Raw genomic sequence first — 230,686 nt, forward strand, 5'->3', positions numbered from 1 at the left:
TTTCAGAGGCGGAAAAATTATATAAGGAGGACCTGGAGGTACTCCGTCAGAACGGCTGGTCTTTAATGGGTTTACACCAAAGCCTAATGGGGCAAGGTAAATTGGAGGAAGCTAAAATGATCAAACAAGAATTTGATACCGCATGGAAACATGCGGATATAAAGATATCAACCTCTATTTTATAACAGTATATATAAGAAGTATAATACTAATAGGAGGAACACTTCAAACCAAATGTGTATTCCAAAGGCTTTTCCCTATGGAGTTTTGGGACCTGAATTTAATGAAATTCATTATTTGGCATCAATTTTACAAACGCCCCACTTCAGCCTTTGCCTCTGTAAATTCCTTCATTAGATCGGAAACAATTTGGGCAGCAGGTTTAATATCATGGATAATTGCGGCAACTTGGCCTATTTCCAATTCCCCTTCCTCCAAATCACCCTCGAACATACCTCTTTTGGCACGGGCGCGGCCTAATAGGGTTTTAAGTTCTTCCACAGTAGCACAAGCGGCATAGGCTTGCTCTATGTCCTTATAGAATTTGTTTTTTATTAAACGTACCGGAGCCAATTCCTTCAACGTCAATTGGGTTGCCCCTTCCCCAGCCTCTACCACTCTTTGTTTAAATAAGGTATGGGATGACGCTTCTTTACTGGCTACAAAACGACTGCCGACCTGAACCCCATCGGCCCCCAAAACCATAACGGCCAACATTGCCCTCCCAGTAGCAATACCGCCGGCTGCTATTAAAGGAATACTTATTTTTTCTTTTACCGCAGGAATTAATGTCAATGTAGTAGTTTCATCCCTTCCATTATGTCCGCCTGCCTCAAAACCTTCAGCTACAATGGCATCCACCCCAGCCTCCTCAGCTTTATGGGCAAATTTCACACTACTCACCACGTGAACTACAATAATCCCTTTTTCTTTTAAAAAGGCCGTCCAGGTTTTTGGATTGCCTGCCGAAGTAAAAACTATCTTCACATCCAATTCCACAATAATATCCATTAGTTTCTCTATATCCGGATAGAGCATTGGCACATTTACCGCAAAGGGCCTCTTAGTGGCCAACTTACACTTCTCTATATGTTCACGTAGCACCTCAGGATACATGGAACCTGCTCCTATAATACCCAAGCCTCCTGCATTTGAAACGGCTGAAGCAAGGCGCCATCCACTGGCCCAAACCATTCCAGCTTGAATTATTGGATATTCAATTCCAAAAAGATCGGTAATTCTATTTTGCATAAATACCATATCTATTTCCGGACGTTCTAAAATTTAATGACAGTCCAGAAATGTTCGTTTGTTGGTTATTACCAGGTATCAAACTTTACCTAATTGATGCATCAAGTTTATATAAGCTCACTGCTGTTATGAGATCACCCCTGAACCCACCAATTCTTCTCCAATGTACCAGGCCACAAATTGACCTTCTGTAATGGCCGATTGCATTTCTTCAAAATCGACATACAAACCGGCATCTACTCTATATAAGGTTGCTTTCTGCAAAGGTTGCCTATACCTTATCCTGGCCATGACACCCAAACTCTGGTCCACTTCCAAGGCCAAATCGGTACGTACCCAATGTAGTTCGTCATTATTTACAAATAAGGTCCTCCTATAAAGTCCTGGGTGACTTTTGCCTTGACCAGTGTAAATTACATTTTGGTCCACATCGGTCTCTATAACGAACAAGGGTTCTTTGGTACCACCAACATCCAATCCTTTACGTTGTCCTTTAGTAAAGTAATGGGCTCCTTGATGTTCCCCTACCACCTTACCATCCGTTAGGTTATAATGTGGCTTTTCTGCAAAAAAGGCCAATTCCTCCAATTTGGAATTAAATTCCGGAACATAATGAGCGTATTGCTCCAATATGGCGGGCACCTCAACGATAACACCCTTTTTTGGTTTAAGCTTTTGTTGTAAAAATTCTGGCAAGCGAACTTTTCCTATAAAACAAAGACCTTGGGAGTCTTTTTTATCAGCAGTGATCAAATCATTTTCCGCGGCTATCTTTCGCACTTCAGGTTTTAACAATTCTCCAATAGGGAATAAGGTTTTGGAAAGCTGCTCCTGGGAAAGCTGACATAAAAAATAGGACTGGTCCTTATTTCCATCAGCACCGGCCAACAATTGATAGGTTTCCGTCCCATCTTCATTTTTGATAATACCTTTTCTACAGTAATGTCCAGTAGCCACGTAGTCCGCCCCGAGCTGCATGGCTATTTTCATAAACACGTCAAACTTAATTTCGCGATTGCAAAGCACATCGGGATTGGGAGTCCTACCTTTTTCATACTCCCTAAACATATAATCCACAATACGTTCCTTATACTGGGCACTTAAATCCACAGTCTGAAAAGGTATTCCTAACTTCTCAGCAACAATAAGGGCATCATTACTATCTTCCAACCATGGACATTCTTTAGAAATGGTAACGGAATCGTCATGCCAGTTCTTCATAAACAAGCCTATAACCTCATATCCCTGCTCCTTTAATAGATATGCCGTAACACTGGAATCCACACCGCCGGAAAGTCCGACAACCACCTTTTTCATACGTTTAAATCTTCTTTTATTTACTGTATCCCCTTGGTCGTCTTTCACCAAGAACGACTTACAAATAGTATGCAAAAATACAAAATTGGAATTTGGTTACTTTAAAAATATAACTCAATAAGAACCAAGCAAAGATTCCAGTTTTCAGCTACTCATAAAATTATTCTTTTTAGGATATGGTTAAAAACTCAACTTGACATCGGATATCCTTTAAGGGCTACAAGCTGTTAAATAGAGCATATACTCAGTCCTAAAAAAGCAAGAATTCGATTGATTAAAATCGCTAAACAACAAAAGCAGCTACTTTAGCATACTAAAAAGACTCCTTTACAACTATTAGTTTTATACAGTTTAAAAAAATACAATCTTTGGAGACCCAAAACTTACCAAACTAAACCAAATCAATGCTAAAAACCCCGACCAAATGGCCGGGGTTTTTGTTTTTAAACTTTCCCTACAGCTATCAATCCTAGATTAGGATAAATTATTCTATTTATAGGTAGTCAACTATATTAAATTAGTGATACTTGAATAATTCATATGCCCATTTAAAAATTCAACCTTTATCCAAATATTCTTTCCTATTAATAGGATTTAGGATTATACATATCCTAGACTTAGGATAAAAAAAGTTAAAGCACAGATTGGTCGGACAATTAAATTTAAGAACACAACTATTTTTCCTGAGAACCAATGTAGACCCGCAAATATCCTCCAAAAAAAAAGTGCTTGAAAAAATTCAAGCACTTTAATTATTCGGAAGGCAAGTTTTGATTTATTTTTTACCTATTTTTTTTTGTTCCTCTGCCTGTTCCATCATCTCCCTCATCTTCTTCTGAAACTTGTTTTCCTTTTTAGGCTTTTTCTTATTCTCTTGGATCTGAGCATGGATCTTGTCCTCGTCCAATATAAATTTCTTAATGGCCAACATAATAAAAATGGTAATCAAGTTAGATACAAAATAGTATAAACTAAGTCCACTGGCATAGTTATTAAAGAAAACCAACATCATTAAAGGAGACAAGTACATGATAAATTTCATATTTGGCATACCTGGCTGCGTCTGCATATTTTGACCAGTGGTCATCATCATATAAAAGAAAATGGCGACGGACGCTAAGATGGGAAACAAACTAACATGATCTCCATAAAATGGAATATTAAATGGCAATTGTGCGATAGCATCATAGGAAGAAAGGTCATCTGCCCATAAGAACGGTTTTTGCCTTAATGCAAAGGAAGTCGGAAAAAACATAAACAAGGCATAGAAAATTGGCATCTGCAGCACTGCAGGCACACAACCACTCATGGGGCTAACGCCAGCCTTGTTATACAATTTCATGGTTTCCTGTTGCTTTTTCATAGCATTGTCCTTAAACTTCTCGTTAAGCTCAGTAATTTCAGGCTTCAACACCTTCATTTTGGCTTGGGACAAATAGGACTTGTAGGTTGCAGGTGACATTATTAACCTTACCAAAATAGTCATGACCACAATTGCAATTCCGAAAGGCAAGAATGAACTTAGGAAAGTGTATACTGGAGTAAATATGTACCTATTGATCCATCCAAAAATCCCCCAACCAAAAGGAATGGAATCATCCAGACCTAATTCCTTGTATTGCGCTAAAACCTTGACATCTGTTGGGCCGTAGTACCAATTAAAATTATAGGCCAACTCCCCACCTTCCAATTTCAAAGGCACTTCTGAGGCAAACTCCTTGGTAAATTGTTGGGTATGACTTTCCTCTTCAACCAAATTAATGGAGTTCAACTTGGCAGTTTCAAATTTATTGGCATAGGTAAGAATAGAACTAAAGAAATGTTGTCTGTAGGATATCCATTTTATATCTACTTCCGTTTCCTCATCTTCACTACCTTCTGAAAGCTTACTAATTTTATCATCCTCGTGATTGTAAGTAACCCTAGTATATCTATTTTCATACTGAATACTTTTGGAGTGTCGAATTGTCTTCAATTTCCAATCCAAATCAACAGGCTTAGAACTATTAAGTATTCCGTTTAAACCTTGGGAGCGCACTGTAAAACCAATTAGGTATTGATTGGGTTTCACTTCATATCTATACTCCAAGAATTTATCCGAGGCCACTTTTGCCTTCATGGAAAGCACCTGATTTTCCCCAGATTTCGTAAGTGACGGCTCAAAATAAAGGTCATTCGTATTTAGAACGCGATTGTCCGAAGTGCTAAAATTAAGTGCAAAATTGGCATTGCCATCCTTAATTAGATAAACCGGAACAGAATCATAAGTAACATAACCCTTCATTCTTGCCTCAACAATCTGACCTCCTTTGTTGCTTATTTCCAAATAAACCACATCATTTTCCAAAACTGTAGTCCCTTCGGTAGGAGCTGTATAGCCAAATGCGCCAATTGCACTTTTATAACTTGCAACAGCCGTTGAATCTTGCAGATCGATAGCCTTGGGTTGAGTAACTTCTTGTTTAACCGCATTGGCCTTTTGCATTTCTGCAGCCTCTACCTGTTCTTGTTTCGCTTTCTGCGCTTCCAGCTCTTCTGGTGTTGGCTGGTTCTGCCAAAACATAAAAATAAGAATACCAAAAATCAGTACAAAGCCGATTATGGTATTAATATCCAATTTCTTTTCCTCCATCTAAAGTTTAATTTAAAAATATTCTCGGCAGGGATTCAATCAATTTCTTCGTTCCCAACAGATTAAAAACAGCATGCAAATATATGCCCAATCAGGCTATTCCTGTCAAACTGGCACTAATTTATTGCTTTCCTTCCTTTTGGTGTTTTAATGCTGCTTTTACAAATCCTACAAATAACGGATGCGGATTGTCTACCGTACTCTTATATTCAGGGTGATATTGCACACCTATAAACCACGGGTGTGAAGGAATCTCTACTATTTCTACCAATCCTGTTTCCTTATTTACACCAGAAGCTACTAGACCAGCTTCCTCCAGTTGTTTTTTATAGCTGTTGTTAAACTCATAACGGTGACGGTGGCGCTCTGAAATTTCGGAAGCCCCATGATAGATTTTTTGCACCAAACTCCCCTTTTTTAAATCACAGGCCCATGCACCTAATCGCATAGTTCCTCCCTTATTTATGATGTTTTTCTGTTCCTCCATAATACTGATGACAGGATCAGGGGTGTTTTCATCCATCTCTGTGGAATTGGCATTTTTTAAACCAAGTACATTTCTGGAATATTCTATTACAGCCATTTGCATTCCCAAACATATACCCAAAAATGGAATTTCATTTTCACGGGCAAATTGGACCGCTTTAATCTTTCCTTCTATACCTCTCTCCCCAAACCCGGGTGCTACAAGAATACCATCCAAACCTTGCATCTTTTTTTCCACATTCTTGGCCGTAAGATGTTCGGAATGAATCGATTTAACTTTTACTTTCACATGGTTTACAGAACCCGCATGGATAAAAGATTCCAAAATGGATTTATAGGAATCCTGCAATTCCACATACTTGCCTATAAGTCCTACGGTTACTTCATTTTTAGGATTTTTGTGCCATTGCAAAAATTGATTCCATTTCGTAAGATCAGGAACCACATCATCCGGTAGCGCTAATTTTTTTAAGGTTACAGTATCCAGACCTTCTTCTTGCATTAAGATGGGCACATCATATATGGTGGATGCATCTATGGATTGTATCACCGCTTCCCTTTTTACATTGCAAAAAAGAGCGAGTTTATCTTTTAATTCATCTGGAATTTCATGCTCGGTCCTACAGACCAAAATATCTGCCTTTATGCCACTTTCCATTAAGGTCTTAACAGAATGTTGGGTCGGTTTTGTCTTTAATTCGCCCGCAGCTGAAAGATAGGGCACCAAGGTTAAATGAATTACAATTCCATTATTATCGCCCAACTCCCATAGCAACTGGCGCACAGCTTCTATATATGGCAATGATTCTATATCACCTACTGTACCACCAATTTCGGTAATTACAATGTCGTAATCCCCACTTTTTCCCAATAATTGGATACGTTCTTTTATTTCATTTGTAATATGGGGTACCACTTGAACCGTTTTTCCTAAAAATTCACCTCTACGTTCCTTTTCAATAACACTTTGGTAAATTCTTCCTGTGGTAACATTATTTGCCTGTGACGTCCTAACATTTAAAAAACGTTCGTAATGCCCCAAGTCCAAATCGGTTTCCGCACCATCATCGGTTACATAACATTCACCATGCTCATAGGGATTTAATGTTCCCGGATCAACATTGATATAAGGGTCTAATTTTTGGATAGTAGTTCTATAACCTCGAGCCTGTAATAATTTGGCAAGAGAGGCTGCTATAATCCCCTTTCCTAGGGATGAAGTAACCCCACCGGTTACAAAAATATATTTAGTCTGTGACATGAAGCGTTAGGTTGAATTCGTAACGCGAGCAAAAATACGAATTGCTATAACAATTAACTGCTAATATTGAGGAAAATCTTTTTGAATCTTTCTAATTAACCCCTCTAGTCCGTTAATTTTAATTTCCAACATGGATCTTAACAAATTTCCGAGTTTTCCCTCTGGAAATCCACTTTGTTGAAACCAAATCAGGTATGGTTCGGGAAGTTCCACCAAATACCTTCCCTTAAACTTCCCAAATGGCATTCTATAATGTGCCAATTCTATTAATTGCCTTTTATCCGGAACTACATTCATATTCAAGAATCTATCCAAATATACCATCTTCGGGTCGGCTTCCCAATTATTTGACCAAAATCTACTCCCCCATTTAAACCTTAATGTTTTGAACATTCTATTTCTAAATTGCGTAATTTTAATTGAAATCACTTATCTTTATACATGTACTTTTTACACTTATAACCAAACAACCCGAAATATGCCTTATTATTAGAATTAGGGCTATAAAATTTAATCTACCCTACAACCTTGACAATATGACCAAAAGGGGTAGCGGAAAACAGCTCATAACTTTGAACACATACAATTAAACCAATGAAAAGAAGAACATTTATAGGAACATCAGCGGCCGCATCTGTGGGCTTGCTGGCTTGCAAAAATGGAAATGCAATGGAATCAAATAAAGAAAAAGTGGCAAAGCTACAAAATAACATTAATCACAGCGTTTGCTATTGGTGTTATGGTAGCATCCCTCTTGAAGATTTTCTAAAATCATTAAATGACTTGGGAATACAAAGTATAGATCTTATTGGCCCTAAAGACTGGCCGTTACTTAAAAAGTACAATATTAACTCTTCCATGTGCAACGGGGCAGAAATTAGCCTTACGGAAGGCTGGAGCGACCCTAAGTACCATGAAACCTTGATCAAAAATTACACAGATATGATTCCCAAAGTGGCAGAAGCTGGCTACACCAATCTTATCTGCTTTAGTGGCAATCGGAGGGGAATGGATGATGCTGTTGGTCTGCAAAATTGTGTAGACGGATTAAAACAGATTATGCCCTTGGCTGAAAAACACGGGGTAGTAATACAAATGGAGTTGCTTAATTCTAAAGTGAACCATGAAGATTATATGTGCGACCACACTGAATGGGGTGTGGAATTGTGCAAAAAATTGGGGTCCAATAATTTTAAATTATTATATGATATCTACCATATGCAAATAATGGAAGGTGATATTATTAGGAACATTCAAGATTTCAATGAGTATTTTGGACACTACCACACTGGCGGAAACCCTGGACGCAATGAAATTAATGAAACTCAGGAACTATATTACCCTGCTATCATGAAGGCTATTTTGGCTACTGGATATAAAGGACATGTGGCACAAGAATTTATACCTACTTGGGACGATAAAATTGCAGCCCTACAAGAAGGGGTTACCATTTGTGACGTATAACAGAATGTCAATCTAGAATCTTAAAGAAGATATTGATCTAAAAGGAGACTTTTTAAAAAGTCTCCTTTTAATTGTTTAAGGCTTTTTTGATTCTTTTATTCCAAATTAATTGCTGAACCGTATCCCTTGAATAATTGGTTTCCGAATCGTATTTATTTTGAAAATCATTTAATTCCTTAAGGACATTTCTATATATCACTTTCACCTGTGATTTTGCATTTTTATTGAATTTGGCCTTTGCCAATTCTTGCCTCATTTTACGGGCGTAAACTTCGGTGATATCAAAATGCAATTGTTCATGACTTAAAACAGTTGAATTGGTAAGTTTGTGTTTATACCAAGATTTGTTGGGATAAAAATGACAGCTTACCGTGAAATCGAGTTCCATTTTATCCGCGGTTCCTTGAGCAGAAAAACTGTAGGTAATTCCACTTGCCGTAATGGCAGCGGCATTGGAAATATTGGATGGCTTGCCCTTAAAATCGGCCCAAGTCAATTTTTTACCGGGTTGCCATTCAATAATCTCCTCCTCTTGACCAAACCCCAAGTTGAGCATGAGGCCTATAGCAAAAACAAGTATTGTCTTTAAAGTTCCCATTGAAAAGTGATATTTTTTACTATATCCGGGTGCAAGCTGTAATGTACCGGACAGGAACGTGCAGAATGCTCTAAAATTTTCCTATGTTTATCGGAGATGATTTGGGGCATTTGGAATTTAACATCGATCCTAGAAATACGTCTCGGTTCAGTCTCCATATACTTGGTGACCTCTGCAGTAGAATTCTCGAGATTTAATTCCAAATTCCTAGCCTTTATTCCCATAACAGAGAACATGCAACTAGCCAAGCCGGTAGCTACGGTGTCCGTTGGGGAAAATGCTTCCCCCAGTCCATGATTGTCCAATGGAGCATCGGTAATAAATGCATTGCCCGATCTAATATGTTCACAATTGGTTCTAAGTCCGCCAATATAGGTCACTTTAGAGGTCATCGGCTTCAATCCTTAAGCTCTACCATTCTCATATTCTCATAGCCTAATATATAAGAAGCTCTATTAAAATATCCGGAGGAGATGTCTTTGTTAAAGTTAAACTTGTTACCAATATATTCCGTTTCCCCAATAAGCTTGGAAGCAATCACCAAATCGTTTTTATAAGCCAATTTTAAAAGCATGTCCATTGTAAGGTCAAAGCCGCGAATTGCATAGGCATCAGGATCCGATCCATATTTTTTTCTATATGAATTTAAGAAACCATTATCTTCGGCCTCTCGCGATGCGGAAGGATAGGTGAATCTTAAATTAGAAAGGTGTGAATATGAAACAACCTCACTATCAAAAGCCTTGTTTTTGTCAGTAGTGAAAAGTCGGATGCTAACTTCCTTGTTTATTAAAGAGTTGAGCAAGGACCCTACATGATACACCACATTAGCCTGATCCGTTTCCAAAAACACCCAATTTTCATTCTCAAGCGACATAATCTTTGAGATTTTATCAATGTCCACAGAGCGATCTTCCTTTAAAGCGACGATTTTAGCTCCTGGGAATTTCATCATCAAAGCGGATTCTGTAGGCTTATTCTTTTGATCGGCAATTATAATAATATTCTCTTTGGTCCGTAAGCCTTCCACATAGGTCATCATATGATCCTCCAAAACCTTTTCAGAAGGAAGGGCAAAAAACACATTGTTTAAACTTAAATCGCTTTTTTCGGTCAATGGAGCTACAACTGGAACTCCGTATTCTGCAGCCTGCATTGCCACCTCTTTTAGGGATTGGGGTTCTAAAGGACCAAAAATTGCAGAGACGCCTATCAAATTTTCCTTTTGCAATATACCCTTGGTTCGGTTCAGATCCAATTGCGTATCATAAGTTTTTACATCTACGGAGATTCCCAATTTGGCTATTGAATCCAAAGCCACCATTGCACCAGAATATAGACCTAAGCTATATTTCACATCTTTTCTATTTTCTATGGCATTCTTAGTGGCTGCATTGTCCTTTAAGTCCAACCTATCCAACCTAAAGGGTAAAAGAAATAATATTCTTGGATGGTTTAGCCTATTGATACTGTCCCTTAAATTAATCTTATCTAAGATCAGCGCATTTTTCACATCAAAATTACCCGTCTGTGCCTTGGGTAATTTCAAAACCATTCCAGCCTTTAGCCCTTCTTTTAATTCTGGATTAAGATCCAATAATTCTTTATAGGTTACCCCAAATTTCCGGGTAAGCGAAAACTCAGTCTGCTTAGGTTTGACCTCATAAAAATTGTAATTATCAATATTTACCACGCCGGTCTCTATCTTTTGTACTGGAATTCTCAACACCATTCCTTCCTTTAAGCCACCTCTTTCCTTTATTTCGGGATTCAAGGCTATAATTTCATTGGCCGATAAGCCAAACTTTTTTTCCAAACTATAAAAAGTTTGTTTGGGTGGAACAGTATAAGAATTGTACAATTGGGTTTCTTGATCTTTAATAGAACTGCCCAATAATTTCGGCAACAACAGCTCCTGACCAGAGGATAAATAATCTGTTATTTTGGATAACTTGGGGTTCAGCACCAATAAACTATCTATAGTAATCCCATACTTATTGGCAATACTCCAACGAGTCTCCTTGGGCTGTACCGTATAGATCTCATAATTTTCTTCATTGAATTCCAAGTCAGAAGGGTCAACCCTTTTGTATTTGGGTATTTTAAGAATCATACCCTTTTTCAATTGTACGGAATACAACTCCTTATTGTAGCGCTTAATATCATCCTCAGAAATAGCATACTTCTTGGAGATCCCGAACAAAGTTTCCTTTCTTTTGGTTCTGTGCGAAATATAGCCTACAGGTTGCTGCTGTTGTAGATCGGATTCATTTCCTTGTAGCGCTTGCAACAAGGTAGAAACCCCATTTACACTATCTTTTTTTACCACCCCACCGTTTGCTGACGGAATTACCAAGATGGTATTGGCCCTCAAGGCCTGCCCCCTTTTTATCTCCTTGTTATAATTTAATATCCCTTGCTCGGATACATTGTACCGTTTTGAGATACTTTCCAAGGTTTCACCAGCTTTAACGGAATGGGTAGTGAATTTTTGAGCTATTGCATTAATACTCAATAACAATAAAAAAAATGTTGTAAATATTACTTTTCTATATATTTTCACAAGTATAGATTTTATTTATTCTATTAATAATAAGCCAAGTACAAAATTGAGAACGAAAACAAACGTCATAATGTTATACTAACAATTAAATATTAAGGTTACACTTGGAAATTTAGAATTCGCTATACAAACCAGCCAATTATTCCCACTCAATAGTTGCAGGTGGTTTGGAACTAATATCATATACCACCCTATTTACACCTCTTACCTTATTTATAATGTCGTTGGAAGTTTTCTGTAAAAACTCATAGGGTAAATTAACCCAATCCGCTGTCATTCCGTCGGTACTTTCCACGGCTCTTAAAGCTACACATTTTTCATAAGTCCTTTCATCGCCCATGACACCAACACTATTAACAGGCAATAGCATTGCTCCCGCTTGCCATACCTTGTCATAAAGGCCCCATTCCTTTAAACCGTTAATAAAAATGGCATCTACCTCTTGCAAAATAGCCACTTTCTCACGAGTTATGTCTCCCAAGATTCGAATCGCCAATCCTGGCCCTGGAAAAGGATGCCTGCCCAACAATTCCTTATCGATACCCAAACTGGCACCTACGCGTCTAACTTCGTCCTTAAACAACATTCGCAATGGCTCCACTACTTTCAATTTCATATAGTCTGGCAGACCACCTACATTATGATGACTTTTAATCGTTGCCGACGGACCGCCTGTGGCTGAAACGGATTCAATAACATCTGGATAAATGGTACCCTGCGCCAACCATTTTGCATCTTCCACCAAGTGCGATTCATCATCAAAGACTTCTATAAAAACCCTACCTATGGCTTTTCTTTTCTTTTCTGGGTCACTTTCTCCTTCCAAGTTATCCAAAAAACGTGCCGAAGCGTCCACTCCCTTAACATTTAACCCCATTCCTTCATATTGATCCAAAACTGATTGGAATTCATTTTTACGAAGTAGTCCATTATTTACGAAAATACAATGCAAATGTTTCCCAATAGCTTTGTGCAATAAAACTGCCGCAACAGTTGAATCTACTCCCCCAGAAAGTCCTAGAATAACCTTTTCATTCCCAATTTTAGCCTTTAATTCGGCCACTGTGGTTTCCACAAAGGAATCCGGGGTCCACGTCTGCGCTACCCCAGCTATATGCACCAAAAAGTTTTCCAATAATCTTTTTCCATCGGTAGTATGATACACTTCAGGGTGAAATTGAATGGCGTAAGTCTCTTCATCCTTTAGCTTATAGGCTGCATTCTCCACATCATGGGTACTGGCCAATTTAATTGCTCCAGCAGGCAATTCCTTTATCGTATCACTATGGCTCATCCAAACTTGGCTACCTTCAGAAATTCCTTCGAAAAAGGATTCACTATGATCAATAAAAGACAATTTTGCCCTTCCGTATTCACGGGTATCCGAAGGCGCTACCTTGCCACCATTAAAGTGAGCTAAATATTGGGCACCATAGCAAACAGCCAATAAGGGCATTTTACCTTTAATTTGGGATAAATCAGGATGTGGAGCATCATCGGCCCTTACAGAAAAAGGTGACCCTGAAAGGATTACAGCCTTGTATTCCGATAAATCTTTAGGCAAATGGTTGTACGGTTTTATTTCGCAGAATATATTGAGTTCCCTGACCCTTCTAGCGATGAGCTGCGTATATTGGGAACCAAAATCTAATATTAGGACGTTATTTTGCATGGGCAAAAATAGTAATTTGAAATTTTTGTAAAAGTATCTTTGTGGTTTAATAATCACAAAACTTATAAACAGCATAAGTTTACGCACCAATATTTGCTGAATAGCCCTTAGAACAAAGGGATTCTTTCTTTATAAAGTAAATTAAATTATTCTTGGACCGTGCCTTAATTTGGGGTTAGAATACGTTTAAAATGCGCTTGTTTGGTATAGTGTTAGCATATTAGCACAAAAATAAAGCCCGGTAACCAACCGGGCTTTCTAATCAAAATCAACCTAAACCAATTAACTCTTACTAACTACTCGCAATTTAATTCGAAATTATTTTCAAATTCATAGCAATTTATATCTAGAACAACTGAGAAAAGAAATACCCTACTCCAACATTTATTTTTATCTTTAATAAAACATAAAAAACAATATCATGGCCACCATTTATTTACAAGAAATAAGGGAAGAGCTGCAGAAGGGGCCCACAGAAAAAGACCATCCTTTTAAATTTTTCACCTTCTCCACCGTGGGCCTAGATCAGGTAGCGCGTCTGCGTACCGTGGTATTAAGGGAAGTTTCCAAAGATTTAAAACTAACTTTTTACACCGATAAACGTTCTAAAAAAATTACCCATATTAAAGAAAACAAAAAGGTAAGCCTGCTCCTTTACCATCCATCCAAATTGATACAAATAAAGATTGAAGGTACGGCAGCCTTTAAAGATGATAATGACACCAAAGAAAAATATTGGAGCAAGCTGGATACACTGGCAAAAAAACAATACACTACCACTAGATCGCCAGGCAGTAATTTAATTAATCCCCAGAATTTGGAATATCTTAGTGAAGAAAATCATTTCTGTCTAGTGGAGATTACCCCTTATAAAATTGAATATCTAAAATTAAGTCAACCCAATCATATCAGGGTCCGATTCTCTAAAGTTGGCAATCTGTGGGAAAGTGAGTATTTGGTACCTTAAATAGATCCCCAATTTTTCCGCTTCAGCTTAAGCCATGGAATCCAATATCATAGAGATATCCTTCTCAGTAGTATCAGGGTTAATAAAGCAAAATCGCGCCACTGTTTCATAAATACCCTTTTGCTTATACTTGGTAGGTGTTACCAATGCAAACCCTTCCCTGTGATTTTTATAGGTCCAATTGGTGTAATCCTGGGGTAACCATCCTTTTCTTCGAAATAACACACATGAAAGACTAGGTTCCCTGACCAATTCAACCAAGGGGTGCTCACGAATAAGTTCCCCAGCTAAGTTAGCCAACTCAATACCTTGATCCACTGCCCACGTATACTTATCCGTTCCATGCATGGCCAATGAAAACCAAAGCGGCAATCCCCTTACCCGGCGCGTTAGCTGTATTTGATAATCCGAGGGATTAAAACCATGTGCACCTTCATCCTTGAATATTTCCAAATAAGAACCCTCTTGGGAATGCGCTTCCTTGGCCAATTCTGGATTTTTATAAATTATGGCGCCACAATCATACGGTGAGAAAAGCCATTTATGTGGATCAATGGTAATACTATCTGCTTGTTCAATACCATGAAAAAGGGGGCGAACCGTTTTGGAAGCCAAGGCCCCGCCACCATAGGCAGCGTCTACATGAAACCACAGATTTTCCGTATTGCAAACTTCGGCAATTCCAGACAGATCATCAATGATACCGGCATTGGTAGTACCTCCAGTACCAACAACCGCAAACAACCTATCTCTTTGTTGGGCATCGAGGGAATCGACTTTCTTTCTTAAGGCCTCAAAGGTCATTTGTTCCTCGGTTTCCACCAAAATAACATCACAGTCAATTACCTTGGCCATAGATTTTACGGATGAATGGGCCCCAGAGGAAGTGATTATTAAACCTTTTTTATTGGTATTATTAAGATTCTTGCGCCAATTTTCCCTAGCGGTAACCATGGCCGATAAGTTCGCGGCAGTACCTCCGCTAGTAAACACCCCAAAGGAACCCTTGGGCAAACCTGTTAGGGAAACCAACCACTTCATAGCCTCGTTCTCACAAAATATTCCGCCAGCCCCTTCCATCCAATAAGCCCCGTGAATACTGGATGCCGAGGTTACCAGGTCAAACATCACCGCTGCGCGCGTTGGTGCGGCCGGTACAAACGCTAAATGTCTGGGATGATCAATGGGCACCGTAGCTTTAATTAGCACTTCTTTGAATAATTGAAACGCTCTTTCTCCTCCTATACCCTCAGGAGTTACGGTTTCTCCTACTAAAGCTTTTAGCTCTTCTTCTTTTTTCGGCTTGCCCAATTCCGGCGCAGGATGGGTAATGCGTCCAATGGCGTATTTCATGACATCCAAGGTCATTTCCACCATTTCAAAATCTACTTTGTGCATGGACATAGTCTGTTTTTAACAAATATAACCATTTGATTGTTCACTAACTTTCCACGCACTCCGATAAAATAGGATATATATTATTCCATTTCAATAATGGAAAAATCTCCAGATAAAGGCCTGAGTGCCTTCATTAATTTTGGAATTAATCGCTCGCCATACTCTAGATAAAGCTCGGAGAAATTAAGATTTCGCTCTTGGAGCGATTTATTGGGAAAAAGCTGATTCTGAATCTCGGTCATACGCATCACATGATCCTCCAACTTTCGCTTTTGCGCTTTCAGCAACCTTTTCTCCAAATGGTCCAATCCCTGCAATTGCTTTACCTCTTGAGCTTTTACGGCACCTAGAAAAGATGCATCGGTTTGTGAAGCCAGCTCGTACAATCCTTTAAACTGCTCCTCCAAATATTTTTTCTGTGGGGTAAAATCTATATCAATATTAGAAATCTCCCTAATCTTCTTATTGATAAGACTACTTTGCTTTAGAAATATATCCGTTAAGGAAATATTCATCCGTTGTAATTTCTCCATCTGTTTCCCTGTAATTACCAATGCCGAATTACGAAGTAATAAGACAGGGAACGGCACTTTCATTTCTTCAAACATGGCTTTCAACTGCAACCAATACGCCAATTCCCCTCCGCCACCTATATAACAGAGGTTGGGCAAAATAACTTCTTGGTACAGAGGTCGGGCAATTACATTGGGTGAAAAACGTTCGGGGTAGTTCTCCAGTTCGGCCAATATTTCCGCCTGACTAAATTCGATTTTAGTGTCATTTACATAAAATTTGCCATCGCGCTCTACTATCCTTTCACGGACACCATCGATCAAATAAAAATAATTTATCTCCCTTGGATTAACCTGAATACCATAACTTTCTGGTAAGGCCTGAAGCTCATCTATAGTTGCAATTACTTTTTTATACGAAGTATTTTCCAACAAATCCCGTTTTACATAGGGTTGTAATAAACGTTTTAATTCGGCATTATTTCCATCCAAAATTACCAGCCCGTGTTCGCCAAAAAGCTCATTGGCCAAAAAGCGTGTGGCATCCGTAAGGTTATCGTGTTCCAAATAGGCCTTGGAAAACCATTCCTTTAGCCTATTGCCATTGATGCTATTCCCCATTTCATTGGAAAAAGCCTCTAAAATAGCTTCCAACCCATCTGTTTCCATTGGTCCTACCGCACCGGAGGCCTTTTTATTCCATTGTAATTTCTTTCCTTTAAAATTGAAATAATTAATTTCATCAAAGTCGTGATCCTCAGTGGCCATCCAATAGATAGGCACAAAATTACATTCGGGATTGGAGAGTTTTAGCTCCTTGGTTAGATTAATGGTAGAAATAATCTTATAAAGAAAATACAGGGGGCCTGTAAACAAATTTAATTGATGTCCGGTAACAACCGTAAAAGTAGAGGCCTCTTTTAAGAGCGAAATATTTACTTTGGTATCCTCGGATATGCTAACACTATTATATTGTTCTTTAAGTACCGAATGTAAAACCTTCCGATGGGCCTGCGGGAAATTTTGTTTGGCTTTTATCTGTTCCTTAAATTGATTTATTTGGGGAGGTTTGCCATAAAAAGGCGACAAGGTCTCTTTGCCATCCAGATAGTCGCAAATTAATTCAGAAAAATAACCAGTTTTTTTAAAGGGTATGCCTTCGACTTCCATAGAAATATTGGTAATAGCTGGTAAAGATAAAATTATCCCTTTTTTCAGTTCCTAAAAATACGTTAAGAAGTTTAATTTTCAATTTTAAAATAGCTTTTAGGGCATTGCCTTGGTAAACCCAAACATGGCACCCACCAATAGAATTGAATTAATATCACTAATAATCCTTAGATTTGACTTGAAGCATATTAATGTATTTTGATGAAAAAACTTCTATTTACCTTTATTCTACTTACTACAACCTTAGGCATTTCCCAGACTTTACAATCTCCTTCAGAATTTCTGGGGTACGGCTTGGGATCGGAATTCACACGGCACCATCAAGTGGTGGATTACTATAAATACTTGGCTGACAATGCTCCCGATCGAGTGAAATTGGTAGAATACGGAAAAACCAACGAACGAAGACCCTTGTACGTAGCCTATGTTTCTACTGCCGAAAACATTCTTGACCTGGAGTCTATTAGAGCAGAGCACCTAAAGAACACCATAGGCGAAGGCTCACCAACAAAAGCCATAGTATGGTTAAGTTACAATGTCCATGGAAATGAAAGTGCAAGCACCGAAGCCTCCATGCAGACCATTTATGAGCTATTGACGGTTAAAGCTTCCTACCTCAAAAACACTGTAGTAATTATAGATCCCTGCATTAATCCAGATGGACGGGATCGCTATGTTAACTGGTACAATCAGTTTAAAAATACGCCCAATAATATAGATCCTAATAGCAAGGAACACCATGAGGGCTGGTTGAACGGGCGGTCTAACCACTATATGTTCGACCTAAATCGAGATTGGGCATGGCTCACCCAAATAGAAAGTCAACAACGCCTTAAGGTATTTAACCAATGGCTGCCCCATGTACATGTAGATTTTCATGAACAAGGAGTTAATAACCCCTATTATTTTGCCCCGGCCGCAGAACCCTTTCATGAAGTTGTAACTAATTTTCAGCGCGATTTTCAGGTAACAATAGGTAAGAATCACGCTAAATACTTTGATGCCAATGGCTGGTTTTATTTCACAAAAGAAGTTTTCGACCTTTTATATCCTAGTTATGGTGACACCTATCCCACTTATAATGGAGGCATCGGAATGACCTATGAACAGGGTGGCAGTGGACATGCCGGATTGGGAATAAAAACACTTATTGGGGATACGCTTACGCTTCAAGACCGTATAGCCCATCATCTTACTACAGGCCTTTCTACAGTAGAAGTAGCCTCCAAGAATGTAGAAAAATTAAATAAGGAGTTCAAGAAGTTCTATCAGAAAAAGAATTTCAAATATATGAGTTATGTAATGAACGGTGATCCCGATAAAATTGATGCCCTTACAAAACTACTTGAATCCCATGAGATTAAATACGGCTGGGCCAAGGAAGGTACCGTTAAAGGCTACTTGTACAATTCTGGAAAGTTGGGGACATTAAAAACGACCCCAACTAGTTTAGTAGTCTCTACTAATCAAGCTAAAGGCACCTTGGCGCAAGTACTTATGGAACCCAATACCAAACTCAGCGATTCGCTCACCTATGACATTACAGCATGGTCCTTACCCTATGCCTATGGATTGGAGGCTATTGCTTCCCTAACATTGGTCGATTCGAACACGCCTGCCAATTGGACTGTTTCCCCACCGAAAGGAGACTATATCCCCGAGGATAATTATGCCTATATAAGCGACTGGTCCAGTATGAAGGATGCCCGTTTTTTAACAGCTTTAATGAAGGAAAATATCAGAGTTCGGTTTGCCAAAAATCCATTTCATTTGGAAGGTAAAGAATTTGACCGGGGAAGCTTAATCATCACCAAAGGTGACAACAAAAATTACAATGTCTTCGTAGAGACATTAAGAAGGGTGGCCAAAAACAATAAAACCTTATTAACACCGACAAATACCGGATTTGTGGAAAAAGGAAATGATTTTGGCTCCAGCTACGTACCTATGATTACGGACACCAAAATAGCCATGCTATCCGGTGAACCTACAAGCACCCTTGAGTTTGGGGAAATTTGGCACTTTTTTGAGCAACAGCTCCACTTTCCGCTGACCATTTTGGATACTGAATATTATGATGAAATGGATATATCCGAATACGATGTCCTTATTCTACCAAACGGATGGTATACTAAGTTCTTCAATGAGAGTAGACTTGAGGAGTTAAAGGATTTTGTGAGAAATGGAGGAAAATTAATAGCTATGGAAGGTGCCATAAAAGGTATAAATGGAGAACACGGTTTTAAAATAAAAGAAAAGGAAGTCAAAAAAGATAGTACTGAAGTTATACTGCCTTACGAAGAGGCTGAGCGCGAAGACATCAAAAACTCGATTACAGGAGCAATTTTCAACACCAAAGTAGACCCAACACACCCTTTGGCCTATGGTTACGGTGATCAATATTTTACACTTAAATTAACTGATGACGCCTATGAAAATTTGGATTCGGGCACTGTCGCTTATTTAGAGAAAAACACAACTCCCATTTCTGGTTTCGCTGGAAGCGAAGCAAAGAAAAAAATTGCGAACACATTAGTGTTCGGAGTAGAAAAACTTGGCAAGGGACAGGTAGTTTACATGGTAGACAACCCCCTTTTTCGCGGTTTTTGGGAAAATGGAAAACTCTTTTTCGTCAATGCTCTTTTTATGGTAAAATAAGTTAGATTATGCTATTTGTGCACATTGCAATCACGATTTAATTTAAGTAATAATAACTGTAGAATTTCCCAGCAAATAGAGTATCGACCAACTGGATAAATAAAAAATAACAATAAAGAAAAATGGAGAATATTTTCAACAAAGAGATTGTGGATAATGTTATTAGCCGCATAAATGAATTAGACCCAAAAAGCATCGGCTTATGGGGTAAAATGAATGTTGCACAGATGCTGGCCCATTGTAATGTCTCCTATGAAATGGTTTATACGGAAAAACACCCCAAACCTAACGGCATAATGAAACTTATGCTCAAACTTTTTGTTAAACAGCCCGTAGTTAATGAAAAACCGTACAAAAAAAATAGTAGGACCGCTCCTGCTTTTCTAATTGTAGACGAAAGGGACTTTGAAATTGAAAAAAAGCGATTGATAGAACACCTAAGTAAAACACAGGAACTTGGTGAGGGTTACTTCCATAATAAAGAATCACATTCTTTTGGCCCTCTTACCAAAATGGAATGGAACAATTTGTTCTACAAACATCTCAACCACCATTTGGAACAATTTGGAGTTTAAATAGTTAATTACAATAAAAGATAAATCTACTGTGACTTACCGAGAAAATCTTTATTGCCTATTATCCAAAAAGATTTCATATTTGAATCTTATTCAATATTTTTACCAATTAATCAACATTTAAAGTAGCTATCCAAAAATATCAACTACCAATTAAAAGTCATATGAATAAAATAACAGGCATCTATCTTCTAACAATATCTATCTTACTTTTCTCCTGCAGTCAAAAGGAGAACAAATTGGGTGACTTTAAAGTACTGCCCCAACCTCAAGAATTTGTAGTAACCGGCTCTAGTTCCATATCCTTCGACCAAACCTTAAATGTTGTTGCCTTAAACAGTGAAGCATTACCCATAATTAACAAGGATATTATGATCCTTGACAATAATATAGGTAAGACTATTTTAAACTACGAAATAGATGCCAAATTAGATACCCCTGCGGAAGGGTACACCTTAGCCATTTCCGACCAACAAATTCATATAACCGGAAAGGATGAGGCTGGCTTGTTCTATGGTTTTAAAACATTGGAACAGTTATTCGTGGATTCCAAGGATCAAAAGGTAAACTTACCTTTGTGTCAAATAAAGGATTACCCTCTTTTGGCTTATCGTTCAATACAGTTGGACGTAAAGCATCATATGGAAAAGACGGAATACTATTATCAATTGCTGGATAAGTTTGCCAGCTACAAGATCAACGGCATCATATTGGAAATTGAGGACAAATTAAAATATAAACGTCAACCAATTGTTGCCTCAGAAGATGCTTTAAGTATCGAGGAGTGGAAAAAAATAAGCGAATATGCCAAAGCCCGTCATATAGAAATCAGTCCTCTGGTACAGGGATTGGGCCATGCGTCCTTTGTCCTAAAACATCCAGAATATATGGAACTTAGGGATAATCACGAAAGTGATTGGGCCTTTAATCCCCTGAATCCAAAAACTTACGAAGTCCAATTTGACCTCTATTTAGATGCTATGGAAGCTTTTCCATATGGCAAATATCTGCATGTGGGAGGTGACGAAGTACATACTACAGGAAGAGGAAGTAAGGAATCGCCGCTGAAATTGCAATTAATGTGGTTGGACAAAGTGGCCAAGTTTGCAGAGGAACACGGAAAAACGCCAATTTTTTGGGACGACATGCCCCTTAAGCAAGCAGATGTTTATGATCCTATGTTTAAAATGGAAATGACCCAGGCCGAGGTAGATCAAGTCTGGTTGGAGAATGAACATAAATTATTGGAATTCCTGGATATTTTCCCTAAGAATTGCATCTATATGCGATGGAACTACAGTTCTCCACAGGCACTAGGGAATGTTAAAGCCATGCAATGGTTTACGGATCACGGCCTTCAAGTAATGGGTGCTACTGCCGGTCAAACCAGATGGGTTTTAATGCCTCAGGAAGAAAGTAATATGGAAAATATCAGATCTTTCGCAGTAAGCTCCATAAATAGTGGTCTTAAGGGCCTATTATTAACTCTGTGGGATGATGATTCACCACATTTTGAATTGTATATGAGAGGCATTTTGGCTTTTGCAGAATATTCCTGGATCGGAGATAAGCGCAACAAAGAAGAAATTAAGGCTGCCTTTAGACAAAGAGAATACGGATATCCCCTTGCCGATGCAAACAGTACTTTTATTACTGAACTTGAAACACCCGTGGCATTCTGGAAAAACGCTTTGCTCAAGGGCAACAAGCGCAATTATCTTCCTTCCATGGATAATGCTATGGAAAAAGGGGTAATCGACTTTCCCAATAAAGAAAATGTAGGAGCATGGAGCCTGACCAACGAAGATCGGATAAAAACGGCGGCCGAAACACTATTACTGACCGACAGTATTGCCAAAAAAATAGAAAATGCCCGATCAATCGCACTGCGTAATGACCATAACCTACAAGTTTATGAGCAAGTGAACAAATTGGCCCAGTTCAGCCCAAAAATGCTACTGGCCCTAAGGGATTACGACATGGCAGAAAGTAGAGATGATATAATTGCTACGGCTTCCAAGCTAAAGGAGCTAGAGTCTGAATTTAGCTCTCTAAGAAATGATTTGGAAAAAGTCTACAGTAAAACACGAATTTTAACCAAACCGACTAATTATATTCTGGATCAGGACCATCACGCACATTTGGCCAACCAATCCATAAATTTCGATTGGCAATTCTATGCTGAAATATTGTTCTTTAAAAAATTGAACAATGAACTGGAAAAGGAAATTTATATGGAAAATGCAGATCCTTTAAAAAAATAGTCATTTACAAGAGTTCACCTGGATATAAATAGGAGCAAAAAAGAAAAGGTATAATATCTTGTGGCCGTGTTAACAAAAATGAAGGTTTAATTAAGTATATTTCGCCCATAAATCCGATTTAAAAAATCGGGATTAAGGAGTGTTTATGAAAGAGAAGGAAGCAACCCGAATAAACAAGTTTTTAAGTGAAATGGGCTATTGCTCCAGACGCGCTGCGGACAAACTTATTGATCAGGGTAGGGTCACCATTAATGGAAAAGTTCCGGAAATGGGAACAAAAATTACCGACATTGACGAAGTTCGCGTAGATGGCGAGCTTATCTCCGAACCCCAGGAAAAGCCGGTTTATATTGCTTTTAACAAACCCATTGGTATTGTGTGCACTACGGATACCAGGGTAGAAAAAGACAATATTATCGACTTTATTAATTATCCTAGCAGAATATTCCCTATTGGCAGATTGGACAAACCCAGTGAGGGACTAATTCTTTTGACCAATGACGGCGATATTGTAAATAAGATTTTACGAGCCAGAAATAAACATCAGAAAGAATATATAGTTACTGTAGATAGGCCCATCACTAAAGCTTTCCTTGAAAAAATGGCCAATGGTGTTCCCATCCTAGATCGGGTAACCCGAAAATGTGAAATCGAGGAAATCAACAAATTTCAATTTAGAATTGTACTAACACAAGGCCTTAACCGCCAGATAAGAAGAATGTGCGAGTATTTGGGTTACAATGTTACCGCCCTTAAGCGAATAAGAATCATGAATATTCAATTGGATGTTCCCGTTGGCAAATGGCGATATTTATCCGAAGTGGAGCTAAATGATATAAACGAGATGATTTCTGATTCAACAAAGACCCATCACAAGTAAAAGCAATTTATTTAACCCCTTATTAATTTTAAGCGTACGGCCATGAAGATGGAAGATATAGAAAATATTGAATTGGTATATTTAAGCCTAGATGATTATCAAGAGCTAAAATCGGCTATGATAGAATCGTATACCACAATGCCCGATGCCTACTGGAGAGAAAATCAGATAAACAATCTGATATCTAGATTTCCCGAAGGGCAAGTGGTAATTAAGGTCAATAACCAGATTGCAGGCTGTGCCCTATCGCTTATCCTAAATTATGATGAGTTCGAAGACAAACACACCTACCAACAAATTACTGGAAATTACACCTTCAACACCCACTCTCCCGATGGGGATATACTTTATGGCATCGATGTCTTTATAAAACCGGAATATAGGGGAATGAGGTTAGGCCGAAGGCTTTACGACTATAGAAAAGACCTTTGTGAACGTTTAAACCTCAAAGGGGTTGCCTTTGGTGGCAGAATCCCCAACTATCATAAATATATGGATACCCTGTCGCCTAAGGCGTATATAGAAAAGGTAAAGCGGAAGGAAATAAATGATCCTGTGCTTAATTTTCAGATATCCAATGATTTTCACCCCACCAAAATTTTGAAAAATTATTTGGACGGCGATTCAGCCTCAAATGATTATGCAGTGCTATTGGAGTGGGATAATATCTATTACGAAAAGAAAAATAAAAAGGCTAGTGTAATTAAAAAAGTGGTGCGGTTGGGGCTTATCCAGTGGCAAATGCGTTCCTATAAGAGTTTGGATGATGTACTTCAACAAGCAGAGTATTTTGTAGATGCGGTTTCCGGTTATCGCTCAGATTTTGCTTTGTTCCCCGAATTTTTTAACGCTCCCTTGATGGCGGAGAACAATCATTTGTCCGAGTCTGCTGCCATACGGGAATTGGCCAAACATACGGCCACCATTGTTCAGCGTTTCTCCGAATTGGCTATTTCCTATAACATCAATATTATTACAGGTAGTATGCCAGAAATAAAAGATGAAAGGTTGTACAATGTGGGGTATATCTGCAAAAGGGATGGTAGTAAGGAACGATATGAGAAATTACATGTAACTCCAGATGAAGCAAAGGTATGGGGCATGCAGGGAGGCACTGAATTAAAAGCTTTTGACACTGATTGTGGAAAAATAGGTGTGCTGATCTGTTACGATTCCGAATTTCCGGAATTAAGTAGACTATTGGCAGATGAAGGAATGGATATTTTATTTGTTCCCTTCCTAACAGATACCCAAAACGGATATTCCAGGGTACGATATTGCGCACAGGCCAGAGCCATTGAAAATGAATGCTACGTAGCGATCGCAGGCAGTGTAGGCAACTTGCCAAAGGTCCACAATATGGATATACAGTATGCCCAATCCATGGTTTTTACACCCTGTGATTTTGCCTTTCCTGCCAATGGCATAAAAGCAGAAGCAACACCCAATACCGAAATGATCTTAATCGTTGACCTGGATATAGATTTATTGAGAGAACTTAACCAATTTGGAAGTGTCAGAAATCTAAAAGATAGAAGATCCGATATTTTTGAGGTGCGCAGAAAGAAATAAACAAACTGGCAAACTTTCTACATCCTACTTAATGCTATTTCCGGCATACAAGTCAAATATGCTGCGTCCAGACATGAGCAAATCTATTTTCGACGAATCACTGGAGCACAAGCTTTTATATGTTTAATTCTTGATTCAATTGTAACTACTTCGCTAAATGTGCACGCAGAATAACCTGCGAATCATTCACGCTGTAGTTCACCGCACATAATAAATTAAAATAAGGCTCTTTATCTGGTCCGACAAAAATCAGACTCAATTAGCCAGGCCAATTCTTCAAATACCCTCTTAAAATTTTGTTTAAATTTTAAGAGGGTATTTCGTTAAAAATCATTAACTTAGGAAGACAGTCATTGGTTGATATATGCAATAGACGCTTAGCTTGAATCCATCTTTTACCAACCTTCACCAACAACATTTAAATTTATTGCTAATACCTCAATCAATACAACAGTGACATAATGTCTTTAAATTGTCTTAAATTAGTGTCATTTTGACATACACATAGGCGCGGTACAACATTTGCTCATTATTTTATTAGAATCTTAAGTTTAATTCAAAATATAAAAGTCATGTAGGTGATATAAAAAAAGAAAGCCATGAAACTCAAAAAAAATCCCTTTAAAAAAACCTCCCTTATAGCTACAATATTTATTTTGTTGTTCTTAGGGGTAACGCCCACCTTTTCGGCGGCAGTGCTGTACCAAGATGTGCAGGAACAGGAAAGTTCTTTTAACCAATATCAAGGTAAAATTATTGATAGCGAAACCAATAACCCATTGGTCTTTGCAAGCCTTACGATCGAAAACACCAATATAAGTACCGTTAGTAATACTGAGGGTTACTTCTCCTTAAAAGTTCCCAAAGAAATTAGTGAGGGGCAAATCATTGTGTCGTTTTTAGGCTATAGGACAAAAACAATCCCTTTAAGCCAACTTAAGGAAAATAAAAATGAAATTGCACTGGAGGTAAGCTTTACGGAATTATCCGAGGTAAGCCTTGCTGTTCCAAAAGATGCTAAAGCTCTTGTAAAGGAAACCTTGCAGAGAAAAGGTGATAATTATTTTGACGACCCTACCCTAATGACAGCTTTTTATAGGGAAACCATTAAAAAAAGAAGGAAAAACGTATCCTTGTCCGAGGCAGTTGTCAATATTTACAAATCTCCCTACAATTCGGATCGCAAGGATGCATTACAGCTTTATAAGGCGAGGAAAAGCACAGACTACAGCAGATTGGACACCTTGGCCATTAAACTGCAAGGTGGGCCATTTAACACCCTCTTTGTAGACATGATAAAATATCCACAATATATTTTTACGGAAGAAACATTTGATGATTATACCTTTAGTTTTGAAAACTCCACTATGGTAAACGACAAACTGATTTTTGTAATCAATTTTAAACAAAAAGAAGCAATATTAGACCCGCTTTACCAAGGAAAGCTGTACATAGATGCGGAGAACAAAATTCTGACCAGTGCCATTTATTCTCTAAACATCACAGATAGGGATGTGGCCTCTAAAATGTTCGTTCGTAGAAAACCCGCCCATGCCAACGTCTGGCCAACGGATATTGCCTACCGGGTAGACTATAGGGAAAAGGATGGAAAATGGTACTATGGTTATAGCAATGTCCTATTGGAATTCAAAATTAATTGGGACGACCGACTTTTCAATTCGATCTATAGTATGACCTGTGAAATGGCTATCACTGATTGGGAAAAGAACACCACTGGTGAGACTCCTAAATATAGGGACCGAATTAAGTCTTCCATAATTCTGGAGGATGAGGCTGTTGGATTCTCAGATCCTGATTTTTGGGGAGAGTATAATATCATTGAACCCGAAAAATCTATAGAATCCGCCATAAAGAAAATACAACGACAATTAAAAAGGGCTAAATCCAAAGAAGACTCATCATCCCTGGGCATGTAGTATTTATAACGTTATTTAGTGAAGTCTGCCATGGGAGTGGTGGACTTTTTTTTTGCAAATTTTCATATATTTAGGTGGCACATAATAACATACATGAAGAAAAGGAGACAGTTCTTTAAAACAGCACTAGGGGTAGGAATGGCAACTCTAATTCCGACTAGAATTTTGGCCAATTCCCAACCAACTCAATCGATTATTAAAATCATTAACCCTAAAGCTTTAAAAAAAGGGGATACCATTGGACTCATTGCCCCAGGTTATGCCATTAAACCAGAGATTTTGTTAGAAGCCAAAGAAACTTTGGAAAAAATGGGGTTTATACCTTTCCATACCCATCGCATACTTGGCAACCACGGGTACTTTAGCAATAGTGATACTGAAAGGGCAGCTGACTTAAACGAAATGTTTGCCAATAAAAATGTAGATGGAATACTTTGTGCCAGGGGAGGATACGGGTGTACTAGAATTATGCATATGATAGATTATGGCCTAATAAAGAAAAATCCAAAGGCAATAATTGGTTTTAGCGATATAACGGCTATTTTAAATGGCATTCATCAAGAAACCGGACTAATTACCTTTCACGGGCCAGTTGGGAGCACTATCAACGATGCATATAGTATTGAGCAGCTGCTCAATGTGGTAATGCAAACCAATGAATTGCCCATTATCAAAAATGTTGAAATAACAAAGCAGGAGGAATACCGCAAGGCAGAATACAATAGGTATTGCATTAACCCTGGTGTAGTACATGGAAAATTGGTAGGCGGTAGTTTAACACTGGTAAATGCCCTGATAGGAACACCACATGAAATTGATTTTACCGATGCCATAGTCTTTTTGGAAGATATTGAAGAAGCCCCCTATCGCATTGATAGAATGTTGACCCAATTAATTCAGGGTAAAACTTTTAATAAAGCTGCCGGATTTGTTTTTGGAGTTTTTAAAGGATGTGACAGTATCCCGAACACAAAATCGTTTACGCTCAAGGAGGTTATTATGGATAGGATCAAACCACTAGGTTTACCTGCAGTGTATGGCATGACATTTGGCCATATTGAAAACAATTTCACCTTGCCAATAGGTATAAACGCCAAATTAGACACTGATAAAATGACATTGCATTTATTGGAAAAAGCAGTCCAATAAAGATTTGGCACATAGCATAACACTATGGGCCTCAACTGCCAGAAGCTAGAAACTAGGGTTAATGTGCGAAGTTGGACCCTCCTAGTTAAATGTCCAAATCAACAATGCGACAGCCTTTAGTTGGCTACCTCACTTATAAACTTTAATCTATACAATCTTAGTTCTTCGTCTTCATAATCACCATCAAACTCCTTCAACGCCACTTCTAGGTCATCGGTCTGGGCCTCCAAGAAATAATCATGAATCTCTTCTTGTTGATCTTCATCCAAAATATCATCGATCCAATAGGCAATATTCAATTTGGTACCGCTAAAGACAATTTGTTCCATTTCCTTTATCAACTCTTTCAACTCCAACCCCTTAGCCGAAGCAATATCGTCCAATGGCAATTTTCTATCCACGTTTTGAATGATATATAGCTTCAAGGATGAATTGGCACCTGTACTTTTTACGATCAGATCATCTGGTCTTAATATGTTGTTATCCTCAACATAAGCAGCGATTTGATCCACAAATGGCTTACCGTACTTTTTCGCCTTACCTTCTCCAACTCCATAGATATTTACCAATTCATCTAAGGATATTGGGTATTTAAGGGCCATATCCTCTAAGGAGGGATCTTGAAATACTACAAAGGGCGGCACACCCAATTTATGGGCCTCTCTTTTTCTTAAGTCCTTTAAAATTTTCAGTAAATTGTTATCGGCCACACCACCAGACGCTTTAGCGGCGCTTACAATGGCATCATCAGCTTCCTTATTGTATACATGATCCATCGTCATCATAAATGATGTTGGATTCTTTACATATTCCTTACCTGCAGGAGTTACGTGCAGTATACCATATTGCTCAATTTCTTTTTTAAGCATTCCGGCAACAAGTGTTTGACGTATCAAGGCCATCCAATAGCCTTTATCTTTGTCCTTTCCACTTCCGAAGAATTCCTTTTCGTCTGTCCTATGTGATGAGATCAAGGCGTTTACCTTTCCCGTTAATGCCCTAACTATTTCTTTGGACTTAAATTTTTCACTGGTACCAGATACCACATTTATCAACTTTACCACATCCTCTGTCGCCTCTTGCTTTTCCTTGGGATTTCTGGTATTATCATCCATTTCAGCACCATCCCCATTAATTTCATCGAATTCCTCCCCAAAATAATGAAGTATGAATTTTCGGCGAGACATTGAGGTTTCAGCGTAACCCACAATTTCCTGAAGCAGTGCATTTCCGATTTCCTGTTCGGCTACCGGCTTTCCTGACATGAATTTTTCCAGTTTCTCCACATCCTTATAGGAGTAAAAGGCAAGACAATGTCCCTCTCCGCCGTCTCTTCCAGCCCTTCCGGTCTCCTGATAATAGCTTTCTATACTTTTGGGTATATCGTGATGAATAACAAAGCGTACATCTGGTTTATCAATACCCATTCCAAAAGCAATGGTTGCAACCACCACATCTACATCCTCCATTAAAAACATATCCTGATGCCTGGATCTAGTTTTACCATCCAATCCTGCATGATAAGGTACGGCACTAACACCGTTGACCTGCAGTACCTGGGCCAACTCCTCTACCCGCTTCCTGCTAAGACAATAAATAATACCGGACTTGCCAGAATTTTGCTTAACAAAACGAATAATATCCCCGTCAACATTTTGAGTCTTTGGCCTTATCTCATAATAAAGGTTAGGCCGGTTAAAACTGGCCTTAAATACCTTGGCATCTGTTATACCCAGATTCTTAATAATATCTTCCTGAACTTTAGGGGTCGCTGTGGCGGTAAGGGCAATCAAGGGAATATTGTCTCCCAACCTACCAACAATAGATTTAAGATTGCGGTATTCTGGCCTAAAATCGTGCCCCCATTCCGATATACAATGCGCCTCATCCACAGCAACAAAGGAAATTTTCTCCCCTTGTAAAAAGGCAACATATTCGTCCTTTGTCAATGATTCTGGCGCCACATATAAAAGTTTGGTCACCCCACTGCTTACATCCTGTTTCACTTGCTTGATCTCTGTCTTTGTTAAGGAGGAGTTCAAAACATGGGCCACCCCTATTTCACTGGACACGTCCCTAATAGCATCTACCTGATTTTTCATCAGGGCGATCAAAGGGGACACCACTATTGCAGTACCCTCCTGCATCAGCGCCGGCAATTGATAACACAGAGATTTCCCACCACCAGTGGGCATTATTACAAAGGTATTTTTACCCTGTACAATATTCTTTATAACATTTTCCTGTAAACCTTTGAATTCGGAGAATCCAAAATACTTTTTTAGAGAGGCATGTAAATCAATCTCACTTATACCCATACCGTACTTCACCATTTTGATTAATATATATTGGCACCAACACCAAAAAGAAATTCCTTAAGTTAAGGAATTTTTGTCTTTTTAATAAGTATTTATTATAAATAAATTTGTTCAAATTTAAAATTTACTATAAACTTAAGTTTATGTAATTTTGTATTATAAATATAAGACTTTCTTTTAGGAAAATCATCACATAATTTTAAATTACTTTGAGCAATACCAAAGCTATATTGGCCATAGCAAAGAAAACCATTGAAACTGAGGCCGAAGCAATATTCCATTTAGGATCTCTCCTAAACGAAGACTTTTCGAAAGCGGTGGAATGCATTAGACAATCCAAAGGAAGGGTTATAATATCGGGCATTGGAAAAAGCGCCCTAATTGCCTCTAAAATTGTTGCTACCCTAAATTCTACAGGCACTCCGTCTATTTTTATGCATGCTGCGGATGCAATCCATGGTGATCTTGGTACCGTTCAGAAAAACGATGTGGTTATTTGTATTTCCAAAAGTGGAAATACCGCAGAAATTAAAATGTTGGTACCCTTGATCAAAAGTGGCCATAACAAATTAATAGGAATGACCGGCAACCTAGATTCTTTTTTGGCCGTACAGGCCGACTATGTTTTGAATACCTATGTAGAAAAGGAGGCCTGCCCCAATAATTTAGCACCAACTACAAGCACAACCGCCCAATTGGTTATAGGTGATGCTTTGGCTATCTGCCTATTGGAACTAAAAGGTTTCAGCAGCAAGGACTTTGCAAAATACCACCCTGGTGGTGCCTTGGGCAAGAAGCTCTATTTAAGGGTAGGCGATATCTCTAGTAACAATCAGATACCCCAAGTGAATACCAACAGTGATGTAAAATCCGTAATTGTAGAAATCTCTGAAAAAATGTTGGGAGCTACCGCAGTATTGGAAAATAATAAAATAGTAGGCATAATTACCGATGGGGATATTAGGCGAATGCTCAATAAATATGATAATATCTATGGATTAACTGCCAAAGATATTATGAGCGCAACACCCAAAACCATTGCTACGGACGTGCTTGCCGTGAAAGCATTGGAATTAATGCAAGCCAAAAACATCTCACAATTATTGGTTGTTGAGGGGGAAAATTACAAAGGAATAGTACATTTACACAATTTAATTAAAGAAGGCATATTATAATGACAAAACAGATTAAGACCCCGAATGAAATGTCGTTCCTAGATCATTTGGAAGAACTAAGGTGGCATCTAATAAGATCAACTTTGGCCATAGTTATTATTGGAGGAGTAGCTTTTTTAATGAAAAGTTTTATTTTTGATACGGTCATTTTTGGGCCTATGATGCCAGATTTCCCGACTTACCACGTATTCTGCGACTTTTCCAAAATGTTGGGTTTTAGTGAAGCCTTTTGTAATAGTGAACCCGAGTTTACGGTACAGAGTAGACAAATGTCAGAACAATTTTCGGCCCACATTTGGACTTCTATTTGGGCTGGTTTTATCATTGGATTTCCCTATGTTTTATACGAATTGTGGAAATTTATTGCCCCAGGTCTACACGATAACGAGCGCCAGAATGCAAGAGGCTTTATTTTTATAGCTTCCGCACTTTTCTTTACTGGTGTATTGTTCGGTTATTATGTAGTAGCCCCTTTATCAATAAATTTCCTAGGAAGTTACTCTATAAGTGACTCCGTGGTAAGGGAAATAGACCTTCTCTCGTACATCGCCACCGTAAGGGCTTCGGTCATTGCTTGCGGTTTAATTTTTGAATTACCTATAATCATATATTTCTTGACAAAAATAGGTCTCGTTACTCCTGAAATACTGCGTAAATACAGAAAAATTGCCCTTGTAGTAGTACTTATTCTATCTGCTGTAATTACACCTCCTGATGTAGCTAGTCAAATTATTGTGGCTGTTCCTATATTAGTTCTCTACCAAGTAAGTATTTACATTTCCAAGGTGGTTTTGAGAAGAGATGCTAAGAGAGAAAAGAAAAGAGCGAAAGCGAGCTAAGAATTTAATTCCTGCTCTATTTTAAGAAAAATAAAAACCTTGGGCCGGTATCCAAAGAGATAATCCTTTTTAATAAGAGGTGATTTTAATTCTGGTTAACGAGACCCTTTTATAAACCAGCATTTAAAAATCCCTTGTTCATTTAGGGTGAAGATGGATTAAAAAGAAGGTTAAAAAAACTACAATATCTTTTCCTAAACTAATATAAGGCTTAGTTTTGGAGAATAGCAAAGGTACTATGAAGCTAAGAGCAGATAATATAATGAAGTCCTACCGAGGGCGACAAGTAGTTAAAGGAATTTCATTGGAAGTAAACCAAGGAGAAATTGTTGGTTTACTTGGTCCCAATGGTGCTGGAAAAACCACCTCTTTCTACATGATCGTAGGTTTGATCAAACCAAATGGAGGTAACATTTTTCTGGATAAAATGGAAATTACCCGCTTTCCCATGTACAAAAGAGCGCAAAATGGTATTGGATATTTGGCACAGGAAGCCTCTGTATTTAGGAAATTGAGCATCGAAAAGAATATACTAAGTGTACTGCAATTGACCAAGTTGAGCAAAAAAGAGCAGTTAATGAAGATGGAATCGCTCATAGAGGAATTTGGACTAGGCCATATTCGAAAAAACCGGGGCGATCTTTTATCCGGTGGAGAAAGAAGGAGAACAGAGATTGCCAGGGCATTGGCCACCGACCCTAAATTTATTTTATTAGATGAACCATTTGCTGGAGTTGACCCTGTTGCCGTTGAGGATATACAAAGAATTGTTGCCCAGCTTAAAAATAAAAATATAGGCATTTTAATTACCGATCATAACGTACAGGAAACATTGGCAATTACAGAACGTTCTTATTTAATGTTCGAGGGAGGTATCCTTAAATCTGGGATACCCGAAGATTTGGCTGCCGATGAGATGGTACGTAAGGTATATTTGGGACAGAATTTTGAACTTCGTAAAAAGAAACTGGATTTTTAGTTTTTTTTGAAACAACTTCCAAATCAAAAATAGTTATTGCCCTTATATTTCCCTAAGCCTATACCGGCGCTTTACCCATCTTTCTAAAAGTTACTGAAATCAATGGCTCCAAAGGGAAGATTACAACCCTTAAACTGTTTGCGGGCTATTCATATGATCCACTAAGGAACTAACAACATAGAAGGCAATTATGGCCGGAATAGCTATAAATTTCATGGTAAGTATCAGCACAAAACTTACTACAATAAATATATACCGCAGTGCATTATCCTTAAAGCCCCAATTATTAAACTTCAAGGCAAAAAGACTAATACGGGCATTCAATAAATAAGAACTCAAAAGTGTTGTACCTATCAAAAACCATTTATTTAGGATAATGGTATTTAATAAATCATTGTTGTGATAAAGTAATATTAGTGGGAAAGAAAGTATCAGCAGGGCATTAGCCGGGGTAGGTAGACCCACAAAGGAGGAAACCTGATTTTCATCCAAGTTAAATTTAGCCAAACGATAGGCCGAAGCAAGGGTAATCAGAAACCCAAAGAAAGGTAGCAAGGGAATATCAAATGCCGCCCACCTCATAGTCTCTGCCGAATCCAGTTGCAGTCCAATGTTCCATCCACCATTGTAAGACATACTCAATAGTTGAAACATCACGATACCAGGCACCAATCCGCTAGTAATCATATCGGCAAGGGAATCCAATTGCAATCCCAATTCACTTTTTACATCCAAAACACGAGCTGCCAATCCATCAAAAAAATCAAAAAAAATGCCTAAGAAAACAAAAACCGCCGCCATCTCCAACTTGTTCAGAACGGCAAACACAGTGGCTACACAACCGCAAAAAACATTTAGCAGGGTTATAATATTTGGAATATGGCGTTTCATAGAACTGGTTTTAAATAATTTAGAACCTAAATCTGCATCTTACAGTTTTGGTATCGTCGTGTAAAAATACCATTTATATAAAAATGCTGTTAAAATATATCTTGTTTTTTATAATACACTAGGCTATGCCCCACAATTCCTTTAAATTATTCGATATTTGCGTTGATATTTTCAAAAAATAGTGGATTTCAACAGTATATGCGGATACAGATTCTTATTTATACATTTCTTTTAGGCCTAATATCCTTCGGCTATGCGCAGGTTCGGGAACTAACCCCCGAGGCCCAAATAAGCGTTTTAACATGTGGTACTGGAAGTGACCTATACACCACATTTGGCCATAGTGCCTTTAGGATACAGGATCCTGCACAAGGAGTGGACTGGGTATACAACTACGGGACTTTTAATTTTGACCCACCAATGTTCTATGTAGAGTTCGCTACGGGTAAATTGTTCTATTCTCTGAGCAAGCAGAACATGCCCAATTTCTTATACGCATACGAATTGGAGAACAGATGGGTAAAGGAACAACTCTTAAAGCTTACTCCCATTCAAAAAAATGAATTGTTCCAATTTTTGGAAAACAACTATCGCCCTGAAAACAGAGATTATAAATACGATTTCTTTTTTAACAATTGCGCCACTAAAATAGGCGATGTATTACAAGAAGCCTTAGGTGAAAAGTTACTTTTCAAAGATGATCATTTAGAAAAAGAGTACACCTTCAGACAACTTATCCACCAAAACCTAATCACCAATTCTTGGTCTAGCTTCGGAATTGATTTGGCCTTAGGGGCCGTAATCGACAGGACAGCCACTGTAAAAGAACATATGTTCTTACCTATATATGTAATGCAACAATTGGACAATACCACCTTGGCCGACCATGAGCTTGTACTTAGGGAAAGAACCATATTAGAGTCCGTAAAAAAGAAGGGAAAGGGGTACTTTTTGGCTTCCCCCCTATTCTGGATCTTGGCAATGCTAGTGTTGGTACTGGCCATAACTTATATTGATTATAAAAACCAAATTAGAAGCAGGGTGATCGATTCCCTGTTATTTTTCGTGACCGGTCTGGCCGGTGTCCTATTAATTTTCCTTTGGTTTTTTACGGACCACAGCGCTACAGCCAACAACTTTAATATTTTATGGGTATTCCCTTTAAATTTAATTGTTGGTTTCGTTATTATAAAAAAGAAGAATACCCCTAATTGGCTGCCCAATTACCTATTATTTCTATTGGGCTTATTGGGCTTGACCCTAATATTAGCAATATTTAAGATACAGGTGTTCTCCCCCCTAACCATACCACTTTGGATCATGCTGGGCGTAAGATATCTTTTTTTATGGAAGTATTTCCAGCAACAAATCAGTATAAAATAATACCTTAGATGAACCTACTTACCGTAGAAAACATATCCAAGTCATTTGGCGAGTTATCACTTTTTTCAAATATTTCTTTTGGCATCAATAAGGATCAAAAGATTGCACTTATTGCTAAAAATGGTAGTGGAAAAACTTCCATCCTTAATATACTATCCGGCAAAGATGCTTCGGATACGGGTCAAATCAATAGCCGAAAAGGCATTCGAATTTCATTTTTGGAACAAGAACCTGATTTAGACCCTCTATTAACCGTAGAGGAAACCATATTCGCATCGGACAACGATGTTTTGAAAGTTCTTCGAAACTACGAACATGCACTACTGAATCCGGAAGACGAAAATGCCTATCAAAAGGCTTTTGAAGCCATGGAACGCTATGATGCTTGGGATTTTGAAACCCAATACAAGCAGATACTTTTCAAATTAAAACTGGAAGATCTTGATGTTAAAGTAGGACTACTTTCCGGAGGACAAAAGAAGCGATTAGCCCTGGCCAATGCCCTTATCAACAGGCCCGAATTGCTAATACTGGATGAACCTACCAACCATTTGGATCTTGAAATGATCGAGTGGCTGGAACAGTATTTTGCCAAGGAAAATATGACCTTGTTTATGGTTACCCATGATCGATATTTCCTGGAACGCGTTTGCAATGAAATCATTGAGTTGGACAACGGGCAACTGTATTCCTACAAGGGAAATTATTCCTATTATTTGGAAAAAAGAGAGGCACGGATAGAACAGGAGGTGGTAGAACAGCACAAGTCCAAAATTTTATTTAAAAAAGAATTGGATTGGATGCGCAAACAACCAAAAGCACGAACTACAAAATCGAAATCAAGAATCGATGATTTTCACACCATAAAGGAAAAGGCGAGTCAACGTAGAAAAGAGCACGAGGTACAGCTGGAGATTAATATGGAACGCATGGGGAGCAAAATTGTAGAGCTACATAAAATATCCAAATCCTTTCCCAATAAACCCATTCTGGATAAATTTGAATATAATTTCCTCAAAGGAGAGCGAATCGGCATAATTGGAAAAAATGGTACCGGAAAATCTACCTTTTTAAATTTAATAAGTGGTACGGAACAACCTGATAGTGGCAAGGTCATTACAGGGGAAACCATTAAGTTTGGCTATTACACCCAAAAGGGGATTACCATTAAAGAAGGTCAAAAGGTTATTGATGTTATTCGCGAATTTGGGGATTACATTCCCTTAATGAAAGGAAAGCAAATTTCTGCCCAACAATTATTGGAACGTTTTCTATTCGACCGTAAAAAGCAATATGATTTTGTTGAAAAATTAAGTGGCGGTGAGCGCAAGCGTTTATATTTATGTACCGTATTGATACAAAATCCGAACTTTCTAATCTTGGATGAACCTACAAACGATTTAGACATAGTTACCCTAAACGTATTGGAAAGCTTTCTACTTGATTTCCCTGGATGCCTTCTGGTAGTTTCCCATGACCGTTATTTTATGGACAAGATTGTAGACCACCTTTTTGTTTTTAGGGGGGATACCGAAATTGAGGACTTCCCGGGCAATTATTCAGATTTCAGATCCTATGAAGATAGTAACGTACAGGAAAGCAAGGCTATTAAGGAAAAGGCGGTCGAAGTAAAAAACTCCAAAACCACCTGGAAATCGGAAGAAACAGAAAAGAAACTTTCCTTTTTGGAACAAAAGGAATACAAACAATTGGAAAAGGAAATACAAAAACTGGAATCCAAAAAGGAAGTAATCCAGAATAAATTTACAGACAACACATTGTCAGGTGATGATATTTCCAAATTATCCATACAATTAAAAGAAATTACCGATACCATAGAAGAAAAAACGGAACGCTGGTTCAAACTTTCAATGTCCATGGACGCATAGTCCTTTAAAAAAGCGTCTAAGATGTTTTATCGCCTTTTCTCTTTTTTAAAATTTTGGATGGCTTCGAGCAACCAACACGGGGTACACTCCCCTTTTGTGTACCACTATGTTACACAGTGCCTTTATGCAGCCCCTAATTTCAATGGCAACAGGTCCCATAACATACTGCTTAAAACAGTAAACTATTTTAAAATAACCAAAATACAATTGACTCCCAATAGTATCGATTTAGAGAGGAAATTAACCAAAAACCTAAAGGGAGTAACTAGTGTAAATAGTTCCGGTGAATTAATCTTTTTAGGTACGCTGGACAGTGAAGCCATAGAACAAAATATTGTTCAAAACGTTCACCTTTCCCACGATACTATTGTTTATGTAGATAACATATACAAAACAGCGAATACTAATAAACTGTGGAGAAGTATAAAGGAATTAGAGCAGGTAAGGGTAACCATAGACCTATTTTACGGTGGATTGGTATTTTTCCGCACAGGACAGGTAAAGGAGCATTTTAAGATTCGGATTTAAACCCGTATTTTTATAAGTCATTAAAGAAAATCCAAAAATTTGACCAATGGACTACATCATTTACATAGTGCTCGCCGTTCTTGGTCTTATTTTCTTAGTAACAAAAGGACTTACCAAGAGAAAGTCTAAGGATAGGAAATCGAGAAAATTTATGGAAGATTACAGCAGAGGAGATAGAAACAAGCCAAAAGACTAACTTTTTTACTGTACTAGCATTGCCCAATAAATACCTTACTGTTGAATGCCAACAATGACGGCCGAAGAACTAAAGAATAAACCTTTCAAACTAATATGCACCCATCTACATGAAAATATATACCAAAACAGGGGATGATGGCACAACGGGGCTGTTTGGAGGCACCCGCGTACCCAAACATCACATCCGAATAGAAAGTTACGGCACATTGGACGAGCTTAATTCGTGGGTTGGATTGATCAGGGACCAAGATATAGCGGAGGATTCCAAGGAAATTTTGATAAAAATACAAGAGAAATTATTTACGGTAGGAGCCTTATTGGCCATTGACCCTAAAAAGGAAAAACTTAAAAGCGGGAAAGACCGATTAAATATTCCAAAAATCAATATTGAGGATTTAAATATGTTGGAGCAAGAAATAGACAAAATGGAATTGAATTTGCCGCCTATGACCCATTTCATCCTTCCTGGCGGACACACAACGGTGTCATATTGTCATATAACTAGGACCATATGCCGTAGGGCGGAGCGTTTGGTCTCCCACTTAAACGATTTTGAACCGGTAGATTCTTTTATATTGTCCTATATAAACAGACTTTCAGATTTCCTCTTTGTATTGGCACGGAAATTGACCCATGATAAACAAGCAGAGGAAATAAAGTGGATTCCAGAGAAACAAGACTAATAAATTCGTTAAATCTTCGTTATCAAAATATTAAAGCGATAACATTCGATATTAAATAAATGAATTTTATGCAAAAAAACTTGGTAGTCTCAGTTTAAAAATTACTTTTGCAAAATATTAAAAATAAATAATTACGATGTATTGGACATTAGAATTAGCATCTTACTTAAGTGATGCACCCTGGCCCGCAACAAAAGACGAATTGATAGATTACTCAATTAGAACCGGTGCTCCGTTGGAGGTTGTAGAAAACCTACAATCGATGGAGGAAGAAGGAGGGGAAATTTATGAATCAATTGAGGAGATTTGGCCAGACTACCCTACAGAAGAAGACTATCTTTGGAACGAGGACGAGTATTAAAATATTAACGGAATTACAACAAAAAAGTCTCATATGAGGCTTTTTTTTTACGTAATTTTGATATTGGAAAATCTTATTTCCAAAAGATAGCATTACACGTGCCAACTAAAAAAATGTGCATACACATGGGAAATGGCTGTAACGACGCCTTTCATTAATAACAGAAAACATTATGAGTTTTTTAAATTCGGTATTAAAGGTATTTGTAGGGGATAAATCAAAGAAGGATGTCAAAGACCTACAACCTTTAGTTAATCACATAAAATCTTTCGAAGCCTCGTTGGAAATATTAAGCCACGATGAACTTCGGGAAAAGACAACTTTTTTCAAAAATAGGATAAAGGAAGACTGTAAAGATCTCAACGACCAAATAGACAAGCTACTAGACGAGGTCAAGGCTTCTGCAGATATAGATAAGAACGAAGATATATACGCGGACATAGACAAACTTAAGGAAGAGATTTATACCATTTCAGAAATTGCCTTAACGGATATGTTGCCAGAAGCATTTGCAGTTGTAAAAGAAACAGCAAAACGCTTCGCCAATAATGAAACGCTCACAGTTAAGGCCTCGGAGTTCGATAGATTACTTTCAGGTTCAAAGGATTATGTTACCCTTAATGGCGATGATGCAACTTGGAGAAATTCTTGGGATGCAGCAGGAAAGCAGGTTACTTGGGATATGGTCCATTACGATGTGCAATTAATTGGAGGTATTGCCCTGCATCAAGGTAAGATTGCCGAAATGCATACTGGAGAAGGTAAAACCTTGGTAGCTACCCTCCCTTTGTATTTAAATGCACTTACTGGTAAGGGGTCGCATTTAGTAACAGTGAATGACTACTTGGCCAAAAGGGATAGTGCTTGGATGGCTCCAATCTTTGAATTCCACGGACTTTCAGTGGACTGTATAGATAAACACCAACCCAATTCTGACGGACGAAGGGCTGCCTATAACTCCGATATTACTTATGGCACCAATAACGAGTTTGGCTTTGATTATCTTAGGGATAATATGGCCCATACGCCTAGCGATTTGGTTCAAAGACCACACAATTATGCCATAGTGGATGAGGTGGATTCGGTACTTGTAGATGATGCCCGTACCCCATTAATTATTTCAGGCCCAGTACCTGAAGGTGACCGTCACGAATTTAATGAGCTAAAACCAAAAGTAGGTGATATCGTTAATAAACAACGTGCCTATTTAACAGGTGTATTGGCAGAGGCGAAAAAATTAATTACCGAGGGAGAAACCAAAGAGGGTGGTTTCCTATTGCTGAGAGTTTATAGAGGCCTTCCAAAGAACAAAGCCCTGATCAAATTCTTAAGTGAAGAAGGGGTTAAACAATTGCTGCAAAAGACCGAGAACTTCTATATGCAGGACAACAATCGTGAAATGCCTAAGGTAGACGCAGAACTTTGGTTTGTTATCGATGAAAAAAATAATCAGATAGAACTTACCGAAAAGGGAGTGGAATATATTTCGGGAGATGGTGAAAGGGACTTTTTTGTAATGCCGGATATTGGCAATGAAATAGCCAAAATTGAAAATCAAGAACTTGAAATTAACAAGGAAGCCGAATTAAAGGAAGAATTGTTCAAGGATTTTGCTATAAAAAGCGAACGTATCCATACCATGAACCAGCTTTTAAAAGCATATACACTTTTTGAAAAAGATGTGGAGTATGTAGTAATGGAAAACAAGGTAATGATCGTGGATGAACAAACGGGCCGTATTATGGATGGTCGTCGTTATTCAGATGGTTTGCACCAAGCCATAGAAGCTAAGGAAAATGTGAAGATCGAGGCAATGACACAGACCTTTGCCACGGTAACCCTGCAAAACTACTTTAGAATGTACAGCAAACTGTCTGGGATGACAGGTACAGCGGTTACAGAAGCAGGGGAGTTTTGGGAAATATACAAGTTGGATGTTATGGAAATACCTACCAACAGGCCTATTGCTCGAGACGATAGACAGGACTTAATCTACAAGACCAAACGCGAGAAGTACAATGCCATAATAGATGAGGTAACCAAAATTTCACAGTCCGGCAGACCGGTACTTATAGGTACAACATCCGTAGAGATCTCGGAATTGCTTTCCCGTATGTTGACCATTAGGAAAGTACCACACAACGTACTTAACGCAAAATTGCATAAAAAGGAAGCGGATATCGTAGCTGAAGCCGGAAATGCCGGCATAGTAACCATTGCCACCAACATGGCAGGTCGTGGTACGGATATTAAACTAAGTACAGACGTAAAAAAAGCAGGAGGTTTGGCTATTGTAGGTACTGAACGTCATGATTCCAGAAGGGTAGACAGACAGCTCAGAGGGCGATCAGGACGCCAGGGAGACCCAGGAAGCTCTCAATTCTACGTTTCCTTGGAAGACAACCTTATGAGGTTATTTGGTTCGGACAGGGTTGCTAAAATGATGGACAAAATGGGACTGGAAGAAGGCGAGGTTATTCAGCATTCCATGATGACCAAATCTATAGAGAGGGCACAGAAAAAAGTAGAGGAAAACAATTTTGGTGTACGTAAAAGATTGTTGGAATATGACGATGTTATGAATGCCCAAAGGGAGGTAGTCTATAAAAGAAGACGCCATGCCTTACAAGGAGAGCGTTTAAAAGTAGACATTGCCAATATGATCTATGACACCTGTGAGGTAATTTCGGATACCAATAAGGCAGCCAGTGACTATAAAAATTTTGAGTTCGAGCTTATAAAATATCTCTCCATTACCTCTCCCGTTAGCGAAAACGAATTTGACAAAATGGGAGTACAGGAAATAGCGAACGTTATTTATAAAACAGCCTATGCACAGTACAAGGACAAAATGGAGCGCAATGCCGCCACAGCCTTCCCTGTAATCAAAAATGTGTTTGAGGACAATGCCAATAAGTTTGAAAGGATTGTGGTGCCATTTACAGATGGTATTAAATCTCTGAATGTAGTAACTAATCTGCATGACGCTTATGAGAGCAATGGCAAACAATTGATAACTGATTTTGAAAAGAACATTTCCCTTGCCATTATAGATGATTCATGGAAAACACATCTTCGAAAAATGGACGAGTTAAAACAATCCGTTCAATTGGCAGTGCATGAACAAAAGGATCCTTTGCTGATTTACAAATTTGAGGCCTTTGAACTTTTCAAAGGAATGATCGAAAAGGTAAACAAAGAGATCGTTTCCTTTTTATTCAAAGGGGAACTACCCAATCAAAGTCCCGAAATTCAAGAAGCCAGAAATATTCGCAAACCCAAGGAAAATTTAAAGACCTCTAAGGAAGAAATTCCGAACAGTGATGAAATGTCCGCCCAAAGTAGGGCCGTTGGCCAAAACCAAGGTGGAAGACCACAGGTAACGGAAACCATTGTAAGGGAAAAAGCTAAAATAGGTAGAAACGAAAGGATTACCATTAAAAATGTAATGTCCGGGGAAAGTAAAACGGTAAAGTATAAACAGGCCGAGCCGTTATTGGACAAAGGAGATTGGGTAATTATAGAAGAATAACAAAAACCCCCTTTCCTTTACAAAAGCTTATTAATGCAAAATAAAAAAGCGACAGGTGTATACGCCTGTCGCTTTTTTATTGTCCAAATTTTAATATATTTATGACAAAACTAAAGCTTTTTCCTACAGTAAAGGAAATAATTAAATTGCATAAAAAAAATTAGCCGTATATTGATATATCAGAAATACAACTTACTTTTTGGGTGTGTACGTCATTAATATATTGTTTTAACCTTAAAATTCATTACGCTTTAATTCAAACGATTATCTTTACTGCAGAATACAACCATTAACCATTTTTTAATGCAAATACCCATTCAGGATCAGTACCGACTGCAGGACAAAGTCCGTTTAACGTTAAGGGTTAACTATATCTCCTCTGTCCTTTCAATTGTTTTCGGTATTGTATGCATCTATTTCCTTAAAATCACACAGATAATCCCAGCTATTTTCATTGCATTTGGCGTCCTTAACCTGGCCAACACCCTTTTGTTTCACAAACATAAAACACTAGCCTTAACATATAATTTTACGTCGATAATGGCCTTGGCCGCTTCTGTTATTATTACCATATACAGTGGCGGAATTAACAGTCCCTTTATTTTTGTACTGGCACTGGTGGTTTTTGCCGGATATATGAGCACAAAGGTGTATGGGAGGGTTTACTTAAATTTGAACCTACTTATTATTATCCTTATTTATTCCCAAAATGTAGCGGAATTTAGTTTTACAGAGAACATGGTGCCTGCTCAAAGTAAAAATATGTTTGCCCTTTTTAGTATTCTCTTTTCTGTATACCTATTAGGGGGTGTCATTGGAAAAAACCTCCTTAAGGCCCATAACGAATTACACAAGATCAGGAACGAAAATGAAGCACGTATCAAAGAAAAGGATACTCTTTTAAAGGAAATACACCACAGGGTAAAGAACAATCTTCAAACGGTATCCAGCCTACTAAGTCTGCAGTCCAGAAGTATTGATGAGCCCAAGATTAAAACTTTGATAAAAAGCAGTCAAAATAGGGTGATTTCAATGGCCATGGTTCATGAGATGTTGTATATGCGACATGATTTATCCAAAATTGAATACAAGTCTTATGTAGAGGAATTAAGTGATTATTTATTAAGATCCTTTAAAGGCTCAGACAACAATATAAGCTTAAACATCATTATACCAGATATTAAATTGGGGATAGATACAGCAATACCATTAGGTCTATTGATCAATGAGGTTATTACCAATGCCCTCAAATATGGGATAAAGGACAACGAAGAAGGTGAGATACATATAGAACTTTTAAAATCCAATGATAAGGATTACGTACTTTATATTGGAGATAATGGCGAAGGCTTTCCAGAAAACATAAGCCATAAGAATACCAAGTCCTTGGGCCTAAAACTTATCCATAATCTGGCCCGACAGTTAAAGGGGTCTATAAATAGGGATATGTCAAAAAAGGGTACAAACTACATTGTGAAATTTTCAGATATACAGCAGACATTTAAGACTTAAGCCTTCCACTGGAAACCTTCCAAATTCTTAATAGAGTCCTATTTTTAATCACCGGCATTTTAGGTTCGAAATTAATCGACTTTAATTCGGTAATGACACAAAGATGCCTTATTTCCTTTCCTGTTTCACTGGCACTTTTAATGGACGAAGAACACCCTTTGTTTTTGGAAAAACAATGATATAACTAAGACAAAGTGCGATGGTAACTAAAATTGCAAATAACATCATAGGGGTCAAATTTAGTACTACATTTCTGTAGTAGTCGGTTAATAATTGCTAATTAAGCCAATTTAGCTTTGTTTAATTTGGTAGTGAAAGCCAATTCCTTTGTTACCCTAGAGTTTTTGAACATATACAAACGGGCAACGCTGTTTTCGTTTTTCACAGCAACTTTTGTAACGATAGGCATGGCAACATTCTCAACTTTTACCTCGCTACTACCGTTTTGAGCATGAGCAGCTAAACCGATAAAAAAAATAAAGATTAAAGTTAAAATGGTTTTCATGACTTGCGTTTTGTTATATATATAACTTGGGCAAGTGTATTTTTATAAGTATGATTCGTTGAAAAACAGGGTTTTTCGTTGATCTGAAAAATGTCTGTTGAATTGCAAAAAACTACCGATAAAAGCAACTGGACCTCTTATCCCTTTAGCGGTAAAAGAAGAATTTAATCGTCACTCATTCACTACTTAGACTAATAATTAAATGTTCCTGAGCCTATTCAAATTAAATAAATGTTAAAATATTTTTTATATCTAACTGATTGTTTAGTTTTGTCCTGTTGTTAGGAATTATGGCAAGAAAAAAACAATATATAGAAGAAGAGGTTATAGATAAAGCCATGCATTTGTTCTGGCGTAACGGCTATGAATCAACCTCTATGCAAATGCTTGAAAAGGAAATGGGCATTAACAAATTTTCTATATATTCTAGTTTTGGAAGTAAGCGTGGTGTTTTTTTGGAAAGCCTAAGAAGTTATAAAAAGAAGGTTAATTGCATCTTCGATAAATTTAAAAACTCCACTAAAGGTGTTGAAGACATTAAAGATTTTTTTTATGATTCAGTAAACATTAGTTATCAAGAAGGAAACCATAAGGGCTGTTTATTAACCAATACGTATAATGAGTTTTCGGAAACTGAAGATGACTTGGTAAAAGGTGAGATGACTTCTTACATGGATAATCTTAAAACACTATTGATGGCTAAATTGAGAATGGATGGTACTAAAGACGAAGAAACAATAACAAAACAAGCCAATTTCTTATTATTAGCCAAGCATGGCTTAGCCGCAGCAACCAGAGTTAACAGTCAAAAAGAAATTGAAGACTATATTGAAATGACATTTAAAAACATTTAAACATTTTTTTTATCATAAAACTAAACGAACGTTTAGAATTAAAGTTGAATTACAAATAGAATAATACAGAAATTATGACAACATTAAAAGTACACAACATTGAAACTGCTCCTGAAGCTAGTAAACCATTATTAGAAAAATCGCAAAAAGCATACGGCATGATACCTGGCCTACATGGTGTCTTAGCTGGAGCTCCCGAAATACTGGATGCTTACCAAAAAATCCATGAGCTATTTGTAAACACATCTTTTAACGAAGAAGAATTAACCGTAGTATGGCAAACTATTAACGTAGAGCATGAATGTCATTATTGCGTACCAGCACATACAGGTATTGCAAATATGATGAAAGTAGACCCTGCATTAAGTGAGGCTTTGAGAAACAGAGAAACAATGCCAACAGAAAAACTCCAGGTCTTACACGATTTTACTTTAAAAATTGTACGCAATCGTGGACATGTAACAATAGAAGATTTAAATACATTTTATGCCGCAGGTTATGAGGAAAGACAAGTCTTGGAAATCATTCTAGGGCTATCTCAAAAAGTAATAAGTAATTACACCAATCATATTGCCAATACACCTATAGATGCTCCATTTCAAAAATTTGCTTGGAAAAAAGAGAGTGTGCAAATATAAAATCACAGATTTATAGCTTTTGACCTTCCGTTTATTCGGAAGGTTAATAAATTAATATTTAAAAAACAGAATTATGGGTATTGCAATTAAAAATAAAGTCGCTTTAGTAACAGGCGCGAATAGGGGAATTGGCAAATCCATTGTGGAATCTTTCTTAAATCATGGAGCCAAAAAAGTATATATGGCAGTTCGTAATATAGAAAGCACTAAAGATTTGGAAGAAAAATACGGAGATAAGGTAATTACTGTTAAAGCAGACGTATCGGATACGGATTCTATAAATGCATTGGCCAAAGTGGCACATGACGTAGATATCGTAGTGAACAATGCCGGTGTTGGTACCTCCTACCCTACCCTTGGCAATGATGTGGAAAAAGATTTCGCCTTTCAATTGGAGGTCAATGCATTTGGATTGTTAAGAGTTGCCAATGCCTTTGCTGAAACATTGGAAAAGAATAAAGGAGCTTTGGTTCAATTAAATTCAATAGCATCCATAAAAAACTTCCCACAACTTTCAACGTACTCTGCCTCAAAAGCGGCCTCCTATTCCTTAACACAAGGTTTAAGGTCAGATTTTAAAGCAAAGGGAGTGAGTGTACTTAGTGTCCATCCCGGTCCCATTGCAACCGATATGGGAGCCGCTGCCGGTTTTAACGACGCTGCTGCTGCAACTGTTGTCTCTGAGGGTATTGTGCATGCACTTAAGATAGGGGATTTTCATTTATTTCCAGATGCAATGGCCAAACAATTTGAAGGCGCCTATCAAGGTTTTTCAGATAATGTGGTAATGGCTGATTTATCAGAATAAAATATTCAAAGCAAAAGAAGTGGTAACTTATGTTTTAATAATTTAAATTAAAATCTATAAAAATGAAAAAAATAGCAATAAACGGAATGGGTCGTATCGGAAGAGCTTCCTTAAAAGTTATTTTAGACACACCACAATTGGAATTGGTTGCTGTGAACGACATAGTATCCATTGAAAACATAGCTTACCTTCTTAAGTATGATTCAGTTTATGGTAAATTCGAAAAAGAAGTAACATTTGACGAAAACAACTTGATTGTTGATGGAATAAAAATCCAATACAACTCTGAAAGAAACCCGGAAGATTTGCCTTGGAAAGAAAATGATATTGATGTAGTTATTGAAAGTACAGGTTTTTTCACCAAAAGTGAAGATGCAAAGAAACACATTAAAGCAGGAGCCAAATCTGTAATTATTTCTGCACCAACAAAAAGTGAAGATATTCCAACGGTTGTTCATGGTGTAAACACTAAGGACGGTAAAACAAATATATTTTCATGTGCCAGTTGTACAACCAACAATATTAGTCCTGTAGTTGAAGTATTAGGACGTAGAATTGGAATTAAGAAAGCCATAATGACCACGGTACACGCCTATACAGCTTCACAGGCAATTGTAGATGCCCCATCAGGGAAGAATTTTAGAATGGGTCGTGCCGGTGCAGCAAATATAGTTCCAACTTCAACGGGGGCAGCAATTGCTACAACAAAAGCATTACCCGAATTTGCAGGTAAATTTGACGGGGTAGCGCTTCGTGTTCCAATTCCAGTAGGATCTATGTCAGATTTAACATTTGTTATGGAACGAAATGTATCTCCTGAAGAAGTAAATGCAATTTTTGTAGAAGAGGCTGAAACGGATCGATACAAAAATGTATTGTCAACTACTAGTGAACCATTAGTGTCTTCAGATATTGTTAAAAACCCACACGCATCTACAGTTGATTTAGGTATGACAAGAGTTGTAGATGGAGATTTATTGAAAGTAATGACCTGGTACGATAATGAATGGGGATTCACCAATCAAATGATTCGTCAAATTCTAGCTGAAATATAAATTCAAAAATAAAGGTGGTCTTTATAAATAAACGACTGCCAATAAACAATTTAAAAAAGAATACAACATGATAAAATTAACCGTAATGTATCCTAATAGTGCAGATTTAAAGTTCGATAAGGACTACTATGTTAATCAACATGGCCAATTATTAAGAGATCTTTTGGGTGATACCATCTTATCATCCGACATTAATTTCGGTATTGCAGGTGCAAGTCCAGAACAACCTGCTCCTTATGCGGTAATTGCCAACCTTACTTTTGAATCCTTAGAATCGTTTCACAAGTCTTTTGGTACAAATGCCGAAAAGATCCTCGCCGATCTACCCAATTTCACCAATGTTAGTCCCGAAGTTCAAATTAGTGAAGTATTATAAATTTACTGGCGTATGCAATACTGATTAAGTCAACATGGAAATACAGCATATTAACACCAAAAAAATAGCGCAGTATTGTATTAACAATGTATTTAGAACAAATACTGATGAGCCTGGCTTTATTCATTTTGACTTTGGAAAAAATATCACGCCTTATCAACTTAGGTCTATTATGGTTGATCTAAAGAAAGAATTGTCAAAGTTAACATCAGTTCACTTTGACAAAAAACTAAGCTATCATTGGCTTGTACGTTTTGATCAACAAGTGAATACACCATTTCACGTAGATAATGCAGAAAATCAGTCTTTTTTAATGCTGGGTTACGAACCAAGTGAGATAGAAAGTGAGTTACACATAGCAGATTATTATAGTTATGCAAAGGAAAGCCAGGCTGCGCCAAAGGATTATCTGAAAAACTTCACTCCCATATTTAAGGATGACGAATCATTACTAGCTCCTTATACCACAAAAGTAAAATCCTTTAATAAAGACTCTTATAAAATTGTTTTAATCAACAATAGCAACCCGAAGTCATCACCAGAAACATTAGGGGTGTTCCATAAGGCGCTAATCGTTAAATCTGATTTAGAAAAAAGTAGAATAGTAAATTCAATGGTTCTTAATATGTTACCAAAAGGTAAAATAGATCATGATCAACTGAATGAAGAAAAATTTCTAAATACGGATGTTATAAGTAAATAGCTGATAACTTTGCACAGTTAAATGAAAAAGACAATTGACAAAAAAGTTCAATAAAATCTAAAATTGGAAAACATGATTAATAAATTAAAAATAGATATCGTTTCCGATGTAGTCTGCCCTTGGTGCACCATAGGTTATAAACGATTGGAAAAAGCAATTTCCGAGTTAGGAATAAAGGACAAAGTTGAAATTGAGTGGCAACCTTTTGAGTTAAATCCACAAATGCCTGCTGAAGGCCAAAACGTACAGGAGCATATTGCAGAAAAGTATGGCTCTAGTATTGAACAGCAAAAAGAATCACAACAACGTATGGCAGAAGCTGGTGCCGAACTTGGTTTTACTTTCGATTATTTTGATGAAATGCGCATGGCAAATACGTTTGAAGCACATATTTTATTGGAATATGCCAAAGCATATGGAAAGCAAACCGAATTAAAAATGCGATTGACCAAAGCGTTTTTTAGCGATAGAAAAGACGTATCTAAAAGAGACGTTTTAAAACAAGCTTTATTGGATGTTGGTTTAAATGCTGAAGATGCTTTAGCCAAATTAGAGAATGATGACGCACGTTACGAGCTTAGAAGTAAACAGGAATATTGGAAAAATTTAGGGGTTAATTCTGTGCCAACTATAGTTTTTAACGGAAAAAGTGCCGTAACAGGTGCACAACCTGTAGATGTATTTAAACAGATACTTACTGAAGTTCTTGAACAATAAAGATTACAAGGGCTAATACCAATAGGGACCAAAGTGCATGGAAACCGGCATTAACGGCTCCAGTTAAGAAATATAACGTATGAAAAGAGTAGTAATTACAGGATTGGGAGCCTTAACTCCAATTGGAAATTCGGTTGATGAATTTTGGGAAAGTGCCAAAAATGGCAAAAATGGATTCTCAAGAATTACCAAGTTCGATCCTTCCTTGTTCAAAACAACCTTTGCGGGTGAATTAAAAGATTTCGCCCCCGAAAAATACCTTGATCGCAACGAAATAAAAAGGAGTGATCCCTTCACCCAGTATGCGCTCTGTTCCGTAATAGAAGCTTTTGGTGATAGCGGTTTAAATTTGGACACCATTTCTCCTTTTGATATCGGAGTAATTTGGGGAACAGGCCAGGGTGGTATGAAAACTTTTGAGGAGGAAGTGAAGAATTATACTCAAGGAGGCATGAACCCTCGATTTAATCCATTTTTTATCCCCAAACTACTTGCAAACATGGCCTCGGGAATGATTGCTATGAAATTTGGATTGATGGGCATCAACTATACCGCGGTATCAGCCTGTGCCTCATCGAGCACTGCTATAATGGATGCCTTTAATTATATCCGTTTAAACAAGGCCAAAGTAATGGTAACGGGGGGATCGGAAGCTCCCATAACCGAGGCCTCTATCGGTGGTTTTAGCTCCATGAAAGCTTTGTCGACCAGAAATGACGATCCACAAGGGGCATCAAGACCATTTGACGAAGATCGGGATGGATTTGTAATGGGTGAAGGCGCGGGAGCCTTAATCCTTGAAGAGTACGAACATGCAAAAAAACGTGGAGCCAAGATCTATGCGGAAATAGTAGGAGCTGCCATGACCGATGATGCTTACCACATTTCTGCCACCCACCCAGACGGTATTGGTGCCATAAAAGCTATGCAATTGGCTATGGAAGAAGCAAAACTAAACCCAGGGGAGATCAACTATCTAAACACCCACTCTACCTCTACCCCTGTTGGGGATTTGAGCGAGATAAAGGCGGTGGAAAAAACGTTCAACAACGACTACAAAAACTTAAAAATAAGCGCTACAAAATCAATGACCGGACATTTATTGGGAGCGGCAGGTGCAGTAGAGGCCATATTATCTATAAAGTCAATTCAAACCAATATAATCCCGCCAACCATTAACACCACAAAAATCGATTCCAATATTCCCGCTTCTATGCCCATAGTAATTAAGGAAGCCATTGATCATTCTGTAAATGTAGCCATGAGCAACACTTTTGGTTTTGGAGGACACAATGCCACAACAATTTTTAAAAAAATATAAAACCTGATGTTGCACAATAATTCTGATTTAACATAAGACCGATTAATATAAAGAAATACAAATCCATATGAAACCACCCAAGGTGCTATTTTTTGACGTAAATGAATCCCTATTAGATTTAGGGAATATGAAAAATAGTATAGGGAAGGCCTTAGGGGGGCGAGAAGACCTCTTGCCTCTTTGGTTCACTACCATGCTGCAATACTCCCTTGTATCGACCGCTGGTAAGCAATATGTAGATTTTGGCACCATAGGCGCCGCCACCTTGAGAATGGTCGCTGCAAATCATGGAATTCAATTATCGGAGAAGAATGCCAAGGAGGCACTAACCCCATTGAGCTCCTTACCCCCTCACCCAGAAGTAAAGGTTGCCCTGGAAAATATTAGAAACGCCGGTTATAAAATGGTCTCATTGACCAACTCCTCCAATAAAGGAGTGGAGATGCAATTTAAGAATGCAGGACTGACGGACTATTTCGATGAACGATTAAGTGTAGAGGATCTTGGAAAATACAAACCCGACAGCGACGTCTATAATTGGGCCGCCAGGAAAATGGGAGTAAAACCAAATGAATGTATAATGATTGCTGCCCACGGATGGGATATTGCCGGTGCCATGTGGGCCGGTTGGAGGGGTGCATTTATTGCCCGTCCCGGACAACAACTTTACCCTTTGGCTCCACGGCCCGAAATAATTGAACCAGATCTACTCAAAATTTCTGAAAAACTCATCGCTCTAAAAAACTAGTAAATAGGACATGCCCTCATCATCGCCACTCTGCTGGTGGCACTTTATCTAAATTTCCATTCCAACGTAGCTGCAGCGGTATTGCCTTTTGAGAGTAAACCTCCTTACTTATCGGTATTCTACCAAATATTGACTTTTATTAATCTATACCTATTTAGAGAAACACAGATTAACAGGAACCTGTAATATCAAAAGGGCTCGATATTCCCAATATTAGTTTGAGTCTTTTTCATTAACTTGTAACCGCAGCCTACAATTTAGTTAAAACTTAGTGTTGACAGGAACCATTTCCGAGTCAGTGGTCTACTGGATAAACCTATCTTAAGAAAACGATCGATATGAAAACAATGACATGTAAACAATTGGGAGGTGCCTGTGACATGCAATTTCACGCCAACACCTTTGAAGAAATGGCAGAACAAAGCAAAAAGCATGGTATGCAAATGTTTAAGTCAGGTGACAAAGAGCACCTGGAGGCCATGAATAAAATGAGTGAACTTATTCAATCGCCAGACGCAATGGCCGAATGGTTTGAAAACAAAAAAAAGGAATTTGAAACGCTACCTGATAGCAAATAATAATTCTTTATTCAATACATGTTACGCTAACGGGGAGTCTGGAATTACTTATCCTGATTAACCCTCTTTTTCAAATTGCTTGAATTATCCGTTGGTTCAGGAAAAACAACCATATAATTAAGACAGACGCAAATGGGGACTAAAAGTGCAAATAATATCACAGGGTTATTTTTTATTACGTATTAAGCCAATTTGGCTTTATTCAATTTAGTAGAGAAAGACAACGCTTTAGTTACCTTAGAATTTTTGAACATATACAAGCGGGCAACAGCGTTGTTATTTTTAACAGCAACTTCTTGTTTTGCTGTAGCAGTTACAATACTCATGGTAACAGTTTCAACCTTAACTTCAGCAGCACCATTTTGAGCTTGTGCAGCTACTCCAATAAAAAGAACAAAGATTAAAGTTAAAATGGTTTTCATGACTTGCGTTTTGTTATATATATAACTTCGGCAAGTGTATTTTTCAAGGTTCTGTTTCGACGAAAAGCACTGTTTCTCGTTAAGCGGAAAAAATCCAGATAAAGTGCAAAAATATCCCGACGAACGTAACGGGCTCTAAAATCACTTCAGCGATAAAAATATGCATTTCATCGATGCGCGTAAGTGTTTACTTACGTAGCGAAGGGCTTACCTTTTTGATTTTCTCCTTTAGAATTAAGAAATTACTAATATCCCCCACTCCGAGATTTGAAGAATATTTCCCATCTTTATGTTAGTTAACCGAAATTAAATAACAAAATCCGCAATTGGACCGCTATAAGGAAACATTCGAGACTTGGAACAAAATAGCTTCCCTATATCAAGACAAGTTTATGGACCTGGACTTATATAATAATAGCTATAATCTTATTTGTAAATCGATATCTACAAAAAATGCCAAAATTTTGGAAATAGGCTGTGGTCCGGGAAATATTTCCAAATACCTCCTATCCAAAAGGCCCGACTTTAAAATCCTTGGAATAGACTTTGCCCCAAATATGATAGCACTAGCCGAAAAGAACAACCCAACCGCTACGTTTAAAGTTTTAGACTGCCGACAGATCAGTACACTTAACACCCTATACGATGGAATAGTTTGTGGTTTTTGCTTGCCCTTTCTTTCACCTGCAGATTGTGTTCAATTAATTGCCGATTTCCACAGATTGTTATCGAACAACGGATTGCTCTATTTAAGTTTTGTGGAGGGTGATCCAAATAAATCGGACTTCAAAGCGGGTAGCAATGGAAATAGGGTTTATTTCCATTACCATAAATTGGATACGCTAAAAACCCTTCTAACACTAAATTCATTTGAACAACCTGAGGTTTACCATATAGATTACCAGAATACGGAAAGCCAAATAGAAAAACACACGCTCATAATAAGTAGAAAAAATCAACACTAAGGAGATTAATTCAAAAAAATAAAGTAAAAAATTGGTCAAAATAAATATTAATCGTAATATTGCGATATACAAATACCAAATAGTATGGGCTTAGCTAAAACAGAAATGTTTTCGGATCAACAAAACGAAATTGCTATTTTTGCCAAAGCTTTTGGGCATCCGGCCCGAGTGGCAATTCTGCAACATCTTTTTAAAATAAATACCTGCGTATGTGGTGATTTGGTGAACCAAATTGGATTGGCACAACCAACTATATCGCAACATTTAAAAGAATTGAAACTTCTGGGACTCATTAAAGGCAGTGTTGAAGGAACAAGCGTATGCTATTGTATAAATACCGAAAAATGGATTGAAATGAAGGGAATTTTAAATCAATTCCTCGATCAAGACATATCCAAACAAGGGGATTGTTGCTAAAAAAAATTTAATATCGTTAATCGTATAATCGCAATAAACAAATACAAAATGAAACTATCTGAAGCAAAATCAATTTTGGGGCAATTGGAAACCATTGCCTTTCAATTACCGAATGGTACATTGGTACCCAATCATTTTCATGTTACCGAAGTAGGCAAAGTCACAAAACATTTCATAGACTGTGGTGGAACGGTTCGCAGGGAAGAGGTTGTAAATTTTCAGTTGTGGAATGCCAATGATTACGACCACCGACTCCATCCAGAGAAATTGGTCCACATTATAGAACTTTCGGAAAAGATATTGGAAATTGGGGATTTGGAAATTGAAGTGGAATATCAAGCTGATACCATAGGAAAATTTGGATTGGATTTTGACGGAACCAATTTTATCTTAGCCACCAAACACACAGATTGCTTGGCCAAAGACCAATGCGGAGTTCCTGCAGAAAAACAGAAAATACAATTATCAGAACTACAGGAAACGACAACTAATTCTTGCGGCCCAGGCTCTGGATGCTGCTAAACAAACAAACCCATATGGCACTGGTAAAAACGAAGCTTTTTGCTAATATTGAGAATGTTATCTCAAATTTAAGCGTTGAAAATATAAGCGACGAACGTAAAAAAATATTACAACCTCTCGTTGAATATATACAGCTCAAAACAAACACTCAGGATCCCATAAGGATCAATTTCATCTGTACCCATAATTCAAGAAGGAGTCACTTATCACAGGTCTGGGCACAAACAATGGCTTTCTGTTTTAACGTAAGGAATGTGCATTGTTATTCGGGAGGAACGGAGGCTACCGCCTTATTCCCAATGGCAGCCGAAACCCTAATTAATTCAGGATTTCACGTAGAATCCTTGTCGCAGGGTGAAAACCCAATTTACAGTATAAAATTTGCCGACAATGAACCAGCAGTGATTGGGTTTTCAAAAAAGTTCGATGATGCTTTTAATCCCACATCCCAGTTTGCAGCCATTATGACCTGCTCTCAAGCGGATATTGGCTGTCCATATATAACTGGTGCGGAAAAACGCATTCCAATAACTTTTGAAGACCCAAAAGCATATGACAATACCCCACAGCAGGTCGAAAAATATAGGGAGAGAAGCCTTCAAATTGCAACTGAATTACTATATGTCTTTGCTCAAATAAAATCTTAACAAATGGCATTGCATAGAAAATTAAGTTTTTTGGACAGCTATCTCACTTTATGGATCTTTTTAGCAATGGCATTGGGGATAGGCATAGGCTATTTTGCCCCTACCCTTCCTGAAATTATCAACACCTTCAATAGAGGAACAACCAATATACCAATCGCTGTAGGCCTGATCTTAATAATGTACCCGCCCTTGGCGAAGGTTAATTACTCCCTTTTGCCCAAGGTTTTCCAAAACACTAAAATCCTATCTATTTCATTGATCCTGAATTGGATTATTGGACCAGTTTTAATGTTTATTTTGGCCATTACTTTTTTAAGGGACTACCCGGAATATATGGTGGGATTGATCCTTATCGGATTGGCACGATGCATTGCTATGGTTCTTGTTTGGAACGACCTAGCGGAAGGAAGCAGTGAGTACGGTGCTGGTTTGGTAGCCCTAAACAGCATTTTTCAAGTATTTGCTTATAGTTTTTATGCCTGGATCTTTATAACCGTACTTCCACCCTATTTCGGATTTGACGGTGCCATCGTGGATATTTCTATTGCTACCATTGCCGAAAGCGTAGCCATTTATTTAGGAATACCGTTTGCATTGGGTTTTCTAAGTAGAATAATTTTAGTAAAACTAAAAGGCGAGGAATGGTATTCAACGATATTTATCCCGACCATATCACCAATAACCTTGATTGCCCTATTGTTTACTATAGTAGTAATGTTTTCCCTGAAAGGTGAATTAATTGTTGAAATACCTATGGACGTTTTAATTATAGCAGTTCCATTGTTAATCTATTTTATACTAATGTTTATCATCGGTTTTTTCCTTACCAAAGCCATGGGAGCGGAATACGACAAAACAGCTTCCGTTGCTTTTACAGCGGCCGGTAATAATTTTGAATTGGCCATTGCCGTAGCCATTGCCGTCTTTGGTTTAAACTCAGGACAGGCATTCGCAGGAGTTATTGGTCCCTTAGTGGAAGTTCCTGCCTTAATTCTATTGGTACGTGTAGCCTTCTGGCTCCGAAAAAGGTATTATCCATTGAGCAAAGCTTGACAAGGGTACTAGTGGCAGTGTGGGTAACTTATGTGATGGGCATGATGAACTGGCCTAAGATTAAGCCAATTTTGCTTTATTCAATTTAGTGGAGAAGGACAATTCTTTAGTTACCTTAGAATTTTTGTTCATGTACAAACGAGCAACAGCGTTTTCATTTTTTACGGAAACTTCTTGTTTTGCAGTAGCAGTTGCAATACTCATGGTAACAGTTTCAACCTTAACTTCAGCAGCACCATTTTGAGCTTGTGCAGCTACTCCAATAAAAAGAACAAAGATTAAAGTTAAAATGGTTTTCATGACTTGCGTTTTGTTATATATATAACTTGGGCAAGCGTACTTATCTAGGTTCTGATTCGACTAAAAGCACTGTTTCTCGTTAAGCGGAAAAATCTCGGATTAAGTGCAAAAAAACCTCGGTAAACGGGAAAGGCACAAAAATCACTTTAGCGATAAAAAATTGCGTTTCATCGATGACAGTAGGTTTTTACTTACAATTTGGGTGCTTAAATTTTAGAGTCCAAGGATTATAAACACTAGAATCGAGGAATTACACTAATCAAATAGTGTATGAATTCCAATACTATTTATTCCTTCTTACTTTTGTTATATGAAAAAAGCCTTGGATCGTTTTTCCGTCCAATCAAGAACTTACAAAGAATTCCGACCTACTTACCCAGAGGCATTGTATAAATATATATATGCTAATTGCATTTCCAAGGTAACATGCTGGGACTGTGGCACTGGTAATGGTCAGGTGGCGGCTGTGCTATCCGATACCTTTGATCAGGTTTTTGCCACAGACATAAGTGAACAACAAATTAAACATGCCGTTCCTAAACCAAACATAAAATACAGTGTACAAAGAGCTGAGATAACCTGTTTTCCAAATCAGTACTTTGATTTGATTACGGTAGCCCAAGCGTTACATTGGTTCGACCTTCCCGCCTTTAACAAAGAAGTCAACAGACTTTTAAAGCCCAATGGTCTTATTGCTATTTGGGGTTATGGCCTTTTAACAATAGATCTTGAAATAGATGTCATAGTGAATCATTTTTACCAACATATTATAGGAGGGTATTGGGATAAGGAAAGGGCCTATATAGATTTAAATTACAGCAATATTCCATTCCATTTTGATGAAATTGACATTCAGGAGAGTTTTAATATTGAAACCCAATGGACAATTGACCAGTTGCGGGGGTATTTTAATTCTTGGTCCAGTGTCCAAAATTATAAGGATAACAATAATGGACATAATCCCGTAGATGAATTGATCAACAAGATTGCACCCATTTGGACTTCAAAAGTAAAAAAGATAGTTTTCCCCATCTTCATACGCGCCGGGCACCCTAATAAATAACCAAATTTGAATATTCATTTTATTTAATTGCCGGTTTTATGCAGACATGATAACAATGTAGACCAATCCATGCCCGATTACTAGGCAGAAGCCAAAACCATCCTATTTCTCATCAACATAAAAATACCCAATGAAATACATCCACAAACAGAAAACCCAACAAAAAGTGGAAGTGTTGTCCCATGAATAAAACTACCCACATAGGTTGCAATGGGTATGGCGAGCATGGTGGATATAAATCCAGTAATAGCAGCCCCAATACCTGCTATGTGCCCAATAGGCTCCATTGCTATGGCCCTTAGGTTGCCAAATAAGAAACCGATCGTGAAAAATTGCATAGCCAAAAAGGCAATCAACACAGGCAAACTCGGATTTGGGGCGTTCCAGTACAAGCTTACATAGGCAATTGAATTTGCACAAAACAATGTCAAAGCTATCCAAGCCAATCTTCTCATTCCCAATTGTACTACTAAAGTACCATTTAGCAAGGTGGACAATCCAACAGAAATAGCCAGTCCAGCAAAAATATAGGGGAAATTGTCAGCCAAGCCATACTGTACCTCAAATATCTCTTGTGCCGCACTCAGATAAACCATAAAAGCCCCGGTAATTAATCCTGATACAATAGTAAAGGCCATGGTTTCCTTGTGCTGGACCAATTCTTTAAATCCATCCATGAACACGTGACTTGAAAATTTAATTTTATATTCAGGTTTTAATGTTTCCGGTTGCCTTCTCCAAAACCAGATTCCTACCATTAGGGTAGCTACTAATTGCATATAAAAAATAGCTTCCCAACCGTAATGATCTAAGAAAAATTTTCCCAAAGCGGGAGCCACAATGGGTACCAAAATAAAAAATGCTGTAACGAAGGACATGATTTTTGCCATATAATCCCCCTTATACAAATCCCTTATCATAGATATACTTATGGTCCTTGGGGCGGAGAGTCCTATTCCTTGAAGTATTCTCCCAAATATCATCCACTCCAAAGTGGGAGCAAAAACACAAATAATACTGGCGATACTAAATACTATAAAACCTATATAAACAATTGGTTTCCTCCCAAAGCTATCCGATAAAGGTCCAAAAACCAATTGTCCCAAACCCAGTCCCAAAAAAATCATAGTAATAAACTTCTGATTTTCAGTAGGATCCAGGCTATTTATATCTATTCCAATGGTCGACATTGCAGGCAAAAGAGCATCAATGGACAATGCTACAATAGACATTAAGGACGCCATAATGGCAACAAATTCGAATTGGGGTCTCTGCTGATTTTTTTGCATTTGGCAAAATTAATCATATGGAATAAGATTAGCGCACTTATTATAGGAAATAACAAAACCATAACATATTATAAAATTATACAAAGCATTGATCCTTTGTTGATTACAAAAATCATTAACCGTATTTCAAGAACTAATCCGATAATATATTTACTATTAAGGAAAAATTATTTCCATGGTAACCTTCCTAAAGTTTAATTCGTATACTTTTGAAGGTATAACCGCTAATTATTTATTTATGAAAATTTATTTAATCATTGCTCTAGTATTTTTGTCAACCTTATTTTGTTTCGGTCAAAAGTTAAAAGTAAAACAGGGAGATTTTAATTTTATCAAGGGTCAGAAGGAAATAAACGTAGAATTCGTCTATGACAATATGAAATTTTTGAAAAAGAATCTCTCAAATGATGAATACGTAAAAGAGCATTCCGCAGAATTGGAAGAAAAAACACGGGGAAAAGGTACATCTTGGGAAAAAAGCTGGTACGCAAGTAGGGAGCTGATCTATGCCCCAAAATTTTTGGAATTAATGAATAGATATCTATATGAGGACCACAATGTTTTCTTTAGTGAGAATTTAGCTGAGGCCAAATACACCCTTATAGTAGAAACAATATGGGTTTATCCAGGATGGGATGCCGGGGTCATGAAGCAACCTGCAAAAGTAAGTACCTTGTTAAAGTTTGTAGAGACTAATAACAGGGATAATATATTGTTGGAAGTTACTAGTGAAAATGCCCCTGGAGATCAATGGGGAAGCTCCTTTAGCAATGAAGATCGTTTAGGAGAAGGTTATGCCAAAACTGGAAAATCCTTTGCCAAGTTAATTTTGAAAAAGGGATTCTAAGACAAAGGTTAATGGCGCTACAAAAAAGTGAATGACAACATCATTCACTTTTTTTCTTTTCAAGATTAATGAAGTGTGCTACCGTCCTTATAAGTCTATTATGCTTTGTCACAAAGGGATTGGTCTTATCCCAAACATAACCCGCTAAAACCGAACAAATTTGCCGTTTTACCTCAGGATTTTCTGGTTGGTGGAAAAATAAGGTCTGTAGATTACCAGAATACCATTCCTTTACATAAGAAGAAAATACCTTTACCCCTTCCTTTATATAATCTGAATATTCCTTTGCCCAATCAACAGGTTCATTATTAAGTTCCCTGCTAATCAATTTTGCCCCCAACAAGGCGGATTCCGTGGCAAATGTAACTCCAGAAGAAAATACTGGATCTAAAAATTCGGCACTATTGCCGGTTAGGACAAATCCCTTTCCGTAAAGTTGTTTTACCGATTTAGAATAATTCTTAATTAAAACAGGTTCGAACAAGTATTTCAAGCCTTTAAAACGTTCATAATAATAATCGGACAACTGCAACAATTGGGTCAATTTATCTGCATTATTTCCTTCAAAAGATTCCAAGAATTTTGTGGGACCTACATAGCCAATACTGGTTCTGCCATCAGAAAATGGTATGACCCATAACCAAACCTCGGTCTCAACCACGTCAAAAGTAATTAAAGTGCCTTCCCTCCCCTGCGGTCGATTTGTGTCCTCAACATGAGTGAAAATTGAAGAATGATTAGGTAAAACAGAGGGTTTATCCAAGTTCAACAATCTAGGTAAAACTCTGCCATATCCACTTGAATCTATAATATACTTGGCTTGAATTTGGTATGGTTTCCCATTTTCATCTTTAATGGTAGTTATGGAAACACCAATTTGGTTAATGGTCACGTCTACAACTTCATGCCCAAAGGAAACTTCAACTCCTTTTTTAATTAGTTCGTCCACAAGAACCTTATCAAAATCAGCTCGCGGCACCTGCCAGGTCCAATCCCATCCGTTGGTATGCTTTTTACTAAAATCAAATTCACAGATTTTGTCTCCTTTAATAAATCGGGCGCCAAACTTTTTTTCAAAACCAAAGGCATTCAAACCATCCAATAGTCCCACTTCTTCAAAATGATCCATACATCTTGGCAAGAGGCTTTCGCCAATAACAAATCTAGGGAAAACACTTTTTTCTATTACCTGGACCTTGACTCCTTGACCATGTAAATAAGCCGCAGAAACGCAACCAGCCGGCCCTGCGCCAATTATCAAGACCTCGACAAAACGTTGATTCATTATTTTTAAAATATTGATTAGCTAAATATCATACATTTGCAATCCAAAATAACTATTTTTATTAATTGTTATTCAATTTACTTTTTAAATATTGAATTTATATACATGTTGACTCTTAAAGGAAAGTTGAGAATAGAAGATTTCTATCAAATAATTTTTAAAGAAGAATCTATTCTAATAAATAAAGACGTTTTAGCAACCGTTGAAAAAAGTTTTAAATTTTTAACCCAATTCTCTCAAAACAAAATTATTTACGGCGTAAATACGGGTTTTGGACCAATGGCACAGTACAAGATAAAAGATTCCGACCGGATTCAATTACAGTACAATCTAATAAGGAGCCACGCTTCCGGGACAGGGAATTTAATCCCTACAAAATATGTTAAGGCCGCCATGTTGGCGAGATTAAACACTTTAAGCCTGGGACATTCTGGAGTTCATATTTCGGTAATCGAATTAATGACCTCTCTCATCAATAAGAATATTACTCCAATAATTTTTGAGCACGGTGGTGTTGGAGCCAGCGGGGATTTAGTCCAATTGGCTCATATTGCCCTAGTTCTTATTGGGGAGGGTGAAGTTTTTTATGAAGGAGAGAGAAGACCAACGGAAGAAGTTTTTAAAATAGAAAACCTAAAACCGATTACCGTTTCCTTAAGAGAGGGCTTGGCGCTCATCAATGGAACTTCTGTAATGACTGGAATTGGCTTGATCAACACTATAAACACCAGGAAATTACTGGATTGGATGATATGCTGTTCTTCTGCTATCAACGAAATTGTTGAGGCCTATGATGATCATTTATCTATGGAGCTTAATCAATCTAAAAAACATAAAGGTCAACAAGAGATTGCCAAATCCATGAGAAATCATTTAAAGGATAGTACACTTACCCGAAAAAGGGAGCACCATTTGTACAATGGCAACAATGAAGTGTCTATTTTTGAAGAAAAAGTGCAGGAATACTATTCCTTGAGATGCGTGCCTCAAATATTGGGTCCAGTCCTTGACACTTTGAACAACGTGGAAAAAATCCTTATCGAAGAGGTTAATTCAGCAAACGATAATCCCATTGTGGATGTTGAAAAAGAACATGTTTATCACGGCGGCAATTTTCATGGGGATTACGTTTCCCTTGAAATGGACAAGCTAAAATTAATTGTGACCAAAATGAGCATGCTCGCTGAAAGACAATTAAATTACCTATTAAATCCGAATCTAAATAATATACTTCCCCCTTTTGTAAACCTCGGAAAACTTGGTTTAAATTTTGGAATGCAGGGCGTACAGTTTACCGCTACCTCCACCACTGCTGAAAACCAAATGTTGTCCAACCCCATGTACGTGCACAGTATCCCGAACAACAACGACAATCAGGATATTGTAAGTATGGGTACCAATGCTGCCAACATTACCAAAAAAGTCATAGAAAATACTTTTGAAGTCCTTGCCATTGAGACTATAACCATTGTACAGGCAATTGAGTATCTTAAAGTACAGGACAAAGTATCATCAAGAACAAGAAAAATGTATGATGATATTAGAAATATAGTCCCCATCATCTCCGACAAAGACGTTCCCATGTATCCTTATGTGAATAATGTTAAAAGCTTTATTCAGAATGTTGAAGTAGAAGCTTACGCTTGTAAGCAACTTAATTAAAATTTTGAGTTAGAGCGGTAATATATGTAAAATAATCCCTAATTTAATAGTGGTATAGGATTATAAACATACACCAAGTCCTAGCTTGGCAATTATTGATATTGAACGTATAATTTTAAAAAAATCTCAGATGAAAACAAAAATTACATTTTCAGTTGCACTTTTTTTAATATTCGCCAATTTTCATGCCCAGGAATACGCCCTGGTAAGGGAAAATGGCCTGTTTGGCTATATTAACACCTCCGGGGAATACGCGATAAAGCCACAATTCAAGAAAGCGGACAACTTCACTAACGAGCGCGCTGCAGCTTCAATGGGTGACAAATGGGGATACATAAATACTGCTGGCGAATGGGCAATTCAACCCGAATACGAACATGTAAAGGAATTTAATTCCGGACTGGCCTTGGTAAACAATGGCGATCAATGGAACTATATCAATGTTTCGGGCGAGGTATTGGAAACACCTGTTTCGGAAAAATATTACGATTTTGACAATGGGGTAGCCTTTTTTAAAAGAGGCGATAAAATAGGCCTTTTGGGTACCGCCGGAAAATTGATCGCGGAACCGGATTTTGATGAAATAAAACCCTTTATAGATGGATATGCCAAGGCAAGAAAAGGTGAACTTTGGGGAATGATCAACCAAAAGGGTGAGATTTATATCCCTATTGAGAACCAAGAAATTGGTGATTATAACAGTAAAGGGGTCTGGGTAAAAAAACAGGAATCTTTTGGTATTGTTTCCAATGGCAACTTTAAACCGGTCAAAAATGCCGATAAGATTTGGGAATTCACAGACAAATCTACTTTAACATACGCTAGGAGTAATAAATTAATGGGCTTCATCAACAATCAGGGAGAGTGGGTCATTGCTCCTACTTATGAAAAAGCAAGGGATTTTAGCCAAGGATTGGCGCCGGTATTTATGGATAAAAAATGGGGATACATCAACGAAAAAGGAGAAAAGGTCATTGATTTCAGTTTTAAGGATGCCGAAGTATTCTCCGCCAATGGTCTAGCTCCTGCTAAAGATAAGAAGTGGGGCTTTATAGATAAGAGTGGAAAATGGGTAATTCAGCCCGATTATGATATCACCGCCGGTCTATCTTTTGACATCTTTAAAAAGAATTTACAAAAAGGGTTTATTAACGGCCTAGCCAGAGTTAAATCTGGTAAAGAATGGGGATTTTTGAAAGCTGATGGAAAAGTTTTGGGCAATAAGTGGTACCAGAATGCGGAGGTATTTGATAACGTAAAGGAGTAAATCACACTAATTTTATAAATGAGCGAAAAAAAGAAATTTGCACTGGTAACAGGAGGATCAAGAGGAATTGGAAAAGCCATATGCCTACAGCTTGCAAGAGATACCGAGTATAAGATTCTTATTAATTATCGGTCCAATGAATCCGCAGCACAGGAAACCTTAAATGAAATAGAAAAAATTGGTGGGAGCGCGGAACTTATACGATTTAATGTTGGCAAGGCGGAAGAAGTACAAAGTAAATTGGATAGTTGGCATGAGGGCAATAAGGAAGCAATTATAGAAGTAATAGTAAACAATGCCGGTATTACCAAAGACGGTCTGTTCATGTGGATGAAACCTGAGGATTGGAACAGTGTAATTAACACAAGTTTAAATGGTTTTTTTAATGTTACCAATCATCTAATCCAAAAATTACTGGTGCATAAATACGGGAGAATCATTAATATGGTTTCCGTATCGGGACTTAAAGGGACACCAGGGCAAACCAACTATTCCGCCGCTAAGGGTGGAATAATTGCTGCCACAAAAGCCTTGGCCCAGGAAATAGCAAAAAGAAATATCACCGTCAACGCTGTGGCACCAGGTTTTATAAGAACAGATATGACGGGCGAATTGGATGAAAAGGAGCTTAAAAAAATGATTCCTCTTAACCGCTTCGGGGAAGCAGAGGAAGTGGCCCATTTAGTTTCGTTTTTGGCATCCAGAAAGGCATCGTATATTACAGGAGAGGTCATAAATATTAACGGAGGAATTTATTCTTAAAATAGCAGAAGGAAAGATGAGCAGGGTGGTTATTACAGGTATGGGAATATATTCTTGTTTGGGCAAAAACTTGGATGAAGTCAAAAAATCTCTTTACAACGGAACTTCAGGTATTGTGTTTGATGAAAAGAGAAAGGAATTTGGATTTCGTTCCTGTTTAACGGGAATGGTGGAAGAACCAGACCTAAAAGACTTATTGTCCAGAAGGCAACGGTTAAGTATGGGAGAAGAAGGAGCTTATGCATATGTAGCTACCTTGGAGGCTCTTAAAAATGCAGGCTTAAGTCAGGAATATATAGACCAAAATGAAGTAGGTGTGCTATATGGCAACGATAGTACTGCCAAATCCGTGATAGAGTCCATAGATAAATTAAGGGAGAAAAAGGATACAACTTTGGTTGGTTCTGGCGCTATTTTTAAGGCCATGAACTCGTCAGTAACCATGAACCTTTCCACCATCTTCAAATTAAGAGGAATCAATTTTACCATTAGCGCAGCCTGCGCAAGCGGATCGCATGCTATAGGCATAGCGTATCAATTGATCAAGAGTGGACTTCAAGATTGTATTATATGTGGCGGTACCCAAGAAATCAATGAATTGGCAATGGGTAGTTTTGATGGCCTTGGCGTATTTTCTGTCAACGATGTTAAACCAGAGACCGCTTCGCGCCCCTTTGATCAAAGTAGGGACGGACTTGTCCCAAGTGGCGGTGCGGCATCACTTATTGTTGAAAGCTATGAATCCGCTAAAAAAAGAAATGCTCCCATTTTAGGTGAAATTATAGGATACGGTTTTTCCTCCAATGGAGACCATATCTCTACTCCCAATGTAGATGGCCCAACAATAGCTATGAAAAAAGCCATTGACCAAGCCAATATTAAACCCAGTGAAATAGATTATGTAAATGCCCATGCAACTTCTACCCCAGTGGGGGATTCCAATGAAGCTAAGGCCATATTTGCCGTTTTCGGAAAAGATGGTCCCTGTGTTAGTTCCACAAAATCCATGACAGGCCACGAATGTTGGATGGCTGGTGCCAGTGAGATTGTCTATTCTATGCTAATGATGGAGCATTCCTTTGTTGCGCCCAATATAAATCTTGAAAACCCTGACGAGGATGCCGCCAAATTAAATCTGGTAAGAAAAACACTGGATAAAAAAATTGATGTATTTTTGTCGAATTCTTTTGGATTTGGAGGTACGAATTCAGCATTGCTAATAAAAAAAGTGAAAGATTAAAAATGAATAAAGAAGTAATTATTGATAAAATAAACAACTTTCTTATAGATGAATTTGAAGTTGATGCAGATGATATTTCCCCAATGGCCAATTTAAAGAAAACACTTGAATTGGACAGCTTGGATTTTGTTGATTTAGTAGTGGCCATCGAATCTAACTTTAGTGTAAAATTGATGGGAGAAGATTTCATAAATGTAATTACATTACAAGATTTTTACGACCTTATTGAGCAAAAATTAAACTAATATTTAGTCGCAAAACTGGTATAGTCCTTTAAAACCTTGCGTATTGGATAAGCAAATATCAAATCAATGGAAAGGAAAGTCCAGGGGTTCTGTTTTAGGATATAAGATTTTTGTATTTTGTATTAAAAGGCTAGGGTTGAGATCTGCCTATTTTATACTGTATTTTGTTGCGTTCTATTTTTGCTTTTTCGCGGCCTCAAGTACCAGGGCAAGTTATTATTACTTCAATAAAAGACTCAAATACAATACTCTAAAAAGTATTGTAGCCATATATAAAAGCTACTATGTATTTGGGCAGACCATTTTGGACAAGGTGGCCATTTCGTCGGGACTTAGAAATAAGTTTACCTATCATTTTGATGGAATAGAACATTTAAACCAAACTTTGGCAAATAAAAAGGGTGGGATATTGATCAGTGCCCATTTGGGAAATTTCGAAATAGCTGAATTTTTCCTGGACGAATTGGAAGGGAATGCCACTATTAATCTGTTGACCACAGATGTGGAGCACAAGGCCATAAAGGAATACCTTGATCAGTATATTAAAAAATCCAAAACCAAATTTATTATCATTAAGGAAGATCTATCCCATATCTTTGAAATGAATGCCGCTTTGTCCAAAAATGAAATTATTTGCATGACCGGGGATAGATATGCTACAACGGCCAAGTTAATGACGGCAACAATTTTAGGCAAAAAGGCTCAATTTCCTTCAGGTCCCTTTTTATTGGGGTCTAGATTAAATGTGCCGGTCCTATTTGTATATGTAATGAAGGAGACCAATAAGCACTATCATCTTTACGCGAGAAAGGCAGACTTTAAGAAGAGGGATGCCCAAGGATTATTGGCCAATTATATTGAAAGCATAGACGGGATCATAAAACAATATCCATACCAGTGGTTTAACTATTTTGATTTTTGGGATTCTAAAAACTAAAGTAATTTAGCCTGAAATTTTAGGTCCAATCTCTAGATTTGAATTAAGAACCGGACTAAGGAATTAAAAACAAAATATAGTTTATATTCAAAGTCCAGGAAAAAGCCTTTGGCAATTGTTTAAGTGGCAATCTTGGCGGCATTAATAAAAAGAGTAATAGATTACCCATGAAAGAAGTTCTTATAATTTATTATTCCCAATCCGGGCAGTTATTAGATATTGTTCAAAATTTAGCATCTTCACTAGATAGCGAAAAGGTTAACATCACCTATTACAGGATACAACCCGAAAACGATTATAAATTTCCTTGGAAACAGGATGAGTTCTATGATGCATTTCCAGAATCCTTTTTGCAGATTCCATGTAAACTACATCCTCCAAAGGCAGATATTCTTGAAAAGAAATATGACCTCGTAATACTAGGTTACCAGGTCTGGTATTTAACTCCTTCCATACCAATAAACTCTTTTCTAAAATCAGATTTTGCAAAAAAAATCCTTCACAAAACACCTGTAGTAACGGTAATAGCCTGCAGAAATATGTGGTTAATGGCACAGGAAAAAATGAAAGGCCTACTAATTTCATGTAACGCGCAACTGATGGGCAATATAGCTTTAGTGGACCGCCATATAAATCATATCAGCGTAATAACCATAGTGCATTGGATGTTAGGAGGAAAAAAAACCAAGTATTTGGGCATTTTTCCAAAGCCGGGGGTGTCCGACGAGGATATTAAATCCTCTAAAAAATTTGGAATTCCAATCAACCAATCATTATTAAGCAATGATTATACCAACTTACAGAATAATTTATTAAAATTGGATGCAGTTAAGGTAAAACCCTTATTGATCCAGACCGATATACGGGGAAATGTATTATTTACCAAATGGGCCAACCTCATAATTAAGAAAGGACCTACAGGTAATCCGAAACGGAAAAAATTACTGGTATTGTTCAAATATTATTTGTTATTTGCAATCTGGGCTATAGCTCCAATAGTTTTTATTGTATTTTTAGCGACTTACATTCCCCTGTACAGTAAAATTAAAAGGGATAAAGCATACTATTCATCCGTTAGTTTAAAGAATAATTAATGAAAGACGTTTATATTACCAGAATAGCCAAGTTCTTACCAAATAATCCAATTGACAATGAGCAAATGGAGGAAAAATTGGGCATTATTAATGGTAAGAACTCTAAAGCTAGACGAATAGTCTTACGCAACAATCAAATTAAGACCAGGTATTACGCCATAGACGATAATGGAAACATTACCCATAATAATGCCCAACTAACCAAGGAGGCCATTGAGCTTTTATGTGATGACACTTTTACCACCAAAGACATTGAACTTCTTTCTTGTGGCACTAGTAGTCCTGACCAAATATTGCCCTCCCACGCCTCTATGGTGCACGGCTTTTTAAAAAATGTAAATTTAGAGGTGAATTCCCCCTCAGGAGCCTGTTGTTCGGGAATGAATGCCTTAAAATACGGCTTCTTGGCCATTAAGGCCGGGCAAGTATCCAATGCCGTATGCACCGGATCGGAAAGAACCTCAACTTGGATGAAATCCGATATTTTTGAAAATGAGGTGGAACACCTGAAAGAGCTGGAAGACAACCCTATATTGGCCTTTAACAAGGAGTTTCTGCGATGGATGCTTTCCGATGGCTCTGGAGCCGTATTGCTGGAAAGCGAACCAAAGGGAGCGGCCCTCAAAATTGAATGGATGGAAGGATATTCCTATGCACATGAAATGGAAACTTGCATGTATGCCGGTGCCGATAAATTGGAAAATGGCCATTTAAAACCCTGGAGCGAATATCCTGCCTCAGAATGGGCAAAAAAATCTCTTTTCGCCATGAAACAGGACGTTAAATTATTGGGTGAAAACATATTGGGCAAAGGTGTCGATAGTTTAAAAATGGCGATGGAAAAACACAATATTACTACAGCCGATTTTGACTATTATTTACCACATATCTCTTCTTATTATTTTAAGGAAAATTTATACGAGGAATTAAAACGACAAGGAGTAGAAGTACCTTGGGAGAAATGGTTTATGAATTTGACTAAAGTGGGCAATGTTGGTGCGGCCTCAATTTTTGTAATGCTTGAGGAATTGGTAGGTTCCGGAAAACTAAAAAAAGGCGATAAAATATTGTTGCACGTACCGGAAAGTGCTAGGTTTTCCTACGCATATGCATACCTAACGGTCTGTTAAATGAATTTATTAAAACAAACAATAAACGATAAAGGGTTAATTGAAAATCTAATCCCCCAAAAAGCACCCTTTATTATGGTAGACAAGCTGTTGCACTTTTCCGAGGAAAAAGTGATTACTGGTTTTACGCCACCCAGCACAAATTTGTTTGTGGACAATAATAAATTTATGGCTGCCGGACTTATTGAACACATGGCACAGTCTGTTGCCCTTCATACAGGATACCAATATTTTCTAAAAAATGAGCCGGCCCCAAAGGGTTATATAGGAGCCATTAAATTGGCTGAAATACTGGAATTGCCTAACCAGGATCAGGAACTTATTACAACAGTCACAATTCTACATGAAATTATGGGTGTTACCTTAGTTCAGATCCAAGTAACCTGCAATGACAAAATTATAGCAAACAGTGAAATGAAAACCGTATTGGCAAACTAATTGAATACTACACCTTCACATATAGATATACATAAGTTTTTGCCCCACAGAGCACCAATGCTCATGGTCACAAAAATAATTTACCTTGACCAGGAAACGGTGACTACCGAATTTAAAGTAACTGAAGATTGTATCTTTGTAAAGAACTATAGGTTTACCGAATCGGGGATTATTGAAAATGCGGCCCAATCATGTTCGGCCATAGTTGGCCAAGATTTTTTTGCTGCTGATGATTTTGAAGGTGAAGGCAATAGTGTTATTGGTTTTATTAGCAGTATTAAGAGGGCAAACATTCTTTTTTTACCCAAGATAGGAGATACCTTAATAACCAAAGCTAAACTTGTATCCAATTACAGTTCGGGAAATTTTAGCATATGCACCATGGATTGCAAAATTTATACAGACGAAGTATTAGTGGCAGATTGCATATTAAATTTTCTAATACAGGAAGTTTAAGTTGATAGAGTGATCGAATAGAAAATTGAAAGAATTACTCTATAAGCCTGCTATTTAAGGCCTATAAACTATAAAGACCTAGGGGATGAAAAAAAATGAGGTGCCACAGGATAAGAGCAATCTAGAGTCGGCCAATTTCAAGGAACTGTGTTATGCCATTGATGAAAATGGGGAATACACTACTGAATTAAGTACCGGGTGGGACCCAAAGACCATTGCGCTGAACAATGCTATTGAAGCTATAAATGAACGCATTTCCGATGCAAAACAGCGGGTAAAAAATCATAAAGCAAGCCCCTTGGAATACTATATGGAACTCCATAAAATGGACCTCCCAATCCTAGCTAGTTATGTTGGGACCTGGAAGTGGAGGGTTAAAAGACATTTTCGACCTGCCATATTTAAAAAACTTAATAATAAGATATTACAAAAATATGCCAATGTCTTCGATATTACGATCGAAGAGCTACAACGTACCGACCTCTAAACAATGGAAATAGATTTTAAACACAAGCAAGCCGCACATTGCGAAAATGGTGTAGTAGCCAACCTAATGACATATAATGGGTTTACCGTAAGCGAGCCCATGGTTTTTGGAATAGGATCTGGGCTGTTGTTCAGCTATATCCCTTTTTTAAAAGTGAACCACGCACCAGTAGTGTCATACAGGGCATTGCCCGGAATTATATTCAAAAGATTCGCCAAACGTGTAGGAATTAAAATTAAGCGAGAAAAATTTCGGAATACCCAAACAGCTAAGGCAAGATTGGATGAAAACTTGGAAAGGAACAACCCGGTAGGACTGCAGGTAGGCGTTTATAATCTACCATATTTTCCTGATGAATATCGCTTTCATTTCAACGCCCACAACATGGTCGTCTATGGTAAAAAGGATGGTAGATATTTAATAAGTGACCCTGTAATGGAAACCGTTACCTCCCTTACCGAAAAAGAACTGGAAAAAGTAAGATTTGCAAAAGGAGCCTTTGCCCCTAAGGGACACATATACTATCCTACCGCCTTCCCTAAAAATCTACAGCTTGAAAAAGCAATTATTAAAGGGATTAAACACACCTGCAGGGATATGTTGGCCCCGGTTCCGATTGTTGGAGTAAAAGGAATACGGAAAATTGCAAAACTAATTCGTAAATGGCCAAAGTCCAAAGGAATTAAAACTGCCAATCATTATTTGGGTCAAATTGTACGTATGCAGGAAGAAATAGGCACCGGAGGTGGCGGATTTCGATATATTTATGCCGCATTTTTGCAAGAAGCTGGGAAATTACTGGAAAACAATAAACTTTTGGAACTTTCCAAAGAAATGACCTTGATTGGTGACCAATGGCGCGATTTTGCGGTGGAGGCATCACGTATATACAAAAACAGGAGCAATTCCGAAGCGGTTGACCAATACGATCATGTGGCTACACTTCTGGAAGAGCTTGCCAACAAAGAGGAAGTTTTTTTTAAACAACTAAAAAAGGCAATATAAAGTAACAGATGATCCAAATTTTCCAACTCTCCAAAAAATATAAAAATGCCGAAGAATATTCGGTAATGGACCTAGACCTTAATATTAACGAGGGTGAAATTTTTGGACTATTAGGACCTAACGGAGCAGGGAAAACAACACTAATTTCCATGTTGAGCTCATTAATAAAACCCACATCGGGCAATTTTTCCATCAATGGATTAACTTTTCAAAAGAACAGAAATCAACTCAGACAACTAATTGGCATTGTACCACAGGAATATGCCCTCTACCCTACCCTAACCGCATATGAAAATTTACATTACCTAGGTAGCATGTATGGTCTAAAAGGAAGGCAGTTAAAGGAAAAGATTAATTTTCATTTGGAAGTTTTAGGCCTGGAAAAATATTCCCACAAAAAATTGGATACCTTTTCTGGCGGTATGAAACGCCGTGTAAACCTAATTGCCAGTATCCTACACGATCCCAAGGTTTTATTCTTGGACGAACCAACAGTTGGCGTGGACGTGCAATCCAAAAATGTAATTATAGATCATTTAAAAAAATTAAATACCCTTGGTGCCACTATTGTTTATACATCCCATCATTTGAACGAAGCAGAACAATTTTGCACCAGAGTGGCTATTATAGATCACGGAAAGATTATCGTGGAAGGCGCTCCTAAAAATCTAATTTTCCAGTACCCCGAATCACATAATCTTGAAGATGTATTTTTAACCTTAACCGGAAAAGCCCTAAGAGATCATGCATAAATTATGGGCCTCCACATATAAGGAATTACTACTCCTGTCCAGGGATATCGGGGGGTTGGCCATCCTATTTGTAATGCCATTGGTTTTGGTAGTTACTATTACCTTAATTCAAGATAGCACCTTTAGATCCATCAATGACAACAAAATACCTATCCTTTGGGTGGACTATGATAAAGGGGAGGTTTCCAAAAATATTTACGATGGTCTGGCAGAGTCCAAATCCTTTAATATAATTGAGAAAGAATCGGACAAAGAAGCCAAAGAACTTGTGTTCAAAGGGAAGTACCAATTGGCTATTGTAATTCCAACCAACCTTAGTTCAGAACTAGAAAAAAAAGTGAATTTAAATGTGGAAGGGTTGTTGTCCAAATTTGGTTTGGACGAAGAAATTCCAATACCACAAGAACAAGGTGTAAAGAAAAAGGAGGTAATATTATATTTTGACCCCGCAACACAAATGGCCTTTAAAAATTCCATAAAGAATGGGATAGACAAGATGATCTTTAAAATAGAGACCCAGACCATTTACAAGGCATTCCAGTCCCAAATAACTGATGATGAAACCGAAGCAATATTTGATACCGAAAGTTTTATCACCTTTAAAGAAATAACTCCTAGTATTGGCGAAAATGAAATAATTCCAAATTCTGTGCAACACAACGTACCCGCCTGGTCTTTATTTGCCATATTTTTTATCATTGTCCCCTTGTCCATCAATATGGTCAAGGAAAAAACCCAGGGTACCTTTGTTCGTCTAAGGACTAATCCTGTATCTTATTTGACCGTATTGGGAGGAAAAACTTTGGTATACCTGTCCGTTTGCCTTATTCAATTTGGACTTATGTTGGGGATAGGGGTTTATCTTTTCCCTATCTTAGGGCTTCCAAGCCTTGATGTTTCAGGAAAAATTCCACAATTGTTCCTAGTTGCTATTTTTGCAGGACTTGCGGCCATTGGTCTAGGTTTACTATTGGGAACAGTGGCAAAGACCCAGGAGCAATCCGCTCCCTTCGGAGCCACTTTCGTGGTTATATTGGCAGCTTTGGGCGGTGTGTGGGTACCTGTCTTTATTATGCCTAAGTTTATGCAGACACTATCAAATTTATCTCCAATGAATTGGGGCTTAAATGCCTTTTATGATGTTTTTTTGAGAGATGTTGGCATTATTGATCTTGTTCCTGAATTAGCCTTATTATTATTATTTTTTATCATAACCACCACAATTTCTATTGTGTATAATGAAAGAAAAAATGCCGTCTAAAAACAAGTCAGAGATTAGCTATACCAGTGAAATTAGGGTTCGCTTTGCGGAAACTGACCCTTTGGGCATTGTATGGCATGGAAATTATATCCAGTATTTTGAAGACGGTAGGGAGGCCTTTGGTCGACAACATGGGATTGCCTATCTGGATCATAAGGCAGCTGGGTACACCACTCCGATCGTTAAATCCGTTTGCGAGCACAAACTTCCTTTGCGCTATGGGGATATAGCTACGGTTAAAACAATTTTTGTAGATTCACCTGCGGCAAAAATGATTTTTAGATACGAAATCTATAATCCGCAAAACAAATTGGTATGCACAGGGGAAACGGTTCAGGTTTTTGTAGAAGATGAAGGAACTTTATCCTTGACCATGCCTACATTTTTTTTGGAATGGAAACTTAAAGTTGGGTTATTAAATGAATAAGACCTATCTCTCATATAACAATATTGTTTCGTCAATAGGTTTTGATAGTCCTACCGTGGTCCAAAATATCCGTAAGGGAGTATCGGGGATAACACTAATTGAGGATGAAAACTTATTTCCTACTCCCTTTTACGCCTCAGTTATCGATTCCAATTCACTATCAGAGGCCTTTGAACTATTGGGATCCAATGATGATTATACGCGCTTGGAGCAAATGATGATTATTTCCTTGGGCAAAACCATTAAAGAATCCGGGGTGAAATTAACGGATAGGGTTGGATTAATACTATCTACTACCAAAGGAAATATAGATACCTTGGACCCAAAGCACCCAATGCCCCCAGAAAGAGCCTATTTGGGAACTTTAGGACATATTATCAAAAACTATTTTGAATTTACCAAAGAACCTATTGTTCTTTCCAATGCCTGTGTTTCTGGAGTATTGGCCATTTCAATTGCTAAGCGATTTATTTCACAGGGGACGTTTGATCAAGTTTTTATTGTAGGTGGTGATATTGTTTCCAACTTTATTCTTTCCGGTTTTAATTCATTCCAAGCAATGAGTTCACTACCCTGCAAACCCTATTGCAAGCAAAGGTCAGGAATTAATATAGGGGAAGTGGCCGCCAGTGTACTAGTGACCAAGGACCAACACAATTTAGTCCCTGAGGCCGTAGAGGTAATGGGTGAAGCCTCCTGTAATGATGCCAATCATATTTCCGGCCCATCTAGAACCGGGGAAGGCCTATATCGCAGTATTCAATCAGCCTTTAAAGAAGCCAAGTTAGGACCTCAGGATATAGATTATATATCCGCCCATGGCACTGCAACCACTTTCAATGATGAAATGGAGGCAATTGCCCTAAACAGATTGGGTCTAGGCAGGGTTCCCTTGAATAGCCTAAAAGGTTATTTTGGGCATACATTGGGAGGATCTGGCCTTTTGGAAACTATTATTGGCATGCATTCCCTTTACCATAATACCTTATATTCCTCCATGGGGTTTACTGAGTTGGGCGTATCCCAACCCATCAACGTAATTACTGAAATCACCTCTAAGAACTTAGATTACTTTTTAAAGACCGCCTCCGGTTTTGGGGGATGCAATACAGCTGCCGTATTTAAAAAGGTAAAATCATGAAGGATGAACCCCTTAAAATAAGGTCATATTGTAGCATATTCAACAATAAGGTGATGTTGAACGATCAGTTGCTCTTTGAAAGCCCGGAAACCGATTTTTCTACCTTTATAAAGTTGGCCTATAAAAAGATGGATACCAACTATCCTAAGTTTTTTAAAATGGACAACCTGAGTAAACTTGGGTTTTTGGCCGCCGATATTTTACTTACCCAACTGTCCAAAGATTTTGGAAACCTTAATAATATTGCCTTGGCATTTTCCAATAGTGCGTCTAGTCTGGACACAGATAGGAAACACCAAAATTCTATTATGGACAAAGAAAACTATTTTCCTAGTCCCGCTATTTTTGTCTATACCTTACCCAACATATGCCTTGGAGAGATTAGTATTAGACATAAGCTATATTCTGAAAATAGTTTTTTTATCTTTAACCACTTTAATGCGGGATATCTATTCGACTATGCAACGAGTTTAATTAAAACTGGAAAAGCTGACGAAGTGTTGTGCGGATGGATAAACTGTGACGCAGAAGACTACGAAGCATTTTTATACTTAGTTTCTAAGGAAGGAAGCATTGCACATAACAAAGAAGAAATAATAAAATTGTACACGACCAAATGAGCGATTTAAAACAAGAACTAAAGGAAAAAATTATATCTCAATTAAACTTGGAGGACATTGCAATCGATGAAATTGCAGATAACGATCCTCTGTTTGGTGATGGCCTGGGACTGGACTCCATTGATGCATTGGAACTCATCGTTATGTTGGATAAGGATTATGGCATTAAACTTACCGACCCCAAAGAGGGCAAAAAAATATTTGAGTCCATTGAAGTAATGGCAAATTATATTGCAGAACATCGCACAAAATAATCCGGGTACTTCTAAAATAACCAAGGCTTTGCGTTTATTCACTTTAAAAAAGAATTGGTTACCTCTAAGAAAATCCAAACCTTAAAATATAAAAAGTTACATGTCCAAAGGAGTAGCTATAACGGGAATGGGTATAATATCTGCCATTGGAAACAATGTTGCTGAGAATTACCGCTCACTTTTAGAGGGAAGAACTGGTATTTCCAAAATTTCCAAAATAGATACGCTACACAAGGATAGCATAATGGTGGGTGAAATTAACTTCACCAATGAGGAATTAGAAGTAAAATTGGGTTTATGCTCCAATAATAATTACTCAAGAACTGCTTTATTGGGGGCCTTAGCCGCCAAAGAGGCCATTGAAAATGCCCAAATAACCGATATAAAAGCCTATAGGACCGGTCTTATTTCTGCCACAAGTGTTGGAGGTATGGATATGACCGAAAAATATTATTACGATTACTTGGAAAGTGAAGAGAATAGGAAATATATAAAAGGTCACCATGCGGGTGACTCTACACAAAAAATAGCGGAACAATTGGGAATTGATCAAAGTTTGGTTACAACCATTAGTACCGCTTGTTCCTCCGCTGCAAATGCCATAATGTTTGGTGCCAGGTTAATAAAAACAGGGAAATTGGATAGGGTCATTGTTGGTGGGGCCGATTGTTTATCCAAATTCACGATTAATGGTTTTAAAACCCTAATGATCTTGTCCGATACCTATAATACCCCTTTTGACGAAAATCGAAAAGGGCTTAATTTAGGGGAAGCTGCGGCCTATTTAGTATTAGAATCGGACATGGTAGTAAAAAGAGAAAACAAAACAGTATTGGGATATGTAGCCGGATATGGTAATGCCAATGATGCTTTTCATCAAACCGCCTCCTCAGAAAATGGAGATGGAGCTACCTTATCCATGGAGAAAGCATTAAAAATTGCAGGACTGGAACCTACGGACATTGATTACATAAATGCCCATGGGACCGCCACTGGCAACAACGACTTATCCGAAGGGCGGGCCATTATCCGCGTTTTTGGGGAAGAAGTGCCAGAATTCAGTTCAACAAAAGCTTATACCGGACACACTCTGGCTGCAGCAGGGGCCATAGAAGCAGTATATGCTATACTATCACTTCAAAACAACATCATTTATCCAAATTTGAATTTTAAGACCCCGATGAAAGAGTTTACCCTAATTCCTCTAACGACCTTAAAAGAAAAAATATTAAACACCGTTCTATCCAATTCACTTGGATTTGGGGGAAATTGTTCCACACTTATTTTTTCAAAACAGCCCTAAGAGGGAATTGTTATATTTACATAATGACCATTTAATCTTATATTATAAATCGGTATTTTCAACGAGTAATGGAAAAAGTTTATATTAACAGTATCGGTTCCATATCTGCCCAAAAAACATTCGATAACAAGGAATTTTTGGAGGAAATTACTATCTATGAAGAGAATGTTATTCCTGCAATAGAACCCAACTACAAGGATTTTATTCCACCAGCGGCCGCTAGAAGAATGGCAAAGGGAATAAAAATGGGGGTAGTTGCTGCCAAAATAGCCATGGAGGAAGCCAATCTAACGAATGTAGATGCTATTATTACCGGAACGGGAATGGGATGTGTTCGGGATTCCGAAAAATTTGTTGCCGCCATTTTGGACAATAATGAACAGTTCCTTACCCCCACCTCCTTTATACAGTCTACCCACAATACGGTAGCGGGCCAAATAGCGTTGGGAATTGGGTGTAAAGGTTATAATTTCACCTATGTCCATAGCAGTATTTCTTTTGAGTCCGCGCTCTTGGACGCTTTACTGCAATTGCAGGCGAAGGAAGCAGAATACATTCTAGTAGGAGGAGTTGATGAATCAGGTGAATACACCAATGCCTTTCATAAACTAGTACATCATATTAAACCAGAAAAAGTAAATTCTAACAAGCTTCTGCATTCCAACTCCGAAGGAGCTGTTTTTGGGGAAGGTGCCAATTTCTTTGTTTTGTCCAACCACAAACAAAAATCCAGCTATGCCCAGTTAATGGACGTAAAAACCTTTAATACCCTACCCCAATCCAAGCTAATAGTCCATCTTGAAGAATATCTAAAGGACAATAATCTTTCCATAGACGATATTGATCTGTTGATCTGTGGAAATAATGGGGACGTGAACTTTGACGGTTATTACCTAGCCCTTACAGATGGACCATTTAAAAACACCCAACAGGTATATTACAAACATCTAAGTGGGGAATTTAATACAGCATCCGCCTTTGGATTTTGGTTGGGAGCCAAAATTCTTAAGACCCAGCATATACCCAGCGAGATTACCCTAAATACTATTAAAACTAAAGGGTATGGTATTGTATTGCTTTACAACCAGTACAGAGGGGAGAACCACAGCTTTACCCTACTTTGCCAATGTTGAAATTTCCTGTTATAAATCGCCTTTTTATTTTGGCGTTTGCCACTACACTTGTATTGGATTATTTTATTGATATCCATTGGTGGGTATATGTACCACTAGGTATCCTATGGGCCACTTATACCATTATTGGCTCATTTCATATCCGTTGGAATTATCATCTTCCAGCACTGCATTTTAATAAAAAAATTAAACACAATTGGGTTGCTATAACCTTTGATGACGGTCCCCATCCAGATTTTACTCCCAAAGTTTTAAAACTACTGGAAAAGTATAATGCCAAAGCATCCTTTTTTTGTGTGGGACAACAAGTAATACAATTTGGTGCAATTACCAAGGATATCGTTGAGGGTGGGCATACCATTGGGAATCACACCTATAGCCATTCCAACGCCTTTGGATTCCTAGGCACCCAAAAGGTATTGGTAGAACTCCAAAAAACCAATAAAACTATTAAGGACATTACAGGCCTACATGCAAAATTGTACAGGCCGGCTTATGGGGTAACAAACCCCAATATAAACAGAGCAGTAAAAAAAATGAAACTTCAAACAATTGGCTGGAGCATTCGATCTTTGGACACCACCAAAAGATCAAAAAAGGCCATTTTGGAACGTATTACCAGTAGAATAAAGAAAGGCGACATCATCCTCCTTCATGACAGTAGTGAAAAAACAGTCGAAGTATTGGAACAGTTATTGCTATTTTTACAGCAGAACAAAATGCAATCGGTTTCTGTAGACCAATTGCTAGATATTGAAGCCTATGCGTAACGTACTATTTCTAATTGTCCTATTTAGCCAAGTTTCCATTTTGATAGCCCAGGAAAGCAACATGGACAATGCGGAAATTGTAAGGTTTAAGTCCATGATCAATGAAACATCAAAGGCAACGATCACTATCCAAAGTAATTTTACACAATATAAGCACTTGGATTTTTTATCCAATGATATTATAACACAGGGAAAAATGGTATTTAAGGCTCCCAACATGGTAAAATGGGAGTATGTTAAGCCCTTCGAATACAGTGTTATTTTTAAGGACGATAAATTATCAATAAACGATTCTGGATCTAAAAGCAATGTAGACCTGGGAAGTAGCGCCCTTTTCAAAAAACTAAATGAACTAATCATTAACAGTGTAAAAGGCAACTTGTTCCAAGATGCTGATTTTAGTATGGATTACTTCAAAAGCCCAAATTATTATAAGGTCATCTTTATCCCAAAGGACGAGAAAATAAAAAGTTATATCGCCTCTTTTATATTATTTTTCGATAAGGAAGACGCCAACGTTCTAGAGGTTAAAATGGTAGAACCTTCAAAGGATTTCACTAGAATTGTATTTACTGACCGACTGATCAACAAACCATTGGACAATGAAGTATTTACTAACTAGCTTAATAGCATTGTTATTGGCTTGTTCTTCCTATCCAAAAAAGAATAATTTAGAAAGGAAAATTGGGGTTACCTCAACTATATCCAATCATTACTTTTCCGATATGGCCAAGGATTATGTCTATAAGGCCAAAATAAATTTCGCCACGAAATCCTTTGGCGGAATATTCGTAGTGAAAAAACTGGGGAAAGAGCACCATAGGGTGGTCTTTACAACAGAAATGGGAAATAAAATATTTGATTTTTCGTTTATCAAAAACGAATTCAAAATTAATTTTATTCTAGAAGAAATGAATAAAAAGATTATCATTACCCTTCTAAAGCGGGACTTTTTTGTTTTGACCAATGAAAATCCCAAAATTTTGAACCACTACGAAAAACCTGGAGATACCATATTCTTGGAGACCCAGATAGAGCATAAAACTTACTTTTATCTTACAGCAAACCAGCAACTGCATCAAATACTGGAAACACGAGGGGGCAAAGAAAAATCGGACTATATTTTTACACAAGTTGAAAACAATCATGCCAGGGAAATTAACATAAGGCATAAAAACATTAAGTTAACTATTGATTTAAAAGCGATTTAAAGATGAAAAATCTACTGTTATTAAGCCTTTTCTTCATTATTTCTTCCAACGTATTTGCCCAAAGTAAATCCCAATTAGGCATAAGGTTGGGTGCAAACAGTGCAAGGGTACTGAATTCGGAACTAGACACCAAAACGGGAATATATGCAGGGTTATTTTTAGCAGTCCGTTTCACAGATAGTTATACAATGCAACCAGAAATCTCATATTCCAATCAGGGAGGCAATGCCAGCTTCAGAAACGGGGAAGACTTAAATATTAATTATGTATCCATTGGCCTGGCCAATAAGTTTTTTGTAAATAGGAATCAGGGTTTCCACTTTACCTTGGGTCCGAGTATAGACATTAATTTTGATGATAATTTCATTAACCTAATTAACGATAATGGAGATAATCTAGAAATTACTCCGATAGACATAGCTGTGTTTGGAGGAATTGGATATGAGTTTGATTTTGGATTGGCATTGGAATTGAGATATAAGCAAGGATTGATCGATCTGGATTTTAATGATTCTGGGGAATATGGTGGCAATACAGAGGAAAATCAATTAAACAGGGTGATCCAAATTGGACTTGCCTATAAATTTAATATGTGAGACAAATGTTAATACAAGGACTATATACAACCGAAGCTTTTAATAAGAATGAAGAAGGCCTATCCGCCCAAATCAAGTTAAATCCCAAACACGAAATATTTAAAGGCCATTTCCCAGGAAAACCAATAATGCCGGGTGTTTGTATGATTCAAATTATAAAGGAGCTTACGGAAAGGAGTCTTGGAAAGGATTTGTTTCTATCCATTGCCTCCAATGTGAAATTTATGGCAATTATAAATCCTGAAACCGACCCAACACTTATTATAGACATCAACCTTACTGAATTGGACGGATTGGTGAAAATTAAAAGTACTACCACGTTTGGGGAAACAGTTGCCCTTAAACTTAGTGCAACCTTTAAAAGTATGGCCTAAATGAAACTTTTCTGTTTTATCTTATTATTGATTTCCCCCTCGCTTTTCACTCCTGATCTAGCTCAGATCCGAAAAGATTTTAAATTGGCTACCAACAACCGTGAATCAGCCTTGGCCTTGAGGGATAAATTAGAGCCTATAACTAAGGAGGACAATAAACTACTGGTAGCCTACAAAGGTGCGGTTATGGCGTTATCGGCAAAATATACCAAGGAAAATGTAGAAAGAAAAAACCTTTTTAAAAACGGAATATCATTATTGGAGTACGCGGTATCGCAAAAACCTGACAATATAGAAATAAGGTGTCTTAGATTAAGTATTCAGGAAAATTCTCCCAAGTTTTTGAAATATAAATCCAATATACAAGAGGACAAGACATATATTTTAAACCACTACGAAAAGACCAATTCAGAAGTGGTCAAGGATTTTGTGAAATCATTTATATTACAATCAACAGAATTTAATACTGAAGAAAAGCAACGGTTTTAACTTTAGTAATTCCTATTTTTGCGAACCATATCCTGTTTTTTCCTGCAAGGAAGAACAACCAAATTGCAAAAAACCGTGTCACAACAAACCACATCCACAACTGAAGCTATGGGTCAGCTTAAATGCTGTGTGGTCATACCTACATACAATAATCACAAAACCCTAAAAAAAGTCATTGATGGGGTGTTGCTATACACCAATGATATTATAGTCGTAAATGATGGGTCAACGGATACCACTTCCCATATTTTGACCAAATTCCTCCATATCCACACTATTTCCCTCCCACATAATAAAGGCAAAGGATATGCCTTAAGAAAAGGTTTTGAATTGGCATTGGAACTAGGTTTCCACTTTGCAATCACCATTGATTCCGATGGCCAACACTTTCCAGATGACATCCCCATACTTATTGACAGTTTAAATAAAGAAACGTCCAAAAACGTACTTTATATAGGGGCAAGAAATATGGGACAAAAAGACGTTCCTAAAAAAAGCAGTTTTGGCAACAAATTTTCCAATTTTTGGTTTTGGGTAGAAACTGGGATAAGACTACAGGACACCCAATCTGGTTATAGACTATACCCCTTACAGGCCTTAAAGGATATCACGTTCTTTACAAGAAAATTTGAGTTTGAAATTGAGGCCATTGTCAAGGCGGCTTGGAACGGAATACAAGTGAAGAATATTCCCGTAAAAGTAACTTATGATGTAACGGAACGGGTATCCCATTTTAGGCCTTTTATAGATTTTTCTCGAATTAGCCTGTTAAACACCTATTTGGTAATACTCACATTTCTTTATATTTTCCCCCGCGATATAATCCAAAAGATAAAAAAAAAAGGAATCAAAAGGTTCCTACATGAGGACTTTTTAGGCAGCAATGATTCCCATGAAAAAAAAGCGCTTTCCATAGCCTTGGGAGTGTTTATTGGCCTATCCCCCCTGTGGGGATTCCAAACCTTGACGGTTATTTTCTTGGCAGTTCTGTTTAAACTGAACAAGACCATAGCTTTTGCCTTTTCCAACATTAGCTTCCCTCCTTTTATACCTTTTGTGTTATTTATCAGCCTTAAAATAGGGCACTTGGTCTTAGGAACCGAGTTTGATTTTACCTTTGAGGAAGCTGGAGAAAATTTCGAGGTGATAAAACATTTAAAATCCTATATCATTGGGAGCATAACCTTTTCCACTATAGGAGCTTTAACAATGGGATTCTGTGGGTATATTATTTTGAATATTTTTGACAGAAAAAAAATTGCACTAAAAAATGGTTAGTTTTTTATATAGGTTCTATCTATATGTTGCCAATAGAAGGCTACCAAGCATCTTTGGCCTCATAGTTCTTTTTTTAATCCTTATATTTTTTGCTTCCAAAATTGAATTCGAAGAGGACATTACCAAGCTCATACCCAATAATAGCAAGACTGAAGAAATTCAAAAAGTATTAAAATCAGTAAATTTCTCAGATAAGATCGTCGTTAATATTGTTCGACAACCAGGGGCAACCATTGACGAACTAACTGGGTACGCGACTGTTTTTCTTGATAGTTTATCCAAAAAATCCTCTCCACATATAAAGAAAATCCAAGGCAAGGTAGATGATGAAGACCTAGGTAATACCATGAGTTTTGTCTATGAAAATGCTCCCCTATTCTTGGATAGGGAAGACTACAATATTATTTCAAAAAGACTCGACAAGGACAGTATTTCCAAAATCACAGAAAAAAATTACAGAACATTAATTTCCCCATCTGGAATTGTTGCCAAGGAAATGATTCTGAAAGACCCCCTAGGAATTTCCTTTATTGCCCTAAAAAAATTAAGGCAACTAGGTATAGGAGAGCAATTTACCATTAAAGACGGCTTTCTCCTGAGTAAGGACCTACAAAATATATTACTTTTTATTACTCCTGTCCGCCCTTCAAGTGAAACCGTGGAAAACACCAAATTTGTAGCAGATTTATATGAAACCCAAGAACAGCTGGACCATTTGTTTCAGGACAAAGTAAAAAGTGAATATTTTGGTGCCACTTTAATAGCGGTAGCCAACGCAAAACAAATAAAAAATGATATTCAATTAACGGTCAGTATAGCGCTAACCATCTTAATTGGTATCCTGATTCTATTTTATAGAAAAATAACTATTCCCATCATTCTCTTTACCCCTACCCTTTTCGGAGCAACACTATCCGTTGCTGTACTTTATTTGACCAGAGGGAAGATTTCTGCCATTTCCTTGGGCATAGGCTCCGTACTACTTGGCGTTACCTTGGACTATTCCTTACATATCCTAACTCAAATAAGAAATAACCCGTCTATAAAGACATTATATTCCGATGTCGCCCAGCCCGTTATTATGAGCAGCATTACCACTGCACTAGCCTTTTTATGTCTACTTTTTCTGGACTCACAAGCACTACAGGACCTTGGTATTTTTGCCGCCGTTAGCGTAATTGGCTCCTGTATTTTCGCCCTCCTTTTTATACCCCACGTTTATCGGAATAATGATAAAATTAAAATTAAGGACACCCTTTTAGATAAAATAGCTTCCTACAATTTTCATAAAAACAAATGGGGCATTGTTGTTCTTGTAGGCTTATTGATTGCCAGTATTTTTTTTCACGATAAAGTAATTTTCAATAAGGATATTTCCAAACTCAACTATGAACCTACAGCCCTGTTGCAAGCTAGGGAAAGACTGGATGCACTTACCAATATGTCCTCCAAATCTATTTATTTGGCCATATATGGGGAAGATAGCGAACTGGCGTTTCAAACCAACGATACCATTTACCAAGAATTGACCCGCTTAAAGAACAACGGAGAGATTCTTAGTTTTGGATCTATTGGCGCCTTAGTTCTTTCCCAACAAAAACAGCAAGAAAAAATTGCCCTTTGGAAGAATTTTTGGAACGATAAAACTATTGCAAATACAAAAGAAAATCTTGTTGAAACCGGTGCAAAATTAGGATTTAAGCCAAACTCCTTCGATAAATTCTATTCCTTTCTCGACAAAGATTTCAACTTGCTGAACATTTTGGATTACAGCAGCGCAGCTGCTCTTCCTATTGACGACTACGTTACTACCGATAATGATTTCACGACTATTACATCACTGATCAAATTAAAGAAGGGAAATGGAGAAAAGGTAAAGCAAATTTTTAAAGGATACCCCAATACCCTGGTAATAGATAGGCAAGAAATGAATGAGATGTTTTTAGGCAATCTCAAAAATGATTTCAATAAGCTAATTGGTTACTCCCTAGGAATAGTAGTCTTGATCCTGTTCCTTTTTTTTAGGAGCTTTTCCCTCGTTTTGGTAACCAGCATTCCTATTTTATTGACTTGGTGGTTGACCATTGGTATTATGGGTATGTTCAATATAGAATTCAACATCTTTAACATCATTATCTCCACCTTCATCTTTGGATTGGGAATAGATTACAGTATATTCATAACCACAGGACTACTTAAGGAATATGGTAAAGGAGAAAAATTACTGACTACACATAGAACCTCTATCCTACTTTCCGCCATAACGACAATCTTGGGTATTGGCGTGCTTATTTTTGCAAAGCACCCAGCTTTACATTCCATTAGTCTGGTTTCACTAATAGGCATCCTATCGGCTGTTTTTGTTGCTTTTACCATACAACCATTATTATTCTTGCTCTTTATTGGAAGTAAGGAAAAACGCCCCATTAGCCTTCGATTACTGATTCATTCCGTCCTTTCATTTGGTTATTACGGTTCCGGTGGACTATTGTTGTCCATATGGAGCGTTACGATTATGAAAATTCTGCCTTTTAACAAAAAAATTAAAATGAAATGGTTTCATAGAACGATTTCAAAATTCATGAAATCGGTTCTGTACACCAATCCCTTTGTACGTAAAAAAGTAATTAATTTATCAGGGGAAGACTTTAGCAAACCTGCTATAATTATTGCAAATCACACCTCATTTTTAGATATTTTGGCTGTTGGAATGTTACATCCAAAGATTATTTATTTGGTAAACGATTGGGTGTACAAATCTCCAATTTTTGGGAAAGCCGTTCAATTGGCTGGATTTTATCCAGTATCCCAAGGAATTGACAATGGCTTGGAACATTTAAAAAACAAGGTAGCTCAAGGATACTCATTAATGGCATTCCCAGAAGGCACAAGGTCCAGAACCAATAAAATAAGGCGATTCCACCAAGGAGCCTTTTATTTGGCAGAACAGTTCAACATGGATATTGTTCCAGTATTAATACATGGAAATTCAGAAGTGCTCCCTAAAGGAAGTTTTGTGATAAAAAACGGCAGTATAACGGTAAAGATTTTAGATAGAATTTCATCGGAAGACGTTGACTACGGCAAAACTTACCACGAGCGCAATAAAAATATTGCAACCCATTTCAGGTCTGAATTTCAGAAACTAAGAAATGAAGTGGAAGGAGATACTTATTTTTTAAGGACCATTCTTGAGGATTATAGGTACAAGGGGGATTCCATTTACCATGCGGTAAGCAAAGATTTAAAAAATAACTCCAATATATATTCCGAAATCTCTAAACACATTGGAACTTCGGATTCCATAATTCATCTTTCAAACGAATACGGGCAACTGGATTTTCTATTATCTTTAAATGCTGTTGATCGCAAAATTTTCACCTATCTTAAGAATGTAGAGGTAAGACCTATTGTAAAAAACAGTTTTATTGCTCAGCAAATAGCCAAATTAACCTTGGTAGAATCAATTGATGAGGCCGTGGAACATCCAGCGGATATAATGATTATTGATTTAGAAATAAAAGATCTAAAAACGCTTGAACATATAATAAAAAACAATATTCGATTACTTATTTTAATAAAGGACGGTGTAAAATTGCCTTTAAAAATTATTAAGGCAACTAGTTTTAAAAATATTTTGGAATATGAAAACCTTATTATCTTTGAAAGAATAAAGGCCCAACATAACGCTTAGGGATAGGTATCCAAAAATATCCCTGCATCTCAACAGGGAAGGATAATAATTATAAGACAGTTAGGCAACACCTACCAAAACACCTTATTGAGAATTGGTTTTGGAAATTGTAAAGAATTCAGCATATGAAAGAACATTACGACATTGTAATTGTTGGAAGCGGATTAGGGGGATTGGTTTCTGCCTTGATAATGGCCAAAGAAGGTTATAGTGTCTGTGTTTTGGAAAAAAACAATCAATTTGGTGGCAACTTACAAACCTTTGTCCGGGATAAAACCATTTTTGATACTGGTGTACATTATATTGGCGGACTTTCAGAAGGCCAAAACCTGAACCAATATTTCACATATTTGGGTATAATGGACCAATTAAAACTCAAAAAATTAGATGAAAATGGCTTTGATATCGTAACGTTTGACGACGATCCAATAGAGTACAAACACGCCCAAGGGTATGATCGGTTTGAAAACAGTTTGATAGCCCAATTTCCAGAAGAGGAAAAAGCCATAAAAATTTATAGCGAAAAGCTAAAGGATACTTGTTCCAAGTTTCCATTGTACAATTTAAACAAAGGCAAGCCTTCCTATGGGAGTGATGCAGTGTTTAAATTAAATGCCAAAACTTATATCAATTCCCTTACAGATAATAAAAAGCTTCAGGCAGTTTTTGCGGGCACCAATTTTCTTTATGCCGGAGATGGGGAACGCTCACCTTTCTATGTTCATGCTCTTTCCGTTAATTCTTATATAGAAAGTGCCTACCGATGCGTAAATGGGGGAAGTCAGATTACAAAAGTACTTATCAGACAAATAAAAAAATATGCCGGTGAGACTTACAAACATCATGAGGTATCCAAATTCAATGTTAAAAATGGGGAAATTACTTCGGTTGCAACAAAAAATGGAAAGCAAATAAATGGCAATATCTTCATATCCAATGTAGAACCTAAGCTTACCCTAAAAATGGTTGGTGAGGAAAACTTTAGAAAAGCCTTTACCAATAGAATCAATAAGATTGAAAGTATTATTTCGTCCTTTAGTCTATACATTGTTTTAAAACCTAATTCTTTTAAATATCACAATAAGAATTTTTATCATTTTAAATATGGAGATCGCGTTTGGGATGCCCAAAATTACACTCAAGAAAGTTGGCCTGAAGGATATATGGTCTCCATGGGCGTTAATAAAAAAGATGATGGTTGGGGAGATAGTTTAATAGCTATGACCTATATGAATTTTAATGAGGTTAAACACTGGCAAAATACATATAACACAGTTGCCTCTAAAAATGATAGAGGACAAACTTATGAGGAGTTTAAGAATTATAAGACAGAAATTTTTATTACGGAATTGGAGAAAAAGTTCCCAAACCTACGAGATTGCATTCAAACCGTTTATGCCTCAACGCCACTATCCTATCGGGATTACATAGGGTCACATAATGGATCCATGTATGGCTATGTTAAGGACGTAAACAATCCTCTACATTCCTTTGTCTCTCCTAGAACAAAAATCAAAAACCTTTTATTTACCGGTCAAAGTTTAAATATGCACGGAATCTTAGGAGTAACAATAGGAGCAATCATCACCTGTTCCGAGTTGCTTGGAAAAGACTATTTACTGGAAAAAATTTTGGAAGTCAATAAAACTCAAGAGGTGTAATAATTTTAATATGGGACAGATCAAAACGATTCCGATTACCAGGGTAAGCAATATTAGTAAGGAGGATTTTATTAATAAATTTTATAAAACCCAACGTCCCGTTTTAATTGAAAACCTCACTAATGATTGGCCAGCCCGTAAATATTGGAATATAGAGTACATACAGGAACGCGCTGGAGACCAGATTGTTCCATTGTACAATAATGAACCTACCAAAGGGAAACAAAACTCTGCTGCTCCTGCAATGGAAATGAAACTGTACGACTACCTTGAAATCCTTAAAAACCAACCTACGGACCTTCGTATATTTTTTTATAATATTCTGGATAAAATGCCGGAATTAATTGAGGATATCAGGTATCCTGATATAGGATTAAAATTTTTCAAACGCTTACCGGTCATGTTTTTCGGAGGCAAAGGCTCAGTAGTGTTACCCCACTATGACATGGATTTATCCGACCTACTTCACTTTCATTTTCACGGTCACAAAAGTGTTCTTTTGTTTCCACCAGAACAGACCAAATACTTGTACAAGGTGCCCTTTTCAGTGCACAATTTGGAATCCATAAACATGGACGAACCAGATTTTGACACCTATCCCGCCTTAAAAAAGGCAGAAGGACTGTATATAGAAATGAAGCACGGTGATGCCCTATATATGCCAAGCGGATACTGGCACTATATTAAATATATGGATGGCGGCTTTTCTATTACACTAAGGGCATTACCAAATCGTCCAAAATTATTGTCCAAAATGTTTGGGAATCTATTCTTTATGAGGCCATTTGAAAATACAATGCGGAAACTTTGGGGACAAAAATGGGTAGCCCATAAGGAGGAACGGATGCTGAGAAAGACCAATAAAAAATTTGGCAAACAATAAATAAGACAACTAATATGAACCGGATAAAATGGATTTTATGTCTTTCTGTCTTATTTGCCCTATTAGGCTCATGCGGAATTTCTAAATCCCTCAAGGATAGGCCCAATATAAGTGCCTACAAGCCCCAAATTCCAGAAATAATAAAAACATCGGATTCTTCCTTTGTTTATTCCAATAATTCCCTGACCAAAAACAAACAGGGACTTTGGGAACTCTATGTATCAGGAGACCCCTTGCAAAGGGGCCTAATCACAGGTGCCCTTACTGAAGATCTATTTCATTATCAGGAGGCGATATTTTTATCCAAGGTAAAACAATTGGTACCCTCCAAAACTAAACGATACTTCTTGAAAAAATTCTTGGCCTGGTACAATAGAAAAATGTATAAGAACATTCCAGAGGAAAATAAATTAGAAATTTGGGGGCTTTCCCGATACGCATCAAACAACTTTGACGACATAGCGTCACCATATTCTAGAGTACTTTACCTTCATGGCGCACATGATATTGGCCATGCAGTAAAAGATTTGGCCCTTGTGGGATGTTCTTCCTTTGCCGTCTGGGGCGATAAATCCGAAGACGGGAGCTTGATCATTGGTCGAAATTTTGACTTTTACGCAGGGGATGATTTTGCCAAAAACAAAATAATTTCCTTTGTAGACCCTACCGAAGGTCATAAATTTATGTCTGTGACATGGGGCGGGATGATGGGAGTGGTCTCCGGAATGAACGAGCATGGCCTAACGGTTACCATCAATGCGGGAAAATCTAAAATCCCAGTGGTGGCAAAAACACCAATAGGTATCCTAACTAGGGAAATTTTGCAATATGCAGCTACCCTGGAAGAAGCTATAAACATTGCTAAAAAACGCCAAGTATTTGTCTCGGAATCTATTTTGGTAGGCAGCGCCAGTGATAAAAAAGCACTGATAATCGAAGTCTCTCCCAATAATTTTGGGGTATACGAAGTTCCCAATTCCAACCAATTGATTTGCTCAAACCACTTTCAAAGTGATGCATACAGCGAAGACAAGAACAACAAAAAACAAATTTTAGAAAGTCATTCCATGTACAGATATGAGCGTATGGAAGAACTTTTGGGGGACTATAAAAAAATAACACCAAATATTGCAGTAGACATCCTTAGAAACAAGCAAGGCCTTAAGGATACCAATATCGGCTACGGCAATGAAAAGGCATTAAACCAGTTATTGGCCCATCACGGAATTGTATTTAAACCGGAGCAAGGTTTGGTTTGGGTTTCTTCCAATCCTTACCAATTGGGAGAATTTGTAGCCTATGACCTAAACAAAATTTTTAAGGACAGTTTAAATCATAGGACCAAAACAACCCTTTCCATCCCTAATAAAAACATTAAAAAAGATAGTTTTTTGTTTACCCAAGCATATCAAAACTACGAAACGTATAGGGCTCTGAACAACCAAATAAAGCAGGCAGTGGCAGATAATAAACACTTAACTCCTGAATTCTTAGATAAATTTAAAACACTAAATCCAGAATATTGGGAAACCCACTATTGGGTAGGTCGCTATTATTACAATAGAAAATATTACTTAGCTGCCTTGAATGCTTTTAAGGAGGCAAGTACAAAAGAAATCACTACGGTTCCCGAGGAAGCTTTGGTACATTCGTATATTCGAAGATTAAAACGTAAATTAAAATAATGATCCCCGATATTGAAAAAGCAACCGAGAAAGAAATACAACTGTTACAAGAACAGCGTTTACGGGAACTTATTTACTATACTACCCAAAACTCGGCCTATTATAAAAGAATTTTTAGAGAAAATAATTTACAGGCCAGCGATATAAATACCTTGGCAGACCTGACCAAAATACCCACAACATCCAAAGAAGACCTTCAAAGATATAATGATGATTTTTTGTGTGTAGATAGAAACAAGATTATAGACTACGTAACTACTTCGGGCACATTGGGCGAACCTGTTACCTTTGCCTTAACAGACAACGACCTGAACCGATTGGCCTATAACGAGGCCATATCTTTTGACTGTGCCGGTGTTACAGCAGACGATATTCTGCAATTAACAACCACTATAGACAGACGATTTATGGCTGGTTTGGCTTATTTTCTGGGAGCTAGGGAGCTGGGAGCGGGAATTATTCGAGTAGGCGCCGGTATTCCTGAACTTCAATGGGATTCTATCATTAAATTTAAACCAACCTACCTCATTGTTGTTCCGTCATTTTTATTGAAACTAATAGAATATGCGCATCAACATGGAATAGATCCGAACAAGGCCGGCGTAAAAGGCGCCATTTGTATTGGGGAATCGCTAAGAAACGATGATTTTTCTTTGAACACCCTCGCTGCCAAAATAAAGAAAGATTGGAACATCACCCTTTATTCTACCTATGCCTCCACAGAAATGAGCACTGCCTTTACTGAATGCAAGGCCCAACAAGGTGGCCATCATCATCCGGAATTGATCATTATTGAAATTTTGGATGACGAAGAAAAACCTGTTCCAGTTGGTATGCCCGGAGAACTTACCATTACTACTTTAGGTGTCGAAGGCATGCCTTTACTGAGGTTTAAAACTGGTGATATTGTTAAAGCACATACTTCCAAATGTTCCTGCGAAAGGAATACTCAACGCCTAGGACCAGTTATTGGAAGAAAAAAACAAATGATAAAGTACAAGGGTACTACACTATATCCCCCAGCGATGTACAACGTACTCAATTATTTTAATGAAATAGAAGCCTTTGTAATCGAAATTGACCATAACGCTATAGGAACTGATGAAATTTGTATTAAAATAGCTGCTCTGAATCCCACAGACACTCTATTGCAAACAATTAAGGATCATTTTAGGGCAAAGTTAAGGGTACTCCCTAAAATTGAGTTCCACGATTTTAAAACCCTTCAGGAATTACGATTTCCCAAAATGAGCAGGAAACCAGTTATTGTAATAGATCATCGACTTTAATTTGGGAGCTTAGGCTTGGTACTTCCAAAACATTATATTTGTTACTCTTCCTTTAAATCCCTAAATTATAGAGCTATACCAGCAATATTCGGTTCCTGTCACCATTTCCAACCTTTGTACATAGTTTTTTTGGGGTTTAGCCAACGAAACTAATAGTCAAAAATATATTTGCATTAAAATTGGTATTACATTTGATTAATCATTGGCAATTCCAGTGTATCACTATGAAAAAACAAATATTTATCTGCATTCTATTATTTTGTATACCCTTTATGGGCATTGGACAAAAATTAGGCAATCAGGAAATAAAGGATTTAATCGATTCCTATAAGAAGGACATCCGCGGACCCTACAAGGAAATTCGTTGGTTCTGTACAGATGGCAGTATACGTCAACCCAAAGACCCATGTCCAGATAATATTGGCCCAGGGGTTCAGCACGCCACATATAAGAGCTCGATAACCGATCTTAGTAAGAACAACCACCTCTATTTGGGACAAATTTTGGCCTTTACGGCCAAAGAGGAATTTTGGGACTCGAAAAATAATAACTCCCGCCTTAAGCAGTATCAATTGGACAAGTATTTAAGAACTGTAGATAATGGTTGGATCCTACAAAAGGGTCAGTTCTATAGAGGATCCCTACAGGCCGAGGACGAAGAGGCCTGGGGAGTCGAATTTTACAAATGGTTATTATCCAGCAGTGAAAATGTAAGTAAAAACTTTTATCTCATTAGACAGTCCTTAAAGGACATTCCACATAATGGCGATGATAATCTAGCCCAAATTATAAGGAGCGATTCAAAGGTAATATCAGATCTAGTTCCTGAATTTATGGACTTAAGAGTTAAAATCCATAGTCAACCCGATGCTGGGGATATTAGTAAAGTAACCAACTTTAAAGTTAAAAACAGTAATAAATTGTCTTCTGAAACTAAAGCCAAGATTGATGCTTTAGTGATAACCATGACCAATTTCTACAAACCAATAGATATTACACAGATACAAAAAAACACTCCGCTTGTTAAGGATAGCCCCATCGGGGCTTCCATAAAAACCTTTGCTACCAGCTATAGTGGAGAAAAAAATGCCGCAGTGCTCATTCCGGCAACGGCCGAATTGCTTTTAGATATAAGATTGGCCGTCCTAAAAGAAGAAAATGCGGCAGCCCGCTTGCAGTTATTGGATGCCTCCTTAAAATTGGAAGAAATAATATTTAAGAATTCACCCCTATGGCAGCCGGAAGATTTAAACGGATTATTGGACAAGGTATGTTATCTGGGCATGGCGAATGCCGGGGCTGGATATATAGAATTGGGAGAATGGGAACAACTTAATTTATCTAGTAAGGGATCCAGCACCAGTGCCATGTCCCTTGACCAACTAACCACTGTATTGGAAAATGCACGTAGGGAAGTGGAATGGAGTTCTTCCATGGTTAAGGCCAACTACCAAGAAATAGTAGATATTTATACCGGTTTTGAACCTATGGCATATGGCTTTATAGACGATAAAATAAGGGGGTCCATTGCGCTATATCTAGGGCAGTCCGTTGGAGAATTGGGCGATATAATCGCTGAGGAATCCGCTTTGACCAATAAGGTCATGGACATAGACAATCAAAGTGGCCTACATGGTCTAAATCCGGGGTATGCTCTTGGTGAATTGGTAGTGGTAAGTGGCTCTCCCGATGAGATTGAGGTATCTTCTGAAAAAATTTATGTTTTTCAACGCCCTCCGTCCGATCTTAAACCAATTGCAGGAATTGCCACTGTATCAGAGGGCAATATGGTATCTCATGTGCAGTTATTGGCCCGAAATATGGGCATCCCCAATACCGCCCTAGGCGATGACAATTTAAAAAGTCTTCAAAAATATAATGGAGAAAAGGTATTCTATGCCGTTTCCAACAAGGGCAATGTTATTATGAAGTTGGAAAAGGATATGTCAGAAGAGGAGCGAAACTTGTTTGTAAAGATAGAACGTAAGGAGGATAGGATTGAAGTGCCCATTGAGAATATCCGGTTAGACGAAACTGCAATATTAAACCTAAGATCGGTAGATGCAGAGGATTCAGGAAAACTATGCGGTCCAAAGGCCGCCAATTTAGGACAGTTAAAAAAGATGTTCCCGGAAAAGGTCGTCGAGGGATTGGTAATTCCCTTTGGAATATTCAGGGACCATATGGACCAACCCATGCCAGAGCAGGAAGGTAGTTATTGGGAGTTTCTAAACGCCACCTTTAAACAGGCCGAGAACATGCGTTCAGAGGGCATTCCTGAAGGAGAGGTAGAAAATTATCAATTACGACAATTGGAAAGATTGAGGGAGGCCATAAAGATAATGCCTATGAAAACCGAATTCATTTCCCAACTGGAACATGACTTCAAAGAAGTGCTTGGAAAGGCTATTGGTGAAGTTCCAGTTTTCCTGAGAAGCGACACCAATATGGAGGATTTGAAGAATTTTACAGGAGCGGGCTTAAACCTCACCATTTTCAATGTTGTGGCAAGGGAAAAAATAATTACGGGAATTAAGGACGTATGGGCTTCCCCATATTCTGAGCGCAGTTTTAAATGGCGACAAAAATACCTGCTAAACCCAGAAAATGTGTTTCCATCCATTTTGGTCATCCCTAGTGTGGACGTAGATTATTCCGGTGTATTGATTACCAAGGGAATCAGTTCAGGCAACCCGGATGACCTAACCATTGCCTTTAGCAGGGGAGCTGGTGGTGCCGTCGACGGCCAATCGGCAGAAACCTATTTAATAAAGGCAAGCGGTGGCACTCAAATGTTGGCTCCCGCTCGGGAAATGTACCATAATCGTCTCCCAATAACAGGAGGAACGGAAAAAAGAATGTCCAATTTTGAAAATTTCATTTTAAGCCACGATAATATTGAGGAGATAAGGGATTTTGCCAAGACGATTCGCGTCACAATGCCAAGGGAAACAAAATCGGATTATGATGGAGCCTATGATGTGGAGTTAGGATTTCAAAACAATAAGCTCTGGTTATTTCAAATTAGGCCTTTTGTAGAAAATAAAAAGGCATTAAGTTCCAATTATTTGGAATCTATCACCCCAAAAATAGATTTGAACAAAAGTATTCCACTTTCAAAAAAAATATAAGATGCATAAGAATATCAAATATATTGTTCTACTAATAATCTGTACGGCCTTTACGACCGTAAGCTATTACCCTATTGATGGTTATTTGCACACAGGCATCAAGCGGTTAAAATATTTGGAACTCGTTAAAAGTGGGGAATTAAAGTCTACCACTGTAATTCCTCCCGGGGCTCAAAAGGCTTATATGGATATTGAACTGAACTTAATTTCTACAAAGGAAGACAGTGTGGAAAGCTTTCTAACGGTTGATGAACAATTTCAAAAGGACATCAATGTACTTTTTAGGGGCCTGGACAAAAGTTACTCCATTGCTGTTTTGGATATTTCCGATATAGACAATATTAGATTCGCAAAGCGAAACGAAACTGCCGGATATCAACCTGGTAGTGTGGGCAAATTGGCCGTTTTGGCTGCCTTGTTTACCCAATTAAAGAAAATATATCCAGATTCTTTCGAAAAGCGCTTGGAGCTATTGCGTGCAAAATCCGTAAAATCGGGCGTTTGGGGCTTGACAGACGAGCATACAGTTCCCATTTTTAATTTGGAAACAAATAAACTTCTAAAAAGACAGGTAATCGCCAGCGATGTTTTTACCTTGTTTGAATGGGCAGACCATATGCTTTCTGTTAGCAACAACGGAGCAGCCAGTATAGTATGGCGTGAAGCCTTATTGATGGCCGCCTTCGGTGAGGCCTATCCCTCCCTGACCCAGGAACAAGCGGATACATACTTTACCACTACACCAAAAAAGGAATTGACAGATTTGGCCAATGACGTGGTAAACCTACCTTTAAGGGAATTAGGAATTACCACGGATGAGTGGCGCTTAGGGAGCTTTTTTACTTCTGGCCCCAATCGCTATGTGGGAGATAAAGGGGGCAGTATTGGTTCTCCTCTCGGGTTGATGAAGTTTTTGATCCAATTGGAACAGGGCAAAGTAGTGGACCAAGAATCCAGCTTGGAAATGAAACGCCTGATGTATATGACCGACCGAAGAATTAGATATGCACAGTCCCCTGCTTTGAAGCCTGCTGCCGTATATTTTAAATCGGGCAGTCTTTACAAATGTGACAGAAGTACAGGTGAAGCCTGTGGAAAATATATGGGCAATGTAACCAATTATATGAATTCTGTAGCCATTATAGAACATCCGGACAACTGCAAATATATGGTGGTACTAATGACCAACGTATTGCGAAAAAATTCTGCTACAGACCATATGACCCTGGCCAGTAGCATCGATAAAATTATTAAACGATAATCTTTTTAAAGGCAGTCAAAATCTCGGCTGCCTTTTTACTTGCCTTTTCATTGGTATCCTCCAAAACCATCTCCAAGAGTGGAATAAATTTAGGGTCCCCCGTTTTTTCAATTAGGTAGAGTACCGCTAATTTTAGCTTTATATCCTTTCGCTTTAAAAGTGCTAAATAGCTCTCGGATTCGCTAAGGACCTTTATATTGAGGTTCTTTAAATTTTCCTCGGAAATTGCACCTGCCTGTATGATGGACTCCGCCACCGGTATCAATTCCTTTTTAAGCTGTATATCCAAGATATTGTCCAAAAACTCAATGGCATGTATACGCTGCTCCTCCTTACCTTTTAAGATGGCGTTTAAAATAGGGTCTACATCCTGGGGAGGATATTTTATACCCAAAAATTGAAATATTCGTTGTAATTGCCTGTCCAAACGCAGTTCCAACAAATGAATAAGCCCATTCCTGGCTTCATTTTCTTCCTTGGACTCCGGTTTTTCGGGGTTCTTTTTATACTGTAATACTATTTGAGTGTGGATTACAGAAAGTGTACTTTGGTAGACATGGCACTCGTCTAAAATCTTATCCACTATAAAACGGTCCTTTATTTTAAGATGGGGATACTTCCATTTTAGGTGTTTTAAAGCTTCAATAGCCTCAATTTTTACCGTATGTTCCATATCTCCTGTAAGTTTTATCAAGGTATTAATGGCCTTTTGAGAAGCGAACTTCCCTATAACCATGACCACGTAAGCCGCATCGTCTGGATCAATGGCCTCCCTTCTTAATCCTTCAAACAAAATATCGATGATGGGGTCCCCATAAAAGTAGAGGCTCTCTATAGCCGATTTCCTGGTTTCCTTACCCGATAATCTAGAGATAATGACAGCTATAAACTGCTTATCCAAGGTTTTGGCAGCGGCAAGGATAGCCATATTGACCGTCTGATTATCCTCGGCATTAAGATGGGCATGTAATACGTCATAAAATTTTTCAACTTTGGCATTGCCTATCGCCTCTAGGATGGCCTGAATCTTATAAGTCTTGTCCAAATCCGAATTCATTTGGGAAAGTTGCGACAAAGCATAGTCTATTCGCTGTTCCAAACTAAATCTGCCCTGCAATACCCTATTGTTTCGTAACTCCAAGGACAAACCTATTAGTGCCGCATTGGCAATAGTATTGTCCTCTACCGAAAGATATTTATCAAAAAGACTAACCGGGTCTTGTGGAAAATGTTTTAATAGATATCTAAAAGCCGCAGTAGTCAGCTGTTGATCCTTGTCCATTACCATGGTTTCTATGGACCCACACAAATTTTCGGTATTTAAAAAATAAAGGTTTTCAATCGCCAAAGCCCTCACTTTGGCAGATGGATTATTTAATAGGCTTTTAATGGCAAAAAAGAAACGTTCATCCTTAACTTCCAATGTTTTATGCAACATATGTAATATCTGATTCTCCGTCCCAGTTTCAAACACTCTGATTACCGTTTCAATAATGGATGTAACTTTTATTTCCGACTTGTTTGCCTTCTCCTTTTTAAGAGGGTTATATTCCAACAAACTCTTAAAAGAGGTTATATATTCATTCCTTAAGTGATAAATAAAATACAACCAGATTAGAATCAGTCCAATAATAATAACACTGATATAAGTAGAGGAAATTTCCAATCCGTTTATAAAAAAGATAAGTATAAAGCCCGCCATCCCTGTAGCTATACTATCTACAACAACATCTGTAAATGTTTTGGTCTTCTTTTTAATTTCTATGGGAATGGGAATTGAGAGCAATTCTGTTGCGGCTTTATTAACCGACTGTTTTAAGCTTCCGTCCACAATTTTAATAAACACAACTACCCAAAGCTGGGGCACAACCAATAACAGAAATGAGCCCAGCAATATTCCCGAAGGCAACCACAGTAAAGATTTACCTACGCCAAAAGTCCCTACAATACGCTTGGTAAGGAATAACTGTATTAAAAGGGAAATAACGCTCAAGGTAGAAAACCAAAATCCAAAAAAGGCGGTTAATTCATCTTGGTCCTGAATAAATCTGGAAGCATAATCACTGTATTGATAATCTACCAACTTCGCTACTAGAACGCTTAGTCCTATGACAACCGCAATTAGGCTTAGTAATTTAGATTGCTTAATAAGTTTAAAAGGGGATTCGGCCTTGGGATTGGACCGACTGGATACCTGAAAAGGATTTAGTTTTAAAACTTCGTTTTTCCAGATATACCGTGTTATAGGCAAACAGCACATTAACAGGGCGGCGGCAACAAACAATAAATCCTCCGTATTGATAATATTGGTCAATAGAGAGGTTAAATACCCTCCAAATATTCCCCCTGCAATAGCACCGGCACCAATAAAGCCGAATACTCGTTTGGCCTCACGAACATTATATACCAAATTGGCCATTACCCAAAACTGGGATGCAGTCAATAGTCCAAAAATAGCCACCCATACATAAGGGATATACAAGATCAGTCCGTCTCCTAAATTAAAATTTAGGGCTAGGGCGAATATCACTAAAGAAATAACAGAGCCGATTAAAGTCCTATCTACAATTATGTTTAACGAGTACTTTTCCAACGCCCTATCATAAAAAAAAGACCCCAAGACAGCCATGATAGCTGTTAAAACATAGCCCAATGGCAGTGCCTCTGAAGTAAGTTCGGATAGGAAAAGAGAATTAATAGTAGGTTTTACTATTAATAAAACCGTAATGATGAGGAATATATTTAATTGAAGTAGAAGTGTTTTGGTCAGTTCCTCTTCTTTTAAATCAAATGCCTTTAGAATATAGGTTTTAAACGTTTTAACAATTGCAATTAGGTAGTTCAATTTTTATGCGTTTTAAAAAATTCAACAGTGCTCCTATCTAAAACCAATCCATAGAAGATTGAAGCCAAAATTACTTTATTGGACGTCATTATGCGAATAAATGAAAGGAATTATAGTAATAGATTTAGTTAACAGCCAAATGTACCCGTTCTGCCTTCAATACTTTTTCGACAGGCCTAACCAGGTCCCTAATGATTTGTTCACCTCCTGCATCATCTATTAAGGCTACTAAAATATAACGGCGATTTGGATTATTTCCCCAAACCAGTATAGAATCTGAATGAAATGTTCTCCACGATCCAGACTTTCTATATAGCCTGGCATCCGGAGCTATATTGTCCAGTGTATTTACAAATTTATGATGCAATTCAGGGTCTCCCATGATATCCAACATTTGTTTGGAACGGCCCTTACTAACCAATTTACCATTGGCCAATAGATAATAATACCTACAAACTTGGTCCACAGTTGCCGCATGAGACAAATTCTTTAAGGGTTCTCTATTGGTATCACCCCCACTTCCATATCTTTTACCTACCCATAGTCCACCTCCATGATTTTCATCATAGAACATATATTTTGGATCGGTCATTACAGACTCTATCTTATCGTATCCCAAACGATCGATCATTCTGGTAGTTGCTTCGTTGTTGGATTTGCTGATCATTGATCGCATGTCCTTCTTTATTTCCAGCGTTTCTTTTAACTCTCCCTTCTCAATGGCATCCATGGAGGACAACAATACCGCTATTTTTGGCAAGCTGGCCGCATACATCATATAATTGCCATTAATACTTGCATATTTTGCATTTTCCGGATTGGATAAGTCCACAATGCCAACTGCCATCTTATTTTTATTCATTAACGACTTCCAAGTGGGATTGGACATAAGTTCTTTCTCCAAACTTTCTTGCAAGGCTGTGTTGACCAGGCTGGGCAGAGGTTTAATTTTTGCATCACCTAAATTAATGGGCAAGTCTTTTTGTGCCAAAGCCATACCAGAACAAACAAATACGCACAACATTCCAATTACGCGCCTTTTTAAAGAGAAAAAAGATTTACCCATAATAATAAAATAAAACACTGATTGTTAAGAATTAAATACGAACCTCATTTTAAAAGAACTACTCCATAAAACCGATCAAAGATATTCCATATTGCCGTTGGATTTCTGTTAAATTTTAAACTTCAACAAAAAATGAATAACTTAAATAATATAACGTTTAATTTGTCATAATCTGATTTGCTTCTGTTAAAATTTAATACCCCTTGTTCTAAAAAGGAACCACATCACAATCTAAATAATTAAGTCTATGAAGTTGGTATTTATATATACGTTACAATAAGATAAAAAGTTTAGCTGTTTATAGGATAGGCATCTATTTTAATCATGACAGTTTGATTGCAAATTGTTATTTTTGGAACAAATTAGAAATACATGTTGGTTATTGGTATTGCGGGTGGTACGGGTTGCGGAAAAACGACGGTTGTAAATCAAATTATAAACGAATTGCCATTTGAGGAAGTGGGGGTTATTTCCCAAGATTCTTACTATTGCGACCTGTCCCACTTATCATATGACGAACGTACCCAAGTAAATTTCGACCATCCCCGTGCCATTGATTTTGAATTATTGGGCAACCATTTACAGGATCTAAAAAAAGGAATTCCGATTCATCAACCTGTATATTCTTTTGTTAAACATAACCGTACCACTGATACTATTCTAACACACCCTAGAAAGGTAATGATCGTGGAAGGTATCTTAATTATGACCAACCCTCAGATAAGAGAGATGTTCGACATTAAAATATTTGTTCATGCCGATTCTGATGAGCGATTGATAAGGCGTCTAAAAAGGGATATAACCGAACGTGGCAGGGATTTGGATGAAGTTTTAGCAAGGTACCAAAACACCTTAAAGCCTATGCACAATCAATTTATAGAACCCACTAAGGAATATGCCGATATTATTATTCCGAACAATAAGTACAATACCGTAGCGGTAGATATCGTAAGGACCATAATCAACGAAAAATTAAGTTAATCACCTATGGGAATCAAAGGGATAAGGAAGAAAAAATGGTTTGGCGTGGTTACCAATATGTATGTTTTGGTGCTTTCGGTTTTTGTTGTCTGGATGTTGTTCTTCGATACCAACTCCCTTCTTATACATTGGGAACTTAAAAAGCAAATAAACAATCTGGAAAAACAGAAAGAGTTTCTTCATGATGAGATAGCAAGGGATAAAATAATAATAGAAAAATTGTCGGATCCCGAGGAGTTGGAAAAATTTGCTAGGGAACAGTACTATTTGAAAAGAAAAAATGAGGAAATTTATTTAATTGAATATGAGGACAGTCTAAAAACCAAGGATGATGAGTAGGCCCAAACTCTTTACCGATTTCCCCGAGATTTCTTCCAAAGCCTGGAAGCAAAAAATCCAGTACGAGTTGCAGGGCCAAGATTATAATGAAAAATTGGTTTGGGAATCGCCCGAAGGCATTAAAGTAAAACCCTTCTACCATTCAGAAGACCTGAAGGCAATCAACATAACGGGAGCCATTAAAAATCCTAGCTGGCGTATTGGACAGGGAATATACGCAGGGAATGCCAAATTGGCCAACCAAAAGGCCTTGGAAGCCATTGCAAGGGGAGCCGAAAGTATCCAATTTACGATTCCATCCGAAGAAATAAAGATTCATGAGCTTCTTAAAGAAATTGACCTTGGGCAAATAACCATTTATTTCAACCTTCAATTTCTATCTTCCGCCTATATTACATCCATATTGGAGGTTGCCAAAAACCAAATTAACAAGGTTTATCTCAATATAGATATCATTGGTCATTTGGCCAGAAATGGCAATTGGCAATTCAACCTCAATCAAGATCATAAAATTTTAGGGGATATTCTTAATTTACAACACGCCCAAACTTTAGGTGTAGATGTTTCCCTTTATGCAAATGCCGGAGCCAATCTTACACAACAACTGGCCTATGCACTTGCCCATGCCAATGAATACTTGAACCATTTAAATGACAATCATTCAGATATCCTTAAAACATCCGTAATTACTTTTAAGGTTTCCGTTGGGAGCAATTACTTCTTTGAAATAGCTAAACTTAGGGCCCTTAGATTATTGTTTGGAACCCTGGCCCAAGAATATGGAGCTAGAGAGCAGTGTCACATTATAGCCACACCTACCTTTAGAAACAAAACCTTATACGACTATAATAGTAATATGTTGCGCACTACTACCGAAAGTATGTCGGCAATTTTAGGGGAGGCAGATATGGTAATAAATATGCCCTATGACGCCATCTTTCATAAAGACAATGAATTTGGCGAACGTATGTCTAGAAATCAATTACTGATCTTAAAAAACGAGAGTTATTTTGATAAGGTAGCGAATGCCGCTGATGGTGCGTATTACATAGAAGCCATCACCCATCAACTTGCATCCAAAGCACTCGATTTATTTAAACAAATTGAAACTGGAGGAGGTTTTTTGGTTCAATTGAAAGAACACATCATTCAAAAAAAAATAAAGGAAAGCGCAGCTAAAGAACAGGACAGCTTCAATAGCTTGGAAAAAGTCCTTGTTGGCACCAACAAGTATGCTTCCAGAGAAGATAAGATGAAGGATAATTTAGAATTATATCCCTTTGTAAAAACCAATGCCCGAAAAACCCTGATCGAACCGATCATTGAAAAAAGATTGTCCGAGGATTGGGAACAAAAGCGATTAAAAACGGAATAATAACCTTTTGCAACTAGTTTAAAAAGCGGAAAGACTTATAAACTGTCCGCCTAAAGCTTAGGGTAATAAGATTCAAAACAATGGCAAGAAAAAATCTTCAACATATTCAACTAAGGTCTGTTCCGGAATCGAACACGGACAAACATGACCCAAATATGCCATTTGAGACAGCAGAGGGAATCCAACTTAAAAAAACATATTCCAAGGCCGATATTGATTCTGTGGAACATATGAACTTTGCCGCAGGTATCCCTCCTTTTCTCCGGGGACCCTATACTACCATGTATGTTAGTAGGCCATGGACCATAAGGCAGTACGCCGGATTCTCAACGGCCGAAGAGAGCAACGCTTTTTACAAAAAAAACCTCCAAGCCGGACAAAAGGGCCTTTCCGTGGCCTTTGACCTCCCTACCCATAGAGGATATGACAGTGACCATCCACGTGTGGTTGGTGACGTTGGTAAAGCAGGGGTAGCCATTGACTCTGTCGAGGACATGAAAATTCTGTTCCAAGACATTCCGTTAAATAAAATGTCGGTCTCCATGACCATGAATGGTGCGGTACTACCCATATTGGCCTTTTATATTGTAGCGGCGGAGGAACAGGGAGTTTTGCCAAAAGACCTCTCTGGAACTATTCAAAATGACATCTTAAAAGAATTTATGGTTAGAAATACCTATATCTATCCCCCTGCACCGTCTATGCAGATCGTTGCTGATATTTTTGAATATACCAGTAAGTTTATGCCCCAATTTAATAGTATTAGCATTTCTGGCTATCATATGCACGAGGCAGGCGCCACGGCCGATATTGAATTGGCCTATACCTTAGCAGACGGATTGGAATATATTAGAACCGGGCTAAAAGCTGGTTTAAATATTGACGATTTTGCCCCTAGATTGTCTTTCTTTTGGGGAATTGGGATGAATCACTTCATGGAAATTGCAAAAATGAGGGCCGGTAGAATGATATGGGCAAAATTGGTTAAACAATTTAATCCTAAAAATGAAAAATCGCTGACTTTAAGGACCCATTGCCAAACCAGTGGATGGAGCCTTACTGAGCAAGACCCCTTTAATAACATTACCAGAACAACCATAGAAGCTGCTGCGGCAGTTTTTGGGGGCACCCAAAGTTTACACACAAATGCCCTGGATGAAGCCATAGCACTGCCAACGGATTTCTCTGCACGTATTGCCCGCAATACCCAATTATATTTACAAAAAGAGACGGAAATAACAAAAACGGTAGACCCATGGGCCGGTAGTTATTATCTAGAGAAACTTACGGACGAAATTGCGCATAAAGCTTGGACCCTTATAGAAGAAGTGGAAGCATTGGGTGGTATGACCAAGGCTATTGACGCTGGAATCCCTAAATTAAGGATCGAGGAGGCGTCTGCAAAAAAACAAGCACATATAGACAGTGGAAGGGATATCATTGTCGGCGTCAATAAATATATGACCAAGGAAGAGGATACCCTACAAATATTGGAAGTGGACAATGCTGAGGTAAGACGGCAACAACTGGCACGCCTACAGGTCGTCAAGGAAAAAAGAAATGAAAGTGATGTTAAGAAATCACTGCAGATACTTACCGAAATCGCTAAACAAAGAATTAAGTCCCAAGCTCCCAAAACAGCCAACGAATCTGGTGTAGTTGAGGAAAATTTGTTAGCTTTAGCTATCAAGGCGGCCAGGGCAAGAGCTACCTTGGGCGAGATTAGCACAGCATTGGAGAATGCTTTTGGCAGACATAAGGCAACTATAAATTCGTTTACGGGTGTGTATTCAAAAGAAATAAAGGGAGATGAGAGCTTTGGCAAGGCCAGGGAAATGGCAGACAAGTTTGCCGAGCAGGAAGGCCGTAGACCTAGGATAATGATTGCCAAAATGGGACAGGACGGTCATGACCGGGGATCCAAAGTGGTAGCAACAGCATATGCCGACCTAGGTTTTGATGTAGATATTGGGCCCCTGTTCCAAACTCCGGCCGAGGTAGCCAAACAAGCTGTGGAAAACGATGTACATGTTTTGGGAATTTCTTCCTTAGCAGGTGGACATAAGACCTTGGTGCCCCAAGTAGTACAAGAATTAAAATCCTATGGGCGGGAAGATATTATGGTAATCGTTGGCGGAGTAATCCCAAAACAGGATTATGATTTTTTATATGGTGCAGGGGTCGGAGCGATTTTTGGTCCAGGCACAAAAATAAGCGATACGGCCATACAACTTCTGGAAATACTAAGCACTTAATATCCTCAGTTCACAAGAATCAATATTAAATGCTAATAAGGTCCAGTGCCAACCTTGGGTTTTCAATAAAGGACCATCACTTGGGTTCAGAGTCCCTGCCGAAAAGGTAGGATTCGTTCGACCATCGTATTTCAATGCGCTTGTGGCTTTTGAAATTCGGGACTCGCTAATAACTTGTGAATAAGTGTACCAAAGAAAAAATAGGCTACTTCTAAATGCCTGACAATAAATCCTCTAAAACTTTAACGCACTTTAACGCTTAAGTCGACAGTTATTCACCCAGTGTTAACAAAATACATTTTATAACAACTTAAATAATCGTATTTTTACCCCCTAACTTACTATGATAATGGGCAAAATAATTGCTATTGCTAATCAAAAAGGTGGTGTAGGAAAAACTACTACTTCGGTAAATTTGGCCGCCTCTTTGGGTGTATTGGAAAAAAAAGTATTACTAATAGACGCTGACCCCCAGGCTAATGCAACTTCAGGATTAGGTTTGGATGTGGATAGTATTGAATTTGGAACCTACCAAGTATTGGAGCACTCCAAAACAGCCGAAGAAACCATCGTTAAGACCTCTTCCCCAAATGTGGATCTTATTCCAGCACATATTGACCTAGTCGCCATCGAAATTGAATTGGTAGACAAGGACGACAGGGAATATATGATGAAAAAAGCGATTCGTGGACTAAAGGACAAATACGACTATATTCTTATAGATTGTGCCCCTTCTCTTGGACTTCTAACATTAAACGCCCTTACTGCGGCCGATTCTGTTATGATACCTATACAGTGCGAATATTTTGCATTGGAAGGATTGGGCAAATTACTGAATACCATTAAGAGTGTTCAAAAAATACACAACCCGGATCTGGATATAGAAGGAATGGTACTTACCATGTACGATTCCAGATTGAGACTATCCAACCAAGTTGTGGAAGAAGTTAAAAAGCACTTTTCTGAAATGGTTTTCGATACGATCATCCAAAGAAATGTGCGATTGAGTGAAGCCCCAAGTTATGGCGAAAGCATTATTAAATATGATGCCAGTAGTAAAGGAGCAGCCAATTATTTAAATTTGGCAAATGAAGTAGTAGTGAAAAACAAGGAGACAGTATAATGGCGAAAGCAATAAAAAAGCAAGCGTTGGGCCGCGGTTTATCAGCCCTTTTAAAAGACCCGGAAAACGATATTCAATCGGCTACTGACAAGAACGCAGATAAAGTAGTGGGCCATATTGTAGAATTGGATTTGGACGCTATAGACGTAAATCCATTTCAGCCCCGTTCAAATTTTAATGATGAAGCCTTGCAGGAATTGGCCTCCTCAATAAAGGAATTGGGAGTTATACAGCCAATAACGGTTAGAAAACTGGATTTCAACAAATATCAGTTGGTTTCTGGTGAACGTAGGTACAGGGCATCCAAATTAATTGGTTTGGAGACCATACCGGCCTATATCCGAATTGCCAACGATCAGGAATCTTTGGAAATGGCACTAGTTGAAAATATTCAACGACAGGATTTAGATCCAATAGAAATAGCACTTTCCTACCAAAGGTTGATTGATGAAATTCAGTTAACCCAAGAAAAAATGAGCGAGCGGGTAGGCAAAAAGCGCTCTACCATCACCAACTATTTGCGATTATTGCGCCTAGACCCCATTATTCAAACGGGAATAAGAGATGGTTTTGTAAGTATGGGCCACGGAAGGGCACTGGTTAATGTGGAAAAAAAGCAAGATCAAATTGCCTTATATGAAAAAATCGTAGGTGAAAACCTATCGGTCAGGGAAACGGAAAAAGCTGTTAAAGATTATCAGGAAGGTAATACCGATGCCGCCCCAATTAATTCCCTTGCTACAAAAACACAAAAGAAACCCGCCATAAACCCAGATTTCATTGACAAAAATCTAGGTTCATTTTCAGAATACCTATCGGTAAAAGTAGATATTAAAGCCTCTGAAAAAGGAAAAGGTAAAATTACCATACCCTTTCATTCCAAGGAAGAATTCAATAGGATTAAAAAATTGATTACGGGTGAGTAAATATCTTGTTTCTCTGGCTGTATATTTTCTTGTTATAACTTTCGGACTTGCCCAAGAGGCAGAAAATACTACCCAGGCATCAGATTCCATTACAACTACTCTCAAAAAAGAGGGCATAACCGTAGTAGACACCCTAAAAGTCAAAAGAAAAGCCATCAATCCTTTGGCACCAAGTAAAGCGGCCTTCTATTCAGCCGTATTTCCCGGACTTGGCCAAATATATAACAGACGTTACTGGAAGGCGCCCATTGTGTATGCCATCATAGGCGGCGGAGTTTATGGATACATCTACAACGATGATTTATATGATCGTTTTAGAACGGCATTTAAACGTAGACAAGCTGGTTTTACAGATGATGAATTTTATGATCTGGGAACCCCTAATGCTCCTGGGGCAGATCCGGACTTTTCCCAAGCAGCCTTGGAAAGTGCACAGGAAAGATACCAAGAAGATAGAGATTTATGGCTTTTGGTCACCATTGCTATGTATGCCTTAAATATTGTAGATGCCAATGTTGATGCACACCTAAGACAATTTAACGTGGATGATGACCTAAGTATGGATATAAAACCCTATTTGGACCTAGACGCCATTACCACCAAACCAGTTTATGGTTTGGCTTTAACCATTAAGTTTTAATTTATGAATATTGCCTTGTTCGGATATGGTAAAATGGGTAAAATGATCGAACAGATCGCCCTTAAAAGAAACCATACTATTGCTGCAAAAATTGATTTGGATGCAACAGACATTGATTTTTCAGAAATCGATGTTGCGATTGATTTTAGTATGCCAAATGCAGCTTTTGGAAACATTAAAAACTGCCTAAAGCACAAAGTTCCCATAATTTCAGGAACTACCGGTTGGCTACAGGATTACCAAAAGGCCGTAGACCTTTGCAAAGAAAACCAAGGCGCATTTATCTACGCCTCCAACTTTAGTTTGGGCGTGAATCTTTTTTTTGAGCTAAACTCCTATTTGGCAAAAATGATCGGGTCCCAAAACCAATACCGAGTTTCTATGGAAGAAATACACCATACCCAAAAATTGGATGCACCCAGCGGTACAGCCATTACATTGGCCGAAGGTGTTATTAAGGAAACTTCTTATACCAAATGGAAATTGGACAATGCCGGTGATATGGAAATTCCCATAGCTGCCAAGCGTATTGCAGATACGCCGGGAACCCACACCGTTTCCTATGAAAGCGAAGTAGACAGTATTGAAATTAAGCATACTGCCCATAACCGGGAAGGTTTCGCCCTAGGGGCCGTGATAGCAGCCGAATGGATTGTTGGGAAAACCGGGGTTTTCACCATGAAAGATGTGTTAAACCTTAGTTAAAGAACGTAACAAAGAGCAACTTAAACTGACTTAAAGATTGAAGTGTTTTTAATAGACCATCAATCATTACATAATAATTACCAATATGAACGGCACACAGTGGATTATTTTTATTTTAATTATTCAGGTAATACATTTTTTAGGCACCTGGAAATTGTATGTAAAAGCGGGTAGAAAATCATGGGAAGCTGCAATCCCTGTTTACAATGCCATTGTTCTGATGCAGATTATAAATAGGCCGAAATGGTGGGTAATTTTGCTCTTTATCCCAATCATTAATTTATTGATGTTTCCAGTAGTCTGGGTTGAAACCCTGAGAAGTTTTGGAAAAAACAGTTTATTGGATACCTGGTTGGCCATATTGACCTTAGGTCTTTACATATACTATGTTAACTATTTTGAAGACGTAAAATATGTCGAAAATAGGGATATCCATCCAAAAACTGCCTTAGGTGAATGGGTAAGTTCCATTGTATTTGCCATTGTGGCCGCTACTTTGGTTCATACTTATTTGATCCAACCCTTTGTTATTCCCACCAGTTCTTTAGAAAAAACCCTACTGGTTGGCGATTTCCTTTTCGTGAGTAAATTTCATTATGGAGCTAGAATACCTATGACGACTGTCGCCGCACCAATGGTTCACGATACCTTACCAGTACTTAAAACCAGATCATATGTCGCAGATGTTGATCCCGCTACGTACAAAACCTCAATTTGGAACAAATTACAGTTACCCTATTTAAGACTACCTGGGTTTAAAAAGGTAAAAAGAAACGATATCGTTGTTTTTAGCTGGCCAGCTGATACGGTTTATCAGTTCTTTAAAAAACAAAAGGGGGTGCGCAAACCCATTGACAAAAAATCGAACTATGTAAAGCGCTGTGTTGGAGTAGCAGGCGATTCCTTGAGCATTAAAGATGGTTATGTATACATTAACGGTAAAAAAACAGTTTTACCATATAGGGCAAAGCCAGAATCTTTACACACGGTTACAGTAAATGGACAGTTTTCCAATGCCGCAATAGAACTTTTGGGCAGGGAAAACCTATCTGGAAACGTTCTCAGGGTTCCTAATGCCTCGCTTCAGCAAGAACGTGCAACAGAGGTAATACATGCCATGAACTTGGAACAGATAAAGTCTGATTCTTCCTACACTTATTATGCCGGTAATGTAGGGAACCAGAAAGTCAAGGATTATTTAAAGTCCGAAGACATGAAAAATATGGCACTCTTTAATCTAACAGAGGAGGAAGCCAAAAATTATACAGGCAATGACGGAATAACATCAATCGACAAATTTTCCTATAAGAATTCGGATACCTCTATCTTTCCTCAAAATGCCGCACATTCCGGTACCGTAGACAACATGGCTACTATCTATATTCCCGAAAAAGGAAAAACCGTACCTCTTAACCTCGAAGTACTTCCCATTTATGAAAAGATAATTGAGGAATACGAAGGAAATGACCTTGAGGTAAATGGAAATCAGATTATCGTTAATGGTGAAGTAACCAACTCATATACGTTTAAACAAAATTACTATTGGATGATGGGAGACAACAGACACCGATCGGAAGATAGCCGTTTCTGGGGCTATGTCCCTGAAGACCATGTTGTAGGTACTCCTATTTTTATTTGGATGAGCATAGATGGCATCAATGATGGTATGAGCAACTGGAAGGTGAGATGGGATAGGGTTTTTACAACCGTAAATGGGGAAGGTGAACCTACCTCCTACTTTAAGTATTTTCTAATCTTATTGGCCGCCTGGTTTATTTTTGATTTCTTTAATAAAAAGAAAAAAGTAGCTAGTAAATAATTAATGTAGTAATTGAACATTACAGGCTTTTAATATGCCCCATTTTAGAATGATCAATTATTACAGTAAAAAACCTTCGTAACCATGAATCTTCTGCTTCATCCGGGCTACTTCCCTAATATCGTCAATTTTGCGGCGATGGTTCAGAACGATGTTTGTTGGGAGGTGATGGACAACTATCAAAAACAGACCTTTCGCAATAGGTGTTATATCTGCACGGACATTGGGCTGCACATGCTTAATATCCCCATTAAACATGTTGGAAATACAAAGGGAAAACAACGCTATAGCGACGTAAAAATAGATAATGATTATCCTTGGCAGAGACAGCACTGGCGCACCTTGGAAACAGCCTATAGAACATCTCCGTTCTTCGAGTTCTATGAAGATGATATTGCCCCATTATACCATAATACATTCCACTCCTTATTGGATTTTAACCTCAAAAGTATTGAGACCATTTGTGAATGTTTGCAAATTAATATGCCCGTAAAGACAACCGAGAATTATGAGGCTGATGTTACCAACAAAGTGGATGGCCGGTTTTTAATCAGTTCTAAAACAAAGATAATACTTGAACAGCCAAAATACGTTCAAGTATTCGATGACAGAAATGATTTCATATCCAACTTAAGTATTTTAGATCTTTTATTTAATGAAGGCACCAATGCCCTTACCTATTTAAAAGCCCTCAAACTAAACCTTCCCGATGCTTAGGTTTTGCGTGCACTACGGCATTCATTTTTTACTTCCAATTATAGTTGGGTTAATTTTTTATAAAAAACATCGGTTACTAATAATCGCAATTCTTCTCGCAGGAATTCTTATTGATGTTGATCATTTATGGGCAAATCCAATTTTTGACCATAATCGCTGCAGCATCAACTTTCATCCCTTGCATACGTATTGGGCCATTTCAGGCTATTGCTTATTACTATTTTTCCAAAAAACTAGAGTTTTTGGAATAGCATTTTTGATCCATATTTTAGCGGATATGGCAGATTGTTATTTAATGTAAAGATTTTCCTTTCCCTAGTTCCCATCAAACACAACACTCTAGTCACTGTTTATTATTAGCAATAAGACTGTTTTAGGCACCCAATTTCGTTTTCCAACTTACACTCCTAAGTAACATGACACAAACCTTCTAAAACCATCCTATGACATTTAAAAAATTATCGCTATTTTGTATGGCGCTTAGGCTAAAAATATATCTAATTCAAATCTGAAAAATGAAAGACCACACCTCTAAGAACTCCATAACCCCTGGACGAAGGGATTTTATTAAGAAATCAGGAATAGCCCTTATAGGGGGTTCATTGGTCTACCCCTCTGTTTCTTTTGGCGCTACAAAGGCATATAAGGACTCCCCCATTAAGGTGGGGTTGATCGGTTGTGGAGGTCGGGGTACCGGTGCTGCGGCACAGGCCTTGGAGGCCGATCCAAATGTGGTTCTCTTTGCCATGGGAGATGTTTTTGAAGATCGATTGGAAGAAGCCCATGCCGCATTGGTCAAGATTGCCGGTGACAAAATAAAAGTGGACAAACAAAATAAGTTTCTAGGATTCGATGCCTATTTAAAAGTAATTGAATCTGGCGTTGATGTGGTACTATTAACTACACCACCAGCCTTTAGGCCTGACCATTTAACAGCAGCAGTAAATGCAGGGAAACATGTTTTTTGCGAAAAACCAGTAGCCGTAGACGCCCCTGGAGTCCACAAAGTTTTGGCCGCCGCAAAAATAGCAAAAGAGAAAAACCTCTCCTTGGTTTCTGGATTCTGTTTTAGGTATGATTATCCCAATAGGGCTATATACGGTCGCGTTTTGGATGGTGAAATTGGGGATATTAAAACGGTAACCACCTTTCGTCATGGAGGGGAAGCCTGGTACAAAGACCGCCAGCCAGATTGGACCGATATGACCTATAACATGCGAAACTGGTATTATTACAATTGGTTGTCAGGAGACTTTATTGTAGAACAAGCCGTTCATAGTTTGGACATGATGTCTTGGGTAATGGGAGATAAAATGCCCATAAGTGCCACGGGAACAGGTGGAAGACAAGTAAGGGTGGACAAAAAATACGGCAATATTTTTGATCACTTTGCTGTGGAATTTGAATACGCCAATGGCGCAAAAGGGTATCATTTTACGAGACAACAAAGTGATACTTCCCACAAAAATAGCGTTGAAGTATTCGGTAGCGATGGGAGCGCCATAGTCCATATTGGCCGTAGGTATGAAATAACAGGTAAAAATAAATGGACATACGCGGGCGAGAGAAACAATATGTTCCAGACAGAACACGATGAACTATTTGCTTCTATAAGAAATGGAAATCCGATTAATAATGGTGAATGGATGGCAACTAGCACCATGCTAGCAATTTGGGCCCGAATGGTTGGTTATACCGGACAAACCATTAGCTGGGAACAGGCCTTTAATTCACAAGAATCCTTAGGTCCGAAAGTAGAAGAATATAATTGGGATCTAAAATGGCCGACAGCACCAATAGCTGTGCCCGGTAAAACCAAATTAATTTAAACCCAACATTAGAACCAAATAACCTTTTAGTCCGAAAAAATTAATGCCTTCAAAACAAATAAGATCAAATAAATGAAGATATTTCACAACCTAAGTCTATTATTTTTATTCTTGTATAGCGTAACCATATTGGCGCAAATCAAACCAATAACCTTCGGCACTGAGACTACTTTGGATCAATTGGTAGATAAGGGCAAGGAAAAGCCCATTAATTGGATCAATGTAAATACAGATCCCGAAACTTGGCGAAAAGAAAAAAATATTCTTGTCTGTTCAGGTTTACCTATTGGTGTTATGCGCTCCGAAAAACAATATGAGAATTTTATCCTATTGGTAGAATGGCGACATATGGAAGCCGGAGGTAATTCAGGGGTTTTTGTATGGAGCGATGCCAAACCTGGGGAAGAAAATCGCTTACCTGGAGGTGTCGAAGTCCAAATGTTGGAACTCGACTGGGTAAATCAGAATATAAGAGACGGGGTAAAGCCTCCCATTGCATACGTGCACGGGGAACTCTTTGGTGTAGGTGGGGTTATAACCCAACCGGACAACCCTAGGGGCACCAGGAGCAAATCCATTGAAAATAGGGCACTAGGCAAAGGGCAATGGAACAGTTACAAAGTGATATGTGTAGATGGTACTATAAAACTCTCCGTAAATGGGAAATTTGTAAATGGTATTAGCAAGTCATCCATCAAAAAAGGTTACTTATGTTTGGAATCTGAAGGGGCAGAAATTGAATTCAAAAATTTTAGAATAATAGAACTGCCCTCAGGAGTTACCTCAGAAGAACAGACCGCCAAGAAGGTGTTTTAAAGATTATTGACCCTTATTAAAGGATAGTTAAAAAAAGTAGACAACTAAAAGACCCTAACTTTAGACCTTCGCTTGTTCAACTTAATAACTTGAAGAAAAATAAACTATTCGGAGCCCATTTTGATTGATGCCATTACGGGAAAGTGGTCGGACAATTTGATATCGAAATTTTTATGTGCTTCAATCTCAAACGCTTGATCCGCCAAAATAAAATCTATCCTCACGGGATAATATCTAAAATTAAAGGTCCGGCCATAACCAGTTCCCTGCTCAGCGAAAGAGTCGTTCATATCCCCTTTTATAACTTTATAGACATTGGAGAATTGGGTATTGTTAAAATCGCCACAGACAATTTTTCTAAAAGGCGTTGCATTCCTATGTTTGTCGAATAATTCGGCCTGCTCGCCCTGTTTAGCGAAAGACTTGCTAACCCTTTTGAACAACCTACCCTTTGGTTCGTTGGAGATACGACTAACGCTGGGTATTATCTTGTGCGATTCTAGATGAAGGTTATACACTCTTATCGTATCCTTATTGACAACGATATCGGCGAAAAGGGCATTATTTCCACTGTCCGGAAAATCCAAGGAACCCTTATTGATTATAGGAAACTTAGAATAAATGGCTTGGATAGATTTCTTTTCGCTTAATTTATAGTCCGTAGCATATTTAAAGGCATATATTTTCTTAAGTTGCCTATCCTTAATCCGGCTAAACTCCTGAATACACAATATATCTGGATCTTCTGAAATAATAAAATCCATTATACGATCGCCTACTGACGCATCATGGATCCATTCAAACTTATTGAACCCCCTAACATTGTAGCTCATGATGCTTAGATCCTCTTCCTGTATTTCCTCTTCAGACAATTTAAACTTGAAAAAATTCCCCAAACATATATATCCAAGTACCAGAACAAAAGCCGATAGCAATAACTGTTTCTTTCTTTTAAAGAGCCAATAGGCCAAGAAAAGCAAATTAAACAATACCAAAAGGGGTACCATTAGGCTTAGAATAGAGAAATAGGCAAAATGTGCCACAGAAATTAGAGGAACAAAACATGAAACAAATAACAATAAGGCCAAAACCCCATTAATGAAGAACATGCATTTATCAATGAAATTAAGGTTCTTCACTTTTTATTCTTTTCCTGCCTTAAATAAAAAATCCTTTTCTGCCTTGGATAGACTTTCGTAACCAGACTTGCTAATCTTGTCCAAGATAGCATCTATTTTACGTTGGCGGCTTTCCTTATCGTAATTTTCTGCTTGTCCCGCCCCTCTATTTTCTTTGCGATATACCGTTTTCAAAGGTGCTTTCCGCTCGTTACGCTTAAATAAATTAGCTATCGCATCCAAAAACTTGGCAAAACCACTACCAATATCATGACCATTAATTAGTTGGCGCGCATAAAAATATCCTAAAGCCGCACCACCTAAATGCGCCAAACGCCCTCCGACATTACCGCCAATGGAGATTTGAATAAGATCTAACAATACCACAAAGACCCCTATATGCCAAAGTTTTACATTAAAAAATATAACACGGACCTCTTGATTGGGCAAATAGGCACAAACAAAGATAAGCACCGCTGTAACCCCGGCCGAAGCCCCTATCAAGGCTGTATTAATACCCAATAAAGCCGGGAATATATTATAACTCAATAAAAATATGAACCCTCCAAGGATAACCCCTAAAAAATACACATTGAGAAACCTTCTACTATCGAAAAGGTTTAGAAATATTCTACCCGCGTAGTACAACATCAACATATTCCAAAAGATATGACCGAATCCCGAATGAAAAAAAGAATAGCTAACTATTGACCATGGTTGGGTAAGAAAATGAAAAAAGTCCTTTGGAAGTTCGAACCAACGAATAATACTATCTCCAGAAAATCCAAATAGTACCTTTACCAATCCACTGAGAATAAATACTGCCACATTAAGGACTATAAGCCTTTCCGCAATATTTAATCTATTGTAATAATATTTAATGTTTTGATTACCCATTATCTATCCCAGCGATTGTTGTTAAACTGATTATTTTTCCAATACCACATCATAATAAACCCGAATAATGCTCCGCCTACATGAGCAAAATGAGCTATGCCATTACCAAAAATTGAATAGCCCGTTACCCCTGAAAATAAATCCAATCCAATTAAGACTGGAATAAAATATTTGGCCTTCACAGGTACAGGAATAAACATTAAAAACAATTCACTGTTGGGATAAGACATTCCGAAAGCCACCAAAACACCGTAAATAGCACCAGAGGCTCCGACTGCAGGTGTATTAAAGGCTCCCAGAAAATTATCAATGGTGCCCTTGGAGACCACATCGTACCAACTTGGGCTATATTTACCTCCTGAAACAATTTCTATTATCTGCTCCTTAGGAATACCCGTACTTACCAAGGCATCCAGCCCTTGATTAAAATAATAGTAATTCACCCCTGTATGGATCAAGGCTGCTCCGATACCTGCCGAAAAATAAAAGAAGAAAAATTTATTCCTTCCCCACATTTTCTCCAATGGCGACCCAAAGGCCCATAGGGCGTACATATTGAACAAAATATGCATAAACCCGCCGTGCATAAACATATGGGAAATAACCTGCCAGAACTCGAAATTTTCATTTTTCGGAAACCAAAGCGAAAACCACTGGTACATTTGATCACCATATAATTGTGTAGCCACAAAAAACAACACATTAATTATTATCAAATGCTTTACTGCGTCCGTAATCCTACCCATTCATATAAATTTTTTATCAATTTCGTCCTCCGAAATGGTGACGTATATTGGTTTATTAAAAGGACTCACCCCAGATTCTTTACAGGCAAACAAATCGTTTACCAAAGCCAACTGGGAATCGCGATCCAATACTTCCCCTGTCTTTACAGATAAAGATTTTGCCAATGTCTTTGACAGTATATCGGTCTGCGAAAAACCATCGACCACAAAATCCTGTTGATAGTCCGATATCAACTGATCCAAAATAATTCCTACTTCGCTTTCAGGAACCGAGAATGGTACTCCCGTTACCCTTACCTCTTCTCCATCAATACTTTCAAAAACAAATCCTACTGTGGTTAAACTTTCTTGAATTTCAGCAATAATTGCGCAGTCGGATGTGGAAAATGTCAAAGATAATGGAAATAATAGTTGTTGGCTAACTGCCTCCTTTATGGTTATGTTCTTTAAAAATTTTTCGTAAAGTACACGTTGATGCGCCCTACTTTGATCAATGACCACCATTCCTGATTTAATAGTGGTAACAATATATTTTCGCCTTAATTGAAAAGTGGTAGCACCTGTATCAACAGTATCTTTATTATTATCAAAAATGGAACCTGTAATTGTATCGGATTCGAAGCTTATACTACTAAAGTCGGAATTCTTACCTATATTGGATTCCATGCCCACATATAAACTTTCCCACCCTTTTGTATTTGGCTTCTGGTACCCCGCCTTTTGAGCTGACCCTACACTCACATCGGCCTTAAAAGGGTTAAAACCAGCATCAACGATAACTTTAGGCAGCTCAGCAGATTTATCCTTGTAATTATATGGGGTCTCCAAATTTTGGTCCTGCTCAAAATCCAAGGAAGGCATTACATTAAATTGTCCCAGACTATGCTTCACAGTAGATCTTAAAATGGCGTACAGGGTATGTTCGTCATCAAACTTAATTTCCGTTTTGGTGGGATGGATATTGATATCGATAGAACTTGGATCAACCGTTAAATAAAGGAAATAGCCAGGATGATTTTCCTTTTTTATAAGTCCATCAAAAGCGCCCAATATGGCGTGATGAAGGTAAGGGCTTTTTATAAACCTATTGTTTACAAAAAAAAATTGCTCCCCCCTACTCTTTTTGGCAAATTCCGGCTTACTGATATAGCCACTAATTTTAACCACTTGGGTATCTTCCTTTACAGGCACCAATTTCTCATTGGTTCTGGGACCAAAAATATTTACAATACGCTGTCTACTATTGGAGGTAGGCAAATTGAAAAGCTCACTTCCGTTATTATAAAAATGAAACCCAATTGAGGAATGTGCCAAGGCCACTCTCTGGAACTCATCCATTATATGTCGTAGCTCTACATGGTTGGATTTAAGAAAATTGCGTCTTGCAGGTATGTTAAAGAATAAATTCTTCACCATCATGGATGTGCCCTTGGGCGCAACGGCCACTTCTTGAGAGATGATCTTGCTTCCCTCGATTTTTATGTGCGTTGCCACCTCATCCTCTTCCTTCCTTGTCTGCATTTCTACGTGGGCAATAGCAGCAATGGAAGCTAGCGCCTCACCTCTAAAACCTTTAGTATTCAATTGAAAAAGGTCCTCTGCTTTTTGAATCTTGGATGTGGCGTGACGTTCAAAACTTAGACGTGCGTCGGTTACGCTCATCCCTACCCCGTCATCAATTACTTGGATCAATGTTTTACCTCCCTCTTTCACCACTAATTTTATAGTAGTGGCCCCTGCATCTATGGCATTTTCCATGAGTTCTTTAACAACTGATGCGGGTCGTTGAACTACTTCCCCTGCGGCAATTTGATTGGCAACATGATCTGGCAAAAGCTTAATAATATCTGCCATTATTGCGGTATAAAAATAGATAGATCGAAATCTATTATGTATAGAAAAATAAGAATAAGAATGGCAATAATTATCAGGGTCCTAAATTTTTGATTTTGACTTCCGTTTTGTTTTAAATCGTCCATGGCCCTACTGAACTTACCTTTAAAACCAGTACGACCATCCATGGTAGGTCTAAATTTGTCCAATTTGTGTTCTATCTTAAACGGACTTCCTTCACCCTTATCTTCGAAGTAACGAGGGGTATACCCAAACTTCTTGTTTTTACGTAATTTTGAAAACTTTCCCATAATCCTTATTGTTTCAAAGTTACTTAAAATCAAAAAATATGCCTTAAATCCCTTGCCAAAAAATGTTAATAATTATGGAAGAAACACTTAATTGGCATTTAAATCAACATTATAAAAGAGATAATGTAGTATTTACTTTCCAAGGCTCACCATTTTTATGGCGGCTATAGCAGCCTCAGCCCCTTTATTGCCATGTTTACCACCGCTGCGGTCAATGGCTTGTTGCATATTATTGTCCGTTAAAACACAAAAAATAACCGGCACCTCCGTTCTTACGTTCAAGTCCATTATTCCTTGGGCCGTGGCACTGCACACAAAATCGAAATGCTTGGTTTCCCCCTGAATAACACTGCCAATGGCGATTACCGCATCTACTTTCCCGGTTTCAATCATTTTTTTGGCTCCGAAAGTAAGTTCAAAACTCCCTGGAACATTCCAGCGAACAATATTTTCATCCTTGGCACCACAATCTAATAGCGCGGTTAAAGCCCCTTCGAAAAGTCCTTCGGTAATTACTTCATTCCACTCAGAAACAACAATCCCAAACCGAAAATCATTCGCGCTTGGGATTGTTGTTTTATCGTATGCCGATAAATTTTTATTAGCCGTAGCCATATACTAGTTATTTTTTGCCTTACCTATAAATGCATCAATAGTCCTAGCCTCATCAGAGCTTGGATATTCATCTTTTATTTTTTGAAAATATTTTAGTGCCTTATCATTTTCCTTCAATTCCAAAGCAGTAACTCCCGCTTTATATAAAAATTTAGGGGTTGTAAAGTCGTTTGCACTATGGGCAAACGCCTGCTCATAGTATCCTAAGGCATCACCAGCCTGGTTCAATTGCAGGAAAGCATCCCCTAATCCACCTTTTGCCAAGGCACCCAGAATTAAATCATCAGAAGAGAACCCTTCCAAATACTTAATGGCCTCATCGTACTTCTGCATATTCATAAAGGCCATACCAGCCGAATATTTAGCCAGATTGGCAGCAGGAGTACCATTGTATTCCTCAATTATATCCAAAAATCCATATTTACCTTCTGCCCCGTTCAGGGCTAGAGTAAACAATGAATCCTTTTCGGCAGTTGCCGATAATGCTTGATCAAAATATTGTTGAGGATATAGCATTTCGTTGGCAGCACTTTCTTCCATCGGCTTTTCCACAAATTGAAAGTATGCCATATATCCCAACACGGCTACGGCAATTACCCCAATTACTCCAAGAATATAATTTTGATTTCGGGAAACCCATTCTTCCGATCTGGATGCTCCTTCGTCTAACGAACTAAATACCTCTGCAGTTGTACTTTCCTGCTCATCCAACAAATTCTCCTCCTCTTTATTTTTTGGTTTAAAACCTCTTTTCTTGTAAGTTGCCATTTTTGAAATTTATTAATCGCGCAAAAATAAAGTTTTTATCCAAAACCGGACGGGTATTTATTCGTTATTTTTGGATATTTTACAGTTTAAGAGCGGAATAAAAAATAAATATTTTAACACCTAGAATGTTTCTAAAGAAATTATCACTAATTAATTACAAAAACTTTGCTTCCGAAAATTTCGAATTCGATGCTAAAATCAATTGTTTCGTGGGAGATAATGGTGTTGGAAAAACAAACGTTTTAGATGCCATATACCATCTTTCCTTTGGGAAAAGTTACTTCAATCCTGTGGCTACCCAAAATATAAAACACGATGAAGATTTTTTCGTCATCGATGGGGAATTTCACAAAAACGACAGGGAAGAAAAAGTTCTTTGCAGTCTTAAAAAAGGGTTGAAAAAAATAATTAAACGCAACGGCAAGGCTTACGATAAATTCTCGGACCATATAGGTTTCCTTCCTTTGGTGATTATTTCTCCCGCTGACCGGGATTTAATAATTGAAGGTAGTGAAACACGTAGAAAATTCATGGATGGGGTCATTTCCCAATCTGATAAGGAGTACCTACAAAATCTGATCAAGTACAATAAAACACTTAGCCAGAGAAATTCCCTGCTGAAGTATTTTGCCGTTAACCAAACTTTTGACAAAACATCTTTGGCGGTATACAATGAGCAACTACAGGAATATGGCAGCAGAATATTTGCCAAAAGAACTGAATTTCTGGAAGCGTTCATTCCCATATTCAAGGAACAATATCTCATCATTTCAGGAGGTAAAGAAGTTGTAGATTTAACATATGATAGCAAATTATTGGATTGTGATCTACTAACTTTATTGGAAAGGAATCTAGAAAAGGATAGAGCGCTACAATATACCAGTGTAGGCACACATAAAGACGACCTTAACTTTGAGATTGAAGGGCACCCCATAAAGAAATTTGGAAGTCAGGGGCAGCAAAAATCATTTTTGATAGCCTTAAAATTGGCACAGTTCTACTTTATAAAAAAGCAGGCCAGCACTACTCCTTTATTACTTTTAGATGATATTTTTGACAAATTGGATGAAAACCGGGTGGCCCATATTATACATTTGGTAAACGAAGATAATTTTGGCCAAATATTTCTCAGTGATACCCATGCATATAGAACGGAGGAAATTATAAAGAAGATACACCAATCCTATAAAATATTTAAGTTGTAAAATGCGATATATCTATATTTTTATTGCCTTTATGGGCCTAATTGGCTGCCAAAACAAAGTAAACCAAGTGGATCTGCCCTATTTGAATGGATATTGGGAAATTGATAAGGTTTCTTTTCCGGATGGCACCAACAAGGAATATACGGTCAATACCAGTATAGACTACATTGAAATAAACGACCTTAAGGGATATCGAAAAAAGGTGCAACCAAGATTTAACGGAACGTACGACACCTCCAATGATGCAGAAATGTTTACCATTTATGAAAAAGATGATGTTTTTACGATAAACTATAAAACAGATCTGAGTGAATGGCATGAAAAAATCGTAAGTCTATCGGAGAATAGCTTTACGGTTCTAAGTGAGGATAACTTAAAATACCATTACAAAAGATATGAACCCATTAATATTGAATAAGAATGGCCAAGAGAAAAAATGACAACCTTAACCTAGGTGAAGCCTTACAGGAGTTTATTTCTGAAAACAAATTACAAAAGGGGATGGACCGTGTTAATGCACGGGAAGCCTGGATAAATTTAATGGGCAATGGCGTAAATAATTACACAACCGCCATAGAATTGCGGAGCGACACACTTTTTGTATCGCTTTCCTCTTCTGTTCTAAGGGAAGAATTAAGTCTGGGCAAGTCCAAAATTATAAAATTACTGAACGAAGAATTGGGTAAAAATTTAATTTCAAAAATTATTTTGAGATAATCTTCAGTAATAAACCAACAAAAAAACCACACTTAAAAGTGTGGTTTTTAATTATATGAATAAAGGTTCTTAGAAAATTTCCCTTCCAGCAAAATGAAATGCGCCTTCTATAGCCGCATTTTCATCACTATCAGAACCGTGAACTGCATTTTCAGCTATAGACGTAGCAAATAATTTACGAATAGTGCCTTCTGCTGCATCAGCCGGATTTGTTGCTCCGATTAAAGCACGAAAATCTTCAACAGCATTATCCTTTTCCAAAATAGCCGATACAATAGGACCTCTAGTCATAAAGTCTACCAATTCACCGAAAAAAGGACGCTCCTTATGTACGGCATAAAACGCTTGGGCATCCCTTCTGCTCAATTGCGTGTATTTCATGGCCACGATTTTGAATCCAGCCGAAGTTATTTTATCCAAAATTCCACCGATATGCCCATTCTCAACGGCATCGGGCTTTAGCATGGTAAATGTTCTATTTGTAATCATTACTTTAAAATTTTGCGCAAAAATACATTTTATTCTGCAACTCGCAATTTTTACGGGCTGTCTTGTGGCATTTGCCACATTTTATCGTTAAAATCTACCTTTCCCTGCCATACGGACCAAGAAGTCAATTCTTTAAAGCCTTTTTTTTCCACTTAGTTCCTATATTTGCACCGTTAACAACTAGTAAAAGCAACTAATTTTAAGATCAACCAATAAAACTATATTATAGGATGAAAAAGGCTTTCTTTAAACTTTTGGCAAAACTGAATAAGTTGTTGTTGCCCTCCTTTTCTAAAAAACAATTGGACCTTTCCAAAGCCACAAAAACCCAAATGGCAATTATAGGATGGCGTTACTTAGTGACCACTAATGCCCTGGATTAATACTGTATAAGTGACGCAACAGGATAGCCGGACAATTTTTCCCTGCCCTTTAAAAAGTTCAGCTCCATTAAAAAATTACATTGAACCACTTCTCCCCCTAACTTTTCTATTAGTTTACAAACAGCTTCTGCCGTGCCTCCCGTGGCTAGGACATCGTCATGAATAAGGACCTTCTCCCCCTTTAATATACTATCTACGTGAATCTCAAGTACATCCGTACCATATTCCAACTCATATGATTCACTGATTATTTGATGCGGTAATTTTCCACGTTTTCTTACTGGAACAAAACCAGCATTAAGGCGAGTAGCTAACATGGGGGCAAAGAAAAATCCTCTACTTTCCATTCCGACCACCTTATCTATCTTATTATTTTTGATCAATTGAAACAAGGCTTCCCCTGCACCAGCCAAGGCCTCTGCATCCTGTAATAGGGGTGTTATATCTTTAAAAGTGATTCCTTCCCCAGGAAAATTCGCGATATCGCGCACATATTTTTTAAAATTCATTTATTTAGGCTGTTCTAATTTTGTGGTAAATTTAAAAAGAAATATATTTGCAGCCCGTTAAACGGGGAAAATGAATTTTAAAAATGGCCTCGTGGCGCAACTGAATAGCGCATCTGATTACGGCTCAGAAGGTTACTGGTTTGAATCCAGTCGAGGTCACTAATAAAATAAGGGGTTAGCAGCGTTTCAAGTTGCAGCCCCTTTTTTATTTACCCATTATTTGCCCAAAATGTCATGATTTTAAAATTAAACCTGCTTAAGAACTAGCAAATCAATTTAAAGCATAAATATATTTTCTTATAAGGAAGATGGTAACAAAGTGATAATTTTCATATTAAAGCAACAGGGGTGACTTCACTTATTCGGAACTGAGTAATTTTGTTTTTTCACTTTCGAATTCCTCTTTGGTCAATGCCCCATCGTCAAAAAGTTTTTTCAGTTTTGCTATTTGATCATATTTATCAAAACTAAGTGACGGGCTGTTATTTCGTTTTTCTATTGTCTGCTTTACTTCACCACTTTTTAATGCATTATCCAAATCCATAGAATAATTAGTAGAACTATCAGATCCTAAGGTTAAATGTACAGACTTCCATTTTTCAGAACGATATTTATACATCTTTTTAATAGTGAACGGCCTATTTTCATTTTTAAACGATAATTTCATAGGCGTAGAACTTAATTTTTTTGCCCAGCCTCCAATCTTCACATATTGAAAACTCCCATCCTCTCCCGAACCCTTCCCTAACCATAAAATATCACCTACTTTATAATTAATACCGTTTTTGGCAGTATATGTGGTTAGTTTATCTTTTTTCTGGGCAGTTAACGAAAGAGTATAAAGACATAGTAGAATAACTAATAATTTCATATTTTAACTGTTACAATTATATTTTGAATTTAGTCAAAGTATTCCCTTTATCCTATTTACAGGATACCGTTATAGTCTTTTTGGCACATTACTGTATTTATCCAGTGTTGCGCCCGAAACAAAATTTGAAATTCCTATTAATTTATTGGCATCTATATCATATACGACCTCTACCCAAAACATCGAAACAGAATAGAGAACATATTTTATCTCATCCCGGGTTATAGTATCTATAAATTGCCCTTTGGTAAATACAAGGTCATATTTATCATGTTCGGACAATATGTTGAATTCATAAATACCCATCACGAAATACCTAAAAACATGAATTTAAAACTTTAATAATCATGGACTACAATTTTATTGATTCAATTAGTCTTCAAAAAAGGCTATCAGGGTACTTCTCAATCTCAATACCTGTAAGTTCGTCCATGGACTTCTGTAATTGTTTTATTATAGATTTTGTTTCTCTGAATTGTTGAGCTTCTATCACTTTTATGAAATTGACTTCCTTTTCATATTTATCAATAACAACTTGTTCTATTTCGTCTAATGATACTCTAAAATATTCTTTTCTATAATTCACTTTATTGATGCGTCTATCATCAAATTCTTTGTGCAATAGGTTCTCAAGTCCAGGGGCATTTTCCGAAAAAATCATTGCGTGTAAATCAAACGTAAATGGTACGGAAGCATCTCCTAGTTCTTTTACCCTGTCCAATGGCTCAAGTCTTCTTGTCATTCCAATTTTATAAACATTTTCTCCAAATGAACCAAGGTTAGAAATTATGTAAACGTGTCCCGATTTTGTTTCTTGAGCTCTTGAAATTGCCCTTTCCTTTGCCTCATGGGCTTCCTTTAAATTCTGTTCTAATTGAGCGATTCGCAAATTCAGTTCATCCAACTTTTCTCCGCTGACCAATCCCAAATCTCTTTTAGCGAGTTCTAAAGCTTTTTGAAAACGCTTTTCTTCCATTTCCGCATTTTTCCTAGCCATTTCAAATTCTCGTTGCGCTCTTTCCTCTTCTCTTTGTTCTTCCCTATTCGCCCGTTCTTCTTCTTTTTCCTGATACTTTTTTTGTGCTAATTCATGTATTAAATGAAGCTCCTCCAATTTTAATCTTAAATACTCGTCTATTATAAATGTATTGTTTGATTGACCAAGTTTATTAATTGCGTTAAAAGCTCTTTTAATACGCTCCTCAAAACGCCTTACATTATTCCAGCGTACTTTTGAAATTAATGCGTCACATTCTCCATTGAATGCTCGTAAGGTTAAATTAATATATCTCCTTGTCATTATTTCCCCTTGTTTCCTGCTATTACCAACAGTCCATTGGGTATTACAAACGCAAGCTCGCCCATCTTTTATCAACTCCTTTTGTCTTGTAACTATTTGTGTAATCCTTTCTTGATATTTTTCCGAAGTTTCTAAATCAAAAATCGGCTCATAAATACCGAGTTCAACAAATTCTAAATCATTTTGGTAAAGTCTAATGTCTTCCTCCAATTCTTTAAAAATTGATTTTGCCTTTATGAATTTATCATTCAATTCCGTGGCACTTGATTGAATTTCAGACAACTCCATATTCTTTAAATCAATCTCGCCCTCAATTGATACAATTCCACTAAATCTTGTTAAATCAGATTTTAGTTTGTTGTTTTCCTCAATTCTTGTGTTGAGTTGGAAATTCGTATTCTCGATTTCCTTATGTAGTTTGAGCTTTACTTTTTTACAGTGATTTAGTAAAATAAACAATGCAATTCCTAAAGCTAAAATTGTAATGGTTAGTCCTGTTGTCATTGGTTTAGATCGGTTTTTTGGCATAATTTACAAAACAGAATTATAACTTTATTCATTTAGTCAAAACATTACGGTAATATTACCGTAATGTAAATTTTATAACCTCTATTACCTTTTTATTGTTAAATGGTTATTTTGTTTATATTCACATTTCAAAGTTCTCCCCTTTTTTTCGACAACCCTTAATTATAGGCCATAAGAATACTCGTATTACTGTCCTTAGCTCTTTTATTAATTATTTCTTGATCTAAAGAAAGTGATTCCGATGTAGAAAAATTGGAGTCGACCATCATAGGAAAGTGGTACTACGATTATTACCTTAAAGATGGAGAAAGATATGTACCAGACCAATCATTTGACAATGAAAATTGTCCTACAATAAAAGAATGGTACATTGAATTTACAAGTGGAGGTGAGTTTGTCCAGTTCTTTGTTTCCTCATGTGTCGATGATTCCGAAACTAGCCAATACAAACTTAAGGGCAATCAAATATCTTTTTTAAGAGACGATGGAAGTTCGTATAAGATAGCCGATATCATCAAGCTATCAAACGATGAGTTGGTCCTAGTTACAATGGATGAAGGTTCTAAATACTAACGACATTTTAATCGATAAATCGTAGGTTAACGTCTATTACGCTTTGGGCAGTTCCTAGAGAGTAGTGAGAGTGTTTTGAGTTACAAGCATCTAACTAAGTGCTTGTGATATTAAGAATATTAGGGTAAGTGTTAATTATCATAACCCTAATACTCTTTTCTAAATCTTTAGTACTTTCATTTTTTTTGTTCAAAAGCATGTACGCGCTTACATTAGTGTATGATCTATGTTCAAAATTTTTATGCCCTATTAGTTGAGGTATATGATAGCAATAAAGCCTGAACCTTTGATTATCTGAATACCCCTCTACTTTGGCTGCGTATACATCGATTGTTCTTGAACCTATAAAACCAAAACTTGCATTAGGAAAGTCAGCCAATAATATTGGAACTAGATTAGCGCATGTAACTAAAATATTAGCAACATCACCTTTATTTATGACTTTAGAATATTTGCTATCACTCCTTCTATCTTTTTTAGCATAAAATTTTATAGCAAAAAAATCATAGTCATAATATTCAGCTGTAAGAACATATTGTAATTTTGTTTCCGGTGAGAAAAACTTGTATACGTAAGTTTTAAGATGACGCGTGTCATCTCTTACAGGATGTGTTTGAATAAATTTAGGAATATAACCTTTACTGGTTATTTTCATTAAGGAACAAGAAGAGGAGAAGACTTGGTGCGCCTTCTAACCACTTCACCTGCCTGAACAGAACTAGGGTCTAGAGTAATAGTTTTAGCATCTTTCAAAGATACCCAACCCAATCTCTGCCCCTTGGACTTTACATTAGATTTATGGTCTCCATTAGACGAAAAACGATTATTATTACTTTTTAAAACTCCCATTTTTGCAGTTATTATATTTATACCACACCTAAATATAGAACAATTATACAATTTACTCGCCATATTTATAATAAAATTACGATAAAGTGACAGCAAACTTAATTAATTTAGACGCTATAAAAACAATGTTTTCAATAGATATTTCTTATAGTTTATTGAAACATATCGTTATCGTTGCTCGTCATATATGTTTCTTTGTATACGATATAAGTTATAAAAAAATAACGTATTTAACTAATCCTTAGTATAATACCACTTAAGTTTTAACGTATATTTGTGAAATGCCCAAAGATAAATCAAAGCCCAAAAAAGAACGCTCTATCAACTACGAAGAGAAAGCAAAACTATATTGAATTAGTTGTATCTAGTTAACCAACTTCATTCCCATCTGTCTCGCGCGTAGTTGTTTAAAATACTTCGTTGCTATCTGTTGCGCGTGTTGTGACCTCGAAAAAATCTTCATTAAATAATTGTAAAAAGTATTTCGCGAACGATACGCGCGCGTTATGACCCTGCAAAAGTCTTTTATTATGTTACTTGGAAATACTCCTTTACATTGCCAATTCTGTATTTGTAGAGCTTGGAATGCATGACATCAACATCAAAACCCAGTTGCACCAAAAGGTTAAGATATCTTTGTACAGATTTTTCATGTATATCTAAATAGTTCTTAATCTGGTTAATGGTTCTAAACTCTGAAAGATACTTGATCAATAATAATATCCGTTCTACCCTCCTGGTATTATTAATGGGCTTACCATTAAAAACCCTTTTTCTAATTGAGGGATGTGGTTTTACTCCGTGTGTTGATTTCATTTTTTATAGGGTGGGAAAACTCAATTAATTATTCTCATTATCTAAAAAGTAAAACAGTACGCGCGTACATGCGCGCGTATTGTTTCGATTTACTAAACTAAAAGAGGGCAAACCATCGTAAACCCTCCTGTCAATTGTTATAACCAATATCGTTAAGCTGATTTGTTTTCAGCATTATATTCATCCCTGACGATTACTCTAAGCTCGTTTAGCCTTTTATCGATATCTGCCTTTGTTGTGTACCCCAATTGAATATTTTTAGAAAGTCCTTTCATCTTATCAATTACTAAATGGTCGTGGGCACCATCGGTAAAAGCACATTCCCTGAAATATGCGAATCTGTCCCTTAAAATGGTAAGGGCATCAATCGTATTAGTGTCCTTATAATCGTCCATCCATTCTAGGAACTGCATACCGTCCTGCATCAAGCTTATACCCTGGATCATTAGTAATTTGTTTGCTGTACTCATTTCGTGCTGTTTGCTCATAATATTAGTGTTAAATTAATTAATAGATTCTTATTAGGTTCTCGGACTTAAAACTTCTAAATCCTTTAGCTTCTATATCAAAATATGGAACTGATTTATAATTTGGCTCCCTAGTCCCCTTAGATTCCCAATTCACATTGAGCGTACCTAAGGCATAGCGTAATGATCCGTCAGTCTTTTCAAATGCAAACTTGACCATACCTTTTAACATTGCTTTTTTTAGTCTGTACAGTTGCCATGCTTTTACCAAACAAATTGAAAAAGCCTTTCCTGTTTCTTGAGCCATTACGTGTGCCCTTTTGAATACTTGAGTCCTGAAGTTCATAATATTTAGTTTATAGTTTTTGCTAAGAAGTGTATGTTATCCCATACACCGTTATTTAACCGGTTTAATAATTCTTTATGGTCTCTTGTTGGTTTCTCTATTAGGTTGTTTCCCACTTTGATAAACCCAAAGTTTGCACCTAATTTTTCAAACTCGAGTATGGCGTTTCCAAATCCTTTCAAAGTATCAAAGCTGAAACTTGCAATGTTATTTCCATTTATAAAACTCACTTTGATAGTTTTACCGATAAGCAAATCTTTTATGCTTTTCATTTCTGTTTTAAATTCTGATGCTACCATAATTAAAGTGTTACATTAATAATTATAATCAAATATAGGTAATACTTTAATATTAAACAAGTAATACTTTAATTTTAACATATTTAATTATAGCATTGCTTTAATTTTGTATCTTTGAATAAATTGTATTGATATGGAATTATTAAGATTAAAGGAAATTTTAGGTAAAAAAGGGATATCCGGAAAGGACTTAGCGGAGACTGTAGGCGTTAGCCCTGTAAGTATCTCTAATATTGTTCAGGGGAATAGTTTTCCAAAACCTGATTTACTATTGTCTATTGCCAAAGAATTGGAAGTCGATGTAAGGGAATTGTTCAGACCGACAAAAGGCGGGGCTATTGTGAACGGATTTATTGAATATGAAGATGAGGTGTATAGAGTCCTGTCCTTAGCGGACCTCGAAGAACTAATCGAAAAAATAAAGGGAAACTAACTTAGATTATGGCGTCTTGATATTTAGTTCCATGGATACGTTCAAATTCTTTGATAATACTACTGTAAATAAACTTCCCCCTTTTCTTATGGGAAGGTTTTACTAATGAACCTTTAGAACATCTCTCTTTCTGAAAATCGGCACTACTGAGTCCGAGTATTTCCATAGCTTCTGCTGTAGTACAAATACCCTTTCTAATATCCTGCCTTTGTAATCCTAAAAGACTTTGAAGGACGTGTTTATCGATTAATAGTGTTTCCATTTCGATACCATTATTATTAATTATTAGCCTTAAATATAATCATATTTTCAACTCAATAACCTCGATCTTAAAACATTATCCATGATCAACTCAGGATGAATCAAGAAAAAAGACTATTTTTAAAGGTATAACGTAAATTATTGTGAAACACCAATACTGTTCTAATGCTTGGAGTTTTTCTTGTTTTGGGGTTTATTATAGGGGCTGGACTTTTAGGAAGGTTAATTTTTCTTGCGATATTTGATTTGTTTATCAAACCAGAAGACGATTACACATCCTATAAGCCGCCAACCATTATAGATAAATCCGTACATCACCATTACCACGATAACCGAACGGTCAACCTTATTAATACTAAAGAACCCGTTGTTACAATTAAGAAGGAATCAAACACTTCTGATAATGTAGACTTAGAATAAGCGGTTTAATGGTATTGCACATATTTGATACAATACCATCCTTCCAATTACACCAAGGCTATTTCATGCTTACTATTTCCGTTGATAGTACTTTTGATTAGTTTACCCCTCACTAACCTATTATTTAATTCAAATTCAAAAAGTCCGTACCAGTTGGGGATGTACTCACCATTTACAAAAGTTTTACCTTCCAACTGTTCTACTGTTTCGGGATATACAAACCCGTCAAAAGTCATTAACTGACCATTTATAAAAGGCTCTCCCAAGTCTTTATTGAGTACGCTTGAATTTTCAGAAACACCATCAAGTATTAAACTAGTGTAACAGTTTGAAGATGCAAATGTTAAATGACCATAAGGCTCTCCGTATACGCTTGTGGCTATTAACCTACTGTGTCTTTTTAAGCAATTAAAAGGAGTTAGCAATAAGTTTCCAGTTGTTTCAGGTGAAAAAATACCGCCAGATGGTAGTTCTGAAAAATCATCTTGCCAAGTCCTTAAATAATATGCAGTACCCACTTTTTTTAAATGCCTAAAGAATAAATCTTGATCGTAGGGGGTATCTTCGTCCTGAAACAATCTTGATGGTTTTATCCTAGCAAGTTCGTAGGCTTCCAGATCCGCCCTGATCTTGCTTACCTTTGAGTAAGTGTTTGCGGGTTGGTCTTTTAAAGAGGTGTTATACTCCGCTTTACCATGTGGTGCTGTAAGTCCAAAAACTTCCTCATATCCGCTCCCCCCTTTTTCGTATCCTATCTCTACTTTAGTGTAAAAGTTATCGGTTAAAAATGTCCTCTTGGCATTGCTTGCCGATATGTATTGAAATTGATTATTAACCGTCCTACCCAACTTAACCCCTACAAAGTCCTGTTGTGTATATTCGTATTTTTCAAGCCTGAAATATTCCTTTCCGTTTACTTCCTCTATTGACCACATTAAAGGCAAAGCCATATAATAAGATTCGTAGGCATCCTTTAGGCTTGTGTTGAATTGTTTAAATGGTATCAGTTCCCCATTAGCATCTTTTCTTTGTGTTCCTAAATCAAAACCCCTAGCCCAGAAACCAGAACCTACACCCAATAATGACCACTCCCCATCTTCGTTATATCCTATATCTTGTCTGCCGAATAGATTGGATTTAAACAGCCCCTTTTCTCCTGTAATCTTCTCTAAAAGCCTGTCGAATATCTCATGTGGTAATAGTGTCTTTGCTTCCGAACTTGGGAATATAGAACTGCTCTCAATTGTTAAAGCCGTGTCTTGGTATTCCCATTTGACCGTTGGACTACCGCCCCCGCTATTATGAACATGGCAGACAATAGCAACACTTTCGCCCTCTTGCAATGAAATAGGGTAATCATCAAATATTACCTCCCCTTCGTTCAAAGTACCGCCCGTATCAACAAGCCCTAATTGTGTCCTGCTACCATCCACATATACCAATACATCTGCAACCTTTTTATATCTTACCTCTTCGATTTCAAGATACCCCGCATTCGTATCCAATATCCTGACCAATATCTTCCCGTTAAGCGTCAATGTCTTGTTTTGGTCTGCATCGAAATAAAGCAAAGTGCCTACGCTTCCTTCTTGGTATGTGTCACTTGAATAATAAACTTTATCACTACCTTCCGAAGTCCCGTCTATGTGTCCAGGGTCACTAGTTGCGTCGTTCTTTAATTGAAAAGGTACTGCCCTAACAGTATCTTCACCGCTGCCTGTAAAAGTTACTTCCTGCGCCACATAATCATCTACCTCCAATTCTGTTTTACGGTAAATTTCACGGCCTGTCACTTGCTCGGTGATCGTTGATAATTCGGTTATATCCTTGTTGTCGGCACTTTTAGTATTTACCAGATCGTAGGTATTTGAAATCCTTGACCTAACCCTGTCATAAAGCCCACCTTGAGTAAAAGGTACGGAAAACAGTCTTTTGCCGTTAGATTCATTGAACTCGCCTAACATTAAATCGAGATTGTAGGTTTGCGATTCCCAATCCTCCCCGATTTTCGTTTTACTTTTTGCCCTCTTTGTTATTGCTGCCTTTACACTGTACCCATAAACATTGATCAGTCCGTCTATGTAATTAACCCCCTCCCCGACTATCTCGACCTTTGTGTTTATCTTTCGTAAAGTCCCCCCCCCTTCGCTATCACGCTCAAATGCTTTATCATCATTATCCCAATTAAGAACATCTTCTTTTAATTCAAGAGGTTCCCTGTTTTCGCTTGACAGTTCAAAAACATGGTTGTTGTCATTGTGCCCTAAATTTCCCATAGTATTATTATTTATTTGATATTATTATTATTATTATTATTATTTAGAATCGTTTTAAATAGGTGACCTAAAAAACCTACCCGTAATATACCCGTTGTGTCTAATGGGCCTTTCCTAAGAATTCCTAAGATTACGGCATTGCAATAAGCGGATTGCCTAAACTGATCAATCGCACTAAGGTTACACTAAGGATATTTAAAAACCCTCGCCCTAATCTTACCAATTCTTACCAATTCACGAAGCCTTGCCGTAATCGTGCCGTAATATTCACTAGACCTTGAATCCGTAGATTTCCGTAGTTATTCCTTAGGGAAACCTTAGGAAACCCTCGCCCTACCCTAACGTAACCCTAACGTAGTTTTGATAAAAGAACAATCGACAACCTTACCGTAACCTTACCGTTGTTATCAGATTAAATATCATTGTTTACCCTTACGGTAATATTACGGTTCTACATGGGTAACCCTCGTTGTAATCTCGTTGTTCAACCTTGAGGTGTAAATCATTCGAGTATTTTCGAGTAAATTTATAGGTCATACATTGTAACTTGTCAACATTAAACCTTAGGGTAATCTTAGGGATGTTGCCTTGGTATTTTCAATATTACTTGGTTGGTTGTATCGGTCGTAATGCCAAAACAACCTCCATTACAACAACAAACACAAACTAAACAACTCAAAACCAACATCTTAATATTTATTATTACAACCGTTACGACCAAAACCGAATGACTAATTATATTCTATAATAATTATTTAGATATTTGATTCTTATTAAATTTAAAATCTCCCGCGAATAACTTTAAAAAGGTTGTCATGGTTGTAATTAACCCTTGCAATACCCTTTAAATCAAATACTTTAATATTTAAAATCGGTTGTAATATGGTTGTAAAATCATTACATCCATTACGACCACAAACATTAAAACCAACCAGAATTAAATCCCTTTCATCCATTTTCTATCACCTTTTGAATAACAGTAAGGAAGTTTATTATGATTTATGTATGTATTAATTAATCCCTTAACATTGTTCTTATGAAAATATCCTTCAAACTTTAATGGGTTCTCATGGTGTTTGTACAGTTCTAAAAACCGACCGACCGTAAACCCTTCTGTATCATTTTTTATAAGGTTAAAAATCCGTTCAAACTCATCAAGAACAACATCACTATTGAAGTTTGCTCTAAAATTATCTTCAACTTTATCGTACTCTATCCGCTGCAAACCCTCATTCATGTAGAGACCAACGCAATAAAAGACGAACCTATAAAAGCGATTCCACTCAATATCATCCCAATCCTGAAAAAGGGTGTGCCCAAAAACTTGTTCCGGCCTATTGTTTAGATTAAAATAACTACTGAATTTATATTCGTAAAACCGCCTGTTCGTTGAATTACTATCTTCGTCGTACCTAACCGACCAGTTAGTTGTAATTACGAATTTCGGGCTTTCCTCAAATGTTATTGCCTGAGCTGCCTTTCCTTTGCGCTGACAGTTAATCCCGCCTACAATATTGGTGTAAAGGTCATCATATTTAAAAGCTGCAGGGACATCATCCAGGATGTAAACCTTTCTACTTTTATCCAAGTCTGCGAAATTATGGGTGTATTTAGGGTCAAACTCATTCCCCCCTTTTAGTATTGTTGGTTGGACATAGGAAACCGCCTTGGTTAGTATAGTTTTTCCCCGCCCACCATTTCTACTAGAATCATCAGCGCCCTCATCACTTAGTATTATTGCAGGGCTAAATGATTGATCCTTGTAGGTATGGCATAAATACCCGAACATTGCGCAGAAGTTGGATAGTATTTTGCTATCCGTGTTTGTCAACTCTTCTTTTCTGGGGTCCTTGCCTATACATGCCATAGTAAGAAACAATTGAAAAATACTTGCATCAGAATCCCCATCGTAATTAAAATCAACATCTTGTGTGGCGTGAGGAGCAAAAAACCCGTCAACCAAACCATAAGGGACTATTCTTATTTCATTATCAATATGGGTGTACCTGGCAAAACCATTTTTAAAGGGCAGGCCAAAGTATTCTTTACTATCGGAATGATATTTTAAAAGCTTCGATGGTATTAATAAATACCCTCCTGTAATTGCACTAAAATTGTCTCGAGCTATTCTGTTCTCTACTTCATCCGTACAAAATTCATTGATGTTTTCCTTAAGATATGGCAGCGTATCAGTTTTGTAATTAAAGGGTGACACCACATTACGCGTATCCTTAAAAATGGTTATTTTGTCGTTATCTGGCTCTGAAATCCTTATAAAGTTTTCTTGGATAAAAAAGTCGGAGTATTTCTTCGGTGTTGTCACCAACTCACCTTTGTTATTATAGCTATAGAAAGTAGTGATTTCATTAACTATAGCTGGCTTAATGTTCTCCTTGATTGAAAAATTAATTTGTCCAAATCTTAAGTTCTCGCATTGTACTTCTTCTTTTACAAAAACACCATCATGCAGCCTAACATAATCCACTAGTCCATTAGAAAGTACAAATTCATTTATTGCCTTTTCCTCATAACAAACAAGCTCCCTGAACATCAAACCTTTATTGTTAAACCTTTCTATAGTTATTACTTCATTGGTTCTACCATTGTAAATAGGTCTTAACTGTGATCTGACTTTTTCGATATTACTATTATCGATACCCTTATGGGTATTAAGCAAAGTATTAAATTGAACCTTGTCCAGTAAACTGTAGACATCCGTTTTCCTGCCACTAATCCCCAACTCTATATCAATGAAAGTGGGGTATGCCCTCTCTATATCATACTCCTTGACAATAAATGGAAGCTCCCCTCTTAAAACACTTGGAATCGAGGTTAAGGGATTGTATTCCCTATGATCATTACGCTTTACATTAAAACTAATATCATATTCAATAAGGTAAACACCATTGAGCTTAAGCATCATAAAAAGTACATAGGATTTATACGCTTCTATATTAAATGGGTTATAACCACCTTTATTTAAGTCAGCTTTCCTGTAATAACTTCTTAACTTGTTAATATCGTGCTTAAAATATTTAACATTAAGTTCCTTACCTTTGACATAGGAATCCATATACTTAAAGTAATCATTGCCATTTAAAGGATTGCTATCAATAAAAGCAATATAACTTACCATGCATTCATCAAGGTTTGTTCTATGTCCCAATGACCTCTGAACCGCATCAAAATAACCAAATGAGTATTTTTTACTTTGAGATTCCCTTTTAATGCGTTTTATGAAATCATCCTTCCACTTCTTAACGATTGACTTGTAACTATATTTATTTATCGGAACAAATTCCTCAACTACCATTTTTTCTTTACTAAGAACCATTATCTCAACTTTAATTCGTTCCTATCTACCAAATTAGGATCGTCCCATATTTCTGGATTAGTTGAAAGAAATTGAACGTTTGCCGAACCAGTAGCCGGACATCTTCCAAAGCCAACGACCTTGAGTTCTCCCTTATCCTCCAGTAAAAATTTTACTTGACAAATATATTTTTGTGGTATACTTGTAATCTTACTTACATAGGCAGCCGTAGAAGTATTACTATACAGGAATCTCTTTATCCTATTGGAATATTCTTCTCTAAATACCATTGGACTGTAAGGAATACCAAATTGCATACTAACAGATGGTTGTTCCAATTTTGATATGTATGGAGATTGCCTAACAAAGGCTTTTAATAGTTCTAAATTTTCATTATATTTGACCTTATCACCGTTAGAAGATTTTAGGTCATTAGAATTCGTTGTTCTCATGGCCTTTTTTATTTTTTAGATGATAAAAGATTGTCTAATTCGTCGGATATTTCTGAATTGGACTTAATTTTCCCTTGCTTTAACCAAGCGTCTATTTCAGACTTCAAAAAGATTAATTTCTTTCCCCTTTTATGAAAAGGCAACCCGCTAGTAGGATTTTGGGTGTAGCTGTAAAATGTTGCTTTTGCTCTTTTCTCGGGATCATATTTCACTAATTCGTCTAAGTCCATCCATTTATCCTCGTTCACATTGGAGGATACTGTTTGACTTAACAATAATGAAATAATTCTATCAGCTTTCGCTAATAAGTCCGTTGTTGCCCTAGGCAAATCATTGTGTGTAAGTGCTTCCATTGCTGTACTATTTTAATTAATAATACCCCAATGGTAAGAAGTGGTTTTGGTGGTCTAAAAAGTGTTTTTGGTGTTTTTGGTGAACACCCTTAAAACCTATGCTTTTGTATGGAAATATTTATAAAGTGTAGTCTTAATGTGGTTATTCTCATCATATCCAGCATCTTGATAAATTGAAATATGTTGTTTAGCAAATTTTAAATATGTAGTAGGTAAGTTTTTAGGAAAAGTACCCAGAACACCATTAACATGATGATATAAACTTTTTAACATCCATCCGAATTTTTTAACGTTAGGACTTGATTTAAAAGTAATAATCTCATTTGTATACCGAAATGCCCCATTGTTAAAATAATATTTCAATGAATTAACCAATAACAAGTAATTTTTTTCGGACATGTTATCTTTGAAAACTTCCAAATACTCTTCAATAGTTGATTCTATGAAATTAATCGAAGATTTGAAATCGGTATTATTGAAATCGTTTACAGATAAATAATCATCATTTCGCTCATCTGATTTTTCCTTTTTTAAATTACCATTAAGACTACTATCGAATAATCCTGGTACTTCTATAAATAACTCTTCAAAACGATTGGTCAAAGCTGAATAATAGCCTATAGACTGAATTCCCAAAAGGGACATTTTATTAGGAAAGTAGTCTTTAACAAATCTACACCCTAGGAGCTTGATATCCGGTTTATATTGAAAAGGTGCTATAAAAATTTCTTCTTTATTATAAAGAGCCGTAATAGACATACGCCATCTTTCAAAATCGTCGCCCAATCTTTTATTAGGTGCTAAGTGATATTCATTCAGATAAGCCTTGATACCCTTTATTGCTCCTTTGAGATAATATGCTTTAAATAAATTACGATCTAAAACAGTTCCTTTTTCAGATAAAAAAAACATTTCATCGTCACCAAAAAAAATCAATGCAAGGTCAGGATGATAGATAGGGGTTTCCTTAAGGTAGTCTACACAAATACCATTTTGATTCTTTTCTACCCAATTGTCATAAACAGAATCGTCATTTAATAATGACTTAGCTTTTTTAAAAATAGATCGTAAATCGACCATCTCCTTTTCATAAGGCTTAACATCTTCTATGTTCATTTAAAAATTCATTAATTTGTCCGAAAACTCCTTTTTCTTATCGTCCTCAAACCCATCAAAATAATTTTGGGTCACTCTAGTATCACTATGGTTCAAAGCTTCGCTAATCAGCTCTATGCTAGCCCCTATATTGATCATGTTGGTAGCGTAGGAATGTCTAGCCCAATACGTACTTAAGCCTTCAGGAAAATCATATTCTTTTGCAATACGTTTTAACTGTTGATTGGTAGCCCGTATAAAATTGTTCACCTTTCTAAATATTTTCTCTGGGGAATCTCCATCTTCCAAAATAGGAAAGACATAAGATTTATCACCTCGATACTCAGTTTTATACTTATCAAGTATCTTTTGAGACAAATCGTTGATCTTAAAAGTGATTTTCTTTTTATTGGTCCTCTTTTTAATCTTTGTCTTTTCCCTGTAATAAGATATTTCTCCTTGATCTATGTTTTCAAACTTAAGCATTGCAATATCCTTAAAATTCATTCCACTACAGGCATAACTAAAAAACCAGTAATCTCTGGCCCTTTCTTGTAAGGGTGGTAATATAGCGTGATAAAAAAGCTCTACCTGGCTCCTGATAAGTGTTTTCTTTACTTTCTTTTCCTCAGGTATCTCATACTTCTTTTTCCCAAATGGATAATATCTCTTATCTAGATCATTATCAGAAATGGCATTATTGAATATAACCCTTAAAGTACGTGTGTATATTGCAACGGTGGTAACACTTCGTCCAAGATCATCGATCATGTAACTTTCATAATCGTGCAGCCATTTAGGGGTAACCTCAACGAATGTTAAAGACTCTTTGGAAACTTTGGTTCTTTGGGCTTCATACTTCATTAAAGATACTAGGGCAGAATTATAACTTTCAGCAGCCCCTATTCTGCCTTTTTTTCTAAATTCCGAAATAGCCTTGTTAAAATGATAGACGACACTTATTTTATCGGAAGATTTTCTTCTTAGTTTTTGCTCGAAGGTTTTAAAATCAAAATAATCCAAGGATTTAGCAGATTCCTCTGCCCTATCGCTTAAGTTCATCAACATTTGATAGTTCTCCCTATCGTTACCTTTCAATTTATTGGGGTTCTTTTTGCTTTCCCATGAATTTAAAAAATCATCTTCCGTCATTTCAACACCCGTAGTAACTCTTTTAGCCTTTTTAAGGTCGTTTACCCAAACTCTGACCTTAACGGGAAACTTGCCATTTTTAAGTTGCCTACGCTTATCCTGTACGATTGATATTTTATAATCCATGACAACTATTTTAATTTGCCCACAATTTACCCATATTTGCCCACAAAAACAATAAATAAACCAATAATAACCATATATTTATTAACTTATAAACCCCTTGTTATCAACTAAAAACGTGGTATTTAGATATAAACACATAACAACAATAATAAATAACTTATGATTACGGCTCAGAAGGTTACTGGTTTGAATCCAGTCGAGGTCACCACAAGCAAGAAACCACGTCTTTTTAGACGTGGTTCTTTTTTTTATGGAAAAATGGAGTTTACTCAAAATTTTGGAATAAAAAAAAGAACAAGCAGCGATAGCTGCGTGGTTTCTTATTTGCAAGACGGAGCTCAATGGAAAACCGCAGGTAATCCTGGTAAGGGTAACGAATAAGTCAACAAAAAGTTGAAAACAAAGCAAGCTATAAAACATAGCTTGCTTTTGTTTTTTAGCTTGTGAAGTTTTCTTTTGTTGACTTTCAAAGCGGAGCTTTTCTGGTTCACGAGCGAAGCGAGTACTCCAGTGTTATAAAACAAGCATTAAAACCCCATCCATAAGGTTATTGAAATCCCTCCTCTTCAATGTGGACCTTTTCTGGTTCACGAGCGAAGCGAGTACTCCAGTGTTATAAAACAAGCATTAAAACTCAATCCATAAGGTAATTGAAATTCCTCCTCTTCAAAGCGGAGCTTTTCTGGTTCACGAGCGAAGCGAGTACTCCAGTGTTATAAAACAAGTATTAAAACCCAATCCATAAGATAATTGAAATTCCTCCTCTTCAAAGCGGAGCTTTTCTGGTTCACGAGCGAAGCGAGTACTCCAGTGCGATAAAACAACCATTAAAACGAGCCCCATGGCTATTGAAATCCCTCACCTTCAAAGTCGAGTTTTAATGGTCCATGAGCCAAGCGAGTATTCCTAATAAAATTACTCTAAACCAAAAGTATTACCCAAATATATTGACCAAACAGCCCACCTTTGAGCTACAAAATCTACTGTGTCCTTTACGCATTGACCAACGTTAATTTGTTGGACCATGTCATTAACATTCGCTTCGCCATAATACCAACCTTAAAAAGTATCAAGATTATTCTTAATTCTGAGTTTTAATAAAAGATTATTTTTATTATGACATTTATCATTTTATAGCCAAATCCAATCTTCTAACTTTTCCGGTTCAAATTATTTTTGATCTTATGGATTTAAAAGAAAGAATCAACGAGTTAAGGCACGAAAAAAATGCCGTAATTCTCGCGCATTATTACCAGCGCGATGAAATACAAGAAATCGCCGATTATGTTGGGGATAGTTTGGGGCTTTCACAAAGGGTCGCTGAAACCGATGCCTCTATAATTGTATTTGCCGGGGTACACTTTATGGCAGAGACTGCAAAAATCCTAAATCCGACTAAAAAAGTGCTGTTGCCCGACTTAAACGCAGGTTGTTCGTTGGCAGATTCTTGTCCGCCAGAGGCATTTTCAAAATTCATAAAAGCACACCCCGATCACCTGGTTATTACATATATTAATTGTTCTGCAGAAATTAAAGCAATGAGCGACATTGTATGTACCTCCTCCAATGCCTTAAAAATAGTTGAGTCCGTACCTATGGACAGACCAATTATTTTTGCGCCCGACAAAAATTTGGGGCACTATATAAGCAAAAAAACGGGACGTAATCTATTGCTGTGGGACGGCTCCTGTGTAGTACACGAGGCTTTTTCCGTAGATAAGCTCTTGGCTCTCTATAAGATCTATCCCGAATCAAAAATAATAGCCCATCCCGAATCAGAGGAACACATCTTGGATCTTGCCAACTACATTGGTTCCACTTCAGGAATGATCAATTATGTAAAAACCCATCCCAAGGAACAGTTTATTGTTGCCACGGAAGCTGGTATTTTACACAAAATGCAACTAGAGGTCCCTACTACCGTACTTATTCCGGCTCCAGCAGAGGAAGATAACACCTGTGCCTGCAGTGAATGTGCTTATATGAAAGTTAATACCCTTCAAAAAATCTATGACTGCCTTTTAAATGAAACGCCACAAATTGAAGTACAAAAAGACATAAGGTTACGTGCATTACAACCTATTCAAAGAATGTTGGAATTATCGATATAGGATGGTACATGCAAATTTTCTTGTTATAGGCTCGGGAGTGGCAGGATTGACATACGCCGTAAAAATTGCCCAGAGATTTCCCAATAAGACCGTAATTATAGTCACTAAGGCAGAGGAGCAAGAATCCAACACAAAATATGCCCAAGGCGGTGTTGCAGTAGTATTGGATTTAGAGGAAGATTCTTTTCAGAAACACATTAAAGACACCTTGGTTGCAGGAGACGGATTATGTGATGAGGCAGTGGTTGAAATGGTCATAAAGGAAGGTCCTCAACGGCTTAAGGAATTAATACTTTGGGGTGCAAGTTTTGATATTAATGATTCTGGTAGGCTAGATTTAGGAATCGAAGGAGGACACTCGGAATACCGTGTGGTGCACCATAAGGATATTACCGGGTTGGAGATAGAGCGTGTATTGCTGCAAGAAATTCATAAATTATCGAATGTCACCGTTTTATCCTATCATTTTGTATTGGACCTCATTACGGAACATCATCTTAATATTCCGGAATCCAAAAACATATCCTGTTACGGAGCTTATGTATTAGACCAAAAGACAGAAGAAATAATTACGATAAGAGCAGATAGCACATTATTGGCATCGGGCGGCATAGGTAGCGTTTATGGTCATACCACAAATCCTGCAATAGCAACAGGAGACGGAATAGCAATGGCCTATAGGGCAAAAGCTAAAATTAAGGATATGGAGTTTGTACAGTTTCATCCCACGGCCCTGTATAGCAATAAAAATGGGCGCTCTTTTCTGATTTCCGAAGCGGTCAGGGGTTTAGGTGCCTTCTTACGAAATAAAAGTGGACATAGGTTTATGCCAACTTACGATGATAGGGCAGAATTGGCCTCTAGGGATATCGTATCCCAGAGTATTGACAAAGAGTTGAAAAAATCCGGGGATACCCATGTCTTTTTAGACTGCACCCACCTAGATATCGATGTCTTCAAAAATCATTTTCCAAATATTTATGAAGAATGTTTGACCAACCATATTGATATTGAAAAGGATTGGATTCCAGTAGCCCCAGCTTCACACTACTTATGTGGTGGCATTGTCGTGGATAAGAACGGAAAAACTTCAGTAGCCAACTTATATGCCTGCGGCGAATGCTCTAGAACAGGATTGCACGGAGCCAACAGGTTGGCATCCAATTCCCTATTGGAAGCTTTAGTTTACGCCCATAATATTTTTGAATATCAAACTGCACATCCAGTAGACCCCGTCTACACTTCAATTCCCGAATGGAATGATGAAGGAACTAGCTTGACCAAGGAATATGTTCTCATCCAACACAACCTTATACAGTTGCAGGCACTCATGCGGGACTATGTAGGAATTGTAAGGAGCAACAACCGTTTAATAAAAGCTGTTCGTCATCTTGATCTAATTTACAATGAGGTCGAGGAACTTTATAAAGGCGTAAAAATCAACACAGCGCTCTGTGAATTAAGAAACATGGTGAATGTAGCGCATTTAATTATTCATCAATCCTTGGAAAGAAAGGATAATAAAGGTGGTTATTACAATGTAGACAATGTACGGACAGGTAAAGATAGCCTGATAAAAGATCTACTGTAAATCTTTACAAAAATTCTAAAATTGTAACAATGGAAAAACATAGTCAAAGTACGGTACCTCTAATATATTCCTGTTCCGGCTGTAGCAATGTGGCGCAATTGGCGAACGATATTGCCGTAAAAATAAATTCCGATGGTATTGCTGAGATGTCCTGTATAGCTGGGGTTGGCGGCAAAGTCAAATCACTTGTAAAAAAGGCCAGATCAAATAGGCCGATAGTTGTTATTGACGGATGCCCTCTTCAATGTGCCAAAGAATGTCTTAAGAATATTGACATCGAACCTAATGAACATATCATTTTAACGGATTATGATCTAAAGAAAAAATATAATGTCAATTTAAGATTGGATGATAGCTTGGATATTTTTGAGCAAATTGTAAAAAAAATTAACAAGCTGTAAATACGGAGGCCGTCTGCAATTGTTGATTAATAGCTGTTGTGGTTTACCTTTCCCTCCATGAACCTCCACCCATAGAAGCGAATTAAAACAATGTTCCTTTTTTAACAGAATTTACTTTTAATAACCTCCTAAAACCTAGCCCCATTCTGGGAAATTTAATGGCAGATTTTGAAAACAAAAAAACGCCCATTCTTACGAAGGGCGTTCCTTAATATAAAATATAAAACTTATAGCGCAGCTATTTGCTTTGTCAACTTGCTCTTCAAGTTTGCAGCCTTATTGGAATGGATAATATTGCGCTTAGCCAATCTATCGATCATACTTACCACGCTTGGCAACAAAGTCTCAGCAGCTTTCTTATCCTCCTCTGTACGCAATCTTCTAATCGCGTTACGAGTTGTTTTGTGCTGGTACCTGTTACGTAACCTTACCGCTTCGTTCCTTCTAATCCTCTTTAATGCTGACTTATGATTTGCCATTTTCTATTTAATTAATTTTTTAGTGGGATAAACCCCGAAATCTACTGTGTAGTCCGTAGGGGAATCGAACCCCTGTTACCAGGATGAAAACCTGGCGTCCTAACCCCTAGACGAACGGACCATTTTTTGGCTTTAAGTATTGAAACAATTTTAACATCGAAATCAATACCCCAAAATTTCAAAATAACTTTAGTAGTCCGTAGGGGAATCGAACCCCTGTTACCAGGATGAAAACCTGGCGTCCTAACCCCTAGACGAACGGACCATTAAATCGCATAATTGCGGATGCAAAAATACAATTATTTTTTACTATCGCAAGACCTAAATAAAATTTTTTAAAATCTTTTAATATGCCTTGGCAAAAAGCACTCTTTTTGAGGATGGTTTTCCTGTCACCATACACACTCCAGCTTCCTCTTTTGCATCTATCGGAATACAGCGAATAGTAGCTTTTGTTTGCTCTTTGACCAATTCTTCCGTTTCCGAAGTCCCATCCCAATGTGCCGACAAGAATCCTCCTTTCTTTTCCAGAACATCCTTAAATTCTTCATAAGAATTCACCTCAGTAATGTGAGTTCTTCTATGTTCCAAGGCCTTATTGTGAATATTTGTCTGAATATCCTCCATCAAAAATTCAATTTTAGCCACTACGTCATCGGCATTTACGGTTTCTTTTTCAAAAGTATCCCTTCTAGCTATCTCAAAAGTGCCATTATCCATATCCCGCTGTCCTATGGCCAAACGAACCGGCACTCCTTTTAACTCGTACTCATTGAACTTAAATCCTGGCTTGTGGGTATCCCTGTTATCGTATTTTACCGAGATTCCTTTAGAGCGTAATTCCTTAACCAAAGGAGCTACTCTTTCTGAAATAGCATCCAATTGATCTTCCCCTTTATAAATTGGAACAATCACCACTTGTATTGGAGCCAGTTTTGGAGGCAAAACAAGTCCGTTATCATCGCTATGAGTCATAATCAACGCCCCCATTAGTCTAGTGGAAACTCCCCAAGAAGTTGCCCAAACATATTCTTGCACTCCTTCCTTCGTCGCAAATTTCACATCAAAAGCCTTTGCGAAATTTTGTCCGAGGAAATGGGACGTACCTGCCTGCAAAGCTTTACCATCTTGCATTAAAGCCTCTATACAATAGGTTTCCAAAGCTCCTGCAAAACGCTCACTGGCTGTTTTAGTCCCTTTTATGACCGGCATGGCCATGTAATTTTCTGCAAATTCCGCATAAACATTCATCATTAGTTCCGCTTCTGCTATGGCTTCCTTTTCCGTAGCATGTGCGGTATGACCCTCTTGCCATAAAAATTCTGCCGTTCGCAAGAATAGGCGCGTACGCATTTCCCAACGCACCACATTGGCCCATTGATTGATCAATAGTGGTAGATCGCGATAAGACTGGATCCATCTTCTATAGGTGTCCCAAATAATGGTTTCCGAAGTTGGCCTAACAATAAGCTCTTCCTCCAACTTGGCATCAGGGTCCACAATTATACCACTACCATCTTCCGCATTCTTCAATCTATAGTGTGTTACTACAGCACATTCCTTGGCAAAGCCCTCCACATGACTAGCCTCTTTGCTCAAGTAAGATTTAGGTATAAATAAAGGGAAATAGGCATTCTCATGTCCTGTTTCCTTGAACATTTTATCTAATTGGGCCTGTATCTTTTCCCAAATCGCGTAACCATAGGGTTTAATGACCATACAGCCCCTAACCCCAGAATTTTCTGCTAAATCCGCTTTTACAACAAGTTCATTATACCATTTGGAATAATCCTCTGCTCTTTTCGTTAAATTTTTACCCATACTAGTAAGTTTGGCACAAAACTTGCGACCTTATATTTAAATAAAATAGTTCGGCAAAACTAACTATTTTTACAATGTTCAACAATTAAATTTACAGCGATGATACATTCTCTACCCCACCGAAGAATACATATTGCAGCAACTGTTGTAATTCTTAGCATAGTATTGGCATCTTGCGGTTCTTATCAACAAGCTTCATACTACGATAATGACGGCATCTATTCAGATAGAATCGAAAGAACTGAGCAAGTTCGCGTTACCAATCCGCCAAGAAACCAACAAGTTACTCCTCAACAGAATACCTATGGTGATTTTTTTGGACAAAAAGCCGATGAGTATGGAGAAATCCTGGATAACGAAGTATTCACAGATGTTGATGGATATTATAGCAATGTAGAAAACGACAGCCTGAATATGAATCAGGACCGGGGTTACGATGGCAACTATAATGATTATAACGGTTATGGCTCTTGGGGAGATAACACTACAAGCGTTAGTATAAACATACACGACAACTGGGGCTGGGGAGGCTCACCATATGGATGGGGATACGGCGGTTTATACGGTGGCTACTATGGCGGTAATTACGGATACCACAATCCATGGAGATGGAACCGATACGGATCGGGTTGGAACAACTGGGGCTGGGGAGGTTACGGTTATTCCTATGGTTGGGGAGGCTATTATAGTCCTTACTACTATTCCCCTTACTACTCTCGATATTATAACAACCCTTATTACTATTCCCATAATAGGTTTGGCAATAATTACAACAACAGAAATTATGCTTATAGCGCCAGCAGGAGAGGTGTTTACAACTCTAATCCCGCTTTAAGAAGCACTGCCTTAAGAGGTAGATCCAATTTAAATACTACCAGTCCTTCAAGCACTAGTAGATACAGAAGCACTACTACTTCCCGAAGCAACATCAACCGAAGCAGCACCACATCACGGAGCAATGTAGGGGTTGATGCCTTGGAAAGAAACCGTTCTTACCGCACCAGCAGAAGTACAAGGGCAGTGCCTAGATATAATAGCAGTTCAAGAAGCAATCAGACGTATAGAAGCGGTACACCTAACAGTAGCACCTATAAAGGCACAGCACCCAGAACCTCTACATATAGAAGTTCTAGCAGCAGTCCTTCAAGGTCGTCCAATGGAACCTACAGAAGCTCTAGTCCAACAAAATCATCTAGTGGAACTTATAGAAGTAACTCTAGCAGTACTCCATCAAGATCATCCAGCGGTAGCGTAAGAAGTTCTAGTAGCTCTAGTAGTTCCAGCGGTAACGTGAGAAGTTCTAGCAGTTCTTCTTCTTCAAGATCGTCATCTTCTAGCAGTAGAAGTAGTGGTAGACGCAACTAAACAATATGGCCCCTAATTTCAATAAAAACTTTCTAAAATAATTAAAATGAAAAGGAATCACACTTTCATTCTACTATTGGTATGTGCCTTCGCCAGCGCCCAGAACATTAATGATGTTTTAAGGTTGAATGGGGAAAGCTCTTACGGATCCGCTCGTTTTCAAGGATTAAATGGTGCTTTTGGCGCTTTGGGAGGTGATTTATCATCTCTAAATATAAATCCTGCAGGTTCTGCCGTTTTTAACAACAGCTTATTGTCCTTTACGGGATCAAATTACAATGTTAAAAATGATGCCACCTATTTCAACAGCAGCTCCAGCACCTCATTGAACTCAGTAGATCTTAATCAAATAGGAGGTGTTTTTGTATTTAAAAGCACCAACAGCAGCTCTCCATGGAAAAAGGTTTCATTGGCATTTAATTATGATCTAATTAAAAATTTTGATGACGATGTCTTTGTTTCTGGCAATAGCGATCAAGGTATTGACAATTACTTTTTAGATTTAGCCAATGGAGTACCATTGGGACCAATTTTAAGACAGGACGATGAATTTATAGAAGAGGCCTATCTAGATATTGGTGCAAATTTAGGCTTTGTGGACCAACAGGCGTTTTTAGGTTACTATGGCGGTATTATAGATCCTGTGGATTTCTCGGACGACAACAATACCGATTACCTCTCCAACGCCAAATACAGTAATGTTAACCAGAATTACTCGCAAAGTAGTTCGGGATATAATAGTAAGTTTACCGCTAACCTGGCCTCACAGTATGGCGACAATCTATATGTGGGAGCCTCCATGAACATTCACAGTGTATTTCTGGATAAACTTACCCAATTGACCGAAAGAGGTTTCGATACTGATTCGGATATTCAAAACATAAGCTTCGACAACTTTCTAAGAACTCAAGGGAGTGGTTTCTCCTTTAGTGCAGGGGCCATTGGAAAATTAAATGAAAATTTTCGAATTGGCGCTAGTTACCAATCCCCTACTTGGTACAGGTTGTCTGATGAAACCTCTCAAAAAATAAATTCTAATCTGGCAGATGGTGATATTTCATACATCAACTTTAATATCATTAACGTTTTTGAAGATTACACAATAAAAATACCTGCTAAATTAACCGGCAGCTTAGCTATTATTTTTGGCCAGGATGGACTTATAAGTTTTGATTATGGATATCAAGACATGTCAAAGGCTGAATTAAGACCTGGTTCAGACCCAAGTTTTGCCTCAGAAAACAACTATATATCGGACAAATTAAGTACTGTTTCTACTTTTAGATTGGGTGGGGAGTACCGTATTCAAGCGCTTAGCTTAAGGGCTGGTTATAGATTTGAACAAAGTCCGTATGCCAATGGAGGAACCATAGGCGATTTAAATGGTTATTCTGGTGGTCTTGGTTATAATTTTGGAGGAAGCAGGCTAGACCTATCCTATAACTACGCCACCCAGGACATTAACAAACAACTTTTTGATATTGGCCTTCCTACCCCGGCCAGCATTACCAATAAGAACTCAGTGATCAGCTTAGGCTATACCTTGAACTTTTAACGAGCACAGTATTTTAGAAACAAAAAAGACGGGCAAATCCCGTCTTTTTTGTTTCTAATCTTTATAACAGCTATCGCTTCAATGTAAAGTGGGTCCTAATAGCTCGCGCCACTATAATACCATCTTCATCACGGGAATAATCCATCCTAAACCAATAATCCGATGATGGCATAGGCCTTCCATTGAAAGTACCGTCCCACCCAATAGTGGTTTCATCTATCTGTTTCAGCAATTTTCCGTAGCGATCAAATATAAACACTACAGGATCGATCAGGGTAGAGATTCCATATACATTCCAACGGTCATGTATACCATCGGCATTGGGTGTAAAAAACTTGGGATACCCGACCACTAAAAATTCTATGGGCTCCGTAATACCGCAGCCATTTTTATCGTTTATAATAACCGTATTTACGCCTGGCGGCACATTGTTAAAAACGGGATCATCCTGAAATTCCCCTCCATTTATAGCGTATTCATAACTCCCCTCTGGCCTCAACATTACAAATTCCACAATATTATTATCGGAAAGATCATCCCTAACGATTACTTCCTGTAAAACCGGGGTTCCAAAAAAGGTGATTAGTATATTATCACCTACATCATTTCCAAAACTGTTGGTCAGTTCTACAAAATAGCGTCCAGAATTGGGGCTGCTCACCACCAATTCGGCATTGGAAGGTCCGGATCCCAGCAAGGTGGCATCAATAACGCCATCGTCCTCATAATCTACAGTCCAAACAACAGTTGCAATATCAGGTCCAAAAGGAGAATTTTGTGCAGATAAGGTGATGTCCGGATCACCCTCACAAGCAATTATATCCAATCCTAAAAATTCGTCACGTAAGGTACAATCCAACGCATTATCTTGATCGGCATCAACCGAACTACCCGTAAAAGTCAATGAAAATTGCTCGGCATCATCATCGAAATTGGTGTTGAAATTATTAATGAAAATATAGTAGATTTCTCCTGGGAGTACATCTAACCATTCGTCATATGTGTTTTGGCTTTGCTTTAAAAAAGGAGCACCCACATCCCCATTCTCCGGATTAATCCCTATTCCTGTGAAACGCGTATTATTGGCTTCATAATTGCAACGGATAGGTTCTGATCCACTTCCTATAATCGAACAGAAATTTTGCCCACTGGTCTGATCATAAGGACCATAAACCGCAAAGTCCCACTCCGCTGTTATTGTAGTACCCGTTACCGGCAAAGCCTCAATGTCAAAACCTACCTGACCGCCTGTACCTGCTCTAAAAACGAACCAAGAGGTGTTGTTTTCGATATTCGCAGAACTTACACTTCCTTTCTCCAAACAACCACTTTGCCTAATTACATCAGGATCAAAATCGTCTATATCACCACTGCCATCAACAATTGGCATAATTGGCTGGCCATCTGCACAAACAGGAATGGCACTCCTACAATCAGGTGAATTTTGGGCACGTATATTACTGACAAACAGAAATATAAGACATATAGAACAGGTAAATGTTCGCATAGGTTTTGGGGCTAAATATATACTTAAGTCAAGTATAATAACTCTTATGAAAAAGATTTAGTATAAATGGGGTATAATTTATCACAAAAACTGAGGTAACCCCCGTTGCCTCTGAAAGCAACAATCCTTCAATGAATGAGAATCTTTAGATAATGTGTCTCACCGAAATGGGTGAATTTAGTTTCAACAAACAACCAAGACCGTTATCGGACTATTGCCCATTATCGCTTTAAAGAGAAATGATTATTAACATACTTTGCGGTTGTACGTTGCCCATTGTGATCCAAAAAGCTCAACTTAAACCAATAATCGTCCGAAGGTAATGCCACTCCATTATAAGTTCCGTCCCAACCCAAACTATTACGGGATAGTTGTTTAAGCAACTTCCCATACCTATCATAAACAAAAAGCATTGGTTCTTCCAAACTGGAAATACCTACAATATTCCATATGTCATTGGCCCCATCCCCATTTGGGGTAAAAAATTTAGGAAACCCCACCACAACTATGCTTTCTGTAGCAGTCCCACAACCATTCATATCATTTAACGTTATTTTATGTGCACCGGGAAGTACGTTATAAAAAATATTTTCCTCCTGATATTTCCCATCATCCAAACGATATTCAAAATCACCTTCCCTATCCGGTATAATAGTAATGGTATTGCTATCCTGTAAATCATCAACAACGACCTCCTTAATATGCGGTGTCTTGGAAGCATAGACGGTAATCACAAAAGTATTGTCGCAGGTAGATTCACCAAGTTTATCACTTATTGTCAAGGAATATTCACCTCCTTGAGTAACTGTTATATTGGAAGTTATTTCGCCAGTACTCCATTGATAATTATAGTCCGTATCCGGGGACGACACTCCAATAACAGCACTAAGTTCCCCTTCACAAAGAAATACCTCCAAAGGAAAATCAGGCACCAAAGGTATATGTGCCGTTAATTTAAAGTCTTGGGAAGCATCATAACATCTAGGATTCTGCACTGAGGTGGCCCTAATGTAAATCTGTTGTTCCCCTGACACTAATTTATATTCCAAAGACAGTGCATTTATTCCTGCATCAGCATTACCGCTAGTCGCATGATAGGATATAATAACCTCTCCTGCGGATTGTCCACCCAAGGCCATTTGGTCCTTTTCACTAAAATTAAAGTATTCGGCATCCAAGCAGGTGTTTTCATCATTTACAGGGAATGTCGTTGGTGCTGTAGAAAAACCCACCTGAACATCACTGATAATATTATTCTGGGATTGGGTAATGACCTCCACCCTGTAAAAGGCTGCATCCAAGACCGTAAGGGTAGCGGAACTCTCTCCAAGAATTTGGGTATATCCGTTCCCCACATCCTTGTACCAAGTATAGCTCACCACATCAGCCGTAGTGGCATCCAAAACAATGTTTTCGTTGTTACAAGCAGCGATGGGTGGCCCCAAAAGATTGCTGATAATTGAACAGTCCAAGGCATCAAAAGGGTTGGATACAAAAATTTGACCTGTGAATTGTATAGAAAATCCGGAATTGATATTACTAAAATTATTGACCAACAAGTAATAATCCTCACCGGGCAAAACCTCCAACCACTCCTCATACTGTACATTGTTGGCAGCTCCTTTTGGGTCCTCTCCTACACCAATAAAACTATTGGCCTCCCTATTATCAAAGAAATTACATCTTATCGGGTCACCTAGAGAATTACAATTACTGGCCCTATAAAGTGCAAAATCCCAATCTTCATTGGTGTCAAAACCTATATTAAAACCCAATTGACCAGAAGCATTTGTCCTAAATCTATACCAGGCAGCATTGGATTCTATTGACCCAGAACCTGTTTTTTCCAAACAACCAGATGCTACAGCCCCATTAAAATCGTCCGAACCAAAACCTGTGGTACCACCATTGACTGGTGTGTTATTGCAAATAGGTACTGCATTTGAACAATCTTGAGCCACTTGAGCCATGGCCAAATTGGCACCTAGAAACCAAATACAACCAAAAATGACGACCAACCTGTTCATGAATACCTACAAAATTTGGGAATTTCAAAAGTAACCCCCTCATCTAGTTAACACTAATTTATGTTGTGTAACGAAGCAAACATGGTATAAAGTGGCATTTAATGTATATCTTTGCTGCCTTAAAAAGCAATATTTTAATGAAAATTAATAACGCATTGGAAAAGCATTTTGAAGAGTTAGGAGACGATCATGTTTCCGCTGCTGAAGACACACCTTTACGTAAGGATGCATTTGTGCTAAGTGATGAAGAAAAAATAGCCCGTATAAGGGGTAGCGTAAACGAAATAATGTTGACCTTGGGCTTAGACCTAGAGGACGATAGCCTAAAGGGTACCCCGAATAGGGTAGCCAAAATGTTCGTTCAAGAAATTTTTGGAGGACTAAATCCAAAACGGCGACCGAAATCATCCACTTTCGACAACAAGTATAAGTACGGCGAAATGTTGGTGGAAAAAAACATTACATTATACTCTACCTGTGAACACCACTTACTACCCATAGTTGGTAAAGCACACGTAGCTTATATTTCCAAAGGCACCGTGGTTGGCCTATCAAAAATGAACAGGATCGTTGATTTTTATGCCAAAAGACCGCAGGTTCAAGAGCGACTTACCATTCAGATTGTCAGGGAACTTCAAGAAGTTTTAGGCACGGAAGATGTCGCCTGTGTTATAGATGCCAAACATTTATGTGTAAATTCCCGTGGTATACGTGATATCGAAAGCAGTACAGTAACCGCCGAATACGGGGGTAAATTTAAAAATGATACCGTTAGACGAGAATTTTTGGACTATATCAACATTGAAACTAAATTCTAATTGCCCCGCCTTAAAATGCCATTGTACCAAAGTCAAAAATTAAAAGTTTACAATTCCCTTTCTGGAAAAAAGGAAGATTTTGAACCGTTAAGCGAAAGTCATGTGGGAATGTACGTCTGTGGACCAACCGTTTACAGCAATGTGCATTTGGGTAACTGCCGAACCTTCATGTCTTTCGATATGATCTTTAGGTATTTAAAACATCTGGGATATAAGGTTCGCTATGTACGAAATATTACGGACGCCGGACATTTGGAGAATGATGCCGAAGACGGCGAGGATAAGATTGCGAAAAAAGCGCGATTGGAACAATTGGAGCCGATGGAAGTGGTACAGCAGTACACCTTGGATTTTCACAATATCCTTCAAAAATTCAATTTATTACCCCCTAGCATCGAACCTACTGCAACGGGACATATCATTGAACAAATTGAAATCATAAAGAATATTCTAGAAAAAGGATATGCTTATGAAATTAATGGTTCTGTTTATTTTGATGTTGAAAAATTCAACAAAACCTATGAGTACGGCAAGCTAAGCGGGAGGAAATTGGAAGATATGATTGCCAATACGCGTGAATTGGCCGCACAGGACGAAAAAAAGAGTCCACAAGATTTTGCCTTATGGAAAAAGGCCGAGGTGCAGCATATCATGAGATGGCCTTCTCCCTGGGGAGATGGTTTTCCCGGCTGGCATTTGGAATGCACCGCCATGAGCACAAAATACCTCGGAGAAACTTTTGACATTCATGGTGGCGGTATGGACCTTAAATTTCCACATCATGAATGTGAAATTGCCCAAGCTGAAGCTAGCAACGGGCATGCGCCGGTAAAATACTGGCTCCACGCCAACATGCTTACCTTGAATGGCAAAAAAATGGCCAAGTCTACAGGGAACAATATCTTACCCAACGAAATGTTTTCTGGAGAGAATAACATCCTTAGCAAACCATACACACCATCTGTAGTCCGCTTTTTTATGATGCAGGCACATTATACGAGTATATTGGACCTAAGCAATGAGGCACTTTTGGCTTCTGAAAAAGGCTATCAAAAACTGATGGATGCAATTGGCGCCCTCGAAAACCTACCTACATCTTCATTATCCACCTTTAGTGTAGAGGGATGGAAACAGAAAGGGTATGATGCCATGAACGATGATTTTAATACTCCAATGCTTACTGCCAATTTATTTGAAGTAGTAAAGCACATCAACTTAATTAAAGAAGGCAAAGAAACCATAACTGAAAAGGACAAGGAGCTTTTAATAGAGACTATGCATATTTTTGCTTTTAACTTATTGGGATTGGAAAATCAGAATAATGCTGCACTAAATTCGGATAAATTAGGCGATGTTGTTGGGCTATTGATCCAATTGAGGAACGAAGCACGAGCCAATAAGGATTTTTCCACATCAGACAAAATAAGGGACCAATTAGCAGAGATGGGCATTCAGTTGAATGATGGCAAAGACGGCACTACCTTCAGCCTATCTTAAATTAGGCAGTATCTTTTTAAAGCTATGGTATGTATAAAATTATTTTTTCCCTTTCCAATCGAAATAATTAAATTTTTTGTGCGAAAGTGAAGTGTTTGATTCCGGAAGAAAATTTTTATTAAGGTCATTTTCCAATTAATACAAAATTCTAAATAGATGAAAAAAGCATTAATTGCCCCCTTTATCCTATTGGTAAAGTTTTACCAGAATTTTATCTCACCGCTTACCCCTGCCTCATGCCGCTATTCCCCCACATGTTCACAATACACTTTGGAAGCATTGCAAAAGCACGGTTTATTCAAAGGAGGTTGGCTCTCCATAAAAAGAATTTTTAGCTGTCAACCATGGGGAGGAAGTGGGTACGACCCTGTTCCATAATTGGTTAATCACGAACTTTCTAATTTCTGGTTTTAAAAATACCCCAAAGCCTTAATGTTGCATAATTACGGATAAACACATTACCATATTTCTATTTATAACATTTAAACATTTCCGTCCACTTTTCTTTCCAGTATTTACTTATCTTAGTCCCTTAAAAAAATTGTAGATGTACTTTTTAGGCTTTACTTGGAACCCCGCCGATACACTTTTCAAAATTGGGGTATTACAAATAAAATATTACAATCTTCTCTGGATAATTGCTTTCGCTTTAGGATGGTACCTAATGAAGAAGATCTTTTTAAAGGAAAAAAAATCCCTTGAACAGTTAGACTCCCTTTTCATATACACTGTTTTGGCTACCATGTTGGGCGCTAGACTGGGTCATGTAATCTTTTACGATTGGCCTTATTATCAGAACCATGTGTTGGAGATTTTGCTACCTATAAGAGAGAGTGCAGACAGCACCCTTTTCGGATTTATAAATGGTTATGAATTTACCGGATTTACCGGCTTGGCCAGTCATGGTGCGGCCATTGGAATCATAATAGGCATGTACCTCTATACCAGAAAATTTCCTGAATTTAAAATTCTCTGGATTCTGGATAGAATCGTTATACCAGTGTCTATTGGTGCTTTTTGTGTACGATTGGGAAATTTCTTCAATTCCGAAATCAACGGCAAACCTGTAGAAAAATCTTATGCACTTGCTACAAGGTTCGTACGTGACTCTGATGACATGCCCGCCTACAAGGCCTTGTCCATTACCAAAGAAAAAACAGTGAATGCCGCCTACAATCTTATTGAAAAAGATCCTAGGTTTTCAGAATATTTGGAGGCAATACCCTATAGGCATCCAGCCCAACTATATGAAGGTTTATGTTACATTTTCGTCTTTGCCATTTTGTATTTTTTATATTGGAAAACTGATAAAAAGGAAAAGCTTGGATACCTTTTTGGTGTATTCTTAGTACTATTATGGACGGTGCGTTTCTTTGTGGAATACGTAAAGAAGAGTCAAGGCGGCTTTGAGGACTCCCTTGGGTTATTATCTACCGGCCAGTGGTTGAGCATACCATTTATTCTGGTAGGATTCTATTATATTCTTAGACCAAAACCCGGAACATCAAGAAAGTAGACAACACCTAATTACAGATCCAAAAAACTCAGAATCTTTGCAAAATGAGAAATAATAAAATCTATCTAATTTTAGTTGTTGTTTTTATTATCCAATTGTCCTGCAAGGAAGAAACTAAAAAAGTAATTAAAACAACCCCTATTACCTTCAAAAAAGAAGGCGACCTCCGCATCCTGAAAAAGGAATCGGATTCCCTTATCATCAATTTGGACATTGAGATAGCGGATACTGACTACGAAAGGGAAACAGGTCTTATGTACCGTAGTTCAATGCAATCTAAAGAAGGGATGTTATTTGTGTTTGATGATGTGTCCATGCACTATTTTTACATGAAAAACACCGAGTTTCCTTTAGATCTCATTTTTGTGGACGATCAAATGCACATTGCCAGTTTTCAAAAAAATGCACAACCTCTAAACGAGAACAGCCTATCGTCCGAGGTGCCAGTAAAGTTTGTTTTGGAAGTAAACGCCGGAATGGCGGATAAGTGGTCCTTGGAGATTGGGGATTCAATATCCTACGAGAAATTACCATAATCCCTAGTGGGCCAGAAGTTTACTTAAAAAGTAGTTCTGACTTTACGGTTTTGATTCTCTTAAAACACTTAATTTAGTGAGCTTAACCAACAAAATGACCATACCATTGTCCGCTACCAGAAAAGCATACCTCACCTTAATAATTTTTGCCTTAGCCCTGCCCTCCGCTGCCCAGAAGAAAAATGAAGCCTTTCAATTAAATATAAGAAAGACCAGCTCACCCATTGAAATAGACGGTACCGGTAACGATAAGGCCTGGCAAGATACCGATGTGGCCACCAACTTCTATATGGTATTGCCTATGGATACCGGAAAGGCCAATGAACCATCGGAAATCCGCATGACCTATGACGAAAATAACCTTTATCTATTAGCCACTTTTTACAACGCTACCAAAGGCTCTTACTATGTAGAGTCGTTACGAAGGGATTTTAGTTTTGGAAAAAATGACAACTTTCTGTTGTTTATGGACCCCTTTAACAATCAGACAACTGGCTACTCCTTTGGCTCTAATGCTGCAGGAGCACAATGGGACGGAACCATGTATGGTGGAGGAAGTGTTGACCTAAATTGGGACAGTAAATGGATCTCGGCAGTAACTAGCGATGATGAAAAATGGATATTTGAAATGGCAATTCCCTTCAAATCCATTCGTTATGAAGACGGGGTTACGGAATGGGGCATCAATTTTAGCCGGTTAGATCTAAAATCGGGCGAAAAATCGAGCTGGACCCCCATTCCTAGACAATTTCCAACCGCTTCACTTGCCTATACCGGAACCTTGGTATGGGATTCGCCCCCACCTTCCCCGAAAACAAATTTCTCGATTATCCCTTATGTCTTGGGTGGAATCAGTGAAGACAGGGAAAATAACAGCAAGACCCAGTACGATAAAAAAATTGGAGGCGATGTTAAATTCAGCCTCAGCACTTCCTTGAATTTAGACCTCACAGTGAATCCAGATTTCTCGCAGGTTGAAGTAGATCGCCAGGTCACCAATCTAGACCGATTTGAACTTTTTTTTCCCGAAAAAAGACAATTCTTTTTAGAAAACGGAGATCTATTTGCCAATTTTGGGTATGCTACCATACGTCCTTTCTTTTCCAGAAGAATAGGTTTAGGGGTACCCATAAGAGCTGGAGCTAGAGTAAGCGGAAACCTAAATAATAAATGGCGCATGGGGCTAATGAACATGCAAACAGCCAGTGTAGATGAAACAGGACTACCTAGTCATAACTTTGGCGTACTCTCCTTACAAAGAAAAGTTTTTGCCCGATCTAGTATTGGTTTAATGTTTGTAAATAAAGAATCCATCAATTACCCACAGGATACCGATTCCCTAAGAACACTTTTCCCTAAGTTCAACCGAAACTTAGGCTTGGAATACAATTTGGCCTCCGCCAATAACCAATGGACAGGGAAAGCGTTTATCTTGAAATCGTTTGCACCCAATAAAAACGGTAATGGCATTACCCAAGCAGCCCATTTGGAATACAAAAGTCGTAAATGGAATTGGCGCATACAGGAAGAATCGGTAGAAGACAATTATACCGCTGAGGTGGGGTTTGTTCCTAGAAATGGGTATATGAACATTACTTCTTATGTAGGGCATTTATTTTTTCCAAAAAAAAGTACCATTTTAAGCCATGGGCCTAAAATAAGCACTAGCTATTTCTTCAATGAAAAAGTGGAGCGCACAGACAATATCAATCTTTTTGAGTACCTGCTGGACTTTAGGGACCGTTCCAAATTAAACGTTGGTGTAACCGACGAATACGTAGAATTACTATCCCTTTTTGACCCTACAAGATCAGGAAAGGAATCCCTGGATATTGGAACCCAACATCATTGGAACGCCTATACTATAGATTTTATTTCGAAACCCCAAAGTATGTTCACTTATTCCATGGGGGGGCGTTTCGGAGGTTACTATTCTGGAGGCAACAGAACAAGCCTTATAAGTGAAATAGGGTACCGTTTTCAACCCTTTGTTAGCTTAAGCACTAATTTAAGCTACAACAACATCAACCTACCTTCACCTTGGAACAATACAGAATTTTGGCTTATTGGTTCAGAGGTAGATGTTACCTTTACCAACAAATTGTTCTTTGCCACTTTATTCCAATACAATGAACAATCGAAGAACTTTAACCTAAACTCCCGTTTTCAATGGCGCTATAAGCCAGCTTCTGACCTATTTTTAGTCTACAGCAACAACTACCTTATAGAACCTTTTGAAGGGAGAAACTGGGCATTGACTTTAAAATTCACTTATTGGTTCAACAAATAACGTCAGCAATCCGCCAAAACTCCCTCGATAAATTATTTTCTTTACAAAGCATAAAAAGACAATATTCATGACTCACAAAATACATTGGGCCGTATTTATAAATAACAATTCCCAAAAAGATCTCTTTATAAAAAATGTTTTGGAAGGTGATCTCCCAAAAGGATTTGAAGATCTTCAGGATTTAAAGGGCGCCCTATTTTCCAAAATAACATTGAATGAGTTTATAGATGAAGAGGAAAGGCACGGGATTAAGATAATTAATCAAAATACCCAACAAAGCCTAAAGACGATGTCCAGTGGAGAACAAAAAAAGGCGCTATTGAAATATATATTTAATGTAGCGCCGGATTTTATTGTTTTGGACAATCCCTTCGATAATTTGGATAAAGACTCCCAAAACGACTTAAAAGCATCTCTTGGCCTTATAGCCAAAAACACTTATATAATCCAGTTAATAAGCAGAAAAGTAGATATCCTACCCTTTATAAATCATAGGATGATATTGGAAAACGCTTCAATAAGATTGCTTTCCGGCGACCTCAAGACAGATAAAAAAAGTGCTTCATCTATAAATTCCTCCTTCACGGGAAGAATTCCCAGGCCAATTACACCTACAGACTTTAATGAATCCGTTTTAATAGACTGTAAGGAAATTAGCGTAGCATATGGTGATAAAAAAATACTGAAGAATATTAATTGGACCATAAAGAAAGGGGAGTTCTGGCAACTTATAGGTCAAAATGGAAGTGGAAAATCAACGCTATTATCCATGATTACCGGGGACAACCATAAAGGATACGGACAGAAACTATACCTTTTTGGTCAACAAAAGGGAACCGGAGAAAGTGTTTGGGATATAAAGAAAAGAATTGGATACTACACCCCTTCCATGACCGATAAGTTTTCAGGTCTGCATTCGGCCCTAAACATGGTCATCTCTGGAATGAACGACTCCGTTGGACTGTATTTAATCGCCACCGAAAATCAGAGAGCACTTGCCAAAGAATGGCTGATTATTTTGGACATGTGGCACCTAAGGGATGTTCATTTCGCCGACCTTTCAACAGGACAACAGCGTATGATTATGACCGCCAGGGCCATGATAAAACATCCGCCACTACTAATTTTGGATGAACCTACAGCAGGTTTGGATGATGAAAGCGCACTGCTTTTTATAGCCCTAGTAAATAAAATAGCTAGAGAGAGTACAACTGCCATTGTCTTTGTGTCGCATAGGAAAGAACCTGGATTGGAACCACAATATCTCTACGAATTAAAATTATCGTCCGAAGGATCCATTGGAAAAATCATATAAAAAAAGGCCGCTGATCAGCGGCCTTTTTTTATTATACATGATAAGAGACTTATTTCTCTTCGTCACCAATTTGTGTTTTTCTTTTCAAAGTATCGAACATTACCGGAGTTGCAATGAACAAAGATGAATAAGTACCTACAATAATACCTATGATCATTGCGAACATAAACCCTCTTAAGGATTCACCTCCGAAGATAAATATCGCCAACAATACCACTAAGGTAGTCATGGAGGTATTCAAGGTTCTACTCAAGGTACTGTTTAGTGCCAAGTTGGTGTTTTCACCAGCCTTCCAGCCTTTCTCGGCAATAATTTCCCTAATACGGTCGAACACTACCACCGTATCATTCAATGAATAACCAATAACTGTCAATATTGCAGCGATAAAGGCTTGGTCAATCTCCATATTAAAAGGCATTAGTTTACCAAAGATAGAGAATACACCCAATACGATTAAGATATCATGGAATACAGCTGCAACCGCACCTAAAGAGAACTGCCATCTACGGAACCTAAAAAGAATATAAAGGAACACTACAGCCAAAGACCCAATAATGGCCAAGAAGGCGTTCTTTTTAATATCATCCGCTATAGTTGGACCCACTTTAACCGATTGAAGGATTCCAATCCCTTTTTCACCACTACCGATAGTAAAATCATCAAAACTGGTACCATCGGGCATATATTTCTGTAGGGAAGTATAAAGTTTATTCTGTATTTCATTATCAACTTCTATTCCTTCAACATCTACTTTATAAGCAGTGGTAATTTTTATTTGATTTGCCTCGCCATATGTTTTAACATTGGTGCCGCTACCGAAAACTGTATTTAGTTCCGAAGCGATTTCAGACGGGTTTACCATTTTTTCAAATCTCACAGTGTAAGAACGTCCTCCAAGAAAATCTACCCCTTGCGGTATGCCTTGGGTAAATAATGAAAATAGACCTATGCCCACCAAAATTGAAGAAGCTATATAAGCAATCTTTCTTTTGGCCAAGAAATCGATATTGATATTCTTGAAAAGATTCTTGGTCATAGCCGTGGAGAAATCCAATTTTTTTCCTTTTCCACTCACATACCAATCAACCAAAAGTCTGGTGATGAATATGGCCGTAAACAAGGAAGTAACAATACCTATTAATAAGGTGGTAGCAAAACCCTTAATTGGTCCTGAACCAAATATAAATAGTATAAGCGCCGTTAAACCAGTTGTAATGTTGGCATCCAATATAGAAGAAAGTGCATTTCCAAATCCATCTGCTATTGCCTGGCTCTGCCCCTTCCCTTTCGCTAATTCCTCTTTAATACGTTCAAAAATAAGTACGTTGGCATCTACCGACATACCTATAGTCAATACAATACCGGCAATTCCCGGTAAGGTTAAAACAGCATTTAAGCTCACCAATACTCCAAAGATCAACATGATATTTAGAAGAAGGGCGATATCTGCAAATATTCCGGCTTTACCGTAGTAAAAAACCATCCATACCAATACAATGGCCATAGCTATCATAAAGGAAAAGAATCCACTGCTAATAGCTTCTTGTCCTAAGGAAGGACCTACAATTTCCGATTGAATGATCTCTGCAGAAGCAGGCAGTTTACCTGCCCTTAAAACGTTGGCAATATCTTTGGTCTCATTGATGGTAAAAGTTCCTGTTATCTCTGAGCGACCACCTGAAATTGGTCCTGATGAAACACCTGGAGCGGTATAAACCTTATTATCCAAAACGATAGCGATACCAGTCTGATTATTAAAGGCATCACCTGTTAGTTTTTCCCATTCCTTTGCCCCCTTGGTATTCATGGTCATTGAAACCGCAGGTTTGTTATATTGATCAAAAGTATCCGAAGCATCAGACACAACATCACCGCTTATTCTCGGTGTATTATCCCTGTTGGATTTTAAAGCATATAATTCAACAACTTCCGAACCTTCTGTTGGACGTTCCCATACAAATTTAACGAACTGTATATCTCCCGGAATCAATCGACGTATTTCCTTCATCCTAAGGTATTCGCCTATTTTAGCCGTATCCTGAATAGCCGCGCTAACCAAAGCATTTCCGTTAGGATTAGCTGGGATCAATAAACTAAACAATGGGTTAACGTCTTGGGAAAAATCCAATGAATCTTGAGCAACATCTGACAATAAGGAATCCAATTCGGATTCTGGTTTTACTATAACTTCAGGTTTTTCTACTTCGACCAAAGTCTTTAACCTTTCGTTAGCTGTTTGCAAGAAGTTGCTTAAACTAGGGTTGCTCTGCTTGTAAGTTTCCCAAAACTCTAACTGAGCCGTACTAGATAACAAATCCTGTGCTCGTCCAATATCCCTTGCTCCTGGCAATTCCACCAAGATACGACCAGAATTACCTTCACGCTGAATATTGGGCTGAGTTACACCGAAACCATCAATACGCTCACGAAGCACTTCAAAAGCCGAAACAATGGACTCATCGATCTTAGTCCTAATGATCGGTTTAACCTGATCATCCGACATTTGAAAATTAATGACATCGCTCAAACCTTTGTTCGCAAAAATATCTGGAGAAGCCAATTTTGCATCTCCTTTTATCTTTTCAAAAGATTCAAAAAACAGTTCTATGTAGGTAGCATCACTATTCTTGGAAGCGGCATCGGCATCGGCCAATGCTTTATTGAAAACCGGATTCTTTGTATTGTTGGCCAGACCTTTTAAAATATCCTTTACAGATATTTGAAGGGTAACATTAATACCTCCCTTTAAATCCAGACCTTTATTTAGCTCCTTTTTCTTAGCTTCATCATAAGTGGTAAATCCCAAAATTGAATTTCCTCCTATAGAGTCTAAATATTTAGCTTCTAGAGCTTCCCTTTTCTCAAGGTAATCTTGCTCAGATTCCGAAATTTTGTTCGTAGCAAAGACAACTGAATCCTTTTCTACTTTATTGGTAATAAAAGTGTAGGATAGCTGATAAATACTAACTAGCCCAAACAAAAAAGCAAAAAGCTTTATAAGTCCTTTATTTTGCATTGGTTATATTATTTTAAAATGGTATTCTTAAATAGCGTGCAAATATATTATTTCCCTTAGGAACTAACAATATATTTATCAGATTTATAAAATAAGGGCATCCGCCCCGTTCCGATGGTCTTCGGAAACCTTTGGGACGGATGCCCTAAATACTGGTCAACCCCTGTGAATTATAAGGTCAATAAGCTATTTGTCTTTCTTACACCTTCTGCACTATCTTTCATTTTCGTTTTCTCTGCTTCGGTCAAATCTATTTTTACGATTTTTTCGATGCCATTTTTACCTAATAGTACAGGAACACCAATGCAAATATCATTTAAATCGTACTCACCTTCCAAAAAGGCAGAACATGGAAACATCTTCTTCTGATCGCAGGCAATAGCCTGTACCATGGAAGAGACTGCAGCACCAGGTGCGTACCAAGCACTAGTACCCAACAATTTGGTAAGGGTAGCCCCACCAACTTTTGTATCCTCGGAAACTTGCGCCAATCGCTCTTCCGTCAAAAATTCGGATACCTTAATACTATTTCGTGTGGCATGGGCCGTAAGAGGCACCATTCCTGTATCACTATGACCGCCAATTACCATTCCATCCACATCGGAAATAGGAGCTTCCAATGCTTCGGCCAATCTGTATTTAAACCTAGCGCTATCTAAAGCACCACCCATTCCTATAATCCTGCCCTTAGGTAGATTAGTTGTTTTGTGAACCAAATAGGTCATGGTATCCATTGGATTGCTAACTACAATCAAAATTACATTAGGAGAATGTTCAATTAAATTTGAAGATACCGTTTTTACAATACCTGCATTTATTCCAATTAATTCCTCACGGGTCATTCCCGGCTTACGAGGAATACCCGATGTAATAATAGCAACATGGCTTCCAGCTGTTTTGCTATAATCATTAGTAACTCCAGTTATTTTGGTATCAAAACCATTTAAGGAAGCTGTTTGCATTAAATCCATGGCCTTGCCTTCAGCAAAACCTTCCTTAATATCCAACACAACTACTTCTGATGCAAAATTCTTTATAGCAATGTACTCTGCACAACTTGCGCCAACAGCACCTGCCCCAACAACGGTAACTTTCATTATAAGGTTCTTTTAAGTTAAATTTTATCCCCAAAAATACTGATTTTAAACAGAATAATACCACCATATTGTTAGAAACCACCTAATTTTTATTAGATGGTAGATTTTATCTTTTTCACAAGTTTATGCAAAAAAGAGCGTCTAAATAAGCTATTTCCTAGTTTATACTCAACGTAATAAAAAGACCTTTTATCGAAAAAAGTTAAAATAAGGTTCCATACAACGAATTAATACAATACATAACTGAAAGTACACGTTCAATACTCAGTACCAAATCTTAAGAAAATTCCTACAAAATGAAAAAAGTATTTTCATTCTTTGCAATACTTGCTATCCTACTAGCAAGTAATTGCACCAGAATTACAGAAAACAATGATCCGGTGATTGGGATATGGTCCCACATCTCCGCAGATGGTGGAACCACCCAAAAACAGGGCGTTACCCTGAGGCAGGAATGGATTTTTAACGATGCCTACCTAGGTAGGTACCATACCTATCAAAACAAGGAGCTAACTATTATTTCTGATTTTAAATGGGTCCGAAAAGACAGCCTATACGTTATTTCTTATCCTGGTTTGGAGAAGGAAGAAGATATAGTGCTTATAATCGAATCTGAAGACGGAATAATACTAGCCGATGATGACGGTAATGTATTGGCAATAAGGGAATAAATTATAAGGGTAAATTTTGGATTTATCTAAATCCAAAATTTACTCCTAAAGTAAGGTTGTTAAATTCCGCCAAGGAATAATCGGCATGCAACCTAAAGAAACCAAGTTTCAATTTGGCGCCCAAAGTTCCCGAAACTCCACTTGCCTTTCTAGTTAAAGAAAAAGGATCTATATAGGTTTCCTGAAATGGGCCTGATTGCACGCTGTAGGTACCCAAAATATCCGTTGTAGATTTCCCGGAAACATATCCTATGCCTCCATAAAAATTAATGATCGGAAGTTTAGTAGAGGCGATTGCCTGAAAGGTTAAAACATTAATATCCACATCTATCTTCTGATCGCTACCGTCTACAATATTACTATTGGTAAAATCGTAAGTGGCATTCAATTGCGTATAACCCACTACAGCAGAAAGTGCAACTGGTAATATTTTATCTGCAGGTAACAATTTAGAAAAGTCGTACTGAAGACCCACCCCGTATAATCCCAAGGCAACATCATCTGTATCAATTTTAGGCAAAAACCTCGCCTTAACCTCCAACCCTTTTATTAAACCTACACTTACCTGTAAAAAGGCCGTAGGAATAAAATTGATATTTTCTGAAGCCAGTCCCGTAGGCAATTCAAACTCCTCTCTTGTAGTTATTGGCCCAACGTCCCCTTCCACAAACACACGGATGCCTTCCAAATCCCCTAAAGCTGTTGACACTGGTCTAGAACTACTACCATCTACAAACTGAAGATTTTCATAGTCGCTTGTATTTAAAACAAAGGACTTTTTATCCTCCTTATTCTTAAAAGAGGTCATATTTCCTATTATCGAAATCTCAAATCCCCCTAAAGGCTTTGAATCAGCGGAGTTGTACCACCCATTTGACAAACTATAGATTGCGCCTTCAGATACAGGCCCAAAATAACTATCAGAAAATTTTTCCGCATCATTAATCCCTGCAGCAAATAATTCATTGACATTGGATTGCGAAAATCCCATTGCACTTAAAAACAAAATACTCGTTAAAAATATATATCTCATAACTAATAGATTTTGGTTAAAACTAAAAAACTCGCACCAATGGTGCGAGTTTTTGTTGTGTAAACACTATTTTTTATGCATCAATGTTTGCATAGACGGCATTTTTCTCAATAAACTCTCTTCTTGGTGGTACTTCATCTCCCATCAACATAGAGAATACTCGATCTGTCTCAGTAGCATTATCAATAGTAATTTGTCTTAATGTCCTAAATTCAGGATTCATTGTTGTATCCCATAATTGTTCTGCATTCATCTCACCAAGACCTTTATAACGCTGAATACCTACACTACCATTAAAACTATCGGCAATTTCATCACGCTCCTTATCGTTCCAAGCATACCTTTTCTTGGTGCCTTTTTTCACCAAGTATAGCGGAGGTGTTGCGATATACACATGTCCACCTTCAATCAATTCGCGCATATACCTAAAGAAAAAGGTAAGTATTAAGGTTTCAATATGACTTCCATCCACATCCGCATCACACATAATCACTACTTTGTGATAGCGCAATTTATCCAAGTTCAAAGCCTTACTATCATCCTCCGTACCTATAGTTACTCCAAGTGCTGTATAAATATTCTTGATCTCCTCATTTTCGAATACCCGGTGTGGCATGGCTTTTTCAACATTCAGAATCTTACCTCTAAGAGGCAAAATGGCTTGAAAAGCCCTATCCCTTCCTTGCTTAGCAGTACCTCCCGCAGAATCCCCTTCCACAAGAAAAACTTCACAATTTACTGGATCTTGGTCAGAGCAATCGGATAATTTTCCCGGCAGGCCGCCAATACTCATTACTGTTTTACGCTGTACCATCTCCCGGGCCTTGGTAGCCGCATGACGGGCTTGAGCCGCCAAAATCACCTTTTGGACAATAATCTTGGCATCATCAGGATTTTCCTCCAAATAATTGGTCAACATCTCGGAAACCGCCTGACTTACAGCTGCAGACACCTCCCTGTTACCCAATTTAGTCTTAGTCTGGCCCTCAAACTGAGGTTCTGCCACCTTAACAGAAACTATCGCCGTAAGCCCTTCTCTAAAATCATCACCTTGGATCTCGAATTTTAATTTGTCGAGCATACCGGACGCATCCGCATATTTTTTCAAGGTACTGGTTAGGCCCCTTCTGAAACCGGACAAATGTGTTCCGCCTTCATGGGTATTTATATTGTTTACATAGGAATGCAAGTTTTCGGTATAACTGGTATTGTAGGTCATAGCTACCTCAACGGGGATATCGTTCTTTTCCCCTTCCATAGCGATAACATTACGGATCAATTGCTCACGATTACCGTCTAAAAATCGGACAAATTCCTTTAATCCCTCATCTGAATAGAAGGTTTCGGAAAGAAAGTCACCCTTCTCATCTTTTTCACGTTTATCGGTCAAAGAAATAGTAACCCCTTTGTTCAAAAAAGAAAGTTCGCGCATTCTGTTCGCCAAGGTCTCATAGCTAAATTCTATGGTCTGGGTGAAAATGGTCTCGTCAGGATGAAAGGTAACCTCAGTACCGCGATCCTCAGATTCCCCGATGCTTTTTACCGGGTATAATGATTTTCCTCTTTCGTATTCTTGTTCCCAAATTTTTCCATCCCTATAAACGGTCGCCCTTAAATGGTTGGATAGTGCATTCACTACTGATACACCAACACCGTGGAGTCCACCGGAAACTTTATAGGAATCCTTATCAAATTTACCCCCTGCACCAATTTTGGTCATTACGACCTCTAATGCGGAGATGCCTTCTTTTTTATGTAAATCTACAGGAATACCCCGTCCGTTATCTTTGGTAGTTACCGAATTATCCTCATTAATGGTAACGTGGATGGTATCACAATAGCCTCCCATAGCCTCATCAATGGAGTTATCGACCACCTCGTATACCAAGTGATGTAACCCTCGTACACCAATATCCCCAATATACATGGACGGACGCATGCGTACATGCTCCATTCCTTCCAATGCCTGGATACTATCTGCGGAATAATTATTCTTTTTTTGCCCGTCTTTATTAGCTTCTTCGCTCATAAATAAATACTTATTTCATTATAATTTTAGCAATCCTACAAATATACGCAATACCCTATGAAATATAGGGTTGATGACCCCTATTAGTCACTAAGTTATCAACAAAAATTGTGGAAAAATACCAATCGATTTAAAAGCCACCGAAGCGGGTTATTACACTCCATACCAACCCATTCCATATAAAGCGTGTAACGGAAATAATATGAAGAGCACTAGAAGTAAAATCTACTTAAAACACCCGAACAGATGAGTGCTTATTAGCGCGTAAAACGAAGGGTCCGTGATTCCATTATCCACCCTAACTGCACACCCAATAAAATTAAGGCCTGATGTTCTTTAATATTTTAGAAGTGACCGAAACATTACTTTCCAATTCGATGTCATTTACAGCTGTGAATTTAATTGTGACATATAATAGTCTAAATCCATGCCAAGGTTCAACAGGATTCCTTTAAACAATTGAGGCACTCCATATGGGGTGCCTCTTGCATTTTAAATAAACTAAAAACTCGATTGATCGAACTCTTGATATCTAACCCAGAAGGATTATTTTACATAAGCATCCGAATGAACCTTAGAAACTGCCCTACCGGACGGGTCGTTCATGTTTTTAAAGGCCTCATCCCATTCCAGGGCAATTCTGGTACTACAGGCAACCGACGGTTCTTGCGGCACACACAGTGCCGCTGCATCGGATGGAAAATGTTCCTCAAAAATTGAACGATAATAAAACTCTTCTTTAGACGTAGGTGTCTGTAAAGGAAATCTGTATTTAGCATTTGCCAATTGATCATCCGTAACTTCTTTCTGAACAACCTCTTTTAAGGTATCTATCCAGCTATAACCAACCCCATCTGAAAATTGCTCCTTTTGTCTCCAGGCAACGCTTTCTGGCAACATATCTTCAAATGCCTTCCTCACTACCCATTTCTCCATACGCTCGCCGTTGATCATCTTATCCTGCGGATTGATTCTCATAGCTACGTCCATAAATTCTTTATCCAAAAATGGCACACGCCCTTCTATACCCCAAGCTGCCAAAGATTTATTGGCTCTTAAACAATCGTACATATGGAGCTTATCCAATTTACGCACTGTTTCCTCATGAAACTCCCTCGCATTTGGTGCCTTATGGAAGTATAAATAACCCCCAAATAGTTCGTCCGCTCCTTCTCCTGATAAAACCATTTTAATACCCATGGATTTAATTACTCTGGCCATAAGATACATAGGCGTAGAAGCCCTAATAGTAGTTATATCATAGGTCTCAAGATTGTAAATTACATCCTTGATGGCATCCAAACCTTCTTGGATGGTAAATTTTATCTCGTGGTGTATTGTACCTATATGTTTTGCCACTATTTGTGCCGCTGCCAAATCGGGAGAACCTTCCAAACCTACCGAAAAGGAATGTAATTGTGGCCACCAAGCATCAGTAGTGTCGTCCGATTCAATTCTTTTCTGAGCGTATTTCTTTGCGATGGCCGAGGTTACAGAAGAATCCAATCCTCCTGAAAGCAGAACACCATAAGGAACATCGGACATTAGTTGTCTATGAACCGCCGCCTCCAAGGCTACTTTAATAGCCTCAATACTAGTCTCGTTATCCTTTACTGCATCATATTCCATCCAATCCCTAGAATACCATCTTTTAAATTCCCCATCCTTGCTATGTAGGTAATGCCCCGGAGGAAATAACTGTATTTTAGTACAAGTTCCTTCCAGTGCTTTTAATTCGGAAGCTACGTAAAATGTACCATTTACATCCCAACCTATATATAATGGAATGATTCCCATATGATCTCTAGCGATAAAATACTCATCTTTTTCCGCATCATAGATAGCAAAACCAAAGATACCATTCATTTCATCCAAGAAGTCCACTCCTTTTTTTTGATACAATGCCAATATCACTTCACAATCCGACTCTGTTTGAAAATTATAGGTTCCAGCAAATTGCTTACGCAATTCCCTATGGTTATATATTTCACCATTAGCGGCTAATACCAATTTTTTATCCTCACTAAACAAGGGTTGTTTTCCTGAAGCTGGATCCACAATAGACAAACGTTCATGAGCCATAACAGCCTTATCGTTAGAATATATCCCACTCCAGTCCGGCCCCCTATGCCTAATTTTCTTAGACATTTCCAATAATTGAGGCCTTAAAGTCTCTGTACTCTCCTTTACATCAAATGCACATACAATTCCACACATATAATAATATTTATGTCAATTTTAAAGCAAATATCAACTTTATATATACATAATAAAATATAAAACGTCTTATTAGTTATAAATAGAAACCATTAATTCGTATATGACAATAAATTATCACAATACAAGGGATTTCACTTACAGCAACCCACTATTTTGTAAGTTGTCTAAAAATTACCGACTTTTAATTCAAAATAAAAGGAATACTACTTAAATTTGACAATCTCTAAAAATGAAAAAAATGAAAAACTTATTTACAATTACACTTATGGTTCTTGCTTTGGCTTTTAGCCCTGAAGCAACAGCACAGAAATTCAGTGGATTGGACAAGAGTCCTGCAGACATTGCCTCTTATCCAACAGATTATAAAGTTTCACAGAAATTGGTTCGAATCACTTATAGTCGCCCACAACTTAAGGGACGATCAATTTCCGAACTTGCTCCTGCCGGAAAAGTATGGAGAACCGGAGCTAATGAAGCCCCTGAAATCATTTTTTATAAGGATGCAACTGTAGGAGGAAAGTCTGTTGCCGCCGGTACTTATTCCGTATTTACTATCCCAGGCGATAAGGAATGGACCGTAATTTTGAACAAAAATTTAAATCAATGGGGTGCATATTCCTATCAGGAAGGTGATGATGTAATTAGGGTTCCTGCTAGTGTCAGCAATGCCTCTGAATCATTGGATGCTTTTTCAATTGCATACAAAGACGTAGACAATGGCGCCCATATGGTTCTTGGATGGGGAAACACCAGGGTTTCTTTGCCTATTACCTTTTAATAGAAACCAAGTCTCTAAATAAAAAAAACCGAAGTTTAGAACTTCGGTTTTTTTTATTCCTATCCCTAAAGCAAAAGGTCATGGGTCATCAAGGATAACATCAAAGTCTATTCCGGATCCAATCGTCTTTCTCCGCTCAATTTAAAGATCCCTTCTTCTGAAGTGGCCTTTCCGCTTATTTTATCACCTTCAACGGTGAAACTCACGGAGACCAATTGCCCGTCAAGATTAAGGGAAAATGTCAATGTATTTTCTTTTACCACAACATCATCAGCTTTACGCTCTCCACCTGGCAAGGCAACAACAACTTTTAGGGAACCTTCTTTTTTAGAAATAAATAAAATGCCCCTAGCATACTCATAAGGCACATTTTCGGCCGAATATTTCCAATTACCAATAAACTTTTCCTCGTCAAAAGAACTGGAATCATTACTAACTTCTACATCCAATCTATTTACAGCTGCATAGGCCAGAGTAGAAAAACCAAACAGCATGGTACATGCTAAAAATCCAAATTTTATAATTCTTTTCAAATTTCCCATTTATCAATTTTTTTTAAAATAATTACTTTATACTCTTCTAAATTTACATAATAATTGCTTTCCATGGAGTCATGAAATAAATTTTAATCCTTGTTCCATTTTAAGTTTACACCTACATAAGAACATCCTTTGGTCCATATTTATTGTCTAAATTGCCATCAAAATAAAAATTCCAATTGCTCTGGAAACTATGAGTGAAAACCATCTCCCTAATAAACTTCCCTCCAAAGCTCAACTTTTACAGCACGAGATAGATGTCCTTCTACTTGAAATTAGCGACATAAAACAAAAAACCTTAGCTTTTGAAAACGTTCTTCGTGCGAAAATTGAAGATGAATTAATTCAGGAACAGGAACTTTCTATACTTTACAAACAACAAAAGAAAGCAAAGAAGGACAAAAGATGGGCCCAGAAAAAGTGTGGCAAAAAATATCAGGAACAGGAAGCAGTCCAAATAACTAAAAGTATACCATTACCCGAAAAAAATTCAACGGAACAACTACAGAAAAAGCGCTTATATCGAGAGGCCATGGTACAGGTGCATCCGGATAAATTTTCTATGCAAAAGGAAAAACTGGAGTTTGCTACCGAAATAACGGCCCAACTTATAGAAATATATCAATCTGGGGACCTTATGACCCTTCAGGCATATCACGCACATATTTTTAATGGCAATACTTCTTTACAACCTATAGCCGGGCAAGCACTTAGCAAGGATTCAGGATTTGCATATATGCAAATGGAGCTTACGAAACTCCGAGAAGAATTATCGCAAGTCAAAAATCGACAGACTTATAAAGTGTTGACTGAATATGAAAATCCAATGACCTTTGTGGATGAATTAAAGTCTTACTACAAAGACAGACTTAACAAACTCAGAAAAAGGACAAGAACTAAATAATAAGGGAATTCGCTATTATTCCATAAAAATTGAAGTAACAAATACTTCAACTATTTAAATACCGAAGGTATATGTATTCAAAATAAGTATAGGTTCAATAAGTATAGGATTTTAGTAAGTAGTGCTTTTGCCATTTACCGAACAAATTAATATATAAATAAAATTTCAAATGTTTGGAATTGAGCTTTTTTTTAAATTTTATGGACGACTTATTGAAATATTGAGTGATACTATATTTGGTATCCCGACCCTGATCATTCAAAAGTTGGTAACACTTATAACGCAGATAGGGGGCAAGGTTTCGGCCCCTAAAAGAATGAAAGGTCCACATATTAAATAGATACGCTTCATTCCCTTTGATCCGGAATAGGTTACCCTTATAATCCAAATCCTTTAGGCCGATGAACATATAGGCCGCAATTTCGCCATTATGTTCCAACCCCATACATAATTGACTATTCTCATAATTCACCATCAAATTTTCAATATTAAAATTGTCTATGCCTTTACTGATCAATTTCATTTCATCCAGACTTAACTCCCTAAAAATGAATTCTGAAACATCTCCTTTAATTTTTGGTTCCGTACATTCTTCTGCTTCTTCTTTGACCCAATAATAAGGCGTGATTACTATCCCAATACGCTCCAAACGATTTTTCAGGCCAAATAAAAACATACCATTTTTTATGATATTCCAAAATCTTTTGACCGTTGATATTTTTCTGCTTTCCTTTATCTGCATGTGTTATTAAATTAATCCAATTTTTCGACCATATTTTCCGTTTCCAGGTTCCAGTTTCATTTTCAACCTAAATTCTTGAGGCGACATAACCTCTCTATCATTAGCCTTAGCTATAGTATGAATTCTATTTAGTAAATCTATATTTGTAGCCAATTTGGTCCTGGCCGAATTAAACCATATGTTATCTTCCAGTCCTACCCTTACCCCAGCGCCAATAGCTATTGCCAAGGAATTCATCTTCAATTGTTGATTTCCTATACCTGCCAAACTATAAAATGAATTCTTGGGAAGGTCCCGTATCATAATACCAGTATGCAAAAGATCTGCCTGTGCACAAGCAATATTCCCAAATAAAAGATTAAAATAGTATGGCCCCTCTATAAGTCCCTTCTTCTGTAAATATTTGGAATAATTAATCATTCCAATATCAAATACTTCCAATTCAGGTACAATACCCCTTTCTTGCATAATAGCTGCCAAACCCTGAACCGTTTCAGGAGAATTTACACTGGCTGAATTATTGAAATTTAAAGAACTTAACGTTAAGCTTCCAAAGTCCGGCTTTAAAAACCCTTCCAACAACAGTGGATCCGCCCTAAATTCCAATTTATTTATATTTCTCCCACTAAGGGATACACAGATAACTAAGTAGGGGGCATGTTTTCTAATACCTTCAATAATTTTAGCATAAATCTCCTTTTTGTAAGTTGGCTCTCCAGAAATAGGGTCCCTAGCGTGTAAATGCACCATGGTTATACCAAGTTCAGAAGCCTTAAGAATATCCTCAACTATTTCAGAAACGCTTACCGGAACATGTGGAGTCATCTTTTTGGTTGGTATCATTCCCGTAGGCGTAAAATTTATTACTAATTTATCATCCATTTCACTTGTATTAATCAAAATAAATGTAACCAATTGAATTAGAACCTTATAAAAAAGCTAATATTTTTCGACCTTACTACTTTTATCTTCGTTCAACTGGGCAACAAAAAGTATATGAAACCGTCCTAAACTTGATTAAAATTTAGCTTTAGGAAACTATCCGATATTTTGAGATGAGACTAAAATTCACAACCTAGTATTTAAATAGTTAGTATATCCTGCTTTTTCATAGTTTTGCAAACTTAAAATTGTAGTATGATTTCTGTAGATGCAATAGCAGTAGAGTTTAGTGGGGATACCTTATTTAGTGATGTTTCTTTCGTTATCAACGAAAACGATAAAATAGCCTTAATGGGAAAGAACGGGGCTGGAAAATCGACCATGATGAAGATTATTGCGGGAGAGCAAAAAGCCAACCGTGGCCATATTCGTTATCCGAAGGACTCCGTAATCGCCTATCTGCCCCAGCACTTACTCACAGATGACAACTGCACCGTTTTCGAGGAAGCATCCAAAGCTTTTAAGGAAATCTTTGGCATGCGCGATGAAATGGAACGTCTAAACAAGGAATTGGAAACCCGCACCGATTATGAATCGGACGCTTATATGTCCATCATTGAAAAAGTGTCGGATCTGGGGGAGAAATTCTATGCCTTGGAAGAAATAAACTATGAGGCAGAGGTAGAAAAGGCACTTGGGGGACTAGGTTTTAAACGCGAAGACTTTCATCGACTTACCAGTGAATTTAGTGGTGGATGGCGCATGAGGATAGAGCTAGCTAAGATATTATTACAAAAGCCGGACCTCATACTATTGGATGAGCCCACTAACCACGTGGATATTGAATCTGTAATATGGCTTGAGGATTTCTTATTGAATAAGGCCAAAGCCGTTGTAGTAATCTCGCACGACAAAACTTTTATAGACAATATCACCAATAGAACCATTGAGGTTACCATGGGCAGGATTTATGATTACAAGGCTAATTACACTCATTACTTGCAACTGAGGGAAGACCGGAGAAGCCACCAAATAAAGGCTTATCAAGAGCAGCAAAAATTTATAGCAGACAACCAGACATTCATTGATCGGTTTAAAGGCACCTATTCCAAGACCAACCAGGTAACCTCCCGAGAACGAATGTTGGAGAAATTGCAGATTATAGAAATTGACGAAATAGATACATCTGCCCTAAAATTGAGGTTCCCCGCTTCTGTACGATCCGGTGACTACCCTGTTACCGCTGAAGGACTTTCTAAAAGTTATGGCGACCATGTAGTATTTAAAGATGCCAATCTTTCCATTTCGCGCGGAGAAAAGGTTTCTTTCGTAGGCAGGAACGGTGAAGGAAAATCTACCATGATCAAAGCCATTTTAGGTGAAATTGAGGTAGACGGAAAATGTAGTTTGGGACATAATGTAAAAGTTGGCTATTTCGCACAAAACCAAGCCTCCTTGTTAGACCCTGAACTTACAATCTTTCAGACTGTGGATGAAGTGGCAGAAGGAGAAGTGCGTACACAGATCAAAAACATTTTAGGCAGATTTATGTTTGGCGGAGATGACTTGGAGAAAAAGGTAAGTGTACTTTCCGGAGGAGAAAAAACAAGATTGGCAATGGTGAAATTACTCTTGGAACCTGTAAATCTTTTGATTTTGGATGAGCCTACCAATCATTTGGACCTAAAATCCAAGGACGTACTTAAAGAAGCACTTCTGGCCTTTGACGGTACATTGATCTTAGTTTCCCACGACAGGGATTTTCTACAGGGACTATCTCAAAAAGTATTCGAATTCAAGGATAAACGGGTCATTGAACATTTTGAGACCATAGACGCCTTTTTAATACGTAACCGAATCGAAAATTTAAAGGAAATAGATTTAAAGGCCTAATTGGTCTTTTCACAATACCCAACAATCACCTTAGGGTAGAGTTATAAAAATCTAAGGCAGCCTTTGGGATTTAAAGAAAGCATCAAAATACACTAATTGGTATTGGATGGCATTTGCCCAATAATCCCAATTATGACTTCCTGGGCGTTCAATATAATCATGAGGTATATTTCTTTCCATCAATTTTTGGTGCATTCTTTTATTGCCATTATAAAAGAAATCATTTACCCCACAATCAAATATGAGTTTCAAATTATCTCCTTTTAACAAATGCACCATATTAATTACCGTATTATCTTCCCATTGGTCACGATTTTCCGCATAATCGCCTAAGCGTTTGGACAGGTCCCAATTCTCCGGAAATGGACGAATATCCAGTCCCCCGCTCATACTTCCAGCAGCCCCCCAAATATCCTGGTGCCTAAAAGCTAAATAAAATGCACCATGACCCCCCATACTTAAACCGGTAATTGCCCTCGACTCCCTATTCGCCAAGGTATTGTAATTTGTATCTATGGCTCCTATAAGTTCTTTTGAAACATAAGTCTCATAATTCATTTCCTTGTCTATGGGGCTATCAAAATACCAACTTGTTTTACCGCCATCAGGACAAACAATAATAATATTATAGGTGTCTGCATAATCCTTTATATCCGAAACTTTTGTTGACCAATCCTTATGGTCCCCTCCTGCCCCGTGCAACAAATAGAGCACTGGGAAACGTTCCTTTTGTAGCGCGTAACTATCCGGTAAAATCACCAGATTGGCAATGGATTTATTCATAGATCTGCTCTTCACTTGTAGGGTATCTACCCGAGATGCAAATGCACTTATTACAGTAAATAGAACTACCAGTACAGACAAAATTCGTCTCAATTTCATACAATTATTTTTTGAATCTTTTCTAATATTTAGTTAGGTGATGTAGGCCAGTTTATAAAAAAAGACACATTCTGTCTCCCCTGTGATGCCCCAATAGACAACATTTTCAAAACTAGGTAAAAAAGACAAAACACTCGTAGTAAACTATACAAAATGAATGCAGAGCAGACTAAATAGATTTTTGCCCCATAATGGACTATAAAGACTCGAATTATGTAGTGAGATCAATTTCGGGAAAAATCCCTAAGAGTTTATGCTATAACCTTGTATCCCTCTGGAAATGGACGGTAGGCATAATACTGAAGTACTTCTTCAATAGCCGCCTTCATGGCCTTATTGATAGGAAGAATACTATTGCCCATTCTAAAATCTATTTGATTAAGGTTCATGTAGTAGTCTGTGAAAATTGGCACATATAGTCCATTTTTCATTGCCACCTTAGAATTTTCATAAAGTTCGGACTGGTTTTCCTTTATAATCTTACAGGTGGCCAAGCGAAGTTCACCCAGCTTATCTCTATTTGCACCATAACCAAATAGTCTACATATTAACCCTCGGTACTTGTAATCCCCACATCTTCCACTGTTACTGTCCAAAACGGATAGTGGTCGATATAAAGGGCAAATAGTACTTTCAGTGACCCTTAATTCCTCTAAAGTAGTTTCTGCCTTCCCACTCAAAAAAAGATTAAAAGCCCAAGGCAAAAATTCCAATGGGGAAGCATCAATATCCGGATGGGTGCAACACCTGCCACAGCCGGCTTTACAACCCAGACCCGTTTGAGATTGAAAAGTAGCGATTTCCTGATCTAAACCAGCAAATAACTCCTCAACCGCTTTTACCCTACGTTCTATGGACATTAATTTTTTTGTGCGAAGGTACACCAATAAAGGTATCCCACAACAAATATTGCCACAGTCGCAATAAGAAAATTTCATTTCTAAAGTGAATGTTAACAGCACCTTAAATAGGAACTAGGATTAAAAAACCTTAGTCGCTAATCCACTCTTTCCATCTCCATCCAAAAAGGAAATATATTTTTATTATCCACTGCATAAAAAGGCATAAGATTGCCGACCATTTTAGGAAAATAGACCTTCTTCATTTGAATAATATCGGTTGTCCCTTTTTTATTCTCCATTTGTCTAACTAGGGTATTGGCTTCCAAAACCATTCTCCCATTCCCCATTACCGGTTTTACAAACTTATAAGTAATATCATAATATCCTTCTTCAATATCCACATCCCAATTGCCATAAACTTCTTCCTGATTCCATATACCCCTTTCGCCCCCAGCATCGTTCCTGTTAAGGATCACCGGATTTTCCTTGGGCGTACCCACCATAATTCTTGGAGGATTTATAAGGTTTTCCGAATTGATCAATTCATTATATATGTTATCCAATTCTTTTTTAAGGCCCAAAGCCAATTCTTGGTTTTCTTTTATCATGTTGCGCTGTTCATAAGGATCTTTATTGAGATGGTACAACTCGAAATTTTCAATAGTGGCATTATAATCGGTATTTCCCACCAATTTATATCCACCTTTCTGAAGGGCCATATTGTTGTATAGTTCTGGGTAACGACGGGACCAATAAAAAAACAAGGATCGATCGGCCCAATCCACCTGCTTGCCTTTTATTAAGGGAAGTAGACTTTTACCATCAATTATCCTGTCTTTGGGCATTTCCACGCCACAGATTTCAGATAATGTAGGCAGTACATCTAAATGGGCTGTCATGGTTTCCACATCGCTATTCCCCTTGACAAGTGCTGGGTATTTAAAATAGAAAGGAACCCGTACTCCTCCATTGTATACATCGCCCTTAAGTCCGCGCATACCACTTACGTACCTCGTCTGCTGGGGGCCATTATCGGTCATAAAGATTACTAGGGTATTTTCCGTAAGCTTCAAGTCCTTCAATTTTTTAAAGAGTTTCCCTAGATTGTCATCAATATTGTTGACCATGGCGTATACCTTTCTAGCATCTTCCTTATCCTTCTCGCTCATTTCTGAAAAAGGCCTTCCATCCTTATCGAAACCAGAAGAGGGGTCTAAGTCCTTGTATTTTTGATAATAAGAATCTGGCACCTGCAAAGGGGTATGTGGAGCATTAAAAGCCAAATAACAGAAAAAAGGGGACTCCTTATTTTTGTCTATAAAATTGATGGCTTGATCGGTAAAAATATCAGAACAATACCCGTCATAGGACTCTTGCTGGTTATTATGCCAAAGCACAGGGTCAAAATAACTTCTATCCCCCTTAAAATAAGTAGTAATATCTCCTACCTGCCCCATACCCCCTGAAAGATGGATAACAGATTCATCAAAACCCTGATCACTGGGCCTACTAGGAAAATTATCGCCTAAATGCCATTTACCAAAAGCCCCGGTGCTATAATCTGCCTGCTTCAACATTTCAGCAATGGTTACTTCGTTGGATGCCATAATGGCGCCCCCATTATAGGTATCCCTCATACCCGTACGCAAAGAATAACGTCCTGTCATTAAACTGGACCTAGTTGGGGCGCATACAGGGGAAACATAAAAATTATTGAACCGCACACTTTCCTTTGCAAAGGCATCAATTACCGGAGTTTTTACATGAGGATTCCCTGTAAACCCCAAATCTCCGTATCCTTGGTCGTCTGTAATTATTAGGATTACGTTGGGCCGTTGTTTTGGTTGGGCCTTTACGCCAAAGGTTAGACCTAAAATAAGGAGGAGAACAAAACGATGTGTGTACTTTATTATCATATTTTAGAATTTCAAGTTCTGATGGTTATATTATGAATCAAATTGAATAGGAAGGTAAAACATTTAATGCCCATGAACAATAAAAGTCTTCTTAGGAAACATAAGAAAAACCGTCCTGTTAACTAAGGGCTACTAATCCATTCCTTTTTCATGGAAGTTAAATTAGTGACCAGCAGCCCGGTTCTTTGGACTCGGTTGCCAGCACAATAACCTAAAATCAGATTTTCAGGATCTACAAAGTACAATGCCGTATAACAGTACCATCCTTTAGGATCTTTTTCTATATTTTTAATGTTGCCCCATGTTTTTCCCTCATCTTTGGAAATGGCTATCGATAATGGGGTTCTGTTATTCTTTATAGCAGGATCGGAACCATTATTGTTGTTCCATATCATAATCCAATCCTTAGTCCCTGGAACTTTTTCTATTGTAGCTGGGGAAAGCGGGGAGTAAATGGCACTAGGTTCTATAGGGGTCCATGTTGCCCCACGATTTTCTGAAAAAGAAAGCTGTTGCACACCACCGCTTGCACGAATGTACATCATGATACGGCCATCATGCATTTCAATTAGGCCCGGTTCTTGGGTAACAATTTCCGTTTTGTTCGGAACCACTTGACTAGACGTCCAAGTCTTTCCATTATCATCCGAATAATAGCAGAAAAGATTTCCCTTGGCAACAAAACCTTTATCAGTGTTGGGGTGTTCTGCTACAGCAAACATTAAACGACCATCTTCCAACTGAATAACCCGGTCGTTATTTAAAACGAAATATCCCTTTTTATCAGTAATACAGGACACTGGAGCACTCCAGGTCTTAGCTTCATCCGTGGATACTCTCATCATAGGCATACAATCCTCAATGCTGTTCTTTCTCAGATAGAACAAGGCTATAGAACCATCATGTAATCGTAATAAGGAAACCGACATTACATTCATTTCGCCATCATTTGGAATTACCATTTCATCTTCCTGGCTCCATGTTTCACCTCCATCTTCGGAATACCTACTGGCCAAATAGGCGGGATCATGGTCCGAACCCGTTCCTTGGGTATAATGGGTATAGACAAATAACAATTTTCCGTTATTGAGCCTTATAAAATCTCCTTCGCTGTTACGAGGGTTATCGGCCGAAGGTTGTAGACTCAAGACTGTTTTAGGCCCTAAAAAGGATGATTTATTGTTGGCACTTTCTTCTCTTTTTCCCTTACAGGAGAAGACCAGTCCTAGCAGCACAGAGAAAAGAAATAGGTTTGAAAAAAATTTAAAATAGGTTACTTGGATGTTAAAAGACATGAATTTATTTTTTCTTAATTAAGTTTGGACAAAGGTATTTCTGCGAAATAAATTGAGGTTTTTTCAGTCTCGTGCGAAGAATAGTAGCTCATAAACAACGTATCATTTTCTACCACAAACCCGGGATAACTACTGTCGGAATTAGAGGGTAATTGAAGTGCTTTCTTAAAATCGCCATCCTTTGTAAAGGAAACGAGGCCAGTATATGCCCTATTTATCCTTCCCCCGCCAATAAATCGGTTCTCCCCTACACTTATAAAATCTGGGCCACCTATGAAAAATGGTGATTCTAAAAAAGTCCATTCCTTATAGGGGGCCTTACTTTTCCCCAAATAAGCCATCCCATCTCCTTTTTCCCTTCTAACCAGCATTAACATCTCCCCACTGGGCAAAAAACGGAAGGTGGATTCATTGGGATTGCCTTCAATTGCCAAATCGGATACCTTTTCATAATCAATACCGTTGGTCGTTTTAACTAATTTTATAATCGTCTTATTTTTATCCTCCTTATTTTCGATTCTGGAATACATCCCCCCATAACCGGTACCCTCATACCATGTTAGGCTCCATAACCAATCGAACTTTGTTTTTAAACTGGAATCATATTTAATGGGCTGTGGTAAGGAGAACTTAGCCCCTTTCGTATTTGAAAATGCTACATGAGGTATCCCTCCCATTAAGGTCTTTCCCTTATATATAGAACCTCCCATAGTGGCCATTATACGCCCATCTGGAGTAATGGATAATTTGGGATCCCGCAAATCACAACCCTTTAATGAAATTTTGTCTACTTCCCTCCATTTTACCCCGTCTTTTGAAGCAATAATTTTAATGACGCCGTCCTTACCATAAACGTGTTTTTCTCCAGAACGAAAAGCACAGTAAAAGTCTCCGCTAAACTTTATTAAGGATGTAAAGGCATTATAGTTTTCATCGGAATAAATCTTGGTTACCTTAATATCTTCCAATTGTGTTTGGCCAACTACATTTAAAGTAGATACAAGGAATAAGCACAATAATGACAGTGAAGGAACATTGGTTTTTTTCATTTTTATTGGTTTGATTTTGGTTATTGACCCCAACTACACGATGTTGGATCAAGGTTTTATCCGATATTATGAAAAATAATCTCCTTTTTTTTTCACATTTTTCCGAAAAACACATTCTATAGACGTAGACCATTTAAAGATCGTGCCTAGTGTGAACCTCCTAAAATATAAAATATATGCGTTAAAAAAAAGAATAGACCATCCCAGGCCTTCATATGCGCAAAAGGAAATTTAGAAGCCCCCTGTTAGGCTTTGCTTAAGGATAGTTGTAATTTATTCAACTAAAAGTTTAAAGTCATAGAAACAAGGAGTTCCCGACATAATGGACAAGTTTGTTCCCACAGGCAGAATCCAAGAAACCCTCAGCAGAAATGAGGTAGTTCTAAGGCTTAGTTGCAACTGTTCATTAATGCTGTAGTTTTAATAGTCTTAATTTTTATTTGTCTTCCAACCTTCAAATTCTTCTGCAATTTGTTTATCCACCAAAGGATAAAGTCCAATAATAGATCGGCCATTTTTTACTTTTTCCATGACAAATTCCTCAAACAATCCCATTTGCAAGCATTCATCGGCCACCTCATCGGCAATTCCGGCCGGAATGACCATAACCCCGTCATCATCCCCCACCAAAATATCTCCCGGAAAGACGGCAACATCACCGCATCCAATAGGTTCGTTAATGGCGATTGCCTGGTGCAAGGTTAGATTGGTCGGTGCCGAAGGTCTATTGTGATAGGACGGGAAATCCAGTTCAGCAATTTCTGCCGAGTCCCGGAAACCGCCATCGGTTACAATTCCCGATACGCCTCTGACCATTAGTCGCGTAACCAATATGGAACCTGCTGAGGCCGCCCTGGCATCTTTTCTACTATCTATAACCAAAATAGCGCCTTTGGGGCAATCTTCAACGGCCACCCGCTGCAAATGTTTTGGATCTTTGAATACTTCAATGGTATTTAAATCTTCACGGGCCGGAATATAGCGAAGGGTATAGGCCTCTCCGACCATAGTAGGCTTGCCTAATTTTAAAGGTTTTATGTCCTGAATAAATTGTTTTTTCAATCCCTTTTTAAAAAGACAGGTAGCAATGGTGGCGGTACTGACTTTGCTTAATTTCTCTTTCGTGGAATTTCGTTTATTATCCATATTGTTATGCTTTGGTTATCATAATTTATTCGGCTCTTTGCCAAGCTTCTTTAAGGAATTTTAGATCCTTTTTCATTTGGGAAAAGACAACATTCTTATCTATGGTTAATTTTGTTGCACCATGTTCGGCACCACCTAGGTCATACTCCAGGTGTAGGGATATAGGTACGTTGATTTTATATTTTTTAAGCAAAGCAAAGTAACGGTCAAAATCTACCATGCCCTCCCCTAGCGGCGTATTGATCGGTTTCCATTGTCCGTTGACAGAGCCCCATTTAAAATCTTTGATGACGATGGATTTAATAAATGGTCTGATCAGTCGCAGCCCTAGTTCCCAGGAACTGCCCCCTTCCACTACGGCATGTCTTATATCGTATTGACAACCCATGTGTACGTTTTTGGCAGCCTCAAGAATAGGCGGTAAATCCCAAATAGGCGCCCCTACATGGTTACCTGCGTGATTTTGATAACAGCCGATAAGGCTCAGTTTCTTATTAAACTCCTCTAAATTTTTAAACTGCTGGCCATAGATGATCTGACTTTCTGAGATCTCCCTATCCTCTGGATAGGTTAACCAACCTGTGCGATAATGGGAAAGTCCCAACTTACTGGCTGTTTCCAATACGGACCTTTGTTCCATGTTTTCAACATCCAAAACATTAGTAGTCATCATCCTTGGGCTTAGACCATATTTTTTCATGGCCTCGACCGCCTTAGGCAAATCTTCATATACGCGATCTGGCAAAACATGCCCTGCGGGTCTTACTGTCAAATCCAATCCGTCAAAACCCATATCCGCCGCCGCTTCGGACATATCATTATAGTCTAGAAATTGCAGATGCTTTGAAAACAAATTTACCTCCAAGGAATTCTTAAAAGGCGTAATAGAACTGAACATTGCTTTATCAAATGCCATCAGCGGTATGGCCGCTCCCGCCATTGTTGCAAGTTTAACAAAATTCCTTCTATCATAATTTAAAATATTCTTCTTCATTTTAAGTGCTGATTATTAGATTATTGGATAGTTTTTATGTTAAAAATTTGTTAGTCTTACAAATATACGTATTTTTGGTAAACCAATCTGGTTAACCAATTTATAATTGGAAGTTGTTCCTGAAAAATCTATTAATTATGAGGAGAATAATAACCTTACTGTACTTTTTATTTATTCTTAACGCCTGTGCAGACAAGGCTAATCTGAATACTATAATAATAAGCACTCCTCAAGAACTGGAAGTAGCTATAAAAAATGCAGGGGCTGGTGACAACATTGTGTTGGCCAATGGTATATGGAAAGATGTTCGAATTAAATTTATAGGTGAAGGCACGGAAGAGAAGCCAATAACCATTAAAGCTGAAACAGCTGGAAAAGTTTTTATTGAAGGAGTGTCTGATTTAAAATTTGGAGGGAAGTATTTAGTGGTCGATGGACTGCATTTTAGAAATGGTTATTCGCCAAGTGAAGCAGTATTGGAATTTAGGGTGGACGAAAAAACTATTGGAAATAACTGTACCGTTACCAATTGCGTTATAGAGGATTTTAATAAAATGCATCGCGATGATACGGATCTCTGGGTTCAATTCTGGGGAAGACATAATACGCTAAGCAACAGTTACATTGCCGGAAAAACAAATCGCGGACCAACTATTAGGGTGGACTTAGAGGGCAATGAGAGTATAAATAATTACCATCAAATCGTTAATAACCATTTTGGACCAAGACCTCCCAAAGGTGGTGCCAGTGGGGAGACCATTCAAATTGGCAACAGCTATTCCTCAATGTCCCCGAGTTATACAAAGGTTGCCAATAATTTATTTGAAGAGTGCAACGGCGAGGTTGAAATTATTTCCAGTAAAACCAACTTCAACGAGTTCAGAAATAATGTCTTCTACAAAAGCCAAGGTTCTTTGGTAACAAGACACGGAAATTATTGCACCATAGATGGCAATTACTTTATTGGCGATGGTAAAAATGAAAACATAGGCGGAATCAGAATTATCAATACGGGACATTGGGTGACCAACAATTATTTCTACAATATAAAAGGAAAGAATTTTAGAAGCGCCTTGGCCGTGATGAACGGAATTCCAAAATCACCCCTAAACAGATACAATCAAGTTACAGATGTAGTGGTCGCTTACAATACCTACATAAATTGCGATTCCCCATGGCAATTCGGAGTGGGTCAAAATCTAAGTCAGAAAGACGTTTTGCCTCCCTCGGAAATTCGCTCAGCAAGACCCATAAGGACATTAATTGCCAACAACGTAATTTATAATGAAAAAGGTGATGCTTCACCAATTATTGAACATGATAAGGCTGATGGTGTAACCTTTAAAAACAACCTCATCAATAATCAAGGTATGGATTTTAAAGCCTATGACGGATTGGAGGCTACAAATTTTGAAATTAAGGAAATAGGAGAAAATATTTTTATCCCTTCATCTAATTTACAAATTGGACCTTATCGAGGGTTTGAATTTGAAAAAATTTCGAAAGATTTAGTTGGAAATTCCAGGGGTGACAACAATTCCATTGGAGCATTCACTAATACGGATTTTAAAGACCCGAAAATACTGGATAGGTCCAAATACGGTCCAAGCTGGTATTCAGCTGAAACTGAAGCTCGAGAACCTAAAACGGTAGTTGTTGCCAAAACAGAAAACCTTCAATCAAAAATAAATGAAGCGGTTAATGGGGATATCATTTCTCTGGAAGCAGGAAATTATGAAATCCAGAAATCCTTGATAATTAATAAAAAGTTGATCATTCAATCCTCTGATAAGTCAAAAGTTGTGCTAAATTATTCTGGAGGAGAAAATTCACCACTTTTTGAACTGCAACCTAAAGGGTTTTTAAATCTGAAAAATGTCACCTTAAAAGGAAATAATTCCCAATATGCATTCGCCAGTTTAAAGAAAAATATGTTTACACATTTTGGGTTAACGGTTGCCGATTGTGACATCAGTGATTTCAACTATGTCTTAAAGGTCTATAAAGAGTCCTTTGCAGAACATATCACCTTTGAAAATACTACGATTTTAAACTGCGAAAATGGTTTGGAACTATCAGAAGAAACTAATGATCTAGGAGATTATAACACTGAATACCTGACTATAAATAATTGCCGGTTCTCCAATGTAAAAAGCAATGTGATCGATTACTATCGTGGGGGTTATGACGAATCTACCATTGGTGGGAATCTGTTGGTCACCAATAGCACCTTCACAAATTGTGGGGCACAAGATAAAAGTGGAATTCTGATTAACTCCCACGGCATTGTAAATGTCGATATTTCTAATAACACCTTTAAAAACAATCCGGTAAAACTGGTGGCTTTACTTTGGGGAGCGAAAAACAATTCACATTCGGACAATCAGGTCAACAATTCCGGAGAAATCAGGGTTGAAGAGAATTTAGAAATGAAATTATTGTATTAAACCAATCTCCCTGTCATGAAGCCACCTTGCATGGATTACATCCAATGTTTCTAATTAAACTAAAACCTAATAAAATACTTATTAAAGTATCAAAACCTATAGAAAATTGAGTTTTGAATCAAAAATAAAATTGAATCCAAACCATAAAAACTGAATAAAAAAATTATCACATCAGTAGCAATGTCCGTAGTCCTTTGTCTTTTCCTAATATTTAACAGCTGCAAGTAAATCTGTAAGTGATGACGCCGTGTCGAATGAAGGCTATTTCACAAAAAATGATTAAATCAATTAATTTAGAAAAAAATGAAAAACAATAACAAATTAGCTGGCAAAAATGTTCTCATAACTGCTGGTGCTCAAGGAATTGGAGAATCAATCACCAAACACTTTATCAACAGTGGAGCTAATGTAGCCATCCACTATTTTTCCAGTGCGGATACAGCCAACCAATTAGTGGAATATGCAACCAGCAAAGGGCAAAAAGCGGTTGCTATATCTGGTGACTTAACAAACGAAGCCGATGCAGATGCATTGGTCGTAAAAACAATAGAAGCATTTGGTGGACTAGACATACTGATCAACAACGCAGGTTCACTTGTTGCGCGTAAAATGCTTAGCGAAATGGAAGCTGAGTTCTGGCACAAGGTAATGGATATTAACCTTACATCCATGATGTTTGTAACGCGAGCCGCAGCTCCTTACCTAGCAAAAAATGACAACAGTAGTATAGTTAATCTGGCATCACTTGCTGGACGTAAAGGTGGTCACCCAGGGTCATTAGCTTACTCTACCAGTAAAGGTGCTATTCTAACACTAACACGAGCGCTATCGGCAGAATTAGGGCCTCAAGGAACTCGAGTTAACGCGGTCGCGCCAGGACTTATTCTGGGTACTTCATTTCACAACACCCATACATCCAAAGAATCAGCAGCTGCAACAACAGCAGGCATTCCAATCCAACGAGCTGGTAATGTAGCTGACGTAGCACGAGCAGTTTTGTATCTGGCGTCCGAATACGATGGCTTTATTACTGGTGCAACACTAGACATTAATGGTGGTGTTTACAATATGTAGTTCCCTATTGAATCAAATATAATTGATTGTTATAAAAAAGAAAACACCAGTGTTACGTTAAAGTTGAAATGGCGTATTAGGCATCGCGGATTTTGTGGCAGATCTAGGCAAAAAATCATTGCATAGCTGTAGCTACGGAATTATTTATTAACGACGATATGCCGCAAAAGTCACATTGGATTATACGACGATTTTGGCTTAACTTAACACTAGGTGTTATTTAGCTCCTTCTGTTTTTTACTTACTTATTTTAAGGATAATTATATGCTAAAAACTCCGGTAATACACCCAACAATTATGGAGGCGCTTGCGCGTTCAGGTCATTTTGCACAAGTTGTCATTGCAGACGGAAATTTGCCGGTCGGTGCTATGAAAGGCCCTAATTCGACAACCGTACACCTCAACTTTCGTCCAGGACTATTAGATGCTCTCACAGTACTTGAAGGCATACTGGAAGTCTGCCCAGTTCAAGGTGCAATCGTCATGGAAAAGCCTGCTGAAGCAAATGCAGAAATACACGATGCTTATAAAAAATTACTGGGTGAAGTATCGTGGATCGAGATGGAACGATGGGCTTTCTACGACAAAATCAGAGAACCTGCCACCACATTAATTATTCAAACCGGTGAACAGCGCCGATTCGCTAATTTGATACTAACTGTCGGTGTCGTAAAAATGGCAGAAGAAAGCGGATTTTAAGAAGAAATACAAAAAAAGCAAATTGGAATCACAAGAGATATACTAATGAAAACAACCGATATAAAAGTTTTCGTTTGTTGCCCAAGCCGCAATTTCGTTACCGTTAAGGTTATAGTTGCAGATGGTATATATCTCCAACCCTCTTTGGGGCAGTTGCTCTTTGCGGCTTTTTGTTGAAGCGTAGCGTCAAAAGCAAAATATCTGCACTTTGAATTTATTAGATCACTAATGCCAACGGTGTTGTGCAATGAACGATCTTATTTCTAAATTACTTTTTTAAGTACCCAATCCAATATTCGCCTTGGAAAAATTTTAGATTTACCGAATTACCAATTTCACATGCGATGTATTATTAATTAGAGATAAAATAGACCTATTTAATGTTAAATATTTGGTGGTTCCACAAATTTCCGTATTTTTGGTAAACCAATCTGGTTAACCAATTTAGATTTACTCGCTTTCTCAGTAGTATAATGTGGCTTTCTTTTACTTAGTAGCGCATGTAAAAACCACCCAGCAGAAGGTGTAGTTTGGATTGGTGAAGAATTTAATTTAGTCATTGTAAAAAAGTGACATCGTACTGTTTTTGAATTAAACATAACCCATACATTATATACTATGAACTTAAAAATATTTAAGTCAATTTTTGTCCATAAGCTATTTATAATAAGTGTCATTTTGTTATTTCATAGCTGTGCTGAAAACAAAAAACAAAAACCTACTGACAAAACTGAAGATGTCGCGATAGGTCGTAATGCAAACGACATCATACCATTTTTTCAACATTGGAATTTAATCCTAGGTGATGGTTCTAATGTAGGCCAGGCAACTGACTATGAGAACAAAAATTACTTTTACACTGCAACTGATGAAAATGGTGATTGGGTCGTATTTAAAGCACCAAATGCAGGAAACACCCATGGTTCTTCGAACAATACAAGAACCGAACTGGCACAATTAAAGAAGTGGTCACCAATGACTAAGGCTAAAATGAATGCCACCCTTAAGGTAATGAATGTGTCGACTACGGGCGATGCTCGCGTTGCTTCGACGTATTCAGTAGTGGTTGGCCAGATTCACAGTGCAGATGGGCACGAGAACGAACCGCTTAAAATATTTTATAAAAAATTTCCGGGCCATAATAAAGGTTCTGTCTTTTGGAATTATGAAATCAATACAGCAGGTGATGATAATGCTGGAAGGTGGGATTATTCCACTCCTATATGGGGCTATGACTTTTCTGTTGTTGGTACTGATGAAAACACTTATCCGCCAGAACCAGAAGATGGTATTGCTCTAGGTGAAGCGTTCAGTTATGAAGTAGAGATTAAGGATGGCATGATGCATCTAACATTCACTAGTGACGGGCATGAGACCAAAACATTTACTAAAAATCTTATTTCGTCTGAATTTGCAAAACGTTCTGAGATGCCAGAGCAGGTCAAGAAACTATTCGTCCCTATAGGTCAGGATGGCCTCGAGCGAAAAGAAGCGTATACCGGTGAAGGCCTCTTTTTTAAATTGGGTACGTACAACCAAACGAATGGAAAAGACCCTAAGGTAAATAAGGTTTGGTGTTCTGGTGCCGAAACCCATGGCGGTGATATTCAAAAACAATATGCCGATGGCAATTACGCCGAGGTTTGGTTTAAATCAGCGAATATTACCATTAGTAATGATGCAATATCCAATGCAGGATATTTCCAAGCGAATGATGGCTTAAGTACGAAAACAGTTTATCCAAATGAGGTGATTCCTTTTATGGATAAATTTAAAATATTGATGGGGGACGGAACGGAGGTAAAAGATATCACTGCGTTCGAAAACAAAGATTTTTTCTATACTGTAATTGATGGTACAAGGCGTTGGGTAGTCTATAAAACACCTAATTCTGGTGTCACTTCAGAAAACTCCAGCAATACAAGGACAGAGCTACACGAAAAAAGAGAATGGAAGCCTGAGGAAGGAGGTAAGCTAACAGGCACCTGTAAGGTTATGCAAGTGTCTATTTCTGGCGACGCCAGAGTTGCAGCCTCTTACGCAACAGTAGTTGGACAAATTCATAGTGGTGAAGGACATAAAAATGAACCTCTAAAAATATTTTATAAGAAATTTCCTGGTCACACTAAGGGTTCCGTCTTTTGGAATTATGAAATCAATACAGCAGGTGATGATAATGCTGGAAGGTGGGAGTTATCAACCGCTGTCTGGGGGAATGATATGTCTGTAATTGGAATAAGTAAAAATGACTATCCCGCTGAGCCAAAGAATGGAATAGAATTGGGTGAAGAATTCAGCTATGAGGTAAATGTATATAAAGGTATCATGTATCTCACCTTCAAAAGTGATAATCACGAAACAAGAACATTTACTAAAAATCTAATTTCCTCTGAATATGTGAAAAAATCAGACCAGCCAGAACAAGTAAGGAAACTATTCGTGCCAATAGGACAAGATGGGACAGAACGCGCCACCGCCTATAGTGGAGAGTTAAATTTTTTCAAACAAGGCGCTTATAACCAAACCAATGGAAAAAGTCCTGAAACAAACATGGTTTGGTTTGCGGGTGCAGACACCTATGGAGGTGATATCGCCAAACAATATGAAAATGGCTGTTATACGGAAGTATGGTTTAGGGAAGCAACAATAGGTCAGGGTACACCACCAAAATAAATCGAATTGATTCATATAAAGCAGTTGATCGCTATTAAAAAAGAGTAAAGACATATTAAAATCATAAAAAAATGAAACGATTTAGTGAAAAGTACATCATCTCAAAAGAAATGAAATGGGAAGAACTTGGAGGAGGAGTATCAAGAAAGTTCTTAGGTTACGATAACCAAATCATGATGGTAAAAGTGAAATTTGAGAAAGGAGCATTAGGTGCCCCACATCAACATTTTCACACACAAGCTACCTATTGTGTTGCAGGTAAATTTGAATTTGAAATTAATGGAGAAAAGAAAATTGTAGAAGCAGGAGATGGAGTTTATATTGAACCTAATCTATTGCATAGTGCAGTTTGTTTGGAAGAAGGGATACTAATTGACACATTTAGTCCTGTAAGAGAAGATTTCTTAAGCGGTGGAGAGGTATCTTATTTTGGAGATAAACAGTCTTAATAAAAAAAACTGTCCTTTTCGGGAAGACTTAATGACATAAACAACGCCGGTAAACTGAAAGCTAAAAGACCTTAACAGGAACAACCGCACTACGCCGAGAAGGCTAAGCTAAAGAGATTGCAAATACAGTGGCTTGCCTTGCTTCTTCCTAAACATCCTTTAAACAGGGGCAAATAGATATTAACGGTGGGCTTGCCTTTTCATAGCCCAATATTGCCCTAGGTCTAAAAAGAATGATTTAATCATTTCATTTTCAGCCTCTAACCCTTACAAATGTTAAATTTTAATTTGTTCTTTTTTTTAACGAATAAATAACATATATTTGGTAAACCAATCTGGTTGACCAGTTTGGTTTACCAGTAAAACTAATACAATACCAAGCATGTTAAAAGAAAAATACTTGAAAATAGACCATAAAATTTGACAAAAAAAAGGACGGGTGCACACCCATCCTTTTTTAAAAAGTTTACTTCATTCTGAAGGGAAGTAATAACCTAGACATGTAATAATTTATTACGACACGCCTGCTGCAAAGATAAAAAAATACATTGAATTCTAACCAGATTGCGTGATTTAGTAAATAGTGGGAAAAATGTGAATGCACAAACACATTTAAAAATCTGATTTCGATTAACGAAATCGAAAATTGACAATTCTAACTCAATACAAACACCAATGAATTTAAGAAAGAAACTCATTTTAGGAGCGTTATTGCTCATTAATGTTGCACTGTTTGCCCAAGAAGGCTTTATGCTTTCTGGAACGGTAACGGACGCCGCAAACGTCCCAGTGCCAGGAGTGAATGTAATTATTGCCAACACTACTACAGGAACGGCAACAGACTTTGATGGAAATTACCAAATTGAGGTAAAAAACGGGGATGTACTACAGTTCTCGTCCTTGGGCTTTGTTTCCCAATCGATATCAATTACAAATCAAAAACAATTGAACATCATCATGCAAGAAGATGCAAGTCAACTTGATGAGGTTGTTGTAGTTGGATATGGTACAATAAAGAAATCACATCTTACTGGTGCGGTAGCAAAAATAGGAGGTGATGAAGTTGCTGCTGTTCAAGTGGCCCGTGTGGATGATGCCCTCGCAGGCAAGTTATCCGGGGTAAGGATACAAAATCAAAGTGGAGAACCTGGTGCGGATCCAAAGATCCAAATAAGGGCAGCTTCCTCTGTTTCAGGTGACTCAGGGCCACTCATTGTTGTGGATGGTTATCCGATTTCAGGTAATTTAGCCACCGTTAACCCCAACGATATAGAAAGTTTAGAGGTATTAAAAGATGCTGCTTCAGCCGCTATTTATGGTTCTTTGGGTGCAAATGGTGTTATTTTGGTAACCACCAAAAAAGGAAAGTCAGGAAAAGTTAATTTTAGTTACAATTCATATACAAGCACCTCAAGCAAGTATGTGAAGGACATTGAAATGCTTAAGACTGCGGGCGAATGGGCCAGTGAATTACAGACTAGTGCATATGATCTTTCCGAAACCGACCCAGGTTTATTGGCTTACAGACTAGATGCATTCACTAATGCGCCTGATGTAGTAAGTATAGAAGATTGGCTTTTCAAAAATGGTAGTTCAACTAGCCATGATTTCAGCGTAAGCGGAGGGTCTGAAAATATAAAAGCTTTTGCTTCTCTTGGTTATTTGAACACTGAAGGTATAGTAAAAGGGCAAGGTTATGAAAGATATAACGGACGTATGAACGTAGATGCCAACTTGGGTTCTAAATTAAAGGCCGGATTGAGTATGAATGGTTATTATGGCAAACAAGATATTGTTCCTTGGGAGATGAGAGATCTTTTAAGATCATATAGCATTAGTCCTATATACCATACGCAAGCCTCAATAGATTTCGTTCAACAATTGGATCGTAACAGACAGGCATTAGCAGATTCCGGATTTACAGGAAATAACATAGGTAGATCATTTGACCAAGACTATAGAGGTATAGGTCTGGATCCTACAAGTATCTATGATTTGCAACCTGGTGATGTAGCTCACGATTGGCAATACGGTAGAAATCAAAATGGTATTGGAGGAACAGGAGATGCAGGTGTAGCGGCGAAGTTTGATAATTCACAAAGATGGAAAAAGACATATTTTGGGAACGTGAGTTCTTATTTACAATATGAAATCATAGAAGGATTAAATTTAAAAACCATTTTTGGAGCAGATCTTCAAGATACCCAAACCTACGAATATCATGGAATATTATCAGATGGTCAACAACGTTCCAATCAAACAGAGTTGGATATATCCAATATAAAAAAATCTACTGTTTTAAGTACGACTACTTTAAATTATGCAAAAGTTTTTGCTGATAAGCACGATATATCTGCGGTGGCTGGAATGGAATTTGTAAATACATATTATAAGGGAATTGTAAACAATGGATCAAACGTGGCATTTGGTCTGCCATTAAATTATGATTTTTTTGACCCTGCAGATGTGATTACCAACGAGATAGATGAGACTCAGTCAAGAAATGGTTTTTTTGGAAGAATTGCTTATGCGTTTGATGATCGTTATCTACTATCGGCATCCATTAGAAGAGATGGTGATTCACGATTTGGAGCCAATGAAAAATACGCGGTATTCCCAGCACTATCCTTAGGCTGGAATATTCATAATGAATCCTTTTTTGGAGATGCTGATGGGTTTAGCCTATTTAAACTTAGGTTTAGTACTGGATCTTTAGGAACGGCTTCTTTCTTAGGGTCATACAACTCATTAAGTATTTTGGGAACCTCACCGACCGCTTTCGGGACAGGATTTCTAATTCCGGAGGATATAGCAAACCCAGATTTAACTTGGCAAACCAATAAAGAGACAAACTATGGTGTTGATACAGGGTTTATAAATAACCGTTTCAGATTGAGTGTAGATTATTATACGTCTGATGTAAATGATATGTTGATCAATCAAAGTGTTTCTGAAGTTCTTGGGACACCTGCTATAAAACTTAATCGCGGTGATGTGACCAGTTCCGGTTTGGAGTTTGAACTTAATGCAAAAATAATTGCCGATCAAAACTTCTCTTGGAATGTTAACGCCAATTTATCAACTGCTAAATCAGAAATTACCAATCTAGGTGAATTGACCGAACTGCCCAGGCAAATTTACGGTGGACCGAGTGGAAGAGGTCCTGAGTTTAGAAACTATGTAGGAGGTGAAATTGGTGAAATGTGGGGATATGAAGTAACTGGTGAGGTTGAAACGATACATATGTCGGATCCATCCAGAGGCGTTGGATTTGGCAGCGGAGAATATTATGTCGTAGACCAAAACGGTGACGGTGAAATTACCTATGAAGAAGATTATGTAAAGTTAGGATCCGCAACCCCGGATTTCTATTGGGGACTTTCAAGTTCTATGAGCATCAAGAATTTTGATTTTTCGTTCCAGTTCCAAGGATCTCAAGGAGCAGAACTTTACAATATAGACCCCATTTACTGGAAATCACAATTTGGCGGTAGATTAAAATCCAGTTTTGATGCCAATAATGACGGTATTGCCGATGCCAGTGGCAAGTTTTATCAGGAGACCAGAAATGCACATGGTTCGGGGATTCAAGATGCTTCCTTTACCGCTTTAAGAAACATAACTTTAGGTTATACCCTTGATTCTGATTTAACGGATAAAATTGGTATAGGTTCTATGAGGGTATATGTTGCAGCTACCAATTTGTTGTACATAATGGCAGATAATTATACCTCATTTAACCCTGAAGGTGTAGAGATCGAAAATACAGGTTATGCTGGTCCAACAACTTACGGATACCAAGAAGGTGCGAGCCCGCTTGTAAGAAGTTTTACTTTGGGTGTAAATGTTAATTTTTAATTAAGAAAAAATGAAAAAAATGAAAACTATATATCTAGCAGTAGTTTCCTTGTTGTTGATAACAGCATGTGATAACGATTTGGATCAATCGCCACCATTATTACTTGAATCCAGTGCTTTGGAGGAATTTGGACCCGTTTTGAATGCAGCGTATTACTATCAGACCGGTGGTTCAACTCCACTGGGTGTGATGGGCGACTTTAGGGCCGACAATATGTTGATGTTAGAAAGCCCATATACGGCATTTGACACCTACAATGCAGATTTAGGAGGTTTAGATTTGGTAGAACAATTTTTTCGACCATTCTATAGCAATTTGTACAAGGCCATCTTAAGTGCCAATAACGTTATTGAAAATTCAGCGAAGCCTAGGGAGATAGCGGAGGCCAAATTTTTAAGAGCATTGTCTTACTTTAAATTGGTAATGGTATTTGGTGATGTCACCGTGAATTTATCTCCTTCACCCAGCCCATCGGATTTGACCATTTTAAAAAGACAACCGGCTGCCGACGTATACAACAACGTAATCATCCCAGACTTTCAAGCCGCAATAGCTGGTTTAGACAATTCTGGATTGGCAAGTGGGCGCGCGTCCAAAATTGCGGCTCAGGGTTTTCTAGGAAAAGTATATATGTACCGAGGGAATTTTTCAGAAGCTTCAACAACACTTGGAGCTGTTGTAAGTGGTGCTGCCGCTGCAGGGGTTAGTTTAGAAAGCGACTTTGCCAACGTTGTAGTCGACGGTAATTCAGAAATCATTTTTGCTACCCAATTATCAACTTCAGTTCCAAACGCATATGGATCAGCCACCACGTTTGTAGGATGGTATACCGGGGCAGACACAAAAGCCCTTACCCCTTTAGATCCAAGCTTAATTGCTGCTTTTGACGCCAGTAGTGCTGCTGGTGGAGGTACAGATTTAAGAAAGGCGCTTACTATAGATACGGATAATATGAATGGTAGTAACAAATATACTGGAGCCCTGGATCAGGACTTTATAGAACTGAGGTTATCCGATGTTATTCTAATGTACGCAGAAGCACTGAATGAAAATAGTTCTCCTTCAACAACTGTACTTCCATTATTGGATCCTATAAGAACTAGAGCAGGTTTAAATAGCCTAACTGGAACAGTAAGTTCACAAGCTGATGTTAGACAGGCTATTGCTGACGAAAGAAGAGTGGAGTTGGCCCTTGAAGGACATAGATGGTTTGATTTGGTGAGAACGGGTACCGTAGATGTGGAAATGGGAGCAACGATTAGTAGTAATTACCATGTGTTTCCAATACCAAACTCAGAAATTCTTGCGAGTGATGGAGTTATTACTCAAAATGATGGTTACTAAAAATCAGTAAGATTATAAATTCAAGTAATTATAGTTAATTTTTTAAATGGAATTTACCGGCTTTAGGTCTGGCCGGTAAATTTTTTAAAACTGAAATAATAAAACTTATATTTTGGAATCGTAGACTATTAAAATTTCATTCAGTTATTGATTTTATGTAGATTTGACCAACCAATTTGGTCAACCAATTTAAGCCATACACGATTAGCATGAAAATAGATATCAATACAAAAAACGAAAACGACCAAATACAAAAAGAGATTATATCCAAGATTAAGGATTTTATTAATTACAAGAACTTGGAACCTGGGGACAAATTGCCCTCAGAGAGAAAGCTAGCCGAAAAATTTGAAGTGAGCAGAAATAATGTAAGAGAAGCCATTCAATCATTGGAATTTTACGGACTATTAAAATCTAAGCCACAGAGCGGAACGTTCGTTGCCGATATTGGTCCTGTAGCAATGAACGGTATGATTACCGACATACTGGGATTGGAAGAGCCAGATTTTAAATCCTTGGTAGAGACAAGGATACTTTTGGAACTTAAAACCGTAAGGTTGGCAGCGCTGAGAAGATCAGAGGAAGATTTGAAACAAATGGAGGAGGCTTTGGAGGCATATACCGTAAAGGTTATGAAAGGAGAAAATGCTACACAGGAAGATTTGTTGTTCCACCTAGCCATAGCAAAAGCTTGTGGCAATAGTACCATCAACACATTTATGCTGACCATCACCCCGGAGATCCTCACAAATTTTACCAAATATCATGTCTGCGATAAGAATATCGCATTTATAGGCATTCAAGAACACAGGGATATTTATGAGGCCATAAAGAAACAGGATCCCCAATTGGCCAAAGAAAAAATGAAAATACATTTTAAAATGTTATACCAATATTGTTACAACATTAAAGATTAATAAAAAGAAGGAAAGGATAGAATTGCACAGTTTTATCGCTTTCGACACATAACTGAAGGGAAATAATACTTAGAATATTATTATAAAATTACGTCGTATTTAAAATACCCATTTAAATACCCCTAAAAATTTTAGCTATAATTCAGGTATTTGGATAAGCACAGGCATTTCGTCTGCTTACTTTTTATTGACTGTACACAACATAGCAACAATAATAACAAACCAAAGCAAAATACTATGAAAGTTAAGGGATTAAGATGGTGGATTATAGGGCTCATCGCATTAGCCACAGTTATAAATTATATAGATCGCCAAGCCCTACCAGTTCTATGGCCTGACATTGCTGCGGATTTATATCCAGATAAGACCGCTGATGAACGAAAAGGAATTTATGCAATAATCTCTACAATATTCATATTTTCTTATGCCTTTGGTCAAGCTATATTCGGCAAAATTTTTGACAAGCTTGGAACGAGGATCGGGTTTACATTATCGATTGGTTTTTGGTCAATTGCAACCGCAATGCATGCTTTTGCAAAGGGAGTGGTAAGTCTTAGTATATTCCGCTCTTTGTTAGGTATATCAGAAGCTGGAAACTGGCCAGGAGCAGCAAAAGGAAATGCAGAATGGTTTCCAACCAAGGAACGAGCATTTGCACAGGGATTATTCAATTCAGGTGCAGCTATAGGTGGAATCATTGCCTTCCCTGTCATCGGTTTATTATCTGTCCATTTCAACTGGCAATATATTTTCATATTGGTAGGTGCACTGGGCTTATTATGGCTAATTCCATGGTGGATTTTAGTAAAATCCCCACCTAAAAAACACCCTTGGATAACAGATGAAGAACGCGTTTACATCTTAACCGGACAGAAGAATCAAGATGCAGATGAGGATGGAGATTTTGATGAAGGTTACAATCCTACTACCGCTAAGATGCTAAAGCATAAAGAAAGTTGGGGAGTTATCATTGCATCTGCCGCTCTCGACCCGATTTGGTGGTTGTTTGTTTTTTGGATACCAATTTACTTAAACGAAGTTTATGGAATGGATGTAAAATCAATTGGTTTTTATGCTTGGGTGCCTTATGTTGGAGCAATGATTGGAGCTTGGTTTGGAGGGCTACTAGCCCAAAACCGTATTAAAGTAGGTTGGACGGTGAACAAAACACGAAAGTTTGTAATCACACTGGGATGTGTCATTATGTTACCTGCTTTACTCGCGATGGCAAATCCAGGAGGACCTGAAACAGCTGTGATATTAATGGCAATTATTTTATTTGGTTTCCAAACAGCAATTGGAAATGTTCAGACATTGCCCAGTGATTTATTCGGTGGAAAAACAGTAGGTACACTTTCCGGGTTTTCGGGTATGGCTGCTAAGCTAGGAGCATTTGGATTAACAGCATTAGTCCCTTGGCTTACATCAGGTGGTAATTATACCCCGGCATTTGTGATTGGTGCTGCATTAGCTATAATAACTATGGCGAGTGTTTGGATATTATGCCCGAAAATTGAACCGCTTAAAAGCAAAATTTAAATTAAACTTAACAGATTAAAATTAATAACATGAGTACAAACGGAAAAGTAGCAGTAATAACCGGAGCTACCGGCGGAATTGGTTTCGAAGTAGCAAAGAGATTAGGCAAAGACGGATATACCGTGGTTTTAAACGGTATCGATGATGAAGCAGGAGTTAAAAGAATTAAGGAGCTTACTGCGGAAGGCATCACAGCTGAATATTATGGATTTGACGTTACAAAAGAAGACCAAGTAACAGCAAACATTAATAAAATTGGCAAAAAATATGGAAAAATTGATGTTCTTGTCAATAATGCAGGTGGACTGGGAGGAAGATCTAGGTTTGAAGAAATGACAACGGATTTTTACAGATTTGTAATGGCATTAAATCTTGATTCAGTGTTTTTCGCTTCAAGAGCTGCCATACCTTATCTTAAAAAGGGAGACCTACCTACTATAATTAACTATACATCCATTGCTGGATGGAATGCTGGAGGACCTGGAGCTGGAATTTATGGAACATCCAAAGCTGGTGTTCATGCCATAACAAGGGCATTGGCAAAAGACCTTGCTGAATATGGGATTAGAGTAAATGCAGTATCTCCCGGTACCATTGACACGCCTTTCCATACTGAAATTAAATCTACCAAGCCTGAAGTTTTCGCTTCCTGGAAAAACAATATTTTGTTGGGCAGATTAGGGCAACCTGAAGAAGTAGCCTCTGTAATTTCGTTCTTGGCAGGCAAAGACGCCGCCTTCCTTACAGCCGAAACCATCCAAATTGGTGGCGGACAAGGTTTAGGAATTTAAGGAGATAGAAATCAGTAAGCAATAATGTTGATAATATTAGCGGGTTAGCATTTAGCTACCACCTAATTCTTAAACACACAAAAAAGGGAAGTATCAATTTTAATAAATCTTGGGGTGGTAAGGTCGCTGTAAATTACGTGATGTTTTAAAAAGATAAAAATGGCCAAAAAAAAATCCATATTAATTATTTGCGGAGGAGGTCCTGCGCCCGGTATCAATGCTGTAATAGGCACAGTAGCAAAGATTTTTTTAAAGGATGGTTATAGGGTCATTGGATTACATGAAGGTTTTAAAGGAATCTTTTCAGAACATCCCAAAATAAAAGAATTCGATTTCCCCCATGCCGATCGAATCTTTAGCAGAGGAGGATCCACCTTGATCATGAGTCGGTTCAAACCCGGCAATGAAAAATTGAATACTACCCTTTTTTCTGAAAATAATGTAAAACTATTGGTGAGTATTGGTGGTGATGACACGGCCTCTACTGCCAATAGAATTACGGGTTATTTGAAGAAAGAGAATATTATCATTTCCAACATTCATGTTCCCAAGACCATAGACAACGATCTTCCTTTACCGGACAGGAATCCCACCTTTGGTTTTCATTCCGCAAAGGATGAGGGAGTGAGAATTGGCACTACTACCTATGAAGACGCACGTACCAGTGAAAACTGGTTCGTAATGTCCACCATGGGAAGGTCTGCAGGGCATTTGGCTCTTGGAATTGCAGCTAGCTGTCATTTTCCAATGATGGTTATTCCTGAAATGTTCAACAAGACCAATATTACCTTCGATAAGGTTGTCCGACTGATTATCTCCTCGATGGTCAAAAGAAAAATCCAAAATATAAATTACGGTGTTGCCCTAATTAGTGAAGGCGTTTTTCATATAATGCCAGATTCAGAAATTAAACATTGTGGCATAAATTTTACATACGACGATCACGGGCATCCCGAATTGGGCAATGTTAGTAAATCCCACATTTTTAATATGCTGGTACAGCGGCGATTGAAAGAACTGGATATACAAATTAAAAGTAGGCCTGTTGAACTGGGCTATGAACTCCGATGTTGCAGACCAATTGGATTTGACCTAACATTATGTACCCTTTTAGGGCTGGGAGTCAAGAAATTATTCGATGAAGGCCTGAGCGGATGCATTGTTACTGCCAATTCGAGAGGAGAAGTATCACCTCTTTTTTTGACGGACCTACAGGATAAGGATGGAAAAATAGCACCTAGATTGGTGGATATAGACTCCGAATTTATCCGACTTTGTTTTCAGAATCTACACTATTTGGAGGAAAAGGATTATGACCGCGCAAAGGTATATTTGGATAATCCCTCGGATTATGATTTCAACAAGATATTAAATAAAGTATAAAAAGCGAATGGCACAATATTCAAGAATAGAAGTAGCAACGGCAATGAAAGAATCAGGTATGGTACCCCTATTCTACGATCCGGATATAGCACTTGGTAAAAAAGTATTGCAAGCCTGCTACGACGGTGGTGCCAGATTGATGGAATTTACCGCTCGGGGCGACTTCGCATACGAAGTCTTTTCAGAAATGAACAAATTTGCCATTAAAGAACTGCCGGGCATGATTATGGGAGTTGGTTCCATAACAGATGCTGCCGCGGCATCACTATATATGCAGATGGGAGCCAATTTTATTGTAACCCCATCCCTCAGGGAGGATATTGCTATTGCCTGCAACCGAAGAAAAGTACTTTGGTCTCCTGGCTGTGGTTCACTGACCGAAATTAACAGGGCAGAAGAAATGGGTTGTGAAATTGTAAAATTATTTCCTGGTTCTACCTATGGCCCCTCTTTTGTTAAGGCCATTAAAGGCCCACAACCTTGGACAAGTATAATGCCCACTGGAGGAGTAACTACAGAAGCCTCCAACTTAAAGGGCTGGTTTGATGCCGGCGTTACCTGTGTAGGACTGGGCTCCCAGCTTATCAGCAAGGATATTTTGAACAAAAAAGATTTTATAGGATTGGAAAATACGGTACGCGATACTTTAGTGTCCATTATAAAACTAAGAAACTAAAAGTATGGAAACCCCGTCAACTAAGAAATCGTTTCTAAAAAAGATTTTGGCCCTAGTATTGGCTTTTGGTCCAGGAATTTTTGCCATTGGTTATACTATTGGTACGGGGAGTGTAACCTCCATGATCGTTGCGGGAAGCACTTATGGAATGCAATTGTTATGGGTTTTGCTATTAAGTTGTGTATTCTCCGGAATCTTGATGTTTGCTTATGGCAATTTTGCGCTGGTTACTGGAGAAACAGCCTTGTACGCTTTTAAGAAGCACCTGAAATATGGAAAGCTCATTGCCATAATGATTATTATAGGAATTTCGTTTGGACAATGGAATTCATTAATGGGAATTTTAGGGATTTCTGCGAGCATTATCTTCGAGATATTCCTAATCTATTTTCCTGGGTTAGGAGGTTATCATTATGAATCCGTATTAACAATTGCCATAGTAGTCATTATAATTATGTACGGTTTCCTAATGGTAGGGAAGTATGCCTTCTTCGAAAAGATCTTGGTCATTTTCGTCACCATTATGGGGCTGTCATTTATAATATCCCTTTTTATGGTCTATCCCCTACCCATTGAGGTCGCCAAAGGATTAATACCATCCATACCCCAGGTGGAGGGAGGGAAAATGATGGTGGCTGCATTTGTAGGTACTACAATGGCTGCTGCCACCTTTCTGTCCCGACCACTTTTCGTAAAAGGCAAAGGTTGGAATATCAACCATCTCAATCAACAAAAAAAAGATGCTATTATAGCCGCCTGTTTGGTCTTTGTAATCAGTGCATCAGTTATGGCCGTAGCCAGCGGAGCCTTGTTTCACCAAGGTCAACCTGTTACCAAAGTTTTGGATATGGTAAATACCCTTGAACCGGTCGCCGGGAAATTCGCACTGACCCTATTCTTTTTTGGAACCTTAAGTGCAGGACTATCTTCTATATTCCCCTGTCTACTCATAGCACCCATTCTCCTGGCCGATTACCAATCAGGTGAATTGGACACCAGTTCCAAGCAGTTTAAGATAATTACGGCCATTGCATGCTTGTTTGCTCTAATTGTACCCGTTTTTGGTGCCAATCCTATTCAGATGCAGATTTTGTCCCAGGTTTTTAACGTCTTCGTCTTACCTCTTGTAATTCTAGGAATTATCTTATTGATCAATAATAAAAAACTGATGGGCAAACACAAAGGAAGTTTTTGGCTTAATTTGGGCTTGTATGCCGCCCTACTGTTTTCAATTGTAATCTCCTATAATGGGATTGTGGCCCTGTTCGACTTTTTTTAGTTGACCACTAATAGTGCTATAGATGTTTTACCCTAGATTCATATTTATGATAGAGGGCTTCATTGTCTGCCTCATCTATATTCTGACTTTGAAAAACAGCGACATCTACACCTCTGTCCAAATTAATTTTTATGGCTTCAGTCGAAATAATGTTGACAATGATCATTCCCAGTACGGATGAAGCCGGACCTATTAAGAGGTCATTTACCGAAATAACTCCATCCCCAGAAGGAACACAGTTATCAACTACCAAATCGGTGATCTGATACAATTTCTTACCACTCTCATGCCTTGAAGAATACTTTTTAGACTGTTCCAAAGAAGTGATTGCGATAGTGCTTAAACCTTGTTTTTTGGCCTTCATGGCCATCTCTAGTGGTAAGGCATTTCTACCAGAGTTTGAAACAACGATCAGTAAGTCCCCCTTATTAAATTGATATTTATTCCAAAGAATTTCGGCAAGTCCACTTATTTGCTCCATTGCCCCAGATCTCCTTGCCCCACCGGACATAAGAACCATATCGTCCATTATAGCATTGACATTGGCCAAGTTGGAAGCCCTTCCAAACATCTCCATGCCTATCATTTGCGAATGACCCGTGCCAATAGTATGAATTATTCCATCGTTCTTAATGACCTCCGCAACCATTTTTGAAGCAGCGACCAATTGATCTTGTTGATCAATGGACATTTTGTCTATGAGTAATTTTATTTTATCTAAATATTCAAACATAGGAACAATAGCATTTTAGTTAGGGAAGGAAACTATCAATATTAATATGGGGAATAGCTTGCCTATTTATCAATAATGTAAATAAATGTTTCCATAGACCAATATAAAGAATAAAAACTATGCCCAGCTAAGGTCTAAAAATATAAAGCCATATCAGCACATTGTGGAGCAACAATTTCCAAATTCATAACTTAATAAATGGCATTAAAACCTAAACCAAATACTAGGCTCCTATAATGGACATACCCGAAGACCTGGGTATTAAACCGAAAACCCCGCCAAAAGGCGGGGTTCGTTCGACCATCCTATTCCAATGCGCCTGCGGCTTTTGAAATACGGGTCTCACGAACAAAAAAAGCCTATCAAATGATAGGCTTTGGGTCTTAGGAAATTAAATAGTATTTATTAAATAACTTTAACGTTTACTGCGTTTAATCCTTTTTTTCCTTCTTTTAGTTCAAACTCAACTTCGTCGCCTTCGCGAACTTCGTCGATTAAACCAGAGATGTGTACAAAATGTTCTTTGTTAGAACCTTCTTCGGTGATGAACCCAAATCCTTTGGCATCGTTGAAAAATTTTACTGTTCCTCTACTCATTACTAAAATTTAAATTAATTACTTATTATAAATCAAATATAGTTCCAAAAGTTTGAACCACAATCATTTATAGCCAAGAATTTTAACATAGAACTGAAATAAATGCAACAATCCGTGTAAATGCTTACTTTTCAAAGGATTTGGAAATAATAAATTCTACCCTTCTATTTAGGGCCCTACCCTCTTCCTCCCCATTATTTGCAATGGGCCTTTTAGCTCCAAAACCATTCCACGTAATTCTTTTTCTAGCCAAACCCAATTGTATTAACCTATCTGCTACCGCGGCCGCACGATTAACAGAAAGTTCCATATTGTAGGAAGTGGTACCCAAACCATCGGTATATCCATTAATTACAATTTGTAAAGTCTTATCAGATTGTAAATAATTAAATACTCGCTTTATCTCCTGAGTGCCAATATCCTGGACCTGAAACTCATCAAAATCGAAAAATACATTCTCAAAAACATGGGTCTCGTCCAAAGCATAGGACTGAATTCCCTCCCCTAAATATACCATGTCCAAATAATAATAGGCCCCTTTAACGCTTTTTTCCTTTGCCAATTTCTTTCGTCTTGTAGTGGCATTGTCCTTGAAATTACCCAGCGTTATAAACCGCTCAGAGCCGTTTGCCACAAATGTGGTGGATACCTTTGTCCATAAATTCTCATCAGTAAAGAAATGGTCTCCCAAAATCTCGATAAAAGTAAAATTGTTCCCCTCAATTTTAGAAAGCTGCCATTTGGTGAGTCCCTTTTTTATTTTAATTTCCAATGGTCTGGAAGACAATAGAATATCAAAATCACGAATGGCATAATCAGAATTCTCGGCTAGATTTAAATAGAAGGAAATGGAATATGAAAGATCTTTCTCCAAAGGTTGGCTCAGCTCTCCCTGAATATACTCCCTATAATCTCCAGGGGCATACATATAAAATCCTAAATAACCATCTCCAAATTTTGAGGCCTGATGTCCCATAAAATTCTTGGGCACTCCCATACTAAGACTACAGGTATTAAAATAATCGGTGCTCCCCAGTGTGGGTACAGACCAATATTTAAGGTCTTGTCCAAAATTCCCTAAATGATCCGGGCATTCCAAAAATGATTCAAAACTAGGGTTTTCCACTAGGTTTTGGGATATGTTCTGACCATGGCATAATACTCCCAAAATCCAAATCCAATTTCTACAACCTACAGTAAATTTCATCATACTGAACAAATTGTAAGTCAAACTTGCTTACTGACGGAAAACCTATCTGACAAAAAGTTTGAGTACGTTTTATCCAAAAATAAAAAAACATCCTCAAATTCAAGGATGTTTTTAAAGCGAGACTGGATATTACAACCGTCACCTCTATTTAACTTTTAGGATTTAGTTCTTTTTCCTTCCAATAAAAATGTCCCCTCGGGCGAATTGGCCTTACCTTTTATAACATCATCATTCACTTCCAAGGAAACTTGTACCTGCCCTCCTTCTATATAAACCGAAAAGTTTATTATATTTTTGTCAACCTTTACTTGTGTAGCCGTCAAGGTATTATAATTCACTTTTAGTTCTACTTTATATCCGTCTTTTTCCTTCGTAACAATTAGCACACCGGCACTATATTCATAAGGAACATCTTCCACAGTATAATTCCATGTCCCAACGGGTGACTTATATACTTTAGCAAGTAATTCCTTTTGATTAGTAGGAGCTAAAGTTCCATGAATTGGGTTTACTGCCAAAAGTGACATACTTGAGGATACCAAAAAAATAAAAGCGTAAAACAATTTTCTAAAATTTTTCATCTTGATAACGTATTTAAATTAATATTGATCAATACTACAAAACAAGTATATCCGATAACAAAAGAATATATTTTTTGCCATTCTGTGACCAAATGGCACTTCAGAGTGATAAATGGGATGATTTTTTTCAAATATACTTTCTCAAAGGAAACTTTATTCAATTTTTACTGGCGCAGTATTAATGAAAAATCTCTTAAATCCTGGAGAACATTGTCCGGGAATACAAGTTCTAAACAAATCAAGAAGAATCAATTCGATAAAGTATATTAAATATGGGACAAGCTTTACTATAATAAAAATACCTTACTGCCTTTCCACCTCCATAAGAGAAGGTAAAAGGCAGAAGGTACCTTCACATAGGCCATAAAATACCACGGGGTTTTTGGCGCAATATAACCTACTTCAAATTCTAAATATTTATATAATCCTATAGATCAAATTTATATGTGGCGCCAGCCAATACCTGAAAACCTTGCACTTGGTAATTATTCCATCGCATGTAATTCTGGTTGGCAATATTGTTGGCCTTTGCAAACACGGATAATTGTTCATTTACGCGATAGCCAATATGCGCATTGGCATCAAAATAACTATCCAAAGTTATCGCCGCCATTGTAAAATTTTCCGGTAGGGTTCCAGGAGACGCTACTGTGTAAAGATCATCTCGTTCTCCAACATAAAATAGATTGGCCCCCATAAACCACTTTTCCCCTATTTGATAATCTAGAAACGTAGAGGCCGTAAGACCGGGTAGGTTCCAAGCAGGATTGTCGGTTTCCGTATCGTAATCGTACACTTGCACATTAATTCCCAAGCTAAAATTACGATTTACATCAACATTTAATTCCCCAAAAACGCCCAATGTTTTTACATCATCATAAAATACCTGGAAACTATTTCCATAGTAATACCCTTTTTCATCGGTCCTGGAGGTATTTTCAGGATTTAGCAAAAAGAGTGGTTTTCTATTTTCGGCGGTATAAGATCCTTTTAAGTTGTAGCTAAGGTTGGGCAACAATTGCCCTTTTAATCCTATATAGGCATCGTATTGTTGGTCTGTTGGCTGAATGTCCAAGGTAGGCGAAACATATGGGTTCTCTTCCACATAGCTATAGAACGAGTTTTGCTTTAACTCCCCTTCTACTCCACCGTAAGCAATGGCTACCTCATCTAACAAACGATAGGATGCCGTTATTTTGGGATAAATATAAAAGTTGCCTTCACTATTCTCCATATCCATACCATATACCAAATTGACCCCCAGATTAAGTGAAAGGTCGTCTCCCAAGATATTGATATTGGGATTTATTCCCGCTTGCAAATGGGAATAATCTATGCCGGGAATATTGGTGTCATTCGCAACCTGCCCATTTTCAAACTTACCGCCCAAATAATCTACCTTGGCCCTAAGCGTTAATAATTCATCTCCCAATGGAAATTCGAAGGCAGATTTTAGAACTGCTCTATTTTCACCTGATTTAGTAGCATCCCAAAACCGTCTTACCAATAAATCGGCACTCTTAAAGAAAGAGTCTTCCACTTCTACAAAACCTCCTGCAAAAGCATTAAAATAGTTCTGCTTTTCATCTATTTCGTTCACCGTTTCCTCAGTGTAATATCCGTTGGGGATTCCATACCAATTATACAACTGATGTTGTGCTCCTATATTTGCCCCCCAACTTAGGTCCCTATCCTTCTTGGTGTAATTGGCGTCCAATTTGGTATTGTAGAATACATTGTCCAAAGCAGTACCATCAATTTCTCCCCTTGAGGAATGATGATTAAGGCTTATATCCAATCGCTCGTCCCTGTTCAAGGCACTACTGGTGTAAAAATCTACCAAAGCATTGTTATAATTGCCCAAACCTACGGATGCATAGGAGTTATATATCTTTTCAGGAGGAGACTTTTTCACCCCTGAAGCCTTACCCTTGGCAGGCGTAAAAGTTGACACAACGGGAACAGAAAATATACTGTAATTAATAGGTTTTTTTTGTAAAACAATGGAATCGTTCAAGGTGGGCATGGACTTCACCTTAAAAGCATCCGAAATGGTTGGTGCATACGCCTTTACCACAGTCACCGTTTCAGTACCTAAATCTTTTTTATCGTCCTGTGCCAATCCGATTTGAAATAAACCAAGAATGGCGAATATGGATATTTTTATGTGCTTGTGCATATATTGTTCTTTTTGCAAGGAATTTTTAATTTCCATCTGTACTAATAGAAGAATTACTTTGGGCTTCTTTTGCCTTAATTATAGATGACTCTTGTTTGGCTTGGGCCACAATAGAAGGGAAATCACCAAAATTGGAAATAACGCTGTCCAAAATATAGGTAGCTTGAAAAGCATCTCCCAATGCGTAAAAGTTTTTAGCCATAACAATCAATCCTTTGGCACTCCATTCCTTATACCCGGCATAATCCTTCGCCAATTTTTGAACTGAAGCGTTGGAAGCCTCATACTTTTGAGCCTTGTTCTTAAAAAAGGCATCATAATAAAGTGCTTCAGCCGCTAAATCTCCCGTAGCAATTTTCAGCACTTCCGCATACGCCTTCTCTGCCCTGTTTTCATCATTGGTCTTAATGGCCGACCTTGCGATCATTATTTGCGCATCACTTTTTATACGGTTGTCTATTTTGGAATTGGACAATACTTTTCCGGCATATGTAATGGTCTTGTCATAGTCTGACTGTTCATAATAGCCTTTCATTAAATTGGATTGGGCAAAGGTGATGTTCTGCTGAATTTCAGCCTTGGACTCCAATTGTTCTAAGTAAGGAATAGCCGTTACGTAATCGTTCTTGCCTACATAAATCTCACATACCCTAGTAAGTGCCTGTTCAGCATATTCATTGGTCCCTCTCCCTTCAACATTTTTAAAATAGGGCAAGGCTTTATCCTTTTGGCCCTTTCCAAAATACAATTGTGCCAAATTAAAATTGGCCTTCAATGAATTTAATCCGTTTGGAAATTGTTTAACATAGCTTTCATATCCCTTTATGGCAGCATCCCGGTTACCTTCAATATATTGTTTGTCCGCAGATTCAAAAGTGGCATTGTCCAGTTCAGTATCCGTCACCTCCACAAAATCAAGCCCTTTAACCCACTGGGCATAATCATTAACCCTACCCAAATCCACATAAATAAGTTTGGCGGTAGTTACTGCCTGAAGTGCTTCCTGTGTATTAGGGTGGTCCCGGACTACGGTTTTAAATTTGGCCAAAGCCTGTTCGTTTCTATTGGCATTATAATGTACCAATCCTTGACGCAACATAGCTTGTGGCACCAAAGAACTTCCTCTGTAATCTCCGATCAATTGGTCGTAAAGCTGTAACCCTCTTTCGGTATTATTGGCTCTAACATAAGAATTGGCCAACTCAAACAATGCATCATCTTTTAGGGTTGAGTTGGGATATCTGGATACAAAATTGGAAAGCTCCTCTATTTTGGTGGCACTCCTGTCCACAAATCCATAACTCAATGCCTTTTGGTAAGCAGCGTAATCGCTCTCCGGAATATTCCTAGCTATTGCCTTGTTGTAAGTTTCAATGGCAGGCCAATACTTACTACTAACAAAATAACTATCCCCTAATCGCAGGTAGGTATCGTTCAATTTTTCACCATCGTTGCTGGTCTCAGCATAACTGGAAAATGCGGCTATGGCATTGGTATAATCTCTTAACTTGAAATAGGTATATGCCAAATTATAATTTAAGTCTTTGAATTCAGGGGTCGATTTAGCACTGGGAATGGATTTAAATTGAAGGTATCCCGCCAAGGCCTCATCAAAATGGTTCATATTATAGTCCGACTCCGCTTTCCAATAACTAGCCCTAGCCTTAAAATATTGATCCTCCGCATTGTCCAAAGATTTTTTGAATACGGCTGATGCCTGTTCAAAGTTCAACTCTAAAAATAATTCCACTCCTCTATAAAAGGCCACCTTCTGATACGTAGCCTTACTGGCAAAGTTTTTGTTCTTTTCCAAAAGGTCCATCGCCCCGGCAAAATTTCTTGAGGTGATATAAGAGTCTACCAATAACTCCTGCATTTCCTCTTTATGGGCATCATTGGGATATTTTTCCAAGTAAGTAGTCAAAACTTTGGGTACCGGCTCGTAAGCATTCCCGATTTCATAACTCAATCGGGCATAATTTAGATAGGCATCCTTTTGAATTTCTGGATTAAAATCCATTTGGGAAGCATTTCTGAACGCGTTCAAAGCCTCTTGTTTTTTATCCAATTTCAGATAACATTCCGCTAAATGATAATAGGCATTTTGTGAAACATCATTATTCCCATCAATTATCTTATTAAATTGCTGTATCCCATTGGCATAATCGCCTTGCTTATAGTAGGAATAACCCAGAAAATAATAATCGGTATTACTCCACTTACCTCTCTTACCCTTGTATTCGCTTAAATAAGGTATGGCATTGGCATATTGTTTTAGATTGAAGTAACTCTCGCCAATTATTTTGTTTAGCTCTGACACCTCATTACGATCAGATTTTGGCAATTGTTTTTTTGCCAAGGCAATGGCTTCTTCAAACTTGCCCAGTTTAAAATTCATATCTGCCTGATAATAGGACAGTTTTTCCTCCAACAATTCTTGATCCGTTATCTGATCAAAACGCTGATTGGCCTGTGCATAATCATCTTGCTGATACGCAATATATCCCAAATAATACTTTGCTTGGGACCCGTATGTTGGTGAGGTGGTGACCTGGTTTAAATAACGCTCTGCCTCTTTGGGTTTGTTCGATGAAAACAAAGCATATCCATTGTTAAAACTGAAGCGTTCCTTGTCTTTTCTGGACATGGAACTTTGATCTACCTTGCCATACCACTTTAAGGCATAAGGATATTTTCCAGTTTCAAAATAATAATCGGCCACATCAATATAGGCCGAATTGCGCTTGGTAGAAGTAGGGTACTTTTCCACAAATTCCTCCATTAACCTGTCCGCCCCCAACTGATTTAGGCGAATAGCAGCCGTAGCGGCATAATACGCACTGTTGGCCTGGGTCTCTTCATCCCTGGTATTGTTTTTTACCTTGTCAAAAATTGTCTGAGCTGCTTGATACTGCTTATTGTTATACAAGGCCAAAGCTTCCTGGTAGTCCTTTTGGTCAAAAGTATAGATTTTTGATTCTTGGGCGTTCGCAATAAACAAAGACCCAAAAAAACACAGTATTACAGCGGTTTTTTTTCTTAGCATAATGTTCTCTAGAAGTTAAGAATTACCGTAATTAAATTATATAACGATAAATAATGTCCTCAAGTATATGATAAAGAAAAAGAATTTTAAAGAAGATTTGGTTTATTTCCACAGGAACTTATTACATTTATATCAACATTAAAAACTATGAGCGAAAGCATATTGCAACTGAAGGATGTAGCCGTATTCCAGGGAGAAAATTTAGTACTGAACGATATTAGCCTTGAAATAAAAAAAGGAGAGTTCGTATATCTTATAGGGAAGACGGGCAGTGGAAAAAGTAGCTTTATGAAAACTTTATATGGCGACCTCCCGTTAAAGCAAGGGAGCGGCAACATTGTGGATTTCGATCTCACCACCTTAAAGGAAAGGGATATCCCATATTTGAGAAGAAAACTGGGAGTTGTTTTTCAGGATTTTAAATTATTACCGGATCGCAACGTCAACAATAACCTACTGTTTGTATTAAAAGCTACCGGTTGGAAAGACCAGAGCGAAATGAACGCCAAAGTTGAAGATGTCTTGGATAAAGTAGGCATGAAAACAAAAGGCTTTAAATTTCCACATGAACTATCGGGTGGAGAACAACAGCGGATTGCCATAGCACGAGCCCTTCTAAATGATCCAGATTTAATTCTTGCGGACGAGCCAACAGGGAATCTAGACCCTCAAACCAGCGTAGAGGTAATGAAAGTACTTCAGGACATCAACAAAACAGGGAGGACTATCCTAATGGCCACGCACGACTACGCCCTTATTCTTAAATATCCATCCAAGACATTGAAGTGTGATGGCAATAAGGTGTTTGAAGTTATACAACGAGCAGTTTAAAAAGAAATAGTTCCAGTCTAAATCCACATTATTTTATTGAGCTGACCATAAACAGCGGGCCATTGTACTGGCTTATTTGGCTTCAAACAAGCCAGTGATCACCAGTTTTTTTGAATTTATTTTTCAAATCGCATACGGTTCAGTTAAATCCAAAGTCGCTTCACTTACCATTTTGTCCACTTCACTTAATAACTACCTTTTATACACTATAAGGCCCTGTATCTTTGTGCCATAAACAAGATGTATCACAAAATAATTATAAAATTAAATAACATGAAAAACGCAGCTTTATTAATAAGTACTATACTAGTATCTCTTTCGCTGTTCTCATTTTCAGGAAAGGACAAATGTTTAAAAACTGAAGGCATCAACTGCTATTTAGAATCCCATAACCCCTTTGCAGAAGGATTACTTTTGGATGAGGAAATAAGAAATTTAAGCCTGGATCAAATTAACCTTGTTAATGAGGAGGAAGAAATTATTCTAGGATTCGATACAGCAACCTACCTTCCCCTTGGATTTGATGCTTATGCTGGGATGGAATTGGATCTTGACGATATTATTGTGGAGGACTTGGAAGAAGAAATTGTTTTGGATTTTGATCCAGCCAAATATCTTCCTATAGGTTTTAATGCATATGAAGGTATGGAACTGAACCTTAGCGATATCGTAGTAGAAGAAATAGAGGAGGAAATAAATCTTGGTTTTGAGGTTATGAACTATCTTCCTAAAGGATTTGACCCTTTCTCTAAATAAAGAACAGTTTTATGGGTCGGCTACATATAAGCCCTTGGTATTTCCAAGGGCTTATTTTTTTCCTATAGCCATTTGATCAATTAAATTCCATATATGGAACTATGATGGGGATGATTAAAGAGGTATATTTAAAACCAACTAGATTAAAATGGATAGTCCAAAACAGGTACAGCAGCTCGAAATTATAAAAATTGCCCTTCTGATCGCTGTTTTAGTGACCCTTCCACTGACCATATCGCTTTTCAGGTCAACCGGATTTCATAAAGGGATTTTTTCCAGTGAGCTGTTTGTAGATCTTGATTTAAAATTCTGGTTTTCTTTCCTTTTTTCATGGTCCGCACTTCAGTTCAATACCAATTTTATTTATCGCATTCCTAAAAGGAACCGCTTAATGGATTGGGGATTGAGGCTCGTGGGCAATATTGGAATCCTAGTGGCCACAATTTCAATCCTAAATTTAGTATACCCTATTTTTATTGAAAAGACCATTTCCAATAGAGAAGAGGATTTTCAAGTTTTTATATTCATCGTTGTCCTCATTATCATACTTTTTATTTCTAGAATCTTAAGGCTTAAAATTATTCAAGGTGAAAACATTCTGGAGAACGAACATTTAAAACAGCAAAACCTACAAAATGAACTTTCTGCCCTAAAGAATCAAATCAACCCGCATTTTCTTTTCAATTCCCTAAATACACTCAATTCCCTTATACGAGACAATAAGGAGGCCACCATGTTTGTTAAAAAGCTTTCCTTTATGTACCGTTATATATTGCAAAGCGGGGATAGAGATCTGGTAACTTTAAAAGAGGAACTTAAATTTTTAGAAAGCTATACCTATTTAATAAAAACAAGATACAGGAACCGTTTTCAAATTGAAATCGCAATTGACGAAAGTTATCTGGACAGAAAAATTCCACCTTTGGCATTGCAATTATTGGCAGAAAATGCAGTAAAACATAACGAGATTTCGGAATCACATCCTTTAAAAGTTCAAATCTACTCCCAGGGCGAATGCCTCTATGTGGAAAACAAAGTACGGGCGCGTACTACATTGGCGGAAGGTACCGGTACTGGACTTTTAAATCTATACAAACGTTATTATATGATAAGAAAACAGCAAATTATTGTGGATAAACAAAATGATATTTTCCGCGTAAAGTTACCTTTGAACAAAATGACATGAAAGTAGTAATAGTAGAAGATGAATTGGCGGCAAGTGAAAACCTTGTCTATATGCTTAAAAGCTTAGAGGATACCATTGAGGTATTGGCCGTTCTAGACTCTGTAAAAACCTCAGTTGATTATTTTTCTCATAATCAGGGGGCTGACCTAGTTTTTATGGACATACACCTGGCCGATGGACTGTCATTTGAAATTTTTGACGCAATTAAAATTGATGCTCCCATAATCTTTACTACCGCTTATGACCAATATGCCTTAAAGGCTTTCAAACTAAATAGCATCGATTATTTATTAAAACCCATAGATGAGGATGAGCTAGAAGAAAGCCTAATTCAATTTAAAGATCAAAAAAAAGGCAAGGGTCTTATTTCCAATCAAGTAGAGGGATTATTACATTTATTAAAAGATCAGAAAAGAGGCTACAAATCAATGTATTTGGTCCATCACCGAGATGAATTGATTCCATTAAAGACTGAAAAAATTGCGTACCTATATATTGATAACGGAATAGTTAAAGCGGTAACCAAGGATAAACAAACTTATGTCATAGAACAAAAATTGGAAGATATTGAAAATGAACTGGACCCTTCTATTTTTTATAGGCTAAACCGCCAATTTATTGTTCAAAGGGATGCCATTTCCGGTATTAAACAATATTTCAACGGAAAACTTATCGTTAATGTTATCCCGACCTATGAGGAGCGGGTAATTGTGAGCAAAGCCAAAGCAGCCGAATTTAAAAATTGGATGAATTATTAAAAAGTAAGGCATTAAATAAGACTACAACTTTCAAAACAAGACCATAAAGCAAGTACAAGCTCCTTTAATTCCATCTGCCGGACCAAAAAAATTCAATCCGCCAGATGGTAATAATTTAACCAAACTTATCCTTTAAGTCTTTCTCTGTAAAGTATAGGACCAAAAATGCCCCTTACTTGCCTTCGGCATTGTTAGCATTAGCGTCTCTTTGCAATACAACGGATTTAGATCCTGTCAATGACTTTACATTATTATCCCCCTTGTCCGTATAACTGGCAGTAATCACCATTACAGTTGCCCCCTTTGCAGGATTTGGAACTATGCTTCCCGCTGCCGGTAAGGATTTCTTCTTAACAGCTGTACTGGCTAGGGACTGGATATACAATCCTATCTGCCTGGATTCATCATTGGTCAGGTTGGGATGGGCCGGCATGGTTACTTCGCCCCAAACTCCACTACCGCCGGAAATAATCTTTCCTTGAAGATAACTAAGTCCCTTTTTATCGTTCTTGTACTTTTCAGCGATATCATGGTACATTGGGCCTACTGATTTTTCCTTTTCTTTATGGCAGGTTTTACAGTCCAATGCCAATGTCAAAGCTTTTCCAGTAACGGCCGCAGACACTTCTTGATGCCCCAAAGAAAGTGAGGCCTCATCCAAGCCTTCCAAATAATCTACAGAAACAAAAATATTAGCCTTATCGATTTCAGAACCATCCGGATCAGTAACGGAAACCTTATAGTTCACAGCTACCCCAGGCGTAAAGAAAGATGAATTGCCTTCACTAATAGCTATCGACACCTCTGGCCTCGAATTTCCGGCCACAATATTAAGCACTTGGCTTTTGACCGAAGCCCCTTTACTATCGGTAACAGTGGCGGACACAAGGTAGTCCCCCGCATTCTCATAGGTGTAGGTAATACTAGAAGTAGTAGTTTCCTTGGTTTCACCATTCCCCAAATCCCACACATAGGCCATTGTATCCTGCTCCTTATCCATCGCTTCCAATGTGGAGGTAAAGGTGAGTGGGAATTTTCCAGATGTTTTATCAACAGAAATATTCTCAATTACCGGCGGTCTATTGCCCCCATTATATTCTATATAGCTCAACGCGGAATCATCATTTTTAGAAAACCAGCCACTACCGTATTCCAAGAGATAGACCCTACCATCCGGACCAACTTCCATATCGATAAGATTATTGACTTTAATATGATCAGCAAAAGGTTCCATTTTATTGAATTCGCCATTGGGGAAAAGGCTAACGGCCATCATCCAGCCCCTTATCCAATCATAAACCAATACTTTACCGTCGTAATACTCTGGCAGGGCATTGGGGCCATTGTAGAGGTCCGAATAATACACAGGTCCCGCCATAGCGTTCCTTCCCCCAGTACCGGTTTGTGGAAATTCTTGCGATTCCACGTATGGATAAAAACCATAGGCTGGCATTGCCTTGGGAAGCTCCCTAAGCCCTGTATTGTTTTTTGAATCATTGATAGGCCTTTCGGGATCAAAGGACTCACCACTCTCCCCCGTAGCATAATCATAGCTGCGGTATGGCTTGTTATCCGCCACGAACAATGGCCAACCAAAATTTCCAGCCTCCCTAGCCTGATTCATTTCATCATATCCCCTGGGTCCTCTGGTCTTTAAACTATCTGCTCTGGCATCAGGCCCTACATCTCCCCAATATACATATCCTCTTTTAGGATCTACCGAAATCCTATATGGATTACGATGGCCCATAGTAAATATTTCAGGTCGGGTTTTAGCAGTTCCTTCCGGGAATAAATTTCCTTCTGGGATACTATAACTTCCATCTTCTTTTACCTTAATACGCAATATTTTACCTCTAAGATCATTAGTATTCCCTGAAGAACGACGGGCATCATACTGTTCTTTTCCTGGGATATCGTTTAAGGGAGCAAAACCACTATTCACATATTTCACACCCTTTTCACTAAAAGGAGTAGAATTATCCCCCGTAGATAAATACAACATATTATCCGGGCCAAAAGCTATTGATCCACCGGTATGGCAACATATCTCACGCTGACTATCCACTTCAAGAATTATTTGTTCCGTGGCGGTATCCAAAATATCATTCTCAAATTTAAACCTGGACAAACGGTTCACCCATTTATCACCAGTTGGACTGTAGTACAAATAAATCCAGTGATTGGTCTCAAAATTGGGATCTTTCTGCAAACCCATTAGACCTTCCTCTGCATTTGCATTTGCACTCAATGTTTTGTTATAAACATCCAAAAAGCCCACTTGGGACAATTCTTTGGTTGCAGCCTTATACAACATTATTTCACCCCTTCTTTGGGAAATTAAAATATCATTATTAGGTAAAATAGCCATTTCAGTAGGCTCAAAAAAATCACCATATTTTAAAGAAACTTTAGCAAAGCGATCGGAATCAGGAGGAATCTGAGTGGTAACCTTTGCATAATCCAGGATTTCATTCTTCCCAATAGCATATTGAATACCCCCTAGTAAATGCTTTAAATACATTTCCTCTGAAAAACTTTCCTCAGTGTGCCCCAAAGCGGTATAAAAAGCACGCCCACCATCGTATTCGTGATACCAACTCATTGGGTGGTGTTCTCCATTGGCTCCCCCTTCGTAGGTCTTTTCGTCAACGGTCATCAGAACATGTACCTCTGGGTTTATTTTCTTAAAATTATAAAGTTCATCGGTACGATGCCAGATAGAATCTGTAAACATCTTGGTAGCACTAAAAGAGTTGTCCTTAATAATAAAATCCGCTTCTGGTGTACCGGCAGGATGGCTGGCAAAATAAGCCCCGACCAATCTTCCATACCAATTCCAGTCATATTCGGTATCTGTTGCGGCATGAACACCAACAAAACCACCGCCAGCCTGAATATACCTCTCAAAAGCGGCCTCCTGCTTGGCATCCAAGATATTTCCGGTGGTACTTAAAAATACTATGGCAGAATAGCTTTTTAAATCTTCATCATTAAAGATATCGGCATTTTTAGTCGTATCAACACTAATTTTATTTTCCTTCCCCAACTGCTGTATTGCAGCCAATCCTTTGGGTATGGAGGAATGCTTAAATCCCATGGTTTTGGAAAAAACCAAAATTCGGGGTTCGCCTTCCCTTTTCTTGCTATCACAAGAAGTAAAAAATAATATAAAAACACCAAGTACAAGGGCAATGTAATTTTTCATTAATAAAATTTATAAAGATTATTTGAATCGATCGAAGAAGCTTAAATTATACATAATAGAATTGGAAGTCGTAATACCATAGGGCCAAAGCTCATTTAAAAAAACAGACAATAGCCATACCCTAAATTTTGAATTTTTCAAATATAGCATTTATTTGATTGTATTGTAGCTACACCATTAATTAATGAAATGATTTCATTTTTGGCCATTTCCAAGATCACGGTTTAAACGCTTAACCTCAGCAAGAAATATTTTATATCTTTAAGCAACCAACTAAGGCCAATGATTTTAAAAAAACAAGTCTATAAGGTGGACAAGAAGGTGAATCCGTTAATTGGGATACTCCTGTTCCTCATCTCTATATTTTTAATCATTTTCACACTCCCTTTGGGGTTTATATACGGTCTTTTTCACGGTTTATTCAAAAAAGGCATTGTAGGATTGGGAGAGTATCTACTAAAAATAGCCATATCCATAGATCAATTGGGAAATGTTGGGATGCAGCATCTTTTAAACTTGGTATGGATCAAAAAGGGAGGTTATAAATTTGGCAATAGGGATGAGACCATTTCCAGTGCCTTGGGCCGAAACTACAAACTTGGCACACTTACCAAGTTTGGAAAAGCCATTGATCAACTGCTCGACTTTTTAGATAAGAACCATTCACTAAATTCTATTGACTACTATATTGAGCCCTCTGCCGAAATTATAGATCAATTGGCATGGATATATATTCTAGACCAAAAGCTCTTGGCCATTAGACCTAATGGAACGTCTAAATATAGACTTCCAGGAGGTCTAAAAGAACCTAACGAGTCCGATGCAATGGCTCTTACAAGGGAAATCAAAGAAGAATTGAAAATAACTCTAGAAATCTCCTCCTTTGAATATATTGGCATTTTTGAGGCACAAGCCGATGGTAGAAAACCTGCTATATTAGCCAGAACAACCTGTTATTCCTCCAAATATGAGGGAAAGCTTGCAGGTAATATGGAATTTGGAGAAATATTATGGTTGAATTATAAAGACAGGGAAAAAGTTTCTGAAGTTGATAAATTGATTTTTGATTACCTTAAAGATTCAGGCCAATTGGTTTGATTTAAATTTAGCCTTTATATTTGAACCTACTAAATTGAGTTATCCATGCCAACCTTTTTGAATAGATCCCTTACTCTTTTAGCATCCCTAGTAATCTTGGGAAGCATTGTACAATGCAAGCAAGAACAGAGGCGTCCCAATGTCCTGTTTATTGCCGTGGATGACCTAAGAACAGAATTGGGGGCGTACGGACATCCAATTGTTCAATCGCCCAATATGGATGCACTGGCCTCTGAAGGATCCGTTTTTACAAATCACTTTGTTCAGGTCCCTACCTGTGGCGCATCAAGATACGCACTGTTAACCGGTATGCGCCCAAGCAAACCATTACATTTGAACAACAATGCCATTGAAAAGGAAATTTCCAATGCAGCGGAAAATGACGCTCCCGAGACTTTTATCCACCATCTTAAAAGGAATGGTTATTACACTGTCGGCATTGGTAAGATAAGTCACTCTGCCGATGGCCTGGTCTACGATTATGAAGCGCCGGTATCTACTAAAAAAGAATTGCCCTTTAGTTGGAATGAGCTATTGTTTAACCCAGGGAAATGGGGTACTGGTTGGAACGCTTTTTTTGCCTATGCGAACGGAGAAAATCGGCAAAGCCTAAAAAAACAGGTAAAACCATATGAGGCAGGGGAAGTGGATGACGAGGGATACCCTGATGGCCTGACCACCAAATTGGCCATTTCAAAACTTAGGGAACTAAAAGACAAGGATCAACCTTTCTTTATGGGCGTTGGTTTTTTTAAACCCCATTTGCCATTTAATGCTCCAAAAAAATATTGGGACCTATACGACCGGGAGAAAATACCGCTTTCCCCTAATCCTAGTATTCCAGAGAATATAAGTTTAACAAGTCTACATGCAAGCGGTGAATTTAATCAATATGCCTTAGGGGAGGAACATCCAAGTTTATCCGAGGCGGTCTCCAATGAATATGCAAAAAAATTACGACATGCTTATTTAGCTTCCATTAGCTATATTGATGCGCAAATTGGGATGATTTGGGACGAATTAAAAGTACTAGGGTTGGACAAAAACACCATTATTGTGATTTGGGGAGACCACGGCTGGCATTTGGGTGATCAGCGAGTTTGGGGAAAACATACATTGTTTGAAAATGCGTTAAAAAGTGCCTTGATCATTAAATCCCCGTTTGAAGAAAATCAGACCAAAAATGTGGAATCCATTATAGAAACCGTGGATATCTACCCCACCTTAATGGAACTGTGCAATATTGGTATGAAACACAAAATAGATGGCGAAAGCTTTAGGGATAGCTTCACAGGTTCCAAACCAAGAGAAGATCAAGTGGCCTACAGCTATTTTAAAAATGGAATTTCATTGCGGACCGAAAAATATAGATTAACCAAATATTATAGACTGGACGAACCTACCCTTGAACTTTACGATCACAACACGGACCCCTATGAGACCAAAAATATAGCCCAGATGAATCCAGACATTATTGAAGCATTAATGCCGCTGTTGGAAAAAGGGAATACTGGACTTTACGGAGGAAATTAGAAAAAACATTGAACAATTGCCCTGAAAATAATGCTCAACGAGCTCTCTAAACTTCGCCCTTGAAACATGGATACATTAACTACCAAAAGTTTTTTGTTACTTTGTTCGCAAATACTTTAATTTAATACATGGAAATCCTCGGAATAGATATCGGTGGCTCGGGCATAAAAGGAGCCTTAGTAAACATGGAAACAGGTGAAATGATTACGGAACGGTTTAGAATACCAACACCAAAATCGCGAAAACCAAAACCCATGGCCGAAGTAGTAGCCAAAATTGTGGAACATTTTGATTACAAAGGTCCCATTGGCTGTGGATTTCCGACCGTTATTAAAAATGGTATCTGCAAGACCCCAGGAAATCTTCATAAGAAATGGGCTGGAGTAAATGTAAACGAACTTTTTAGTGAAGCTACAGGTTTGCCTGTAAAAGTGGTCAATGATGCCGATGCCGCAGGATTTGCATCCATGAATTTTGGAGTAGGCAGAGGTAAGGAAGGTCTTGTGGTGATGATTACCATAGGGACAGGACTGGGTAGCGGTGTATTTTTTAACGGAGAATTGATTCCAAATTTTGAGTTGGGACAGATTCCGTATAAAAAATATGATAAAATTGAACTATGGGCTGCAGCTTCCGCCAAAGAAAAAGAAGGCCTTAGTTATAAAAAATGGGGTAAGCGCTTTAATGTTTTCCTGGAATTCGTTGAATTGATCGTATCGCCAGATCTTATTATTTTAGGAGGAGGAACCTCAAAAGACTGGAACGAGTTTAAAGATTATATTAGTATTGAAACCCCTGTAATACCAGCAGAATTACAAAATCATGCCGGGATTATCGGTGCCGCCGCCGCGGCCTACAGTAAAAAGGAATTGGTACAATAAAGAGCATTTTCTTTAATTAAAATAACTCCATTACACCTAAGGTCTAAATAGTATCCCTGGCCTAACTAGCGGATTTATTAGCAAAAAAAGGTGATTTCCAAAGATTGGAAATCACCTTTTTTTTATCCTTATTTTACAATCCTTCTATCAGCTTAGCGCCTTGAGGGCGTTTAAAGAAATCTTCTTCTAATTGATTTTGGAATTCAATATCACTGAGTTCGATAGTTGTAATAGGCTCACCGGTTGGTTGTCCGTCTTCAGTTGACCAATACGTATTAAATTTCAGTGGCAAATTAACACCGTTAATAGTTTTACGGTCGACCAAATCCATAATTTTTTCCGGATTATTTCCGCCATTGGGAAAATACCCTGGGTATGACACTATATATCTAAGCGCAGATAACAAATGTGTTTTGGCATCAAGGTATAATATATAATAATCATCTGGAGCATCCCCAGTACCGGAAGCGAAGGTTACCTTAACCACATCCTGCGGTGCATCCTTATAATTAGTTCCCGGCAACAATTCCAAATTAACACCTTCACCATCCAAAACAAGAGGTTGTGCGGCTAGATACAGAGGAGTTAATGCCCAAAACCTCATATTATATTTAAAAGAAGTACTGTCCTTAGCCTTAACCCAAGCATTTTCACCATCCCATCCAAAAATTGCCGTACTATCGGTTGCACTACTATGCCTTGCTTTGTTACTCCAGGTATCAATAGTTTGGTAGGTATCGCGAGGTACCGAACCATCCAATGGCTGATAATTAAATCTAAAAGACAAATAGCCATTACTATACCACTTAAACAAGCCTCCATGTGCTTCCATTGATTTCCAAACAACTTTCCCTGCCTCGGTAGCATTTAGTCGCTCATGGGCTTTATCCACTCTTTTTTGTACCCAGGATTCGGGTATCTTATATTCGGAAATTGATTCGACTACAACTGCATCTGTTTTAGGCCGTTGCTCTTTACAGGCGCCAATAGTCAACAATAAAACTGAAACAACAAAAAACAAATTCTTATTCATAATCATCATTCTTAAATTAAAATCGACTTAGTCGGTAATTACCATGATACCTTTCAAAAAGTTCTAAAAAAAAATCCCAAGATTAATACCTTGGGATTTTCAATTCAGCTCACCTAATAGATTAGGCTATTTTATTTCGCTTACGTTCATTTTCTGTTAAATATATTTTCCTTAAACGGATATGTTTAGGAGTTACCTCTACATATTCATCTTTTTGAATATATTCCAACGCCTCCTCCAATGAAAATTTAATAGCAGGGACTATTTTTGCCTTATCATCCGCTCCCGAAGAACGTACGTTAGACATTTTCTTCGTTTTGGTAATATTCACGGTCATATCATCACCTCTTGAATTTTCACCAATAACTTGACCCTCGTATATATCTTCTCCTGGCTCAACAAAAAACTTACCTCTATCTTGTAATTTATCTATAGAATAAGGAATGGATTTTCCCAATTCCATTGAAACTAATGAACCATTTTGACGTTGAGGAATATCTCCTTTCATGGGTTGGTATTCTAAAAATCTATGTGACATTATAGCTTCACCAGCTGTAGCCGTCAACAATTGATTTCTTAAACCAATAATACCTCTTGATGGAATCAAGAATTCGCAAATCATACGATTTCCTTTAGCTTCCATACTGGTCATCTCCCCTTTTCGGATAGACACCATTTCAACAGCCCTTCCGGAAACTTCTTCAGGTAGATCAATAGTTAATTGCTCAATTGGCTCACATTTTTTTCCATCAATTTCCTTTATAATAACCTGTGGCTGACCAATTTGCATTTCGTAACCTTCACGACGCATTGTCTCTATTAATACTGATAAATGCAATACACCTCTACCAAATACTAAAAATTTATCAGCACTATCAGTAGCATTAACACGCAATGCCAAGTTTTTTTCTAGCTCTCGCGCTAAACGGTCTTTAATATGACGAGAAGTAACAAATTTACCATCCTTACCAAAAAACGGACTGTCGTTGATGGTAAACAACATACTCATAGTTGGCTCATCAATTGCAATTGTTTTTAAGCCTTCTGGATTTTCAATATCAGCAACAGTATCTCCAATTTCGAATCCTTCTATACCTACCAAGGCACAAATATCTCCAGTGGCTACTTCTTGAACCTTTAATCGGCCCATTCCTTCGAAGATATATAGTTCCTTAATTTTTGTTTTTACAATACTTCCGTCTCTTTTTACCAAAGAAACTTGTTGTCCTTCTTTTAAAGTACCTCTTTGCAATCTACCTATAGCGATCCTACCGGTAAAAGAAGAGAAATCCAAAGAAGTAATCAACATTTGCGTATTCCCTTCCTTAGCTTCAAAGGTTGGGATATGCTCAATGACCATATCCAATAACGGCTCTATATTTTCTGTCTGATTTTTCCAATCATCACTCATCCAATTGTTCTTTGCAGAACCGTATACCGTTGGAAAATCCAATTGCCATTCTTCTGCACCCAATTCGTACATAAGATCAAAAACTTTCTCATGCACTTCCTCTGGGGTACAGTTTTCCTTGTCCACTTTATTGATTACCACACAAGGCTTAAGCCCTAAATCTATTGCCTTTTGCAACACAAAACGGGTTTGCGGCATAGGACCCTCGAAGGCATCTACCAACAAAAGCACACCATCTGCCATATTAAGAACACGTTCTACTTCACCACCAAAATCGGCGTGACCAGGGGTATCGATAATGTTGATCTTAGTATCCTTGTAAACCACGGAAACATTCTTTGAGGTAATTGTAATACCCCTTTCACGTTCCAAGTCATTGTTGTCCAAAATTAGGTCTCCAGTATTCTGATTCTCCCTAAACAATTGACAGTGATACATAATTTTATCCACCAAGGTAGTTTTACCGTGGTCAACGTGGGCTATAATAGCTATGTTTTTTGTTGCTCCCATAATATGATTTTAAACGCATCTAAGCACCCTAAATGCGGGCGCAAAGATACTCATTTTTTTTACGCCAACTACAAAAGCCCAATTTTTCTTATCTTATTGATATTGAAGTAGTTTTACAAAATACTAATAACACCCAAATTCCACTATCTTTGTATAAAAATTAGGACCAATGAATTTAGAGCTCGTTCCTCAACTTAAACATACTAAAAGCAACAACTTTTTTTTACTTTGTGGCCCATGTGCCATTGAAGGGGAAGAAATGGCGATGCGAATTGCGGAAAAGGTAGTATCTATTACCGATAAATTGAATATTCCCTATGTTTTTAAGGGCAGTTTTAAAAAGGCCAATCGAAGCAGAGTAGACTCCTTTACCGGTATTGGGGATGAAAAGGCCCTAAAAATCTTAAGAAAAGTGTCAGAAACTTTTAAGGTACCTACTATTACGGATATTCATGAAATTTCAGATGCCCATATGGCCGCAGAATATGTCGACATCCTGCAAATACCTGCATTTTTGGTGCGTCAGACCGATTTAGTTGTTGCGGCAGCAGAAACTGGAAAAGTGATCAACCTAAAAAAGGGCCAGTTTATGAGCCCGGAAAGCATGAAGCACGCGGTACAAAAAGTACTTGACTCCAAGAATGAACAAGTTTTGATTACCGATAGGGGGACTATGTTTGGCTATCAAGATATGGTGGTAGATTTCCGTGGCATTCCTACCATGAAACAATATGCCCCCGTGGTATTGGACGTTACCCATTCCTTACAACAGCCCAATCAATCGTCCGGGGTTACAGGTGGAAGACCGGATATGATCGAGACCATAGCCCGTGCAGGAATTGTCACAGGTGCTGACGGTATTTTTATGGAAACCCACTTTGACCCTGCTAATGCCAAAAGTGATGGTGCCAATATGTTGCATTTGGATTATTTGGAAAAATTATTGACCAATTTGGTGGCGATTCGTAAAACGGTAAATTCCCTATAATTCCTGCTTAAACTCTTTTGGGGTTTTATTAAAATATTTTTTAAATGCCGCACTAAAATGTGTGGCATTTTTTATTACCGTTATGATGTAATAATGAAAAGATAACTTAAAGATTCCGAACAATAAATAGATTACCTATTCATCAACTAATCTAATCAACAAGCGCCAACTGAGCATATATTCTTTATTCTTACAAGTCATTTAGTTGGCATTTGTGCGTTAAAAACATAAATTTGTCATTGGCCCAGCCTGTTATGCTAATAAAAATTGAAACAGGAATAATTGATGTTCACCCTAATCCATACCTATGAATCGCATACTATTTTATCTCTTTTTTTGTGGAACTTCAATATTGATGGTATCCTGTAAAGAGGAATCCAAAGATGTAACCCAAACAAAACCCAATATTATTTTCATCATGTCAGATGATCATGCCTACCAAGCTATTAGCGCATATGATGATCGGCTTATCCAAACGCCAAATATAGACCGTATCGCCAAGCAAGGTATGCTCTTTACCAATGCCAGTGTTACCAACTCTATATGCGCACCTTCCCGTGCCGTTATCCTAACCGGAAAGCACAGTCATATTAATGGAAAAATAGACAACCTCTCCCCTTTTGACACCACCAATGTCACCTTTCCGCAATTATTACAGAAAGCAGGCTACCAAACCGCTATGTTCGGGAAACTTCACTTTGGCAACAATCCAAAGGGTTTTGACGAATTTAAAATATTACCTGGTCAAGGAGATTATTACAACCCACGATTTATTACTGCCACTGGCGACACGACTATTACCGGTTATGTTACCGATATTACCACCGACCTCACCATGGATTGGCTACAAAATCGTAGGGATGCCAAAAAACCCTTTATGTTGATGTATTTGCACAAAGCACCGCATAGGTCCTGGATGCCTGCCCCAAGACATTACAAAGAATTTACAAAAAAGACCTATCCTTTACCAGCTACTTTGTTCGATGATTATGCAAGCCGTGAAACTACGGCAGGACCTGCAGAAATGAACATCCTTAAGCATATGACGTTGCGCTATGACCTAAAAATAACGGATGCCGTACTGGACGAATTAAATATTGAGGAACATTTGGGCATTGGAGGTCTAAATAAATTTAATCCAGAACAGAGAGCGGAATGGGACAAAGTATACGGCCCCATTAATGAGGCATTTAAAAAAGAGTACGGTAACATGAACGATTCTACCCTAATGGTCTGGAAATACCAACGGTATATGCAGGATTATTTAGGGACCATTGCAGCTGTAGACGAAAACGTAGGTAGGGTCTTGGATTATTTGGATGACGAAGGATTGGCAGAAAACACCTTGGTGGTATACACCTCGGATCAAGGTTTTTACCTAGGGGAACACGGCTGGTTCGACAAACGCTTTATGTACGATGAATCCTTTAAAACACCGCTACTTATCAAATGGCCCAATGTTATAAAACCAGGAACTACAGAAGATGAAATGGTACAAAATCTGGATTTCGCACAAACCTTTCTCGAAATTGCAGGCGTAGTTCCACCAGAAGACATGCAAGGAAAAAGTTTAGTGCCGCTATTTAAAGGTGAAAAGGAAAAATGGGATAGAGAGGCTGTTTACTACCATTATTATGAATACCCTGCCGAACACGCCGTAAAGCGTCATTATGGCATTGCCACCAAAGAGTTTAAATTGATTCACTTTTACTACGATGTGGATGTATGGGAACTCTACGATCGTAAAAAGGATCCACAGGAACTTAACAATGTATTTAATGATCCGGATTATGCTGTAGTGGTTTCTGAAATGAAGGATAAACTAACCGAATTGCGTAAAGAATACAAGGATTCCGATTCTTTGAGCAACCAGTATATCCAACTTTATAAGGACAAAGGCTTGATTGAGGAGTAGTCAGTAGTCAGTAGTCAGTAGTCAGTAGTCAGTAGTCAGTAGCAAAAAAATAAAAAAAAGTAATTTCAGGCTTATTTATTAGCAATACTAACTTTATAACTAGAGCACTATTTCCAAAACTTTTTATCCTTGACGCTATAAGCATCCTGCAAGACTTCTGTTAAGACGATACTATCAATTTCTTCTAGGGATTTATACCGAAGGGATTTCATCATTTTTCTGCCAGTGGTGGTCATTTGGCCCAAATGCTGGGTTAAATGGGCTGCATTCCAAAACCCAAGATCCACATAGTCCTTGCTTTGATTTAAGTAGCAAAAGGGTTTGCCGTTCAGGTAATAAAAAGGGATTTTGTATTTATATTTTAGTTCCGCCTCCGGCACAGTACCCTCAATGACCGTTTGTAGATAAAGTAATATACTTCTATAGGGTTCGGGTTGATGTTGAATATATTCTTCAGACGGGTTCATTGCCAAGCTAAATTTACCTTTTATTAACCAAATGAACATATTTTTATTTATTTTCAAGGATTCCAATCACTTATTATTGAAAAAAATTACAAAATGAAAAATTCCGTTTTAGCAATTGTAGCGTTCTTCACCTTGCTCAGTCTCAACGCACAAACCCATACCCACTCAGGGACGCAGCCACTTACCTACCCCAATATTGAAGGTTATGTCAGCTTAAAGACGGATTTACATATGCACAGTGTTTTCTCGGATGGCAATGTATGGCCCACCATAAGGGTACAGGAGGCGCTACGTGAAAACTTGGACGCCATATCCTTGACAGAGCATTTGGAGTACCAGCCCCATAAAGAGGATATTCCACATCCCGATCGTAATCGCGCCCATCAATTGGCCCTGGAGGAAGCCAAGGAACATGATCTATTAATAGTACCAGGATCTGAAATTACACGCTCCGCACCTGTCGGGCATAACAATGCCGTATTTATTACCGATGCCAATAAATTATTACATGATGATGCAAAAGATGCTTTTGCCTCTGCAAAAAAACAACAGGCCTTCGTTTTTTGGAACCATCCCGCATGGTATGCCCAAAATCCAGCTGGAACCCCAATCTTAAGCGATTTTCAAAAAGAGCGGATTAAAAAAGGTGAATTACATGGAATTGAAGTCATAAACAATGTGGATTATTCTGAAGAATCCCTTGCCCTGGCCTTGGAAAATAATTTAACCATTATGGGCACCAGTGACGTACATGGGCTAATAGACTGGGAGTATACGGAAATGGGCAACCACCGCCCCATAACCCTGGTATTTGCAAAAGAAAAAAGCATTGAGGGTTTAAAGGAGGCCCTTTTTGCAGGTAGAACAGTTGCTGTGTACAACGATCTTCTTGTTGGGAAGGCCGAATATCTTAAACCTTTGCTACAGGCAAGCATAGAAATAGTAAGGGCAAAATATATAGGGAAGACCCAAGTTCTGGAAGTGGAACTTAAAAATATTTCCAGTAGCGATCTCTTATTCGAAAACGCCATGGCTTATACTTTTTATGACAGCTCTCCAGTATTTGAGATTCCAGCTGGCGAATCCAAAATAATAAAAATAAAAACTTTGGAGAAACTTAGCGGCCTAGACCTGAAATTGGTTGCCTTGGGCGGCATCACCGCTCCAAAAGTGCATCCCACGGTCATTTGGAAAATTAAAATGGAATAAATTAAGGATGGCTACCAAGTGACAGTTTCGGATATAAGTGCTATAGAAT

204 protein-coding genes and 3 tRNA genes (1 of these 207 running past the window's edge) are annotated in these 230,686 nt (G+C 37.8%); 132 read left to right on the top strand and 75 right to left on the bottom strand.

Annotation, left to right across the window (positions count from 1 at the left end; translation table 11 throughout):
• On the top strand, positions 1-185 hold the 3' portion of the coding sequence (locus CWD90_RS00510) for a tetratricopeptide repeat protein (protein ID WP_103473973.1). It extends 1,546 nt beyond the left edge of the window; 185 of the gene's 1,731 nt are visible here — the last part of the coding sequence; the start codon falls outside the window, past its left edge; the stop codon is at positions 183-185.
• A 124-nt stretch (positions 186-309) separates the two neighbouring features.
• Here the strand turns inward: CWD90_RS00510 and CWD90_RS00515 are convergent, their stop codons facing one another.
• From CWD90_RS00515 to CWD90_RS00535, 5 genes are all read right to left on the bottom strand, one after another.
• On the bottom strand, positions 310-1,251 hold the full coding sequence (locus tag CWD90_RS00515) for an NAD(P)H-dependent flavin oxidoreductase (protein WP_103474222.1): 942 nt from the start codon (positions 1,249-1,251) through the stop codon (positions 310-312).
• 126 nt (positions 1,252-1,377) lie between these two features.
• Positions 1,378-2,616 carry a tRNA 2-thiouridine(34) synthase MnmA gene (gene mnmA, locus CWD90_RS00520; protein WP_262494937.1) on the bottom strand — a complete coding sequence of 413 codons (1,239 nt, stop codon included), beginning with the start codon at positions 2,614-2,616 and terminating at the stop codon, positions 1,378-1,380.
• Between the two features lie 727 nt (positions 2,617-3,343).
• Positions 3,344-5,200, bottom strand: a complete 1,857-nt coding sequence (gene yidC / locus CWD90_RS00525) for a membrane protein insertase YidC (protein WP_103473974.1) — start codon at positions 5,198-5,200, stop codon at positions 3,344-3,346.
• 121 nt (positions 5,201-5,321) lie between these two features.
• Positions 5,322-6,947 (bottom strand): CTP synthase, encoded by a 1,626-nt coding sequence (locus CWD90_RS00530; RefSeq protein WP_103473975.1) that lies wholly within the window; start codon positions 6,945-6,947, stop codon positions 5,322-5,324.
• A gap of 60 nt (positions 6,948-7,007) precedes the next feature.
• Positions 7,008-7,244 (bottom strand): DUF3820 family protein, encoded by a 237-nt coding sequence (locus CWD90_RS00535; protein WP_103474224.1) that lies wholly within the window; start codon positions 7,242-7,244, stop codon positions 7,008-7,010.
• A gap of 297 nt (positions 7,245-7,541) precedes the next feature.
• Between CWD90_RS00535 and CWD90_RS00540 the strand changes: the two genes are divergently transcribed.
• A complete protein-coding gene (locus tag CWD90_RS00540; RefSeq protein WP_103473976.1) occupies positions 7,542-8,411 on the top strand; it encodes a hydroxypyruvate isomerase family protein in 870 nt (289 codons plus the stop codon).
• A gap of 67 nt (positions 8,412-8,478) precedes the next feature.
• Here CWD90_RS00540 and CWD90_RS00545 read toward each other — a convergent pair whose 3' ends face one another.
• The 4 genes from CWD90_RS00545 to guaA all read right to left on the bottom strand — a co-directional run bounded on the left by CWD90_RS00545 (position 8,479) and on the right by guaA (position 13,244).
• Positions 8,479-9,009: a DUF922 domain-containing protein gene (locus CWD90_RS00545; protein ID WP_103473977.1), complete on the bottom strand. Its 531-nt coding sequence runs from the start codon at positions 9,007-9,009 to the stop codon at positions 8,479-8,481.
• A complete protein-coding gene (locus tag CWD90_RS00550) occupies positions 8,997-9,401 on the bottom strand; it encodes an OsmC family protein (protein ID WP_103473978.1) in 405 nt (134 codons plus the stop codon). Before CWD90_RS00550 ends, CWD90_RS00545 begins: the two co-directional genes overlap by 13 nt.
• Before the next feature lie 5 nt (positions 9,402-9,406).
• Positions 9,407-11,572 carry a PBP1 and LysM peptidoglycan-binding domain-containing protein gene (locus CWD90_RS00555; protein WP_103473979.1) on the bottom strand — a complete coding sequence of 722 codons (2,166 nt, stop codon included), beginning with the start codon at positions 11,570-11,572 and terminating at the stop codon, positions 9,407-9,409.
• A gap of 139 nt (positions 11,573-11,711) precedes the next feature.
• Positions 11,712-13,244: a glutamine-hydrolyzing GMP synthase gene (gene guaA, locus CWD90_RS00560; RefSeq protein ID WP_103474225.1), complete on the bottom strand. Its 1,533-nt coding sequence runs from the start codon at positions 13,242-13,244 to the stop codon at positions 11,712-11,714.
• Between the two features lie 421 nt (positions 13,245-13,665).
• Here guaA and CWD90_RS00565 point away from each other — a divergent pair, with 421 nt between their 5' ends.
• Positions 13,666-14,211 (top strand): pyridoxamine 5'-phosphate oxidase family protein, encoded by a 546-nt coding sequence (locus CWD90_RS00565; protein ID WP_103473980.1) that lies wholly within the window; start codon positions 13,666-13,668, stop codon positions 14,209-14,211.
• A gap of 27 nt (positions 14,212-14,238) precedes the next feature.
• Here CWD90_RS00565 and CWD90_RS00570 read toward each other — a convergent pair whose 3' ends face one another.
• Together CWD90_RS00570 and bshC are read right to left on the bottom strand one after the other, a co-directional pair.
• Positions 14,239-15,609, bottom strand: coding sequence for a pyridoxal phosphate-dependent decarboxylase family protein (locus CWD90_RS00570; RefSeq protein ID WP_103474226.1), 1,371 nt, complete (start codon positions 15,607-15,609; stop codon positions 14,239-14,241).
• 80 nt (positions 15,610-15,689) lie between these two features.
• Positions 15,690-17,291: a bacillithiol biosynthesis cysteine-adding enzyme BshC gene (gene bshC / locus CWD90_RS00575; RefSeq protein ID WP_103473981.1), complete on the bottom strand. Its 1,602-nt coding sequence runs from the start codon at positions 17,289-17,291 to the stop codon at positions 15,690-15,692.
• Between the two features lie 201 nt (positions 17,292-17,492).
• On the opposite strand from bshC, the gene CWD90_RS00580 reads away from it, so the two are divergent.
• From CWD90_RS00580 to CWD90_RS00610, 7 genes are all read left to right on the top strand, one after another.
• Entirely contained in the window at positions 17,493-19,949 is a 2,457-nt protein-coding gene (locus CWD90_RS00580) for a M14 family zinc carboxypeptidase (protein WP_103473982.1), read from the top strand.
• A gap of 122 nt (positions 19,950-20,071) precedes the next feature.
• Positions 20,072-20,524 carry a DUF1569 domain-containing protein gene (locus CWD90_RS00585; protein ID WP_103473983.1) on the top strand — a complete coding sequence of 151 codons (453 nt, stop codon included), beginning with the start codon at positions 20,072-20,074 and terminating at the stop codon, positions 20,522-20,524.
• Positions 20,525-20,688: 164 nt separating this feature from the next.
• Positions 20,689-22,788 carry a beta-N-acetylhexosaminidase gene (locus CWD90_RS00590; protein WP_103473984.1) on the top strand — a complete coding sequence of 700 codons (2,100 nt, stop codon included), beginning with the start codon at positions 20,689-20,691 and terminating at the stop codon, positions 22,786-22,788.
• A 145-nt stretch (positions 22,789-22,933) separates the two neighbouring features.
• Positions 22,934-23,668, top strand: a complete 735-nt coding sequence (gene rluF, locus CWD90_RS00595; RefSeq protein WP_103473985.1) for a 23S rRNA pseudouridine(2604) synthase RluF — start codon at positions 22,934-22,936, stop codon at positions 23,666-23,668.
• 42 nt (positions 23,669-23,710) lie between these two features.
• Entirely contained in the window at positions 23,711-25,240 is a 1,530-nt protein-coding gene (locus CWD90_RS00600) for a bifunctional GNAT family N-acetyltransferase/carbon-nitrogen hydrolase family protein (RefSeq protein ID WP_103473986.1), read from the top strand.
• Positions 25,241-25,839: 599 nt separating this feature from the next.
• Entirely contained in the window at positions 25,840-27,177 is a 1,338-nt protein-coding gene (locus CWD90_RS00605) for a carboxypeptidase-like regulatory domain-containing protein (protein ID WP_103473987.1), read from the top strand.
• A 93-nt stretch (positions 27,178-27,270) separates the two neighbouring features.
• On the top strand, positions 27,271-28,326 hold the full coding sequence (locus CWD90_RS00610) for a S66 peptidase family protein (RefSeq protein WP_103474227.1): 1,056 nt from the start codon (positions 27,271-27,273) through the stop codon (positions 28,324-28,326).
• Positions 28,327-28,442: 116 nt separating this feature from the next.
• Here the strand turns inward: CWD90_RS00610 and recQ are convergent, their stop codons facing one another.
• Positions 28,443-30,644: a DNA helicase RecQ gene (recQ, locus tag CWD90_RS00615; RefSeq protein ID WP_103474228.1), complete on the bottom strand. Its 2,202-nt coding sequence runs from the start codon at positions 30,642-30,644 to the stop codon at positions 28,443-28,445.
• Between the two features lie 209 nt (positions 30,645-30,853).
• Between recQ and CWD90_RS00620 the strand changes: the two genes are divergently transcribed.
• The 3 genes from CWD90_RS00620 to lptB all read left to right on the top strand — a co-directional run bounded on the left by CWD90_RS00620 (position 30,854) and on the right by lptB (position 33,637).
• Entirely contained in the window at positions 30,854-31,819 is a 966-nt protein-coding gene (locus tag CWD90_RS00620) for a KpsF/GutQ family sugar-phosphate isomerase (protein ID WP_103473988.1), read from the top strand.
• Positions 31,819-32,658, top strand: a complete 840-nt coding sequence (gene tatC / locus CWD90_RS00625) for a twin-arginine translocase subunit TatC (protein WP_103473989.1) — start codon at positions 31,819-31,821, stop codon at positions 32,656-32,658. Before CWD90_RS00620 ends, tatC begins: the two co-directional genes overlap by 1 nt.
• 238 nt (positions 32,659-32,896) lie before the next feature.
• Positions 32,897-33,637 (top strand): LPS export ABC transporter ATP-binding protein, encoded by a 741-nt coding sequence (lptB, locus tag CWD90_RS00630; protein WP_103473990.1) that lies wholly within the window; start codon positions 32,897-32,899, stop codon positions 33,635-33,637.
• A gap of 129 nt (positions 33,638-33,766) precedes the next feature.
• Here the strand turns inward: lptB and CWD90_RS00635 are convergent, their stop codons facing one another.
• Positions 33,767-34,528, bottom strand: coding sequence for a CDP-alcohol phosphatidyltransferase family protein (locus CWD90_RS00635; protein WP_103473991.1), 762 nt, complete (start codon positions 34,526-34,528; stop codon positions 33,767-33,769).
• Between the two features lie 198 nt (positions 34,529-34,726).
• Here CWD90_RS00635 and CWD90_RS00640 point away from each other — a divergent pair, with 198 nt between their 5' ends.
• The 8 genes from CWD90_RS00640 (at position 34,727) to CWD90_RS00670 (ending at position 44,614) form a co-directional block, all read left to right on the top strand.
• Positions 34,727-35,911 (top strand): lipoprotein N-acyltransferase Lnb domain-containing protein, encoded by a 1,185-nt coding sequence (locus CWD90_RS00640; RefSeq protein ID WP_103473992.1) that lies wholly within the window; start codon positions 34,727-34,729, stop codon positions 35,909-35,911.
• 8 nt (positions 35,912-35,919) lie between these two features.
• Positions 35,920-37,800: an ABC-F family ATP-binding cassette domain-containing protein gene (locus tag CWD90_RS00645; protein WP_103473993.1), complete on the top strand. Its 1,881-nt coding sequence runs from the start codon at positions 35,920-35,922 to the stop codon at positions 37,798-37,800.
• A gap of 57 nt (positions 37,801-37,857) precedes the next feature.
• A complete protein-coding gene (locus CWD90_RS00650; protein WP_157941141.1) occupies positions 37,858-38,328 on the top strand; it encodes a hypothetical protein in 471 nt (156 codons plus the stop codon).
• Between the two features lie 46 nt (positions 38,329-38,374).
• On the top strand, positions 38,375-38,524 hold the full coding sequence (locus tag CWD90_RS23150; protein ID WP_192877972.1) for a hypothetical protein: 150 nt from the start codon (positions 38,375-38,377) through the stop codon (positions 38,522-38,524).
• 109 nt (positions 38,525-38,633) lie between these two features.
• On the top strand, positions 38,634-39,209 hold the full coding sequence (locus CWD90_RS00655) for a cob(I)yrinic acid a,c-diamide adenosyltransferase (protein ID WP_103473995.1): 576 nt from the start codon (positions 38,634-38,636) through the stop codon (positions 39,207-39,209).
• Between the two features lie 136 nt (positions 39,210-39,345).
• Positions 39,346-39,570 carry a DUF2795 domain-containing protein gene (locus tag CWD90_RS00660; protein WP_013994285.1) on the top strand — a complete coding sequence of 75 codons (225 nt, stop codon included), beginning with the start codon at positions 39,346-39,348 and terminating at the stop codon, positions 39,568-39,570.
• A gap of 172 nt (positions 39,571-39,742) precedes the next feature.
• Positions 39,743-43,102 carry a preprotein translocase subunit SecA gene (gene secA / locus CWD90_RS00665; protein WP_103473996.1) on the top strand — a complete coding sequence of 1,120 codons (3,360 nt, stop codon included), beginning with the start codon at positions 39,743-39,745 and terminating at the stop codon, positions 43,100-43,102.
• Positions 43,103-43,405: 303 nt separating this feature from the next.
• Positions 43,406-44,614 carry a sensor histidine kinase gene (locus tag CWD90_RS00670; protein WP_103473997.1) on the top strand — a complete coding sequence of 403 codons (1,209 nt, stop codon included), beginning with the start codon at positions 43,406-43,408 and terminating at the stop codon, positions 44,612-44,614.
• A 280-nt stretch (positions 44,615-44,894) separates the two neighbouring features.
• Here CWD90_RS00670 and CWD90_RS00675 read toward each other — a convergent pair whose 3' ends face one another.
• The gene (locus CWD90_RS00675) at positions 44,895-45,119 is read right to left on the bottom strand and encodes a hypothetical protein (RefSeq protein WP_103473998.1); all 225 of its coding nucleotides are present in this window, start codon (positions 45,117-45,119) and stop codon (positions 44,895-44,897) included.
• Between the two features lie 290 nt (positions 45,120-45,409).
• On the opposite strand from CWD90_RS00675, the gene CWD90_RS00680 reads away from it, so the two are divergent.
• The 10 genes from CWD90_RS00680 to CWD90_RS00725 all read left to right on the top strand — a co-directional run bounded on the left by CWD90_RS00680 (position 45,410) and on the right by CWD90_RS00725 (position 52,917).
• Complete coding sequence (locus CWD90_RS00680) at positions 45,410-45,973, top strand: TetR/AcrR family transcriptional regulator (protein WP_103473999.1); 564 nt, start codon at positions 45,410-45,412, stop codon at positions 45,971-45,973.
• Positions 45,974-46,047: 74 nt separating this feature from the next.
• Complete coding sequence (locus tag CWD90_RS00685; protein WP_103474000.1) at positions 46,048-46,611, top strand: carboxymuconolactone decarboxylase family protein; 564 nt, start codon at positions 46,048-46,050, stop codon at positions 46,609-46,611.
• Between the two features lie 73 nt (positions 46,612-46,684).
• Positions 46,685-47,419: an SDR family oxidoreductase gene (locus CWD90_RS00690; protein WP_103474001.1), complete on the top strand. Its 735-nt coding sequence runs from the start codon at positions 46,685-46,687 to the stop codon at positions 47,417-47,419.
• Between the two features lie 62 nt (positions 47,420-47,481).
• Positions 47,482-48,474 carry a type I glyceraldehyde-3-phosphate dehydrogenase gene (gene gap, locus CWD90_RS00695; protein ID WP_103474002.1) on the top strand — a complete coding sequence of 331 codons (993 nt, stop codon included), beginning with the start codon at positions 47,482-47,484 and terminating at the stop codon, positions 48,472-48,474.
• Between the two features lie 67 nt (positions 48,475-48,541).
• The gene (locus CWD90_RS00700; protein ID WP_103474003.1) at positions 48,542-48,850 is read left to right on the top strand and encodes an EthD family reductase; all 309 of its coding nucleotides are present in this window, start codon (positions 48,542-48,544) and stop codon (positions 48,848-48,850) included.
• Positions 48,851-48,884: 34 nt separating this feature from the next.
• Complete coding sequence (locus CWD90_RS00705) at positions 48,885-49,553, top strand: hypothetical protein (RefSeq protein WP_103474004.1); 669 nt, start codon at positions 48,885-48,887, stop codon at positions 49,551-49,553.
• 72 nt (positions 49,554-49,625) lie between these two features.
• Positions 49,626-50,270 carry a DsbA family oxidoreductase gene (locus tag CWD90_RS00710; protein WP_103474005.1) on the top strand — a complete coding sequence of 215 codons (645 nt, stop codon included), beginning with the start codon at positions 49,626-49,628 and terminating at the stop codon, positions 50,268-50,270.
• Between the two features lie 79 nt (positions 50,271-50,349).
• Positions 50,350-51,591: a beta-ketoacyl-ACP synthase II gene (fabF, locus tag CWD90_RS00715; protein WP_103474006.1), complete on the top strand. Its 1,242-nt coding sequence runs from the start codon at positions 50,350-50,352 to the stop codon at positions 51,589-51,591.
• 67 nt (positions 51,592-51,658) lie between these two features.
• Positions 51,659-52,339, top strand: coding sequence for a haloacid dehalogenase type II (locus CWD90_RS00720; RefSeq protein ID WP_103474007.1), 681 nt, complete (start codon positions 51,659-51,661; stop codon positions 52,337-52,339).
• A gap of 338 nt (positions 52,340-52,677) precedes the next feature.
• Positions 52,678-52,917, top strand: coding sequence for a DUF1059 domain-containing protein (locus CWD90_RS00725; RefSeq protein ID WP_103474008.1), 240 nt, complete (start codon positions 52,678-52,680; stop codon positions 52,915-52,917).
• 182 nt (positions 52,918-53,099) lie between these two features.
• Here the strand turns inward: CWD90_RS00725 and CWD90_RS00730 are convergent, their stop codons facing one another.
• Complete coding sequence (locus CWD90_RS00730; RefSeq protein WP_103474009.1) at positions 53,100-53,339, bottom strand: hypothetical protein; 240 nt, start codon at positions 53,337-53,339, stop codon at positions 53,100-53,102.
• Positions 53,340-53,665: 326 nt separating this feature from the next.
• On the opposite strand from CWD90_RS00730, the gene CWD90_RS00735 reads away from it, so the two are divergent.
• The 5 genes from CWD90_RS00735 to arsB all read left to right on the top strand — a co-directional run bounded on the left by CWD90_RS00735 (position 53,666) and on the right by arsB (position 56,943).
• Entirely contained in the window at positions 53,666-54,304 is a 639-nt protein-coding gene (locus CWD90_RS00735; RefSeq protein WP_103474010.1) for a class I SAM-dependent methyltransferase, read from the top strand.
• 84 nt (positions 54,305-54,388) lie between these two features.
• Entirely contained in the window at positions 54,389-54,721 is a 333-nt protein-coding gene (locus tag CWD90_RS00740) for an ArsR/SmtB family transcription factor (RefSeq protein ID WP_103474011.1), read from the top strand.
• 48 nt (positions 54,722-54,769) lie between these two features.
• Positions 54,770-55,243, top strand: a complete 474-nt coding sequence (locus tag CWD90_RS00745) for a DUF6428 family protein (protein WP_103474012.1) — start codon at positions 54,770-54,772, stop codon at positions 55,241-55,243.
• Between the two features lie 14 nt (positions 55,244-55,257).
• Positions 55,258-55,890 carry an arsenate-mycothiol transferase ArsC gene (locus CWD90_RS00750; RefSeq protein WP_103474229.1) on the top strand — a complete coding sequence of 211 codons (633 nt, stop codon included), beginning with the start codon at positions 55,258-55,260 and terminating at the stop codon, positions 55,888-55,890.
• A gap of 3 nt (positions 55,891-55,893) precedes the next feature.
• Positions 55,894-56,943 carry an ACR3 family arsenite efflux transporter gene (gene arsB / locus CWD90_RS00755; RefSeq protein ID WP_103474013.1) on the top strand — a complete coding sequence of 350 codons (1,050 nt, stop codon included), beginning with the start codon at positions 55,894-55,896 and terminating at the stop codon, positions 56,941-56,943.
• A 60-nt stretch (positions 56,944-57,003) separates the two neighbouring features.
• Here the strand turns inward: arsB and CWD90_RS00760 are convergent, their stop codons facing one another.
• The gene (locus CWD90_RS00760) at positions 57,004-57,243 is read right to left on the bottom strand and encodes a hypothetical protein (RefSeq protein ID WP_103474014.1); all 240 of its coding nucleotides are present in this window, start codon (positions 57,241-57,243) and stop codon (positions 57,004-57,006) included.
• 310 nt (positions 57,244-57,553) lie between these two features.
• Here CWD90_RS00760 and CWD90_RS00765 point away from each other — a divergent pair, with 310 nt between their 5' ends.
• Positions 57,554-58,306 carry a class I SAM-dependent methyltransferase gene (locus CWD90_RS00765; RefSeq protein WP_103474015.1) on the top strand — a complete coding sequence of 251 codons (753 nt, stop codon included), beginning with the start codon at positions 57,554-57,556 and terminating at the stop codon, positions 58,304-58,306.
• A gap of 80 nt (positions 58,307-58,386) precedes the next feature.
• Here the strand turns inward: CWD90_RS00765 and CWD90_RS00770 are convergent, their stop codons facing one another.
• Positions 58,387-59,595 carry a multidrug effflux MFS transporter gene (locus CWD90_RS00770; RefSeq protein ID WP_103474016.1) on the bottom strand — a complete coding sequence of 403 codons (1,209 nt, stop codon included), beginning with the start codon at positions 59,593-59,595 and terminating at the stop codon, positions 58,387-58,389.
• Positions 59,596-59,833: 238 nt separating this feature from the next.
• Between CWD90_RS00770 and CWD90_RS00775 the strand changes: the two genes are divergently transcribed.
• Positions 59,834-60,442 (top strand): hypothetical protein, encoded by a 609-nt coding sequence (locus tag CWD90_RS00775; RefSeq protein WP_103474230.1) that lies wholly within the window; start codon positions 59,834-59,836, stop codon positions 60,440-60,442.
• A 40-nt stretch (positions 60,443-60,482) separates the two neighbouring features.
• Here the strand turns inward: CWD90_RS00775 and CWD90_RS00780 are convergent, their stop codons facing one another.
• Positions 60,483-61,727, bottom strand: a complete 1,245-nt coding sequence (locus CWD90_RS00780; protein WP_103474017.1) for an NAD(P)/FAD-dependent oxidoreductase — start codon at positions 61,725-61,727, stop codon at positions 60,483-60,485.
• A 105-nt stretch (positions 61,728-61,832) separates the two neighbouring features.
• Here CWD90_RS00780 and CWD90_RS00785 point away from each other — a divergent pair, with 105 nt between their 5' ends.
• From CWD90_RS00785 to CWD90_RS00950, 34 genes are all read left to right on the top strand, one after another.
• Positions 61,833-63,389, top strand: coding sequence for an HAL/PAL/TAL family ammonia-lyase (locus CWD90_RS00785; RefSeq protein WP_103474018.1), 1,557 nt, complete (start codon positions 61,833-61,835; stop codon positions 63,387-63,389).
• Between the two features lie 130 nt (positions 63,390-63,519).
• Positions 63,520-64,656 (top strand): WG repeat-containing protein, encoded by a 1,137-nt coding sequence (locus CWD90_RS00790; RefSeq protein WP_103474019.1) that lies wholly within the window; start codon positions 63,520-63,522, stop codon positions 64,654-64,656.
• Between the two features lie 18 nt (positions 64,657-64,674).
• Positions 64,675-65,418: a 3-oxoacyl-ACP reductase FabG gene (gene fabG, locus CWD90_RS00795; protein WP_103474020.1), complete on the top strand. Its 744-nt coding sequence runs from the start codon at positions 64,675-64,677 to the stop codon at positions 65,416-65,418.
• 16 nt (positions 65,419-65,434) lie between these two features.
• Positions 65,435-66,658 (top strand): beta-ketoacyl-[acyl-carrier-protein] synthase family protein, encoded by a 1,224-nt coding sequence (locus CWD90_RS00800; RefSeq protein WP_103474021.1) that lies wholly within the window; start codon positions 65,435-65,437, stop codon positions 66,656-66,658.
• Positions 66,659-66,660: 2 nt separating this feature from the next.
• Positions 66,661-66,903, top strand: coding sequence for a phosphopantetheine-binding protein (locus tag CWD90_RS00805; RefSeq protein WP_103474022.1), 243 nt, complete (start codon positions 66,661-66,663; stop codon positions 66,901-66,903).
• Positions 66,904-66,946: 43 nt separating this feature from the next.
• Positions 66,947-67,840: an LpxL/LpxP family acyltransferase gene (locus CWD90_RS00810; protein ID WP_239986424.1), complete on the top strand. Its 894-nt coding sequence runs from the start codon at positions 66,947-66,949 to the stop codon at positions 67,838-67,840.
• A gap of 167 nt (positions 67,841-68,007) precedes the next feature.
• Positions 68,008-68,934, top strand: coding sequence for an NADPH-dependent FMN reductase family protein (locus CWD90_RS00815; protein ID WP_103474023.1), 927 nt, complete (start codon positions 68,008-68,010; stop codon positions 68,932-68,934).
• Positions 68,934-70,064, top strand: coding sequence for a beta-ketoacyl-ACP synthase III (locus CWD90_RS00820; protein WP_103474024.1), 1,131 nt, complete (start codon positions 68,934-68,936; stop codon positions 70,062-70,064). Before CWD90_RS00815 ends, CWD90_RS00820 begins: the two co-directional genes overlap by 1 nt.
• Positions 70,065-70,502: a hypothetical protein gene (locus CWD90_RS00825; RefSeq protein WP_103474025.1), complete on the top strand. Its 438-nt coding sequence runs from the start codon at positions 70,065-70,067 to the stop codon at positions 70,500-70,502.
• Positions 70,503-70,565: 63 nt separating this feature from the next.
• Positions 70,566-70,958 carry an ABC transporter permease gene (locus CWD90_RS00830; protein ID WP_239986425.1) on the top strand — a complete coding sequence of 131 codons (393 nt, stop codon included), beginning with the start codon at positions 70,566-70,568 and terminating at the stop codon, positions 70,956-70,958.
• Positions 70,959-71,043: 85 nt separating this feature from the next.
• Positions 71,044-71,445, top strand: coding sequence for a hypothetical protein (locus CWD90_RS00835; RefSeq protein ID WP_103474027.1), 402 nt, complete (start codon positions 71,044-71,046; stop codon positions 71,443-71,445).
• Positions 71,446-71,448: 3 nt separating this feature from the next.
• Entirely contained in the window at positions 71,449-72,450 is a 1,002-nt protein-coding gene (locus tag CWD90_RS00840; protein WP_103474028.1) for a BtrH N-terminal domain-containing protein, read from the top strand.
• Positions 72,451-72,458: 8 nt separating this feature from the next.
• A complete protein-coding gene (locus CWD90_RS00845) occupies positions 72,459-73,202 on the top strand; it encodes an ABC transporter ATP-binding protein (protein WP_103474029.1) in 744 nt (247 codons plus the stop codon).
• The gene (locus tag CWD90_RS00850) at positions 73,195-74,463 is read left to right on the top strand and encodes an ABC transporter permease (RefSeq protein ID WP_103474030.1); all 1,269 of its coding nucleotides are present in this window, start codon (positions 73,195-73,197) and stop codon (positions 74,461-74,463) included. The genes CWD90_RS00845 and CWD90_RS00850 overlap by 8 nt, the downstream gene beginning before the upstream one ends.
• Positions 74,441-74,890 (top strand): acyl-CoA thioesterase, encoded by a 450-nt coding sequence (locus CWD90_RS00855; RefSeq protein ID WP_103474031.1) that lies wholly within the window; start codon positions 74,441-74,443, stop codon positions 74,888-74,890. The genes CWD90_RS00850 and CWD90_RS00855 overlap by 23 nt, the downstream gene beginning before the upstream one ends.
• The gene (locus CWD90_RS00860) at positions 74,883-76,031 is read left to right on the top strand and encodes a beta-ketoacyl-[acyl-carrier-protein] synthase family protein (protein WP_103474032.1); all 1,149 of its coding nucleotides are present in this window, start codon (positions 74,883-74,885) and stop codon (positions 76,029-76,031) included. The genes CWD90_RS00855 and CWD90_RS00860 overlap by 8 nt, the downstream gene beginning before the upstream one ends.
• A complete protein-coding gene (locus tag CWD90_RS00865) occupies positions 76,028-76,651 on the top strand; it encodes a 3-oxoacyl-ACP synthase (protein WP_103474033.1) in 624 nt (207 codons plus the stop codon). Before CWD90_RS00860 ends, CWD90_RS00865 begins: the two co-directional genes overlap by 4 nt.
• Positions 76,648-76,905 carry a phosphopantetheine-binding protein gene (locus CWD90_RS00870; RefSeq protein ID WP_103474034.1) on the top strand — a complete coding sequence of 86 codons (258 nt, stop codon included), beginning with the start codon at positions 76,648-76,650 and terminating at the stop codon, positions 76,903-76,905. Before CWD90_RS00865 ends, CWD90_RS00870 begins: the two co-directional genes overlap by 4 nt.
• 100 nt (positions 76,906-77,005) lie before the next feature.
• Positions 77,006-78,208, top strand: coding sequence for a beta-ketoacyl-[acyl-carrier-protein] synthase family protein (locus tag CWD90_RS00875; protein WP_103474035.1), 1,203 nt, complete (start codon positions 77,006-77,008; stop codon positions 78,206-78,208).
• 68 nt (positions 78,209-78,276) lie between these two features.
• Entirely contained in the window at positions 78,277-79,341 is a 1,065-nt protein-coding gene (locus CWD90_RS00880; protein WP_103474036.1) for a beta-ketoacyl synthase N-terminal-like domain-containing protein, read from the top strand.
• Positions 79,335-80,111: a polysaccharide deacetylase family protein gene (locus CWD90_RS00885; RefSeq protein WP_103474037.1), complete on the top strand. Its 777-nt coding sequence runs from the start codon at positions 79,335-79,337 to the stop codon at positions 80,109-80,111. Before CWD90_RS00880 ends, CWD90_RS00885 begins: the two co-directional genes overlap by 7 nt.
• On the top strand, positions 80,104-80,733 hold the full coding sequence (locus CWD90_RS00890; RefSeq protein WP_103474038.1) for an outer membrane lipoprotein carrier protein LolA: 630 nt from the start codon (positions 80,104-80,106) through the stop codon (positions 80,731-80,733). Before CWD90_RS00885 ends, CWD90_RS00890 begins: the two co-directional genes overlap by 8 nt.
• On the top strand, positions 80,714-81,322 hold the full coding sequence (locus CWD90_RS00895; protein WP_103474039.1) for a hypothetical protein: 609 nt from the start codon (positions 80,714-80,716) through the stop codon (positions 81,320-81,322). The genes CWD90_RS00890 and CWD90_RS00895 overlap by 20 nt, the downstream gene beginning before the upstream one ends.
• Before the next feature lie 2 nt (positions 81,323-81,324).
• Positions 81,325-81,918: a porin family protein gene (locus CWD90_RS00900; protein ID WP_103474040.1), complete on the top strand. Its 594-nt coding sequence runs from the start codon at positions 81,325-81,327 to the stop codon at positions 81,916-81,918.
• A 5-nt stretch (positions 81,919-81,923) separates the two neighbouring features.
• A complete protein-coding gene (locus CWD90_RS00905; protein ID WP_103474041.1) occupies positions 81,924-82,292 on the top strand; it encodes a 3-hydroxyacyl-ACP dehydratase in 369 nt (122 codons plus the stop codon).
• Complete coding sequence (locus tag CWD90_RS00910) at positions 82,293-82,781, top strand: hypothetical protein (RefSeq protein WP_103474042.1); 489 nt, start codon at positions 82,293-82,295, stop codon at positions 82,779-82,781.
• 108 nt (positions 82,782-82,889) lie between these two features.
• On the top strand, positions 82,890-84,059 hold the full coding sequence (locus CWD90_RS00915; RefSeq protein ID WP_103474232.1) for a DUF2062 domain-containing protein: 1,170 nt from the start codon (positions 82,890-82,892) through the stop codon (positions 84,057-84,059).
• A complete protein-coding gene (locus CWD90_RS00920; RefSeq protein ID WP_103474043.1) occupies positions 84,052-87,753 on the top strand; it encodes an MMPL family transporter in 3,702 nt (1,233 codons plus the stop codon). The genes CWD90_RS00915 and CWD90_RS00920 overlap by 8 nt, the downstream gene beginning before the upstream one ends.
• 125 nt (positions 87,754-87,878) lie before the next feature.
• Positions 87,879-89,414: a phytoene desaturase family protein gene (locus CWD90_RS00925; RefSeq protein ID WP_103474044.1), complete on the top strand. Its 1,536-nt coding sequence runs from the start codon at positions 87,879-87,881 to the stop codon at positions 89,412-89,414.
• Between the two features lie 10 nt (positions 89,415-89,424).
• Complete coding sequence (locus CWD90_RS00930) at positions 89,425-90,297, top strand: cupin-like domain-containing protein (RefSeq protein ID WP_103474045.1); 873 nt, start codon at positions 89,425-89,427, stop codon at positions 90,295-90,297.
• Between the two features lie 14 nt (positions 90,298-90,311).
• Positions 90,312-91,982, top strand: a complete 1,671-nt coding sequence (locus CWD90_RS00935; protein ID WP_103474046.1) for a C45 family autoproteolytic acyltransferase/hydolase — start codon at positions 90,312-90,314, stop codon at positions 91,980-91,982.
• Entirely contained in the window at positions 91,982-93,271 is a 1,290-nt protein-coding gene (locus CWD90_RS00940) for a phenylacetate--CoA ligase family protein (RefSeq protein WP_103474047.1), read from the top strand. Before CWD90_RS00935 ends, CWD90_RS00940 begins: the two co-directional genes overlap by 1 nt.
• A 224-nt stretch (positions 93,272-93,495) precedes the next feature.
• A complete protein-coding gene (locus tag CWD90_RS00945) occupies positions 93,496-96,402 on the top strand; it encodes a PEP/pyruvate-binding domain-containing protein (protein ID WP_103474048.1) in 2,907 nt (968 codons plus the stop codon).
• A 1-nt stretch (position 96,403) separates the two neighbouring features.
• On the top strand, positions 96,404-97,663 hold the full coding sequence (locus CWD90_RS00950) for a serine hydrolase (RefSeq protein WP_103474049.1): 1,260 nt from the start codon (positions 96,404-96,406) through the stop codon (positions 97,661-97,663).
• On the opposite strand, the gene CWD90_RS00955 is transcribed toward CWD90_RS00950, so the two are convergent.
• Both CWD90_RS00955 and CWD90_RS00960 read right to left on the bottom strand, forming a co-directional pair.
• Positions 97,653-100,508, bottom strand: a complete 2,856-nt coding sequence (locus tag CWD90_RS00955; protein WP_239986426.1) for an MFS transporter — start codon at positions 100,506-100,508, stop codon at positions 97,653-97,655. The genes CWD90_RS00950 and CWD90_RS00955 overlap by 11 nt on opposite strands.
• 124 nt (positions 100,509-100,632) lie before the next feature.
• Positions 100,633-101,532, bottom strand: a complete 900-nt coding sequence (locus tag CWD90_RS00960; RefSeq protein ID WP_394335812.1) for a serine hydrolase — start codon at positions 101,530-101,532, stop codon at positions 100,633-100,635.
• Between the two features lie 414 nt (positions 101,533-101,946).
• On the opposite strand from CWD90_RS00960, the gene udk reads away from it, so the two are divergent.
• From udk to CWD90_RS01025, 13 genes are all read left to right on the top strand, one after another.
• The gene (udk, locus tag CWD90_RS00965) at positions 101,947-102,555 is read left to right on the top strand and encodes a uridine kinase (protein WP_103474051.1); all 609 of its coding nucleotides are present in this window, start codon (positions 101,947-101,949) and stop codon (positions 102,553-102,555) included.
• 6 nt (positions 102,556-102,561) lie between these two features.
• Complete coding sequence (locus tag CWD90_RS00970; RefSeq protein ID WP_103474052.1) at positions 102,562-102,894, top strand: FtsB family cell division protein; 333 nt, start codon at positions 102,562-102,564, stop codon at positions 102,892-102,894.
• Positions 102,884-104,269, top strand: coding sequence for a methylmalonyl-CoA mutase subunit beta (locus CWD90_RS00975; protein ID WP_317045673.1), 1,386 nt, complete (start codon positions 102,884-102,886; stop codon positions 104,267-104,269). The genes CWD90_RS00970 and CWD90_RS00975 overlap by 11 nt, the downstream gene beginning before the upstream one ends.
• An 80-nt stretch (positions 104,270-104,349) precedes the next feature.
• Entirely contained in the window at positions 104,350-106,524 is a 2,175-nt protein-coding gene (scpA, locus tag CWD90_RS00980; RefSeq protein ID WP_103474054.1) for a methylmalonyl-CoA mutase, read from the top strand.
• A gap of 349 nt (positions 106,525-106,873) precedes the next feature.
• Positions 106,874-107,647, top strand: a complete 774-nt coding sequence (locus CWD90_RS00985; RefSeq protein ID WP_103474055.1) for a ParA family protein — start codon at positions 106,874-106,876, stop codon at positions 107,645-107,647.
• The gene (locus CWD90_RS00990; protein WP_103474056.1) at positions 107,647-108,573 is read left to right on the top strand and encodes a ParB/RepB/Spo0J family partition protein; all 927 of its coding nucleotides are present in this window, start codon (positions 107,647-107,649) and stop codon (positions 108,571-108,573) included. The genes CWD90_RS00985 and CWD90_RS00990 overlap by 1 nt, the downstream gene beginning before the upstream one ends.
• Entirely contained in the window at positions 108,566-109,213 is a 648-nt protein-coding gene (locus tag CWD90_RS00995) for a DUF5683 domain-containing protein (RefSeq protein ID WP_103474057.1), read from the top strand. Before CWD90_RS00990 ends, CWD90_RS00995 begins: the two co-directional genes overlap by 8 nt.
• Positions 109,214-109,216: 3 nt before the next feature.
• Positions 109,217-109,918, top strand: a complete 702-nt coding sequence (gene dapB / locus CWD90_RS01000; protein WP_103474058.1) for a 4-hydroxy-tetrahydrodipicolinate reductase — start codon at positions 109,217-109,219, stop codon at positions 109,916-109,918.
• A gap of 85 nt (positions 109,919-110,003) precedes the next feature.
• Positions 110,004-111,737 carry a signal peptidase I gene (gene lepB / locus CWD90_RS01005; RefSeq protein WP_103474059.1) on the top strand — a complete coding sequence of 578 codons (1,734 nt, stop codon included), beginning with the start codon at positions 110,004-110,006 and terminating at the stop codon, positions 111,735-111,737.
• Positions 111,738-111,821: 84 nt separating this feature from the next.
• Positions 111,822-112,454, top strand: a complete 633-nt coding sequence (locus CWD90_RS01010) for a WbqC family protein (RefSeq protein ID WP_103474060.1) — start codon at positions 111,822-111,824, stop codon at positions 112,452-112,454.
• Positions 112,447-112,755 (top strand): DUF6122 family protein, encoded by a 309-nt coding sequence (locus CWD90_RS23360; RefSeq protein ID WP_103474061.1) that lies wholly within the window; start codon positions 112,447-112,449, stop codon positions 112,753-112,755. The genes CWD90_RS01010 and CWD90_RS23360 overlap by 8 nt, the downstream gene beginning before the upstream one ends.
• A gap of 214 nt (positions 112,756-112,969) precedes the next feature.
• The gene (locus CWD90_RS01020) at positions 112,970-114,283 is read left to right on the top strand and encodes a Gfo/Idh/MocA family protein (protein ID WP_103474062.1); all 1,314 of its coding nucleotides are present in this window, start codon (positions 112,970-112,972) and stop codon (positions 114,281-114,283) included.
• Positions 114,284-114,355: 72 nt separating this feature from the next.
• On the top strand, positions 114,356-115,099 hold the full coding sequence (locus tag CWD90_RS01025; RefSeq protein ID WP_103474063.1) for a 3-keto-disaccharide hydrolase: 744 nt from the start codon (positions 114,356-114,358) through the stop codon (positions 115,097-115,099).
• A gap of 104 nt (positions 115,100-115,203) precedes the next feature.
• Here the strand turns inward: CWD90_RS01025 and CWD90_RS01030 are convergent, their stop codons facing one another.
• The 7 genes from CWD90_RS01030 to CWD90_RS01060 form a co-directional block, all read right to left on the bottom strand.
• Positions 115,204-116,238, bottom strand: coding sequence for an endonuclease/exonuclease/phosphatase family protein (locus tag CWD90_RS01030; protein WP_103474064.1), 1,035 nt, complete (start codon positions 116,236-116,238; stop codon positions 115,204-115,206).
• Positions 116,239-116,241: 3 nt separating this feature from the next.
• Positions 116,242-117,114, bottom strand: a complete 873-nt coding sequence (locus CWD90_RS01035; protein ID WP_103474065.1) for a rhomboid family intramembrane serine protease — start codon at positions 117,112-117,114, stop codon at positions 116,242-116,244.
• Positions 117,114-117,860, bottom strand: coding sequence for a rhomboid family intramembrane serine protease (locus tag CWD90_RS01040; protein WP_103474066.1), 747 nt, complete (start codon positions 117,858-117,860; stop codon positions 117,114-117,116). Before CWD90_RS01040 ends, CWD90_RS01035 begins: the two co-directional genes overlap by 1 nt.
• Positions 117,861-119,714, bottom strand: a complete 1,854-nt coding sequence (gene mutL, locus CWD90_RS01045; RefSeq protein ID WP_103474067.1) for a DNA mismatch repair endonuclease MutL — start codon at positions 119,712-119,714, stop codon at positions 117,861-117,863.
• Positions 119,714-120,004: a riboflavin synthase subunit beta gene (locus CWD90_RS01050; RefSeq protein ID WP_103474068.1), complete on the bottom strand. Its 291-nt coding sequence runs from the start codon at positions 120,002-120,004 to the stop codon at positions 119,714-119,716. The genes mutL and CWD90_RS01050 overlap by 1 nt, the downstream gene beginning before the upstream one ends.
• 132 nt (positions 120,005-120,136) lie before the next feature.
• Positions 120,137-120,619 carry a 6,7-dimethyl-8-ribityllumazine synthase gene (gene ribH / locus CWD90_RS01055; protein WP_103474069.1) on the bottom strand — a complete coding sequence of 161 codons (483 nt, stop codon included), beginning with the start codon at positions 120,617-120,619 and terminating at the stop codon, positions 120,137-120,139.
• A 3-nt stretch (positions 120,620-120,622) separates the two neighbouring features.
• Complete coding sequence (locus CWD90_RS01060; protein WP_103474070.1) at positions 120,623-121,387, bottom strand: tetratricopeptide repeat protein; 765 nt, start codon at positions 121,385-121,387, stop codon at positions 120,623-120,625.
• 125 nt (positions 121,388-121,512) lie between these two features.
• Here CWD90_RS01060 and recF point away from each other — a divergent pair, with 125 nt between their 5' ends.
• Genes recF through CWD90_RS01075 form a run of 3 tightly spaced genes read left to right on the top strand, consistent with a single transcriptional unit; the run spans position 121,513 to position 123,309 of the window.
• On the top strand, positions 121,513-122,592 hold the full coding sequence (gene recF, locus CWD90_RS01065) for a DNA replication/repair protein RecF (RefSeq protein WP_103474071.1): 1,080 nt from the start codon (positions 121,513-121,515) through the stop codon (positions 122,590-122,592).
• Between the two features lies 1 nt (position 122,593).
• The gene (locus CWD90_RS01070; RefSeq protein ID WP_103474072.1) at positions 122,594-123,010 is read left to right on the top strand and encodes a lipocalin family protein; all 417 of its coding nucleotides are present in this window, start codon (positions 122,594-122,596) and stop codon (positions 123,008-123,010) included.
• 2 nt (positions 123,011-123,012) lie between these two features.
• Positions 123,013-123,309 carry a DUF721 domain-containing protein gene (locus CWD90_RS01075; RefSeq protein WP_103474073.1) on the top strand — a complete coding sequence of 99 codons (297 nt, stop codon included), beginning with the start codon at positions 123,013-123,015 and terminating at the stop codon, positions 123,307-123,309.
• Positions 123,310-123,378: 69 nt separating this feature from the next.
• Here the strand turns inward: CWD90_RS01075 and CWD90_RS01080 are convergent, their stop codons facing one another.
• Positions 123,379-123,798, bottom strand: a complete 420-nt coding sequence (locus CWD90_RS01080; protein WP_103474074.1) for a nucleoside-diphosphate kinase — start codon at positions 123,796-123,798, stop codon at positions 123,379-123,381.
• 230 nt (positions 123,799-124,028) lie between these two features.
• On the opposite strand from CWD90_RS01080, the gene CWD90_RS01085 reads away from it, so the two are divergent.
• On the top strand, positions 124,029-124,181 hold the full coding sequence (locus CWD90_RS01085) for an SsrA-binding protein (RefSeq protein ID WP_103474075.1): 153 nt from the start codon (positions 124,029-124,031) through the stop codon (positions 124,179-124,181).
• Here the strand turns inward: CWD90_RS01085 and CWD90_RS01090 are convergent.
• Positions 124,178-124,690, bottom strand: coding sequence for an adenine phosphoribosyltransferase (locus CWD90_RS01090; RefSeq protein WP_103474076.1), 513 nt, complete (start codon positions 124,688-124,690; stop codon positions 124,178-124,180). The genes CWD90_RS01085 and CWD90_RS01090 overlap by 4 nt on opposite strands.
• A gap of 85 nt (positions 124,691-124,775) precedes the next feature.
• Here CWD90_RS01090 and CWD90_RS01095 point away from each other — a divergent pair.
• Positions 124,776-124,849: transfer RNA gene (locus CWD90_RS01095), tRNA-Arg, on the top strand.
• A gap of 199 nt (positions 124,850-125,048) precedes the next feature.
• On the opposite strand, the gene CWD90_RS01100 is transcribed toward CWD90_RS01095, so the two are convergent.
• The 3 genes from CWD90_RS01100 to CWD90_RS01110 all read right to left on the bottom strand — a co-directional run bounded on the left by CWD90_RS01100 (position 125,049) and on the right by CWD90_RS01110 (position 127,365).
• The gene (locus tag CWD90_RS01100; RefSeq protein ID WP_103474077.1) at positions 125,049-125,561 is read right to left on the bottom strand and encodes an SHOCT domain-containing protein; all 513 of its coding nucleotides are present in this window, start codon (positions 125,559-125,561) and stop codon (positions 125,049-125,051) included.
• 69 nt (positions 125,562-125,630) lie between these two features.
• Positions 125,631-125,867, bottom strand: coding sequence for a hypothetical protein (locus tag CWD90_RS01105; RefSeq protein ID WP_103474078.1), 237 nt, complete (start codon positions 125,865-125,867; stop codon positions 125,631-125,633).
• Between the two features lie 73 nt (positions 125,868-125,940).
• Positions 125,941-127,365: a DUF4041 domain-containing protein gene (locus CWD90_RS01110; protein WP_103474079.1), complete on the bottom strand. Its 1,425-nt coding sequence runs from the start codon at positions 127,363-127,365 to the stop codon at positions 125,941-125,943.
• Between the two features lie 276 nt (positions 127,366-127,641).
• Between CWD90_RS01110 and CWD90_RS01115 the strand changes: the two genes are divergently transcribed.
• A complete protein-coding gene (locus CWD90_RS01115; RefSeq protein WP_103474080.1) occupies positions 127,642-127,962 on the top strand; it encodes a lipocalin family protein in 321 nt (106 codons plus the stop codon).
• A 94-nt stretch (positions 127,963-128,056) separates the two neighbouring features.
• Here the strand turns inward: CWD90_RS01115 and CWD90_RS01120 are convergent, their stop codons facing one another.
• The 5 genes from CWD90_RS01120 to CWD90_RS01145 form a co-directional block, all read right to left on the bottom strand.
• Positions 128,057-128,617: a hypothetical protein gene (locus CWD90_RS01120; protein WP_103474081.1), complete on the bottom strand. Its 561-nt coding sequence runs from the start codon at positions 128,615-128,617 to the stop codon at positions 128,057-128,059.
• Positions 128,618-129,339: 722 nt separating this feature from the next.
• Positions 129,340-129,627 (bottom strand): hypothetical protein, encoded by a 288-nt coding sequence (locus CWD90_RS01130; RefSeq protein ID WP_103474083.1) that lies wholly within the window; start codon positions 129,625-129,627, stop codon positions 129,340-129,342.
• Positions 129,628-129,779: 152 nt separating this feature from the next.
• Positions 129,780-130,115: a hypothetical protein gene (locus CWD90_RS01135; RefSeq protein ID WP_103474084.1), complete on the bottom strand. Its 336-nt coding sequence runs from the start codon at positions 130,113-130,115 to the stop codon at positions 129,780-129,782.
• A gap of 19 nt (positions 130,116-130,134) precedes the next feature.
• Positions 130,135-130,440, bottom strand: coding sequence for an SH3 beta-barrel fold-containing protein (locus CWD90_RS01140; RefSeq protein ID WP_192877973.1), 306 nt, complete (start codon positions 130,438-130,440; stop codon positions 130,135-130,137).
• A 5-nt stretch (positions 130,441-130,445) separates the two neighbouring features.
• A complete protein-coding gene (locus CWD90_RS01145) occupies positions 130,446-130,739 on the bottom strand; it encodes a hypothetical protein (protein WP_103474086.1) in 294 nt (97 codons plus the stop codon).
• A gap of 133 nt (positions 130,740-130,872) precedes the next feature.
• Here CWD90_RS01145 and CWD90_RS01150 point away from each other — a divergent pair, with 133 nt between their 5' ends.
• Positions 130,873-131,172 carry a helix-turn-helix domain-containing protein gene (locus CWD90_RS01150; protein WP_103474087.1) on the top strand — a complete coding sequence of 100 codons (300 nt, stop codon included), beginning with the start codon at positions 130,873-130,875 and terminating at the stop codon, positions 131,170-131,172.
• A gap of 1 nt (position 131,173) precedes the next feature.
• Here CWD90_RS01150 and CWD90_RS01155 read toward each other — a convergent pair whose 3' ends face one another.
• The 7 genes from CWD90_RS01155 to CWD90_RS01190 form a co-directional block, all read right to left on the bottom strand.
• Entirely contained in the window at positions 131,174-131,434 is a 261-nt protein-coding gene (locus tag CWD90_RS01155) for a hypothetical protein (RefSeq protein ID WP_103474088.1), read from the bottom strand.
• A 466-nt stretch (positions 131,435-131,900) separates the two neighbouring features.
• Entirely contained in the window at positions 131,901-134,129 is a 2,229-nt protein-coding gene (locus tag CWD90_RS01165; RefSeq protein WP_103474090.1) for a hypothetical protein, read from the bottom strand.
• Positions 134,130-135,066: 937 nt separating this feature from the next.
• A complete protein-coding gene (locus CWD90_RS01170; protein WP_103474091.1) occupies positions 135,067-137,463 on the bottom strand; it encodes a hypothetical protein in 2,397 nt (798 codons plus the stop codon).
• Complete coding sequence (locus CWD90_RS01175; RefSeq protein ID WP_103474092.1) at positions 137,463-137,894, bottom strand: hypothetical protein; 432 nt, start codon at positions 137,892-137,894, stop codon at positions 137,463-137,465. The genes CWD90_RS01170 and CWD90_RS01175 overlap by 1 nt, the downstream gene beginning before the upstream one ends.
• An 8-nt stretch (positions 137,895-137,902) precedes the next feature.
• The gene (locus CWD90_RS01180) at positions 137,903-138,247 is read right to left on the bottom strand and encodes a helix-turn-helix transcriptional regulator (protein WP_103474093.1); all 345 of its coding nucleotides are present in this window, start codon (positions 138,245-138,247) and stop codon (positions 137,903-137,905) included.
• A 96-nt stretch (positions 138,248-138,343) separates the two neighbouring features.
• Entirely contained in the window at positions 138,344-139,363 is a 1,020-nt protein-coding gene (locus tag CWD90_RS01185; protein ID WP_103474094.1) for a hypothetical protein, read from the bottom strand.
• A complete protein-coding gene (locus tag CWD90_RS01190; protein WP_103474095.1) occupies positions 139,364-140,620 on the bottom strand; it encodes a tyrosine-type recombinase/integrase in 1,257 nt (418 codons plus the stop codon).
• Positions 140,621-140,779: 159 nt separating this feature from the next.
• Between CWD90_RS01190 and CWD90_RS01195 the strand changes: the two genes are divergently transcribed.
• The 4 genes from CWD90_RS01195 (at position 140,780) to CWD90_RS01210 (ending at position 144,723) form a co-directional block, all read left to right on the top strand.
• On the top strand, positions 140,780-141,001 hold the full coding sequence (locus CWD90_RS01195) for a hypothetical protein (protein WP_103474096.1): 222 nt from the start codon (positions 140,780-140,782) through the stop codon (positions 140,999-141,001).
• Between the two features lie 803 nt (positions 141,002-141,804).
• Positions 141,805-142,731, top strand: coding sequence for a quinolinate synthase NadA (gene nadA / locus CWD90_RS01200; protein WP_103474097.1), 927 nt, complete (start codon positions 141,805-141,807; stop codon positions 142,729-142,731).
• 1 nt (position 142,732) lies between these two features.
• Positions 142,733-144,322, top strand: a complete 1,590-nt coding sequence (gene nadB / locus CWD90_RS01205; protein ID WP_103474098.1) for an L-aspartate oxidase — start codon at positions 142,733-142,735, stop codon at positions 144,320-144,322.
• A 29-nt stretch (positions 144,323-144,351) separates the two neighbouring features.
• Positions 144,352-144,723 (top strand): putative zinc-binding protein, encoded by a 372-nt coding sequence (locus CWD90_RS01210; RefSeq protein ID WP_103474099.1) that lies wholly within the window; start codon positions 144,352-144,354, stop codon positions 144,721-144,723.
• A 227-nt stretch (positions 144,724-144,950) separates the two neighbouring features.
• On the opposite strand, the gene rpsT is transcribed toward CWD90_RS01210, so the two are convergent.
• The 4 genes from rpsT to proS all read right to left on the bottom strand — a co-directional run bounded on the left by rpsT (position 144,951) and on the right by proS (position 147,023).
• Positions 144,951-145,202 (bottom strand): 30S ribosomal protein S20, encoded by a 252-nt coding sequence (gene rpsT / locus CWD90_RS01215; RefSeq protein ID WP_103474100.1) that lies wholly within the window; start codon positions 145,200-145,202, stop codon positions 144,951-144,953.
• Between the two features lie 49 nt (positions 145,203-145,251).
• Positions 145,252-145,323, bottom strand: a tRNA-Glu gene (locus tag CWD90_RS01220).
• A gap of 72 nt (positions 145,324-145,395) precedes the next feature.
• Positions 145,396-145,467: transfer RNA gene (locus CWD90_RS01225), tRNA-Glu, on the bottom strand.
• An 80-nt stretch (positions 145,468-145,547) separates the two neighbouring features.
• Positions 145,548-147,023: a proline--tRNA ligase gene (gene proS, locus CWD90_RS01230; RefSeq protein ID WP_103474101.1), complete on the bottom strand. Its 1,476-nt coding sequence runs from the start codon at positions 147,021-147,023 to the stop codon at positions 145,548-145,550.
• A gap of 99 nt (positions 147,024-147,122) precedes the next feature.
• Between proS and CWD90_RS22945 the strand changes: the two genes are divergently transcribed.
• The gene (locus tag CWD90_RS22945; protein ID WP_157941142.1) at positions 147,123-148,388 is read left to right on the top strand and encodes a hypothetical protein; all 1,266 of its coding nucleotides are present in this window, start codon (positions 147,123-147,125) and stop codon (positions 148,386-148,388) included.
• Between the two features lie 46 nt (positions 148,389-148,434).
• Positions 148,435-149,943, top strand: coding sequence for an OmpP1/FadL family transporter (locus CWD90_RS01250; protein WP_103474105.1), 1,509 nt, complete (start codon positions 148,435-148,437; stop codon positions 149,941-149,943).
• Positions 149,944-150,013: 70 nt separating this feature from the next.
• Here CWD90_RS01250 and CWD90_RS01255 read toward each other — a convergent pair whose 3' ends face one another.
• Positions 150,014-151,450, bottom strand: coding sequence for a T9SS type B sorting domain-containing protein (locus CWD90_RS01255; protein WP_103474106.1), 1,437 nt, complete (start codon positions 151,448-151,450; stop codon positions 150,014-150,016).
• 221 nt (positions 151,451-151,671) lie between these two features.
• The gene (locus CWD90_RS01260) at positions 151,672-153,477 is read right to left on the bottom strand and encodes a T9SS type B sorting domain-containing protein (protein WP_103474107.1); all 1,806 of its coding nucleotides are present in this window, start codon (positions 153,475-153,477) and stop codon (positions 151,672-151,674) included.
• Positions 153,478-153,614: 137 nt separating this feature from the next.
• Between CWD90_RS01260 and folE the strand changes: the two genes are divergently transcribed.
• From folE to CWD90_RS01295, 7 genes are all read left to right on the top strand, one after another.
• Entirely contained in the window at positions 153,615-154,295 is a 681-nt protein-coding gene (folE, locus tag CWD90_RS01265) for a GTP cyclohydrolase I FolE (protein WP_103474234.1), read from the top strand.
• Positions 154,296-154,310: 15 nt separating this feature from the next.
• Positions 154,311-155,792 carry a cysteine--tRNA ligase gene (cysS, locus tag CWD90_RS01270; RefSeq protein ID WP_103474108.1) on the top strand — a complete coding sequence of 494 codons (1,482 nt, stop codon included), beginning with the start codon at positions 154,311-154,313 and terminating at the stop codon, positions 155,790-155,792.
• Between the two features lie 156 nt (positions 155,793-155,948).
• Complete coding sequence (yidD, locus tag CWD90_RS01275; protein WP_103474109.1) at positions 155,949-156,170, top strand: membrane protein insertion efficiency factor YidD; 222 nt, start codon at positions 155,949-155,951, stop codon at positions 156,168-156,170.
• Positions 156,171-156,339: 169 nt separating this feature from the next.
• Positions 156,340-157,308, top strand: coding sequence for a prolipoprotein diacylglyceryl transferase (lgt, locus tag CWD90_RS01280; RefSeq protein ID WP_103474110.1), 969 nt, complete (start codon positions 156,340-156,342; stop codon positions 157,306-157,308).
• A 44-nt stretch (positions 157,309-157,352) separates the two neighbouring features.
• Complete coding sequence (locus CWD90_RS01285) at positions 157,353-157,844, top strand: DUF192 domain-containing protein (RefSeq protein WP_103474111.1); 492 nt, start codon at positions 157,353-157,355, stop codon at positions 157,842-157,844.
• Between the two features lie 76 nt (positions 157,845-157,920).
• Entirely contained in the window at positions 157,921-160,134 is a 2,214-nt protein-coding gene (locus tag CWD90_RS01290) for a carbohydrate binding family 9 domain-containing protein (RefSeq protein WP_239986427.1), read from the top strand.
• 67 nt (positions 160,135-160,201) lie between these two features.
• Positions 160,202-161,449: an ATP-binding cassette domain-containing protein gene (locus CWD90_RS01295; protein ID WP_103474113.1), complete on the top strand. Its 1,248-nt coding sequence runs from the start codon at positions 160,202-160,204 to the stop codon at positions 161,447-161,449.
• Positions 161,450-161,498: 49 nt separating this feature from the next.
• On the opposite strand, the gene secDF is transcribed toward CWD90_RS01295, so the two are convergent.
• A complete protein-coding gene (gene secDF, locus CWD90_RS01300; protein WP_103474114.1) occupies positions 161,499-164,465 on the bottom strand; it encodes a protein translocase subunit SecDF in 2,967 nt (988 codons plus the stop codon).
• A gap of 170 nt (positions 164,466-164,635) precedes the next feature.
• Positions 164,636-165,562, bottom strand: coding sequence for a malate dehydrogenase (locus tag CWD90_RS01305; protein ID WP_103474115.1), 927 nt, complete (start codon positions 165,560-165,562; stop codon positions 164,636-164,638).
• 296 nt (positions 165,563-165,858) lie between these two features.
• Here CWD90_RS01305 and CWD90_RS01310 point away from each other — a divergent pair, with 296 nt between their 5' ends.
• Positions 165,859-166,233, top strand: coding sequence for a hypothetical protein (locus tag CWD90_RS01310; protein WP_103474116.1), 375 nt, complete (start codon positions 165,859-165,861; stop codon positions 166,231-166,233).
• Positions 166,234-166,255: 22 nt separating this feature from the next.
• Here the strand turns inward: CWD90_RS01310 and CWD90_RS01315 are convergent, their stop codons facing one another.
• The 3 genes from CWD90_RS01315 to asnB form a co-directional block, all read right to left on the bottom strand.
• A complete protein-coding gene (locus CWD90_RS01315; RefSeq protein ID WP_103474117.1) occupies positions 166,256-167,266 on the bottom strand; it encodes a DUF6588 family protein in 1,011 nt (336 codons plus the stop codon).
• 73 nt (positions 167,267-167,339) lie between these two features.
• On the bottom strand, positions 167,340-169,295 hold the full coding sequence (gene gyrB, locus CWD90_RS01320) for a DNA topoisomerase (ATP-hydrolyzing) subunit B (RefSeq protein ID WP_103474118.1): 1,956 nt from the start codon (positions 169,293-169,295) through the stop codon (positions 167,340-167,342).
• A gap of 546 nt (positions 169,296-169,841) precedes the next feature.
• A complete protein-coding gene (gene asnB / locus CWD90_RS01325; RefSeq protein WP_103474119.1) occupies positions 169,842-171,512 on the bottom strand; it encodes an asparagine synthase B in 1,671 nt (556 codons plus the stop codon).
• 241 nt (positions 171,513-171,753) lie between these two features.
• On the opposite strand from asnB, the gene CWD90_RS01330 reads away from it, so the two are divergent.
• A complete protein-coding gene (locus tag CWD90_RS01330; protein WP_103474235.1) occupies positions 171,754-172,293 on the top strand; it encodes a DUF2911 domain-containing protein in 540 nt (179 codons plus the stop codon).
• A 107-nt stretch (positions 172,294-172,400) separates the two neighbouring features.
• Here the strand turns inward: CWD90_RS01330 and CWD90_RS01335 are convergent, their stop codons facing one another.
• Entirely contained in the window at positions 172,401-172,835 is a 435-nt protein-coding gene (locus CWD90_RS01335; protein WP_103474120.1) for a hypothetical protein, read from the bottom strand.
• A gap of 190 nt (positions 172,836-173,025) precedes the next feature.
• Here CWD90_RS01335 and CWD90_RS01340 point away from each other — a divergent pair, with 190 nt between their 5' ends.
• Complete coding sequence (locus CWD90_RS01340; RefSeq protein WP_103474121.1) at positions 173,026-173,736, top strand: hypothetical protein; 711 nt, start codon at positions 173,026-173,028, stop codon at positions 173,734-173,736.
• A gap of 94 nt (positions 173,737-173,830) precedes the next feature.
• On the opposite strand, the gene CWD90_RS01345 is transcribed toward CWD90_RS01340, so the two are convergent.
• Positions 173,831-174,478, bottom strand: coding sequence for a GNAT family N-acetyltransferase (locus CWD90_RS01345; protein WP_103474122.1), 648 nt, complete (start codon positions 174,476-174,478; stop codon positions 173,831-173,833).
• 6 nt (positions 174,479-174,484) lie between these two features.
• On the bottom strand, positions 174,485-175,360 hold the full coding sequence (locus tag CWD90_RS01350; protein ID WP_103474123.1) for a BKACE family enzyme: 876 nt from the start codon (positions 175,358-175,360) through the stop codon (positions 174,485-174,487).
• A 255-nt stretch (positions 175,361-175,615) separates the two neighbouring features.
• On the opposite strand from CWD90_RS01350, the gene CWD90_RS01355 reads away from it, so the two are divergent.
• On the top strand, positions 175,616-177,253 hold the full coding sequence (locus CWD90_RS01355; RefSeq protein WP_103474124.1) for an ABC-F family ATP-binding cassette domain-containing protein: 1,638 nt from the start codon (positions 175,616-175,618) through the stop codon (positions 177,251-177,253).
• Between the two features lie 51 nt (positions 177,254-177,304).
• Here CWD90_RS01355 and CWD90_RS01360 read toward each other — a convergent pair whose 3' ends face one another.
• The 7 genes from CWD90_RS01360 to CWD90_RS01390 form a co-directional block, all read right to left on the bottom strand.
• On the bottom strand, positions 177,305-178,135 hold the full coding sequence (locus tag CWD90_RS01360; protein WP_103474125.1) for an alpha/beta hydrolase: 831 nt from the start codon (positions 178,133-178,135) through the stop codon (positions 177,305-177,307).
• Positions 178,136-178,386: 251 nt separating this feature from the next.
• Entirely contained in the window at positions 178,387-178,995 is a 609-nt protein-coding gene (locus tag CWD90_RS01365) for a YkgJ family cysteine cluster protein (protein ID WP_103474126.1), read from the bottom strand.
• A gap of 137 nt (positions 178,996-179,132) precedes the next feature.
• On the bottom strand, positions 179,133-180,893 hold the full coding sequence (locus CWD90_RS01370) for an arylsulfatase (protein WP_103474127.1): 1,761 nt from the start codon (positions 180,891-180,893) through the stop codon (positions 179,133-179,135).
• Between the two features lie 122 nt (positions 180,894-181,015).
• Positions 181,016-182,188: a sialidase family protein gene (locus tag CWD90_RS01375; RefSeq protein WP_103474128.1), complete on the bottom strand. Its 1,173-nt coding sequence runs from the start codon at positions 182,186-182,188 to the stop codon at positions 181,016-181,018.
• A 14-nt stretch (positions 182,189-182,202) separates the two neighbouring features.
• Positions 182,203-183,237: an exo-alpha-sialidase gene (locus CWD90_RS01380; RefSeq protein WP_103474129.1), complete on the bottom strand. Its 1,035-nt coding sequence runs from the start codon at positions 183,235-183,237 to the stop codon at positions 182,203-182,205.
• A gap of 429 nt (positions 183,238-183,666) precedes the next feature.
• The gene (locus CWD90_RS01385) at positions 183,667-184,383 is read right to left on the bottom strand and encodes a ribonuclease activity regulator RraA (RefSeq protein ID WP_103474130.1); all 717 of its coding nucleotides are present in this window, start codon (positions 184,381-184,383) and stop codon (positions 183,667-183,669) included.
• A 25-nt stretch (positions 184,384-184,408) separates the two neighbouring features.
• Positions 184,409-185,377, bottom strand: a complete 969-nt coding sequence (locus CWD90_RS01390) for a sugar phosphate isomerase/epimerase family protein (protein WP_103474131.1) — start codon at positions 185,375-185,377, stop codon at positions 184,409-184,411.
• Positions 185,378-185,514: 137 nt separating this feature from the next.
• Between CWD90_RS01390 and CWD90_RS01395 the strand changes: the two genes are divergently transcribed.
• From CWD90_RS01395 to CWD90_RS01460, 13 genes are all read left to right on the top strand, one after another.
• A complete protein-coding gene (locus tag CWD90_RS01395; RefSeq protein WP_103474132.1) occupies positions 185,515-187,824 on the top strand; it encodes a chondroitinase-B domain-containing protein in 2,310 nt (769 codons plus the stop codon).
• 303 nt (positions 187,825-188,127) lie between these two features.
• On the top strand, positions 188,128-188,898 hold the full coding sequence (locus tag CWD90_RS01400; protein WP_103474133.1) for an SDR family NAD(P)-dependent oxidoreductase: 771 nt from the start codon (positions 188,128-188,130) through the stop codon (positions 188,896-188,898).
• Between the two features lie 264 nt (positions 188,899-189,162).
• On the top strand, positions 189,163-189,597 hold the full coding sequence (locus CWD90_RS01405) for an RbsD/FucU domain-containing protein (RefSeq protein WP_103474134.1): 435 nt from the start codon (positions 189,163-189,165) through the stop codon (positions 189,595-189,597).
• A 618-nt stretch (positions 189,598-190,215) separates the two neighbouring features.
• Positions 190,216-192,270 (top strand): polysaccharide lyase family 7 protein, encoded by a 2,055-nt coding sequence (locus tag CWD90_RS23610; protein WP_103474136.1) that lies wholly within the window; start codon positions 190,216-190,218, stop codon positions 192,268-192,270.
• 71 nt (positions 192,271-192,341) lie between these two features.
• Positions 192,342-192,719: a cupin domain-containing protein gene (locus CWD90_RS01420; protein WP_103474137.1), complete on the top strand. Its 378-nt coding sequence runs from the start codon at positions 192,342-192,344 to the stop codon at positions 192,717-192,719.
• A 675-nt stretch (positions 192,720-193,394) separates the two neighbouring features.
• Positions 193,395-196,577, top strand: a complete 3,183-nt coding sequence (locus CWD90_RS01425; RefSeq protein WP_103474138.1) for a SusC/RagA family TonB-linked outer membrane protein — start codon at positions 193,395-193,397, stop codon at positions 196,575-196,577.
• 19 nt (positions 196,578-196,596) lie between these two features.
• Positions 196,597-197,922: a RagB/SusD family nutrient uptake outer membrane protein gene (locus CWD90_RS01430; RefSeq protein WP_103474236.1), complete on the top strand. Its 1,326-nt coding sequence runs from the start codon at positions 196,597-196,599 to the stop codon at positions 197,920-197,922.
• Between the two features lie 209 nt (positions 197,923-198,131).
• Positions 198,132-198,839, top strand: a complete 708-nt coding sequence (locus tag CWD90_RS01435; protein WP_103474139.1) for a FadR/GntR family transcriptional regulator — start codon at positions 198,132-198,134, stop codon at positions 198,837-198,839.
• Between the two features lie 237 nt (positions 198,840-199,076).
• On the top strand, positions 199,077-200,378 hold the full coding sequence (locus CWD90_RS01440) for an MFS transporter (RefSeq protein ID WP_103474237.1): 1,302 nt from the start codon (positions 199,077-199,079) through the stop codon (positions 200,376-200,378).
• Between the two features lie 29 nt (positions 200,379-200,407).
• Positions 200,408-201,169 (top strand): SDR family NAD(P)-dependent oxidoreductase, encoded by a 762-nt coding sequence (locus CWD90_RS01445; RefSeq protein WP_103474140.1) that lies wholly within the window; start codon positions 200,408-200,410, stop codon positions 201,167-201,169.
• A gap of 159 nt (positions 201,170-201,328) precedes the next feature.
• Entirely contained in the window at positions 201,329-202,552 is a 1,224-nt protein-coding gene (locus tag CWD90_RS01450; RefSeq protein ID WP_103474141.1) for a 6-phosphofructokinase, read from the top strand.
• Between the two features lie 7 nt (positions 202,553-202,559).
• Complete coding sequence (locus CWD90_RS01455) at positions 202,560-203,228, top strand: bifunctional 4-hydroxy-2-oxoglutarate aldolase/2-dehydro-3-deoxy-phosphogluconate aldolase (RefSeq protein WP_103474142.1); 669 nt, start codon at positions 202,560-202,562, stop codon at positions 203,226-203,228.
• 4 nt (positions 203,229-203,232) lie between these two features.
• Positions 203,233-204,507, top strand: a complete 1,275-nt coding sequence (locus tag CWD90_RS01460) for an Nramp family divalent metal transporter (protein ID WP_103474143.1) — start codon at positions 203,233-203,235, stop codon at positions 204,505-204,507.
• A gap of 16 nt (positions 204,508-204,523) precedes the next feature.
• Here CWD90_RS01460 and CWD90_RS01465 read toward each other — a convergent pair whose 3' ends face one another.
• The 6 genes from CWD90_RS01465 to CWD90_RS01490 all read right to left on the bottom strand — a co-directional run bounded on the left by CWD90_RS01465 (position 204,524) and on the right by CWD90_RS01490 (position 212,853).
• Positions 204,524-205,240, bottom strand: coding sequence for a sugar isomerase domain-containing protein (locus tag CWD90_RS01465; RefSeq protein WP_103474144.1), 717 nt, complete (start codon positions 205,238-205,240; stop codon positions 204,524-204,526).
• A 405-nt stretch (positions 205,241-205,645) separates the two neighbouring features.
• Positions 205,646-205,837: a cold-shock protein gene (locus tag CWD90_RS01470; RefSeq protein ID WP_103440382.1), complete on the bottom strand. Its 192-nt coding sequence runs from the start codon at positions 205,835-205,837 to the stop codon at positions 205,646-205,648.
• 124 nt (positions 205,838-205,961) lie between these two features.
• Complete coding sequence (locus tag CWD90_RS01475; protein WP_103474145.1) at positions 205,962-207,047, bottom strand: OmpA family protein; 1,086 nt, start codon at positions 207,045-207,047, stop codon at positions 205,962-205,964.
• A 155-nt stretch (positions 207,048-207,202) separates the two neighbouring features.
• Positions 207,203-207,628 carry a hypothetical protein gene (locus CWD90_RS01480; RefSeq protein WP_103474146.1) on the bottom strand — a complete coding sequence of 142 codons (426 nt, stop codon included), beginning with the start codon at positions 207,626-207,628 and terminating at the stop codon, positions 207,203-207,205.
• Positions 207,629-208,055: 427 nt separating this feature from the next.
• On the bottom strand, positions 208,056-209,807 hold the full coding sequence (locus tag CWD90_RS01485; protein ID WP_103474238.1) for a TonB-dependent receptor domain-containing protein: 1,752 nt from the start codon (positions 209,805-209,807) through the stop codon (positions 208,056-208,058).
• 25 nt (positions 209,808-209,832) lie between these two features.
• Positions 209,833-212,853, bottom strand: coding sequence for a tetratricopeptide repeat protein (locus CWD90_RS01490; RefSeq protein ID WP_103474147.1), 3,021 nt, complete (start codon positions 212,851-212,853; stop codon positions 209,833-209,835).
• Between the two features lie 147 nt (positions 212,854-213,000).
• Between CWD90_RS01490 and CWD90_RS01495 the strand changes: the two genes are divergently transcribed.
• The 4 genes from CWD90_RS01495 (at position 213,001) to CWD90_RS01510 (ending at position 216,384) form a co-directional block, all read left to right on the top strand.
• On the top strand, positions 213,001-213,684 hold the full coding sequence (locus tag CWD90_RS01495; protein WP_103474148.1) for a cell division ATP-binding protein FtsE: 684 nt from the start codon (positions 213,001-213,003) through the stop codon (positions 213,682-213,684).
• Between the two features lie 273 nt (positions 213,685-213,957).
• Positions 213,958-214,440: a hypothetical protein gene (locus CWD90_RS01500; protein WP_157941143.1), complete on the top strand. Its 483-nt coding sequence runs from the start codon at positions 213,958-213,960 to the stop codon at positions 214,438-214,440.
• 148 nt (positions 214,441-214,588) lie between these two features.
• Positions 214,589-215,626 (top strand): sensor histidine kinase, encoded by a 1,038-nt coding sequence (locus CWD90_RS01505; protein WP_103474150.1) that lies wholly within the window; start codon positions 214,589-214,591, stop codon positions 215,624-215,626.
• Positions 215,623-216,384 carry a LytR/AlgR family response regulator transcription factor gene (locus tag CWD90_RS01510; protein WP_103474151.1) on the top strand — a complete coding sequence of 254 codons (762 nt, stop codon included), beginning with the start codon at positions 215,623-215,625 and terminating at the stop codon, positions 216,382-216,384. Before CWD90_RS01505 ends, CWD90_RS01510 begins: the two co-directional genes overlap by 4 nt.
• A 172-nt stretch (positions 216,385-216,556) precedes the next feature.
• Here CWD90_RS01510 and CWD90_RS01515 read toward each other — a convergent pair whose 3' ends face one another.
• Positions 216,557-219,592 (bottom strand): ThuA domain-containing protein, encoded by a 3,036-nt coding sequence (locus CWD90_RS01515; protein ID WP_103474152.1) that lies wholly within the window; start codon positions 219,590-219,592, stop codon positions 216,557-216,559.
• 282 nt (positions 219,593-219,874) lie between these two features.
• On the opposite strand from CWD90_RS01515, the gene CWD90_RS01520 reads away from it, so the two are divergent.
• From CWD90_RS01520 to ppgK, 3 genes are all read left to right on the top strand, one after another.
• Positions 219,875-220,690 (top strand): NUDIX hydrolase, encoded by an 816-nt coding sequence (locus CWD90_RS01520; protein WP_103474153.1) that lies wholly within the window; start codon positions 219,875-219,877, stop codon positions 220,688-220,690.
• A gap of 45 nt (positions 220,691-220,735) precedes the next feature.
• Complete coding sequence (locus CWD90_RS01525) at positions 220,736-222,223, top strand: sulfatase (protein ID WP_103474154.1); 1,488 nt, start codon at positions 220,736-220,738, stop codon at positions 222,221-222,223.
• Positions 222,224-222,351: 128 nt separating this feature from the next.
• Positions 222,352-223,104: a polyphosphate--glucose phosphotransferase gene (gene ppgK / locus CWD90_RS01530; RefSeq protein ID WP_103474155.1), complete on the top strand. Its 753-nt coding sequence runs from the start codon at positions 222,352-222,354 to the stop codon at positions 223,102-223,104.
• A 133-nt stretch (positions 223,105-223,237) separates the two neighbouring features.
• On the opposite strand, the gene CWD90_RS01535 is transcribed toward ppgK, so the two are convergent.
• Together CWD90_RS01535 and typA are read right to left on the bottom strand one after the other, a co-directional pair.
• Positions 223,238-224,137, bottom strand: coding sequence for a hypothetical protein (locus CWD90_RS01535; protein WP_103474239.1), 900 nt, complete (start codon positions 224,135-224,137; stop codon positions 223,238-223,240).
• Between the two features lie 121 nt (positions 224,138-224,258).
• Positions 224,259-226,058 carry a translational GTPase TypA gene (gene typA / locus CWD90_RS01540; RefSeq protein WP_103474156.1) on the bottom strand — a complete coding sequence of 600 codons (1,800 nt, stop codon included), beginning with the start codon at positions 226,056-226,058 and terminating at the stop codon, positions 224,259-224,261.
• A gap of 169 nt (positions 226,059-226,227) precedes the next feature.
• Between typA and kdsA the strand changes: the two genes are divergently transcribed.
• Both kdsA and CWD90_RS01550 read left to right on the top strand, forming a co-directional pair.
• Positions 226,228-227,046 carry a 3-deoxy-8-phosphooctulonate synthase gene (kdsA, locus tag CWD90_RS01545; protein ID WP_103474157.1) on the top strand — a complete coding sequence of 273 codons (819 nt, stop codon included), beginning with the start codon at positions 226,228-226,230 and terminating at the stop codon, positions 227,044-227,046.
• Between the two features lie 307 nt (positions 227,047-227,353).
• Positions 227,354-228,961 (top strand): sulfatase family protein, encoded by a 1,608-nt coding sequence (locus CWD90_RS01550; RefSeq protein WP_103474158.1) that lies wholly within the window; start codon positions 227,354-227,356, stop codon positions 228,959-228,961.
• A gap of 107 nt (positions 228,962-229,068) precedes the next feature.
• On the opposite strand, the gene CWD90_RS01555 is transcribed toward CWD90_RS01550, so the two are convergent.
• The gene (locus tag CWD90_RS01555) at positions 229,069-229,467 is read right to left on the bottom strand and encodes a DUF1801 domain-containing protein (protein ID WP_317045677.1); all 399 of its coding nucleotides are present in this window, start codon (positions 229,465-229,467) and stop codon (positions 229,069-229,071) included.
• A 54-nt stretch (positions 229,468-229,521) separates the two neighbouring features.
• Between CWD90_RS01555 and CWD90_RS01560 the strand changes: the two genes are divergently transcribed.
• Positions 229,522-230,637 carry an Sb-PDE family phosphodiesterase gene (locus tag CWD90_RS01560; RefSeq protein WP_103474159.1) on the top strand — a complete coding sequence of 372 codons (1,116 nt, stop codon included), beginning with the start codon at positions 229,522-229,524 and terminating at the stop codon, positions 230,635-230,637.
• Positions 230,638-230,686 lie beyond the last annotated feature (49 nt).

The organism is Arenibacter catalasegens (genome assembly GCF_002909235.1).
GTDB classification, from domain to species: domain Bacteria; phylum Bacteroidota; class Bacteroidia; order Flavobacteriales; family Flavobacteriaceae; genus Arenibacter; species Arenibacter catalasegens.

What these genes read in the sequence shown, in the direction of transcription:
- CWD90_RS00515 (WP_103474222.1), bottom strand. Translation starts at nt 1,251, where the DNA reads ATGCAAAATAGAATTACCGATCTTTTTGGAATTGAATATCCAATAATT.
- yidC (WP_103473974.1), bottom strand. Translation starts at nt 5,200, where the DNA reads ATGGAGGAAAAGAAATTGGATATTAATACCATAATCGGCTTTGTACTG.
- CWD90_RS00530 (WP_103473975.1), bottom strand. Translation starts at nt 6,947, where the DNA reads ATGTCACAGACTAAATATATTTTTGTAACCGGTGGGGTTACTTCATCC.
- CWD90_RS00535 (WP_103474224.1), bottom strand. Translation starts at nt 7,244, where the DNA reads ATGAATGTAGTTCCGGATAAAAGGCAATTAATAGAATTGGCACATTAT.
- CWD90_RS00540 (WP_103473976.1), top strand. Translation starts at nt 7,542, where the DNA reads ATGAAAAGAAGAACATTTATAGGAACATCAGCGGCCGCATCTGTGGGC.
- CWD90_RS00545 (WP_103473977.1), bottom strand. Translation starts at nt 9,009, where the DNA reads ATGGGAACTTTAAAGACAATACTTGTTTTTGCTATAGGCCTCATGCTC.
- CWD90_RS00550 (WP_103473978.1), bottom strand. Translation starts at nt 9,401, where the DNA reads ATGACCTCTAAAGTGACCTATATTGGCGGACTTAGAACCAATTGTGAA.
- guaA (WP_103474225.1), bottom strand. Translation starts at nt 13,244, where the DNA reads ATGCAAAATAACGTCCTAATATTAGATTTTGGTTCCCAATATACGCAG.
- CWD90_RS00565 (WP_103473980.1), top strand. Translation starts at nt 13,666, where the DNA reads ATGGCCACCATTTATTTACAAGAAATAAGGGAAGAGCTGCAGAAGGGG.
- CWD90_RS00570 (WP_103474226.1), bottom strand. Translation starts at nt 15,609, where the DNA reads ATGCACAAAGTAGATTTTGAAATGGTGGAAATGACCTTGGATGTCATG.
- bshC (WP_103473981.1), bottom strand. Translation starts at nt 17,291, where the DNA reads ATGGAAGTCGAAGGCATACCCTTTAAAAAAACTGGTTATTTTTCTGAA.
- CWD90_RS00580 (WP_103473982.1), top strand. Translation starts at nt 17,493, where the DNA reads ATGAAAAAACTTCTATTTACCTTTATTCTACTTACTACAACCTTAGGC.
- CWD90_RS00585 (WP_103473983.1), top strand. Translation starts at nt 20,072, where the DNA reads ATGGAGAATATTTTCAACAAAGAGATTGTGGATAATGTTATTAGCCGC.
- CWD90_RS00590 (WP_103473984.1), top strand. Translation starts at nt 20,689, where the DNA reads ATGAATAAAATAACAGGCATCTATCTTCTAACAATATCTATCTTACTT.
- rluF (WP_103473985.1), top strand. Translation starts at nt 22,934, where the DNA reads ATGAAAGAGAAGGAAGCAACCCGAATAAACAAGTTTTTAAGTGAAATG.
- CWD90_RS00600 (WP_103473986.1), top strand. Translation starts at nt 23,711, where the DNA reads ATGAAGATGGAAGATATAGAAAATATTGAATTGGTATATTTAAGCCTA.
- CWD90_RS00605 (WP_103473987.1), top strand. Translation starts at nt 25,840, where the DNA reads ATGAAACTCAAAAAAAATCCCTTTAAAAAAACCTCCCTTATAGCTACA.
- CWD90_RS00610 (WP_103474227.1), top strand. Translation starts at nt 27,271, where the DNA reads ATGAAGAAAAGGAGACAGTTCTTTAAAACAGCACTAGGGGTAGGAATG.
- recQ (WP_103474228.1), bottom strand. Translation starts at nt 30,644, where the DNA reads ATGGGTATAAGTGAGATTGATTTACATGCCTCTCTAAAAAAGTATTTT.
- tatC (WP_103473989.1), top strand. Translation starts at nt 31,819, where the DNA reads ATGACAAAACAGATTAAGACCCCGAATGAAATGTCGTTCCTAGATCAT.
- lptB (WP_103473990.1), top strand. Translation starts at nt 32,897, where the DNA reads ATGAAGCTAAGAGCAGATAATATAATGAAGTCCTACCGAGGGCGACAA.
- CWD90_RS00635 (WP_103473991.1), bottom strand. Translation starts at nt 34,528, where the DNA reads ATGAAACGCCATATTCCAAATATTATAACCCTGCTAAATGTTTTTTGC.
- CWD90_RS00640 (WP_103473992.1), top strand. Translation starts at nt 34,727, where the DNA reads ATGCGGATACAGATTCTTATTTATACATTTCTTTTAGGCCTAATATCC.
- CWD90_RS00645 (WP_103473993.1), top strand. Translation starts at nt 35,920, where the DNA reads ATGAACCTACTTACCGTAGAAAACATATCCAAGTCATTTGGCGAGTTA.
- CWD90_RS00650 (WP_157941141.1), top strand. Translation starts at nt 37,858, where the DNA reads ATGGCTTCGAGCAACCAACACGGGGTACACTCCCCTTTTGTGTACCAC.
- CWD90_RS23150 (WP_192877972.1), top strand. Translation starts at nt 38,375, where the DNA reads ATGGACTACATCATTTACATAGTGCTCGCCGTTCTTGGTCTTATTTTC.
- CWD90_RS00655 (WP_103473995.1), top strand. Translation starts at nt 38,634, where the DNA reads ATGAAAATATATACCAAAACAGGGGATGATGGCACAACGGGGCTGTTT.
- CWD90_RS00660 (WP_013994285.1), top strand. Translation starts at nt 39,346, where the DNA reads ATGTATTGGACATTAGAATTAGCATCTTACTTAAGTGATGCACCCTGG.
- secA (WP_103473996.1), top strand. Translation starts at nt 39,743, where the DNA reads ATGAGTTTTTTAAATTCGGTATTAAAGGTATTTGTAGGGGATAAATCA.
- CWD90_RS00670 (WP_103473997.1), top strand. Translation starts at nt 43,406, where the DNA reads ATGCAAATACCCATTCAGGATCAGTACCGACTGCAGGACAAAGTCCGT.
- CWD90_RS00675 (WP_103473998.1), bottom strand. Translation starts at nt 45,119, where the DNA reads ATGAAAACCATTTTAACTTTAATCTTTATTTTTTTTATCGGTTTAGCT.
- CWD90_RS00680 (WP_103473999.1), top strand. Translation starts at nt 45,410, where the DNA reads ATGGCAAGAAAAAAACAATATATAGAAGAAGAGGTTATAGATAAAGCC.
- CWD90_RS00685 (WP_103474000.1), top strand. Translation starts at nt 46,048, where the DNA reads ATGACAACATTAAAAGTACACAACATTGAAACTGCTCCTGAAGCTAGT.
- CWD90_RS00690 (WP_103474001.1), top strand. Translation starts at nt 46,685, where the DNA reads ATGGGTATTGCAATTAAAAATAAAGTCGCTTTAGTAACAGGCGCGAAT.
- gap (WP_103474002.1), top strand. Translation starts at nt 47,482, where the DNA reads ATGAAAAAAATAGCAATAAACGGAATGGGTCGTATCGGAAGAGCTTCC.
- CWD90_RS00700 (WP_103474003.1), top strand. Translation starts at nt 48,542, where the DNA reads ATGATAAAATTAACCGTAATGTATCCTAATAGTGCAGATTTAAAGTTC.
- CWD90_RS00705 (WP_103474004.1), top strand. Translation starts at nt 48,885, where the DNA reads ATGGAAATACAGCATATTAACACCAAAAAAATAGCGCAGTATTGTATT.
- CWD90_RS00710 (WP_103474005.1), top strand. Translation starts at nt 49,626, where the DNA reads ATGATTAATAAATTAAAAATAGATATCGTTTCCGATGTAGTCTGCCCT.
- fabF (WP_103474006.1), top strand. Translation starts at nt 50,350, where the DNA reads ATGAAAAGAGTAGTAATTACAGGATTGGGAGCCTTAACTCCAATTGGA.
- CWD90_RS00720 (WP_103474007.1), top strand. Translation starts at nt 51,659, where the DNA reads ATGAAACCACCCAAGGTGCTATTTTTTGACGTAAATGAATCCCTATTA.
- CWD90_RS00725 (WP_103474008.1), top strand. Translation starts at nt 52,678, where the DNA reads ATGAAAACAATGACATGTAAACAATTGGGAGGTGCCTGTGACATGCAA.
- CWD90_RS00730 (WP_103474009.1), bottom strand. Translation starts at nt 53,339, where the DNA reads ATGAAAACCATTTTAACTTTAATCTTTGTTCTTTTTATTGGAGTAGCT.
- CWD90_RS00740 (WP_103474011.1), top strand. Translation starts at nt 54,389, where the DNA reads ATGGGCTTAGCTAAAACAGAAATGTTTTCGGATCAACAAAACGAAATT.
- CWD90_RS00745 (WP_103474012.1), top strand. Translation starts at nt 54,770, where the DNA reads ATGAAACTATCTGAAGCAAAATCAATTTTGGGGCAATTGGAAACCATT.
- CWD90_RS00750 (WP_103474229.1), top strand. Translation starts at nt 55,258, where the DNA reads ATGGCACTGGTAAAAACGAAGCTTTTTGCTAATATTGAGAATGTTATC.
- arsB (WP_103474013.1), top strand. Translation starts at nt 55,894, where the DNA reads ATGGCATTGCATAGAAAATTAAGTTTTTTGGACAGCTATCTCACTTTA.
- CWD90_RS00760 (WP_103474014.1), bottom strand. Translation starts at nt 57,243, where the DNA reads ATGAAAACCATTTTAACTTTAATCTTTGTTCTTTTTATTGGAGTAGCT.
- CWD90_RS00765 (WP_103474015.1), top strand. Translation starts at nt 57,554, where the DNA reads ATGAAAAAAGCCTTGGATCGTTTTTCCGTCCAATCAAGAACTTACAAA.
- CWD90_RS00770 (WP_103474016.1), bottom strand. Translation starts at nt 59,595, where the DNA reads ATGCAAAAAAATCAGCAGAGACCCCAATTCGAATTTGTTGCCATTATG.
- CWD90_RS00775 (WP_103474230.1), top strand. Translation starts at nt 59,834, where the DNA reads ATGAAAATTTATTTAATCATTGCTCTAGTATTTTTGTCAACCTTATTT.
- CWD90_RS00780 (WP_103474017.1), bottom strand. Translation starts at nt 61,727, where the DNA reads ATGAATCAACGTTTTGTCGAGGTCTTGATAATTGGCGCAGGGCCGGCT.
- CWD90_RS00785 (WP_103474018.1), top strand. Translation starts at nt 61,833, where the DNA reads ATGTTGACTCTTAAAGGAAAGTTGAGAATAGAAGATTTCTATCAAATA.
- CWD90_RS00790 (WP_103474019.1), top strand. Translation starts at nt 63,520, where the DNA reads ATGAAAACAAAAATTACATTTTCAGTTGCACTTTTTTTAATATTCGCC.
- fabG (WP_103474020.1), top strand. Translation starts at nt 64,675, where the DNA reads ATGAGCGAAAAAAAGAAATTTGCACTGGTAACAGGAGGATCAAGAGGA.
- CWD90_RS00800 (WP_103474021.1), top strand. Translation starts at nt 65,435, where the DNA reads ATGAGCAGGGTGGTTATTACAGGTATGGGAATATATTCTTGTTTGGGC.
- CWD90_RS00805 (WP_103474022.1), top strand. Translation starts at nt 66,661, where the DNA reads ATGAATAAAGAAGTAATTATTGATAAAATAAACAACTTTCTTATAGAT.
- CWD90_RS00815 (WP_103474023.1), top strand. Translation starts at nt 68,008, where the DNA reads ATGAAAGAAGTTCTTATAATTTATTATTCCCAATCCGGGCAGTTATTA.
- CWD90_RS00820 (WP_103474024.1), top strand. Translation starts at nt 68,934, where the DNA reads ATGAAAGACGTTTATATTACCAGAATAGCCAAGTTCTTACCAAATAAT.
- CWD90_RS00825 (WP_103474025.1), top strand. Translation starts at nt 70,065, where the DNA reads ATGAATTTATTAAAACAAACAATAAACGATAAAGGGTTAATTGAAAAT.
- CWD90_RS00830 (WP_239986425.1), top strand. Translation starts at nt 70,566, where the DNA reads ATGGTCACAAAAATAATTTACCTTGACCAGGAAACGGTGACTACCGAA.
- CWD90_RS00835 (WP_103474027.1), top strand. Translation starts at nt 71,044, where the DNA reads ATGAAAAAAAATGAGGTGCCACAGGATAAGAGCAATCTAGAGTCGGCC.
- CWD90_RS00840 (WP_103474028.1), top strand. Translation starts at nt 71,449, where the DNA reads ATGGAAATAGATTTTAAACACAAGCAAGCCGCACATTGCGAAAATGGT.
- CWD90_RS00845 (WP_103474029.1), top strand. Translation starts at nt 72,459, where the DNA reads ATGATCCAAATTTTCCAACTCTCCAAAAAATATAAAAATGCCGAAGAA.
- CWD90_RS00850 (WP_103474030.1), top strand. Translation starts at nt 73,195, where the DNA reads ATGCATAAATTATGGGCCTCCACATATAAGGAATTACTACTCCTGTCC.
- CWD90_RS00855 (WP_103474031.1), top strand. Translation starts at nt 74,441, where the DNA reads ATGAAAGAAAAAATGCCGTCTAAAAACAAGTCAGAGATTAGCTATACC.
- CWD90_RS00860 (WP_103474032.1), top strand. Translation starts at nt 74,883, where the DNA reads ATGAATAAGACCTATCTCTCATATAACAATATTGTTTCGTCAATAGGT.
- CWD90_RS00865 (WP_103474033.1), top strand. Translation starts at nt 76,028, where the DNA reads ATGAAGGATGAACCCCTTAAAATAAGGTCATATTGTAGCATATTCAAC.
- CWD90_RS00870 (WP_103474034.1), top strand. Translation starts at nt 76,648, where the DNA reads ATGAGCGATTTAAAACAAGAACTAAAGGAAAAAATTATATCTCAATTA.
- CWD90_RS00875 (WP_103474035.1), top strand. Translation starts at nt 77,006, where the DNA reads ATGTCCAAAGGAGTAGCTATAACGGGAATGGGTATAATATCTGCCATT.
- CWD90_RS00880 (WP_103474036.1), top strand. Translation starts at nt 78,277, where the DNA reads ATGGAAAAAGTTTATATTAACAGTATCGGTTCCATATCTGCCCAAAAA.
- CWD90_RS00885 (WP_103474037.1), top strand. Translation starts at nt 79,335, where the DNA reads ATGTTGAAATTTCCTGTTATAAATCGCCTTTTTATTTTGGCGTTTGCC.
- CWD90_RS00890 (WP_103474038.1), top strand. Translation starts at nt 80,104, where the DNA reads ATGCGTAACGTACTATTTCTAATTGTCCTATTTAGCCAAGTTTCCATT.
- CWD90_RS00895 (WP_103474039.1), top strand. Translation starts at nt 80,714, where the DNA reads ATGAAGTATTTACTAACTAGCTTAATAGCATTGTTATTGGCTTGTTCT.
- CWD90_RS00900 (WP_103474040.1), top strand. Translation starts at nt 81,325, where the DNA reads ATGAAAAATCTACTGTTATTAAGCCTTTTCTTCATTATTTCTTCCAAC.
- CWD90_RS00905 (WP_103474041.1), top strand. Translation starts at nt 81,924, where the DNA reads ATGTTAATACAAGGACTATATACAACCGAAGCTTTTAATAAGAATGAA.
- CWD90_RS00910 (WP_103474042.1), top strand. Translation starts at nt 82,293, where the DNA reads ATGAAACTTTTCTGTTTTATCTTATTATTGATTTCCCCCTCGCTTTTC.
- CWD90_RS00915 (WP_103474232.1), top strand. Translation starts at nt 82,890, where the DNA reads ATGGGTCAGCTTAAATGCTGTGTGGTCATACCTACATACAATAATCAC.
- CWD90_RS00920 (WP_103474043.1), top strand. Translation starts at nt 84,052, where the DNA reads ATGGTTAGTTTTTTATATAGGTTCTATCTATATGTTGCCAATAGAAGG.
- CWD90_RS00925 (WP_103474044.1), top strand. Translation starts at nt 87,879, where the DNA reads ATGAAAGAACATTACGACATTGTAATTGTTGGAAGCGGATTAGGGGGA.
- CWD90_RS00930 (WP_103474045.1), top strand. Translation starts at nt 89,425, where the DNA reads ATGGGACAGATCAAAACGATTCCGATTACCAGGGTAAGCAATATTAGT.
- CWD90_RS00935 (WP_103474046.1), top strand. Translation starts at nt 90,312, where the DNA reads ATGAACCGGATAAAATGGATTTTATGTCTTTCTGTCTTATTTGCCCTA.
- CWD90_RS00940 (WP_103474047.1), top strand. Translation starts at nt 91,982, where the DNA reads ATGATCCCCGATATTGAAAAAGCAACCGAGAAAGAAATACAACTGTTA.
- CWD90_RS00945 (WP_103474048.1), top strand. Translation starts at nt 93,496, where the DNA reads ATGAAAAAACAAATATTTATCTGCATTCTATTATTTTGTATACCCTTT.
- CWD90_RS00950 (WP_103474049.1), top strand. Translation starts at nt 96,404, where the DNA reads ATGCATAAGAATATCAAATATATTGTTCTACTAATAATCTGTACGGCC.
- CWD90_RS00960 (WP_394335812.1), bottom strand. Translation starts at nt 101,532, where the DNA reads ATGTTGTGCGTATTTGTTTGTTCTGGTATGGCTTTGGCACAAAAAGAC.
- udk (WP_103474051.1), top strand. Translation starts at nt 101,947, where the DNA reads ATGTTGGTTATTGGTATTGCGGGTGGTACGGGTTGCGGAAAAACGACG.
- CWD90_RS00970 (WP_103474052.1), top strand. Translation starts at nt 102,562, where the DNA reads ATGGGAATCAAAGGGATAAGGAAGAAAAAATGGTTTGGCGTGGTTACC.
- CWD90_RS00975 (WP_317045673.1), top strand. Translation starts at nt 102,884, where the DNA reads ATGATGAGTAGGCCCAAACTCTTTACCGATTTCCCCGAGATTTCTTCC.
- scpA (WP_103474054.1), top strand. Translation starts at nt 104,350, where the DNA reads ATGGCAAGAAAAAATCTTCAACATATTCAACTAAGGTCTGTTCCGGAA.
- CWD90_RS00985 (WP_103474055.1), top strand. Translation starts at nt 106,874, where the DNA reads ATGGGCAAAATAATTGCTATTGCTAATCAAAAAGGTGGTGTAGGAAAA.
- CWD90_RS00990 (WP_103474056.1), top strand. Translation starts at nt 107,647, where the DNA reads ATGGCGAAAGCAATAAAAAAGCAAGCGTTGGGCCGCGGTTTATCAGCC.
- dapB (WP_103474058.1), top strand. Translation starts at nt 109,217, where the DNA reads ATGAATATTGCCTTGTTCGGATATGGTAAAATGGGTAAAATGATCGAA.
- lepB (WP_103474059.1), top strand. Translation starts at nt 110,004, where the DNA reads ATGAACGGCACACAGTGGATTATTTTTATTTTAATTATTCAGGTAATA.
- CWD90_RS01010 (WP_103474060.1), top strand. Translation starts at nt 111,822, where the DNA reads ATGAATCTTCTGCTTCATCCGGGCTACTTCCCTAATATCGTCAATTTT.
- CWD90_RS23360 (WP_103474061.1), top strand. Translation starts at nt 112,447, where the DNA reads ATGCTTAGGTTTTGCGTGCACTACGGCATTCATTTTTTACTTCCAATT.
- CWD90_RS01020 (WP_103474062.1), top strand. Translation starts at nt 112,970, where the DNA reads ATGAAAGACCACACCTCTAAGAACTCCATAACCCCTGGACGAAGGGAT.
- CWD90_RS01025 (WP_103474063.1), top strand. Translation starts at nt 114,356, where the DNA reads ATGAAGATATTTCACAACCTAAGTCTATTATTTTTATTCTTGTATAGC.
- CWD90_RS01035 (WP_103474065.1), bottom strand. Translation starts at nt 117,114, where the DNA reads ATGGGTAATCAAAACATTAAATATTATTACAATAGATTAAATATTGCG.
- CWD90_RS01040 (WP_103474066.1), bottom strand. Translation starts at nt 117,860, where the DNA reads ATGGGTAGGATTACGGACGCAGTAAAGCATTTGATAATAATTAATGTG.
- mutL (WP_103474067.1), bottom strand. Translation starts at nt 119,714, where the DNA reads ATGGCAGATATTATTAAGCTTTTGCCAGATCATGTTGCCAATCAAATT.
- CWD90_RS01050 (WP_103474068.1), bottom strand. Translation starts at nt 120,004, where the DNA reads ATGGGAAAGTTTTCAAAATTACGTAAAAACAAGAAGTTTGGGTATACC.
- ribH (WP_103474069.1), bottom strand. Translation starts at nt 120,619, where the DNA reads ATGGCTACGGCTAATAAAAATTTATCGGCATACGATAAAACAACAATC.
- CWD90_RS01060 (WP_103474070.1), bottom strand. Translation starts at nt 121,387, where the DNA reads ATGGCAACTTACAAGAAAAGAGGTTTTAAACCAAAAAATAAAGAGGAG.
- recF (WP_103474071.1), top strand. Translation starts at nt 121,513, where the DNA reads ATGTTTCTAAAGAAATTATCACTAATTAATTACAAAAACTTTGCTTCC.
- CWD90_RS01070 (WP_103474072.1), top strand. Translation starts at nt 122,594, where the DNA reads ATGCGATATATCTATATTTTTATTGCCTTTATGGGCCTAATTGGCTGC.
- CWD90_RS01075 (WP_103474073.1), top strand. Translation starts at nt 123,013, where the DNA reads ATGGCCAAGAGAAAAAATGACAACCTTAACCTAGGTGAAGCCTTACAG.
- CWD90_RS01080 (WP_103474074.1), bottom strand. Translation starts at nt 123,798, where the DNA reads ATGATTACAAATAGAACATTTACCATGCTAAAGCCCGATGCCGTTGAG.
- CWD90_RS01085 (WP_103474075.1), top strand. Translation starts at nt 124,029, where the DNA reads ATGAAAAAGGCTTTCTTTAAACTTTTGGCAAAACTGAATAAGTTGTTG.
- CWD90_RS01090 (WP_103474076.1), bottom strand. Translation starts at nt 124,690, where the DNA reads ATGAATTTTAAAAAATATGTGCGCGATATCGCGAATTTTCCTGGGGAA.
- CWD90_RS01100 (WP_103474077.1), bottom strand. Translation starts at nt 125,561, where the DNA reads ATGAAATTATTAGTTATTCTACTATGTCTTTATACTCTTTCGTTAACT.
- CWD90_RS01105 (WP_103474078.1), bottom strand. Translation starts at nt 125,867, where the DNA reads ATGGGTATTTATGAATTCAACATATTGTCCGAACATGATAAATATGAC.
- CWD90_RS01110 (WP_103474079.1), bottom strand. Translation starts at nt 127,365, where the DNA reads ATGACAACAGGACTAACCATTACAATTTTAGCTTTAGGAATTGCATTG.
- CWD90_RS01120 (WP_103474081.1), bottom strand. Translation starts at nt 128,617, where the DNA reads ATGAAAATAACCAGTAAAGGTTATATTCCTAAATTTATTCAAACACAT.
- CWD90_RS01130 (WP_103474083.1), bottom strand. Translation starts at nt 129,627, where the DNA reads ATGAAATCAACACACGGAGTAAAACCACATCCCTCAATTAGAAAAAGG.
- CWD90_RS01135 (WP_103474084.1), bottom strand. Translation starts at nt 130,115, where the DNA reads ATGAGCAAACAGCACGAAATGAGTACAGCAAACAAATTACTAATGATC.
- CWD90_RS01140 (WP_192877973.1), bottom strand. Translation starts at nt 130,440, where the DNA reads ATGAACTTCAGGACTCAAGTATTCAAAAGGGCACACGTAATGGCTCAA.
- CWD90_RS01145 (WP_103474086.1), bottom strand. Translation starts at nt 130,739, where the DNA reads ATGGTAGCATCAGAATTTAAAACAGAAATGAAAAGCATAAAAGATTTG.
- CWD90_RS01150 (WP_103474087.1), top strand. Translation starts at nt 130,873, where the DNA reads ATGGAATTATTAAGATTAAAGGAAATTTTAGGTAAAAAAGGGATATCC.
- CWD90_RS01155 (WP_103474088.1), bottom strand. Translation starts at nt 131,434, where the DNA reads ATGGAAACACTATTAATCGATAAACACGTCCTTCAAAGTCTTTTAGGA.
- CWD90_RS01165 (WP_103474090.1), bottom strand. Translation starts at nt 134,129, where the DNA reads ATGGGAAATTTAGGGCACAATGACAACAACCATGTTTTTGAACTGTCA.
- CWD90_RS01170 (WP_103474091.1), bottom strand. Translation starts at nt 137,463, where the DNA reads ATGGTTCTTAGTAAAGAAAAAATGGTAGTTGAGGAATTTGTTCCGATA.
- CWD90_RS01175 (WP_103474092.1), bottom strand. Translation starts at nt 137,894, where the DNA reads ATGAGAACAACGAATTCTAATGACCTAAAATCTTCTAACGGTGATAAG.
- CWD90_RS01180 (WP_103474093.1), bottom strand. Translation starts at nt 138,247, where the DNA reads ATGGAAGCACTTACACACAATGATTTGCCTAGGGCAACAACGGACTTA.
- CWD90_RS01185 (WP_103474094.1), bottom strand. Translation starts at nt 139,363, where the DNA reads ATGAACATAGAAGATGTTAAGCCTTATGAAAAGGAGATGGTCGATTTA.
- CWD90_RS01190 (WP_103474095.1), bottom strand. Translation starts at nt 140,620, where the DNA reads ATGGATTATAAAATATCAATCGTACAGGATAAGCGTAGGCAACTTAAA.
- CWD90_RS01195 (WP_103474096.1), top strand. Translation starts at nt 140,780, where the DNA reads ATGATTACGGCTCAGAAGGTTACTGGTTTGAATCCAGTCGAGGTCACC.
- nadA (WP_103474097.1), top strand. Translation starts at nt 141,805, where the DNA reads ATGGATTTAAAAGAAAGAATCAACGAGTTAAGGCACGAAAAAAATGCC.
- nadB (WP_103474098.1), top strand. Translation starts at nt 142,733, where the DNA reads ATGGTACATGCAAATTTTCTTGTTATAGGCTCGGGAGTGGCAGGATTG.
- CWD90_RS01210 (WP_103474099.1), top strand. Translation starts at nt 144,352, where the DNA reads ATGGAAAAACATAGTCAAAGTACGGTACCTCTAATATATTCCTGTTCC.
- rpsT (WP_103474100.1), bottom strand. Translation starts at nt 145,202, where the DNA reads ATGGCAAATCATAAGTCAGCATTAAAGAGGATTAGAAGGAACGAAGCG.
- proS (WP_103474101.1), bottom strand. Translation starts at nt 147,023, where the DNA reads ATGGGTAAAAATTTAACGAAAAGAGCAGAGGATTATTCCAAATGGTAT.
- CWD90_RS22945 (WP_157941142.1), top strand. Translation starts at nt 147,123, where the DNA reads ATGATACATTCTCTACCCCACCGAAGAATACATATTGCAGCAACTGTT.
- CWD90_RS01250 (WP_103474105.1), top strand. Translation starts at nt 148,435, where the DNA reads ATGAAAAGGAATCACACTTTCATTCTACTATTGGTATGTGCCTTCGCC.
- CWD90_RS01255 (WP_103474106.1), bottom strand. Translation starts at nt 151,450, where the DNA reads ATGCGAACATTTACCTGTTCTATATGTCTTATATTTCTGTTTGTCAGT.
- CWD90_RS01260 (WP_103474107.1), bottom strand. Translation starts at nt 153,477, where the DNA reads ATGAACAGGTTGGTCGTCATTTTTGGTTGTATTTGGTTTCTAGGTGCC.
- folE (WP_103474234.1), top strand. Translation starts at nt 153,615, where the DNA reads ATGAAAATTAATAACGCATTGGAAAAGCATTTTGAAGAGTTAGGAGAC.
- cysS (WP_103474108.1), top strand. Translation starts at nt 154,311, where the DNA reads ATGCCATTGTACCAAAGTCAAAAATTAAAAGTTTACAATTCCCTTTCT.
- yidD (WP_103474109.1), top strand. Translation starts at nt 155,949, where the DNA reads ATGAAAAAAGCATTAATTGCCCCCTTTATCCTATTGGTAAAGTTTTAC.
- lgt (WP_103474110.1), top strand. Translation starts at nt 156,340, where the DNA reads ATGTACTTTTTAGGCTTTACTTGGAACCCCGCCGATACACTTTTCAAA.
- CWD90_RS01285 (WP_103474111.1), top strand. Translation starts at nt 157,353, where the DNA reads ATGAGAAATAATAAAATCTATCTAATTTTAGTTGTTGTTTTTATTATC.
- CWD90_RS01295 (WP_103474113.1), top strand. Translation starts at nt 160,202, where the DNA reads ATGACTCACAAAATACATTGGGCCGTATTTATAAATAACAATTCCCAA.
- secDF (WP_103474114.1), bottom strand. Translation starts at nt 164,465, where the DNA reads ATGCAAAATAAAGGACTTATAAAGCTTTTTGCTTTTTTGTTTGGGCTA.
- CWD90_RS01305 (WP_103474115.1), bottom strand. Translation starts at nt 165,562, where the DNA reads ATGAAAGTTACCGTTGTTGGGGCAGGTGCTGTTGGCGCAAGTTGTGCA.
- CWD90_RS01310 (WP_103474116.1), top strand. Translation starts at nt 165,859, where the DNA reads ATGAAAAAAGTATTTTCATTCTTTGCAATACTTGCTATCCTACTAGCA.
- CWD90_RS01315 (WP_103474117.1), bottom strand. Translation starts at nt 167,266, where the DNA reads ATGAGATATATATTTTTAACGAGTATTTTGTTTTTAAGTGCAATGGGA.
- gyrB (WP_103474118.1), bottom strand. Translation starts at nt 169,295, where the DNA reads ATGAGCGAAGAAGCTAATAAAGACGGGCAAAAAAAGAATAATTATTCC.
- asnB (WP_103474119.1), bottom strand. Translation starts at nt 171,512, where the DNA reads ATGTGTGGAATTGTATGTGCATTTGATGTAAAGGAGAGTACAGAGACT.
- CWD90_RS01330 (WP_103474235.1), top strand. Translation starts at nt 171,754, where the DNA reads ATGAAAAACTTATTTACAATTACACTTATGGTTCTTGCTTTGGCTTTT.
- CWD90_RS01335 (WP_103474120.1), bottom strand. Translation starts at nt 172,835, where the DNA reads ATGGGAAATTTGAAAAGAATTATAAAATTTGGATTTTTAGCATGTACC.
- CWD90_RS01340 (WP_103474121.1), top strand. Translation starts at nt 173,026, where the DNA reads ATGAGTGAAAACCATCTCCCTAATAAACTTCCCTCCAAAGCTCAACTT.
- CWD90_RS01345 (WP_103474122.1), bottom strand. Translation starts at nt 174,478, where the DNA reads ATGCAGATAAAGGAAAGCAGAAAAATATCAACGGTCAAAAGATTTTGG.
- CWD90_RS01350 (WP_103474123.1), bottom strand. Translation starts at nt 175,360, where the DNA reads ATGGATGATAAATTAGTAATAAATTTTACGCCTACGGGAATGATACCA.
- CWD90_RS01355 (WP_103474124.1), top strand. Translation starts at nt 175,616, where the DNA reads ATGATTTCTGTAGATGCAATAGCAGTAGAGTTTAGTGGGGATACCTTA.
- CWD90_RS01360 (WP_103474125.1), bottom strand. Translation starts at nt 178,135, where the DNA reads ATGAAATTGAGACGAATTTTGTCTGTACTGGTAGTTCTATTTACTGTA.
- CWD90_RS01365 (WP_103474126.1), bottom strand. Translation starts at nt 178,995, where the DNA reads ATGTCCATAGAACGTAGGGTAAAAGCGGTTGAGGAGTTATTTGCTGGT.
- CWD90_RS01370 (WP_103474127.1), bottom strand. Translation starts at nt 180,893, where the DNA reads ATGATAATAAAGTACACACATCGTTTTGTTCTCCTCCTTATTTTAGGT.
- CWD90_RS01375 (WP_103474128.1), bottom strand. Translation starts at nt 182,188, where the DNA reads ATGTCTTTTAACATCCAAGTAACCTATTTTAAATTTTTTTCAAACCTA.
- CWD90_RS01380 (WP_103474129.1), bottom strand. Translation starts at nt 183,237, where the DNA reads ATGAAAAAAACCAATGTTCCTTCACTGTCATTATTGTGCTTATTCCTT.
- CWD90_RS01385 (WP_103474130.1), bottom strand. Translation starts at nt 184,383, where the DNA reads ATGGATAATAAACGAAATTCCACGAAAGAGAAATTAAGCAAAGTCAGT.
- CWD90_RS01390 (WP_103474131.1), bottom strand. Translation starts at nt 185,377, where the DNA reads ATGAAGAAGAATATTTTAAATTATGATAGAAGGAATTTTGTTAAACTT.
- CWD90_RS01395 (WP_103474132.1), top strand. Translation starts at nt 185,515, where the DNA reads ATGAGGAGAATAATAACCTTACTGTACTTTTTATTTATTCTTAACGCC.
- CWD90_RS01400 (WP_103474133.1), top strand. Translation starts at nt 188,128, where the DNA reads ATGAAAAACAATAACAAATTAGCTGGCAAAAATGTTCTCATAACTGCT.
- CWD90_RS01405 (WP_103474134.1), top strand. Translation starts at nt 189,163, where the DNA reads ATGCTAAAAACTCCGGTAATACACCCAACAATTATGGAGGCGCTTGCG.
- CWD90_RS23610 (WP_103474136.1), top strand. Translation starts at nt 190,216, where the DNA reads ATGAACTTAAAAATATTTAAGTCAATTTTTGTCCATAAGCTATTTATA.
- CWD90_RS01420 (WP_103474137.1), top strand. Translation starts at nt 192,342, where the DNA reads ATGAAACGATTTAGTGAAAAGTACATCATCTCAAAAGAAATGAAATGG.
- CWD90_RS01425 (WP_103474138.1), top strand. Translation starts at nt 193,395, where the DNA reads ATGAATTTAAGAAAGAAACTCATTTTAGGAGCGTTATTGCTCATTAAT.
- CWD90_RS01430 (WP_103474236.1), top strand. Translation starts at nt 196,597, where the DNA reads ATGAAAACTATATATCTAGCAGTAGTTTCCTTGTTGTTGATAACAGCA.
- CWD90_RS01435 (WP_103474139.1), top strand. Translation starts at nt 198,132, where the DNA reads ATGAAAATAGATATCAATACAAAAAACGAAAACGACCAAATACAAAAA.
- CWD90_RS01440 (WP_103474237.1), top strand. Translation starts at nt 199,077, where the DNA reads ATGAAAGTTAAGGGATTAAGATGGTGGATTATAGGGCTCATCGCATTA.
- CWD90_RS01445 (WP_103474140.1), top strand. Translation starts at nt 200,408, where the DNA reads ATGAGTACAAACGGAAAAGTAGCAGTAATAACCGGAGCTACCGGCGGA.
- CWD90_RS01450 (WP_103474141.1), top strand. Translation starts at nt 201,329, where the DNA reads ATGGCCAAAAAAAAATCCATATTAATTATTTGCGGAGGAGGTCCTGCG.
- CWD90_RS01455 (WP_103474142.1), top strand. Translation starts at nt 202,560, where the DNA reads ATGGCACAATATTCAAGAATAGAAGTAGCAACGGCAATGAAAGAATCA.
- CWD90_RS01460 (WP_103474143.1), top strand. Translation starts at nt 203,233, where the DNA reads ATGGAAACCCCGTCAACTAAGAAATCGTTTCTAAAAAAGATTTTGGCC.
- CWD90_RS01465 (WP_103474144.1), bottom strand. Translation starts at nt 205,240, where the DNA reads ATGTTTGAATATTTAGATAAAATAAAATTACTCATAGACAAAATGTCC.
- CWD90_RS01470 (WP_103440382.1), bottom strand. Translation starts at nt 205,837, where the DNA reads ATGAGTAGAGGAACAGTAAAATTTTTCAACGATGCCAAAGGATTTGGG.
- CWD90_RS01475 (WP_103474145.1), bottom strand. Translation starts at nt 207,047, where the DNA reads ATGATGAAATTTACTGTAGGTTGTAGAAATTGGATTTGGATTTTGGGA.
- CWD90_RS01480 (WP_103474146.1), bottom strand. Translation starts at nt 207,628, where the DNA reads ATGAAAAATTTTAGAAAATTGTTTTACGCTTTTATTTTTTTGGTATCC.
- CWD90_RS01485 (WP_103474238.1), bottom strand. Translation starts at nt 209,807, where the DNA reads ATGCACAAGCACATAAAAATATCCATATTCGCCATTCTTGGTTTATTT.
- CWD90_RS01490 (WP_103474147.1), bottom strand. Translation starts at nt 212,853, where the DNA reads ATGCTAAGAAAAAAAACCGCTGTAATACTGTGTTTTTTTGGGTCTTTG.
- CWD90_RS01495 (WP_103474148.1), top strand. Translation starts at nt 213,001, where the DNA reads ATGAGCGAAAGCATATTGCAACTGAAGGATGTAGCCGTATTCCAGGGA.
- CWD90_RS01500 (WP_157941143.1), top strand. Translation starts at nt 213,958, where the DNA reads ATGAAAAACGCAGCTTTATTAATAAGTACTATACTAGTATCTCTTTCG.
- CWD90_RS01505 (WP_103474150.1), top strand. Translation starts at nt 214,589, where the DNA reads ATGGATAGTCCAAAACAGGTACAGCAGCTCGAAATTATAAAAATTGCC.
- CWD90_RS01510 (WP_103474151.1), top strand. Translation starts at nt 215,623, where the DNA reads ATGAAAGTAGTAATAGTAGAAGATGAATTGGCGGCAAGTGAAAACCTT.
- CWD90_RS01515 (WP_103474152.1), bottom strand. Translation starts at nt 219,592, where the DNA reads ATGAAAAATTACATTGCCCTTGTACTTGGTGTTTTTATATTATTTTTT.
- CWD90_RS01520 (WP_103474153.1), top strand. Translation starts at nt 219,875, where the DNA reads ATGATTTTAAAAAAACAAGTCTATAAGGTGGACAAGAAGGTGAATCCG.
- CWD90_RS01525 (WP_103474154.1), top strand. Translation starts at nt 220,736, where the DNA reads ATGCCAACCTTTTTGAATAGATCCCTTACTCTTTTAGCATCCCTAGTA.
- ppgK (WP_103474155.1), top strand. Translation starts at nt 222,352, where the DNA reads ATGGAAATCCTCGGAATAGATATCGGTGGCTCGGGCATAAAAGGAGCC.
- CWD90_RS01535 (WP_103474239.1), bottom strand. Translation starts at nt 224,137, where the DNA reads ATGAATAAGAATTTGTTTTTTGTTGTTTCAGTTTTATTGTTGACTATT.
- typA (WP_103474156.1), bottom strand. Translation starts at nt 226,058, where the DNA reads ATGGGAGCAACAAAAAACATAGCTATTATAGCCCACGTTGACCACGGT.
- kdsA (WP_103474157.1), top strand. Translation starts at nt 226,228, where the DNA reads ATGAATTTAGAGCTCGTTCCTCAACTTAAACATACTAAAAGCAACAAC.
- CWD90_RS01550 (WP_103474158.1), top strand. Translation starts at nt 227,354, where the DNA reads ATGAATCGCATACTATTTTATCTCTTTTTTTGTGGAACTTCAATATTG.
- CWD90_RS01555 (WP_317045677.1), bottom strand. Translation starts at nt 229,467, where the DNA reads ATGTTCATTTGGTTAATAAAAGGTAAATTTAGCTTGGCAATGAACCCG.
- CWD90_RS01560 (WP_103474159.1), top strand. Translation starts at nt 229,522, where the DNA reads ATGAAAAATTCCGTTTTAGCAATTGTAGCGTTCTTCACCTTGCTCAGT.